210 protein-coding genes, 2 tRNA genes, 1 other RNA gene and 4 pseudogenes (2 of these 217 only partly in view) are annotated in these 225,763 nt (G+C 56.4%); 110 read left to right on the top strand and 107 right to left on the bottom strand.

The window, feature by feature from the left end:
* Together ispF and O77CONTIG1_RS13190 are read right to left on the bottom strand one after the other, a co-directional pair.
* On the bottom strand, nt 1-98 hold the 5' portion of the coding sequence (gene ispF / locus O77CONTIG1_RS13185) for a 2-C-methyl-D-erythritol 2,4-cyclodiphosphate synthase (RefSeq protein WP_068511251.1). The gene continues 382 nt to the left of window position 1, outside the view; 98 of the gene's 480 nt are visible here — the first part of the coding sequence; its start codon is at nt 96-98; its stop codon lies beyond the left edge, outside the window.
* Nucleotides 99-211: 113 nt separating this feature from the next.
* Nucleotides 212-1,078 carry a hypothetical protein gene (locus O77CONTIG1_RS13190; protein WP_068511253.1) on the bottom strand — a complete coding sequence of 289 codons (867 nt, stop codon included), beginning with the start codon at nt 1,076-1,078 and terminating at the stop codon, nt 212-214.
* 674 nt (nt 1,079-1,752) lie between these two features.
* On the opposite strand from O77CONTIG1_RS13190, the gene O77CONTIG1_RS13195 reads away from it, so the two are divergent.
* Complete coding sequence (locus O77CONTIG1_RS13195; RefSeq protein ID WP_156435239.1) at nt 1,753-2,025, top strand: hypothetical protein; 273 nt, start codon at nt 1,753-1,755, stop codon at nt 2,023-2,025.
* Nucleotides 2,026-2,090: 65 nt separating this feature from the next.
* Here the strand turns inward: O77CONTIG1_RS13195 and O77CONTIG1_RS24545 are convergent, their stop codons facing one another.
* Together O77CONTIG1_RS24545 and O77CONTIG1_RS13205 are read right to left on the bottom strand one after the other, a co-directional pair.
* Nucleotides 2,091-2,258, bottom strand: coding sequence for a hypothetical protein (locus O77CONTIG1_RS24545; protein WP_156435241.1), 168 nt, complete (start codon nt 2,256-2,258; stop codon nt 2,091-2,093).
* A gap of 366 nt (nt 2,259-2,624) precedes the next feature.
* Nucleotides 2,625-3,098: an ISAs1 family transposase gene (locus O77CONTIG1_RS13205; RefSeq protein WP_068511260.1), complete on the bottom strand. Its 474-nt coding sequence runs from the start codon at nt 3,096-3,098 to the stop codon at nt 2,625-2,627.
* A 162-nt stretch (nt 3,099-3,260) separates the two neighbouring features.
* On the opposite strand from O77CONTIG1_RS13205, the gene O77CONTIG1_RS13210 reads away from it, so the two are divergent.
* Entirely contained in the window at nt 3,261-4,040 is a 780-nt protein-coding gene (locus tag O77CONTIG1_RS13210; RefSeq protein WP_068511262.1) for a transposase, read from the top strand.
* Between the two features lie 98 nt (nt 4,041-4,138).
* Here O77CONTIG1_RS13210 and O77CONTIG1_RS13215 read toward each other — a convergent pair whose 3' ends face one another.
* Both O77CONTIG1_RS13215 and O77CONTIG1_RS13220 read right to left on the bottom strand, forming a co-directional pair.
* On the bottom strand, nt 4,139-6,403 hold the full coding sequence (locus O77CONTIG1_RS13215) for a GUN4 domain-containing protein (RefSeq protein ID WP_068511264.1): 2,265 nt from the start codon (nt 6,401-6,403) through the stop codon (nt 4,139-4,141).
* A gap of 445 nt (nt 6,404-6,848) precedes the next feature.
* Nucleotides 6,849-7,148, bottom strand: coding sequence for a hypothetical protein (locus tag O77CONTIG1_RS13220; protein WP_225894577.1), 300 nt, complete (start codon nt 7,146-7,148; stop codon nt 6,849-6,851).
* A 536-nt stretch (nt 7,149-7,684) separates the two neighbouring features.
* On the opposite strand from O77CONTIG1_RS13220, the gene O77CONTIG1_RS13225 reads away from it, so the two are divergent.
* Entirely contained in the window at nt 7,685-9,394 is a 1,710-nt protein-coding gene (locus O77CONTIG1_RS13225) for a dipeptide ABC transporter ATP-binding protein (protein WP_197673183.1), read from the top strand.
* 226 nt (nt 9,395-9,620) lie between these two features.
* On the opposite strand, the gene O77CONTIG1_RS13230 is transcribed toward O77CONTIG1_RS13225, so the two are convergent.
* Nucleotides 9,621-10,235, bottom strand: coding sequence for a ClpP family protease (locus O77CONTIG1_RS13230; protein WP_068511266.1), 615 nt, complete (start codon nt 10,233-10,235; stop codon nt 9,621-9,623).
* A 318-nt stretch (nt 10,236-10,553) separates the two neighbouring features.
* Here O77CONTIG1_RS13230 and O77CONTIG1_RS13235 point away from each other — a divergent pair, with 318 nt between their 5' ends.
* The 9 genes from O77CONTIG1_RS13235 to O77CONTIG1_RS13265 all read left to right on the top strand — a co-directional run bounded on the left by O77CONTIG1_RS13235 (nt 10,554) and on the right by O77CONTIG1_RS13265 (nt 19,190).
* A complete protein-coding gene (locus O77CONTIG1_RS13235; protein WP_068511268.1) occupies nt 10,554-11,579 on the top strand; it encodes a long-chain acyl-[acyl-carrier-protein] reductase in 1,026 nt (341 codons plus the stop codon).
* Nucleotides 11,580-11,645: 66 nt separating this feature from the next.
* Nucleotides 11,646-12,575 (top strand): MBL fold metallo-hydrolase, encoded by a 930-nt coding sequence (locus O77CONTIG1_RS13240; protein ID WP_317134098.1) that lies wholly within the window; start codon nt 11,646-11,648, stop codon nt 12,573-12,575.
* A gap of 96 nt (nt 12,576-12,671) precedes the next feature.
* Nucleotides 12,672-13,103 (top strand): aminopeptidase P N-terminal domain-containing protein, encoded by a 432-nt coding sequence (locus tag O77CONTIG1_RS27965; protein ID WP_317134099.1) that lies wholly within the window; start codon nt 12,672-12,674, stop codon nt 13,101-13,103.
* A complete protein-coding gene (locus O77CONTIG1_RS13245; RefSeq protein ID WP_317134100.1) occupies nt 13,079-13,981 on the top strand; it encodes a M24B family metallopeptidase in 903 nt (300 codons plus the stop codon). The genes O77CONTIG1_RS27965 and O77CONTIG1_RS13245 overlap by 25 nt, the downstream gene beginning before the upstream one ends.
* A 180-nt stretch (nt 13,982-14,161) precedes the next feature.
* Nucleotides 14,162-14,659, top strand: coding sequence for an NAD(P)H-quinone oxidoreductase subunit N (ndhN, locus tag O77CONTIG1_RS13250; protein WP_068511270.1), 498 nt, complete (start codon nt 14,162-14,164; stop codon nt 14,657-14,659).
* Between the two features lie 43 nt (nt 14,660-14,702).
* Nucleotides 14,703-14,834: a hypothetical protein gene (locus O77CONTIG1_RS26915; RefSeq protein ID WP_286132312.1), complete on the top strand. Its 132-nt coding sequence runs from the start codon at nt 14,703-14,705 to the stop codon at nt 14,832-14,834.
* 130 nt (nt 14,835-14,964) lie between these two features.
* Nucleotides 14,965-16,296 carry a circadian clock protein LdpA gene (gene ldpA / locus O77CONTIG1_RS13255; protein ID WP_225894578.1) on the top strand — a complete coding sequence of 444 codons (1,332 nt, stop codon included), beginning with the start codon at nt 14,965-14,967 and terminating at the stop codon, nt 16,294-16,296.
* Nucleotides 16,297-16,495: 199 nt separating this feature from the next.
* On the top strand, nt 16,496-18,391 hold the full coding sequence (locus tag O77CONTIG1_RS13260; RefSeq protein WP_084782610.1) for a R3H domain-containing nucleic acid-binding protein: 1,896 nt from the start codon (nt 16,496-16,498) through the stop codon (nt 18,389-18,391).
* 25 nt (nt 18,392-18,416) lie between these two features.
* On the top strand, nt 18,417-19,190 hold the full coding sequence (locus tag O77CONTIG1_RS13265) for a tryptophan-rich sensory protein (RefSeq protein WP_068516545.1): 774 nt from the start codon (nt 18,417-18,419) through the stop codon (nt 19,188-19,190).
* Nucleotides 19,191-19,342: 152 nt separating this feature from the next.
* Here O77CONTIG1_RS13265 and O77CONTIG1_RS13270 read toward each other — a convergent pair whose 3' ends face one another.
* Nucleotides 19,343-20,641 (bottom strand): hypothetical protein, encoded by a 1,299-nt coding sequence (locus O77CONTIG1_RS13270; protein WP_068511271.1) that lies wholly within the window; start codon nt 20,639-20,641, stop codon nt 19,343-19,345.
* A gap of 148 nt (nt 20,642-20,789) precedes the next feature.
* On the opposite strand from O77CONTIG1_RS13270, the gene O77CONTIG1_RS13275 reads away from it, so the two are divergent.
* The 4 genes from O77CONTIG1_RS13275 to O77CONTIG1_RS13290 all read left to right on the top strand — a co-directional run bounded on the left by O77CONTIG1_RS13275 (nt 20,790) and on the right by O77CONTIG1_RS13290 (nt 22,863).
* Entirely contained in the window at nt 20,790-21,311 is a 522-nt protein-coding gene (locus O77CONTIG1_RS13275; protein ID WP_068511273.1) for a photosystem I assembly protein Ycf3, read from the top strand.
* A gap of 45 nt (nt 21,312-21,356) precedes the next feature.
* Nucleotides 21,357-21,650 carry an Asp-tRNA(Asn)/Glu-tRNA(Gln) amidotransferase subunit GatC gene (gatC, locus tag O77CONTIG1_RS13280; protein ID WP_068511274.1) on the top strand — a complete coding sequence of 98 codons (294 nt, stop codon included), beginning with the start codon at nt 21,357-21,359 and terminating at the stop codon, nt 21,648-21,650.
* 128 nt (nt 21,651-21,778) lie between these two features.
* The gene (rnhA, locus tag O77CONTIG1_RS13285) at nt 21,779-22,252 is read left to right on the top strand and encodes a ribonuclease HI (RefSeq protein ID WP_068511276.1); all 474 of its coding nucleotides are present in this window, start codon (nt 21,779-21,781) and stop codon (nt 22,250-22,252) included.
* Nucleotides 22,253-22,416: 164 nt separating this feature from the next.
* Nucleotides 22,417-22,863 carry a hypothetical protein gene (locus tag O77CONTIG1_RS13290; RefSeq protein WP_156435243.1) on the top strand — a complete coding sequence of 149 codons (447 nt, stop codon included), beginning with the start codon at nt 22,417-22,419 and terminating at the stop codon, nt 22,861-22,863.
* Between the two features lie 62 nt (nt 22,864-22,925).
* Here the strand turns inward: O77CONTIG1_RS13290 and O77CONTIG1_RS13295 are convergent, their stop codons facing one another.
* Nucleotides 22,926-23,447, bottom strand: a complete 522-nt coding sequence (locus O77CONTIG1_RS13295; protein ID WP_255548881.1) for a pentapeptide repeat-containing protein — start codon at nt 23,445-23,447, stop codon at nt 22,926-22,928.
* Between the two features lie 258 nt (nt 23,448-23,705).
* Between O77CONTIG1_RS13295 and O77CONTIG1_RS26920 the strand changes: the two genes are divergently transcribed.
* The 4 genes from O77CONTIG1_RS26920 (at nt 23,706) to O77CONTIG1_RS13310 (ending at nt 26,380) form a co-directional block, all read left to right on the top strand.
* Nucleotides 23,706-23,834: a hypothetical protein gene (locus tag O77CONTIG1_RS26920; RefSeq protein WP_286132315.1), complete on the top strand. Its 129-nt coding sequence runs from the start codon at nt 23,706-23,708 to the stop codon at nt 23,832-23,834.
* 233 nt (nt 23,835-24,067) lie between these two features.
* A complete protein-coding gene (locus O77CONTIG1_RS13300; RefSeq protein WP_068511280.1) occupies nt 24,068-24,778 on the top strand; it encodes a cytochrome b/b6 domain-containing protein in 711 nt (236 codons plus the stop codon).
* A 156-nt stretch (nt 24,779-24,934) separates the two neighbouring features.
* Entirely contained in the window at nt 24,935-25,234 is a 300-nt protein-coding gene (locus O77CONTIG1_RS13305) for a hypothetical protein (RefSeq protein ID WP_068511281.1), read from the top strand.
* 234 nt (nt 25,235-25,468) lie between these two features.
* Nucleotides 25,469-26,380: a DMT family transporter gene (locus O77CONTIG1_RS13310; RefSeq protein WP_286132316.1), complete on the top strand. Its 912-nt coding sequence runs from the start codon at nt 25,469-25,471 to the stop codon at nt 26,378-26,380.
* Here O77CONTIG1_RS13310 and O77CONTIG1_RS13315 read toward each other — a convergent pair.
* Complete coding sequence (locus O77CONTIG1_RS13315; RefSeq protein WP_068511284.1) at nt 26,377-27,195, bottom strand: late competence development ComFB family protein; 819 nt, start codon at nt 27,193-27,195, stop codon at nt 26,377-26,379. The genes O77CONTIG1_RS13310 and O77CONTIG1_RS13315 overlap by 4 nt on opposite strands.
* A gap of 1,137 nt (nt 27,196-28,332) precedes the next feature.
* Nucleotides 28,333-29,031 (bottom strand): phosphatase PAP2 family protein, encoded by a 699-nt coding sequence (locus O77CONTIG1_RS13320; protein WP_068511286.1) that lies wholly within the window; start codon nt 29,029-29,031, stop codon nt 28,333-28,335.
* Nucleotides 29,032-29,369: 338 nt separating this feature from the next.
* Between O77CONTIG1_RS13320 and O77CONTIG1_RS13325 the strand changes: the two genes are divergently transcribed.
* On the top strand, nt 29,370-31,475 hold the full coding sequence (locus tag O77CONTIG1_RS13325; RefSeq protein ID WP_197673185.1) for a hypothetical protein: 2,106 nt from the start codon (nt 29,370-29,372) through the stop codon (nt 31,473-31,475).
* A gap of 21 nt (nt 31,476-31,496) precedes the next feature.
* Here O77CONTIG1_RS13325 and O77CONTIG1_RS13330 read toward each other — a convergent pair whose 3' ends face one another.
* Both O77CONTIG1_RS13330 and O77CONTIG1_RS26925 read right to left on the bottom strand, forming a co-directional pair.
* The gene (locus O77CONTIG1_RS13330) at nt 31,497-32,081 is read right to left on the bottom strand and encodes a hypothetical protein (RefSeq protein ID WP_084783026.1); all 585 of its coding nucleotides are present in this window, start codon (nt 32,079-32,081) and stop codon (nt 31,497-31,499) included.
* A gap of 126 nt (nt 32,082-32,207) precedes the next feature.
* Nucleotides 32,208-32,342, bottom strand: coding sequence for a hypothetical protein (locus O77CONTIG1_RS26925; protein ID WP_286132317.1), 135 nt, complete (start codon nt 32,340-32,342; stop codon nt 32,208-32,210).
* A 64-nt stretch (nt 32,343-32,406) separates the two neighbouring features.
* On the opposite strand from O77CONTIG1_RS26925, the gene nblR reads away from it, so the two are divergent.
* Both nblR and O77CONTIG1_RS13340 read left to right on the top strand, forming a co-directional pair.
* Nucleotides 32,407-33,093, top strand: a complete 687-nt coding sequence (gene nblR, locus O77CONTIG1_RS13335; protein WP_068511289.1) for a response regulator transcription factor NblR — start codon at nt 32,407-32,409, stop codon at nt 33,091-33,093.
* A 19-nt stretch (nt 33,094-33,112) separates the two neighbouring features.
* Entirely contained in the window at nt 33,113-33,697 is a 585-nt protein-coding gene (locus O77CONTIG1_RS13340; RefSeq protein WP_225894579.1) for a DUF192 domain-containing protein, read from the top strand.
* A 26-nt stretch (nt 33,698-33,723) separates the two neighbouring features.
* On the opposite strand, the gene O77CONTIG1_RS13345 is transcribed toward O77CONTIG1_RS13340, so the two are convergent.
* A complete protein-coding gene (locus tag O77CONTIG1_RS13345; protein WP_068511291.1) occupies nt 33,724-34,326 on the bottom strand; it encodes a 2OG-Fe(II) oxygenase in 603 nt (200 codons plus the stop codon).
* A 691-nt stretch (nt 34,327-35,017) separates the two neighbouring features.
* On the opposite strand from O77CONTIG1_RS13345, the gene O77CONTIG1_RS13350 reads away from it, so the two are divergent.
* The 3 genes from O77CONTIG1_RS13350 (at nt 35,018) to O77CONTIG1_RS25200 (ending at nt 38,899) form a co-directional block, all read left to right on the top strand.
* Nucleotides 35,018-35,656 carry a DUF1997 domain-containing protein gene (locus tag O77CONTIG1_RS13350; protein WP_225894580.1) on the top strand — a complete coding sequence of 213 codons (639 nt, stop codon included), beginning with the start codon at nt 35,018-35,020 and terminating at the stop codon, nt 35,654-35,656.
* Nucleotides 35,657-35,778: 122 nt separating this feature from the next.
* Complete coding sequence (locus tag O77CONTIG1_RS13355) at nt 35,779-38,463, top strand: beta strand repeat-containing protein (RefSeq protein WP_172799685.1); 2,685 nt, start codon at nt 35,779-35,781, stop codon at nt 38,461-38,463.
* Nucleotides 38,464-38,722: 259 nt separating this feature from the next.
* Nucleotides 38,723-38,899 carry a hypothetical protein gene (locus tag O77CONTIG1_RS25200; protein WP_172799686.1) on the top strand — a complete coding sequence of 59 codons (177 nt, stop codon included), beginning with the start codon at nt 38,723-38,725 and terminating at the stop codon, nt 38,897-38,899.
* Between the two features lie 76 nt (nt 38,900-38,975).
* Here the strand turns inward: O77CONTIG1_RS25200 and O77CONTIG1_RS28395 are convergent.
* The 6 genes and pseudogenes from O77CONTIG1_RS28395 to O77CONTIG1_RS25205 all read right to left on the bottom strand — a co-directional run bounded on the left by O77CONTIG1_RS28395 (nt 38,976) and on the right by O77CONTIG1_RS25205 (nt 42,770).
* Nucleotides 38,976-39,286: pseudogene (locus O77CONTIG1_RS28395) on the bottom strand (urease subunit beta).
* A 94-nt stretch (nt 39,287-39,380) separates the two neighbouring features.
* Nucleotides 39,381-39,683, bottom strand: coding sequence for an urease subunit gamma (gene ureA, locus O77CONTIG1_RS13365; protein WP_068516556.1), 303 nt, complete (start codon nt 39,681-39,683; stop codon nt 39,381-39,383).
* Nucleotides 39,684-39,845: 162 nt separating this feature from the next.
* The gene (gene tilS / locus O77CONTIG1_RS13370; RefSeq protein WP_068511298.1) at nt 39,846-40,859 is read right to left on the bottom strand and encodes a tRNA lysidine(34) synthetase TilS; all 1,014 of its coding nucleotides are present in this window, start codon (nt 40,857-40,859) and stop codon (nt 39,846-39,848) included.
* A 32-nt stretch (nt 40,860-40,891) separates the two neighbouring features.
* On the bottom strand, nt 40,892-41,290 hold the full coding sequence (locus tag O77CONTIG1_RS13375; RefSeq protein ID WP_068511300.1) for a KGK domain-containing protein: 399 nt from the start codon (nt 41,288-41,290) through the stop codon (nt 40,892-40,894).
* Nucleotides 41,291-41,409: 119 nt separating this feature from the next.
* Nucleotides 41,410-42,411 carry a c-type cytochrome biogenesis protein CcsB gene (gene ccsB, locus O77CONTIG1_RS13380; protein WP_068511302.1) on the bottom strand — a complete coding sequence of 334 codons (1,002 nt, stop codon included), beginning with the start codon at nt 42,409-42,411 and terminating at the stop codon, nt 41,410-41,412.
* A gap of 194 nt (nt 42,412-42,605) precedes the next feature.
* Nucleotides 42,606-42,770, bottom strand: a complete 165-nt coding sequence (locus O77CONTIG1_RS25205; protein ID WP_172799687.1) for a hypothetical protein — start codon at nt 42,768-42,770, stop codon at nt 42,606-42,608.
* 359 nt (nt 42,771-43,129) lie between these two features.
* On the opposite strand from O77CONTIG1_RS25205, the gene O77CONTIG1_RS13385 reads away from it, so the two are divergent.
* The 6 genes from O77CONTIG1_RS13385 (at nt 43,130) to O77CONTIG1_RS13410 (ending at nt 47,784) form a co-directional block, all read left to right on the top strand.
* Entirely contained in the window at nt 43,130-43,645 is a 516-nt protein-coding gene (locus O77CONTIG1_RS13385) for a hypothetical protein (protein ID WP_068511304.1), read from the top strand.
* A 408-nt stretch (nt 43,646-44,053) separates the two neighbouring features.
* Complete coding sequence (locus tag O77CONTIG1_RS13390) at nt 44,054-45,457, top strand: TldD/PmbA family protein (protein WP_068511306.1); 1,404 nt, start codon at nt 44,054-44,056, stop codon at nt 45,455-45,457.
* 128 nt (nt 45,458-45,585) lie between these two features.
* Entirely contained in the window at nt 45,586-46,308 is a 723-nt protein-coding gene (gene ubiE, locus O77CONTIG1_RS13395) for a bifunctional demethylmenaquinone methyltransferase/2-methoxy-6-polyprenyl-1,4-benzoquinol methylase UbiE (RefSeq protein WP_068511307.1), read from the top strand.
* Between the two features lie 136 nt (nt 46,309-46,444).
* Nucleotides 46,445-47,053: a thioredoxin family protein gene (locus tag O77CONTIG1_RS13400; protein ID WP_084782617.1), complete on the top strand. Its 609-nt coding sequence runs from the start codon at nt 46,445-46,447 to the stop codon at nt 47,051-47,053.
* A 185-nt stretch (nt 47,054-47,238) separates the two neighbouring features.
* Nucleotides 47,239-47,439: non-coding RNA, 6S RNA (gene ssrS / locus O77CONTIG1_RS13405), on the top strand.
* A gap of 93 nt (nt 47,440-47,532) precedes the next feature.
* Nucleotides 47,533-47,784 carry a hypothetical protein gene (locus tag O77CONTIG1_RS13410; RefSeq protein WP_068511309.1) on the top strand — a complete coding sequence of 84 codons (252 nt, stop codon included), beginning with the start codon at nt 47,533-47,535 and terminating at the stop codon, nt 47,782-47,784.
* Between the two features lie 42 nt (nt 47,785-47,826).
* Here the strand turns inward: O77CONTIG1_RS13410 and O77CONTIG1_RS13415 are convergent, their stop codons facing one another.
* Both O77CONTIG1_RS13415 and O77CONTIG1_RS13420 read right to left on the bottom strand, forming a co-directional pair.
* Nucleotides 47,827-48,630, bottom strand: coding sequence for an S-adenosyl-l-methionine hydroxide adenosyltransferase family protein (locus tag O77CONTIG1_RS13415; RefSeq protein WP_068511311.1), 804 nt, complete (start codon nt 48,628-48,630; stop codon nt 47,827-47,829).
* A 401-nt stretch (nt 48,631-49,031) separates the two neighbouring features.
* Nucleotides 49,032-49,421: a VOC family protein gene (locus tag O77CONTIG1_RS13420; RefSeq protein WP_068511313.1), complete on the bottom strand. Its 390-nt coding sequence runs from the start codon at nt 49,419-49,421 to the stop codon at nt 49,032-49,034.
* A 493-nt stretch (nt 49,422-49,914) separates the two neighbouring features.
* Between O77CONTIG1_RS13420 and O77CONTIG1_RS13425 the strand changes: the two genes are divergently transcribed.
* From O77CONTIG1_RS13425 to O77CONTIG1_RS13435, 3 genes are all read left to right on the top strand, one after another.
* Nucleotides 49,915-50,694: a photosystem II S4 domain protein gene (locus tag O77CONTIG1_RS13425; protein ID WP_068511315.1), complete on the top strand. Its 780-nt coding sequence runs from the start codon at nt 49,915-49,917 to the stop codon at nt 50,692-50,694.
* A gap of 424 nt (nt 50,695-51,118) precedes the next feature.
* Nucleotides 51,119-51,907 carry a DUF1868 domain-containing protein gene (locus tag O77CONTIG1_RS13430; protein WP_172799688.1) on the top strand — a complete coding sequence of 263 codons (789 nt, stop codon included), beginning with the start codon at nt 51,119-51,121 and terminating at the stop codon, nt 51,905-51,907.
* A gap of 45 nt (nt 51,908-51,952) precedes the next feature.
* Nucleotides 51,953-52,594: a cobalt-precorrin-8X methylmutase gene (locus O77CONTIG1_RS13435; protein ID WP_068511318.1), complete on the top strand. Its 642-nt coding sequence runs from the start codon at nt 51,953-51,955 to the stop codon at nt 52,592-52,594.
* 27 nt (nt 52,595-52,621) lie between these two features.
* Here the strand turns inward: O77CONTIG1_RS13435 and O77CONTIG1_RS13440 are convergent, their stop codons facing one another.
* The 3 genes from O77CONTIG1_RS13440 to purL form a co-directional block, all read right to left on the bottom strand.
* Nucleotides 52,622-53,110, bottom strand: a complete 489-nt coding sequence (locus O77CONTIG1_RS13440) for a thiol-disulfide oxidoreductase DCC family protein (RefSeq protein WP_068511321.1) — start codon at nt 53,108-53,110, stop codon at nt 52,622-52,624.
* Between the two features lie 130 nt (nt 53,111-53,240).
* Entirely contained in the window at nt 53,241-54,863 is a 1,623-nt protein-coding gene (purF, locus tag O77CONTIG1_RS13445; protein ID WP_084782619.1) for an amidophosphoribosyltransferase, read from the bottom strand.
* Between the two features lie 173 nt (nt 54,864-55,036).
* Nucleotides 55,037-57,415 (bottom strand): phosphoribosylformylglycinamidine synthase subunit PurL, encoded by a 2,379-nt coding sequence (gene purL, locus O77CONTIG1_RS13450; RefSeq protein WP_068511322.1) that lies wholly within the window; start codon nt 57,413-57,415, stop codon nt 55,037-55,039.
* A 493-nt stretch (nt 57,416-57,908) separates the two neighbouring features.
* On the opposite strand from purL, the gene psbA reads away from it, so the two are divergent.
* From psbA to O77CONTIG1_RS13495, 9 genes are all read left to right on the top strand, one after another.
* Entirely contained in the window at nt 57,909-58,991 is a 1,083-nt protein-coding gene (gene psbA / locus O77CONTIG1_RS13455; protein WP_068511325.1) for a photosystem II q(b) protein, read from the top strand.
* A 375-nt stretch (nt 58,992-59,366) separates the two neighbouring features.
* Nucleotides 59,367-60,356, top strand: coding sequence for a GNAT family N-acetyltransferase (locus tag O77CONTIG1_RS13460; RefSeq protein WP_068511327.1), 990 nt, complete (start codon nt 59,367-59,369; stop codon nt 60,354-60,356).
* A 213-nt stretch (nt 60,357-60,569) separates the two neighbouring features.
* Nucleotides 60,570-61,877, top strand: coding sequence for a threonine synthase (thrC, locus tag O77CONTIG1_RS13465; protein ID WP_068511329.1), 1,308 nt, complete (start codon nt 60,570-60,572; stop codon nt 61,875-61,877).
* A 92-nt stretch (nt 61,878-61,969) separates the two neighbouring features.
* On the top strand, nt 61,970-62,245 hold the full coding sequence (locus tag O77CONTIG1_RS13470) for a ubiquitin-like small modifier protein 1 (protein WP_068511331.1): 276 nt from the start codon (nt 61,970-61,972) through the stop codon (nt 62,243-62,245).
* Between the two features lie 289 nt (nt 62,246-62,534).
* On the top strand, nt 62,535-63,089 hold the full coding sequence (locus tag O77CONTIG1_RS13475) for a DUF2996 domain-containing protein (protein WP_068511333.1): 555 nt from the start codon (nt 62,535-62,537) through the stop codon (nt 63,087-63,089).
* A 72-nt stretch (nt 63,090-63,161) separates the two neighbouring features.
* Nucleotides 63,162-65,117: a M48 family metalloprotease gene (locus O77CONTIG1_RS13480; protein WP_068511335.1), complete on the top strand. Its 1,956-nt coding sequence runs from the start codon at nt 63,162-63,164 to the stop codon at nt 65,115-65,117.
* A gap of 62 nt (nt 65,118-65,179) precedes the next feature.
* The gene (gene def / locus O77CONTIG1_RS13485; protein WP_068511336.1) at nt 65,180-65,728 is read left to right on the top strand and encodes a peptide deformylase; all 549 of its coding nucleotides are present in this window, start codon (nt 65,180-65,182) and stop codon (nt 65,726-65,728) included.
* 102 nt (nt 65,729-65,830) lie between these two features.
* Nucleotides 65,831-66,826, top strand: coding sequence for an RnfABCDGE type electron transport complex subunit D (locus O77CONTIG1_RS13490; RefSeq protein ID WP_068511338.1), 996 nt, complete (start codon nt 65,831-65,833; stop codon nt 66,824-66,826).
* Between the two features lie 12 nt (nt 66,827-66,838).
* A complete protein-coding gene (locus tag O77CONTIG1_RS13495) occupies nt 66,839-68,230 on the top strand; it encodes a DUF2330 domain-containing protein (protein ID WP_197673186.1) in 1,392 nt (463 codons plus the stop codon).
* 177 nt (nt 68,231-68,407) lie between these two features.
* On the opposite strand, the gene O77CONTIG1_RS13500 is transcribed toward O77CONTIG1_RS13495, so the two are convergent.
* The 4 genes from O77CONTIG1_RS13500 to ylqF all read right to left on the bottom strand — a co-directional run bounded on the left by O77CONTIG1_RS13500 (nt 68,408) and on the right by ylqF (nt 74,341).
* Nucleotides 68,408-69,892 carry a TldD/PmbA family protein gene (locus O77CONTIG1_RS13500; protein ID WP_068511342.1) on the bottom strand — a complete coding sequence of 495 codons (1,485 nt, stop codon included), beginning with the start codon at nt 69,890-69,892 and terminating at the stop codon, nt 68,408-68,410.
* Between the two features lie 145 nt (nt 69,893-70,037).
* Entirely contained in the window at nt 70,038-72,473 is a 2,436-nt protein-coding gene (locus tag O77CONTIG1_RS13505; protein WP_068511344.1) for a DUF3536 domain-containing protein, read from the bottom strand.
* A 92-nt stretch (nt 72,474-72,565) separates the two neighbouring features.
* Nucleotides 72,566-72,784, bottom strand: a complete 219-nt coding sequence (locus tag O77CONTIG1_RS27980) for a hypothetical protein (RefSeq protein WP_286132318.1) — start codon at nt 72,782-72,784, stop codon at nt 72,566-72,568.
* Between the two features lie 621 nt (nt 72,785-73,405).
* Entirely contained in the window at nt 73,406-74,341 is a 936-nt protein-coding gene (ylqF, locus tag O77CONTIG1_RS13510; RefSeq protein ID WP_084782621.1) for a ribosome biogenesis GTPase YlqF, read from the bottom strand.
* A 44-nt stretch (nt 74,342-74,385) separates the two neighbouring features.
* On the opposite strand from ylqF, the gene O77CONTIG1_RS24550 reads away from it, so the two are divergent.
* Nucleotides 74,386-74,571 carry a hypothetical protein gene (locus O77CONTIG1_RS24550; protein ID WP_156435247.1) on the top strand — a complete coding sequence of 62 codons (186 nt, stop codon included), beginning with the start codon at nt 74,386-74,388 and terminating at the stop codon, nt 74,569-74,571.
* Here O77CONTIG1_RS24550 and O77CONTIG1_RS13515 read toward each other — a convergent pair.
* Nucleotides 74,549-75,799 carry a GAF domain-containing sensor histidine kinase gene (locus tag O77CONTIG1_RS13515; protein WP_068511346.1) on the bottom strand — a complete coding sequence of 417 codons (1,251 nt, stop codon included), beginning with the start codon at nt 75,797-75,799 and terminating at the stop codon, nt 74,549-74,551. The two genes, O77CONTIG1_RS24550 and O77CONTIG1_RS13515, sit on opposite strands and share 23 nt — an antisense overlap.
* 385 nt (nt 75,800-76,184) lie before the next feature.
* Between O77CONTIG1_RS13515 and O77CONTIG1_RS13520 the strand changes: the two genes are divergently transcribed.
* Nucleotides 76,185-76,979, top strand: a complete 795-nt coding sequence (locus tag O77CONTIG1_RS13520; RefSeq protein ID WP_068511348.1) for an SDR family NAD(P)-dependent oxidoreductase — start codon at nt 76,185-76,187, stop codon at nt 76,977-76,979.
* A gap of 1 nt (nt 76,980) precedes the next feature.
* Here the strand turns inward: O77CONTIG1_RS13520 and O77CONTIG1_RS13525 are convergent, their stop codons facing one another.
* Nucleotides 76,981-78,036, bottom strand: a complete 1,056-nt coding sequence (locus O77CONTIG1_RS13525) for an ABC transporter substrate-binding protein (protein WP_172799689.1) — start codon at nt 78,034-78,036, stop codon at nt 76,981-76,983.
* 610 nt (nt 78,037-78,646) lie between these two features.
* The gene (locus O77CONTIG1_RS13530) at nt 78,647-79,219 is read right to left on the bottom strand and encodes a DUF1802 family protein (RefSeq protein ID WP_068511351.1); all 573 of its coding nucleotides are present in this window, start codon (nt 79,217-79,219) and stop codon (nt 78,647-78,649) included.
* Nucleotides 79,220-79,645: 426 nt separating this feature from the next.
* Between O77CONTIG1_RS13530 and O77CONTIG1_RS13535 the strand changes: the two genes are divergently transcribed.
* A complete protein-coding gene (locus tag O77CONTIG1_RS13535; RefSeq protein ID WP_317134103.1) occupies nt 79,646-80,074 on the top strand; it encodes a YbjN domain-containing protein in 429 nt (142 codons plus the stop codon).
* Between the two features lie 20 nt (nt 80,075-80,094).
* The gene (locus tag O77CONTIG1_RS13540) at nt 80,095-80,892 is read left to right on the top strand and encodes a biotin/lipoate A/B protein ligase family protein (RefSeq protein WP_068516562.1); all 798 of its coding nucleotides are present in this window, start codon (nt 80,095-80,097) and stop codon (nt 80,890-80,892) included.
* A gap of 120 nt (nt 80,893-81,012) precedes the next feature.
* On the opposite strand, the gene O77CONTIG1_RS13545 is transcribed toward O77CONTIG1_RS13540, so the two are convergent.
* A complete protein-coding gene (locus tag O77CONTIG1_RS13545; RefSeq protein ID WP_068511355.1) occupies nt 81,013-81,327 on the bottom strand; it encodes a P-II family nitrogen regulator in 315 nt (104 codons plus the stop codon).
* A gap of 597 nt (nt 81,328-81,924) precedes the next feature.
* Between O77CONTIG1_RS13545 and O77CONTIG1_RS13550 the strand changes: the two genes are divergently transcribed.
* The 3 genes from O77CONTIG1_RS13550 (at nt 81,925) to O77CONTIG1_RS24560 (ending at nt 83,417) form a co-directional block, all read left to right on the top strand.
* Complete coding sequence (locus O77CONTIG1_RS13550) at nt 81,925-83,076, top strand: sodium-dependent bicarbonate transport family permease (RefSeq protein WP_084782624.1); 1,152 nt, start codon at nt 81,925-81,927, stop codon at nt 83,074-83,076.
* Nucleotides 83,077-83,089: 13 nt separating this feature from the next.
* Nucleotides 83,090-83,272 carry a hypothetical protein gene (locus O77CONTIG1_RS24555; protein ID WP_156435249.1) on the top strand — a complete coding sequence of 61 codons (183 nt, stop codon included), beginning with the start codon at nt 83,090-83,092 and terminating at the stop codon, nt 83,270-83,272.
* A gap of 61 nt (nt 83,273-83,333) precedes the next feature.
* Nucleotides 83,334-83,417 carry a hypothetical protein gene (locus tag O77CONTIG1_RS24560; RefSeq protein WP_317134263.1) on the top strand — a complete coding sequence of 28 codons (84 nt, stop codon included), beginning with the start codon at nt 83,334-83,336 and terminating at the stop codon, nt 83,415-83,417.
* A gap of 100 nt (nt 83,418-83,517) precedes the next feature.
* On the opposite strand, the gene O77CONTIG1_RS13560 is transcribed toward O77CONTIG1_RS24560, so the two are convergent.
* The 4 genes from O77CONTIG1_RS13560 to O77CONTIG1_RS13575 form a co-directional block, all read right to left on the bottom strand.
* The gene (locus O77CONTIG1_RS13560; RefSeq protein WP_156435251.1) at nt 83,518-84,897 is read right to left on the bottom strand and encodes a hypothetical protein; all 1,380 of its coding nucleotides are present in this window, start codon (nt 84,895-84,897) and stop codon (nt 83,518-83,520) included.
* Between the two features lie 27 nt (nt 84,898-84,924).
* On the bottom strand, nt 84,925-86,133 hold the full coding sequence (locus tag O77CONTIG1_RS13565) for a diaminopimelate decarboxylase family protein (protein ID WP_068511360.1): 1,209 nt from the start codon (nt 86,131-86,133) through the stop codon (nt 84,925-84,927).
* On the bottom strand, nt 86,118-87,641 hold the full coding sequence (locus tag O77CONTIG1_RS13570; protein WP_225894581.1) for an asparagine synthetase B family protein: 1,524 nt from the start codon (nt 87,639-87,641) through the stop codon (nt 86,118-86,120). Before O77CONTIG1_RS13570 ends, O77CONTIG1_RS13565 begins: the two co-directional genes overlap by 16 nt.
* A gap of 392 nt (nt 87,642-88,033) precedes the next feature.
* Nucleotides 88,034-88,657: a hypothetical protein gene (locus O77CONTIG1_RS13575; protein ID WP_068511362.1), complete on the bottom strand. Its 624-nt coding sequence runs from the start codon at nt 88,655-88,657 to the stop codon at nt 88,034-88,036.
* Between the two features lie 473 nt (nt 88,658-89,130).
* On the opposite strand from O77CONTIG1_RS13575, the gene O77CONTIG1_RS13580 reads away from it, so the two are divergent.
* Nucleotides 89,131-90,789: an asparagine synthetase B family protein gene (locus O77CONTIG1_RS13580; RefSeq protein WP_286132701.1), complete on the top strand. Its 1,659-nt coding sequence runs from the start codon at nt 89,131-89,133 to the stop codon at nt 90,787-90,789.
* 65 nt (nt 90,790-90,854) lie between these two features.
* On the opposite strand, the gene nrdJ is transcribed toward O77CONTIG1_RS13580, so the two are convergent.
* The gene (gene nrdJ, locus O77CONTIG1_RS13585) at nt 90,855-94,136 is read right to left on the bottom strand and encodes a ribonucleoside-triphosphate reductase, adenosylcobalamin-dependent (RefSeq protein WP_068511366.1); all 3,282 of its coding nucleotides are present in this window, start codon (nt 94,134-94,136) and stop codon (nt 90,855-90,857) included.
* A 392-nt stretch (nt 94,137-94,528) separates the two neighbouring features.
* On the opposite strand from nrdJ, the gene O77CONTIG1_RS13590 reads away from it, so the two are divergent.
* Complete coding sequence (locus O77CONTIG1_RS13590; RefSeq protein WP_068511368.1) at nt 94,529-95,098, top strand: hypothetical protein; 570 nt, start codon at nt 94,529-94,531, stop codon at nt 95,096-95,098.
* Between the two features lie 150 nt (nt 95,099-95,248).
* Here the strand turns inward: O77CONTIG1_RS13590 and O77CONTIG1_RS25530 are convergent, their stop codons facing one another.
* Together O77CONTIG1_RS25530 and O77CONTIG1_RS26935 are read right to left on the bottom strand one after the other, a co-directional pair.
* The gene (locus O77CONTIG1_RS25530) at nt 95,249-95,416 is read right to left on the bottom strand and encodes a hypothetical protein (protein ID WP_197673187.1); all 168 of its coding nucleotides are present in this window, start codon (nt 95,414-95,416) and stop codon (nt 95,249-95,251) included.
* A gap of 6 nt (nt 95,417-95,422) precedes the next feature.
* Entirely contained in the window at nt 95,423-95,548 is a 126-nt protein-coding gene (locus O77CONTIG1_RS26935; protein ID WP_286132319.1) for a hypothetical protein, read from the bottom strand.
* Nucleotides 95,549-95,673: 125 nt separating this feature from the next.
* Here O77CONTIG1_RS26935 and O77CONTIG1_RS13600 point away from each other — a divergent pair, with 125 nt between their 5' ends.
* The 8 genes from O77CONTIG1_RS13600 (at nt 95,674) to O77CONTIG1_RS13635 (ending at nt 104,493) form a co-directional block, all read left to right on the top strand.
* Nucleotides 95,674-95,886: a helix-turn-helix domain-containing protein gene (locus O77CONTIG1_RS13600; protein ID WP_068511371.1), complete on the top strand. Its 213-nt coding sequence runs from the start codon at nt 95,674-95,676 to the stop codon at nt 95,884-95,886.
* 38 nt (nt 95,887-95,924) lie between these two features.
* Complete coding sequence (locus tag O77CONTIG1_RS13605; protein ID WP_286132702.1) at nt 95,925-96,116, top strand: helix-turn-helix domain-containing protein; 192 nt, start codon at nt 95,925-95,927, stop codon at nt 96,114-96,116.
* 286 nt (nt 96,117-96,402) lie between these two features.
* Nucleotides 96,403-98,745 (top strand): transglutaminaseTgpA domain-containing protein, encoded by a 2,343-nt coding sequence (locus O77CONTIG1_RS13610; protein ID WP_084782627.1) that lies wholly within the window; start codon nt 96,403-96,405, stop codon nt 98,743-98,745.
* Nucleotides 98,746-99,120: 375 nt separating this feature from the next.
* Nucleotides 99,121-100,383 carry a methionine adenosyltransferase gene (metK, locus tag O77CONTIG1_RS13615; protein ID WP_068511376.1) on the top strand — a complete coding sequence of 421 codons (1,263 nt, stop codon included), beginning with the start codon at nt 99,121-99,123 and terminating at the stop codon, nt 100,381-100,383.
* 111 nt (nt 100,384-100,494) lie between these two features.
* A complete protein-coding gene (locus O77CONTIG1_RS13620) occupies nt 100,495-101,448 on the top strand; it encodes a DMT family transporter (RefSeq protein WP_084782629.1) in 954 nt (317 codons plus the stop codon).
* Between the two features lie 191 nt (nt 101,449-101,639).
* Complete coding sequence (locus tag O77CONTIG1_RS13625) at nt 101,640-102,593, top strand: LysR family transcriptional regulator (RefSeq protein ID WP_068511378.1); 954 nt, start codon at nt 101,640-101,642, stop codon at nt 102,591-102,593.
* 41 nt (nt 102,594-102,634) lie between these two features.
* Nucleotides 102,635-103,690 (top strand): anthranilate phosphoribosyltransferase family protein, encoded by a 1,056-nt coding sequence (locus O77CONTIG1_RS13630; RefSeq protein WP_068511381.1) that lies wholly within the window; start codon nt 102,635-102,637, stop codon nt 103,688-103,690.
* Nucleotides 103,691-103,953: 263 nt separating this feature from the next.
* Entirely contained in the window at nt 103,954-104,493 is a 540-nt protein-coding gene (locus O77CONTIG1_RS13635) for a CU044_2847 family protein (RefSeq protein ID WP_197673188.1), read from the top strand.
* A gap of 386 nt (nt 104,494-104,879) precedes the next feature.
* On the opposite strand, the gene O77CONTIG1_RS23555 is transcribed toward O77CONTIG1_RS13635, so the two are convergent.
* Nucleotides 104,880-105,065 (bottom strand): DUF4278 domain-containing protein, encoded by a 186-nt coding sequence (locus O77CONTIG1_RS23555; protein WP_084782631.1) that lies wholly within the window; start codon nt 105,063-105,065, stop codon nt 104,880-104,882.
* 358 nt (nt 105,066-105,423) lie between these two features.
* Entirely contained in the window at nt 105,424-105,609 is a 186-nt protein-coding gene (locus O77CONTIG1_RS13645) for a DUF4278 domain-containing protein (RefSeq protein ID WP_068511385.1), read from the bottom strand.
* Between the two features lie 586 nt (nt 105,610-106,195).
* Between O77CONTIG1_RS13645 and O77CONTIG1_RS13650 the strand changes: the two genes are divergently transcribed.
* The gene (locus O77CONTIG1_RS13650) at nt 106,196-106,609 is read left to right on the top strand and encodes a DUF4278 domain-containing protein (protein ID WP_084782633.1); all 414 of its coding nucleotides are present in this window, start codon (nt 106,196-106,198) and stop codon (nt 106,607-106,609) included.
* 49 nt (nt 106,610-106,658) lie between these two features.
* Here O77CONTIG1_RS13650 and O77CONTIG1_RS13655 read toward each other — a convergent pair whose 3' ends face one another.
* Nucleotides 106,659-108,179, bottom strand: a complete 1,521-nt coding sequence (locus tag O77CONTIG1_RS13655) for a DEAD/DEAH box helicase (RefSeq protein ID WP_068511388.1) — start codon at nt 108,177-108,179, stop codon at nt 106,659-106,661.
* 113 nt (nt 108,180-108,292) lie between these two features.
* Here O77CONTIG1_RS13655 and tpiA point away from each other — a divergent pair, with 113 nt between their 5' ends.
* Nucleotides 108,293-109,021 (top strand): triose-phosphate isomerase, encoded by a 729-nt coding sequence (tpiA, locus tag O77CONTIG1_RS13660; RefSeq protein WP_068511390.1) that lies wholly within the window; start codon nt 108,293-108,295, stop codon nt 109,019-109,021.
* Between the two features lie 225 nt (nt 109,022-109,246).
* Here the strand turns inward: tpiA and O77CONTIG1_RS13665 are convergent, their stop codons facing one another.
* Entirely contained in the window at nt 109,247-110,191 is a 945-nt protein-coding gene (locus tag O77CONTIG1_RS13665) for a PEP-CTERM sorting domain-containing protein (RefSeq protein WP_068511392.1), read from the bottom strand.
* A 593-nt stretch (nt 110,192-110,784) separates the two neighbouring features.
* Here O77CONTIG1_RS13665 and O77CONTIG1_RS13670 point away from each other — a divergent pair.
* A complete protein-coding gene (locus O77CONTIG1_RS13670; RefSeq protein ID WP_068516576.1) occupies nt 110,785-111,222 on the top strand; it encodes an Hsp20/alpha crystallin family protein in 438 nt (145 codons plus the stop codon).
* A 327-nt stretch (nt 111,223-111,549) separates the two neighbouring features.
* Entirely contained in the window at nt 111,550-112,155 is a 606-nt protein-coding gene (locus tag O77CONTIG1_RS13675) for a DUF2808 domain-containing protein (RefSeq protein ID WP_068511395.1), read from the top strand.
* Between the two features lie 28 nt (nt 112,156-112,183).
* Here O77CONTIG1_RS13675 and arsS read toward each other — a convergent pair.
* A pseudogene (arsS, locus tag O77CONTIG1_RS28400) lies at nt 112,184-113,312 on the bottom strand (arsenosugar biosynthesis radical SAM (seleno)protein ArsS).
* Between the two features lie 102 nt (nt 113,313-113,414).
* Nucleotides 113,415-113,747 (bottom strand): arsenosugar biosynthesis-associated peroxidase-like protein, encoded by a 333-nt coding sequence (locus tag O77CONTIG1_RS13685; RefSeq protein ID WP_068511397.1) that lies wholly within the window; start codon nt 113,745-113,747, stop codon nt 113,415-113,417.
* 364 nt (nt 113,748-114,111) lie between these two features.
* Here O77CONTIG1_RS13685 and O77CONTIG1_RS13690 point away from each other — a divergent pair, with 364 nt between their 5' ends.
* Both O77CONTIG1_RS13690 and O77CONTIG1_RS26950 read left to right on the top strand, forming a co-directional pair.
* Nucleotides 114,112-114,384, top strand: coding sequence for a hypothetical protein (locus tag O77CONTIG1_RS13690; RefSeq protein WP_156435253.1), 273 nt, complete (start codon nt 114,112-114,114; stop codon nt 114,382-114,384).
* Between the two features lie 58 nt (nt 114,385-114,442).
* Entirely contained in the window at nt 114,443-115,009 is a 567-nt protein-coding gene (locus tag O77CONTIG1_RS26950; RefSeq protein ID WP_068511401.1) for a hypothetical protein, read from the top strand.
* Nucleotides 115,010-115,252: 243 nt separating this feature from the next.
* Here the strand turns inward: O77CONTIG1_RS26950 and O77CONTIG1_RS24565 are convergent, their stop codons facing one another.
* Nucleotides 115,253-115,447 carry a hypothetical protein gene (locus O77CONTIG1_RS24565; RefSeq protein WP_156435255.1) on the bottom strand — a complete coding sequence of 65 codons (195 nt, stop codon included), beginning with the start codon at nt 115,445-115,447 and terminating at the stop codon, nt 115,253-115,255.
* Nucleotides 115,448-115,547: 100 nt separating this feature from the next.
* Between O77CONTIG1_RS24565 and O77CONTIG1_RS13700 the strand changes: the two genes are divergently transcribed.
* From O77CONTIG1_RS13700 to O77CONTIG1_RS13710, 3 genes are all read left to right on the top strand, one after another.
* Entirely contained in the window at nt 115,548-116,309 is a 762-nt protein-coding gene (locus tag O77CONTIG1_RS13700) for a TVP38/TMEM64 family protein (protein WP_068511403.1), read from the top strand.
* On the top strand, nt 116,293-117,840 hold the full coding sequence (locus tag O77CONTIG1_RS13705) for a mercuric reductase (RefSeq protein WP_068511405.1): 1,548 nt from the start codon (nt 116,293-116,295) through the stop codon (nt 117,838-117,840). The genes O77CONTIG1_RS13700 and O77CONTIG1_RS13705 overlap by 17 nt, the downstream gene beginning before the upstream one ends.
* A gap of 184 nt (nt 117,841-118,024) precedes the next feature.
* Nucleotides 118,025-118,756: a TVP38/TMEM64 family protein gene (locus O77CONTIG1_RS13710; protein ID WP_068511409.1), complete on the top strand. Its 732-nt coding sequence runs from the start codon at nt 118,025-118,027 to the stop codon at nt 118,754-118,756.
* A gap of 32 nt (nt 118,757-118,788) precedes the next feature.
* Here the strand turns inward: O77CONTIG1_RS13710 and O77CONTIG1_RS24570 are convergent, their stop codons facing one another.
* Nucleotides 118,789-118,926, bottom strand: coding sequence for a hypothetical protein (locus O77CONTIG1_RS24570; protein WP_156435258.1), 138 nt, complete (start codon nt 118,924-118,926; stop codon nt 118,789-118,791).
* 139 nt (nt 118,927-119,065) lie between these two features.
* On the opposite strand from O77CONTIG1_RS24570, the gene O77CONTIG1_RS13715 reads away from it, so the two are divergent.
* From O77CONTIG1_RS13715 to O77CONTIG1_RS28405, 4 genes are all read left to right on the top strand, one after another.
* Nucleotides 119,066-120,082, top strand: coding sequence for an IS4 family transposase (locus tag O77CONTIG1_RS13715; RefSeq protein ID WP_068511410.1), 1,017 nt, complete (start codon nt 119,066-119,068; stop codon nt 120,080-120,082).
* Between the two features lie 307 nt (nt 120,083-120,389).
* Nucleotides 120,390-121,421: a hypothetical protein gene (locus O77CONTIG1_RS13720; protein WP_068511412.1), complete on the top strand. Its 1,032-nt coding sequence runs from the start codon at nt 120,390-120,392 to the stop codon at nt 121,419-121,421.
* 14 nt (nt 121,422-121,435) lie between these two features.
* Entirely contained in the window at nt 121,436-123,229 is a 1,794-nt protein-coding gene (locus O77CONTIG1_RS23560; protein WP_084782635.1) for a DNA methyltransferase, read from the top strand.
* 414 nt (nt 123,230-123,643) lie between these two features.
* A complete protein-coding gene (locus tag O77CONTIG1_RS28405; RefSeq protein WP_084783028.1) occupies nt 123,644-123,820 on the top strand; it encodes a tyrosine-type recombinase/integrase in 177 nt (58 codons plus the stop codon).
* A 103-nt stretch (nt 123,821-123,923) separates the two neighbouring features.
* Here O77CONTIG1_RS28405 and O77CONTIG1_RS13730 read toward each other — a convergent pair whose 3' ends face one another.
* The gene (locus O77CONTIG1_RS13730) at nt 123,924-124,196 is read right to left on the bottom strand and encodes a hypothetical protein (protein WP_084782437.1); all 273 of its coding nucleotides are present in this window, start codon (nt 124,194-124,196) and stop codon (nt 123,924-123,926) included.
* Between the two features lie 176 nt (nt 124,197-124,372).
* Nucleotides 124,373-124,585, bottom strand: a complete 213-nt coding sequence (locus O77CONTIG1_RS13735; protein WP_068511416.1) for a hypothetical protein — start codon at nt 124,583-124,585, stop codon at nt 124,373-124,375.
* A gap of 3 nt (nt 124,586-124,588) precedes the next feature.
* Here O77CONTIG1_RS13735 and O77CONTIG1_RS13740 point away from each other — a divergent pair, with 3 nt between their 5' ends.
* From O77CONTIG1_RS13740 to hpsP, 3 genes are read left to right on the top strand one after another with little or no spacing between them, the layout of a single operon-like run.
* Nucleotides 124,589-125,110 carry a hypothetical protein gene (locus O77CONTIG1_RS13740; protein ID WP_156435260.1) on the top strand — a complete coding sequence of 174 codons (522 nt, stop codon included), beginning with the start codon at nt 124,589-124,591 and terminating at the stop codon, nt 125,108-125,110.
* Complete coding sequence (locus O77CONTIG1_RS13745; RefSeq protein ID WP_068511420.1) at nt 125,111-126,265, top strand: glycosyltransferase; 1,155 nt, start codon at nt 125,111-125,113, stop codon at nt 126,263-126,265. It abuts the gene before it with no gap.
* 18 nt (nt 126,266-126,283) lie between these two features.
* Nucleotides 126,284-127,504: a hormogonium polysaccharide biosynthesis glycosyltransferase HpsP gene (hpsP, locus tag O77CONTIG1_RS13750; protein ID WP_068511423.1), complete on the top strand. Its 1,221-nt coding sequence runs from the start codon at nt 126,284-126,286 to the stop codon at nt 127,502-127,504.
* Between the two features lie 35 nt (nt 127,505-127,539).
* Here hpsP and O77CONTIG1_RS13755 read toward each other — a convergent pair whose 3' ends face one another.
* The 5 genes from O77CONTIG1_RS13755 to devC form a co-directional block, all read right to left on the bottom strand.
* A complete protein-coding gene (locus tag O77CONTIG1_RS13755; RefSeq protein WP_068511424.1) occupies nt 127,540-127,722 on the bottom strand; it encodes a hypothetical protein in 183 nt (60 codons plus the stop codon).
* A gap of 187 nt (nt 127,723-127,909) precedes the next feature.
* Nucleotides 127,910-128,557: a response regulator transcription factor gene (locus tag O77CONTIG1_RS13760; protein WP_068511426.1), complete on the bottom strand. Its 648-nt coding sequence runs from the start codon at nt 128,555-128,557 to the stop codon at nt 127,910-127,912.
* Nucleotides 128,554-129,444: a S1C family serine protease gene (locus O77CONTIG1_RS23570; protein WP_084782637.1), complete on the bottom strand. Its 891-nt coding sequence runs from the start codon at nt 129,442-129,444 to the stop codon at nt 128,554-128,556. The genes O77CONTIG1_RS13760 and O77CONTIG1_RS23570 overlap by 4 nt, the downstream gene beginning before the upstream one ends.
* Before the next feature lie 45 nt (nt 129,445-129,489).
* Complete coding sequence (locus O77CONTIG1_RS13770) at nt 129,490-130,431, bottom strand: S1C family serine protease (RefSeq protein WP_225894582.1); 942 nt, start codon at nt 130,429-130,431, stop codon at nt 129,490-129,492.
* A gap of 226 nt (nt 130,432-130,657) precedes the next feature.
* The gene (gene devC, locus O77CONTIG1_RS13775) at nt 130,658-131,821 is read right to left on the bottom strand and encodes an ABC transporter permease DevC (RefSeq protein WP_068511428.1); all 1,164 of its coding nucleotides are present in this window, start codon (nt 131,819-131,821) and stop codon (nt 130,658-130,660) included.
* A gap of 260 nt (nt 131,822-132,081) precedes the next feature.
* On the opposite strand from devC, the gene lexA reads away from it, so the two are divergent.
* The 4 genes from lexA to O77CONTIG1_RS13795 all read left to right on the top strand — a co-directional run bounded on the left by lexA (nt 132,082) and on the right by O77CONTIG1_RS13795 (nt 137,369).
* The gene (gene lexA / locus O77CONTIG1_RS13780; RefSeq protein WP_068511429.1) at nt 132,082-132,699 is read left to right on the top strand and encodes a transcriptional repressor LexA; all 618 of its coding nucleotides are present in this window, start codon (nt 132,082-132,084) and stop codon (nt 132,697-132,699) included.
* Nucleotides 132,700-132,861: 162 nt separating this feature from the next.
* A complete protein-coding gene (locus O77CONTIG1_RS13785; RefSeq protein WP_197673189.1) occupies nt 132,862-133,413 on the top strand; it encodes a pentapeptide repeat-containing protein in 552 nt (183 codons plus the stop codon).
* 192 nt (nt 133,414-133,605) lie between these two features.
* Nucleotides 133,606-136,833, top strand: a complete 3,228-nt coding sequence (locus O77CONTIG1_RS13790; protein ID WP_084782641.1) for a BTAD domain-containing putative transcriptional regulator — start codon at nt 133,606-133,608, stop codon at nt 136,831-136,833.
* A complete protein-coding gene (locus O77CONTIG1_RS13795) occupies nt 136,830-137,369 on the top strand; it encodes a nickel-binding protein (RefSeq protein ID WP_068511434.1) in 540 nt (179 codons plus the stop codon). The genes O77CONTIG1_RS13790 and O77CONTIG1_RS13795 overlap by 4 nt, the downstream gene beginning before the upstream one ends.
* 122 nt (nt 137,370-137,491) lie before the next feature.
* Here O77CONTIG1_RS13795 and O77CONTIG1_RS13800 read toward each other — a convergent pair whose 3' ends face one another.
* Nucleotides 137,492-138,145: a hypothetical protein gene (locus tag O77CONTIG1_RS13800; protein ID WP_156435262.1), complete on the bottom strand. Its 654-nt coding sequence runs from the start codon at nt 138,143-138,145 to the stop codon at nt 137,492-137,494.
* Between the two features lie 1,083 nt (nt 138,146-139,228).
* On the opposite strand from O77CONTIG1_RS13800, the gene O77CONTIG1_RS13805 reads away from it, so the two are divergent.
* The gene (locus O77CONTIG1_RS13805; RefSeq protein WP_084782643.1) at nt 139,229-141,043 is read left to right on the top strand and encodes a cellulase family glycosylhydrolase; all 1,815 of its coding nucleotides are present in this window, start codon (nt 139,229-139,231) and stop codon (nt 141,041-141,043) included.
* A 341-nt stretch (nt 141,044-141,384) separates the two neighbouring features.
* Here O77CONTIG1_RS13805 and O77CONTIG1_RS13810 read toward each other — a convergent pair whose 3' ends face one another.
* The 5 genes from O77CONTIG1_RS13810 to O77CONTIG1_RS13830 all read right to left on the bottom strand — a co-directional run bounded on the left by O77CONTIG1_RS13810 (nt 141,385) and on the right by O77CONTIG1_RS13830 (nt 149,590).
* On the bottom strand, nt 141,385-143,034 hold the full coding sequence (locus O77CONTIG1_RS13810) for an aldehyde dehydrogenase family protein (protein ID WP_068511438.1): 1,650 nt from the start codon (nt 143,032-143,034) through the stop codon (nt 141,385-141,387).
* A gap of 86 nt (nt 143,035-143,120) precedes the next feature.
* The gene (locus tag O77CONTIG1_RS13815) at nt 143,121-145,295 is read right to left on the bottom strand and encodes a sensor histidine kinase (RefSeq protein ID WP_197673190.1); all 2,175 of its coding nucleotides are present in this window, start codon (nt 145,293-145,295) and stop codon (nt 143,121-143,123) included.
* A gap of 1,119 nt (nt 145,296-146,414) precedes the next feature.
* Nucleotides 146,415-147,173: a PP2C family protein-serine/threonine phosphatase gene (locus tag O77CONTIG1_RS13820; protein WP_068511442.1), complete on the bottom strand. Its 759-nt coding sequence runs from the start codon at nt 147,171-147,173 to the stop codon at nt 146,415-146,417.
* A 90-nt stretch (nt 147,174-147,263) separates the two neighbouring features.
* Nucleotides 147,264-149,126, bottom strand: coding sequence for an AarF/ABC1/UbiB kinase family protein (locus tag O77CONTIG1_RS13825; protein ID WP_317134104.1), 1,863 nt, complete (start codon nt 149,124-149,126; stop codon nt 147,264-147,266).
* A 158-nt stretch (nt 149,127-149,284) separates the two neighbouring features.
* The gene (locus O77CONTIG1_RS13830; RefSeq protein WP_286132321.1) at nt 149,285-149,590 is read right to left on the bottom strand and encodes a DUF6825 family protein; all 306 of its coding nucleotides are present in this window, start codon (nt 149,588-149,590) and stop codon (nt 149,285-149,287) included.
* 234 nt (nt 149,591-149,824) lie between these two features.
* Between O77CONTIG1_RS13830 and O77CONTIG1_RS13835 the strand changes: the two genes are divergently transcribed.
* Entirely contained in the window at nt 149,825-151,135 is a 1,311-nt protein-coding gene (locus O77CONTIG1_RS13835) for a lipid-A-disaccharide synthase (protein ID WP_068511450.1), read from the top strand.
* Between the two features lie 120 nt (nt 151,136-151,255).
* Here O77CONTIG1_RS13835 and ftsH3 read toward each other — a convergent pair whose 3' ends face one another.
* Both ftsH3 and O77CONTIG1_RS13845 read right to left on the bottom strand, forming a co-directional pair.
* Nucleotides 151,256-153,094: an ATP-dependent zinc metalloprotease FtsH3 gene (gene ftsH3, locus O77CONTIG1_RS13840; protein ID WP_068511452.1), complete on the bottom strand. Its 1,839-nt coding sequence runs from the start codon at nt 153,092-153,094 to the stop codon at nt 151,256-151,258.
* Nucleotides 153,095-153,421: 327 nt separating this feature from the next.
* Complete coding sequence (locus O77CONTIG1_RS13845) at nt 153,422-154,270, bottom strand: hypothetical protein (protein WP_225894583.1); 849 nt, start codon at nt 154,268-154,270, stop codon at nt 153,422-153,424.
* A 148-nt stretch (nt 154,271-154,418) separates the two neighbouring features.
* Between O77CONTIG1_RS13845 and O77CONTIG1_RS24575 the strand changes: the two genes are divergently transcribed.
* The 6 genes from O77CONTIG1_RS24575 to O77CONTIG1_RS13870 all read left to right on the top strand — a co-directional run bounded on the left by O77CONTIG1_RS24575 (nt 154,419) and on the right by O77CONTIG1_RS13870 (nt 163,379).
* Nucleotides 154,419-154,568, top strand: a complete 150-nt coding sequence (locus tag O77CONTIG1_RS24575; protein WP_156435264.1) for a hypothetical protein — start codon at nt 154,419-154,421, stop codon at nt 154,566-154,568.
* Nucleotides 154,510-154,788 (top strand): tetratricopeptide repeat protein, encoded by a 279-nt coding sequence (locus tag O77CONTIG1_RS13850; protein WP_068511454.1) that lies wholly within the window; start codon nt 154,510-154,512, stop codon nt 154,786-154,788. Before O77CONTIG1_RS24575 ends, O77CONTIG1_RS13850 begins: the two co-directional genes overlap by 59 nt.
* 104 nt (nt 154,789-154,892) lie before the next feature.
* Nucleotides 154,893-159,419, top strand: coding sequence for a TylF/MycF/NovP-related O-methyltransferase (locus O77CONTIG1_RS26175; protein WP_084782647.1), 4,527 nt, complete (start codon nt 154,893-154,895; stop codon nt 159,417-159,419).
* Nucleotides 159,371-160,162 carry a hypothetical protein gene (locus O77CONTIG1_RS13860; protein WP_156435266.1) on the top strand — a complete coding sequence of 264 codons (792 nt, stop codon included), beginning with the start codon at nt 159,371-159,373 and terminating at the stop codon, nt 160,160-160,162. The genes O77CONTIG1_RS26175 and O77CONTIG1_RS13860 overlap by 49 nt, the downstream gene beginning before the upstream one ends.
* On the top strand, nt 160,051-162,768 hold the full coding sequence (locus O77CONTIG1_RS13865; protein WP_172799690.1) for a tetratricopeptide repeat protein: 2,718 nt from the start codon (nt 160,051-160,053) through the stop codon (nt 162,766-162,768). The genes O77CONTIG1_RS13860 and O77CONTIG1_RS13865 overlap by 112 nt, the downstream gene beginning before the upstream one ends.
* A gap of 17 nt (nt 162,769-162,785) precedes the next feature.
* A complete protein-coding gene (locus O77CONTIG1_RS13870; protein WP_068511459.1) occupies nt 162,786-163,379 on the top strand; it encodes a molybdenum cofactor guanylyltransferase in 594 nt (197 codons plus the stop codon).
* Nucleotides 163,380-163,621: 242 nt separating this feature from the next.
* Here O77CONTIG1_RS13870 and O77CONTIG1_RS13875 read toward each other — a convergent pair whose 3' ends face one another.
* The 4 genes from O77CONTIG1_RS13875 to O77CONTIG1_RS13890 all read right to left on the bottom strand — a co-directional run bounded on the left by O77CONTIG1_RS13875 (nt 163,622) and on the right by O77CONTIG1_RS13890 (nt 168,554).
* Nucleotides 163,622-164,218: a DJ-1/PfpI family protein gene (locus O77CONTIG1_RS13875; RefSeq protein WP_068511461.1), complete on the bottom strand. Its 597-nt coding sequence runs from the start codon at nt 164,216-164,218 to the stop codon at nt 163,622-163,624.
* 257 nt (nt 164,219-164,475) lie between these two features.
* Nucleotides 164,476-165,768 carry a methylglyoxal synthase gene (gene mgsA / locus O77CONTIG1_RS13880; RefSeq protein WP_068511464.1) on the bottom strand — a complete coding sequence of 431 codons (1,293 nt, stop codon included), beginning with the start codon at nt 165,766-165,768 and terminating at the stop codon, nt 164,476-164,478.
* A 134-nt stretch (nt 165,769-165,902) separates the two neighbouring features.
* Nucleotides 165,903-168,137, bottom strand: coding sequence for a glycoside hydrolase (locus O77CONTIG1_RS13885; protein WP_068511466.1), 2,235 nt, complete (start codon nt 168,135-168,137; stop codon nt 165,903-165,905).
* 186 nt (nt 168,138-168,323) lie between these two features.
* Nucleotides 168,324-168,554 carry a NifU family protein gene (locus O77CONTIG1_RS13890; protein ID WP_068511468.1) on the bottom strand — a complete coding sequence of 77 codons (231 nt, stop codon included), beginning with the start codon at nt 168,552-168,554 and terminating at the stop codon, nt 168,324-168,326.
* Nucleotides 168,555-168,801: 247 nt separating this feature from the next.
* Between O77CONTIG1_RS13890 and O77CONTIG1_RS13895 the strand changes: the two genes are divergently transcribed.
* Both O77CONTIG1_RS13895 and O77CONTIG1_RS13900 read left to right on the top strand, forming a co-directional pair.
* Entirely contained in the window at nt 168,802-169,569 is a 768-nt protein-coding gene (locus tag O77CONTIG1_RS13895) for a hypothetical protein (RefSeq protein ID WP_197673191.1), read from the top strand.
* A 30-nt stretch (nt 169,570-169,599) separates the two neighbouring features.
* Complete coding sequence (locus tag O77CONTIG1_RS13900; RefSeq protein WP_068511473.1) at nt 169,600-170,154, top strand: DUF4231 domain-containing protein; 555 nt, start codon at nt 169,600-169,602, stop codon at nt 170,152-170,154.
* A 104-nt stretch (nt 170,155-170,258) separates the two neighbouring features.
* Here the strand turns inward: O77CONTIG1_RS13900 and O77CONTIG1_RS13905 are convergent, their stop codons facing one another.
* Entirely contained in the window at nt 170,259-170,903 is a 645-nt protein-coding gene (locus O77CONTIG1_RS13905) for an HAD-IA family hydrolase (RefSeq protein ID WP_068511475.1), read from the bottom strand.
* A gap of 14 nt (nt 170,904-170,917) precedes the next feature.
* Between O77CONTIG1_RS13905 and O77CONTIG1_RS13910 the strand changes: the two genes are divergently transcribed.
* The gene (locus O77CONTIG1_RS13910; RefSeq protein ID WP_156435268.1) at nt 170,918-171,133 is read left to right on the top strand and encodes a hypothetical protein; all 216 of its coding nucleotides are present in this window, start codon (nt 170,918-170,920) and stop codon (nt 171,131-171,133) included.
* 229 nt (nt 171,134-171,362) lie between these two features.
* On the opposite strand, the gene O77CONTIG1_RS13915 is transcribed toward O77CONTIG1_RS13910, so the two are convergent.
* From O77CONTIG1_RS13915 to O77CONTIG1_RS13945, 8 genes are all read right to left on the bottom strand, one after another.
* On the bottom strand, nt 171,363-172,508 hold the full coding sequence (locus tag O77CONTIG1_RS13915) for an NAD(P)/FAD-dependent oxidoreductase (RefSeq protein WP_286132322.1): 1,146 nt from the start codon (nt 172,506-172,508) through the stop codon (nt 171,363-171,365).
* An 89-nt stretch (nt 172,509-172,597) separates the two neighbouring features.
* The gene (locus O77CONTIG1_RS13920) at nt 172,598-172,837 is read right to left on the bottom strand and encodes a c-type cytochrome (RefSeq protein ID WP_286132323.1); all 240 of its coding nucleotides are present in this window, start codon (nt 172,835-172,837) and stop codon (nt 172,598-172,600) included.
* Between the two features lie 158 nt (nt 172,838-172,995).
* Nucleotides 172,996-173,880, bottom strand: a complete 885-nt coding sequence (locus O77CONTIG1_RS13925; RefSeq protein WP_197673192.1) for an ABC transporter permease — start codon at nt 173,878-173,880, stop codon at nt 172,996-172,998.
* The gene (locus O77CONTIG1_RS26955; protein WP_197673193.1) at nt 173,814-174,179 is read right to left on the bottom strand and encodes an ABC transporter permease; all 366 of its coding nucleotides are present in this window, start codon (nt 174,177-174,179) and stop codon (nt 173,814-173,816) included. The genes O77CONTIG1_RS13925 and O77CONTIG1_RS26955 overlap by 67 nt, the downstream gene beginning before the upstream one ends.
* Nucleotides 174,176-174,319: a hypothetical protein gene (locus O77CONTIG1_RS25540; protein WP_197673194.1), complete on the bottom strand. Its 144-nt coding sequence runs from the start codon at nt 174,317-174,319 to the stop codon at nt 174,176-174,178. The genes O77CONTIG1_RS26955 and O77CONTIG1_RS25540 overlap by 4 nt, the downstream gene beginning before the upstream one ends.
* An 11-nt stretch (nt 174,320-174,330) precedes the next feature.
* Nucleotides 174,331-174,897: an efflux RND transporter periplasmic adaptor subunit gene (locus tag O77CONTIG1_RS25545; RefSeq protein WP_197673195.1), complete on the bottom strand. Its 567-nt coding sequence runs from the start codon at nt 174,895-174,897 to the stop codon at nt 174,331-174,333.
* Nucleotides 174,898-175,636: 739 nt separating this feature from the next.
* A complete protein-coding gene (locus O77CONTIG1_RS13940) occupies nt 175,637-175,858 on the bottom strand; it encodes a hypothetical protein (RefSeq protein ID WP_197673196.1) in 222 nt (73 codons plus the stop codon).
* 58 nt (nt 175,859-175,916) lie between these two features.
* Complete coding sequence (locus tag O77CONTIG1_RS13945; protein ID WP_068511487.1) at nt 175,917-176,732, bottom strand: YaaW family protein; 816 nt, start codon at nt 176,730-176,732, stop codon at nt 175,917-175,919.
* A 1,106-nt stretch (nt 176,733-177,838) separates the two neighbouring features.
* On the opposite strand from O77CONTIG1_RS13945, the gene O77CONTIG1_RS27985 reads away from it, so the two are divergent.
* Entirely contained in the window at nt 177,839-178,060 is a 222-nt protein-coding gene (locus O77CONTIG1_RS27985) for an AbrB family transcriptional regulator (protein ID WP_286132324.1), read from the top strand.
* A 339-nt stretch (nt 178,061-178,399) separates the two neighbouring features.
* Here O77CONTIG1_RS27985 and O77CONTIG1_RS13955 read toward each other — a convergent pair whose 3' ends face one another.
* Together O77CONTIG1_RS13955 and O77CONTIG1_RS13960 are read right to left on the bottom strand one after the other, a co-directional pair.
* Nucleotides 178,400-178,657 (bottom strand): hypothetical protein, encoded by a 258-nt coding sequence (locus O77CONTIG1_RS13955; RefSeq protein WP_068511489.1) that lies wholly within the window; start codon nt 178,655-178,657, stop codon nt 178,400-178,402.
* Between the two features lie 401 nt (nt 178,658-179,058).
* Entirely contained in the window at nt 179,059-180,669 is a 1,611-nt protein-coding gene (locus O77CONTIG1_RS13960) for a hypothetical protein (protein ID WP_068511491.1), read from the bottom strand.
* Between the two features lie 213 nt (nt 180,670-180,882).
* On the opposite strand from O77CONTIG1_RS13960, the gene rplU reads away from it, so the two are divergent.
* Together rplU and rpmA are read left to right on the top strand one after the other, a co-directional pair.
* Entirely contained in the window at nt 180,883-181,296 is a 414-nt protein-coding gene (rplU, locus tag O77CONTIG1_RS13965; RefSeq protein WP_068511493.1) for a 50S ribosomal protein L21, read from the top strand.
* An 81-nt stretch (nt 181,297-181,377) separates the two neighbouring features.
* Nucleotides 181,378-181,650: a 50S ribosomal protein L27 gene (gene rpmA / locus O77CONTIG1_RS13970; protein ID WP_068511494.1), complete on the top strand. Its 273-nt coding sequence runs from the start codon at nt 181,378-181,380 to the stop codon at nt 181,648-181,650.
* Nucleotides 181,651-181,815: 165 nt separating this feature from the next.
* Here the strand turns inward: rpmA and fabG are convergent, their stop codons facing one another.
* Complete coding sequence (gene fabG / locus O77CONTIG1_RS13975) at nt 181,816-182,565, bottom strand: 3-oxoacyl-[acyl-carrier-protein] reductase (protein ID WP_068511496.1); 750 nt, start codon at nt 182,563-182,565, stop codon at nt 181,816-181,818.
* Between the two features lie 189 nt (nt 182,566-182,754).
* On the opposite strand from fabG, the gene trxA reads away from it, so the two are divergent.
* Complete coding sequence (gene trxA / locus O77CONTIG1_RS13980; protein WP_068511498.1) at nt 182,755-183,072, top strand: thioredoxin; 318 nt, start codon at nt 182,755-182,757, stop codon at nt 183,070-183,072.
* Here the strand turns inward: trxA and O77CONTIG1_RS13985 are convergent.
* The 4 genes from O77CONTIG1_RS13985 to O77CONTIG1_RS14000 all read right to left on the bottom strand — a co-directional run bounded on the left by O77CONTIG1_RS13985 (nt 183,069) and on the right by O77CONTIG1_RS14000 (nt 186,808).
* Nucleotides 183,069-184,790 (bottom strand): glycosyltransferase family 39 protein, encoded by a 1,722-nt coding sequence (locus O77CONTIG1_RS13985; protein WP_068511500.1) that lies wholly within the window; start codon nt 184,788-184,790, stop codon nt 183,069-183,071. The two genes, trxA and O77CONTIG1_RS13985, sit on opposite strands and share 4 nt — an antisense overlap.
* Nucleotides 184,787-185,980, bottom strand: coding sequence for an aminotransferase class V-fold PLP-dependent enzyme (locus O77CONTIG1_RS13990; RefSeq protein WP_068511501.1), 1,194 nt, complete (start codon nt 185,978-185,980; stop codon nt 184,787-184,789). Before O77CONTIG1_RS13990 ends, O77CONTIG1_RS13985 begins: the two co-directional genes overlap by 4 nt.
* Before the next feature lie 18 nt (nt 185,981-185,998).
* Nucleotides 185,999-186,070 (bottom strand) — tRNA-Asn (locus tag O77CONTIG1_RS13995).
* 168 nt (nt 186,071-186,238) lie between these two features.
* Entirely contained in the window at nt 186,239-186,808 is a 570-nt protein-coding gene (locus O77CONTIG1_RS14000; RefSeq protein WP_068511505.1) for an NYN domain-containing protein, read from the bottom strand.
* Between the two features lie 341 nt (nt 186,809-187,149).
* Between O77CONTIG1_RS14000 and O77CONTIG1_RS14005 the strand changes: the two genes are divergently transcribed.
* Complete coding sequence (locus O77CONTIG1_RS14005) at nt 187,150-187,716, top strand: DUF3172 domain-containing protein (RefSeq protein WP_068511507.1); 567 nt, start codon at nt 187,150-187,152, stop codon at nt 187,714-187,716.
* Nucleotides 187,717-187,912: 196 nt separating this feature from the next.
* Here O77CONTIG1_RS14005 and O77CONTIG1_RS14010 read toward each other — a convergent pair whose 3' ends face one another.
* Nucleotides 187,913-189,328 (bottom strand): amidase, encoded by a 1,416-nt coding sequence (locus O77CONTIG1_RS14010; RefSeq protein ID WP_068511514.1) that lies wholly within the window; start codon nt 189,326-189,328, stop codon nt 187,913-187,915.
* 198 nt (nt 189,329-189,526) lie between these two features.
* Between O77CONTIG1_RS14010 and O77CONTIG1_RS14015 the strand changes: the two genes are divergently transcribed.
* The 5 genes from O77CONTIG1_RS14015 (at nt 189,527) to O77CONTIG1_RS14035 (ending at nt 195,223) form a co-directional block, all read left to right on the top strand.
* Entirely contained in the window at nt 189,527-191,041 is a 1,515-nt protein-coding gene (locus tag O77CONTIG1_RS14015; RefSeq protein WP_068511517.1) for a tetratricopeptide repeat protein, read from the top strand.
* Between the two features lie 184 nt (nt 191,042-191,225).
* The gene (locus O77CONTIG1_RS14020; RefSeq protein WP_197673197.1) at nt 191,226-191,723 is read left to right on the top strand and encodes a GbsR/MarR family transcriptional regulator; all 498 of its coding nucleotides are present in this window, start codon (nt 191,226-191,228) and stop codon (nt 191,721-191,723) included.
* Nucleotides 191,724-191,865: 142 nt separating this feature from the next.
* Nucleotides 191,866-193,197, top strand: a complete 1,332-nt coding sequence (locus tag O77CONTIG1_RS14025) for an efflux RND transporter periplasmic adaptor subunit (RefSeq protein WP_068516589.1) — start codon at nt 191,866-191,868, stop codon at nt 193,195-193,197.
* 9 nt (nt 193,198-193,206) lie between these two features.
* Complete coding sequence (locus O77CONTIG1_RS14030; protein WP_068511521.1) at nt 193,207-194,424, top strand: ABC transporter permease; 1,218 nt, start codon at nt 193,207-193,209, stop codon at nt 194,422-194,424.
* A 79-nt stretch (nt 194,425-194,503) separates the two neighbouring features.
* Nucleotides 194,504-195,223: an ABC transporter ATP-binding protein gene (locus O77CONTIG1_RS14035; RefSeq protein WP_068511525.1), complete on the top strand. Its 720-nt coding sequence runs from the start codon at nt 194,504-194,506 to the stop codon at nt 195,221-195,223.
* A 179-nt stretch (nt 195,224-195,402) separates the two neighbouring features.
* Here O77CONTIG1_RS14035 and O77CONTIG1_RS14040 read toward each other — a convergent pair whose 3' ends face one another.
* The 4 genes from O77CONTIG1_RS14040 to O77CONTIG1_RS28410 form a co-directional block, all read right to left on the bottom strand.
* Nucleotides 195,403-196,779, bottom strand: coding sequence for a UDP-glucose dehydrogenase family protein (locus tag O77CONTIG1_RS14040; protein ID WP_068511529.1), 1,377 nt, complete (start codon nt 196,777-196,779; stop codon nt 195,403-195,405).
* A gap of 264 nt (nt 196,780-197,043) precedes the next feature.
* The gene (locus O77CONTIG1_RS14045) at nt 197,044-198,006 is read right to left on the bottom strand and encodes a UDP-glucuronic acid decarboxylase family protein (RefSeq protein WP_068511532.1); all 963 of its coding nucleotides are present in this window, start codon (nt 198,004-198,006) and stop codon (nt 197,044-197,046) included.
* A gap of 498 nt (nt 198,007-198,504) precedes the next feature.
* Nucleotides 198,505-198,621 carry a photosystem II reaction center protein PsbM gene (gene psbM / locus O77CONTIG1_RS14050; protein WP_068511535.1) on the bottom strand — a complete coding sequence of 39 codons (117 nt, stop codon included), beginning with the start codon at nt 198,619-198,621 and terminating at the stop codon, nt 198,505-198,507.
* 154 nt (nt 198,622-198,775) lie between these two features.
* Nucleotides 198,776-199,276 carry a 2Fe-2S iron-sulfur cluster-binding protein gene (locus tag O77CONTIG1_RS28410; RefSeq protein ID WP_172799691.1) on the bottom strand — a complete coding sequence of 167 codons (501 nt, stop codon included), beginning with the start codon at nt 199,274-199,276 and terminating at the stop codon, nt 198,776-198,778.
* Nucleotides 199,277-199,554: 278 nt separating this feature from the next.
* On the opposite strand from O77CONTIG1_RS28410, the pseudogene psbB reads away from it, so the two are divergent.
* Nucleotides 199,555-201,089, top strand: a pseudogene (psbB, locus tag O77CONTIG1_RS14060) (photosystem II chlorophyll-binding protein CP47).
* 129 nt (nt 201,090-201,218) lie between these two features.
* Nucleotides 201,219-201,323, top strand: coding sequence for a photosystem II reaction center protein T (locus O77CONTIG1_RS14065; RefSeq protein ID WP_068511537.1), 105 nt, complete (start codon nt 201,219-201,221; stop codon nt 201,321-201,323).
* 178 nt (nt 201,324-201,501) lie between these two features.
* Here the strand turns inward: O77CONTIG1_RS14065 and O77CONTIG1_RS28415 are convergent.
* Both O77CONTIG1_RS28415 and O77CONTIG1_RS14075 read right to left on the bottom strand, forming a co-directional pair.
* Nucleotides 201,502-203,150: pseudogene (locus O77CONTIG1_RS28415) on the bottom strand (CTP synthase).
* Between the two features lie 384 nt (nt 203,151-203,534).
* Nucleotides 203,535-203,948 carry a PPC domain-containing protein gene (locus O77CONTIG1_RS14075; RefSeq protein WP_068511540.1) on the bottom strand — a complete coding sequence of 138 codons (414 nt, stop codon included), beginning with the start codon at nt 203,946-203,948 and terminating at the stop codon, nt 203,535-203,537.
* 411 nt (nt 203,949-204,359) lie between these two features.
* Here O77CONTIG1_RS14075 and O77CONTIG1_RS14080 point away from each other — a divergent pair, with 411 nt between their 5' ends.
* Nucleotides 204,360-204,731: a hypothetical protein gene (locus O77CONTIG1_RS14080; RefSeq protein ID WP_068511544.1), complete on the top strand. Its 372-nt coding sequence runs from the start codon at nt 204,360-204,362 to the stop codon at nt 204,729-204,731.
* 69 nt (nt 204,732-204,800) lie between these two features.
* On the opposite strand, the gene O77CONTIG1_RS26185 is transcribed toward O77CONTIG1_RS14080, so the two are convergent.
* A complete protein-coding gene (locus O77CONTIG1_RS26185) occupies nt 204,801-205,649 on the bottom strand; it encodes a D-alanyl-D-alanine carboxypeptidase family protein (RefSeq protein ID WP_068511546.1) in 849 nt (282 codons plus the stop codon).
* A gap of 166 nt (nt 205,650-205,815) precedes the next feature.
* Here O77CONTIG1_RS26185 and O77CONTIG1_RS14090 point away from each other — a divergent pair, with 166 nt between their 5' ends.
* The gene (locus O77CONTIG1_RS14090; RefSeq protein ID WP_068511549.1) at nt 205,816-206,790 is read left to right on the top strand and encodes an AEC family transporter; all 975 of its coding nucleotides are present in this window, start codon (nt 205,816-205,818) and stop codon (nt 206,788-206,790) included.
* 192 nt (nt 206,791-206,982) lie between these two features.
* On the opposite strand, the gene O77CONTIG1_RS26190 is transcribed toward O77CONTIG1_RS14090, so the two are convergent.
* The 4 genes from O77CONTIG1_RS26190 to O77CONTIG1_RS14110 all read right to left on the bottom strand — a co-directional run bounded on the left by O77CONTIG1_RS26190 (nt 206,983) and on the right by O77CONTIG1_RS14110 (nt 210,245).
* On the bottom strand, nt 206,983-207,426 hold the full coding sequence (locus tag O77CONTIG1_RS26190; RefSeq protein WP_225894584.1) for a hypothetical protein: 444 nt from the start codon (nt 207,424-207,426) through the stop codon (nt 206,983-206,985).
* A 467-nt stretch (nt 207,427-207,893) separates the two neighbouring features.
* Nucleotides 207,894-208,724, bottom strand: a complete 831-nt coding sequence (locus O77CONTIG1_RS14100; protein ID WP_068511557.1) for a carbohydrate ABC transporter permease — start codon at nt 208,722-208,724, stop codon at nt 207,894-207,896.
* A 204-nt stretch (nt 208,725-208,928) separates the two neighbouring features.
* Nucleotides 208,929-209,732 (bottom strand): transglutaminase domain-containing protein, encoded by an 804-nt coding sequence (locus O77CONTIG1_RS14105; protein ID WP_068511560.1) that lies wholly within the window; start codon nt 209,730-209,732, stop codon nt 208,929-208,931.
* Nucleotides 209,733-209,759: 27 nt separating this feature from the next.
* On the bottom strand, nt 209,760-210,245 hold the full coding sequence (locus tag O77CONTIG1_RS14110) for a hypothetical protein (protein ID WP_068511564.1): 486 nt from the start codon (nt 210,243-210,245) through the stop codon (nt 209,760-209,762).
* Between the two features lie 254 nt (nt 210,246-210,499).
* Between O77CONTIG1_RS14110 and O77CONTIG1_RS14115 the strand changes: the two genes are divergently transcribed.
* Nucleotides 210,500-211,387 carry a 3-phosphoshikimate 1-carboxyvinyltransferase gene (locus O77CONTIG1_RS14115; protein ID WP_317134107.1) on the top strand — a complete coding sequence of 296 codons (888 nt, stop codon included), beginning with the start codon at nt 210,500-210,502 and terminating at the stop codon, nt 211,385-211,387.
* A complete protein-coding gene (locus tag O77CONTIG1_RS28000; protein WP_317134108.1) occupies nt 211,372-211,845 on the top strand; it encodes a hypothetical protein in 474 nt (157 codons plus the stop codon). The genes O77CONTIG1_RS14115 and O77CONTIG1_RS28000 overlap by 16 nt, the downstream gene beginning before the upstream one ends.
* A gap of 179 nt (nt 211,846-212,024) precedes the next feature.
* Here O77CONTIG1_RS28000 and O77CONTIG1_RS14120 read toward each other — a convergent pair whose 3' ends face one another.
* The 8 genes from O77CONTIG1_RS14120 to O77CONTIG1_RS14160 all read right to left on the bottom strand — a co-directional run bounded on the left by O77CONTIG1_RS14120 (nt 212,025) and on the right by O77CONTIG1_RS14160 (nt 217,552).
* A complete protein-coding gene (locus O77CONTIG1_RS14120; RefSeq protein ID WP_068511567.1) occupies nt 212,025-213,293 on the bottom strand; it encodes a glutamate-5-semialdehyde dehydrogenase in 1,269 nt (422 codons plus the stop codon).
* A 474-nt stretch (nt 213,294-213,767) separates the two neighbouring features.
* Nucleotides 213,768-214,531, bottom strand: a protein-coding gene (locus O77CONTIG1_RS23590) for an IS5 family transposase (protein ID WP_410503465.1) whose coding sequence is annotated in 2 segments (ribosomal slippage) — nt 213,768-214,201 and nt 214,201-214,531 — 765 coding nt in all. Because the reading frame shifts where the segments join, the coding sequence is not laid out codon by codon here.
* A 130-nt stretch (nt 214,532-214,661) separates the two neighbouring features.
* Nucleotides 214,662-215,069, bottom strand: a complete 408-nt coding sequence (locus tag O77CONTIG1_RS14135) for a hypothetical protein (RefSeq protein ID WP_068511573.1) — start codon at nt 215,067-215,069, stop codon at nt 214,662-214,664.
* A gap of 402 nt (nt 215,070-215,471) precedes the next feature.
* Nucleotides 215,472-215,543, bottom strand: a tRNA-Gly gene (locus tag O77CONTIG1_RS14140).
* 117 nt (nt 215,544-215,660) lie between these two features.
* Nucleotides 215,661-216,056 (bottom strand): YidH family protein, encoded by a 396-nt coding sequence (locus tag O77CONTIG1_RS14145; protein ID WP_068511578.1) that lies wholly within the window; start codon nt 216,054-216,056, stop codon nt 215,661-215,663.
* Between the two features lie 17 nt (nt 216,057-216,073).
* Nucleotides 216,074-216,511, bottom strand: coding sequence for a zinc metallopeptidase (locus O77CONTIG1_RS26965; RefSeq protein ID WP_172799692.1), 438 nt, complete (start codon nt 216,509-216,511; stop codon nt 216,074-216,076).
* Between the two features lie 52 nt (nt 216,512-216,563).
* Nucleotides 216,564-216,776 (bottom strand): zinc metallopeptidase, encoded by a 213-nt coding sequence (locus tag O77CONTIG1_RS26970; protein ID WP_068511584.1) that lies wholly within the window; start codon nt 216,774-216,776, stop codon nt 216,564-216,566.
* Between the two features lie 131 nt (nt 216,777-216,907).
* Nucleotides 216,908-217,552 (bottom strand): DUF4203 domain-containing protein, encoded by a 645-nt coding sequence (locus tag O77CONTIG1_RS14160; RefSeq protein WP_068511590.1) that lies wholly within the window; start codon nt 217,550-217,552, stop codon nt 216,908-216,910.
* A 407-nt stretch (nt 217,553-217,959) separates the two neighbouring features.
* Here O77CONTIG1_RS14160 and O77CONTIG1_RS14165 point away from each other — a divergent pair, with 407 nt between their 5' ends.
* Entirely contained in the window at nt 217,960-219,168 is a 1,209-nt protein-coding gene (locus tag O77CONTIG1_RS14165) for a pyruvate kinase (protein ID WP_068511592.1), read from the top strand.
* Here the strand turns inward: O77CONTIG1_RS14165 and O77CONTIG1_RS23595 are convergent.
* Nucleotides 219,135-219,892 (bottom strand): IS5 family transposase gene (locus O77CONTIG1_RS23595; RefSeq protein WP_225894586.1). Its coding sequence is split into 2 segments (ribosomal slippage): nt 219,135-219,529 and nt 219,529-219,892, totalling 759 coding nucleotides; the frame shifts between segments, so codons are not numbered across the junction. The two genes, O77CONTIG1_RS14165 and O77CONTIG1_RS23595, sit on opposite strands and share 34 nt — an antisense overlap.
* Before the next feature lie 46 nt (nt 219,893-219,938).
* On the opposite strand from O77CONTIG1_RS23595, the gene O77CONTIG1_RS14180 reads away from it, so the two are divergent.
* A complete protein-coding gene (locus O77CONTIG1_RS14180; RefSeq protein WP_068511597.1) occupies nt 219,939-220,394 on the top strand; it encodes a pyruvate kinase in 456 nt (151 codons plus the stop codon).
* Here the strand turns inward: O77CONTIG1_RS14180 and O77CONTIG1_RS14185 are convergent.
* From O77CONTIG1_RS14185 to O77CONTIG1_RS14195, 3 genes are all read right to left on the bottom strand, one after another.
* Nucleotides 220,380-220,961 carry a chemotaxis protein CheW gene (locus tag O77CONTIG1_RS14185; protein ID WP_068511600.1) on the bottom strand — a complete coding sequence of 194 codons (582 nt, stop codon included), beginning with the start codon at nt 220,959-220,961 and terminating at the stop codon, nt 220,380-220,382. The two genes, O77CONTIG1_RS14180 and O77CONTIG1_RS14185, sit on opposite strands and share 15 nt — an antisense overlap.
* The gene (locus O77CONTIG1_RS26200) at nt 220,924-224,361 is read right to left on the bottom strand and encodes a response regulator (RefSeq protein WP_068511603.1); all 3,438 of its coding nucleotides are present in this window, start codon (nt 224,359-224,361) and stop codon (nt 220,924-220,926) included. Before O77CONTIG1_RS26200 ends, O77CONTIG1_RS14185 begins: the two co-directional genes overlap by 38 nt.
* A gap of 187 nt (nt 224,362-224,548) precedes the next feature.
* Nucleotides 224,549-225,763: the final stretch of a GAF domain-containing protein gene (locus O77CONTIG1_RS14195; protein ID WP_172799693.1), read on the bottom strand. 2,232 nt of this gene lie beyond the right edge of the window; the window shows 1,215 of its 3,447 coding nt (coding positions 2,233-3,447); the start codon falls outside the window, past its right edge; it ends in the stop codon at nt 224,549-224,551.

A 225,763-nucleotide genomic window follows, 5' to 3' on the forward strand; every position in this document is an offset into this window, starting at 1 on the left:
AGCCCCAGTTCATGGTCTATCTTAATGCCGCCCAGGATGAGGGGGCGATCGCCCACCAGTCGATGAATGTCGTAGCCGTTCCCAATCCGAATCGCCATAGAGTTTCAGAATTTCGTGGAAAGAGTTTCGTGGAAAGTGTGTTGCAGAAAAGATGCTCTCTCACGCTAAGCCCTGCTCGAAAGCGGGCGATCGCCCAGCGCCCAATTGCAAGCTAATTACTGCCCCCTTGTCGCAACCGATCTGCCTGTTGCAGTGCGGCGCTGCTGTTCTCCCGGTAAAGCACGACGCGGTTTTGGGCAGTGGTATAGCGGCTGTCGGTAGCAGGCACTTGGGCCATGAGATCGGACGCTCGCTGCCATCGGCTGGCCAGGTCTAGCCAGTCGGCCGAGGTTTGCGCCGTTTGCCCATCGCGCACGGCCGCCTCTGCCAGCCGCACCGCTTGGACAAAGGGATCGGGCGTGGGGGCAGGCGCAGGAGACGGGGACGACTCCACTGGCGAGGCCGGCGCGACGACCTGCTCCATCGGCTTGGGAAGAGAAATGCCCAGCCAGTCGGCCAGGGCCCAGCCCACCAGCAGCGCCAGCACCCCCAGGCTCAGCCCGCCAATCAGAATGCCCCGCCAAAACTGTTTCTTGGCGCGTGCCTCGGTGGGGGATTGGGCCGCAGGTTTAGCAATGTCGAGCATTCGGTTATAGCGCCAGTCTTCGACCATGCGCTGGAGCGGGTTGGGCTGGGGCAGGGTAATTTCTTGCGACCAGAGGAGTTGTTTTTTGGGGTCGCGCTGGATATCCTCAAGCCAGAGAAGCTGCTGCTCTCGCACAATACGGCTGTTGATATTGACACGACGAATGCCATTGGGACTGAGCCGCTCCAAGATGTAGCGGACATCTTCAACGAGCGACTGCTGTTCCAACTGTTCCAGCGTCTCCGCCTCGCATAAAAGCTGAAGCACGCCGTGATCCAGCACCGCACGAGTCCGCACGCCAGCATCCGCCAGCCGTTCGTTTAGCACCTGAATAATCGCCGACACGCTTCCTTGGCGTGCCTGACGCTCGATATCGTCGATGGGGTCTACCATAATCGCTTGGCAGCAGCCTGATGGCGTTTCCAGTGATTTTAAGACTACGGTTTGTAGAAAATCATTGTAAACAAAGAAGGGCGATCGGAATGCGATCGCCCCTTTATTATGTATGCTCCGAACCCTATCACCAGGTTTTTATAGTATCGCTTTATCCAGCGGCGACAAACTTTCAAGTGCCCCTGATTGTCGTATCTGTGCTTCACCAGTCCCAAAACCGGATCTGCTTCACTGCCACGTTTTTGGTTACGTTTGTCCAGTAAATAGGAACTGGCTACGGAATTCCTCAGCGCTATTCTATCCGCCCCGTTTCCGCCCGCTACGTGCCCTTCCCAGTCGCCTGATTGACAGCCGCACTAGCCCCATCCCGCAGGCAAACTTAAACGCTCTTAAAGACTCATCGGAACTGAATCCAAAAAACTGGCCGCCTAAAGAGTTCGTTTGACGTAGCGGACGAAACGCGGGCCACCACGCCACCCGTATCGCGGCATACGTCCAAAGTATCCGCCGTGAAAGTGGAAACCTTTCTAATCTCGTACCGTTTCAATCCCTGGAAGGGATTTGTGGGTTTTGCGACTTGGGGAATCGACTGGTTCTAACGGTTCGGGTCAGCGGTTGCCGAGGTCTTTGCATCCAACCCAAGCGGTTTCGGTCAATCCGCTGCAACACGGTTTATGTTAGCCTTCGCAATCGCCCTTCATCTCCCAACACCCACACCTCTCGGCGATCGCCCGTTTCTCTCAGTACCGACATATTTGGGCGATCGCCCCCCGGATACCTTTTGGAACCTCGAACTGCTGACCCAAATCTACCGCGACTTAAAGTTTGCAACTTACTCGAAAGTGTTTGGGAGTGTGCGGCTTGACCCGGATCTCGAAGAACCGAGCCTCTGCAAGTGGGGGGCGAATCGCCTACCCACCGACAAGCTGACAGAACCAGAACGCTGAGGGCTAACTAGTAATTAGACTGATCCGGTCTGCCTATCCACCCCCAGGAGGGTAGGGCTGATTCTCTAGATAAAAGAAATCAGAGTCGGCAAATCATGCTGGAACAAGCGAATGGCTTTTGTAATGGAGGAATAGCCAGCTTTACGAAACAAAGAAATTGCCCAGGAGCGCAACAGTGCCATCAGCGTTGCAGGGTTAGCAGCGCGAATCCAGGAAGCATCTTCACCCTGCACGACATCTTTAACCCAATGTAATTTGTTTTCTGTTGTGCCCCGATGGGCTTAATCATCCCACTCAGCTGTTGAGCGTCTATGACTTGAGAGATGATAAACCAGGACTGTCGCTTAAAAGGCTGTCGCTGACGGACTCCCGAACGCTCAACGCAGACAAATGCCGCTAACGCTTGCCAATCTTGGGATAGCTCTGGGGGAGCAGCAAAGACTCGAACCCGACGAGTCACAACCCGACCATGAGAGGTATCGAGGAACTCGTGAGAACTCAGAGGAACTTGAGTTTGAGCGCACTGCTGTGCCTGCTCCAGCAACTTGCGTTGATTGGCTTTGAGTCCAATGCAGTAATGATTGCCAACGTCGATAATCTCACAAACCGTTTTTTTGGGTGTGCAACGCATCCAAGGTCACCCACACGCCTTTGACATCAAGCTGTTGCAGCAAGTGTCTAACGCTTACAATCTCACTGCTTTCGCCATTATGGAAGCTCACTTGCCCAATCACCACATCCCACCGTTGCACACAGGCACTCACGACGGTGACAAAATCTTGCTGCTCGCCATAGCAGTCCTTCAGGGTACTAGCTAACGCTTTGCCATCCAGCGATATCACCTCCCCTGGTTCTGTCGGCAATGCTTGGTTCGCCCATCGCATGAATATTTCAGTAACCTTGAGGGCATCCACATGCAGAGTCATATCCCGCAAGGTGGAGTAACTGGGGAGTTTCGCTTTCGCTAAGTCGAATAATTCAGCGACCTCCTGTTGGTGACGCTTCATGAAGTCTTCTAGCCCTCTGAGGCTGCTATACCCGCTCATGACACCCAACAAGGTCATCAACAGCATCAACCACAGGGGATATTGGACTTTCCGTCCCCGCGCCAATCTGGAATCGTTTCTAATTGTTCAATTAATGCCTCTACTCCCATCTCTTCGCCTTGATCTCATCTCTTCCAATCTGTATTCTTCCGGGTAGAGAATCAACCCTAGGGGGCTAGGGGGGATCTCATGCCACGCCAACCTCGCCAACTCCGCCCCGGCTTCTGCTACCACGTCACCATTCGCTGCAACAACCGCGAGTTTCGCCTGACGAAACCCGAATGCCGCGAAGTGTTGCTCTACGCCATCCAGAAATGCCAGGACAAATACGGCTTCAAGCTGTATGCCCTGTGCATTATGAGCAACCATGTGCATTATTTGCTGGAGCCGCAGCAGCCCGAAGAGTTGCCGAAAATCATGCACTGGCTGAACTGGTATAGCGCCATGTGCCTGAACCGAATGCTAAACCGCACCGGGCACTTTTGGGAGAAGCGATACCACAGCACGGGGTTTCCCATTAGCGACAAGCGGCGGGCGCTGAACACGCTGCGCTATATCCACGCCAACCCCAAGGCAGCGGGAATGCAGCAGGGATTTTTCTATGACTATAGCAACTATGGCAGCTATGACCGACTGACCCAGGACGGGCTGACGCAGTGGCATCCGGCGTTTTTGGCGCTGGGCAGAACGTTGGATCTGTGTGCCGCCATCTATCGCCAGTTTTGCAAAAAATACAAGCCGAAGCCGAAGCCGGAGAAGCGCAACCATTGGGGAACGAAACTGCTGGCGCAAATCAAGGCGCGGAGCAAGCTCAAGAAAAAGAGCAGCCCCGGACAAAAGAGCCTGTGGGACGAGTGGGAAACCCCGGCAGCGGAGATCCGACAGGTGGCGAAGAAGTTTGTATTGGCAAATTGCTATGACCCGGAGGTGATGAAGCTCCAGTTTGAGGAAATAATCGACTCGACGTAGAAAAACGTCAGGTGCCAGGTAACAGATCGCCAGGACAGGAGGTGGATTATGCGGTAGAAATGGGCTGAGTTACAAAACTTTAGAAAAGGCTGAAGCGCTTATCTGCTACAGTCTACAAGTCTTCGCGCGAGAGAAGAAAACGCCATACCCCCTACCAAATACCTGACCCAAAGCTCCACCCCAACCCAGCCTGCAACCGGAAATTCTCCCCGCCGAGATTTTTTGAGGTCGAACGTGAGGTCGTTGTAGCTCAACCAGTCGTCGTCCTTGCGCCAGCCGACGCGATCGCCAAACTCTTCCCAGTCGTCATTGTAGTCCATCGGGCTGCCGCACTCTTCCCAGATGCGCTTTTGCACACTAAAGCCCCACTTGCCGCCGCTGTAGTGAACCCAGAGGCGATCGATCGTCTTCAGGTCTTCGCAGGGAAAGTTTTCCAAATCTTCTTCGTCAAATAATTGCCCTTCTTCCTTGCCGACGGTGGTAATCATTAGCCGATAGGTTTCTTCATCCGCTTCGCGCCATTGTCCATCCCTCAGCAGCGCTTCAAGCTTGGCATAGCGCGTGTTAGATACCGTTTTTTGGAGAGCGTTGAGTTCCGTGTTAAGGGCTGGATCGAACTGCTTGGTGGTTTCCAGAAGGCACAGATGCGCTAGGTCAAACGCGCCTCGACGGATCATTTCTCGAACTAGCGTAGTGGGATTGACCTGAGCGGCATAGAGCAAAATGGTCGGCTTCCACCAACCGTCATCAAAGCGCTCATACAACTGGCTTTCTTGACTTGGTTGCTGCTGAGCAAGCCGAGCGATTTCTGTGGCGGCTAAATACTCTTGAAAGCTGAGGTGCGCGAATTCGTATTCTTCTTCCTGTTGCACCAGCAGTTCGCTAATTTGCACGACTTGTTCCAGAAAATCTTCGGCTGCAATCGTTTCGCTCTGCTGCTGCAAATACTTATTTAGCGCTTTTAACAAGACTGGTCGCTTCACGCGCTCTTTTTTGGCGTGCATCATTGCCAGGGCAAGACGTTGCAGGACGGTTTGAGCCTCGCAGCGAGTCAGCACGGTTTCAATCTGACGTGCGCTGGGACGGTGTTTTAGCTGCAAGTGGCAAATGTCGCGATACAGGTCAACTCGTCGGTTGGGCAGTTTTGCTCCCGGATTGCGCCAGTGGAAAGTGGCGATCATGTTGAGCAATAAGGGATTTTTGGCCAACTTCTGAAGCTCTTCCTGCGACTCGATTTGATCAAGCAAATCCGTTGCAATTTGTTGAGCCGTGTGTTTCACTTCTGGGGTATCGCGTCTGCCGCTGGCGTAATATTCCTGCGCCCAACACCACTGATCCACAAACTGTTTGCGCTTTTCCTTGTCGAAATCTTGCACCCATAATACTGTTGCCAGATCCAGACGGTCTGCCGGGTTTTGCTCTTGATAAGCTTTGGGACGCGACGTGAGGATAAACACTGAGTTCCGGTAGGCTTCCAACTGTGTATTAATCCAGCGAGCCACTGCGGGACGCTCCTCTTTCGCTATTTCATCGAACCCATCCAGCATGATCAGTGCATTGCCTTTCCTCAATAAATCCCTTGCCCAATTATCGGGAGGAATCAAACCCTCTGCTTCGGGCAGTTTGGGGATGTGATGTTGGGTAATTAAGTCGGGGAGGCTGGGCGGGTTTTGGGTCAAAAGATCCCGGTATTTTCGCAACACCAGCAAAAACGGAATGAGCCGGGGTGCATTTTCTGGGGCTTGTTTGGTGCCATAGCGATGGGCAATGTGCTTGAGCAGGGTCGTTTTGCCGTAGCCGCCCCACGCCAACACTACAAGCTGTCGATAGACCGAATCTTGCCTTACCTGCGCCAAAAAGTCCCAAATCTCCAATTTTTTCTCAACATCACAGTTTGCAGGCAGCTTGTATCCTGGTAGCAGGGTTCGCGAATCCAGGGTTAGAGGCACAAAGACCTGTTCTAGCAGCAATATCGATATGGTTTTTTGTCTGGTGTCGCTGGTCATGGCATCTCGCGGGATATCAGGACGATCGCCCTCACATGCCCATGCCTGCCGCTGAAGATAGCGATCGTCAAACCCTGTGATCTTCGCTAAGCCCTGATCAACCTTAGAATTGAGGGATTGCCCGGCCCGCTGTAGCCGCTCTTGATTGCTTTTATGAAGCGGTTCTAGCAGCTTGCCCAAGTAAGAAAAGCAAAAGCCAATCAAAACGGCGGCGATCGCTTCTGCGACTTTCTTCTCAGACATCAACAGCCACAGCCCAGCTGCCCCGCCCACTCCAACCCCGCCAGGCTTGAGGATTGTAGTTATTAATTCAGCAAGCTGTTGCGCGATGGATTGAGCAGGGGGTTTCTCAGACATAGGGCTGTGCGTAAACAGATGTCTCTTTTTTAGCCTATGTTGCTAAAAACTTAGGGATGTCCGAAGAGGCGGTTTCGGTGCTGCTGGCTTCGTGAACGAGTGCAAGCGTTAAGGGGCAAGGGGCAAGGGGCAAGGGGCAAGGGGCAAGGGGCAAGGGGCGATCGCCTACCATATGTACAGCATCAAACTCAACTGCGAGGCGAGGGAATGATTACGGCTGCGCCTGCCCAGCGTGAAGAACGAGTCGTCTTGCATGATGAGAGCATACACTCCAGTTTTGGCATATTTACCGCTCAAATGCCCAATCCTATGGCGTAGAGATGCGAGGTTGTGGATTTTGGAGTGGAGATTTTAGATTGGGGAGTTTGGATTTTGGATTGACAGACTCGGCCGCCAAAATCCAAAACCCAAAACCCAAAATTACCCTTATCTGTTCTTACTCGTCTTACTCGTTTGCGCCAGGGTTGCGCCTGACCTCGCGGTGCAGGCAGCGCAGCACTTCGCCAGGTTGCTCGGCGTTGAGGACGATGCCGTTGGGCGGAAATTCTAGGGCGCGGGTCCACTCGAAGCGTTCGGCGTAGCGGAGCAGGTGCAGCTGGTCGATGGCCAGTTGCGCGTCTTCGGGCAGGCCGATAATGTAGTGGCGCAGGCGGCGACGGCGCGGCAGTTCGCAGGTGAGCGGGGGCAGCGAGAACTGGGTCGCCTCCGAGCGTGGGGACGACCAGGTGTATTGGATTGTCAGCATTTGGGGTTTCCTCCAGGAAACGAGTAGGGTAGGAAACCCCGAAATGTTGGCCGCCCCCGGAAGTGAAGCGCTGGGACAGGGCGGCCTACAATGGACGCAGCCCTGAGACAGGCACGGACTGTCGAGGGGTCAGGCGTTGGTGGGTGTTGGTCGCACCTGCCAGCGCCGTAAGTGACTAAACGACCAAAATTTCGGGGGAAAGGTAAGCCGCGCTGACTTGGGGGTCATTCACGGCTTGATGGACGATTGTACTGGATGCGATCGCCCTCGTCAATTGCCCTCCTGCTCAATTGCGCGGATGACTTGCGCTTGCCATCTTATCTATCTTGCGATCGCCCAGTGCGAATCTTCAATCATCCCGTGGTACAACTCTGCAACGGCCGCCTCTTCCATGAGTGGCAATCGCTACACAGGAATGATGCACTTGCGATCTCCAGCTACAGGCAAGAAAGATTCGACCCATAGCCTTGTTCTGTTATGCGTATAATGACCCTGATGCGGGTCGGCGTATCTTCTGGCGAGGCGAGTTTGGCGACATGAGTGACACCCTGGTACGGCAATCCTCGGTGGGCGAGTCTTTGTTTGAAATTGAGCATCTGCGGGTGGCGTATCCGTTCCAGCGGGGGCAGCAGGCGGCAAATGCGGCAGATGCCGATGGTCTGGACTGGGCGGTGGATGATGTGTCGCTGGTGCTAAAGGCGGGCGATCGCCTGGGGCTGGTGGGCGAGTCGGGTTGCGGCAAATCAACGCTGGGGCGGGCGGCGGTGCGCCTGCTGCCTGCGGACACGCGCATCGAGGGGCGCGTCTTGTTTCGCGGGCGCAATGTGTTTGAGCTAGATTCGGCCGATCTGCGAAAATTTCGCGGCGAGGTAGTGTCGATTGTCTTTCAAGACCCAATGACCCGGCTCGACCCGCTGATGACCATCGGCGACCACTGCGTTGAAACGCTGCGATCGCACGTCCCGGATCTGTCTCGCGCTGCGGCCAAAGAGCGGGCGATCGCCACGCTAGAAGCCGTCAACATTCCCGCCAGCCGCTGGAACCAGTATCCACACGAATTTAGCGGCGGAATGCGGCAGCGAGTGGCGATCGCCCTGGCGCTGCTGCTGAATCCCAAACTAATCGTCGCCGACGAGCCGACCACCAGCCTCGATGTGACCGTCTCCGCCCAGATTTTGCAGGAACTCACGCGCCTCTGCCAGGAGCGCGACATGGGGCTGCTGCTAATCTCCCATGACCTGGCGCTGGTGGGCGAATACTGCGATCGCATTGCCGTCATGTACGACGGCAAAGTGGTGGAGACGGGCCCCACCGCCACCGTCCTCACCCAGCCGCAGCACCCCTACACCCAGTCCCTCCTCCAGTCCGCCCTCCACATCCAGGCAAACCCTTCTCCCCCTCCCCCCCTCTCTCCCTCCCTCCCTCCTCTGCTCAAGCTCGAAAACCTGCAAAAGCACTACACCCTGGAATCCAACTTCCTGGCAAAAATTTTGTCGGGCAAGCAAGATGCTGCCATCCGCGCCGTAGACGGCATCTCGCTCGATCTGTATCCGGGAGAAATTCTGGGACTGGTGGGCGAGTCGGGCTGCGGCAAAAGCACCCTGTCGCGGACGATCCTGCGGCTGGTGGAGCCGACGGGCGGCAAGATTGAGTTTTTGGGTCATGACCTGACGCGCCTCTCGCGGGAAGATCTGCGAAAACAGCGGCGGCAGATGCAGATGGTGTTTCAAGACCCCCACGCCTGCCTGAACCCGCTGATGACGGTGGGCGAGAGCATTGCTGACCCGCTGCTAATTCACGACCTAGCAGACGCAGCGGGCGCAAAGCAGCAGGTATTGCAAATGCTGGAGCGGGTGGGGCTAACGCCGCCGGAGGACTATGCCCAGCGCTATCCGGGCGACCTCTCCGGCGGACAGCAGCAGCGAGTGGCGATCGCCCGCGCCCTGATCACCCGCCCCCGGCTGCTGATCTGCGACGAACCCGTGAGTATGCTCGATGCCAGCGTGCAGTCACAAGTGCTAGAGCTGATGCTGCACCTCAAGCAAGAGTTTGACCTGACGTACCTGTTCATCACACACGACCTCTGGCTGGCGCGATTTTTGTGCGATCGCATCGCCGTCATGAACGCAGGCAAAATCGTCGAAATCGGCCCCACCGCCGAGCTATTTGCCAACCCCCAGCACTCCTACACGCGAACCCTCCTGAAGGCTGCGCCGCTGCTCAGTCGGGTAGGCGCGGCGCAGTGATGGAAGGGGGAAGAGGGAAGAGGGAAGAGGGAAGAACGAAGAAAGAAAAACGAAGAACGAAGAGAGAAGAGGGAAGAACGAAGAGAGAAAAACGAAGAGAGAAGAACGGTGAGTGTCCCGATTTCTTCACCACCCTCAATATGAAACGTCTTCCTTCTTCATTTTTCGTTCTTCATTTTTCGTTCTTCATTTTTCGTTCTTCATTTTTCGTTCTTCCTCCTTCCCGTCACCCCAAAAACTCGTAGGCAGTAGACAAGCTCACTTGGAGCGTCGGAACCTTCACATGATTTACCAGGTTATGCTCCAGGGCTTGCTCTGGGGTGAGATACCAATCGGCGTGGCCCCGCTGATGCACCTGCTCGACAAAGTAGCCCGGCGGCTTCTGGCAGTTTTCATCCAGAATTTGATACAGCAGCGCATTGAGCCGCTTTACTTCGTCGGCATCGGCAATGATCTCGCCGGCCTTGCCAAAGGAGACGGTGAGGCAGTCGTGGATCATGATGCGGCTGTTGGGGGCAGCATAGCGATAGCCGTGCCAGCCGCAAGAGAGCAGAATCGCACCTGCACTCATGGCCTTACCCATGACAACGGTGGCGATCGGCTTGGGCGACGAGCGGCAGATATCGACCATCGCCATCAGCGTGTCGATTTCGCCGCCATAGGAGTCGATCAGCACGGGAACCACAGGTTGGAGGGATTCTACGGCTCGGTTAAATTGCTCCAAAAAAGGTTTAACTGCGTCAGACTTAAATTCATTAACCCACACTACGGCTGGGGGAGGGGCAAGTTTTTCCAGGGCTTCGCGCTCTGCACGAGCATTGGTGGTGTATTGGATACGCATCGACGAGAGACTAAACGTTTCCCTATCCTAATCCACAGGCAGATTTGTTTGTCGAGTCTAACTTTTGACGCTGCAAGTGGGAATCATTTTTGTGTAGTATTCTCTTTGAGATTTCTTAACCTTTGGTCTGTCTTTAGGCGCAACGGTGCATCCTAGCTTGACACTGAACGTTAAAGCCTCCTGATTCCACATCACAGCGCTTGTGAAAAGGGCGATTCGCGAAAGCGATCCCTACGGGAATCGCCTCCCTCCACAAGCGCAAACTTTCCATCTCACGGCCCGCCAGGGCATCATCCTTCGCAACTTAGAGCATATTGAATGTTTGGTCTAATTGGTCATCTGACAAGTCTGGAACACGCTCAATCCGTTGCCCGCGATCTGGGCTATCCCGAATATGCCGATCAGGGGCTTGATTTTTGGTGCAGCGCCCCGCCCCAAATCGTCGATCACATCAAAGTCACTAGCGCCACGGGGCAGGTGATCGAAGGCAAGTATGTGGAATCTTGCTTTTTGCCGGAAATGCTGGCGACACGACGCATCAAAGCCGCCACCCGCAAAGTCATCAACGCCATGGCCCACGCTCAAAAGAACGGCATCAACATCACGGCGCTGGGCGGTTTTTCCTCGATTATTTTTGAGAATTTCAACCTGTCGCAAATCCAGCAGGTGCGCGACGTGACGCTGGATTTTGCCCGCTTCACCACCGGCAACACGCACACGGCCTACATCATTTGCCGCCAGGTCGAACAGGCTTCTCAGCAGGTGGGCATCAACCTATCGGAGGCGACGGTGGCGGTCTGCGGCGCGACGGGCGACATTGGCAGTGCGGTGTGCCGCTGGCTGAATGCCCGGGCGGATGTGAAAGAACTACTGCTGATTGCGCGAGATCAAGAGCGGCTGCAAAACTTGCAAGCGGAACTGGGGCGCGGCAAAATCATGGCGCTAGAAGAGGCGCTGCCCGAAGCTGACATCATCGTGTGGGTGGCTAGTATGCCCAAGGGGGTGGAGATCGACCCGACCACGCTGAAGCAGCCCTGCCTGCTGATCGACGGCGGCTATCCCAAAAACCTGGGCACCAAGGTGCAGCATCCTGGCGTGTATGTGCTGAACGGCGGCATCGTCGAGCATTCGCTGGACATCGACTGGAAGATTATGAACATCGTCAATATGGACGTGCCGGCCCGCCAGCTCTTTGCCTGCTTTGCCGAGTCAATGCTGCTGGAGTTTGAAAAGCTGTACACCAACTTCTCCTGGGGACGCAACCAGATCAGCCTGGAAAAGATGGATCTGATCGGGCAGGTGTCGCTGAAGCACGGCTTCCGGCCGCTGCTGATGGAAGGCTAACGGGGCAGGGCGATCGCCACGACTGGGAACTTTTGGGACATTGCATCAATCGCTGTAAGCTTAAAGATGCAATTTTGCGGCGAGGGTTGGCCGGGGCGATCGCTCTTTTTTCAGCCTGTTGCAGGGCGGGCGATTCGCGAAGCGATGCCTACAGGAATCGCCCATCGCAGCGACCCATTCTCTCGCACTACCCTACGCCTTATCCATTTCCCTGAGGAGACCATGAAGCGGCGCACGTTGATTCGATATGCAGGCAGCGGTTTGGCAGCAGCGGCGGCCACCGTCGGGCTATCCCAAACCCAGCAAGCCCAGGCGCAAGCCAGCAATGCCGTGACGATTCAGGCGTTAGGACACACCTGCTTTTTGTTTACGGGCGGCGGTCTGCGAATTTTGGTCAACCCGTTTCGCCCCATCGGCTGCACCAAAGGCTATCGCGCCCCCCGCGTCGCGTCTGATCTGGTGATGATCAGCAGCCGCCTGTTTGACGAAGGTTCTCTGGAGGGACTCCCCGGTAGCCCGCGCCTGTTGGCAGAACCGGGCATTTACGAGTATCGCGGCGTGCAGATTCAGGGCGTGCGATCGCCCCACGATCGCCAGGGCGGGCGGCGCTTTGGGTTTAACGTCACTTGGCGCTGGAACCAGAGCGGGCTAATCCTGGCGCACATGGGCGGCGCGGCGGCTCCAATTGAGGTAGAACAGCAAATTCTGATCGGTCGCCCGGACGTGCTGTTTGTGCCTGTGGGCGGCGGCCCCAAGGCCTACAACGCAACAGAAGCCCGTCAGGCCGTGCTGGCGCTAAACCCGCGTATCATTGTGCCGACGCATTTCCGAACCGCCGCCGCCGATGCCAATGCCTGCGACATTGCCCCTGTGGATGAGTTTCTGTCGCTGATGGAGGGCGTACCTGTGCGGCGACCCGGCGACACGATTACGCTGCGCCGCTCGGAACTGCCGTCGGAAGGCTCGCGAATTGAGCTACTGAGCTACAGATTTTAGGGCGATCGCTCGTTAGCATGGAATTTATCAGCGGCAGCGTCGTCCCGTCGCCTTGTCGGGCGGCTCCGCCAATCACCCCAGTTTTCTCAATTTCCCATGCAGACAGAATTTGCCCAGCGTCGCCAGCAGTTGATGGACAAGATCGGCAAAGGCACGGCGATTTTCCGCAGTGCGCCCCAAGCCGTGATGCACAACGACGTGGAGTACAACTTTCGGCAAGACAGCGACTTCTACTACCTGACCGGGTTCGACGAGCCAGAAGCCGTGGCTGTGCTGGCTCCGCACCATGAGGAGCATCGCTTTGTGCTGTTTGTGCGGCCCAAAGATCCAGAAAAGGAAACCTGGTCGGGCTATCGCGTGGGTGTGGATGCTGCCAAAGAGCGCTTTGGGGCCGACGCGGTATATCCAATTGAAGAACTGGATGAAAAGCTGACGCAGTATGTCGAAAAGGCGGATCGAATTTATTACCGACTGGGGGCGCGATCGCCCGCTTTAACGACAAAGTGCTGGGGCTGTGGCAGCGGCTGATGCGCGGCTATCCCCGACGCGGCACGGGCCCCATCGCCATTGAAGATCCGGCCCCGACACTGCATTCGCTCCGCCAGATCAAGTCGCCCGCCGAGCTAGAGCGAATGCGGAAAGCTGCCGACATCGCTGTGGCTGCTCACAACCGCGCCATCGCCTACGCCAAACCCGGCGTGTATGAATACCAGGTGCAGGCCGAAATCGAGCATACCTTCCGGATCAGCGGCGCACTCGGCCCCGCCTATCCCTCCATCGTCGCCTCCGGAGCCAACGCCTGCATCCTGCACTACACCGAAAATACGCGCCAGATTCAGGAAAACGACCTGCTGCTGATCGACGCGGGCTGCGCCTACGAGTATTACAACTCCGACATCACGCGCACCTTCCCCATTAGCGGCAAGTTCACCGAGGAGCAGCGTATCCTCTACGACATTGTGCTGCGGGCTCAACTCGCGGCGATCGCCCAGGTGGCCCCCGGCAATCCCTACAGCCAGATGCACGATACCGCCGTGCGCGTCATCGTGGAAGGGCTGATGGACTTGGGGCTGCTCCAGGGCGACATCGAGGAAATTATCAAAGAAGAAAAATACAAACCCTTTTATATGCACAAAACCGGTCACTGGCTGGGGCTGGATGTGCATGATGTCGGCGTGTATGCCCACGGCGACACCGCCCACAACCTGGAGCCGGGCCACGTCACCACGGTGGAACCGGGCATCTACATCGGCCCCAACATCACGCCCGCCGAGGGCCAGCCCGACGTACCCGAACGCTGGCGCGGCATCGGCATCCGCATTGAGGACGATGTGCTGGTCACGCCGACGGGCCATGAAGTGCTGACAGCGGGCGTGCCGAAATTGATCGAAGATCTGGAATCTTGACGGGCATGAAAGGTTGCAGGGGAATCTTGAATCGATAAGCGATCGCCCGCCATGACTCTAGCAAAATCTAATCGCTGCCCCACGCATCGCGGATCAGGCCCATGCTAAAGTTTTGTTTAGTCAAGTCTGATCAGAGTTGGCCTTGCGTCTGGCCCATAGTCCTTACCCCCGATTCCTTCCATGTCTATCCTCGGCAATCCGCTCACGCTCATTACCTCCGGCAAGCCCTTCATCCGCGCCCTAGAAGAAGCTGGCACGCTGGGCATCTACGTGCCGCTGGAGGGCGGGCTAGAGGGGCGCTATCAGCGGCGGCTGCGGGGCGCAGGGTACAAAATTTTGAACATTACGGCGCGGGGGCTGGGCGACTTGTCCTCTTACCTGCTGGATGTTCACGGCGTGCGCCCGCCCCACTTGGGCAAAAAGAATTTAGGACGAGAAGGAGCGGTCGGCTATCGCTACTTTGTGCCGCCCGTGGCTACCTATGAGGCTGATGTCTTGCCCAAAGGCGCAAAGGGGCTGGTGATCTGGATGCTGGAGGGACACATCCTGTCGCGCTCCGAGCTGGAATTTTTGGTAACGCTGCCCCAGACTGATCCGCGCATCAAGGTGGTGCTGGAGATGGGGGGCGATCGCCAGTTTACCTGGAAGCCTTTGAAAGACATTCTGGCGGCCGCCTAGAAAAGTTTTTGATAGCTTAGTCTGGCTGCCATCGAGCCGCAAGATGTGGCTGATTTTGGAATCACCCAGGGCGATCGCCCCCAGATTTGGGGATCACATCGCCCTTGCTGACCTGAGAAGTTTGCTGCAAAAGGTTTTGATGCCCTTTGCAAACGGCATTTTTGGTGTACACTGAGGGCCAAGGTGGGTGATCCCCATCCGGGTGCATGGTCTACGCGCAAGCTCTGGGTTCATCGCCAGAGGGTGCTATCCTCGTTCTTCGCTTCCCTGCTGTCTGAGTCAGGGTAACCAATTTGTACACTCCCTTGCAGTCCTTAAGGGAGGGTCGCTGGTTCAAGTTAATCTGTGGAGCCAGCTTTCAGCACCTCCCTGCAATTCGGAATTTAACCCTGGCCTATGCGCTGGCGGGTGCCGACTGTGTTGATGTGGCGGCAGACCCGGCGGTGATTCATGCGGCAAAGGAAGGGCTGGCGGCAGCGGCAACCCTGGGGTGCGATCGCCTCCCCTGGCTGATGGTCAGCTTCAACGACGGCGAAGATCCCCACTTCCGCAAAGCGGTCTTCGACCCAGCTCGCTGCCCCACCGACTGTCCCCGCCCCTGCGAAGCCATTTGCCCTGCCCAGGCGATTACCTTCGATCGCCCCACTGAGGGATATTCTGGCGGCTACTCTGGCGTGATCGAGAGCCGCTGCTATGGCTGCGGGCGCTGTCTGCCGCTGTGCCCGATTCAGCAAATTACCACCCAGTCCACCACCATTACGCCGGAAATGATTCCATCTCTGCTGGCGCAGGTGGACGCGCTGGAAATCCATACGCAGGTCGGGCGGCTGGCGGAATTTCAGCAATTGTGGCGGGCGATCGCCCCCGTTGCCCACCAACTCAAGCTGGTGGCGATTAGCTGTCCCGACGGCGACGGGCTGATCGACTATCTGCGATCGCTTTACCAACACATTTCACCAGAGGATCATCCGCTGCCCTGTCCGGTGATCTGGCAAACCGACGGGCGGCCCATGAGCGGCGATATCGGAGCCGGAGCCACTCGCGCCACCGTCAAGCTGGGGCAAAAAGTGCTGGCGGCGGGGCTACCGGGCTATGTGCAGTTGGCCGGCGGCACCAACCATCACACCGTTCCGAAATTGCGGGCGCTGGGCTTGTTGTCTGAGGAATCGACCCTGGGCGATTCCCAAAGGGATCGCTCCGCACATCGCGCTGAGGCTCAGCGACAGCCCGCCGCTGCAACCTATATTGCAGGTGTGGCCTACGGCAGCTATGCCAGGGTGCTGCTTTCGCCCATTCTGGATCAACTGGATGCGATCGCGGCTCCTCGGCTTGCTGATGTTCCACCAGCTTGTCAAGAAGGCGACAATGTTCAGGCTTTTCCAGACTTTGCCCACACGGCCCACACGCCCCAGGGGGCTGATGGCTCTCTCGCGCATTTAGAACAGCATCCCGATTTACTCGCGCAGGCAGTTGCACGGGCGATCGCCCTGGTGTCGCAGCTCAAGCCCTCGCAGGTTGGCTCAGCGCTGACCCCAGCCGCCGACGGTCGATTGCTGGAAGCCGAATCAGCCGCCTCCCAGCAGCATACCTCGCGCCATTTGCCCGCTGTCGAGCCAGTCTTGCTAAAGCCTGGATGAATACCCGTTGCGTCCTGACCTTTACCCCAAGCGCCTCACCTTCACCGCTGCTCCCCTCACCCCCCGATACCCGGCCATGAACGTCAAACAGTTTCGACCCAACCCTTCTAAATTCATGAGCGCTCGTTTTAATGCAGCGTCAGGCTTGCGGCCGGCGCTTTTTCCACCGACGTTGTTCGTTATTTATTAGCAACCACCTATGACATTCAACGGGAACGATTCTGCCGAATATCGCCCCTCCGTTACCCCCGCTACGGCCAGTGCGGCTGCCAAGCCCGCCCAACCGCTGCAAATCACCGACGACCTGGATCAACTGCTGGCGATTTTGCCGGATACCATTCGCGATCGCCTGGAGCAGCACCCCCAGCGCAATGTGCTGGTCGAGGTTGTGTTAGATCTGGGTCGCCGCCCCGAAGCCCGCTTTCCCAACAAGTCTGAGTATCTTTCCGAAGATGCTATCACCAAAGCAGACTTGCAGCACTGCATCGACCGAGTGGGCATCTTTAGCGGCGACAACCGGGCGGGCATCGAGAAAACGCTGCACCGCATTAGCGCCATCCGCAACCGCGCTGGCGAAATCATCGGCCTCACCTGCCGCGTCGGGCGGGCGGTCTACGGCACGATTGGCATGATTCGTGACCTGGTGGAATCGGGGCGATCGATCCTGATGCTGGGTCGTCCAGGCGTGGGCAAGACCACAGCCCTGCGGGAAATTGCCCGCGTGCTGGCGGATGAGCTAGAAAAGCGCGTCGTGATTATCGACACCTCTAACGAAGTGGCCGGCGACGGCGACATTCCCCACCCCGCCATCGGTCGGGCCCGGCGGATGCAGGTGGCCCATCCCGAAAACCAGCATCAAGTGATGATCGAGGCGGTGGAAAACCACATGCCAGAAGTGATCATCATCGACGAAATCGGCACGGAGCTAGAAGCGCAGGCCGCCCGCACCATAGCTGAACGCGGCGTGCAACTGATTGGCACGGCCCACGGCAACCAGATTGAGAACCTGATGAAAAACCCCACCCTTTCCGACCTGGTGGGCGGCATTCAGTCTGTGACGCTGGGCGATGAGGAGGCCCGCCGTCGGGGCAGCCAGAAGAGTGTGCTGGAGCGCAAAGCGCCGCCGACCTTCGACATTGCGGTGGAAATGCTGGAGCGGCAAAAGTGGGTGGTGCATGAGTCGGTGGCAGACACAGTGGATGCGCTGCTGCGCGGCCGCGTGCCCAATCCGCAGGTGCGCCAGGTCAACGATGCTGGCGAAGTCACCATTACCCACGAACAGAGCGGCAAAGGGCTAGACCCAAAACCCGTGCGATCGCTCCCCTTTGGCGACAGCAGCACGGCCCTGCGCGATACGGGGGCGGCGCGGGTGGCGGGCTGGCGATCGTCGGGACAGATGATGCCGCTGCCGTCGCCCCGCTATGACCGGGTGGCGCGGTTTCCCCGTGATACGGATTCGTTCAGCGGTCTGATGTCGCCGGAGCGGCAGTCGTTTGACCAGATGCTGAATGACTCGCTAGAGCGATCGCTCATGAGCGACGAGGCCGACCCCTTTGGCGAAGTGCCCACGGCGGGCCCCAACGGCGAAGACCTGCCGCTGCACATTTACCCCTACGCCGTCAGTCGGCATCTGGTAGAGCAGGTGATCCACACGATGAACCTGCCCATCGTGCTGACGAAAGATCTGGATGGGGCGGATGCGGTGCTGGCGCTGCGATCGCACATCAAGAACCACTCCAAGCTGCGGCAAATTGCCAAAGAGTCGCCAGCTTTCATCTTCACCGTCAAGTCCAACAGTATGCCGCAAATTATCCGCGCCCTCCAGCGGATGCTGAAGATGGAAGATGCCTTTTTGGACGAGCCGATCAACCTCAACTTGTTTTCGCGCAGCGGCGACGAAGACGAGATCGAGGCGCTGGAAGAAGCGCGGCTGGCTGTAGAGCAAATCGTCATTCCCAAAGGGCAACCCGTGGAGCTACTGCCCCGCTCCGCCAAGGTTCGCAAGATGCAGCATGAGCTGGTGGAACACTATCACCTGAAGTCGTCTAGTTTTGGTGAAGAGCCGAATCGACGGCTGCGGATTTATCCGGCGTAGACCCGGCATAGCGCTTATGAAATCGATGCAGAAATCAACGGGGGGAACGGTGCTGGCGATCGCCACACCGATTGCCATCCTGGGCACCCTGGCGGTAAACACGCTGTCTAACACAAACCCACCCGGCGGCGCAAACGTCGGCGAGATCGCCAACACGCTGCTGAAGGACGTGCGGGTTTTGCCTGCGAACTACGCCTTTATTATCTGGGGCTTAATCTACGTCGGGCTGATTGCCTACGGCATCTACCAAATCCGTCCGGCGCAGGCAGGCGACCCGGCGATTGTGCAAGTGGATGCGCTGCTGATCGTGGCGTGCGTGGCGCAGATTGTTTGGATCTATCTGTTTACTTTCCGGCAGTTTTGGGCATCGACGCTGGCAATGGGGGTGATCTTGGGGTCACTGATTCTGGCGTATCTGCGGCTAGGCATTGGACAAGACCGAGTGGGGCGCGATCGCCGCTGGAATGCTCACATCCCGTTCAGCATTTACCTGGCGTGGATCTCGGTGGCAACCATCGTCAACATTGCCTCAGCCCTATTTGCCAACAACTGGAACGGCGGCCTCAGCCCAGACCTGTGGGCGCTGCTGCTGCTGGCCATTGGAACGGCGATCGCCCTCGTCGTTTTTTTCCAGCGGCGAGACGTGGCGTTTCTGCTGGTCTTCGTCTGGGCCTACGGGGCGATCGCCGTTCGCCAGGCTGCCTTTCCGCTGGTGCAGATTGGGGCGATCGGCGGGGCAGTCCTTTTGGCAGGACTCGTTCTGTGGAGCCTGTTGCAGCCGAGGCGGCAGTTTGAGTGATGGAGGGAAGAGGGAAAAGGGAAGAACGAAGAGGGAAGAGGGAAGAAGGAAGAACGAAGAAGGAAGAACGAAGACGTTCTAGCTTTCATTTTTCGTTCTTCTTTTTTCGCTTTTCGTTCTTCGTTTTTCGCTCTTCCTTTTTCCGTCCCCCCCTAATGCCCCTCCAGCCGCCTGCGCCATTCCGCATCAATTTTGTCTGCCTGGGCGAGTTCCTGCGCGGTCAGGTCTTCCTGAGTGTTGTAGGCCAGGTTCGCTTCATCCACGACAGATTCCAGCGCAAACTGCTGGGCGAAGGCGAGTTTTTCCTGAATTTTCGGCCCAAGGCGATTCAGCGCTTCGGCGCGACGCTGACGCATTTCGTTGCGAGTGGCGATCGCCTTGTTTTGTCCCTGAATCCACAGATAGCGCACCAGCGGCACCGTCACAAAGCCAATCGCGTAGGCCAACAGCAGCCCGTAAATGCTGCCCACTAGCCCAACGATGCCGCCCAGCGCCGCCGCCCCGCCCCGCAGCAGCCCGCCCAGCATCAGCGCTCCCACGATATTGACCACGCCCAACCCAGCCGCCATCATCAGTTGCCCAGAACTGGCCTGGCTAAAGCGCCAGGGCAGTTCCTTCAGGTACGAAGCCACCGAGAGGCGCTTTTGCTGCTGCGCGGTGACTTGCAGTTCAGGAAAGTGGTAGACGAGTTCGCCAGTGGGTGTGACCTCTGGGCGACCGTTGAAGCGAGTCAGCACAGGCAGCATGTAGTCTTCCAGGTCGGTGGTCGCAGTGTTGACCTGATCGAGGTAAGGCGTGACCTGTTCTGCCACGACCACGCCGCGCTGATTGCGGATGACATTGGCGATCGCCCGCCAGCGCCGTTCCTCCAGATTGGCATTCGGATTGCCGTCACCAAACAGGAATGAGAACACCGCCTCCAAAAAGCTCATCTGAGTTTTGGGATCGCTGGCGTTTTCTGCCTGCTCGCGGCGATAGCGGCGGTCGGTGTCCGGTAGGAAAATCCAGAACCAGTCTGGGCCAATCCACATGCGGGGCAGCATCACCATGCCGCCGCCGTCAAAGTCGCGGTCGTTGTCGCCCTGGGCGGCGCTGAGGGCCAGCATGGCGGCAATGATGGCGATCGCAATTAGGATAATCGAGGCTACCAGCGCAATCCCAAAACTGATGCGAATCAGGTAGAACATCACCCGCCAAACCTGATTCCACCAGGACTGTAGCCGCAGCCGGAAGTATTTATTTTGCAATACCTGGCGAAAATTGCGCGGAAAGACGTAGGCAATATCGCCTGCATCCGACACCTGCATGTGCCCGCCCGCCTCAGATGCCAGCGCCAGCAGACCTTGCTCGGCCCGCTTTACGTCCAGTCCTGCCAGCGAGGCCAGATCGCCTGCGGTGACTCGATAATTGAGCCGCTCGACAGCTTTCATCAATTCGGCATCCAGTGCCATAGCGTTTCCCTTAAGCCAGAAACTATCTTCACTCTAGAAATTTTTGAAGCAAAGTGACAATGTTTCAGATGCCACTGCCGCGGCCAAAGGTTGCAAATCAGCGATAAAGTAGCAAATAGGATTTTCCAGGCTTTTCCCAAACGCAGCTATGCCCAGATCTCAACGCAACGACAACTTCATTGATAAGACCTTCACCGTCATGGCAGACCTGATCCTCAAGGTACTGCCGACGAACAAGGCCGCCAAGGAAGCCTTTGCTTACTATCGAGATGGCATGTCGGCTCAGGCAGATGGGGAATATGCCGAAGCCCTGGCAAACTACGAAGAAGCGCTGAAGCTGGAGCAAGACCCCTACGATCGCAGCTTTGTGCTGTATAACATGGGGCTAATCTACGCCAGCAACGGCGAACACGATCGCGCCCTAGAAAGCTACCACCAAGCGCTAGAACTCAACCCTCGAATGCCGCAGGCGCTCAACAATATCGCAGTGATCTACCACTACTTGGGCGAACAGGCCGAACTGGCGAATAACACTAGCGAAGCAGACAAAAATTATGACCAGGCAGCGGAATATTGGGAACGTGCCATCCGCCTTGCGCCCAACAACTACATCGAAGCCCAAAACTGGCTGAAAACCACCGGCCGCATGAAGATCGACGTATTTTTCTAAGAAGCTTTTCTCTCTTCGTCTCTTTGTTTTTCCTTTTTCCTAAAAATGCTCGATCGCGAACAGGTTCACAAAGTTGCCCACCTCGCTCGCTTGGCGCTAACACCCGCCGAGGAAGAACAGTTCACCACGCAGCTTGGCAGCATTTTGGAATATTTTGAGCAACTGAATGAGCTGGATACCCGCGACGTGCCGCCGACCACTCGCGCCATCGACGTGAGCAATGTCGTGCGTCCTGATGCGCTCCAGCCCTATCCCGACCGCGAGGCGATTCTCGATAGCGCCCCCGATCGCGACGGCGAGTTCTTTAAAGTGCCGCAGATTATGGGCGGGGGCGATTAGTCCCGATCTGATCAGTTTCGCTCTAAACGGTTCTGAACAGTTATGTCCTGATCCAGTTATGTCCTGGTCAGTTAAACCCCGAATAGTCACAACACGAGTCGCTACAGCACCAGTCGTCAGGACAAACCATGAAAATTCAAGCAATTTACACCGACGGGGCCTGTTCGGGAAATCCTGGCCCGGGCGGCTGGGGGACGCTCGTCGTGTTTGAAGACGGCAGCGTTCATGAAATGGGCGGGGGCGATCGCCAAACCACCAACAACCGCATGGAAATGCAGGCGGCGATCGCAGCGCTGGAATACCTGAAAGCCACCGGACAAACGCAGCCCATCCCGCTGTATACCGATAGCCAATATCTGATCAACGGCATCACGCAATGGATCAATGGCTGGAAGCGCAAAGGCTGGAAAACCTCTAGCGGCGGCGCAGTGCTAAATCAGGAACTCTGGCAGCGGCTCGACGCGCTGAATTCTCGCCAGATCCAGTGGACTTACGTGCGCGGCCACGCGGGCAACGCCGGGAACGAACGCTGTGATGCGATCGCCCGTGCTTTTGCCCAAGGACAAGTGCCCCCGTTGCAGCAAATTGGCTCCATGTCCTGAGGTGCCTGTGCTGGCGGAGGGGGGTGGCTGGGGCGATCGCCACCTGTTAAGCCATGATACGTTTTGCAACCAGAGCAATCCGGCTAACCGAGCATTCGACAGCGAGTGGTCTATACTGCCTTATCCTCTCTGCCATTTAATATATGTTTTCTGATGCCAGATCTTTGAACCAAGCTGCTTTGGGAACCGAACTCCGCGCTGCTGCGGGTGTGCAGCCCTCCGGGTTGCGAGCAGCGACCACGTTCGACAGCCTCCGCCCCACTCGGACGGTACGCGCCTCCAGCGAGCGCAACTTTGGTACGCTAAACGCGGGCAGTAGCCGATCGGCTGCGGGAAATGTGGGTAAAAAAAGCCCAGACTTCTTCAAATTCAAAATTACTCGCCAGCGCACCGTGTCTCTGAATGTCACGATTCAGGAACTCATCAGCCGACGCTATATTCGGGGCGCTATCTTAGACAGCAGAAAACGTGCCCTCAAGGTATCCGACACGCTGCGGGCCCCGCTGGAATCTGATCGCTTTTCAATTAAGCTGAAGGCTGGCACGTACTACACCAAAATCGTGACCGACGGCAATCGCATTAATTACAGCTTCCGACTCCAGGTTCGGTAAGCCAGTCGATTAGGCGATGAGCGGGCGATCGCCCTCCTGTATTACGCTCAAGTGCGATCGCCCTAATCCCGACACCCCAGCGAGTATCGCGTTTCCACGCCCGTTGTCGGGTTCACCCCGTCGGCAATTTTGCACAGTTCTTTCACCTGAGCGCCATCCAAAATGGCATCGGTAAAATCAGCGCCCGTGATATTGACATCCTGAAAGGTGGAACGCAAAAGAATCGTTTCAGTCAACACGGCATCGCTCAGATCCGCGCCTTTAAATTTCACCTGATCCAGCATAGCATTGCTCAAATCTGCGCCGTGCAAAATTGCATCCGTGAGAACCGACGCGCTGAACACACCGCCGCGCACATTTGCACCTGTAAAATTTGCCTGATCGAGATTGGCGTTGGAAAACTCGGCGGAACGGAGTTCCTGTCCTGAAAAATCATGTTTCCGCAGTTCTGCATTGCTGTAGGACGGTGGTGGCGCATACTTTGCAGCCTGGGCATAGGCAGGCATACTCCAGCCCAAAATGGTGCCGATCAAGAGGGCGATCGCCATTCCCAGTCCTGCTGCGATCCGAGTGTTCCAGCGCATAGCTGCCTCCTGCAATTTCAGAACGGAGTCAGTCGCTCTTTGTGGGCAACTCTTTTCTGAAGCATTTCTAAGAGCAACTCTTTCTATCTTGACAGGTTAGGGGCTGGTTGACTGACAAAAATTGACTTTAAGAGCCGGAATACCCTGCTGCGAGGTGGTTTCAGGACTTTGAGGAAGAAGAGGGGAGTCAGCGTTCTAAGCTTAGATACCACCCAAAACCATGAACGCTGTGAAAAAAACTCCCCCCTCTACGATGCCTTGAACGCTTGGCTAGGTCAATCGTTGCCCTGGGCGCATCGTAGCCATCTGACGACCTGTCTACAGCACGACCAACGCACCTATCGCATCGAGTTCAAAATACACACCTACAGCGATGCCCCCGACTAGTTTTGTCAGTCAACCAGGGTTAGGGGACAGGGCACAGCAGACCTACAGCGGATCGATCTAATTTGCACTAATTCGCACGGCAGACCCAAGGAATATTTCTGGGGAGTGTCCGTGAAAGTTTCTATTGTACGGGTCTGTCAGCGCTGCGGTGCCGCTTGCTAGGATTATCTTGGGGAGTGTTTTCCATCCCTAGACTGCTGTTGATTTCCTAGATTTCGTAGGTTTTTCTGACCTTGCCGACCCGCCCTTATCAACCTCTGCTGCTGCGTATTTTGCACGGCGTGACCGGAGTTTCGGCGATCGCCGCCATCCTCACCGCCGCTTGGACGTTCGACACCTACGATGCTCGGTGGATCGACCTGCCCCTGCCCCGCTGGCCAGACATTGAAGGCATCCACGGCACCTTTGGGCTATATGCGCTGCTGGCGTTTCCGCTGCTGGTGCTGTATGCCTTTCGTCAGGGCGATCGCCGCCTGGCCCAGCCCGATTCGCTAGCCACGCTGACTCACACGTCTCCCGCGCGACCCGTGTGGTGGTATGCGCTGCATCGCTGCACGAATACCGCTATGCTGCTGGCGATGACGTTTGCGCTGTTTTCCGGCAAAATGATGGACTCTGGCTGGCTGCCACGCGGCGAAACACACCACGCCTGGTATTTGACGCATCTGGTGTCTTGGGTGGTGTTGGTGCTTGCTCTGGGGCTGCATTTGCTGATGTCGGCTAAGGTCGGGGGGCAGCCACTGCTGCTATCGATGATGGACTGGCGATTTCGAGCAAAAGATCACCCCCGACACTGGCCAGGGCATATCGCCCAGACCTGGCATCAGCGTCAGTTCAGCACCCTACACGGCTGGTTAACCTGGGCCCGTAGCATCAGGCTGCTGGAAGCATTGATTTTGGTGGCGATCGCCCTGGCCTGGATCATTCCAATCTTCAAGTATTAGCCAATCTTCAGGCATTAGTAGGTGTTGCCCAACCCCGGCGGGTTAAATGTCCATGCCAACTGCCTGACCTACAATGGGTCTATCGGGAATTTCGCGATGCCGTCCTGTAGCGGAGAGTAGGGCGATTGCCCCAGACCCTCACTCTCCAGCCCCACCATGAACACCTCCCTCTCTAAACCCGGCCCCCGAACGGCCGTTGTGATTGGCGGCAGCCTTGCCGGACTGCTCACGGGGCGCGCCCTGGCCAATCACTGCGATCGCGTGCTGATCATCGAGCGGGACTTCTATCCAAATGTGCCCGGGCCCCGCCCCGGATTGCCGCAATCTTTCTTTTTGCACGTTTTGCTGCTGCGTGGACAGCAGATTTTTGAACAGTTTTTTCCCGGCTTACGGAACGAATTGATAAATGCAGGCGCATATGAAAAATCCCGGCGGGGAGGCCGGGATGGTGGGTGAGGAGCATGCATATCCAAAAGTTTAAGAGCAGGCTATGACGACAAAGTGACATCCCAAACACATCTCTGTGAAATTAGAATTTAGGGGCTTTATTGGAAAGGAGATTGCTCGCGGATATCCCATGAGCGTCGCTTTCAAGGTCGCCCCTTAACCCTCACTCCTGAATTGCAAAACGCTTCTTCTCGACCGGCTGGTTGGCTTGTCTGGCTGATTCTTACGATTGGAATTCTTTCGGTGTCCACAGCGGCGCTGTTTATTCGGCTGGCGCTGCAAGCGGCAGGTGCAGGCGGTGCCGGGTTTAGCCTGTTTTTGGCGGCGACGCGGCTGTTGATGGCGGCGCTGATTTTGCTACCAGCGTGGCGTGGGTTTCCAGCGGAGGCGCTCCAGCGAGATAGCGCTGAGAAATCTGGTAACCCTGATAATGCGGGCAAAACCGTGCGGCGATCGCTCTTGTATTCCGCCGGAGCAGGTGTGTTTCTGGCGCTGCATTTTGCCGCCTGGATTACGTCGCTGTCCTACACGTCAATTGCGGCCTCGACGACGCTCGTAACCACGAATCCGGTGTGGGTAGCGCTGCTGTCGTGGATCTGGTTCAAGGAAAAGCCGTCGGGATTGACCAGCCTGGGCATTGCGATCGCCCTTGCAGGCAGTCTCCTAATTGGGCTGGGGAGCAGCACCGGCAGCGTAGCGGGTAGCGATCCGCTGCTGGGCAATGGGTTGGCGCTGGTGGGGTCTTGGGCCGTGAGTTTCTATTTTTTGTTGGGACGCGAGGCGCAGCGCAAAGGGTTGAGCATTGGGCATCACGCTGCCCTAGCCTACAGCGTGGCTGCGCTGACACTGCTGCCCTTGCCGCTGCTGGCAGGTCAGGGATATACAGGCTACCCGCCTGTGGTGTATGGCTACACACTGCTAATGGCGCTGTTTCCCCAGGCAATCGGACATACCAGCCTCAACTGGGCAGTCCGCTGGGTGTCGCCAACCCTGGTGACACTGACGATTCTGGCAGAACCCGTTGGCTCCAGCATTCTGGGATTTCTAGTCTTTCAGGAAAACCCAGGGCGCTCCGTGCTGCTGGGGGCAGCGGTGATTTTGCTAGGGGTGGCGATCGCCGCCGTAGGAAATGCTCCCAAACCGTCTACACCCTAGCGAAAAAAGCAGCTATCCCATCCTGAAGGCGGCTCGATATTCTCAGACCACTGCTCTGGCTGAGGGGCTGGCGGCTGTGGCGGGTGCTGCTGGACTGCCGGACGGTTGCCCCGGAAGCGATTGGTCGGCTGGGGGGCAGGCGGGTTGGCAGGACGAATGGCCGGGCGGACGGACTGCCGGGGTGGCATTTGCGGTGGCGGGGCCGAAGGTGCAGCGGGTGGCACAGAGACTCCAGCGGGATCGGGAAATGGAGAGAGCGATCGCTCTGGTCTGACATGCAGGCGATGGGCCGCGTAGCTGCTGGCCCCAACCGAAGGCGAAGCGCTGTCTGGAATAGGGGCTGGAGCAGGGGCCGAAACACTAGCCGTCACAGTTTCCCTGGATGCAGCGCGATACGCACCGGGCGCAAACCGGCCCTGCGGCGCAGTCAACGCTTCCTCCACGGCTATCGGCAGGGTCTCCCAACTCAGCCGCTCGTTTTTCAGGACGCGCCGCAGTTGGCAGAGTACGTCTTGCAGCATGGGCGACTGCTTGGCCCGGAGCGGCTGATAGGAGCGCAACGGATCACGACGAATCGCGGCGATCGCCCGCTGCACCGCTTGGGCGACCTGTGCGCCGTGGGTAGCCCTGCCTCGACGAATCTGATGCTGCAATCCGTGCTCAGACGTAGCATAGAGGGCAGGCAGTTGGTTCAGCGCATAGGCGATCAGCTCTAGCCGATTGATATAAGAGGCAACCTTGGGCGGCAATGCCTTGAGCTGGCGATCGACCTCCTGCTCGACCAGAGACTCCATCGCGTTTTGGTAAATGTTCATGACGTTTTCAGTAATTTAAACTGCGATGATTAACTGCGGTGCTTTTGGGTTGTTTGGGGGCAGTTCTGAATTTGCGCTGCGGTGGCAAATTTGCGCTGCGGTGGCAAGCTCTCAGTAGCCAAGCCTAGCAAGCTAAGTTAGGAAGCAGCGCTGTATAGAAAAGCAAGTTAATTCAAGAGTGGAGTTGAAATAGACCAGAGCTAGCGCTTTGAGGAAGCTCCTGACGAGACAACTTGCGGTTTGCGTATGTCCAAGGGTGCGGACTTTGCCACAGCCTACAACGCTGCCATAACCGCTCGAAATGCCGAGGCTAAACGGTTAACGCCGAGAAGCGGCTAACCCGTTCAGCGCCCTCTGGCTAGGAGTCTGATGCCCTCCATGAAAACCACAGAGAGCAGAATGAGCAAGGCTAGTAAACGAAATACCAGCGCGAGTGAGAAAAGTTCTTAGCGGCCTTCTTTGGCCACAAGCTGCAAGCCGTCGTAAACCGACACGTTTAACCCGCAACCAGTAGTAGATCTGCTTAGCGCTCCCAGACTCGCTGGTCTGAAAGCAGGCACCCTTACAAAACAAACGCAGACTAATCTGAGTTTTCTCAGTATAACCCGCGATCGCCCTATCTAGCCCAAAAGCCCCTGAGGAAATCCCTGACATGGTTACCCTTAATCCGACAGTGTTATCCGAAATACGACAGATTCTGACGCTAGTAGGCCTGCTGATAAACCTTTTGGCAGTTCTGCTAGCAATTCCAGGGCATCAGCCCTGATTCACAGTTGCGACTAGCAATACTGAGCGGCAGACTACAGCAGTACTTACACGTAGCAAATATCAGCGTGATTGCATTATAAGATGCACAAGAGACAGAGACTCTACGCATAAATACGTAAAGCCCTGCGAACTTTCTGCAAATCTACGGGACTGCTTTACACTCCCAAGGTGAGAAAATAGGCTATTTCCAAGTTGTTCCTGATTTCTGGCTAACCAAGAATTGCATTGCAGCGGGGAGCAAGAACTCTTGTTCCTTTTCCTCTGGGAGAGGGCTAGGGTAAGGTCTGCAAGACGCTCAAGCACGAGAGTCATACGTCTGCCTGACAATACCAAAATCTGCGATTTTGACTCAAAAGCTGAGAAATTAAACTACTTTTCGTCCTGCGGCTGGATTTTTTCGCGCTGCGGCTGGATCAACAGGGACAGCCCGACCGTCCAGGCGATCGCCACCAGCCAGCCCCCCAGAATATCGCTGGGATAATGCACGCCCAGATAGAGCCGCGTCCAGCCGATTGCTAAGACAAACAGCACCCCGAACAGCGTGGCCCACGGCCGCCAGCGCGACGACCCCAGCAAAATCAGCAGCACGACCCCGATGGCAACGCTCGTCATGGCGTGGCCGCTGGGAAACGAGAAATCATGCGGACGGGGTGCGCCAGACTCCCACAAAAAGGGGCGATCGCGCTTCCACAAGTCCTTGAGTCCAATGTTGATCAGGGTGCTGCCAGCCAGGGACAGCACCCCGTAAAGGATCGATCGCCAGCGTTGCAGCGGAACTAGGGCGATGGCCATCAGCCCCGCCAGCGGCGGCAAGATCCAGGGCGACCCCAACCGCGTCATCCCCTGGGCGATCCGGTCGAGCGCAGGCGTGCTAGCTGCATGAACGGCCTGCAAAATCGGCTCATCCCAGGGAAAATTGCCCAATTTCCAAACGCCAAAGCCCAGCAGCCCAAAGCCCGCCAGCGGCAGCCCCACGCCCAAAATCCACAGGCTGCTTACGGGAGACGGGACTACGGTGATTTCTTCCTGGATTAACGCCTCTTTGACTTCCTCGACTTCCTCGACCATGCTTTGCTGCTTATCCCTTCTGCCCGATACCCATTCTCTATCCCAACGCCACTGGTAAAACTGCAAGAAGATCCCAAAAAAACTCTGGATTGAAACCCCAAAATCCCCCACCCAAAATCGCCCACCCAAAATTGCTCTGAGTATGGCACAAATTAACCCGCACGACCGCTTCTTGTGTCACAAACGGGTTTTCTGAGCAGCACTGGGCAGCGCTAGGGAAATGACAGAAAGAATAATTTTTTTAACGAGTTTTTTGTCCTGGCGGGTGTCTTCCTGGAGTTGGCCTATACTGCCATCAGATCTGAGGTCAGTTCACGACGAGTTGGAGAGGATGAACCATGCTCACGCCTCGCAAACGAACTGTGCTAGGGCTGGCGATCGCTATCGGTCTCTTCGGATGCTTTCTGGCTCTGCTGCTGGGGATTGGGGTGCCAGGGGCGATCGCCAACGACGTTCCGCCTGCCACGGCTGACAACCCCTATCTGCAACCCGCCCCGACTCAGCCCATTGGCTATTACGACTATTTTGGCAAGCTACTTAGCCCCGCCGAAGCGCGATCGCTCGTTGCCAGCATCGGGCTAGATCCAGACGACCCCACCGCCTATCCCCGCATTGGCGCAGTCGAGATTACAGAAACGCTGCTCAAGCAGGGGCGCGAAATTTTCTTTGATCGCGATGTGGGCGATATGTTTGGCTTGCAGCGCGTCTTTGGTTTTCAAAATGGCGTGACCCGCCTGCTGCCGGAATATATCCTGGCGGTGCTGCGGCAGGGCATGGTGCCCACCAGCAATCTCAAGATTTACCCATTGCGACGAATTCAAGTGGGCGATCGCACGTTGTTCCCAGCGGTGCCCGTCAGCACGGGGTTTGAGCTAAAGCGCCACGGCTTCCGGTTTCGCACGCTGGGCGATATTTTCCAAAGCTTTTTGCCGATCGGCCTCAAGCTCTCTGGCGACATCACCTGTGCCGTTTGCCACGCCATGCTTGATCCCAAAGGCAATGTGCTAGACGGCGTACCCAACGGCGACCTGAATATTCCACTGTTCATTGCGCTGGCTCCCAACAGCGCTGCCGGGTTTGCCCGGTTGAATTTCGACCCGCTCGATCCCCAGTTTCAGGGCAATGGGAAGCAGATTATTGACAGTAATGGCCAGCTTGTGACGCTGCCCGACCCCAAAAAGCTGGAATTTGCCTTTGACAGTGCTGTCATGGATGTACCCCAAGGCAACTTTGAAAGCTCTCCTGATCGAATCAACAACACCACGCAAATTCCCACTGCGTTTAGCTTTCAAAATCGACCGTTTGGTTTTGATGGCAACTTTGCAGTCGGGCCCTTTGGTGGACTCAGCGCGATTAACAACGCAGTGCATTCCTCCGAGGTGAATCTGCTGGCGGCAGCGCAACGCAGCGCCGAAGCGCTAGGTATTGACCCCGAAGTGTATTTGGGGGTGGTGCTGCAAAATGCGGTCGATCGCAAGATTCGCCTACCGGAGGGAGATGCCGTCAAGCCGTCGGTGTGGCTGCGGCAGGTCGCGCCCGATCTCACAAAAGCAGAACTGGAAGATCAGATCCCTGCGCCAGGTGCGGGCACCTATCCGCTGCTGGAGCCGAGCCTGTTTACCTACAACGGGCTGATCTTTACGCCAGACAGCGATCGCAAAACTGACATTGCCAGCGGCCCCTTCCTGTTCGCCAACAATGCCATGGCTGCGTGGCAAGATAGCCTAGTGCCGCCGCCCAACCGCAGCGAGGAAAACCGTCTGGCGTTGGAGAGTGGTTCTGTGGCACGGGGAGCCAAGGTGTTTGAACAGGCGAGTTGCGCGACTTGCCATCTTCCACCGTTCTACACGGACAACAAGATTCATGCGATCGCCGAAATTCAGACCAATCCGGCTCGTGGGCGATCGCGCTTGGGGTTGGAGAGATTTTTAGTGCCGCCGAAGCTCTACACCTTCGATACACCCGTGCCGCCCCCTGCTGAGGCTGCTACGCTGGATGTGCCAACCGAAGGCATCGCCGATAGCCCGACCAGCCTGCCAAAGGGCATCTCGCCAGACGGCGGCTACAAAACTCTGTCGCTGCGCGGTTTATTTATCACTGCGCCCTATCTACATGATGGTGGGGTTGCGGTGAGCAAAAATGCGCTGATGATTAAAACAGATGGCTCTTTTGAAGTTATCAACCCGCGCCAAGTGGGCCTATCAGCAACACTCTCGCGAGGCATTCTACCCGATGCCGCCAATAGCCTTACGGCTTTGGTCGATCGCCAGCTCCGCGCCCTAGTTGTCGCCGCCAATCAAGCCGATCCCGCCTTGGTTCGTAGCAATTTAGATGGAACTGGGCACCCCTACTATGTAGATGCGGAGGCTGGCTTCACCCCGCGCCAACAACGCGACCTGATCAACTTTTTGATGGCTATTGACGATAACCCGGGTCAGTACTAGCTCAAGGCTGATTTGGCAAAATTATTTGGACAGCACTAGCTCCCACTCCTGGCTGGTGGCATTCCACACCGGAGCCACTGTTTCACCCACCACATAGGGGCCCCAGTAGCGGCGCGAACCATCCTGGGCAAAGGCGGTAATCACGTCACCCGCCTGCACCCGCAAATCCGCTTCGCCTTCGGGCAGCGCCAGCAGCAGACCTTTGGTGCTGCCTTCCTGCGGCGCAAAGTCCCAATGGATGGGTTCAGGATAACGCTCGGAGCCGTCTGCGTTGCGGGTCTTCGTTTGGCGAGAGAGCAGCGCGACCCGCACAGGATGGTCGGTCTGGTTGCTGACTCGCAGGGCCCCTGCCTGGGCGATCGCATTCTGAGGAGCGGGGGCAGCGGGCGCAGCACTAGGCGTGGCTGTGGGGGCAGCACTAGGGGAGGCAGCGGGGGCAGGGCTGGGCACGGCGGGCGGGCGGGGTTCATCTTCAGCCGGAGACGGGGCGATCGGAGACGGCACGCCTTCATACTGAATGGAAATTTGGAACTGACTCAGGAACCAAACCGTCAACCCCAACAGCACAACGCCAATGGCAGCAGGGTAAACACCTCGCTTCGTCATGATTTTCATTTTCTGCCCCTGCTCTCGATGGATGCCCAATAGATGCCCAGTAGATGCCCAGTAGGATGCACGAACCTGATATGTAACGAGCTATGTGAACTTTCTCCTCTAATCTAATCAGTCAGACTAGGTTTGCGGACGGCAAGATGCTAGATAAATGCTAAAAGTTTGGGGCGATCGCCCCAGGATGACCCAACTCGTCCCAAATCCCCCTAAACGCACCGAGCGATCGCCCCCCATGCTAAAACGGATGAGGATCACCGCTATTTCCATAAGTACTAACACTTACGCTTCAATCTATTCTCTCCTTTAAGTTGCTCTACCTATGGCTCAAACTCCTACTCCGCGCGTCTTGCTCGTCGAGCCAGATGAGGTTCTGGCCCACAGCCTGAGCAACGACCTGCGCGAATCGGGCTACGAAACGGCGATCGCCCACGACTACACCACTGGGATTCGCCAGGCCGCCGAATTTCAGCCCTCGCTGATTGTGATCGACCGGATGCTGGGCGGCGAGTCGGGGCTATCGCTCTGCCAGCAGCTACGGGCCAGCGGGGCGCGAGTTCCTGTGGTGCTGCTGATGGCGCGAGACATGGTAGACGACCGGGTGGCCTGCCTGGAGGCCGGAGCCGACGACTATTTTCTCAAGCCCTATCGCAGTGACGACTTTTTGCGACTGGTGCAGCTTTACCTGAAGCCCGATACCGCCGCCAGCGAACAACTGCGGTTTGCCGATCTGGTGTTAGATCTGTCAACCCGCTGCGCCTCGCGGCAAGATCGCGTCATCGACCTGACGATGAAGGAATTTGAGCTGTTGAAATACCTGATGGAGCATCCGCGAGAAGTGCTGACGCGGGAGCAGATTTTGGAAAATGTCTGGGGCTATGACTTCATGGGCGAGTCGAATGTGATCGAGGTCTACGTGCGCTATCTGCGGCTCAAGATCGAAGACGAAGGCGAAAAGCGCCTGATTCAGACGGTGCGCGGCGTTGGTTATGTTTTACGAGAAGCGTGAAAGGTTGGAAATGTTGGAAATGAGTGATATGAATCGCTGGCTGAAGCGGGGATTTCGCGTGATCTGTATGACGAGCGCAGTGGGATTGAGCGCCCTGCTGCTGGGCTGTAGCCCTAGCCCATCGGAGGTGTCGATGCCAGAGGTGCCCTCCGGCAGTGGTCCACAGGAAACGGCAACCCAACCCTTTCGGGGGCAGATTTTGCCGATTTCGGCAGAGGTGGAAATTGGCGATGAGCAGATTCAGCTAGAGGTAGCCCGCACGCCCCAGGAACAGGCGATGGGGCTGATGTTTCGCACCGACCTGCCGCCCGATCGGGGAATGCTGTTTCCGTTTGAGTTTGCGCGGCCGGTGCAGTTTTGGATGCAGAATACGCTGATTCCGCTAGATATGGTGTTTTTGTTGGATGGCGAAGTGAAGGAAATCGTCGCCAGTGCGCCGCCCTGCGATCGCCAGCCTTGCCCCACCTACGGGCCGACAAGCGTGCGGGTGAACCAGGTGATTGAGCTGGCGGGAGGACGAGCAGCGGAGCTGGGCTTGCAAGTGGGCGATCGCCTCGATATCCGCTTTCTAGACACGCCGCGTCCGACCGATTCTGCCCCTTAGCGAGGCTCCTGATTCCAGATACAGGATTAAGCCTGCTTCACCAGCTTTGCCCGCGACTCGATGGTGAATTCGGGAATATCGCGCAGTTCGGTCGCCTCCAGCGCATACTGTTCGCAGACCAGGCTGAGGCGATCGCCCTCCGTTTTCATGCCGTTGATGGAGTGCGTCAGGTCGCCCTGAAACCACACCAGCGTATTCACTCGTGGGCGAATTTGCCCCACCTGCTGGCGGTGGTTTCGCAGCACCAGTTCCCCACCGTGCAGCGGCTCCGGCACCTGCAAATATAGCACGCTGACGCAGACGGGCGGCTCGATGGTTTTGCAATAGGACCGCAGCGATCGGTCAATATGCGGATCGACCCGTGATCCGCCCTTGAGCAGCAGCGGGTTCAGATAAAAGGCGTTGCAGTTGGGCTGGAGCGCTGCGTCCAGATAGGGTTTGAAATAGGGAAACTGGGCTTCGACGTGCGATCGCCCTTCGCCGCGAAACACCACCGAGAACCCCTTCGTGCCCACAAAATCCCGGTTCAGATTATTCACGGCAAAATAGCGGCAGGCACGAATCTGCCCCCGCAACTCGGTGAGATAGTCGTCGGAGAATACGTTTTGCTGCTGGCGGAAGTATGGCATGGTAAGGCTGTGGGATCGGCAGCGGGGGATAAATAAACTGAGTTCGACAAGGTAGAAAAGTCTATAAGGAAAAGCTGAGACTGGATTTGAAGTTAACACTGATCAGCTATGACCTCCGTCGTATCGCGCCTCCAGATCGCCCAAATCTTCTATAACCTTGACGACTTCTGCCGAGCCTTCCTGTAGCCTTCTAAGCAGTCGAACTCACGTTAAACCAACATCATACGGACTTTGCGTAGATCCGCTGGGGTTCTGGCGCATTTCGGGCGATCGCCCCCCGTCTTTGTCCCCCAAAAGTGGCACACCTTTCCGTAAATCAATCATGGTAGCTGTCGAAAACCTTCCGTTATGCTGAGCCTAGACACCAAACAAATGTCCATCATCGTGGATATCTGGTCAGCTTCTAAGCATATTAGAAATCTAAATAAAGACCTGAAGAGATCAGAACTATAGAGCCAGCGTTAATTTCCAGCTTTCGCTTTGGCACTTTAGGTCAGTTTAGGTTAAGTTTGGTAACAGCCCTAGCGATCACGCTAACTGCAAAATCGCTGGCACAGTTGCCGTAGACTTGTCGGCTTGCCGCCCTCAGGATGCCCAGGCAGATCCTCGCCAACTTCTTCACCAATCCGCACACGTTATGCAGGCAAGGTCCACCAATCAGTCCATCGACGCTTCTAACCCTCTTTTAGGGATGACATCTGCCTTCGTGGACAGCGCCAGCCTGTCGGCGACCGAAGAAACGCTCGATACGATGGAACCGACTCATTTTCGCGGGCATTACGCAAGCTGCATGGAAATGCTGGCTGACGCGCCGACGGTTGTCGCTTACCTGGATGATCACCGCACCTGGTTTCGCCGCTGTGCCCAGCCGATGGATGCGGCTCCTCTAGGAGACAACGGCTATGCCCTGACGATTGGTCGTTTTGGCGCATTTGGCTATGAGGTGGAACCCAAAATCGGCCTGAACCTGCTGCCTCAGGATCAACGCGGCTTCTATCGAATTGAGACAATCGACATCCCGGACTACATTGCACCAGGCTATGAGGTGGATTTTCAGGCCGCGCTGCATATGGTTCAGCCCGCAGATGCAGCGACGGACAATCCTGCGGAACCCATGCTAACCCGCGTAGAGTGGGAGCTTGACCTAGCGGTTTCGATTCAGTTCCCTCGCTTTATCCAGGCGCTCCCCAAGGCGCTGGTGCAAACGACGGGCGATCGCCTGCTGAACCAGATTGTGCGCCAGGTTTCTCGCCGCCTTACCCACAAAGTGCAGGACGATTTTCACAGCAGCCACGGCATCCCCTTTAGCCGCAAGCGGAAGTGGAGCTAGGGCAAAGTCCCCTCCTTCTCACAGCGCTGCTTCTGAGGCAAGCGAATCCTAGCCCTGACCCCTGCCCCCTGACATACTATGGGAACGTCGCCTCGACAGGTTTGGGGGCAATGATGGGGGTCATGCCACTTTTTTCATCTTTCCTGAAATCGTCTTCTATCCCGTCGCTTGGCGTTGGGCTATGTGTTGGGCTGTGGCTCTGTGCGGGTCTGCCTGCCAGCGCTCAGGTGCGCGGCGACACCACGCTACCTACGCCAACCCAGGTACAGCGCCAGGGCAACGAGTTTGAGATTACAGGCGGCACGCAGCGGGGCGGCAACCTGTTCCACAGCTTTGAGCGGTTTTCGCCGGGCGATCGCACTGTCACGTTTCGCAATGTGGACACTGTAGAGCGATTGATCACTCGCGTCATGGGCGGTTCGGTTTCGGAAATCAACGGCATCCTCCGCCTGTTGCAGAGCAACGGGCAAATTAGCTCCGCCGATTTCTTCCTGATCAACCCCAGCGGCATTTTATTTGGAGAGAATGCTCGCCTGGACGTGGGCGGTTCCGTCATTTTCAGCACCGCCGAACGGATTCGCTTTGCCGATGGCACTCAGTTCAGTGCCCGCAATCCGCAAGCGTCGCCGCTGCTGACCGTCAGCGTTCCCACTGGGCTACAATTTGGCCCTGTGCCTGCGCCGATTGTGAATGCCTCCTTTAGCGAGGCGGCAAATTTTTCGCAGGCGCTACGTAGAGCGGGCTATTTCGGAACATCGAGATACGCTGGACTAAGCGTGTTGCCGGATCGGACGATCGCCCTGATCGGCGGCAATCTGGCGTTTCCAGGCGGCGAAATCACCGCACCGGGCGGGCGCATCGAGTTGGGCAGCGTGGCCCAGGCGGGCACGGTCGGACTGGTTCCCGTAGCACAGGGTTGGTCGGTGGATTACGCCGACGTGCGGGCGTTTGGGCAAATCAACCTGACGGGCTTTGCGGATATCAGCGCCAATGGCGATCGCGGTGGGATAATTCGCCTGCGGGCCAGCGAGATTCGACTGGATGAGGAATCCTACATCAGCGCCGACACGCTAGGCAGTTTGGCGGGCGGGCGCATCACGATTCGGGGCGATCGCCTCACCCTGCTCAACGGCTCCCAGATTTTTGCCAATACCCGGAGCAGCGGCCCGGCTGGACGCATTGACCTGCTGGCGACGAGTCAAATCCAAATCGTAGGGGCAGTGGTGGGCAGCGGCGGCCCGGAAAGCAGCGGTGTATTCGTGCGGGTGCAGGACGGCGCGACTGGCAACGGCGGGCGCATCGTGCTGACGACCGGGCAGCTTAACCTGCTGGACGGCGGGCAGATCAGCCTCGACACGATTGGCAACGGCCAGCCGGGAAGTTTGCAAATTCTGGCCAATGAGATCAACATTGCTGGCGTAGCGCTCGATGGGCAGGGCAATCCGATTGCGGGTGATCTTGCGGGTGATCTAAGTTTGCCGGTTCCCAGCACGCTGTCGGCAGCGATTTTTGGCTCCCAGTCGTTTCAGCCCACCGACGCAATTCCCAGCCAGATCGAGATTCAGACCCGGCGGCTGCGGGTGCAAGACGGCGCGACGATTCAGACCTCGACCTTTGGCGTTGCGGATGCAGGCAACCTGAACATTTGGGCGAGTGAGCGGGTCGAGGTGCAGGGACTCTCTCCGGCGACGCCGGATACGAGAGCCGTGCCCGCAGGCATCTTTAGCCAGTCGGGCGGCACACCGAGAACCCCCTACGTCTTTGCGCCGGGGGCGACCGGGCGGGGGGGCGACCTGTCCATCGCCACGGGGGAACTCGTAGTGCGAGACGGAGCCTACATCGCCACGGGCAGCTTTGATGCCAACCCAAATGCCCTGGGAGCGGGAAATCTGACCCTAGCGACTCGCTCCACAACGCTGGAAAACCAGGGCAATATCGTTGCCAATACCAACTCTGGCGTGGGCGGCAACCTGAGCCTGACAGCGCAAGACTATCTCCTGCTGCGGCGCAACAGCCAGATCAGCACGTCGGCGGGCATTGCAGGGCAAGCGGGCGATGGGGGCAACCTTACGCTGCGGGCAGATTTCATTCTGTCGGTGCTAACGGAAAACAACGACATTACGGCAAACGCCTTCACGGGCAATGGTGGCGCGGTCAATATTTTCACTAGGGGCATTACAGGCATTCTGCCGCAGCCGCAACTCACGCCCCAGAGCGATATTACAGCGACCTCTGAGCGGGGCAACAGCGGTACAATTACCATTACCACGCCGCCTAGCACCGATCCGACGCAGGGCGTAACCGAGTTGCCTGCTGCACCTGTGGATGCATCGCGGCTGATTGCCCAGCGGTGTGCGGCCAGTTCGGCGATCGCCACTGAGCGCAGCGCCTTTGTGGTCACCGGTCGCGGTGGTTTGCCCCCCAGCCCCAATCAGGCGATTGATCTCCCATCGGTTCGGGTTTCCTGGGCGGAGGCTGCGCCTGCCAGCAGCGTGAACGCATCCATTCATGCCCCTACCGCTACACAGACAGCGCTTCTAGACACGGCTAACCTGGACACGGCTAACCTGGACTCTTCCAATCGAACGGTTTCGTTCGTGCCGGATGACCCAAATTCCCGAACCTCGCCGCTGACCTTGCGAGAGCCATCGGATGCTGCCTTGTCGGTAGCGTCCAGACCCCTGCAAGAAGCGCGGGGCTGGCAGCAGACCGCCACGGGCGAGGTGGTGTTGCTGGCAAATCCGCCGGAAGCAGAAAGCTTTCAGGGGGTTCAGCCGTTGCCGTCGGGATGCGTTGCACCGGGCTAGGGAAAGTTGCTGAGGTTGATGGGGAAAGTCGGCGAAGACTGGGATGGGGCGATCGCCCTTCATCCTTGCTTCCTGGGATATCCGTAAAACCGAACCGCTTCAACAGCAAAGCCGCGAATTAGACTGGAGGAAAGGTTTCTCGCAGTGTTGTAATCCTTAGCAGGGATGGCGTTGATGCAATTCAGGTCAAACGCAATCCAGGTTTACGTTCGTTCCTTCAACGTCCTAAGTAATAATTGAGCATTATTGAGAGGTCAAGATGAACCTTCTTACGTTTCTTGCGCTGGTGATTTACATCGGGGGTGCCTGGAAATTTTGGACTGGGTTTAACCGCACGAATTTCAACCAAAATCGTCTGATGCTGACGTTATTCTGGCCGGTGATGCTGTTCAATGCATCTTATCGACAAAACTTCAGACGGGCTTTGAAGGGCTGAGCCAGACACGGGCAAAATTTTGCCCAACAAAGTATGGCGCAAAGTATGGCGCAAAGTATGGCGCAAACGGGCTGCTTTAATCCAGCGGCCCGTTGATTTGTGCGTTCAGGCCATAGACCTGACGGCTGCCCACCAGCGCCACCAGCGTCACCTCCTTTTCGTCGCCCGGTTCAAAGCGCACCGCCGTTCCTGCCGGAATGTCCAGCCGCATTCCTCGCGCCTGGTTGCGGTCAAACGAGAGCGCCGCATTCACCTCAAAAAAGTGGGAAATGGGAGCCGACCTGAATGGGGGCGATCGCCCGTATTGGCGACCATCAGCGTCACCGTCGGACGGCCCGCATTGAGTTCGATGTCGCCAGGTTCAGTGAAGAGTTCGCCAGGAATCATGGGCAGGGGTTGTGGGGTTGGGATCATGGGGCGTAACAGATGAAAGCGATGAAGCTATGCCACCCTTTCATCCATCCTCCATCCTCATCGAGCATTATCGAATCGGATCATGCACGGTCACTAGCTTCGTCCCGTCGGGGAAGGTGGCTTCGACTTGTACTTCGTGGAGCATTTCGGCGATGCCGTCCATTACATCGCTGCGGCTAAGGAGGGTGGTGCCGTAGGTCATCAGGTCGGCGACGGTGCGCCCTTCCCGTGCGCCTTCCAGGATTGCGGCGGAAATGTAGGCAACGGATTCGGGATAGTTGAGCTTCAGACCTTTGGCTTTGCGGCGCTCGGCCAGCAGGGCGGCAGTAAAGATGAGGAGTTTGTCTTTTTCCTGGGGAGTCAGTTGCATGGTGTGGGCGATCGCAGCGTCATCAAGAGCATCTGGCAATGTTGGACAATGGCGGGCCAGGTCAGGGGGGATGCGTGCATAACCAGGCTCCACCCAGCAGACCAGCGCCAAGCCCAGCCAGATTCTACGGCATTATAGGCAATCTAAACCGCGAGAAATTGTTTATTTCTTTGCGCTTTTGGCAGGATCAACAAGTTCAATCCAGTCTCCAGCGACACGGGCGATCGCCCCACCCGGAAACGGATCGGTCTGGCTGCGGTTGGGTGCGCCGAGCAGTGCCAGCAGTTTTTCCACTGGCTCAAAGCCGGGGGCTTCCGGCAGATGGCGGGCAAGAAACTGGCGCAGGGCGCGGCGCTGGAGAGCGAGGGGCGCAGTTTGCAGCGTGGGTCGATGGAGTTGGGGATGCTCGTCTGGCAGGGCGGCGGGCGGAAGTGCCCGGTGCAGCAGATCGGCAGCGGCAGATTCCAGGTAATCCACGTCGGCGCGGAGCAGTTCGGCGGTGTGGGCCAGGGCCGCCTCTGCCTGGGGATTCAAGTGCGCTTTTAGGGCGGGCAAGATGTCCTGGCGGATGCGGTTGCGGGGATGGCGCAAATCCTGATTGGTGCTGTCTTCCCACACGCGCAAACCCCGCGACTGGCAAAACTCGGCGGTTTCGACCCGGCGCACATCCAGCAGCGGCCGCACCAGCGCCACGCTGGGGCACAGGTCGCGCAGCCAGCTAAGGGATTGTAGCCCGTCGGCTCCGCTGCCCCGCACTAGATTATACAGCAGCGTTTCGGCGCGATCGCTCATCGTGTGGCCGGTTGCAACGCGGGAATAGCCGTGGGCACGGGCGATCGCCCCCAGCACTTCATAGCGCCACGCCCGCGCTGCCGCCTCGCTCGCCGGAATATCTGCTGCCGTTTCCACATACACCGGAACGCCCCAGGACTCTGCCAGCGATCGCACGTAGTCGGCATTTGCCCCGGCATCCGGTCGCCAGCGATGGTTGCAATGGGCGATCGCCAGTTCCCATCCCCACTTGGGCTGCAAATCCAGCAGCAGTTGCGCCAAACACAGCGAGTCTTGTCCGCCCGACACTGCCACCAGGAGGCGATCGCCCCTGCAAAACAACTGCCGCTGCCGGATGCCCCGGTGCAACCGAGCATGAAGCGGTGTCCAAGGGGAAGGAGCCATCGGGTTAGCGGGGGTTAGGATTAGGAATTCCCCTAATAATCGTCCTCACGGTATACCTCATACACCTCATCCCGACGGCTGTAGATTTCGTCGCGGGGAGGACGGACTGCCTTTTCTCGCGGGCCAGCGCTGCGCTCCGGGCGGGGGCGTTCTGCCTGGAGCAGCTTTTGGTTTTCGGGGAAAAACTCCAACCGAATCCGAACCCGCCCGCGCTGCCAGCCCTGGTTGCCAAACCGCAACACCTCGCAGCGAGCGCCATCGCCAAACCAGTCCTCACACTCATCCGACCAATCGCCCTGCTGCTCGCTGACCGCCTGCGCCAGCGCATCCAAAAATTCGCCCACCTTAAAGGTAGGATTGCTCATCAGCACTCGTCCTACGCTGACATAAATCACTTCGTCATCACTCAGCGGCGTTGGCAGTTGATTCATAGTTTTTGAATTTCTTTGGAATTTCCGTAGAACTTTGCTGACAGGGTTTTGCTGACAAGGCTGCGCTTAACTGATGGAATTTGGCTGGTGGAGCAGGGCTGGACTGGCAGAATTTTGGCTTACAGGAACCAGCCGTAGCTATGTAGCCCCTTGCCCAGCAGGTTCACGCCGAGGTAGCACACCCATACCACCAAAAAGCCCGATGCCGCCAGGATAGCCGGACGACGACCCTGCCAGCCGCGTGTGATGCGGGCATGGAGATAGGCCGCAAAGACCAGCCAAGTAATCAGCGCCCAGGTTTCTTTGGGGTCCCAACTCCAGTAGGAACCCCAGGCTTCGTTGGCCCAGACGGCTCCGGCGATGATGCCGATGGTCAGCAGCGGGAAGCCCAGCCCAATGATGCGATAGCTGATATTGTCGAGGGTGTCGGCTAGGCTGAGGCGTTGGGGAGACAAGGGCGCGGCGGCAACGGCAGGCGCAGTTTCCAAGACAGCCGTGTTGCCGGTGCTAGCGGTGCGTGGCTCCAGGGTGTCCACCAGCTGTCCTGCTCGCTTGATGCGATAGCGGGCATCCCCGGAAGCCCCCCTGTGCCCACAGAACTGCCCGCGTAACTCGACCTCCTGCCCCCGCGTCACAATCAAAAAGGCGATCGCCATCAGGGCCCCCACCATCAGCGCGGCGTAGCTCAGCAGCATGACGCTGACATGCATCATCAGCCAATTGGACTTGAGCGCGGGCACCAGCGGCTCGGAATGCTGCATCGCATCGGGCAGGGACAGCGCCGCAAAGGCCGCGATGCCCATCGCCACGGGTGCGGTGACGGCACCTACTAGGCGGCTGCGGCTCATGTTTTCTGCCAGCAGATGCATGGTAGTGATGCCCCAGGCGACGAAAAACAGCGATTCATACAGATTGCTGAGGGGAAAGTAGCCGCCCTCAATCCAGCGAGCGCCCAATAGCCCTGCAATGCAGAGATTGGCGATCGCCATGCCCGTCGTCCCGGCCGTTTGTAGGTAGGGCACGGTGGGGAACGCTGCGCCTGCCCAGTACGCTAGCATCGTGACAAACAGTACCGCAAAGGCGGCATTATCCAGCCAGCCCTGGAGTGAAACCAGATTCATTCAGCAGACCTCTCCAACACAAATCTAAATACAGAGCAAGCACGCTCAAGCAAGACAGCTTTAAGGGAGCGATGGGAAGGACAGAAGCCGAGATAGCACAAACATCGACTCCCCAACATTACAGAAAACAGCGTCTCAGACCGTCGCTCTAAAAGGCATCGCGCTTACGGTTTGCGCTGCATTGCTTCCGCTCTCTATCCTACCGAACTCGTGGGGCGATTCCCAAAGGGATCGCTCCGCGAATCGCCCGCAAAGCCTGCAAAGCCAATCATGGTGACTGCGGATTCTGAATTCCACGGTTTCAGGAATTGCGAAGGGCACTCATGGCGGGGCATCCGGGAAGGGCGATCGCGCTCCATCAGCCCAATCCACCGCCGCCAACTACCGCCGCCAACTTAAGAATTACGACAGAATCTCAGCATATTGTCGCGGCATAAGACATCTCTTCTATAATCACCCAGTATTGTTCCGCGAGTTTCACCAGACTAGCGACTCGCTGTACGGACTCGCTGCATAGAGATGATTCAATCGCAGGAGGGTCATAGCATCAATGCAGCCCGCGCAGCCCGCATGAAGCTCGCCAGATTGCCTCAGGGTGATGGGCTGGTTCGTTGAACTGACTCGGCGTTGACTCGGCATCGACCGGCCCATTGAGACGTTACCAAAATGTTACTCCAGACGTGACTTGGAATTTTTTGAAACTCTAGGTGTGAGACTCATGAAAAAACATCTGATCGGTTCTGGTTTTTCAATTTTTTCAATGTTGACCCTGGGGGCGATCGCCGCCGTGCCCGCCCAGGCAGAAACCGTCACCACGGTCCGCTATGACTGTGCCAGAGGGCAGAGCTTCCGAGCAGAATATTACAGCGATCGCGCTCGCATTGCCTTCGTCGATCCTGTCACAGACGGCATCTACGGCGACATCATCGAATTGTCTCAAACCAGCGACGACACCTACAGCGATGGCACCTACACGCTCTCCACTGACAACGATCTAGAATCTGCATCTGTAGCAGTCGAAGGCGGAACCAACTCTACGCGCTGCGTAGCCCGGCTGATCGGCGTTGCCGAGGTAATCGAAGTGAGCGAAATTGAAGTGACCACCCGCCCTGCCAACGTGCCTCGCTTCAACCGCCCAACGCTGGTGCAGCAAACTCAAGCACAGCCCGTTCCGCGCCCTGCGCCCGCCCCTGCGCCCGCGCCCGCCCCTGCACCGATTCCTGGCTTGTGGTAGGTCGCTGTGCAGCCCTCTCCCAGGCTGCACAGCGACCTCATCCTGTGCCCATAGCGCCTGAGGAATCTGCAATGCCTCGGTTTGCCGCTTGTGCAATTGGGGCATTTTTCTGGCGGCAAAATCCAAGCACTGGACTAGCAATCTCTAGCAATCTCTAGTAATCTCTAGCAATCTCTAGTAATCTCTAGTAATCTCTAGCAATCTCTAGCAATCTAAAGTCATCCATCCAAAAATTGTCCATCCAAAAATTGTCCATTCAAAAACTGTCCATTCAAAAATCCCCAGTTTAATTCACCTAAATCGCCAATCTAGAATCCAAAATCGGTATAACGAACTCAGTCCGAGTTATGCTGCAAGGTAAGGAGTGCTGGCACTTCTCCAACTCCCAGATCCTCTCCTCCTAGCGCTATGTCCATCCGTCTCTCCGATGCCCAAAACCTGCTGAGCGACCTTATCGCCCGTTACAGCCCCCGTGTGGACTATCTCTCGATTCGGCTAGAAGAATCAGAAGCCACCGACATTTTGCTGCGGGGCGGCAAGGTAGAAACCCTCAGCGAAGGGATTGCCGTAGGCGGCCAGGTACGGGCTTGCTATCAGGGTGGCTGGGGCTTTGCCAGTTTCAATCGGCTGGAAACGCTGGTGGAGCGAATTGAAGAGGCGATCGCCGCGGCTCGGCTGGTGGGGGATGACGAAACTCTGCTGGCCCCGGTTGATCCGGTTCGCGATGTCCGCCCCCTTGTGCTAGCAGGGACAGACCCTCGTCATGTCCCCCTAGCCCGCAAAAAGGAACTCTGTAGTCACTATGCTGACATTCTTCGCAGCGTGGATGATCGCATCACCACCACCTCTGTCCGCTATGGCGACAGCATCCAGCACATGCTGCTGGCCACCTCCGATGGCACGCTGATCGAGCAGTCCTGGGCAGATATGGAAATGCGCTTTGCCGCCACCGCTCGGAATGGGGAAACTGTGCAAACGGGGCGCGAGACCACGGGTTCGCGGAAGGGCTATGAAGACCTGGAAAACCTGGACGAGCAGGTGCGCGGCGCAGCGCAGCGGGCTGTCAATGCGCTCTCACTGCCGCCCGTCAAGGGCAATACCTACACCGTCGTCATTGACCCCATCCTGACCGGGCTGTTTGTGCATGAAGCCTTTGGTCACCTGTCGGAAGCTGACATGACCTATGAAAATCCCGACTTGATGGAAGTGATGACGCTGGGGCGACGGTTTGGCTCTCCAGAGCTGCAAATTTTTGACGGCGCGGCCCCGGAGGGACATCGTGGCAGCTATGCCTATGACGATGAAGGTGTGCCCGCCACCACAACGCAACTGATTCAGGACGGGGTACTGGTGGGGCGGCTCCATTCTCGCGAAACGGCGGGCAAACTGGGTGAAGCGGCTACTGGAAACGCCCGCTGTCTGGACTATCACTATCCGCCCATTGTCCGCATGACCAACACCTGGATTGCCCCTGGCGCTACGCCCGTTGCCGACCTCTGCACCGATATCCAGGAAGGGGTCTACGCCCGCAACTGGATTGGCGGCATGACCAACGGCGAAATGTTTACCTTTACGGCGGGCGAGGCCTGGATGATTCGCAATGGGCAACTGGCTGAACCCGTGCGCGATGTGACGCTATCGGGCAATGTGTTTACCACGCTGGCGGATATTGAGGCGATCGCCGATGATTTTCTCTGGGACGAGTCGGGCGGCTGCGGCAAGGGCGGCCAGAGCGGGCTACCCGTGGGCTGCGGCGGCCCCAGTCTCCGCATTCGCAATATCGTCGTCGGCGGCGAAGTGCCCGAAGAATAGGCCTGCACACTAACCCAGTCCGCCAACTCAACAAGCCAACCCAATCAGCCAACCTAGCCAGTCAACCCAGTAGCTCAATCCCAAACGACGGATACCTGGTTCACCGTCTCTCGTAACCTCCCTTCGCTGTGTCTCAATCTTCCAACTCTCAATCTTCCGAAATTCAAGCCATCTTTAACCGCATCGCGCCCGTTTATGACTTGCTGAACGATGGGCTGAGCCTGATGTTTCATCGCGTCTGGAAACGCATGACCGTCGGCTGGAGCGGCGCAAAACCGGGCGATCGCTGCTTGGATGTGTGCTGTGGCAGTGGCGATCTGGCGCGACTGCTGGCGTGGCGGGCGGGCGCAACTGGGGAAGTTGTGGGGCTAGATTTTTCGACAAACCAGTTGGCAATCGCCCAGCAACGCACTGCTCAATCGACGATTCCCCTCAAGGTCACCTGGGTCGAAGGCGACGCGCTGGATTTGCCCTTTGGCGACAACGAGTTTGATGCGGCCACGATGGGCTACGGCCTGCGAAACGTGGTGGACATTTCCAAAGCGCTGGCAGAACTGCATCGCGTCCTGAAACCCGGCGCGTCGGTTGCCATTCTCGACTTTCACCGCCCCGACCAGCCCCAACTGCAAGCCTTCCAACAGTGGTATCTGGATACGCTGGTGGTGCCCACGGCGGCCCGACTGGGCATGAAAGACGAATACGCCTACATCTTCCCCAGCCTGGAGCGGTTTCCCCAGGGCCCGGAGCAAGTGCGCCTGGCGAAACAAGCTGGGTTTGCCTATGCCGAACACCACGCGATCGCCGGAGGAATGATGGGTGTGCTGGTCGCCACCAACCCCCGCGACTGGTGATCTGGGCGATCGCAGCCCTGAGGATAGGATAGAAGAAACGAGATTGCCATCATCTAAACCAGGTAGGTTAGACCCGCAATCCAAAATCCAAAACTCAAAATCTAAAGTCCCAAATCGCTGTCACCCTCAACCCACCATGACCGCCCAACCCCCAAAATCCGCCTTCCCCATGCCACCGTCTGAACCCGGAAATGCCGCCCGCATTCGGAATTTTCTGATTGCAATGGTGGCGATCGCCCTCAGCACCTCAATCTTTTTCGGGCTGCAATCGCCCAACGGCTCCAGCAACTTGGCGGCGCTGGCCGAATCCGCAGTGCCCTTGGAGGAAGCCCTGGCCAACAGTAAACCCACGATGATGGAGTTCTACGCCAACTGGTGTACGAGCTGTCAGGCGATGGCGCAAGACTTGATCGAGCTGGAAAACGAGTATGGCGATCGCGTCAATTTTGTCATGCTGAATGTAGACAATGACCGCTGGCTGCCAGAGATGCTAGCCTATCGAGTCGATGGCATTCCGCATTTTGTGTATCTCAATCGGCAGGGAGAGGCGATCGCCAGCATCATCGGCGAACAGCCCCGCACCGTGATGGCTGCAAATCTAGAAGCGCTGTCGAACAATACCCCCTTGCCCTATGCGCCTGCCAGCGGACAGGTTTCTAAAGTCAACACCGCCGCTGCCAAAGCCACGCCCGACGACCCGCGTAGCCACGGCAGCCAGGTAAATCGGGGTTACGAGCAGGGTTAAGGGCGGGGTTAGGAATTTAGAAGGCACTGCCCTAGCGGGATAGGGCTAGAGGCGTTGCTACTCAAGCAAAGCCCGTAATTTGCAAAACTCAGCCCCAAAGCTCAGCCCCAAAACTCAGCCCACAGGTAGAGTTTCGGTTTTCCGTCTTGCCAGCGGCGTGTCGAATGTCGCTACAATGGGGCTTAGTTCTACTGCGGCGTTGGTGACTGCCAATAACGTTTTATGATCTATGCTTCGACTAAACGGGAGTCGTGATGTCTCGATGGCAGTAGACTGAGCCTGTCTTGGCCACAAGCTTGTACTCAGAAACTTTAAATCGAGGCCGAGAGTCCCACCTGGATTTATCCAGGTCAAAAACTGAGGTAAGACGGCGTTGTGGGGAACTTTTAAGTCATTCTCTTTGAAGTAATTCTCAATCAAAATTCCTCTGTCTGTTGGGCGGGGGAATTTTCGTATGCAGGGCTGGGGAGCGTTTTGGGATGGATGATGTGCTGCAATGGTCAGCGGTGACGCTGGTGGGGCTGGTGCTGTGGGCGTTGGTGCTGGCCTCGCGGCGAAAGATTGCCCGCTGGCGTGCCCGTGTTCCATCGGCTCCTTTGGGGCAAGCGGTGAGCAGTTTTGACCCACAGACTGGGGCATCCGCCCAGAAGTCGGCTGCCCCTCCCACAGAAGCCCCTGATGCCGCCATTCGGCTGACCTATCGCGGCGTGTCCTATCTGCGCTGGCGTTAGGGAAAACGCAATGAAAAGACTCTAGCGGGCGATCGCCCCAGCCTAGCCCAAATCCAGCCGGACGCTATCGCCAACTGCCAATCCCAACTGCTGTTGAGCATTGCCCCTGTTGCAGGCAATCTCGACATAGCCGTGGCTACCAATCAGCGCCAGCAGATCGCCAGGGTTCGAGTCCGCATAGGTTTTGCCGCTCGGAATCGAAGCATATTGCTCCGCAGGGCTAGCGCCAACGCCCACGCGCAGATTCCAAGTGCATCCCGACACCGCAGAGCCGGGAATCGTAGTAATAGCGTTGCCAAAATGGTCGATTGCCTGGATATGTCCTGTCAGAACTTGGCCCTCTCGATTCCAGGGCGGTAGGTCGAGCTGAATTAGCGAATCGGGGGCGATCGCCCGTCCCAGTTCTGCCAGCGCCACGCCGCGAGCTAGGTATGCGCCCACGGGGGCAAACACATCGCGGCCGTGAAACGTGGCGCTGGGGCTGGGCGTGCGCCAGTAGGCCGAGTTGGTGAGTTCTACCGCTGCTAGCACAGGACGATGCTCCAGCACGCCGCCAAACAGGCCATTGTCTGGCCCGACGAGATAGCCGTCTGACAACTGAAGCGCGATCGCCCGCCGCTGCCCACCCACACCCGGATCGACCACCGCCACATGCACCGTGCCCGCCGGAAAATAGGGATAGGCCGTCATCAGGTGAAAGCGGGCGGCGGCGATGTCCTGTGGTGGGATCTGATGGGTCAGGTCGATGACCGTCAGCGTGGGATTAATTTGGGCGATCGCCCCTTTCATCACCCCAACGTAGGTATCCGTCAGCCCAAAGTCGGTGAGTAGCGTGAGAACTCCCATCAGAATGAGGAATTACATAACGTTTTGCAGGAAGACAGAAATGCGTTTAAGAAAATACATTAAAATTCTTATAAGAATTTTTTAGTGTCTTTCGCGAGAACGATTGTAGGAATTTCAAGTGGAGGAGCTCAAGTGGGAGTTTTTCAGTGGGGGCTTTCAAAGTAAAAGGGGCTTTCAAAACTAAAGCTTGAATTCGCTTAGATGGCTTAAAGCTCAAGAGGTTAACAAAAACGTGGCAACTCTTGTGAAAACTTTTGGATGATAACTCTCAAAACGTTGCCTTTTCAAAGGCTGATGAAAGGTTGATAGGAAGGCGCTTGATCAAAGGGGGATGAATTTCAGACGCGAATTATAACTTGGGCAAAAATTGGTTGCAGATGGGTTGCAGCCCAATCCCGAATTCAGGCTTCTTGGAGTTGGGCATTTTCGCCAAAACACAGTTCGTAGCCGTCCGGATCGGTAATGCGAATCTCGTTCATGCCATAAAACGTGACCACCGTTTTGCCGACCACCATGCCGCTGTCGATCAGGTGGGCGCGGACTCGCTCCACGCTCTCTGGGTAGAAATAAAGCACCACATCCCGGAACTCGCCCTCTGCGCGGTCGTCATTCGCATCGCGAGTCGTCACCATTAGCTCCACATCCTCATCTGCTTTGAAGCGGGCCCAAAAGGGCTTGCCGCCATTTTCCAACAGCCCCATCAACTGAAATCCAAGTGTTTGTGTATAGAAATGGATGCTGCGGCCGACATCGGCAACCGCCAGCATGGGCACCATAGACTGAAATTTCATACCTGCGTACACAAGCTCAACCTTTTCATCGTACAGAGGCACTAATTTAACTGTGGATAAAGCTTCGCAAAGTAGTGTAAACGAATGCGAAGGTCTTTGTTACGACGAAATTTGTTCGTTGTGTTAATGCCTTAGTCGCTCCAACAGTGTGGGCTAAACGCGATTTTTCAGCGGGCCGCCTGCTGTGATTTATTGCTTCGATACATCCCCTAATTTCCGCAACAGATTGGGCAAGGGATGAGGGCGTTTTACGTCAAGCTGCTATGCAGAAATATATGCAGAAACAGCAGTTTATTCTCTCTGCTGCACGATCAATTCTCCTGCGTGGCGCGACGAATGAAATTGCCAGAAGCCTTGAAACCAGTTCACTGGCAATCCAAAATCCAAAATCCAAAATCTCTCCAAGCCGAGCGATCGCCCCTTTCCCTGCCTCTATCATCCCCAGATAGAATGAAGCTTTAGGGCTTTGTCCTGTCTTCCTCGCTGCCTGCCTATGCTGCCCAGAGACGAATTGCTGAAGGGAATCGAAAACCGTGAAGTGGCGGTGCGCGTGCTGGATCGGGCAGAGCAGGCGATCAAGACCTGGGAGGTCGTGTGTACAGATTTTCTGTCTCCACCGGAACTGGCCGAGGCACGGCAAATGCTGGGGCGGCTGGCGGAGGTGCATCTGCTGGCGTGGGGCGGCTATCCGCAGGCCGAACGGCAGCGCATGGCGATCGCCCGTCCCGAAATTCCTCTCGACGAGAGCCAGGTGGCGCTGGCGGCGCTGGATATTAACGGCAACTTCTTGTTTGACCCGGCGACCCACCGCGATTTTTTGGGGGCGCTGCTGGGCACGGGCATTGTGCGCGAGAAGGTGGGCGATATTTTGGTACTGGGGGAACGCGGGGCGCAGGCGGTAGTGGTGCCCGAACTGGTGGAGTTTTTGGAAATGGGGCTGACGCAGGTGCGGTCAGTGCCCGTGAAGACGCGCCGATTGGACTTTGCTGAGCTAAAAGTCCGCGAACCCAAGAAGAAGGAAATGACCACGGTGGAAGCGTCGCTGCGGCTGGATGCGATCGCCTCAGCGGGCTTTGGCATGTCGCGCAGCAAAATGGTAGACCTGATCAGCGCAGGCGACGTGCGGGTGAACTGGAAAGACATCACCCAGCCTAGCCACCCACTCAAGTCGGGCGATCTGGTGGCGATTCGCGGCAAAGGGCGACTGGAGGTCGGAGAAATTGCTGTTACAAAGAAAGATCGCTATCGCGTGCAAATGACGCGGTTTATGTAGTGGCTCTAGTGGGCATAGCAGCAAGCCTGTTACGCACCTAGGTAAGGGCCCGCTGGCTAGTTGGTTAATGCTTTTAAGATGGTCTGAGATGGGTCTAGCGTGATTCCTGGTCGGGCGATCGCCCTGCAAGATCATCCCCCCATGCCCCGTTTCCCGCTACATTAAGGGAATGTTCCCAAGCGATAGTTCTCTAAACTGTTATTAAGGTTCTTAAAAAGGATATTTTTGCTAGTGCAGGGGTTCTGTGAGGCGGGGTGATACTGTTTCGGCACGGTATTCCGGTACAGTGTTCCTGGTTTTGAGCAGAGCCGCTGGTTTTATTAGTTTCTCTACCTCTGTAGTGATTAATTAGTAGGTAGTTGGTAATTTGTAGTTGGTAATTTATCAATCGGCAACACCGTTTAGTAAACGAGGCGATTAAGCGTTGGACGAGACTTTTCAGATTCACATTAACCGGATTGCCCGGATGACGCTGCCCGAAGCTCGCAAGACCCAGGTGCAGCACATTCAGCCTTCTCCCAAGTTTTATCCAAAAGACGGACAAATCCAGCCGTCGCCGTTCCCAGGCTACAGCATCATTACGCCGCCCTGGGTAGACGATTCGGAAAATGGCTCGTTCTATGAGCAGTTGCAAGCGCTCCAGCAGCGCGTAGTGCAGGAGCTTGAGCCAGGAATGCTGGTGCCCGTGCCGCCTGACAGCTTTCATATGACGCTGGCTGACTTGATTTGGGACAGCGCTTTTCACCATGCGGTAGAAGAAGATGCCGAGTTTGAGCGAAAATTGCGCGATCGCCTCCGCATCTTGTTCGAGCAGTTTCAGGCTTCCGTAGAGGGCGCACAGCCCATTTACTGGCAGATCTTGGGGCTGATTGTGATGCCCCGCGCCGTGGGGGTGTGTCTGCTGCCCAAAGATGAAGCTTCTTATCAGCAGATCGTGGCGCTGCGCCGACTGATTTATCAAGACCATGACCTAATCGCGCTAGGCATCGAGCAGCAGTATCACCTGACGGCACACGTCACGCTGGGCTATTTTGGCCAGTTGCCCGACACGCTCGACCGCGAGGCCCTGAGCGATCGCCTCAGCAGCATCAACAACGACTGGCTCGACGCGACCGATCCGCAGCCGCTCTGGGTTCACCGCGCTGAGCTGCGAAAGTTTGACGACATGACGCGCTACTATCGTGAGCCAGACTGGGCAACCGTTAGTTTTTGAGCCGTTAGTTTTTGAGCCGTTAGTTTTTGATCGAAAGGATGAAGGATGAGCGGTGAACCTCCCCTGTCCCCGCTGAATCATCCAATTGTGGAGCAGAGTTTTGCGGTCATTGACCGGGAAATTGGGCCCCACGGTTTTGATCCGGCGGAATATGCGATCGCCCGCCGGGTGATCCACAGCACGGCGGATTTTGAGTTCAAAGATCTGCTGCGGTTTGGCGAGGGCGCGATTGTGGGGGCGATCGCCGCTTTGCAGCGCCAGTCGCCGATCGTGGTGGATGTCAGCATGGTGCGCCAGGGTATCGCCACAATGGTCGCCAAAACGTTTTGCAATCCGATCGTGACGGCTGTCGAAGCGGCCGACGCAGCCCTGCCAGGAAAGACCCGCACCGAAACGGGCATTTTGCGCTGCTGCGAACAATACCCCGACGCGATTTACGCTATTGGCAACGCACCGACGGCGCTCCTTGCCCTCTGCCACGCCACACAAACCGCCAAAACTCAGCCCGCGCTGGTGATCGGCGCACCAGTTGGGTTTATCTCTGTGCTGGAATCAAAAGCTGCCCTGGCAAGCACGATGCTCCCTCAGATTCGGGTTGAAGGACGAAAAGGTGGCTCAGCCGTGGCTGCGGCGATCGTCAATGCGCTGCTGGCTTTAGCCTGGGAAGATGCTCACAGACTTGCTTAACCAAGGATTTCTGCCGTTCTCCAACCTCTACACCTGGCAGCGATCGCCCTCGTTACACGCCCGCCGTTCTTGCCGCTGACGCACCAGTTCTGCCAGGTCGGGGCGGCCCGTCAGCCGCAAGCGCCACGCTGCCCAAATGCCATACAGCCAGTCGGCGATCGCCCCAACGACAGGCACTTTGGTAATCGCATAAATCCAGCCCATGCCCAGCACGTCGTAGACCTGGCGAAACACTTCCACGTTTTTGATCACGCTGCCGTCTGCCAGAACTGCGTGAATCCGTCCCATTGCCGTTTCAAACTCTACGCCGCCATGCTCGGCTGGGTCGTAGTTCTCTGCGGCGATGTCTACAAATTCCACCAGCCCCCGCCCAGCATCTTTTGCCCGCAAGAAGTTGACCTCTCTGACACAAAGCGGGCACTCGCCATCGTAAAGCAGCTTGACCTGCCAAGTCGGTGTCGCAACATCTGGCGCAGGCACGGCGGAAGACTCGGAAACCATTGGAGATGAAGCCATAGAAATAAACTTTGAGAAACTTTGGGAAATTTTGAAGGATTTTGAAGAATAAAGCGCAGAACACTCAGCAGCAGAACCCGGAAGCATCCTGCCCTTTATTTTAAGAAAAATAAAGCAATTAAAAAAACAATTACACCGACGCAGGTTGCGAAAGCGGAGACTCGATTTTTGCCTGGGCGGCCTTTCCTCTTTCTAGCTTTTCCTTCTCTAGCTTCTCAAACATCAGCTTCGAGCGCTTCACCTGCTCTGGCACCGGCACCGGATAGTTGCCCGTAAAGCAGGCCGAGCAAAAGCTTTCGGTGTCGGTCTGTGTGGCCTGGAGCATTCCCTCCCAACTCAGATAGGCGAGGGAATCGACGCCAATCTGGTGGGCGATTTCTTCAACGGTTTTGGTCGCGGCGATGAGTTGATCCTGCGAATCGGTGTCGATGCCATAAAAGCAGGGGTGCGTCACCGGGGGTGAGGAAATCCGCATGTGGACTTCTGTTGCGCCCGCATCCCGGAGCGCTTTCACGATCTTGCGGCTGGTGTTGCCCCGCACCAGCGAATCGTCCACGATCAAAATCCGCTTGCCCACCAGCACATCGCGCAGCGGATTGAGCTTCATGCGAATGCCAGCCTCGCGCATACTCTGGGTCGGCTGAATAAAGGTTCGCCCTACGTAGCGATTTTTGATCAGACCCTCGGCGTAGGGCACTTTGGATTCGCGGGAGTAGCCGATGGCGGCGGGAACCCCCGAATCAGGCACGCCCATCACCAGGTCCACATCGGCAGGATTTTCTATCGCCAGTTGCTTGCCCAGCCGCAGCCGATAGCTATAGAGGCTTTCCTCATGCATAAGGCTGTCAGGGCGGGCGAAGTAGATCATCTCGAAGATGCACAGCTTTCGGGTTTGGGGTTCGGCCCAGCGGACGGAGTGCAAGCCCTGCTCGTTGATCCAGACCAGTTCGCCTGGCTCCACGTCGCGCAGGTATTCGGCATTGATAATGTCTAGCCCACAGGTTTCTGAGGCCACAACATAGCGAGAGGTGCGATCGCGCTCGTCGTCGGGCAGCGTGCCGATCACCAGCGGGCGAATACCGTTGGGGTCGCGGGTGACGAGCAGTCCGGCGGGCGTGCCGATCACCAGGCTAAAGGCTCCTTGGCAGCGCTTGAAGGCGGCGATCGCCCCGTCCAGCCAGTCCATGCCGCTGTTCACCGCTTCGGCGACTGCAAAGGCGATCGATTCAGAATCGGTCGTGGTTTGAAGTTGGGCGTTTTGTTGCAGCAGTTCCTCTCGCAGGATTCCAGCATTGACCAGGTTGCCGTTGTGGGCCAGCGCTAGCGGGCCGAGCCGAGTTTGCACCACTGCGGGCTGGGCGTTGACCACGCGGCTCGATCCCGTCGTGGAATAGCGCGTGTGTCCCACGGCCAGTCCGCCTTTGAGCGTTGCGAGGATCTGTTCGCTGAAGACCTGCGTCACTAGCCCCATCTCTTTATATAGATGCAATTGCAGATCCAGCGGCGCAACGTTGCGGTAGCGACTCACTTCTGAAACGGAGGTGCCCTCGTAGGTGGCAATGCCTGCCGACTCTTGCCCGCGATGCTGGAGCGCAAACAGCCCAAAATAGGTTAGCTTGGCGACATCCTCACCCGGTGCGTATACGCCAAACACACCGCAAGCTTCTTCGGGCTTGTCAGGGCGATCGCCCTCCTCTGGCTCATACGACTCAAACCTAGCAGGCGGCAGACAATCTTCATCGTCGGGCATCATGGCGTGTCTCCAAAGGATTCGGGGTTTGGAATGGGGAGATTAGGCGGAGTCCCAAGGGAAAGGGCTTAACTTGTTTGTAACAATCCCTTAATCCTCTCACAGGCTTGCAGCGAAGCAAGGGGGAATCTTACGGACATTCGGCACAGTTGGCGGGCGTAGGTCTACAGGCAGAATCAGTCGGCGGCGAGACGACGCTCAATCGCATTCAACCAGCGATCGCCCATCTCCGCCATGCTAGCGTTTATCAGACAGTGACCGTCGGTGGTAGAAATTTGCAGGGGTGCGGTTGCGTCTGCGACCCGTCCTAACGTTTGCCAGCGATCGCCCAATTGCTCTCTTAAGTAAGCGTCCCAATCTGCCATACAATCCGGCGCAACCGAGACTAAAATCCGTGCCCCTGCTTCGCCAAACAGCAGCGTGTCCAGACGGGGGGAAACCGAGATCGCCCCTGCATCGTGAGCTGGCAGTGCCACCGTTGCGCCCAGGTTACTGCCAATGCAGCATTCCGCCAGCGCCACCGCCAGTCCGCCCTCGGCGCAGTCGTGGGCCGACTCCACCCAACCCCGCCGAATGCCTTCTCGACAGGCCGCCTGCACGCGCCGCTCCAGGTCAAAATTCACCTCCGGCGGCCGCCCTGCCACGGTTTGGTGAACCACTGCCAGATATTCCGAAGCGCCCAGCGTGGGTACTGCATCCGCTCCCAGCAGGTAGATCGCTGCACCAGGTGTTTTCCAGCCCAGCCCACACACCCGGCGCAAATCTTCGACCAAGCCCACCATGCCCACAACAGGCGTAGGATAAATTGGCTGCGGCTTGCCGTCGGCATCCAGCGTCTCGTTATACAGCGATACGTTGCCGCCAGTCACAGGCGTTTGCAGTTCCCGACAGGCTTCCGCCAGTCCCCGACAGGCTTCTGCCAGTTGCCAGTAGCCAATCGGCTTTTCGGGACTGCCAAAGTTGAGATTATCTGTCACCGCCAGCGGCTCCGCCCCGACACAACTCAGGTTGCGTGCCGCCTCTGCCACAGCCATCTTTGCGCCTTCGTAGGGATGCAGATAGACGTAGCGGGCGTTGCAATCGACGGTGGCGGCGACGGCTTTGATAAAGGCAGAGGTGGGTGGGGGACTCCCTGCGGCTGTCTCCTTGCTGTCAGGTTCCTGCGGCCGCAGGCGCACCACGGCGGCATCGGCTCCACCGGGCAACAGAACCGTGTTGTTTTGCACCTGATGGTCGTATTGGCGATAGACCCAGCGTTTGGAGGCGATGGTGGGGCTATCGAGCAGACACAGCAACAGGTCGTTCCAGGTATAGAGCGTGCCGTTAATCGTGATGCCGTCGGGGGTGCTGGGGGGAAGCTGGTCTTCCGTCCAGGCCCAAGCGGTGCGGGCGTAGTCAGGCGGTTCGGGCAACAGTTCGCGGTGATAAATCGGCGTGTTGTCGGCAAGGGCGGTGGCGGGCACTTCAGCGGCGATCGCCCCCTGATAGAAAATTCGCACCACGGGTTCTTCAATCACGCGCCCGGCAACTACCGCGTGCAGCCCCCAACGATGGAAGATATCGATTAGCTCTTGTTCGCGGCCAGCATGGGCCACAAACAGCATCCGCTCCTGCGATTCCGACAGCAGAAACTCGTAGGGAGCCATGCCCGCTTCACGAACCGGGATTTTGTCCAGGTCTAGCTCGATGCCCACACCGCCTTTGGCTGCCATTTCCGAAGTCGAGCAGGTAATCCCCGCTGCGCCCATGTCCTGCGCGGCGGCGACGGCTCCGGTTTTGAAGGCTTCCAGACAGGCTTCGATCAGAGATTTTTCCAGGAACGGGTCACCCACCTGAACCGCAGGGCGATCGTCCATCGATTCGTCGCTCAGTTCAGCGCTGGCAAAGCTGGCTCCGCCCATGCCGTCTCGTCCGGTCGTCGAGCCGACATACAGCACCGGATTGCCAATCCCAAACGCGCCAGACTTCACAATTTCGGGCGTTTCCATCAGCCCGATTGCCATTGCGTTTACCAGCGGATTGCCTGCATAAGCCGGGTCAAAGTAAACCTCGCCGCCCACCGTTGGCACGCCGACACAGTTGCCATAGTGGGCAATGCCCGCCACCACGCCGTTCACCAGTCGCTGGGTGCGCGGGTCTTCCAGGTTGCCAAAGCGGAGCGAATTCAGCACGGCAATCGGCCGAGCGCCCATGGTGAAAATGTCTCGCAGGATGCCGCCTACGCCCGTCGCTGCACCCTGAAACGGCTCCACCGCTGAGGGGTGATTGTGCGACTCAATTTTAAACGCCAGTTGCAGCCCGTCGCCCATATCCACCACGCCCGCATTTTCGCCAGGGCCGACCAGAATGCGCTTTCCCGTCGTCGGAAACTGCTTCAGCAGCGGACGCGAGTTTTTGTAGCAGCAGTGTTCTGACCACATTACGCCAAACATGCCCAACTCCGCTTTGTTGGGATGGCGACCCAGTCGCCGGACGATTTCTTCGTATTCTTCGGGCTTTAGCCCTTCAGCAGCAATTTCTTCGGGCGAAAACGGAGGAGATGCGGCGGCAGTCATGCTCAAGTTTTGGAGAGTTGCGCTGGCAAGCGCTTTGGACAAGCTTCATTGTATAGCTGCGGGTTGAATTGCTGAGGCGATCGCCCCTTACCCGCCGGCCCAGATATTTCAGACGATGGCAGAGTGACTGTATCGCATGGGTGGCTTTTAAGGGCGATCGCAATATTTTGTTACATTTCGCCCGATGGCCCGTTGATGCTCTTACTCTGTCACCTCTGTCACCCACTTCTACGTTGTCGAACACTAACAATACCGAGATATGCACGTTACTAAGCGTTACGCGATAGGAAACGCTCATTGCTATGGGGCTGTCTTGTGCATCTCCGGCTTTTCAGAGGTTTAGAGCAAGAGATTCATGTACGAATTCTTAGAAAAATCAAAAGAGCATCGCGAAGTGCTTTACAAAGCGAAACAGTATCGCTAAATTAGTTAACACAGGGAAGCGAGAGCGCTGACCTGTATCGAATACATACCTTTCAAGCACTTATCTATCATGACGACTACCCTACAACGCACCGAGCGTGCAAGCGTATGGGAACAGTTTTGCAACTGGGTAACCAGCACCGACAACCGCCTATATGTAGGCTGGTTCGGCGTGTTGATGATCCCCACCCTGCTGACTGCAACCGCATGCTTCATCATCGCCTTCATCGCTGCTCCCCCCGTGGACATCGACGGCATCCGTGAACCCGTTGCAGGTTCCCTGCTGTACGGCAACAACATCATCACCGGCGCAGTGGTTCCTTCCAGCAACGCCATCGGTCTGCACTTCTACCCCATCTGGGAAGCCGCCTCTCTCGACGAGTGGCTGTACAACGGCGGTCCCTACCAGCTTGTGGTCTTCCACTTCCTGATCGGCGTCTTCTGCTACATGGGACGTGAGTGGGAACTGAGCTACCGCCTGGGGATGCGCCCCTGGATCTGCGTTGCCTACTCTGCCCCCGTTGCAGCCGCAACCGCAGTGTTCCTGATCTACCCGATCGGACAAGGCTCCTTCTCCGACGGGATGCCCCTGGGCATCTCTGGAACCTTCAATTTCATGTTCGTGTTCCAAGCCGAGCACAACATCCTGATGCACCCCTTCCACATGCTGGGCGTCGCAGGCGTGTTCGGCGGCTCCCTGTTCTCCGCCATGCACGGTTCCTTGGTGACCTCCTCGCTAGTGCGTGAGACGACCGAAGTTGAATCGCAGAACTACGGCTACAAGTTCGGTCAGGAAGAAGAGACCTACAACATCGTGGCTGCTCACGGCTACTTTGGTCGGCTGATCTTCCAATACGCCAGCTTCAACAACAGCCGTTCCTTGCACTTCTTTCTGGGTGCATGGCCTGTGATCGGCATCTGGTTCACGGCGCTGGGCATCAGCACGATGGCATTCAACCTGAACGGGTTCAACTTCAACCAGTCCATCATCGACTCTCAAGGTCGTGTGGTGAACACCTGGGCAGACATCCTGAACCGCGCCAACCTGGGTATGGAAGTGATGCACGAGCGCAACGCTCACAACTTCCCCCTCGACTTGGCTGCTGGCGAGGCTGCTCCTGTGGCTCTGGTTGCCCCTCAAATCAATGGCTAATTCTGGCTGTGGCTTGGCTTCGGCTTCGCTGTTGCTGAGTCTGTCTGATTAGCTTTTCTCTGAGCGCCTCCTGCGGGAGGCGCTTTTTCGTGTGGGGAGGGTTTGGGCTGATTTTATAGGCTTTCCTAAGTGACGCTACCCATGAAATGACTAGAAGCCTCCCAAACGCTCAGACATCCAAAGTCGCAAATCCAAAATCCAAAATCCAAAATCCAAAGTGAGCCAGCCTTTCCTGTCCAGGCTTGCAGCGTGGTTATTGCAAACCTTTGTTGACCTGTGGATCGGGGCGATCGCCCTCTGGCTACTATTGAGCTGCTGCTGAGCTGCTGCTGAAAATGAGCAACGATTAAACGCCACCCAGACCCACTCAGACTCATGGCCATTACGATTCGGGCAATGCAGGAAGCGGATTTGGCGATCGCCGATCATCTCTTCCGGCTGGCGTTTGGCACCTTTATCGGGCTGCCCGACCCGCAAGATTTTGCCAGAACCATGAACTACATGAATCGGTGGTATCTCGACCCATCCGCCGCATTCGTCGCAGAAGATAACGGTCAGATCGTTGGCTCAAATATTGCGGTGAACTGGGGCAGCTTTGGGGGATTTGGCCCACTCACCGTCCATCCCGACTACTGGAATCAGAAGGTAGGGCAGCAACTCGTCAGCGCTGCAATGGACTATTTTGCTCAGCATCAAATCTCTCAACTTGGCATCTTTACGTTTTCCAACAGCCCCAAACACCTCGCACTCTACGAACGGTTCGGGTTTCACCCCCGCTGTTTGACGGCGGTCATGAGCAAGCCCGTTCAGCCTCAGAATTCCCAGACCCCTCTTCAGTCCGGTCTGAGGTATTCAGATCTGGCAGCGGCCATGCAAGTAGACAGTTTGGAACGCTGTGCTGAGCTGACCAACACAGTGTTCGAGGGACTCGACTTGAGCAACGAAATTCGCACCGTTGCCGCTCGCCACTGGGGCGAGACCGTGCTGCTGGAAAGCCAGGATTCCCCTGTCGAAAATCAACGGCTGGAGGGGTTTGCGATTTGCCATTGCGGAGAAGGTACTGAAGCGGGCAAAGACGCTTGCTACGTGAAATTTGGCGCGGTGCGGTCGGGCGATTCCCGTAGGGATCGCTTCGCGAATCGCGCCTCCCAATCCCTCGCCTCTTTGCTGCAAGCCTGCGAAGGTCTGGCGGCTCAGCGTGGACTCTCAACCCTGATCTGCGGGGTCAATACGGAGCGGCAGGGTGCGTACCAGCTTTTGCGGAGCTTGGGGTTTCGCATCGACATCCTGGGCGTGGCGATGCTCTGCCCAAACCAGCCTGCGTTTAACCATCCCGGTGCGTTCGTGCTGGATGATTGGCGTTAGAGTTCGGAGTCAGCAATTAAAATCCTGCCGACACCTGCTTAAACGTCGTGACATTCGAGTTCAAATCAAATCCCGATAAAAAAAGTCGGGTATATTTGACGCTGTTTGTTGCCCATGCTACGATTCCTTGCATTGGGTGAAGGAAACCTGTAACCCCTTCCCAGACTTCATTTCACGCAAACCGAACGAGATATCACAGGACGAGACCCCTCCATGACGCTGGCAACCCACCCCACCCAAACCCGTTCCACCGCTGCTGCTTTTTCTGGCTTGAAGTGTAAAGAGTGCGGTGCAGCGTATGAAGCAAAGGCAATTCACGTTTGCGAATTGTGCTTCGGGCCGCTGGAAGTGACCTACGACTACGCCCACCTCAGCAAAGTCGTGACCCGTCAAACCATCGAAGCCGGCCCCAAGTCTATCTGGCGCTATCGCTCTTTCTTGCCCGTTGCAACGGATAACCTGATTGACGTGGGCACGGGCTTTACGCCGCTGCTGAAGGCAAACCGTCTGGCGCGTCGCCTGGGCATTAAAAATCTCTACATCAAGAACGATGCGGTGAATATGCCCACCCTCAGCTTCAAAGACCGGGTGGTGTCGGTGGCGCTGACTCGCGCACGGGAACTGGGCTTTACAACCGTTTCCTGCGCCAGCACCGGAAATTTGGCAAACTCGACAGCGGCGATCGCCGCCCATGCTGGCCTAGACTGCTGCGTGTTTATTCCCTCTGACCTGGAAGCAGGCAAAGTCCTGGGTACGCTGATCTACGGGCCCACGGTCATGGCCGTTCATGGCAACTACGACCAAGTCAACCGTCTCTGCTCGGAAGTCGCCAACACCCACGGCTGGGGATTTGTCAACATCAACCTGCGACCCTACTATTCTGAAGGTTCTAAGACCCTCGGCTATGAAGTCATTGAACAGCTTGGCTGGCAATTACCTGACCACATTGTTGCGCCGCTGGCCTCGGGTTCTCTCTTCACCAAAATCTATAAGGGCTTCCAGGAATTCACCAAGGTCGGCCTAGTAGAAGGGAAAAACGTTCGCTTCAGCGGCGCTCAGGCAGATGGTTGCTCGCCTATTGCCCAGGCCTACCGCGAAGACCGCGACTTCATCACCCCCGTCAAACCCAACACCATTGCCAAATCCATTGCTATTGGCAACCCAGCAGACGGGGTGTATGCACTGGACATTGCCCGCAAGACTAATGGCAATATTGAATCAGTGAGTGATCAGGAAGTGGTTGATGGCATCAAACTACTGGCCGAAACCGAAGGCATCTTCACTGAAACCGCAGGCGGCACTACAATCGCCGTTTTGAAAAAGCTAGCCGAAGCAGGCAAGATTAACCATGACGAGACCACTGTTGCTTATATCACGGGCAACGGACTAAAGACTCAGGAAGCCGTCCAGGGCTACATCGGCGAACCCCTCACCATCGAACCCAAGCTGGAAAGCTTTGAACGGGCGCTGGAGCGGGCGCAAACGCTGGGCCGCCTGGAATGGCAGCAGGTCACAGTTTAAATGTCGGGGTAGGGATTAGAAACCAGACCACTTGCGCCTAAACCCAACACCCTGTCACCCTAGTTACTCCTTTCACCCCATGCTTTAATGCCATGTCTGTCAAAGTTCTTATTCCTACTCCGCTGCAACAGTTCACTGCGAATCAGGCCACTGTGGAAGTAGACGGCGCGACGATCGCCGAATTGCTGGATAAGCTGGATGCGTCATTTCCGGGGATCAAGGCCCGTTTGTGTGATGACGAAGGCAAGCTCCGCCGCTTTGTGAATTTCTATGTGAATAGCGAAGACATCCGGTTTTTGGACGGCGCAAACACGGCGCTGAATGCAGGCGATGAAGTGAGCATTGTGCCTGCTGTGGCTGGCGGCTAAATGCGTTGAGGTTCCGATCGCCCCTCTTGCTCAACTTGTCTGTAACCAGGGATCGGGATTGCTCCGCGTCCAGATCCGCGATTTGAAATGAAGTCTACTGGGGTGAGTTGGGCAATGTCCTGGCTCACCTTTTATTGATTTATGTTCTCCGCATACTCAGCATAACGGTTGAGAATTCTAATCGCCTGCCTCAGAAATTCTGACGGCAGTTGGGCAGGGCGAACCGTTTCTGAATCGGTGACAACCCGGTACTATGGGAGTAATTTATGACGACTGATTGCAGATAGCCATGCCAGACGAAGCAACCAATCCTCCGGCTGAAGCCACATCGACGACTGAGGGGCAGCCTACTCCTGCATCTGCAGCGCCCGCAGAAGCACCCGCCGAAACAAAGCCGCCCCGCGAACCCAAGGTTCGGTCTGCGGATGGGGAAGCGCCTGCTGCCAAGCCCAAGAAGGAAAAGCCGCCCGCATTGGAAGACAAACCCTTCGCGGACTTTATCACGCAGGACTACATGCCCAACCTGAAGCAGGCGATGGCGGCCGCAGGTTTTAACGATCTGGATCTGAAATTTGAGAAGCTGCCGCTGCCGATCAAGGGCATGGAAGAACTCGGCGCTTGCTGGCAGGTGCAGGGCAAGTTTCAAGGCGGACAGCACCAGTTTTTGGTGGGCTTTGTGAAGGAAGATATCCAGGGGCAAAAGGTCTTTAGCTGTGCTGGAAATGGTGCAAGCCCCAGCCTGCTAGAGTCGTTTATGATTGATGAACGCAAGGTAACGCTGGATTTGATGGTGCTTTACACGTTGCAGCGCCTGAACGGGCAGAAGTGGTTGGTGGGCAACTAGCGTCAGCCCTGACTTCGTAGCGCGTCGCAGCGAAACGTTTCTGACCCATAACACGCTGAGGAGGCGATCGCCATGTCATCTCTTCTACGTCGGCTTTGGCTATGCAGCCTTCTAGCGATCCCGCTGTCCCTAGCGGAAGCGCTGGTGGAGGGGGCGATCGCAGCCCAGCCCGATGCGCCCGATGCGTTGGGGCCGGTTGCATCCGTTTCAGTCGCGCCTGTTTCAGAGGTTGTAGCGGCTGAGGGTATCTCAGCGCCCGATTGGCCAGGGCCGCCTGTCACTGAAGCTTCGGCAGATCCTCCGTCGATGCTGCCCGGAGCCTCAGCCAGCCTTGCCAATGCCTCATCGGCTTGGGTGCTGGAAGAATTTGGAGCAACCGTCGAAATTTCTCCCCTTGCCGAGGTTCTGCTGGACGACGCAGTTGACGAGTCTGCCGTGGCAGGGGAACGGGTTGACCAGACAGAGGTGAATCCAGACCCTTCGCCAACCCTGAACACAGCCGGTGAGCCATCTGCGGAGCCGCACCCTGAACTGGATGCGCTGACGGAACCAGTCGAGCCAGTCGTTACGGAGCCAGTCGCCGAGCCAGTCATTGAGCCAGTCATTGAGCCAGTCATTGAGCCAGCGATCGCCGCACCGGAACCCAATGCTGCTCCGATTGACCCAGCGGTAGCGCTGGAACTGCTGCGAGAGGGGGATGCGCTGTGGCAGATGGGCCTGCGGCGGGAGGCAGAAGCCCGCTATCGGCTGGCAAAAGCGCCGTTTGATGAAGTGGATGTCGTCGAAGTGCCCCCGCTGGTCACCGATCCGGAGGCGCTGCCGCCTGAAGGGCAGGTCTACTGGCGCGAGGCAGAGGCAGGGCGATTGCAAAATTCTCGTCCGCGCATGGAGTCTGCCCTGCGGCTCTTGACTCAGCAGCATCCAGAGTTTGTGCTGGGGCATCTGCGCTATGCCGAGGTGCTGGCAGCGGGCGATCGCTCGAACGAGGCGCTGGCGGTGCTGGAGCGGGCAGTGGGTTTGTATCCCGATTCGGCAGATTTGGCACAGGCGCGGGTGGCAGCCCTGGCAACCAACGGACAACTGGTGGAAGCGGCGATCGCGGCGCGGCAGTTTGCCCTGATGTATCCCGATGATCCGGCAGCGGCGGAGTTTGAAGCGCTGGCGGCTCAGCACGCCAGAACCTTCCGCAATCGGCTGGAGCGCGATTTGCGAGCCGGGGCGATCGCCAACTTGCTGACTGGGGCGCTGGGCTTTGCGCTGACGGGCAACCTGTTTGGCCCCATCTCTTCAATTCAGACCGGAATCGCGCTGCTGCGGGGCGAAGAGAACGTGGGAGAGGCGATCGCCCGTCGTGCTGCCCGCCAGTTGCCGCTCATTCAGGATGAAGCGGTGAATGCCTACGTCAACGACATTGGGCAGCGCCTCGCCGCGATGACGGGGCGATCGGAATTTGAGTACGAGTTTTTCATCATCCGCGATCGCAGCCTCAACGCCTTCGCACTGCCGGGCGGCAAAATCTTCATCAATGCGGGCGCAATCCTGAAAGCCCAATCAGAAGCAGAACTAGCCGGACTAATTGCCCACGAACTCGCCCACACGTCCCTGTCGCATGGCTTTCAGCTTGCGGTCGATGCCAACACCCTAGGCAACGCCTTCCAGCTCATTCCCTATGGCGGCTATGCGGCAAACCTGCTCTATTTCAACTACAGCCGCGACATGGAGCGCCAGGCCGATGCCTTTGGGACGCGACTGCTGGCCTCGGCAGGCTACGCAGCGGACGGGCTGCACGGGCTGATGGTGACGCTGGAAAAACAAGAGCGGCGAGTCGCCCCCTTTGAATGGCTTTCCACTCACCCCGACACCCGTGAGCGACAGCGCAACATCGAGCGCCAGATCCGCCAGAACGGGTACAACCGCTACGCCTACGAAGGCATCGACCGCCACGCCGCCATGCGCCTGCGGGTGCAGACCGAACTAGGGCTGACGCGCCTCCGCAAGCCCACCGCCGAGCGCCGCCCCAGTCGTTAGCTTCAGCCTTAGATCAGAGCAGGCGATCCCCTCCACCCAAGTTTGCAACTCTCTAACCGACTATGACCCAGGCTGCCGAGTCTTCAAACACTTCTCTCTTGGAAATCTTGCAGTTGGGCAATCCCGAGCTGAGAGACACAGCGCGGGCGATCGCCTCCCCCAGTGATCCCGCCCTGCAAGCCCTCATTGATCAGCTCTTGGTCACGATGCACGCATCAAACGGCGTGGGCATCGCTGCGCCCCAAGTCGGTCAGCCCCTTTGCCTGGTCATCGTTGCGTCGCGTCCCAATCCGCGCTATCCTCATGCGCCGGAGATGGAGCCACTGCCCATGCTGAACCCACGCCTGCTCAGCCATTCTGACGAAACGGTGAAGGGCTGGGAGGGATGCCTCAGCGTGCCAGGGATTCGCGGCCTCGTGCCCCGCTATCGAGAAATCGAGGTGGAATATGGCGATCGCCACGGCAATCTGCGCCGTCAGGTCTTCACCGATTTCGTCGCCCGCATTGTCCAGCACGAAGTCGATCACCTGCATGGACAGGTATTTGTCGATCGGGTCGAAACCACTCGCGACCTGATCACCGAGCAGGAATACCAAAAGCTGCTGTCGTAGGGGAATGCTGTAACTTACCTGCGGTTACAAAATTTGAAACAGACCATCAGCCATCGTAGCAGCACGACATAATAGCTGCCAACGTTGCAATGAAAACAGTCGATGGAAAAGGACGCGAGGCTTTATCAAATTGGCTTTCTCGCCCTGTTTTTGCTGCTGGGGGTGGGCACGCGGGATTGGTCGCTGAATTGGGTGGTGGTGCTAACGGCGATCGCCACTTGCCTCATTACCCAGGCGCTTTGTGGGGCAGTATTTTATCCACCAGAGCTATCAAATCCAGAAACAGCAGCAGATAATAAACCGGCAGATAATAAACCGGCAGATAATAAACCGGCAGATAATAAACCGGCAGATAATAAACCGGCAGATAATATAGGACAGCGCTGGAGAGCGATCGCCCTGCGGTATCGCAATCCCCAAATTCTCTCTAGTCTGCCCAGTGCGCTGGTGACGGGACTAGGAATGAGCCTGCTGCTGCGGGTTGATCATCCGCTGACGATGGCGCTGGCGGTGATGGGGGCGATCGCCAGCAAATTTTTGCTGCGGCTGCGCGGCAAGCATGTGTTTAATCCCGGCAATTTTGGCATTGTCATGGCGCTGATGCTCTCAGGCGATGCGTGGGTTTCGCCGGGGCAGTGGGGCGAGAGCGGTTGGTATGGACTGCTGTTTTTGGGAGCAGGCGGGCTGGTGCTGCAACAGGTGGGGCGCTGGGACACGTCGGCGGCGTTTCTGGGCAGCTATGCGGTGCTAGAGTCCGGGCGAAATCTATGGCTGGGCTGGACGTGGGACGTGTGGGCGCATCGGCTCACCAGTGGCTCGCTGCTGGTGTTTGCGCTGTTCATGATTACCGACCCGCGCACGATTCCCAATTCCCGCACAGGACGGCTGATCTGGGCCGGGGCGATCGCACTTCTAACGTTTATCCTGCGAAATGTCTTTTTCATCTCCACGGCTCCCTTTTGGGCGCTGTTTGCCCTGGCTCCGCTGAGTCTGCTGCTGGACTGGCTGCTGCCCGCCGCCCGGTTTGAGTGGTCGCAGTCGGCGCTGCATCTACCGTTGTCTTTTCCATCCACCCTTCCGACAAAAATACGTTCCTGAATAGGTGTTTATATGAAATCTCTGCTTAATCATTCAATGACCTATTTGCGGTCTTTTCGTGTGTGGGCGATCGCCCTCATAGCATTCCTGCTGACGTTCACGGTTTCATCCAGAGCGCTGGCATTTTGTGGGTTTTATGTGGCAAAAGCCGATGCGAAGCTGTATAACCAGGCTTCTCAGGTGGCGATCGCCCGCAGCGGAAATCGCACGGTTCTTACGATGGCCAATGACTACCAGGGTGATGTCAAAGATTTTGCGATGGTCGTTCCGGTTCCCGTGATCTTGCAGCGCGAACAGGTGCAAATCGTCGATTCACGGATTATCGAGCGGCTCGATTCCTTTAGCGCACCGAGACTGGTGGAATACTTCGACCCTGATCCGTGCGCTCCGCCTATCTTTTGGAATCGCCCAATGGCGGCTCCTGCGATGGAAAGTGCCGCTCCAGGTCGGGCTGGACACAGCAACCAGGCGCTAGGGGTGACGGTAGAAGAACAATTCACCGTCGGCGAGTACGATATCTTGATCCTCAGCGCCCGCGAGTCCGATGGATTGGAAACCTGGCTGGTGCAAAACGGCTACCGCATCCCCCAAGGCGCACGGGAACTGCTGCGCCCCTACATTCGCCAGCGGATGAAGTTCTTTGTGGCCAAGGTGAATCTGGAGGAATACGAAAATTCGAGCTATCAGGCGTTGCGGCCGCTGCAAATGACCTACGAATCGCCCCGATTTATGCTGCCGCTGCGGTTGGGCATGGTCAACGCCGACAGTTCTCAGGATTTGCTGGTCTACATTTTGTCACCGGAAGGACAGGCAGAAGTCAGCAACTATCGCACGGTGAAGGTGCCGTCGGATGCAGAAATTCCGGTATACGTGAAGGACGAATTTAGCGACTTTTACAAAGCCATATTCCAGACCAGCTACACCCGCGAGGGGCGAAACGTGGCGTTTTTGGAATACGCCTGGGATATGGGAAGCTGCGACCCCTGCTCGGCGGAGCCGCTATCGCCAGAGGAACTGCGGCAGGCGGGGGTGTTTTGGACGCGCCCGGAGATGCCCAACACCATGCCCAATAACGTATTCATCACGCGGCTGCATGTGCGCTATACCCGCGATAAGTTTCCGGAAGACCTGATTTTTCAGCAGACCAACAACCGCACCCTGTTTCAGGGGCGCTATATCCTGCGTCATCCCTATACGGGCGAGATGGCGTGTGAAGCGGGGCGGCAATATCGGCGATCGCTCCGACAACGGTTCGAGCAAGAAGCCCAGACCCTCGCCCGCCTCACGGGTTGGAATATCCGCCATATCCGCGACAAGTTGCCCCAGATTCGGGCTGAGCAATTTCCGGCACTGCCTTTGGTGGCACAATTGCAACAGTTGATAGGGCGAGTTATGGAGCGATAGAACAGCGCGGGTGAAATGGCAACGGGATAAGTCAGATCGGGCAGGCTCGGTAGCGATTAAGTTACTTTCCCTAAGTTACTTTCCCTAAGTTACTTTCCTGATGAGTTACTTTCCTGACCAGTTACTTTCCTGATCTCCTCATCCCATCACAAGTCCGCACCCGACCTCCTGTTTAAGCTACCGTCCCCCAACCGTAATGGCATCGACCTTCAGGTGGGGCTGACCCACGGTGACGTAGATGCCGCCGCTGATGGAGCCGCAAAAGCCCGCCGCTAGCCCCAAATCTTGGGAACACATGGAGATGCGCTGCATGATTTCTACCGCTTCGCCAATCAGAGTTGCGCCCTTGAGGGGCTTGGTGATTTTGCCGTTTTCGATTAGGTAGGCTTCGTCCACTGCAAAGTTGAACTGACCCGTTGCACCGACGCTGCCGCCGCCCATTTTTTTACAGTAAATCCCTTTGTCGATGGAGGCGAAGAGGTCGTCAAGAGAGTGCGGCCCCGGCGCGATGTAGGTATTCCGCATTCGGCTAGCAGCGGCGTAGGTGTAGTTTTGGCGGCGGCCGCTGCCCGTGCGCGGGTGTCCGGTTCGCATAAACCCAGCGCGATCGCTCAGGAAGTTTTTCAAGATGCCGTTTTCGATCAGCAGCGTGCGCTGGGTGGGCATTCCCTCATCGTCCATATCAATGGTGCCAAAGGCGTTGGGCGATCGCCCTTCGTCCCAAGCGGTCAGCGCTTCATGGGCAATCTTCTCCCCTTTTTTGTCGATAAAGGGCGTAGTCTTGCGCTCAATCTGCGTCGTCTCCAGCAAATGACCGCAGGCTTCGTGGAAGATCACGCCGCCAAAGTGGTTCGCCATCACCACGGGGTACGTGCCGGACTCGACATAATCGGCATAGAGCATTTTTCCGGCAGACTCCGCCACTTCTTCGGCGGTGCTATCCATATCCCAGGTGCGGAGAAAATCGGGCTGGCTAGTGCTGCCGACGCGCTGACCAATAGAAGCACGGTGGTCGCCATCGGCGCAGAGCAGGCTAAACCCGGTGGATTGCGTCAGGCGAATGTCTCGCGCAAAGGTGCCGTCGCTCGCCGCCACCAGCACTTCCTGCCAGTCGCGAAAGTAGGAGGCGCGGCGCGACTGGACGTGGCTGGCTTTTTTGCCGAGGCGATCGCTCGCTGCCAGCAAAATTTCGCCCATCTCGCGAATTGAACTGCACTGTTCCAGCCAAGCTTCCTTGCCCTTGCGCGTGCCATAGTCGCGCAGCGGCTCTAGCACCACTTCCGGGATAAACGCATTGCCGCTGGGCAATTCTAGCCCCATGATAGACAACGCCTTTTCTAGCGCCAGCTTTAGCCCGCTAAAGGTCAGGTCGTTGGTGCTAACGTAGCAGTCGGCCTTGCCGCGAAACACGCGCACACCCGCGCCCGTGGTCAAGCTGGGCGAAATGCTGGTGATGGTATCGTCTTCGGCTAGGCAGTTAATATAGTTAACCCGTTCCAGGAAGAACTCGACAAAATCGGCTCCGGCCGCCCGACCTAGCCCCAACAGCGTAGACAGCGGCGCATCCCACGACTCATCAAAGCGATCGCGCGGCGCGGCATAACTCAGATTCGGCAGCTTCGCAGGGGTAAGCAGCGTATCGGGCAGGCTGGTCAATAGCATTAGGCAGTCCTCTCAGGGCGCGGCAGTCGGCGTTTCTCACAGTTTAGCAAGGAAGCTTAGGGAGTGAGAGTTGGGTTTCTCATGCCCTGTTTGCAATGCGGCTTGGTGATGTGGTTGCAGCAAGGGCAACACCGCTCTGCGAGGCTTACACCAGCAGCCCCAGCGGAACCTCAATCCGCAGCAACTTGCCTAGCGACAGCAGCGGTTGAAGCAGCGCCAGTTCAGCTTTGGCGGCCGCATCAGAGTGTTGCTGTGCGACAGACCAGCGGGGCAGGAGGTAGCGGTGGAGCGATCGCCAGTACAACTCCTGCACTCGATCCAGCGCCAGTCCCAGATGAAGCTGCTCGCTGATGACCAGCAGTTGCTCAATCCAGACCAGCGTTGGCTCCAAGGTGTCCAGTTCCGATTCGTTGAGAGCTTGCCACAGCAGCCGCAGGATCAGCCGCTCCAGGATTTGTCTGGCTGGGGTCACTGTCAGATGGCAGTGGAGTTGGTTGGCTTCGGCGGCGATCGCCTCTAGTTCCGACAAATAGCTGTCGCACAATTCGGGATTGGTGGGGGGCAAATCAGAGGTTTCGCGCTCTAGAGCTTGCAGGGAGTGGGTCAGCCGATGGGCGATCGCAATTTCGGCAGCCACTTGCAGCTCGCGGGGCGGCTCCAGGGCATCCCGATGAAACGCCCGCAGCACGCCGTAGTTGTCGCGATAGACCTGGGTGTAGAGCTGATCGAGTCGGGTCAGGGTTTCCTGACTCAGCAGGTGCATCAGCCGATGGCGTTCCTCAGCGAACAGGTCTTGCAGGCTAAAGGGGCAATCGCCAAAGGTGTGCGTCATCGCCAAAATCACCTGCGCCGCGCTGGCCAGCGACAGCGCCTCAAACAACTCATCCCGCAATTGCAAATAGGCGCGACGACCGCTGGCGGGCTGAATGCAGCAGTGAAAATCCCAGCCGCCCAGATGCAGCACCGCAAACTCCAGATTCACCACCTCGCGGGTGATCTCGGAGGTCAACTGCACCTGCCCCAGAGCCAGCGTCAGCGATCCCATGCGGCGAAGCTGATAGTCTAATCGCTGGACGTTATAGCAATAGAGACGCTGCTCCTGGGGATAGCTGTGGAAGAGGGAACTGATGGCATAGTGCGCGACCACCTGCTCTGGCGTGATGCGGGCAGGCGCAACCAGTTGGCGATACAGTTCCGCGCCGTTGCCAAACTGCTCCACATTGCTGGGGATTGCCCCCAGACGACGGACAAACTCCGGCTCCAGGCGAACTGCGGCAAGGTCTTCTGCCAGTTCCAAGGCGCGGGCAGCGTAGCGCAAAATCTGCGTGCCCTCCGGCCGCGACACCTCTTCAAAAAACCAGCCGCAACTGGTATACATCAGCAGGGCGTGGCGCTGCATTTCCAGCAGTTTCAGCGCCTCAACCCGTTCGGCCGGTGTCAGATCGTGACTTTGGTAAGCTGCGAAAAACGTATCGAGAACCGTATCAGAACGCTCCCCCAACACAGCGACATAGCCATCCCGCGCCGCCCAAGGATCGCGGAAAAACGAACCACCGGACTGTTCGTAAATTGCAATTAGCTGATCCCGCAGCCAGTCCAGCGCATCCCGCAGCGGCCGCCGCCATTTCTGATGCCACTCGCCGCCCCCGCCACAGCCGCAGTCGTCTTGCCAGCGATCGACCCCGTGGGAACAACTCCACGCCGTCACGGGCTTTAGCTCCACTTCCCAGGTGGGCGGGTGCAGGCTGAGGTAGTGGGCAAAATTCGTCACCAGCCAGCCCCGTTTGGGAAACTCGTGGGTAAAGGCATAGGCCAGCGCCTTCTCCGTGCCCCCTTTGTGATGTCCAAAGGTTTCGCCGTCGGTTGCCACCGAGATTAACTGGGCGGGACGGTGATCCCCGCGCACGGCCTGCCCGATGCGTCCGACAAAATGCTCGGAACTGCTCAGTACGTCGTTAAAGCCCATGTCACGGGAAATTGGGCCGTCATAAAAGAAAATGTCGATGTAGGGTGTATCAGCCGGGTTCGGGTTGGTGCCCGGTTCACCCAAAGCGTCTTGCCCCAGGATGCCGTCGCGCTGGAAATGGAGCGAATTCAAAAAGCAGCGATAGGGGCGCACGGGGTCGATCTGGCTACCGCCGACTTCGATCCAGTGGGGATCGCGCTCGTCGGGCGTGGGCAGGGGGCGGCAGCGCTGGGCCTGAGATGGGGCCAGGATGATAAAGCGAATGCCTTCTTCTGCCAGAATTCGTAGCGTTGGATAATCGACTGCTGTTTCTGCTAGCCACATGCCTTCAGGATCGCGCCCAAACCTGGCTCGGAAGTCGGCCTTGCCCCAGCGAATCTGGGTGCGCTTGTCGCGGTCGTTGGCTAGGGGCAGGATGATGTGGTTATAGACCTGGGCGATCGCATTTCCGTGTCCTCCCAGGCGATCGCAGCTTTTGCGGTCGGCTTCTAGAATGCGCTGATAGACTTCGGGATCGGCTTGCTCTAGCCAGCTCATGAGCGTTGGGCCGATGTTGAAGCTGAGATATTCGTAATTGTTGACGATCCCCAGCAGGTCACCCTGGTCGGTTAGCACACGGGCAAAGGCGTTGGGGCGATAGCACTCGTAGTGGATTCGCTCGTTCCAATCGTGGTAAGGCGAGGCGCTGGGCTGTCGCTCGATGGCGTTCAGGTAGGGGGTTTTCGCGGGGGCGGCTGGTAAAAATGCCCGTGGACAGTCACGTAGATTCCTGTTTCTGACCGTTGTCCCTGGGTGTCGCAGGCAGGTGGGTCGGTGTGCAACTGCCGATTGAGCGCGGGATCGGCTAAGTCATTGAGTCGTAAACTATCGGTCTGAAACGCTAAAGCAGCCAATTCGGATCGAGAATCGTGGCGAGCAAAAGTCATGCAACGTGTCCAAAATCTACAGAACCCAAATACATCGCGGCTTGCTCTGGGACATTGCAAAGGGGTTGCAACGCTGGGCGATCGCACGTTGATTTGGGGGCGCGGCTGGGGATCAGCTTCTAGCGAGCAAGTTGGCCAATCATCCAGTCTGCAAAAGCTCAAAAATCAAGCATCGAACGAACTAATTCACTCGATCAGATGATTGCTCAAATCATCTTAAAATCCGGGGATCATTCAGAAATCTGTGGACAGTCGAAGCAATCTTTCAGGATATTTTTTCAGGGCATTTCTAGAGCAGTTTTCAGAGCAGGCTTTGAAAAATTCCTGAAGCGGCAAAGGGGCGATCGCGCTTGAGTCCTTACCTTTGAGTCTTTATGACACTTGAGTCTTTATGGGTCTTTGAAATTCTGCCCTGCCTTGCAGGGTTCTACACTTACGATATATATCGCGAGTTTTTATACTCTGCATGGGATAGCACAATGTTTTCAAACTAAGTTCATGTTTTGTAATAAGGGCGATCGCCCGACTGCACTGCAAAACGCTCAGTTTGTGTCTTTACCGATCCAGATTTTTAGGAAAAAGTAAACTCGCTTTATATTTCCTTACAAGGATCTCTGGGAGCTACTGTACTCCAGAGTGTTCCCCACTCTTTTCTTCAGCCCTTTCTTCAGGATTGCCCCGTCCCTCCGCTGCGATCGCTGCTGGCGGCAACTCCAGCGGCACGGCTCCCAGCAGCCCCTTGCGAAAATCATTCAGCAATTGTCGTGCGGCTCGCTCGATGTCGTTCTGATAGCGATGCTCGGCCAGTTGCGCCAGGTAGGTTTCGCCCGTGACTCCAGACGGCGACAGCCCATAGCGAGTTTCCAACCCACTGCCAATGACGGTAGGGGCAGCTTCGGCCAGTTCTTTCCACAGATCTACAAAGGCGGCGGCGACCCGCTGATTGTCGTAGGCGGCTTCGCCAATGTCGTCGCAGATGGCCAGCTTCAGCGCGGCTTGCTGGTTCGTCAGCTTGGAAGGCAAGATTCCCGGTGCGTCTAGCAGTTCTAGCTCGTCGGAAATGCGAATCCACCGGAGCTGGCGCGTCACGCCTGGGCGACGGGCGCTCTCCACCACGCGCCGCTTTAGCAGCCGATTAATCAGCGCCGACTTGCCCACGTTGGGAAAGCCGATGACCACTGCCCGCACGGGGCGGGGCAACATACCGCGATCGCGCCGTCGCTGGTTCATCTTTTCGCCCAACGCCTGCGCTGCTTTGGACACGGCTTCCACACCCTTGCCGTGGTTTGCATCGGTAAAATAAGCTGTCTCGTCTTGCTGCTGAAACCAGGCACGCCAGTCCTGCTGCACTCCAGCGGGGATCATGTCCATGCGGTTTAGCACCAGCACCCGCTCTTTGTTGCCCAACCACTGCCTCATCTGCGGATGGCGCGTCGCTAAGGGAATTCGCGCATCCCGTACCTCCAGCACGACATCGACTTTTTTCAACTGTTCCAGGAGCGATCGCTCGGCTTTGGCAATATGACCGGGATACCACTGGATGGGGGGCGTGGACATGAGGGAAGAGGGGAGGGGGAAGAGGGAAAAATGAAGAGGGAAAAATGAAGAACGAAGAACGAAGAGGGAAGGGGGAAGAGGGAAAAATGAAGAACGAAGAACGAAGAGGGAAGGAGGAAGAGGGAAAAATGAAGAACGAAGAACGAAGAGGGAAGGGGGAAGAGGGAAAAATGAAGAACGAAGAACGAAGAGGGAAGAACGCAAAGCTTAGATTAGCAGGTGAAGGGTGACTGTGGTGCCCTCTGTGGCGGTGGATTGAATGGACAGGCTGCCGCCGTGGGCATCGACGATACGCTTGACGAGGGCGAGTCCGAGGCCGGTGCCGCCTGCTTTGGTGGAGTAGAAGGGGCGCGTCAGCTTGGGCAGGTCTTCTGGGGGAATGGGCGGGCCGCCGTTGTGGATGGATAGGCAGAGTCTTTGGGGGGCAGGGGGAGCGTCGGCATCGAGCAGCAGGGTGCAACGGATGCGATCGCCCTCCGACACCGCCTCGCAAGCATTTCGCAGCAGGTTTAGGCACACTTGCTTGAGCTTGTTGCGATCGCCCATCACAGGCGGCAATTCTGGGGCGATCGCCAGCTCAATGACGCGCCCCTGGGCGATCGGCGTTTCCTGCACCTGCGTCACCACGTCTTGCAGCAGCGCCACTAGGTCAACGGCCTCGGTCTGCATGGCCCGCTGCGGCTTAGAAAACTGGAGAATTTCGTTGAGCAACTCTTCCAAGCGGTTTGCCTCTTCGCTGGCCAGCGTCAGCCGCAGTTGGTCTGGCGCTGCCAGAGCCAGTCGCTCAAAAGCTTTTAGCCCCATTTTCACCGTCGTCAGCGGGTTGCGAATTTCGTGGACGATCATAGCGGCAAATTCTCCGATGGCGGCCAGCCGCTCTTGCTCGATGAGCTTGGACTGGGCAGTGCGGAGTTCTTGGGTGCGCTTGACAACCTCCGCTTCTAGCATTTCGTTAAATCGCTGCTGTTCTTGATAGAGGCGATAGTGGGCGATCGCCATTGCCGCCCGCTCTGCAAACAGTTCCACCGTCCGCACTTCTTCCTCGGCAAACTGGCGCGGCGAATAGCTAAAGGAACAAACTGTGCCGAGGATGTCGCCGTGGGGGGTGCGGAGGGGAACGCCGAGATAGCAGAGATAGCCATCGGGAATTTCGCCTGCTTCGGGATTCAGGCGCGTGTCTTCTACCACGAGCGATCGCCCAGTGTCTACCACTGTTCCGGTTACTGTTCCGTGGAGCGTATAGAGCGTGTGATCTTCTTCGCCATCGGAGCTAGCAATCACGCGATCAAACCCGTCCCCTTCGCAGAGCGTAATCACGGTTACATCCATTCTCAGCAAGTGACAAACGCTAGACGCGATTCGTTCCAAATAGCGGTTCAAATCTCCAACATAGTCCAGCAGAGACGACAGCGCCTCAATCACTTGCTGGTCTCGTTGCCACCGAGCGCGGGATTGCATGAATCTGCTTGAGTGAGCGGATCGACGACTTGGACGATCTGCATGACTAGCGTGCTGTGGAATGAACGGTTCTTGCGGTTGACCCTGGAATGTCATGGATTCAAGCTCAAGTATTATGGCAGATTCGGGTGCGCTCCTTCTCGACTGCTCAGCAATAGTTCATCAACAGTAAATCAATAGTTCGTGAGTCTAGTATGTCTTGCAATACCCCTGCGTTTAACTCAAGGTTCTGTCTACAGTCTGTCTAGAGAAGTAGAAAAAACTCGCCAGAATGCCTCTTTTGAGGCTGGTCAGGAGGAGGCATTGCGTAACAAGATCTTGCTGTGAGGTAACAAAAATTCCATTGATTACAAGTATTTCTTAATAATCTCCTGGGGAGGCAGCCATGAAATTGGACGGAAAGGTTGCGCTGGTGACGGGCAGCACCACAGGCATTGGACAGGCGATCGCCCTGCGTCTGGCGGCCGACGGGGCCAGAATCGTCATCGACCACCGCGCTGATCCCGAAGGCGCAGCCGAAACCCTGGCCAAAGTAGAGGCGGCGGGCGGCAAGTGCTTTCAATATGGCTGCAATGGGGCAGGGAAGATCGTGCAGGCGGACGTGAGCGAAGTGGAGCAAGTGCGCCGCATGGTCGCGGAGTCGGTTGCCCATTTTGGTCGCCTGGATATTTTGGTCAACAACGCAGGCATTCAGAAGAAAGCGTCCTTTTGGGAAGTCACCGAAGAAGATTATGACCAGGTGATGGACGTGAACCTGAAAGGCGCATTCTTTTCGGCACAGGCCTTTGTGCATCACTGCATGAATGCCCAGCATCCCGGCAAGATTATCAACATTAGCTCGGTGCATGAGGAGCTGTCATTTCCCGATTTTGCGTCCTATTGCGCCAGCAAGGGCGGCATGAAGATGATGACCCGCACGCTAGCAACGGAACTCGCGCCGCTGGGGATTACGATTAACAATGTCGCACCAGGGGCGATCGCCACCGACAAAAACACCAGTCTGCAAGACGACTCAGACGAATCCAAAGAATTTCTCAAAAAAATCCCCCTCCAGCGCATGGGCAATCCGGAGGAGGTGGCATCTTTGGTATCGTTCTTATGTTCCGCCGAAGCCGACTACATCACAGGATCAACCTTCCTGGTAGACGGCGGACTGATGTGGACATATCAGGAGCCGTAATCTAGCTGCGGATTTCATTCCAGAGCTGCACCCACTGGTCGTAGTTCTTCACGCTCTGCCACATATTGATTTGCGAATGCAGCGACAGGTCATCCATGAATAGCTCGTGTGCTTTTTCCTCACCCACCGCTTCCGCGCCCAGCGTCGTTGCGCCAGAGTAGCCCGTCACGTCTATCACGCCCTTTTGCCCGTCGCCACTGAGGATAAAGTCAATCCACTGATAGGCCGCTTCCGGGTTTTTGGAATTCTTGGAAATCATCCAGGAATCTGTCCAGCCCGTCAGCTTGCCCTGGGGACTGACGGAGCCAATAGGATAACCCTCGTTGCTGAGTTGGGTATAGGTCAGCGGCCAGGCGTGAGCCATCACAATTTCGCCCGACTGAAACAGGTTGGCCAGTTCGCCTGCTGTCGTCCAGAATTTGCGAATGTGGGGGCGCAGTTCCAATAGCTTGGCTTTCACTTCGGCGAGATCTTCGTCGGTAAGGTTGTAGGGATTGGCTTTGCCCAGCCACAGCGCCACGTCAGCAATGGTCATAGGGTTATCGGGCAGGGCGATTTTGCCAGAATATCTATCGTCAAATAAGATATCCCAGGACTTCGGCGCGGGTTTTACTTGTTTGGTGTTATAAACCAGCACGTTGGGTCCCCAGGCAAAGGTTACGCCGTAGGGCTTGCCGCCGAAGGTGTTCCACTTGCCGTCCTGAAATGACTCGAATACAGCGCTGTAATTTTGCAGCTTGCTGGTGTCGATGGGGCGCACCAGGCCTGCTTTGTAGAGCCGCTCGGTGATGTCGCCCGATGCGGAGACCAGATCATAATTTTTGCCGCCGCCTGCGCGGAACTTGGCGAACATTTCGTCGCTCGACCCAGCGTAGGTGGCTTTGATCGTGCAGCCGGTTTCTTTTTCAAAAGTATCGGCAAAAGACGAGTCGGTGTAGCCTTCCCAGACGATTGCCGTGAGGGTGCAGCCTGCGGCTTGGGCAGGTTGGGCAGGGCCCCACAGCGACGTAAAGCCCAGAAGCCCAATTAAAACTGCGGTGATGATGCGATGCAGCATTTTTCTAATCTCTTGGTTATTCCTCTGACTGTTTAGTTTGCTTGCAATTCGGTTTTCAAAGTCCAGACTAGGCAAGAACCGCTCGTCAGGGTGTGCCTGGCGGCACAGATCGCTTGCGCCAGCCAATTCCATAGTGTATCGCTGGGGCTTGGGCAACGTGGGGCTTGTGCAGCATTCTGTAAGAATTGGGCGACCTGGATTGTGGAACTGGTCTGCAGAACTGGTCTGTAGAACTGGTCTGAGCCGGGGTTCTGGAGTTCCGAGCCAACAGCCTTGGGGGATATCCCCCAAACCCCCTTTTGCAGGGGACGAAGCGTCCCCCACACCCCCTCCTAAGGGCGTGTCAGTGTGTCCGAGAGGTTGCTTCACATTGCATGAGTGATAGAGGCGATCGCGCAGCGTCTCTCCAAAGAATCGCGCAGCATCTCTAAGGAGAATCTTTCAGGTTTGTGTCACGACAAATCCAGTCGAATCTGGCACAGACAGTATCTCGACTGCATCGCCGAAACCGAGGTCGGAGGGGGTTTGGGGGGACGCACTTCGTCCCCCAAGCGGGGGTTTGGGGGGGAAGCTCCCCCCAAGGCTGTTGGCTCGGCACCCGGAGCCTTCTCTACTGTCCCAAAACCACCCGCTCAACCTCCATTACCCGATGGGCATACTGCTCCTGAGTCAGCACCGGCGCATCTATAAAGGGATTTGCGGCCCGTCCAACGGGAAGCTCCACATCAATCCAGGATTTGCAGCCGCCGTAGGCCTCTTGATAAGGCAACGTGAAAGATTCTGGGAACTGATGCACGCGCAGCAGCAGGACGTAGAGCGGCTGCTGAGGCTTCCATTTCAGCCGTTCTGTAGCTAGGGCGTTTGTCCAAATATGAAACGGCAGCAGCGCCTCAACGGTTTCTGCGGTGGTGATTTGAAAGATGTGGGTGATATCGGCCCAGGCGCAGAGGGTTACGGTGTTGGGATGCCAGCCGGAGGGGACAGGCTGCACTCGGTCGGCGTAGGGTGGCTTGAGCAGGTGTGGCTGCTGATGTTCATAGGTGGGATAGAGCAGCACGCGAGACTGGGCCACGCTGAATCGTCCGCCCGTTTCCCGGATGCCGCCTTTTCGCAACAGCAGAATGGTGTCGCCGCTGAGCAGGGCTTCGATGGCGATCGCCCATTCCTTGAGCGCTGCAACCAACGATCTAGCACTCTCTGAAGAAGAGTCTGAAGAAAAGTCTAAAGAAGAGTCTGGACTTTGGGAGGTGGAATTTTGGGGGACGTTCAGGCGGGTCATCGGCAGCACAGCGAGTGAGGACGGGAGGCGGCTTTGTGCTTAATCTAGCGCGTTGGGCGAGGCAGTGCGTCATGAAGTCCTGGGGCGATCGCCCGCTTTAGCCGCTTTAGAAAGAAACTTCGTAGAAACATGCAGGATTGCACCCTGAGCGGCTAAAGTTGTGAGTAGCCTTGCAAATCAGGCTGTAGCCTGGGTTACACCCAAAGGTATTTCCTGGTTCTGCAATTTTCTTCGGCTATTCGTGTTCGTCTACGGTTGTCCCCAATCCCCCCACCATTTGTCCACTCACTGAGCGACCTGCTTCCTATGGAACCTGAATCCAGCCCAGCTTTGACAGAAGAAGTTATCGAAGCGACCAGCCATCTGGATGTCGTTGAAACTGTGATTTCCAGCCTGCAAGAAGACCAGAGCGCGATGGTCAGCCGATCTGACCAGGGCAATCTGTGGAAGTTTAAGTATGGCAGCGTAGAGGTGTTTGTACAGCTTACGGGCGAAACAGATGACGATATACTCGCCGTCTGGTCACCCGTACTGAATTTGCCGGCCAAAAATGAGCTAGAACTGATGCGAAAGCTGCTGCAACTGAATTGGACAAGCACGTTCGAGTCGCACTTCGCGATTATGGACAATCAGGTGGTGGTTGCGGCGCAGCGCACCGTAGCGGAACTGTCGCCTGGCGAGGTGTCACGCAACATCACGATGGTGGCTTCTATTGCCGACAGCTACGACGAGATTCTTCAGGCTGAGTTTGGCGCTTGAACCTGGGCGGTTCCCTCGCCATGAACGCGAACTACAGGGATTCTCGCCCCGTCTGGCGGCTCATTCCACTGATGAGAGCAGATGGCGCGACGCAAATGGCAATCGATCGCTGGCTGTTCGAGCAACATACCCAGGGCTTGCATCCGCCGACGCTGCGGTTTTACACCTGGGAACCGATCGCCCTTTCCCTTGGCTATCATCAGCGTCAGATCCCTGAACACTGGCGATCGCTCACTTACCAGGAGCAGCCCATCGATCTAGTGCGTCGTCCCAGCGGCGGCCGTGCGGTGCTGCATCAGGGCGATCTGACCTATGCCGTCATCACGTCGGGGCTGGAGCCCAGCCGCAAAGCCGCTTATGAGAAAATCTGCGCGTTTTTGATTGAAGGCTGGCGATCGCTCGGCATTTCGCTCCACTACGGCAACGCCGGACGCGGCTACATCCACAATCCCCACTGCTTTGGCACGGCCACCAGCGCCGATCTGGTCACCGACAGCGGCTACAAGCTTGTTGGCAGCGCTCAACTGCGGCGCGGCGAGTGCATTTTGCAACATGGCTCCATGCGCCTCTGTCCCGACTTCGACCTGTCTTGTCAGGTTTTTGGCACAGCGCAAACAACCGATGGAGTGATCAAATCTGCCATCGGTGATCCGCCTGACCTCGCCGCTATCATCGCTGTTCTGGCAACCGCAGCAGAACAGTGCTTTGGCATTTGCCTTGTTGCACAGCCCATCACCAGTGCCGAATGGCGGCAAATCGACGCACTGAAAATTGACGCTCTGGGCGATACCCGTCAGAATTTTCGCCAAAGCCTGTAGGGTTGCGACTGAACCCAGCCCGCCACTTACACGCTTGCTACGGAGAGGCGATCGCCCTTGGACTGACCCAGCAAGAGCGATCGCCCGTTTCCCCTCGCCATGCGAGAACTAAGACCAGCCCTAGAACTTGTGCGCGTGCAATACCTCCGCATCACAGAGATAAGCAATACCTGAATAATCGTCAAAAAACTTCGTTGCAACGGTGTCTGCGATGTTGAGAGCCATATCCCGACTGGCGGTAAGCACCTCAATCTTGATATTCGAGTAGACATCGCTAACGGTCGGTTGTCCCGACGATCGCACGTTGCGACTGCCCTTTCCACCAGCGGGCATCACCGTATAGCCAGCGGCTCCGGCTTCATCGATAATCTGGGTAATTTGCTTTAACAACAATTTCTCTGTAACGATGACGAGTTTGCTGGCTTTCTGAGTCATGGAACCTACCTCCTAAAAGCGTCTTGCCGCAAAAATCAAAGAAAAGAGTCTATGATTTTTCCCTAAACCATATCATTGAGTTTATGACAAAGATACCCCTTATTGCGGAAGGTTGACTCAGATTAGCGAAAACATTCCATAAAAACCGCTTATCTATTAGCGCCACTTATGGAATCTCAGGAAAACTAGTGCGTGGGTTCTAGATCCCTTGAAAAAATCGATGATCTCGATTGATATTAACCAGTCAATAACCAGTCAATATTAAGAATCACTACGCAAAAGGAAAACTTATGACACAAATTTGAAATGTGATGCCATGTCCACGTTAAGGGATGCAAAAATCTGTCGATTCTAGGATAGACTTGAGTCCATGCAGATTTGAGTCTTAATAGATGAAAGTCTATGAAAAACGATGCAAGATAGCTATCGCCGTCCGAAGTCTTTCGGAGGTCTACCCTCTCTGAGCAGCCCGTCGGCAGGTTCTTGCATAGTGCCTGTGCTGTAGGGGTGAAGCGGTTCACGCCTACTTTTTTCAACCTTTTGAACTCACCTGTCATCATCATGACTCCTCGTTAGAGGACGTGGAAGGAGGTACCTGTGGATTTCTTGTCCGGTTTCTTAATGCGTTTCGTGGCACAGTTGCAGTCCCCGACGCTCGGTTTTCTAATTGGCGGCATGGTTATTGCTTCCCTCGGGAGCCAACTGCAAATTCCAGATGCAATTTATAAATTCATTGTCTTCATGCTGCTCATGAAGGTGGGCCTGAGCGGCGGCATTGCAATCCGCGAGGCCAATCTGTCGGAAATGTTATTGCCTGCAATGTTCGCCGTAGTGATGGGGATTCTGATTGTATTTATTGGGCGCTACACGCTCGCCAAGTTGCCAAACGTTAAAGTTGTGGACGCTGTTGCCACTGCGGGCTTATTTGGCGCTGTGAGTGGTTCGACCCTCGCCGCCGCCTTGACGCTGTTAGAAGAGCAAGGCATTGAGTACGAAGCTTGGGCAGGGGCCCTGTATCCTTTTATGGATATCCCCGCGCTCGTGACGGCAATCGTTGTAGCTAGCATTTATCTCAGCAAGCGGAAGCGCGATAAATATTATTTCAGTGAGGACTATGTCAGCAAGCAGTCCGTGGCTGTCGGTGGGTATGCCGACGAGATCAGCGGCCCTGCAAGCAGGTATCCCCGTGGGTCGGGCATTACTGCGGCCGGATATCCGAAAGATCCGGATGCCGCCCCAAGCAAGCGGGTCAGGATTTGGCCCATCGTGAAGGAAAGCCTCCAGGGTTCGGCGCTCTCGGCGCTGTTGCTCGGTATCGCTTTGGGCATCCTAACCCGCCCAGACAGCGTCTTTGAAAGTTTCTACGAGCCTCTCTTTCGGGGGCTGCTGTCTATCCTGATGCTGGTCATGGGAATGGAGGCTTGGTCCCGGCTTGGCGAACTGCGTAAGGTAGCTCAGTGGTACGCTGTCTATGCCGTAGTGGCTCCACTGGTGCATGGGCTAATCGCCTTTGGTCTTGGCATGATTGCTCACTTTGCAACAGGGTTTAGCCTCGGCGGTGTTGTGATCCTGGCCGTCATTGCCTGCTCTAGTTCCGACATTTCGGGACCGCCCACCCTGCGAGCGGGTATCCCCTCAGCCAATCCCTCTGCCTACATCGGCGCGTCTACGGCCGTTGGAACGCCAGTGGCGATCGCCCTTGGCATACCGCTTTACATTGGTCTTGCCCAAGCGCTCATGGGTGGCTGATTCCTGCCGAGTCGTGGTCTGCCGGTGTCCGTTTGACCCGGCGACCAACGCAGCGGCTATGCTGAAGCCTGGGTTTTCCAGTCAAATTTTATGTGCCAGTATCTTTTGGCGATCGCCCTTCATCTCCTTGCATCCGCACCTTTGGGCGATCGCCCTTCATCTTCCCAGCACCAACACCGTTGGGCGATCGCCGTGAATGTTGCTGAGCACAGAGTCGCCCTCTTTTCCCCGGCTTCGACAAAACCCAGGTCAAACTCATCCAGTCTGGTTCGGAAGTCACCGTCGAAGCGGGAGACCAGCGCCGCAACATTTCCTTGCGGCCCGAACTCAGCGGCCGCTAGGTAACGGGCGCAAAGTTTCAGGACAGCTTTTTGATTATTTCGTTTTAGGGTTGGCTCTAAAGTGCTGCGCTCTGAGTCGTTTTCTGGATGGTTGGGTTGATCAACCAAAACTCTCGGTCAAATAGAAGGAAGAGTCATGGTCGCTTCCGACAAACATAAGGTCAGTACTTCCTTCTGTCTCCACAAGATGCCCTTTGGCGATGCTGCGGTTTAGAACGCGGATTAGCTGCAATGGGGAAAGGGACTCAAGCTCCACGAAATTTCCTGATGCAAGCCAGGCAAGTTCGGCTTTTGATAGAGCTTGCTTAATTGGAGCTGGCAACTTCGCAGCGGCCTGGGCCATCTCTTTAGAGTTGCGGATAATAAAGTCGCGCCGTGCTGACAAAACTTGTTTTGGCAACAAACCAATGTCGATGATTGTGATGTCGGAGTTTTGAAACCAGTGGGGACTGGTCTGCAACTGATGTGCCAGCGATACCCCCTTAGGGCTGCAATCGTGGAAGGCAAACACCGTCAAGTCTGGATTGCGCCGCAGCATTTGCATGACGGTGCCAAAAATCGGTTGGGGGTAGCCATTGATGCTCAAAATGGCGCAGTTGTTTTCAAAGTGAACGTTGTTGCTAATCAGCATTTGGGCGATCGCATCGCTCTGGCAGACCACTAGCCGGTCGAAACTATAGGCTGTGACTTGGGAGTTAAGAACATCCACCTGCTGGCTTGAGGTCAAAAGCTGCTTGGGGGACGGCAGCATCTTCTCAATGGGGCCGTTGGCTTGAGTCCACTGATCCAGCCACTTGGTCAGGTCGGTACTACTAAATCGGAAGACTTCTGGAATTTTGGCAGCTTTTCGCTTTTGAAAAAAACCTAACCAAAGCGCTGTGATTGCAACAAGTGCTGTGACTCCAAACTCAAGAACTCCAAACTCAGTAATTAGAACTCCAAACACAATAATTGAGTTTTTCCAGACAGCGAAGACAAAGGCGACGACCGCAAGGAAAGCGCCTATAACTTGCATCATAGTTGCAGATGTTCGACGGCCCTTAGTAGGGACTTTTGGGCTATTGCTATATCGATATAAACCAACAATCCATAACAAATTATAGATTGTGAAAAGTGCAAGAAATATACTCCCTTGAACCATAGAGAAGTTATAGAGGCTGGCAAGCTCAAATAAAACAGGAGTCCACATAAGAGGAGTCACCATGAGAACGATATAGAAAAAAAGACGACCAGTAAAAGGGTAGATGTCACGTCGCTTTAACTTTTGATCAAACCAATAGTAAAACTGCTGCGGCGTGAAGTAGAGGGTATTGTTGGCAGCAAGGTCGGCAATTGCCTTAGCAAAAAAGCCATCTGTAAATTTGAGACTTCCCATTTGGGTTGGCTCAAAGGCAAACGGATGCTGGCATTTTGGGCAGCGGTAATTGTTGCCACTACGCTCTCTATAGTTGCTGTCTGTACCGCATTGAATACATTTCATGGGGCTTCTCCTTGCAAAAAACCTGAGTTATGCAAAAACCTGGTTGCTGATCAGGACTTGATAATCTTCTCGCTGGCGAATCAGTCGGTGAGAGCCGCCCTCCAGCAGCACCTCCGCTGGGCGGGGGCGATGCAGGAAATGGGAGGACATGGCATATCCGTAGGCCCCTACATCGAGAATGGCTAGGATATCGCCGGTTTCAAGTTTGGGCAGTGGGCATTGCCGACCGAGATAGTCGCGGGAGTAGGTAGTGTTTCCACAAACATCCGTGGAGTAAAGGGTTGGAGTGTGGGCAGGGCTGAGGGAGCAGATTTCGCGGTAGCCGCCATGCACTGAAGGAACCGATAGGTTGGCTACAGTTGTGTCAGTGCCCACAATCTGGCGATCGCCCTGCCACTTGACCGAAACCACGCGCGTGAGCAAGGTAGCGCATCCGGCGATCGCGGCTCTGCCCGGCTCAATCACCAACTCAATGGGTCGGTTGAGCTTCTGCAAGGCTTGGGTCATTGCAGCACCAAAGGCTGGCCAGTTAAACGCGGCTCCGCCATGCCGATAGGGATAGCCAAAGCCACCGCCAAAGTCGAGATAGCGCCAGTCGGGTAAAGTTTGGGCAATGTCAATTACGCGGTCGATTACTTGGGTAAAGGCTTGGGTAGCATTCGTGCCGGTGCCGCGATAGAAGTGAACCCCCGTGAGTTGCAAGCCCCACTGATGGGTGAGGGCGATCGCCGCTGGAAATTCTTCAGGACGCACACCAATGCGGCTCTCTCCGGTTAATTCCGGCACATTCAGGCGGAGGCCCAAGCGCAGACGCTCGGGTTCACTCAACGCTATTCCCGCACCGTAAACTTCGCAGCAAAGCTCCAGTTGTGCCAGGCTGTCTAAATTAAGCGTTGTCACGCCCCAGTCTCGCAGTTGCTGCATTTCCGCAGCATTGAGATTGCTGCCGCTATAGACGATGTGGGCCGGGTGAAAGCCGGCTTTCAGCCCCAAAAACACATCGCCTGGGGTGTTGGCATGGAGTCCCCACCCCGCCGCTCGAATCATTTGCAGCAGGGCCACATTGCCATTGGTGACGCTGGCAAAGTGAAAGTGGGTTTTGGGATACTCAAAGGCTTGCGTAATGTGATGCAGGGTACATCGCAGGCGATCGCCCTCATACACATACAGCGGTGACCCATAGGTCTCCAACAAGTCTTGAGCCAGCGTGGGATTGTGGATTAGGAATTCTGCCATTGGTTTAACCTTCTCCAAAGTTGAGCAGGAAGCCAGAAGGGATGATTCCAGGAATGGGGAAAATCTGCCTCCTTAAGCATGGCTTTGCGCCAGGCTTGCCACATGAGCAGTAGCCACAGGCACTCACCAATCCGCCGTCCCTGAATTGGGCCCCCCAGGGAACCTGAGACAATGCGAGTGGCAATGTCGGGCTGTAGGTGGGCTTGGGCTTGTAGAACCGCCGGATTGAGCCAAAGGCCCAAGTCGTGCCATAGGTCGTTGAAACACCAGAGGGTTAAGGGAACGCCCATGCCGCGCTTGGTGCGCCAGACGATTTCAGGGGGTAGCCAGTTCTCAACAGCTCGCTTGAGGATGTATTTCTCGCAAGAACCTTGCAGACACAGTTCATTAGACAGGCGAAACGTCCATTCCGCCAGCGACACATCACAGAAGGGCGATCGCACGCGCAAGCCGTGGGCAAAGGCCAAAGCCGTCGCGCGGGGCTGAATATTTTGGGCCCCCTTGAGCATCAAATTTGCCCGCCGCAGCCGATGCAGAATGGCGGTTGAGAACTGAGGATCGAGCGCCTCTCGCAGCCAATTCACTGGGTTTGGCAGGTCGTGCTGGGTTAGGAAATCTGGCTGAAAAACGTGATGTTCATACCCTGCAAGCCGATGAAACGTTTTCAGATATTGCTGATAAAAAGCGGCTTCTGGAGATGGGTCGTTCGGTGCCAGACAACTGTAAACACCTGCCGCAATCAGCGGTTTGTTTGTCCACCCCGCAAACAACTGATCGCCGTGTTCCCCATTGAAGATCACTGAGGTGTCCTGGGCGGCTCGCTGCTTTAGCAGAAACAGGGGAACCGTCACCCCATCACCAAAGGGCAAATCCAGTGCTGCGGCAGTGGGGGCGATCGCCCGGCGAATCCGCTTTGCGGAGGCATCGACCGTGACCAGCGGAATGCTTAGGTAATCGGCTACGCACCTGGCATAGTCCAATTCTGACTGTTCAGGAACGCCGAAATCAAGGGAGTAGGCCGTCACCCGCACCCCCAGTTGCACCAGCAGCGCGGCAACGATGGAGGAATCTAATCCTCCTGACAGCAGCACACCAACGGGTTCGTCCTTCAGGTCGGCAGTCTGGCGGCAGATGGAATCTTTGAGGAGAGTCTGGAGCGATCTAACCGCCGTCGGCTCATCGTCAATTTGGTCGCCTGCCTCCTGCCATTCCTGCGATCGCCCCTGGGCCCATTGCAGTGTCCCCGTCTCGTCTAATTGCCAGGTCTGCTGCATCCCTGCGGGGACAGCCTGGATGCCCTGAACGGGGGTCAGGGGCGTAGGCACGTAGGAGAAGCAGGTGTAGGCGTGGAGGGCGGCTGCGTTAATGTCTATAGGCGACCCCGCCAGCAAAAGCTGCAATCGAGACGAAAACCAGAGAACCTGCTGTTGCTGCTGCCAGTAGAGGGGCACTCGTCCAAAGCGATCGCGCCCTAGTTCCAGTCCTACGCTGCCATCAGGACATTGCACCAGCCTTACCCACGCGTCAGGAAAGAGAGAGCCATCCGGTTGCAGATGGGTCAAAATTCCGCCCGCACAGAGGGCAGCTCAGTAGGAAGAAGAGTCGTAGGAAGAAGATTCGGAGCGTGAGGCGGCGAAGGAAGGAGGGCTGTGGGCAGAATCCAAAGATGAGTTCGCCTGGGGAGTGAGATAGGCGATCGCCCAGCCCCAGGAGTTACGAGCAGCAGACTCTCTAGAAAGAAAAGCAGATTGTCCCCAACAAATCTCTGCTTGGGGGAGAGATAGCTTCTCCAAATGCTGTGCTAGCAGACTTTTCAGGACATCCGGCGGCTTCCAACCCCAGCAACCGATAAACGAGTGAGGTTTCTCCACTGGTGGGGCAAACTTCCACGCTGACATACCTACTGCACTTGAAACTGGGCACTTTCTAGGGGGCGATCGCCCAAAAACATTTCCACAGTCCAGGTTCCGGCGGTCGTGCCAGAACCCAGCGGCATTCGACAGTACGTGTTCCAAACAGGGGTTGTAATCTGCTTAGTTTCATATCGGTTCTGCTTCACAATCACCCCGGTTGGATCAGTCCAGTTACAGCTCAGCGTGAGGCGATCGCCCACCGGAGCCTGCGCCAGCGTCACTCGATAAACAACCTCCGGCGATTGCTGTCGATTCACCACCGTCAGATTGCTGCCATCATCTTGCGTCAAGGTAAGGCGGTCTTGCGCCGCAGTTACCTGAGACATCTTCGCCTGCCGTTGCTGAAACCCGAAGAATACTGCCGCAATTGTAGCCAGGACAATTGTTCCAGCAATCCAGTAAATACGACGCAAGTTCTTCTCATAACTATCTTGGTCTAGCCGTTGATTAACCCGCACAATCGCCTCATCCACTAAGTCGGCTGGCAGGTTCAACTCCTCCAATACTTGTTTAACCTCTTCCCGGCTTAGTGTTGATTGCTCTTCCTTTTTCATTCGCTCAACTTCTTCAATAATTTGCTGAAGTTGAGCGTTTGTGATTCCAGAAGTCATAACACCTCCAAAAGGCTAATCAATTGGGGTATATCGGATAACAAGCGTGAACACATGAACACTTAAAAGAAGGCAACCTTCATAAACGATTCAGATTGCTGAGGAGTGATTGACATAACCTCCATGGGTAACCTGAAACTAGCCAAACATCTAACACCCTTGTGCTATTCCCTAGGTCAGTCTTTGGGCTACAACTTCTTAACAACTCCTTAGAAGATGCATTTTTCCCTTTAACGCAGGTGGCTAGATCAACTGTCTAGGTTTAAGTACTAGACGCTAATCTTTAGACTACATATAGACTACATACCCGTAAGCGTATACATTTTGACTTCACATGGAGCAGTTTGCCCCTAGCTATGCTTTTCCTCAAAGATCGGTTCCAGTCTTTTTTCCAACCCTCACTCCATAAACTTCCCGCATTTGCCCCTCAACTCGCACCCGCCTGGAAGATTGCTTTTGGGTCAATCGAACTCCTGCCAGAAAAACCGGCCTGGCAAGATGGCAGTTTTGCCTTTTTCGCTTCACACCCGTCTGCTCCATCCTCCGCAAACCTGATTCCGGTCTTCAGCCCCTCAAGGCGCTGGGTCGTCATTGGGACTGTTTGGTTGTGTCAGCCAGCCCCTTTAGCCGCACAGCTTGGGCTAACTAGGAAGCCAGAGAGTGACTTACATCTGGTTGCCCAACTCTGGGAGCGTCTTGGCGCAGAAGATGCCTTGGCTCCGTGGCAGCAATTTACAGGAACGTTCGCCCTTGCGGTCTACGATCGCGATCGCCAAACGTTGACCCTTGGCCGCGACCCCGCTGGTGTGCAGACCCTCTATTACACAACCGATGGAGCCACTCGCTGGATTGCCCCTCGCATGCGATCACTCCTGCCTTATCACAACCGAGCGATAGACGAGATTGCCCTGCGGGACTACCTCTGCTGTGCCTTCGTCCCTGGCGATCGCACCCTTTGGAAAGGGGTACGAAAGCTGTCTCCTGGAGCAACGCTGCGACTACCAAACGACCAAATCCAGCCCTACTGGACATTGCAGGAGCGAATAGTTGGAGAAGCAGAGTCTATTGAATGGCACAGTCAGAGATTGCGACACCTGTTAGAAGAAACGGTGAAAGATGCCCTGCCTAACCATGAACCCGTCGGCTGCTTTTTATCAGGGGGCATTGACTCAAGCTGCGTGACAGCCCTCGCCTGTCAACTTCACAATGCGCCTGTGCATACATTTTCCATTCACTTTGGTGAGCAATATCCTAATGAACTGGAATTCTCGTCACTAGTTGCCCAGCATTGCCAAACCCATCACCACATCCTTCAAATTTCTTTGTCTGACCTATGGGCATTCTTGCCTGAAGCCATGGCGCACTTGGATAATCCCATTGGCGATCCGCTAACGGTTCCAAATCTTCTGCTAGGTCGGCTGGCAAAGCAGTTCGTGAACGTGGTTTTGAATGGTGAAGGGGGTGATCCATGCTTCGGCGGCCCAAAAAATCAGCCCATGCTGATCCAGAGTCTTTACGGCAGGTTTAACCAACAAGACGCGGTTCAAGCCTACCTCATCAGCTTCCAAAAGTGCGCCGTTGAGTTGCCGCAACTGCTCAAGCCAGAAATATGGCAAGCAGTGCGGTCAGAACCCTACTACTTTGAGGGCTGGCTGAATTCAGACCTGCATTATCTGAACCGTCTGATGGCGATCAATATCCGCTTCAAGGGGGCAGATCACATTCTGACAAAGGTCAGTAACCTGACGCGAGCGGTTGGTTTAGAAGGGCGATCGCCCTTGTTTGATCCGCGAATGGTTGATCTGAGTATGCAAATTCCACCAGAACACAAGCTCTCTGGCATTCAGGAAAAAGCTGTCCTCAAGCAAGCAGTTGCAGATTTATTACCCGATGTCATTGTAAACCGCCCCAAAAGCGGCATGATGGTGCCGGTGCAGATTGGGTTTCAAAAACACTGGCAGCGGGAAGCGCGGGCTTTGCTATTAAATCGGAAAGCAGCCATTTCTCCTTATCTTAATCACGCTCTGATTCAAGATTGGCTTACCTACCAGGGTGATACTTGGCGACGCTATGGCGTGAAACTCTGGTTGCTGGCAAGTTTGGAGAGTTGGCTCCAGGTACACCAACTCTAGCAGAGCTTCAGGCCCTGCTAGAGAAATTTGCCGTTTCTGACGTTGACGCTCTGGATCGCCGATCTCTATTTTCCTTGCTCCGGCAACATGCACTTGTCGCTGTCGCAGCCAGCGGGCCCCGCTTCGATTAGCTCGCCAGAGTCGTATCGGGCCAGCGCGGCGTAAAAGTCAGCCGTGCGCTGCCGCTCCTGCACCTCACGCTGGAGCTTCAGATACGTAGCCCGATCGATCTTCTCGAAGGGCAGCCGGGGGAACGGCGCATTGAACCGGGCCAGCAGGGCAGCGCTGATGTAGCCCTGATCCTGGGCGATCGCCCCATAAATCGCCTGGGCCAGTGGCTCGATCTCGTCTTCGTTTAGCTCGATGGTGGCGCTGGTGTTGTGGGCGGTGTAGTGCTGCTGCACCTGCATATAGAAATCAAACTGAGCCAGAGCGCTGAATTTTTCGATTTCGATTTCGTCGGCTCCAGGTAGGTTTGCCCAGGGAACCTCCACGGGAATTTCCACCAGCCACTCGGTGCAGCGCGGGTCAAACGGGTCGTTCAGCAGGTTGCCGTCGTCGTCTTTGTCAGACTGCGACGGCACAATGCTGTAGCCATAATCCAGGCAGGCCAGCGCCACGGGATCATTCTTGCGGAAGGTGATGCGGCGGATGAAGCGCTGGGCCTTGGGCGGATGCCAGCCGGGAGACGCACCCGTCAGCAGGGATTTTGTGCCCGCAGGCTGGACGGTGGTGCAGCGGTTGGGGCGGCGAAGCTGATGGCGATCGCAATAGTCCCACACCACGCGATGCACCACCTCTTTCCAATAGCTCAGGTATTGCTGCTCCTTCTCCTTAAACTCCAGACCTTTCACCGTGTCGGGGCGGCCCTGCGCCCACCAGCGCAGCCACTCTACGCCAAACGCCTGCACAAAGAAATCAAACAACCCAGTGAAAGACACGCCCACGATCGGGTCTTCCTCCCGCGACTGCTGGTAGCGGGGTTCAACAAAACGATGATTGAGCAGTGCTGCGACGGACAATGCGCCAGCGGTAAACGCCTCCTCCTGCTGCTTGAAGTCTGACGGATCAAGCTGATTTAGGTGAACTTCCGCTAAGTTGCAGTGGAAGTTTTCGCCAATGATTTCTCCACAGTTGTGGGCAACCAACCCGTTAGCATCGAAGCAGGACGGGCCGGGCACGGTGCAGTCATACACTGCTTCTGTCCCGTCTGCTTCCAGCGCAGCGACCGTCACCGCAAACCGCTCACGGTTAAGTTGACGCTTGTAGCCCTTGAGCGCCTCCTCCAGCTTTTGGGCTTTTCGGGGTTCCTGAAACCCGACCAACTTCTGGAACTGGTGTAAGTTGTCTTTGGCAATGACCAACTCGTGCTGGGCTTTGCAAGCGTAGGGCGCAGGTTGGCGATCGCGATCGGGCAGTAGACGATAGCCAGCAGAACGGCGATTTTCGTACAGAGTCGCAATGATGCCGAGTCGAGCCAGCATCCGCTGCACTGCTTTCAGGGTGTTCAGATTGCTCTGCGCCAGCCGCACACTGACTCCTTTAATCTGATCGCCCTGGACGCTGCCATCAGCATCAAATAGCCCGCGCAGAAAGCCTCGATGAAATTCGTAGCTGGTTGCTTCCAGTGCCGCCGTCATCTGCTTTTGCCCTGGCTTCATGCCAAACTGGGCCGCGAGTTTCGCCAGTCCTGTGGAGTTAATTACCCGGTGCTTAAGCTGGGCATGATAGTGAGCTTCGGGCGTTATCGGTTCGTAGCCAACGGCGGTCTTCAGAAGCTGGATTGCGTGCTGGCTCATCTCTGCTTGCGATGCTTGCCAGTAGCGCAGCACGGCGGTGTCACTCCACTGGGTTGTGGACAGGCTGCCGTCGCCCAGCAGGTTGCCCAAGAGCCAGCCCTCTTCCCAGGTTCCTGCACCATCCCACGGAGTCAGATCGCGGTGGTTGTGTAATAAGATGCGATCGCCCGGTTGCAGGTCTTCTGCCGCAACCCATTCGGTGTATTGCGCCTTCTGGGTCTGGGCAGTGACCTTGAGCAATCGATGGTTGCCCGTCAGCCGTAGCGCAAAGCCCTCCTGAGTAGAGAGTTTGAATACAGGCTTCGTGCCAGAGTAGAAAAATCCCTCTGGTGTGGTGCTGAATAGCTCACCGTTTACATAGGTGCTGTGCTGCTTGCCGATCAGGTCTTTGACCTGGCGCGGCCCGTCGCCTGTGTGAACCCAGGTTTCAGCAGTCACACAGGGATTCAGCCCATAGCGGCCCTCGCCCTGGGCACGACGCTCGGCCTCACCCGCCCACTGGATCGCGCCCTCGCCCGAATAGAACTGCTTGCGAACGGCATCTGTGCATTCCTCCAGCGTCGGCTTGCGGTGAAACACGCGGGTGTGGTTCGCCATGCGGAGCGCGTCGCGTTCAGGGTCGATGCGCCAGTTGCCCTCAGCATCCTGCATCCAGAGGTTGTCCTTGGCCGTTTTGGCCAACTCATCTTCGCTGTCGAACTGGCGCATCCCAGCAGAGCGGCGGATATTTCCAGCGACAACGCAGGCGGCGGCCTCGTCGATCAGCAGGCAGCACTCGATGGAGTTGAGCTGGCGGCCCAGCGCCTTGTTCAAAATCGCCGCGCATCGTTCATAAAGCTGGGGCAGTCGGATGGGATTTGCCACGCCGCCAAAGCCTTTGAGCCGTTCGCCCGCTGGACGCACATCGCTGAGGTCAATCGTAACGGTGACTTCGCCGTTAAACCGCTCATCGGTGGAGAGTTCTAGCACGGTTTGATAGGACTTGACCCAGCCCTGGCGACTGTCGCCCACGCGAATCGAGACGCGATCGCCCTCCACAGTCACTGTCGTCTCACTCTGGCGCTGGTCGGCGGGCGTGCTGCCAATGTCGCCCTGCATGTGGATCGTCAGTCGGTTGCGAATGGCGGGCAGTTGGTTGATATACTTCGGCTCCAGCACTGCGCCCGTGCCGCAGCCCATCATTGCCAAGTCCATCATCAGCCCAAAGGCTCGCCAGTCCACGACGTTGGTGCTGGTGCAGTTATAGGCTCCAGAGAAGTTTTCGGGGCGATCGGCCCAGGCCGTACCGCCCACCCACAACCAGCGACCAGAGGGCAGACTCTTGACCTGGCGCTGCATCCGGCCAAGCAGGTCGGCTTCGCTGTCGGTCAGCTTGCCCAGCTTGATGATGCCGCTGAGGGTGCGATCGCACACGTCGTCCCAGGTCTCGCGCCGCCCTTCCGCCTTTTCGCCCCGGCGGCTATAGGTACGATAAAACACAGGGTTAGCGGCGGGCGCAGACGCGGGAAAGGGACTGGTTTGGCTGGGACGTTCGATGTTTTGAACCATAGGGCGATCGCTCGTATGTATCGTGGAATGGTGTTGTGAAGTTGTGCTGTGAAAAATCTTGCAAAGGCACTGGAAAACCCAGCGGGCACACCCTTAATTTCACCCTCTCAATCTCACATCCTCAATATATAGTGCCATTATAGCGGGCTGTCTCTAGGCATTACACTATATACGCTCAGGTTTGAAAATTCAAGATTTTTCTAATGGTGGTTTTCTAGGGGCGATCGCCCTTGGGCACGACCTGAAACCCAGTACCCACAGGGGGAATCTTTGGCATCTCAGCTCTTAATTCTCCGAAAAGAGTTATTGCTGCGTAGTATCCACACTACAGCGCAATCCGCGCTTCGCCTGAGCCAAACGCCAGGTGAGCGACCAAACCTGAGGAGATCAAGATGCGAAAGTTCATTTCTACGGCGATCGCCCTGACGCTGGCAGGCAGTGTGGCCACTCCGGCGATCGCCGCCAACTGGGAATATCAGGGCGTTGCCGTGACTGGAGAAGACGTTTACCTGGATTTGGATTCTATCCAGCCCCACGGACGAGGCGGCTACTTCTTCCGATATCAAATCGGTCGAGATCAGCAGTCTGCATACACCCCCTGCGATGGGCGTTGGCAGGTGTTCAATCGGAATGGCGATGCTGAACCCCTGACACGGCCACAGTCGCCAGCCACGCGCAACATGCTGAATCGAGTCTGCAATTCTGCCGCCACGAACTGGGAATATCTCGGTGAAGCGGTGGGCGGGCAGGCGGTGTATCTCGACTTGAGTTCCATTCGACTGGTTCAGCAAGGGAGCTATGTCTTCGACTATCGGCTGGGACAGGAGCTACGCAGAGCCATGACGGCCTGCGATGGAACCTGGCGAGTTGCGGATGCAAGGGGTAGCTTTGGCGCGGCCCAGCGACCCCAGTCGCAAGCGACAACAACCATGCTGAGTCGGGTCTGTAATGCGGGTCGATAAGCCTGTTCTAGGGAAACTCAGCCTAGCAGCCCGTGGGCCAGCACAAGGTCCTGAATAGCCCTGAATAGCCCTGAATACTTGGATTTCAGTTGGGAAGGCGTGACCGACCCAACTGATTTTTTTTGCAGTCGCTCTGGCAATATTTCCGAGCTATGGCCGCAACGTGCGATTCGCGAAGCGTTCGCGCAAGCGGTGCGGCGCACGTTCCCTACGGGAATCGCCCTCCTGCCAATAGCGCAGCAAAATGCGAATCACCTCGCCCTCCACCAGCGACGGCAGCGGCGGCGACCATTCGCCCGCTTCCGCAAAGCGCCGCACATGGAGCTAATGCACAATGTGATTCACACCGGGCAGCACGCCGCAAATTAGAATGCGAACGGGCTGCTGACCGTTTGGCACAGCCGGAAGCGGCACCCGCAGCAAATCGAGTACAGACTTTGGAGTTACCATGATGTCACCTGAAATCAGGTAGGGTGTGCAAAGTTTATCCTCTCTCTCAAAATATGCCTTCGTTGCATACGCACCATTGGCATATCGAAGTCATATGTTGCATACGCAACAGTGCCAAACAAAACATGGGTTATGTCAGACTTCGCATCAAAGAGCTAGCCGAGCAGAGAAGCTGGACACTGAAAGAAGTCGCTGACTATGCAGGTGTGAACTACAACACGGTGAGACGCTATGTGCAGCGAGACATGCTGAATACTGTTGATCTAAGTGCTGTGTTCAAGATAGCTCGCGCCTTCGACGTGTCGATCGAAGACCTGGTAGAAATTCTGGAGGAATAAGGCGACTGTCTTGCTATACGGGGCTAACTCGGCTAAAAATTCGAGAATTTGCAAAGCAGCGGGGCTGGACGCTCCGAGAAGTTGCCGAACGCGCCGGACTGAACTACAGCACCGTCAAAAACTACGTGCAGCGCGACGCAATGACCATGACTGATTACACAGCAATTCGCAGACTGGCGATCGCCTTCGACGTGTCAATCGAGGATTTAGTTGAAATTCTAGAAGAATAGAAGCAGCGCATTCATCCTCCATCCCTCATCCTCCATCCCTCTCCTAAAGGACGACGCGCCCTGCGCCAAGCCATCCGCTAGGGGGCACGCCGTCATGCAACTCGCTAATCTCCTTATAGGAGACCGTCCGCGTGGCATAACGGGTATAGCTGTCAGCGCCACCTAGTAGAACTTTGATGCGTTGCGCTAGCACTCATCTCGTTGGCAGGTAGCGCTATCTAGAAGCCATTCCGGGAAGACCAGTGCTAGAACGGGTAGCAGAATAGCTTGAGGGTAGCAGAACAGCATGGCGAATCCGGTTTCGCAGCGGCAGGGTAACTGGTTGAACGGCAAAGCGCTCTGGGCGCAGATGCAGCGGCGGCTTGGCGACTTGGATTCCTCGGAGCCGCCAGAAGATTCGCTGCCGCTGCGGGTGTTGGTGCAGGCGATGGTGATCGTCGGCATCATTGCGGTGGATGTGTCGGCGGCAGATACGACCGATGCGCTGGGCGTGAGCCTGTGGGCGGTGCCGATGAGCGCGGTGGGCGCGGCCTGGAGCTGGTCGCGTCGCCGCAGCCGCAACATTCCGGTGAAATTTTGCATTGCGATCGCCATGCTGATTGCGCTGGCGGTCTTTTTTGTGCGGCTGGTGGCCGAGCGCAACGACACGCGCATGGCCCTGGCGGAACTGCTGATCCAGCTTCAGGTCTTTCACAGCTTTGACCTGCCGCGCCGCAAAGACCTGGGCTATTCCATTGTGATTGGGCTGATCCTAATGGGCGTGGCGGCCACTCTCAGCCAGACCTTCTGGTTTGCGCCGCTGCTGATTGCCTTTGTGGCTTTGGGCATTCCGGTGCTGGTGCTGGACTATCGCTCCCAGCTTGGGGTTGCTCCCAAGACGATGCGGCGCATTCACCAGAGCTTGCCGCTGCGGCCGCTGGCAGGCGTGCTGGGCATTACGCTGGCGCTGGGGCTGGTGATTTTTGCCTTTTTGCCCCGCCTTCCGGGTTATCAACTGCGGGCGTTTCCGGTCAGTGCGCCCATCCAGTTTGAAGGCCAGTTTGACGGCGGCACGATTATCAACCCTGGCTATGTGCGTGAGGGTCGCGCCAGTACGGGCAGCGGCACGGGTGCAAATGGCAACGTGCAGGGCGGGCCGGGCGAGGTGGATGCAGATTTTTACTATGGCTTTAATCGCCAGATGAATCAGAATCTGCGTGGTTCGCTGACTCCCAAGGTGGTGATGCGCGTGCGATCGCAGTCCGAGGGCTTTTGGCGCGTGATGGCGTTTGACCGCTACACGGGGCAGGGCTGGGAAGTGTCGCGGGATGGGGAAAACGATGTGCAGGTGCTAGAGCGATCGCCCTGGACCTATCGCCAAATTCTGCCCTGGTCAGTGACGCTGAACCAAACGCGGGAAGTGATTCAGACCTTTACTGTGGTTGCAGATTTGCCCAACCTAGTGCCCGCCCTCTACGAGGCCAAGGAACTTTACTTTCCCACGCGGCAAATTGCCATCGATCCCGAAGGATCGCTGCGATCGCCCATTCCGCTGTCGGAAGGGCTGACCTACACGGTGGTGTCGGAGGTGCCTTTCCGCGATCGCACCCAGTTGCGGAATGCCCCGACTGTCAACCCGCCGACCATTACTGACTATTACCTAAATGTGCCAGCGGCGATCGCCCCCCGCATCCGCCAGACCGCAGAAGAGGCGCTGGCCAAGTCACCCACGCCGATCACCGCGCCCTACGAAAAAGCCCTCTACCTGGCACAATATCTCAAACAAAACTACCGCATTCTGCCCGATCTGCCATTCTTAGAAGAGGGCGAGGATTTGGTCGAGGCATTTCTCTACAAGTACCAGGGCGGCTATCCCGACCACTTTTCTACGGTGCTAACCGTCATGCTGCGCTCCCTTGGCATTCCGGCGCGGCTAGTGGTGGGCTTTGGCGCAGGCGAGTTCAATCCTTTTACGGGCTATTACGTGGTGCGAAACACCGATGCCTTTGCCATGACGGAGGTATATTTCCACAAATATGGCTGGTTTGCCTTTAACCCGATTCCCGGCGGAGACGTGATCCCCACCTCGGTCGAAGAGTCGCAGGTGTTCGCCGCGCTGAAGAAGTTTTGGGAATGGATCGCAGGCTGGCTGCCGTCTCCTGTATCGGGCTTTTTGAACGGGCTGCTGGAGGCGATCGCCCAGGGCTTTGGCTGGGCCATGTCTACCCTGACTCGCTGGTTTACCCAGGGCTGGGTGGGGCTGCTGACGGGGCTGATGGGCCTCACGGTGGCGGCATTTTTGGGCTGGCTGGGCTGGAGCGGCTGGACGGCCTGGCGCGATCGCCGCTGGTTGAAGTCTCTGGCTCCGGCGGAGGCGCTCTATCAGGAAATGCTGCGCTGGCTCGCCGAACAGCACATTCGCAAGACCCCCAGCGACACCCCCCTGGAGTTTGCCCGCACCGCCCAGCAGCAGCAGCCCGCCCACGGGGAACTCATCTACCAGATTGCTCAGTCCTACGTAACGTGGCGCTATGGCGGCCAGGTGGGCGATCTGTCGCGCTTGCGGCAGCGCTTGCAGCGGGTAAGACAAGAAGGGCGATCGCTCCCAGCCCGCCTCCGAGGCTCATCGCGCAGAAAAGTTCGATCCTAGACTGTGCCAGGGGCACTTCCCCAAAGCACCTCCTCGAAACTGGCACGTCTCAAGCCATCCAACCCACACCTTCCGGTAAACTAGGAAGCCGCTACCCCAAACGGAGATTCCAGAGATTTAGAGATTTAAGGAGATTGAGAAGATTAAAAATCTGAAATATGCAAATCCCGGTGGAGAATGGGGAATTATAATGTGCGATGCAATATTCAATCTGTGATATTCTCCTCAGATAGTCTCTTGCTGAGACTCTCGCCTGTACCCCGATTCCTCCTGCTGAATGCTTGAGGCATTGCGCTTCATCCACTGGGGGTTGCTTGCACCGCGTTCTCTATCCAGTCTTTTCAGTTCCATCCTACGTTAGAGAGGTCGTTTCCCTTGTCTCGTCGCTATCTATTCACATCAGAATCTGTTACCGAAGGCCATCCCGATAAAATCTGTGACCAGATCTCGGACTCAATCCTCGATGCCTTGTTGACCCAAGATCCCAGCAGCCGAGTCGCCGCAGAGGTCGTCGTCAATACGGGTCTAGTACTGATCACCGGAGAAATTTCCTCCAAAGGCACCGTGAACTACGTTGATCTGGTTCGCCAAAAGATTGCAGAAATCGGCTACACCGATTCGGTCAATGGTTTTTCGGCCAATAGCTGTGCGGTGCTGGTGGCGCTCGATGCCCAGTCGCCCGACATCGCCCAGGGTGTAGACAAAGCCCATGAACATCGGGCCCAGCGCAGTGAAGAAGAACTCGATGCGATCGGCGCGGGCGACCAGGGATTGATGTTTGGCTTTGCCTGCAACGAAACGCCCGAACTCATGCCGCTGCCGATCAGCCTGGCCCACCGCATCTCGCGCCGCCTCGCTGCTGTGCGAAAGTCTGGCCAACTCCCCTACCTGCGCCCCGATGGAAAAACCCAGGTCACCGTCATTTACGAAGACGGCCGCCCCGTCGGCATTGACACCATTCTCGTCTCGACGCAGCACACGGAAACCATCGACGACATCACCGACCCGGCAGCGGTTCAAGCCAAAATTCGGGAAGATCTCTGGCAAATCGTCGTGGAGCCCATCTTTTCGGACATCGCTATCAAGCCCGACAGCGGCACGCGCTTTTTGGTAAATCCCACGGGTAAGTTTGTCATCGGCGGGCCCCAGGGTGATTCGGGGCTGACGGGTCGCAAAATCATCGTAGACACCTACGGCGGCTATTCTCGCCACGGCGGCGGTGCGTTTTCTGGCAAAGACCCCACCAAGGTCGATCGCAGCGCCGCCTATGCGGCCCGCCATGCTGCCAAAAACATCGTGGCTGCTGGCCTGGCAGATAAGTGCGAAGTGCAGTTGAGCTATGCGATCGGCGTAGCACGTCCCGTTAGCGTCATGGTAGACACCTTTGGCACGGGCAAGATCGACGACGGGCGACTGCTGGAGCTGGTGAAGCAACATTTTGAGCTGCGTCCAGCGGGCATCATCCAGACCTACAACCTGAGCCGACTGCCTGCCGAGCGGGGCGGACGGTTCTATCAAGATGTCGCCGCCTACGGTCACTTTGGCCGCACAGATCTGGATTTGCCGTGGGAACAGCTTGACAAGGTGGATGCACTAAAGCAGGCAGCGGGGGCACTGCTGTCTGGCATGTTGAGCTAAGTCTTACGCGAGGCAATTAGCCGGGTGCTGGCGCTTTTCGTCCTGCGCTCGATAGGGTAAAGTGGCATCCTGCCCAGTCAGGTTGTTCTTGCTCTATCGGGTTTTCTACCGATGCCAAAATCGTCGCCAGAGTCGTTATCAAAACCGCTGCAAAAGTCCCCTCAAAACCATCGTGCGGCGTTTCTGGCGCTAATGCTGTTAACGCTAATCTGGGGCTACAACTGGGTCGTGATGAAGATTGGCATTGCCTATGCGTCGGCGCTGGATTTTGCGGCGATGCGACTGGCGCTGGGGGCGCTGAGTTTGTTTTTGGCGCTGATTGCTCTGCGGAAGCCGCTGAAGCCCAAAGCCTTGCGAGGAACCATTTTGCTAGGGCTGATGCAAAACACGGCGACGGTGGGGCTGATTACCTGGGCGCTGGTGAACGGGGGCGCGGGCAAAACGGCCGTGCTGAACTACACGATGCCATTCTGGCTACTGCTGTTTTCGTGGATTTTCCTGAAAGAAACCCTGAGGCGATCGCAGTGGTTGAGCGTTGGCATGGCCGTAACGGGGTTGCTGCTGGTGCTGATGCCGCTGGATCTGTCGAGCGGGCTGGGCAGCAAGATCATCGCCGTGGGCGCGGGTATTTGCTGGGCCATTAGCGCGGTGCTGGCGCGGGTGCTGCAACGCGACCAAACGTTAGACTTGCTCTCAATGTCAGCCTGGCAAATGCTGTTTGGTAGCATTCCGCTGGCGATCGCCGCCTGGATGCTTCCCACTCAGCCGATTGTCTGGTCGCCCACGTTCATCGCAGCGCTGCTCTATAATGCCGTGCCCGCAGCGGCGATCGCCTGGCTGCTCTGGTTCTACGCGCTGAATAATCTGCCCGTGGGCACGGCAGGACTGTCTACCCTGGCGGCTCCGGTGATCGGCGTGCTGGCGGCGTGGCTGCAACTGGGCGAACGGCCAAGCGGCGTAGAAGGGCTGGGCATGGTGCTGATTCTAGTGGCGCTGACGGTAAACGCGGTGCAAACCATTCGAGGCGAGCAACGAAGCCAGAACCAGACAAAACTTAGCCCCTGACCGATTTTGCTGGAATAACTTCAAAACTGGTCAATCCGCGCTCCTGCCAAATCTGCACACTGTATCGGCTTCTACGGAACCCCCTGCCCAAATCCGCTAAGGTCAAAGCAATTTGGGGATAATGTTATCTGAATTACATTATTCGCGAATTATGAAATCAATATGGGGCTGAGTGCGAGGGGCAACAAGCAATGCGCCTGGAGCAGTTGAAGGCATTTTTGGCAGTGGCGGAAACGGGCAGTTTTCAGCAGGCGGCGCTGCGCTGTGGCGTGACGCAATCGACAGTGAGCCGCCAGATCCAGTCTCTGGAAGCCGATTTGGGAATGTCTCTGTTCCATCGCAGCACCCAGGCCAAGCTGACGGTGGCGGGCGATCGCCTGTTGCCCCGGGTTCGCAAAATCTGCCAGGAATGGGCAAACGCTACCCAGGAACTCGGAGAACTGCGGGCGGGCAAACAGCCCGAACTCTGCGTAGCGGCGATTCACTCCCTCTGCGCCTATTCGCTGCCGCCTGTCTTGCAACAGTTTTGCCAGGATTATCCAGAGGTGCAACTGCGGGTAACGGCGCTGGGGAGCGATCGCGCTTTGAAGGTGCTACGCGACGGACTGGTGGATCTGGCGATCGTGATGAACAACCGCTTTGTGGCGAGTAGTCCAGAAATGGTGGTGGAAGTGCTGTACGACGAGCCGATCAAGCTGCTGATGGCGGCAGATCACCCACTGGCAAGCTACGACGCGGTGCCCTGGGCAGACCTGGCCCGCTATCCACAGGTGGTGTTCAAAGACGGCTACGGAATGCAGCGTATCGTGCAGGAGCAGTTTACCCGCCGGGGAACGCCGCTGCGAGCCGCGCTGGAGCTAAACACGCCCGATGCCTTTCGCGGCGTGGTGCGTCAGGGCGAGATGCTGGCGCTCTTGCCAGAATCGGCGCTGGTCGAGGCTTACGACGATCCGGCGCTGGCGATTCGCCCGGTTGCCACGGACACCAATTCTGCCGTGACCGATCCGCCGCTGACGCGCCAGGTGGTGATGGTGACAACGAGCGATCGCCTGCAAATTCCTCCAATCCGCCATTTCTACAACCTGATTCTGTCCCAACTGCCGCAGCGCATCCGCCAGCAGCCCCTCGCCACCACAGCCCCCTAACCCCCAATCCCTAACCCCCAACCCCCAACCCCTCACCTGGCATGAGCCATGCTTTTAGAGCGCTGCTGCGAAAGGTCGGCAGCGGCCCCCACACCAGCCAAAACCTGACCCGCGAGGAAGCTGCCGCTGCCACGCGCATGATGCTGCTGCAAGAGGCAACACCTGCTCAGATCGGTGCGTTCATGATTGCTCACCGCATCAAGCGCCCTACGGGAGTTGAACTGGCAGGAATGCTGGATGCCTATGATGAGTTGGGTCCAAAGCTGCAATCGATTGGCGATCGCCCTGTTTTCATCCTCAATGCCCCCTACGACGGACGCGATCGCACGCTGCCGCTGAGCCTGGTCACGGCTTTGATTCTGATAGCAGCGGGTCAGCCCGTGATTCAGCACGGCGGCGACATCATGCCCACCAAAGAAGGCGTGCCCCTGGTAACACTGTGGGCGGGGCTGGGCGTAGACTGGTCGCGTCTTTCCCTCAGCCAGGTTCAAAGCATTTTGGAAAGCACAGGCATGGGCTTCGTCTACATGCCTATCCACTTTCCACTGGCACAAGCCCTAGTCGAATATCGTGACCAGATTGGCAAGCGCCCACCCTTTGCCACATTAGAGCTAATCTGGTCGCCCTATGCTGGGCCAGGGCACGTTGTCGTCGGCTTTGTGCATCCCCCCACCGAAGGCATGGCTCAGGCAGCCTTTGCGCTGCGCGGCACATCGCTCTACACCACGGTCAAGGGGCTGGAAGGAAGCTGCGACCTACCGCGAGAGCGCACCGCCATCATCGGATTCAGCACTGCGTCGCCAGACACGCTGGAGCGGCTGCACCTGCACCCCTACGACTACGGCATGGGCGGCAAAAACGTGCCGCTGCTTAGCCCTGCCGCTGCTGTTGAAGAGATGCTCCAGGTGTTGCAGGGCAAGCCATCTGAACTGCGCGAGTCGGTGCTGTGGAACGCAGGCTTTTATCTGTGGCGCTGCGGTAAAGCCGCAACTCTGACAGAGGCGATCGCCCTTGCAGGACAACTGCTCGACCAAGGTTCTGCATGGCAAGCCCTCACCCACCTGCGACAAGCCACCAGCGCCCCCTGCCCCGTTTAGGGTCGGGTTTTTCACGGCTCCTTCCAGATTCTTGCCCCCCATGAGGGGTTAGACTCTCGTGCGGGTTGCAGCGCCATCGGCCTATGCTCGGAATGCGGCTTTCTGGTGTTTTGAGTGCGATCGCCCAGGCGCTTGCGTCAGTGTTTTCACGCAAGCTTCGCGGTCGAAAACCCTGCCGCTGGGTTTACTGAACCCTCTCATAAAACACCAGATCGCCAGCAGCAACACGAGGAGTGACCCGTAGGATTTGAAGATGCCCCAAATTGCAACCCATTCAGCTTGAAGACGGCAGCATTTTGTATGTCGAAGCGACAGACAATATCCAGGCAATTGATGCACCCACAAACGGTGGTGGAACTGGAAACGGATACCCCAATGAACCCTCTGAGGAGGTGTCTCGCACATCAAAAGGATGGAATCGAGGCAACCCCAATACTCAAATAGCGCAGAGCTTCCAAGCTATCGAAAGCACGATTAAGACCTATACGCAGCATACCCTCAACGCTTTTCGAGGGGCTGCAATGGCAGATGTGAAAAAGGTGACGCTGGAATTTGGGGTGAACGTCAGCGGTGTGGGGGGTGTGCCCTATATCGCCACAGGAACAGCCGGTTGCAACATCAAGATCGTGGTTGAGTGTGCTTTTCCCGAACGCACGACCCCGGAACCCCAGACTCAGGTATCCCAGTTGCCCAGAGAAATGCCCCCCTCAACCAGGATGTCCCCTGCTCGCGAAGCCAATGGAGTTGGTAACGGAGGGGGACACGGAGGTAGACCCACGCCACCGCCGCGCCCGATTTCCTAACGATCCATCACCAGATGAGCGTGAGGCTGGTGCGAAACTGATTCATGCTGAAAGAGGGACTTATGCACCGCTAGTCTCTATGCAAACCTGACAGAATTTAGCGCACGGGCGCTCAGCCTGGCCAAGAAAAACCCCCTGAACTCCAGGGGGTCGTTCACTCTTCGACACAAACCAATGTCTTGTGATTAGACCACGTGACGACCTCAGAAAGACACACCCTAATGCTCTGAAAGACTGTTCTTGAAATCTTGTAAAACCTATAGAATTGCGTGAAGCACCTATGCAATGTCCATCTTAGAGATGCTGGACGGGCGTTACAAATGGCTCTTGTGCCGGTGCAGGGCGACTTGCAGGCTACGCCGCTTCGGCTACATCATTCAGGTCGCTTACTGCTCGTAGGTGACACCACGATACTTCAGGTTATGGACACCATGCTTCTGCGATGTTGCGGCGTGGATAGCAGTCTGGACTTTGATGCCGCGATACATTCTTTCACCAGGCATAGATGCTACAGAGCCTTCGAGTTTTTCGGGATTGTATTCGTAGCTGGCAAAGCGATAGGTAAGTTGCATAGTGACCTCCGTTATCCGAAGCGTTGATGGTAGATGATTAACGTGAAACGATTTAAGCAGCGTGCTTGAACGATAAGTATCAGGTATCAATCAGGTCAGCAAACAGTCCGTGCAAGTAAGATAACCAGGTAGGCTGATAAGTACGCTATGTGTGCAAATGCTGCCGATATCCGGGAGCGGGAAGGAATTTTAGGAAAAAAGCAAATAGGAAAAAAGCAAACCTGAAACTTGGGGGCGTTGCACTAAGGGGGGCTTACTCAATGCGCGTTCAAGGGGGCGCGTTCAGGTTTGCTGGAAATTTTGCGGGCCAGCTCTGGGGCTAGTTTTGGAGATGAAGCGGTGGGGTTGCGCTAACCGCCTAGCTGCCGTAAGCGACACCGCGATATTTCAAGGGGAATCCAGGCGAGCGTGTGGCGGAGGGATCTGCCGGGTGAACCTTTGCGCCGCGATAGGTCAGATCCATTGATTCCAGGTTGGCTTGGCGGGATGCCTCTAGCTGGGCAGCGGTGTAGGCATAGTTGACGGAGCGGTAAGTGAGTTGCATGGTTGTGTCTCCTTGAGAGTGAGCCAGGAAAGATGCGGTGGGGGCTATCTGGCGTGTTGCTTTATGTCTTAGTTTTATGCTGTTTCCCCAGGCGGGTCGATACAGAAAAGTTAGGGAGTTTTGGCAGGGATGATCCTTAACTTTGTGGGCGATCGCCCCGCACACGCCTTAACTTCCCTGAATGGCACTTCCTTCACACGGGGCCGAAGAGGGGTGAAAATCGGTGGCAATAGGCAGAAATTAAATTTAGCTAAATCTTGACATTTCCTTCAAACGGTAGCTTAAAATACAGATTGAAAGGTTGCAGCTATATTGAAGAGCAAACAGTTAGACCGCAAATTTGGTTAATAGACTCGAACAGAATCTCTCGAATAGGATCTTGACAAGCGGGCGATCGTCCCTCCGGGTCTGGCTTTCCCCAGCACCCTCAAGTGGTTCAACGGCGTACTAATACACACTCTCATAGAGACTTATACAGACTCTCAGTTAATTCAGCCAGTACTAATTCAGCCAGTACAAATTTCCCAAGGGTCACTGGCAGCCCAAAGCTTGACAAACATTCGACAAAATTCTTTAGGAGGAACAGATGAGATTAACGTATCGGGGTCACGACTACGAGCAGGAGCCTGTCCCTCCTATGCAGATGCGAGACTCTGGCTCCGTCGGCCTCTACCGTGGACGGGAGCTTCACTTTAGCTATCCCCGTCATGTGCCTGTGCCCCAACCCGTCAATCGGTTGCAGTATCGTGGCGTAGCCTATCAAACAACCGAGACGGGCGAAGTGAATTCGATGGGGCGGGTGGTGCGTCTGGCTGCCCATGCTCAGGCACACCACGCGATCGCCCATGCTCACGCCCGCCTGATCGATCAGCAAGAATTGGCAAAGGTTCATCGCCAATACCTGATGGAGCGGTTGCAGCGTCGTCTGGAAGTGGCGCGGGCTAAGGGGGACGACACGTTAATTCGCCAGCTTGAGCAAGAGCAGCATCAGTTGGTGTAGCGCTCGGCGTTTCGATCATGGTGTGAGTTTTTCGTTGCACCATGCCGCGCTACCACACATCGTCGTCTGGATCAGGCTGAGGCTCAGCTTGATATAAACCCGACGGCTCTGCGGCTTTGCGCGTGGGCTGGAGAAACTTTTCGTAGGGTGAGACTGGCGGCGACGCTGGGGGCAATAGCTCCAACTGGGGCGATCGCCCCTGACCCGTTTGGGCGCGGCGGCGACGCGATACGCCCTCTTCTGTCGTTTCCTCTGCCACCACTTCGTAAAGAATTGCCTGCTTGTCGCCGTCGCCCCGGCGCAGCACCCGCCCTAGCCGCTGAATATATTCCCGGCTGGAACCCGTACCCGACAGGATAATCGCCACGCGAGCATCGGGCACATCCACGCCTTCATTTAGCACATGGGACACGGCCAGTGTTTGATAAGTGCCCTCGCGGAACTTTTGCAAAATGTCGTGGCGTTCTTTGACGGGCGTTTGGTGGGTCAGCGATGGAATCAGGAACTCCTTGGAAATGCGGTAAACCGTGGCGTTGTCGTTGGTGAAGACGATCGTGCGATCGGGGTAGTGCTGGGCCAGTAAATCTGCCAGAACCCGCAGCTTACCTTCGGTGCCCAGGGCGATCGCCCTCGCTTCCCGATGCGCCAGCATGGCCCGCCGTCCCGCCTGCGATTGGGCGCTCAGCCGCACAAACTGCTGCCAGCCCGACAGGCTGCCCAAAAACACTTTGTGCCGCTCCAGAAATGCATTGCGGGTTGCAATCAGCGCCGTGTAGCGATCGCGCTCCTGCTGCGACAGCTTGACCTTCACCTGCACAATTTCATGATGCGCCAGCGCGTGCCCCGAAAGCTCCTCTGCCGTGCGGCGATAGACCACCGGCCCCAGCAGCGTGTCCAAATCAGCGTGGCGGCCGTCGCTGCGGTCGGGCGTGGCAGTCAGCCCTAGGCGGTAAGGGGCGATCGCATATTCGGCAATCACCCGGTTAAAGTCGCTCGGCAAATGGTGACACTCATCGCAAATCAGCAGTCCATAGCGATTGCCCAGAGACTCTGCATGAATCGCCGCGCTGTCATAGGTGGCAACCAAGACAGATGTGCGATCGCGCGACCCGCCACCCAGCAGCCCCACCTCCGCATCGGGAAACGCCGCCAGCAAATGAGCATACCACTGGTGCATCAAGTCCAGCGTCGGCACGGTAATCAGCGTGCTGCGGGGCGTTGCCTGCATCGCCATCTGCGCCAGATAGGTCTTGCCCGCCGCCGTCGGCAGCACCACCACCCCCCGCCGCCCCGCCGCCTGCCACGCGGACAGTGCCTCCTGCTGGTGCGGATAGGGCTGCCGCTCAAAGGCCACATTCAGGGCGATCGGCTCAAACGCTTTTGCCTCATCGTCAAACGCCGTGCCCTCTGCCCGCAGCCGCTCCACCAAAGGACGATACTGCATCGCAGGCACCCGAAACCGCTCCACCCGGTCATCCCAAGTCGCGAAATCCACCCAGGCCTTGCCCTTGGGCGGCGGATGCAAAATCAAAGTACCCCGGTCAAACTTGAGGGTTGGCGTGCGGGCCATGCAGTACGTTCGTTTTCTCCTGAGTGATCTGCCCGTATTGTACGCCAGGGACACCATTCCGTTTTAGACTGGAGGATGCCCGGATTTGATGTGCTGTTTTCAAGAAGGCCCCTGTGCGAAAAAAGGTTATTGCTGGCAACTGGAAAATGTATAAAACTCAGGCAGAAGCGCAAGAGTTTCTGCAAGGGTTTTTGAGGCATCTGACGGAAACACCCGACGATCGGGAGGTCGTGCTTTGCGTCCCTTATACCGATCTTTGGCTCTTGTCCAAAAACCTGCACGGGAGTCGGATTCGCCTTGGAGCGCAAAATATTCATTGGGCTGCCGAAGGCGCTTACACGGGTGAAATCTCTGGGCCAATGCTGGCAGAAGCAGGTGTTCGCTATGTCGTCGTTGGACACAGCGAACGGCGGCAGTATTTTGGCGAAACAGACGACACGGTGAACCTGCGCCTGAAAGCCGCCCAGGAGTTTGGCATTACGCCGATTCTGTGTGTGGGGGAAACCAAGCAGCAGCGGTCTACGGGGCAAACCGAGCCGTTTATTTTTAACCAGCTTGAGAATGATCTGGTGGATGTGGATCAGTCCAACTTGGTGATTGCCTACGAGCCGATTTGGGCCATTGGCACGGGTGACACCTGCGAACCCGACGAAGCGAACCGCGTGATTGGGCTAATCCGTGAGCAAATCGATAACCCCGACGTGCCGATTCAGTACGGCGGCTCGGTCAAGCCAGACAATATTGATGCCATCATGGCTCAGCCAGAAATTGACGGCGTTCTGGTGGGTGGGGCTAGCCTGACACCCGACAGCTTTGGGCGCATTGTGAATTTTGGGCTGTGAGTTTTGGGCTGTGAATTTTGGGCTGTGAATTTTGGGCTGTGAATTTTGCCCTGAGAATTCGGCAATCCAAAATCGAAAATCCTAAATCGCCAGTCTTAAATCACGAATCGCAATTAGCCGATATCAAAGAGCAAGGTCTCAAACAGAAAGCCCCGCAATGCGGGGCTTTACTAATGGTATCTCGTGTAGTCAATCGTTCATCAACAGGGAGCAGTAAACGGTCATTTAGGCTTCTTGCTTTTTGCGGCGGCGACGAGCGTACATCAACCCAGCGGCGATCGCCGTTCCAGCCATCGTCGTCGGTTCGGGCACAGCGGTAGACCCTGCCATCACGATGCCGTCGTTGCCACACTCGGCAAACAGGCTTGCGATGAAGTCGCCCACGGGTAGCAGGCTCCGATCAACGCTGAACCCGAAGGTGTGGTTACCCGTTGCATTGAACTGGCCAAAGTTTAGCCCCAACCCTCTCAGGTCAGCCGCCGCCAGCATGTTGATGCCACCCAGGTAGGTGCCAGACTTCATGTTGGTTTGAGCGGCAGTATTGTAGCCAAAGTAGGAGTTGTTTGCGGCCAGGTCGCCCAGGGAAGCAGAGCCGCCCACCTTCGCCACTTCGGTTGCGTGTTGCTGGTGGCTGCTAAAGCCAGAGTTAACGCTGGTCAGGCTAGTCGTGGTCACGCCACCGTACAGGCCCAGAGGGCTGATTTGTGTGGTTCTCGTTGTTCTGACCCGGCCTCTGCTGTCCACGGTTTGGGTTTCGGTTACCACTCTCACGTTCGTGTCGTTGGTGCTGTCAAACCGAATTGCAAACAGGTTGCTCTGGGCAGCATTGAAGCTTGCGGTGTTGGTGAAGTTCAGCACCAGATCGCCGTAGCTGATCTTGTTGTTCCGTGCGCCGTTGAGGTCGTAACCATTGAGAGACAGGTTCGAGTTGATGGCAAAGACCACGCGATCTTCTAGAACCCGAAACGCCATGCCAAAGAACTCGAAATCGCTGTTTTGCCCAACGACTAAGCGCCTGTTTTGGGCATCCCACTCGGTGCCATCGTTGAATGAGTCAATCGTGTAATTCCATCCCCCCACCTGAAAGGCTTGGGCCTGCGACCCGGTGAGGGCCAAAACGCCAAGCGTTGCCGCAGTGCAGAGGAATGTTTTAAACGCTTTCAGTTTCATAGGTTAAAGAATGCTCTTGTGCGCTAGTGAGTTCGTTGCAGATCGTTTTTCTGCATGCTTAGACGAACCAATTCTGCAAAATTGATCCTTCGCACCCCTTGTATAACAGGATGCACTTTGACCCATAAAGAAAGGACACTATGTAAAGCGATTTTTAACGAAGAAGGGATTTTGTTTTAGGGGTCTTTTGGGGTCTTCTTGCAGTAGATTCGTCAGCTTAAATACGGAGTGATTACCGAGCGATCGCCCTTGATTCAGTGCAAACGTTTATTCCACAGAATTTACGTAGAGCGGCAGGAGGAAACTACTGAGTGGGAAGCCTTTTGTCGCTTTTAGCCTTGATTCTGGGAGGGCTGGCCCTCGTAGCTATGCGGATCTGGCGGGCGATCGCCTCTGTAAAATCCCTTTGGTCTCCATCCTGTAGCCCAGTGAGGAAAGACGATCTTCTCTAGTCTTGAAAACCGAACTCGCTCAAATTTTGAATTCGATAGATTAGGAGTGTCAGTAAGTCCCGCAGGAAACCAGAATGAGGGGCTGAAGAATTACCCATACTCTGACAATACTCTGACAATACTCTGAGGGAGATGAGCAATATGGCATTAGTTCATTGGGTTCCTTTCCGTGAATTAGAAACCCTGCAAAGAGACATGAACGGACTGCTGGATGTGTTTAATCTGGAGGGCGATCGCAAAGCAGGAATCCGCACTGTGCCCGCAATCGAGCTACAAGAAACACCCGATGCGCTGGTACTAAAGGCCGAAATTCCGGGTGTAGATTCCAAAGATTTGGATATTCAGGTAACTGCGGATGCCGTTGCGATTAAAGGCGAACGCAAATCTGAAACCCATACCGAAGAAAACGGCATCAAGCGCTCTGAGTTCCGCTATGGCTCGTTTAGCCGCATTGTGCCCCTGCCCAGCCGCATCCAAAACGACAAGGTGTCTGCCGAGTATAAGGACGGCATTCTGCACCTAACCCTGCCCAAAGTAGAAGCCGAAAAAAACAAGGTCGTGAAAGTGACACTGGGATAATGAGGTCGTCCTTGCAGTGTTTCAGTGCTTAGGAATGCTCCGCCGCCCTCCCTTTGGAGGATGGCGGAGTTTTTGTTCTTAGGTTTTGGCAATGCCTCGACGGATCTCAATGCTTCTATCTCAATGCTTCTAAATGATGCTACGCCTGAAGTTTCTAAACACTCCCCAGATGCTTGACTAGCAAGCCAAAATCGCAAATCCAAAATCGCAAATCCAAAATCGCAAATCCAAAATCGAGAATCGATCCCTTGCCCGTCTGTTTACAATCATCGCTGTTTACAATCATCGCTGTTTACAATCGAAGAGAGCGTTGCATTGAAAAGCCTCATGAAAACGAGCATTTCGATCTGGGCTGCGGCGGGATTGGCGATCGCCCTCCCCACGGCACTCACCCTCTCTAGTCCACTGGTCGCAACGGCAGTGCAACTAGCAGACGGCACGGTATATTTTGAGCAGCCGCCCAGCCTGATCGACTATGGGACGACCCGCACAACGACCTTTGCGCCAAATCCAACTTACTACTTTACTGTGACGCTGCCGCCCAACGCGGGCGAACCGCTGCAACGAGTCACAATTGAGCAGCGGGACAGCAGCACCTTTGCCCGCCGCGTAGATTATCGGCTGGATGAAACCTATGCATTTGTGGGAACGCAGGGAGAGCGGGGCGATCGCCTCTCCTTGGGTTCTGTCGCCTATGACCGCGACACCCAAACCCTCTCTGTCACCTTTGACCCGCCTCTACCGCCAGGAACCACCGCCACCCTTGCCCTGCGCCCCAGACGCAATCCCCAGCTTGACGGAACTTATTTATTCCGCGTAGTTGCTTTTCCGCCAGAACCAGACAACGGCAGCACCCACGGCCAGTTTCTCGGCTTTGGTCGGCTCCACTTTGATCGCCCAGAGTTTTTCCGCTGGGGCGATCGCTGGTGGTAGCCTGAGCGCTTCTCTAGTCGAAAAGCCCCTACTCAATCGCGCCGCCGCAGGAGCTGCCTGCCCCGGCTGTGCAGCCAAAGCAGTGTCTTGCCGTCACAATTTCTCGCTGCGCCAGCAGGTCGGGATGAAAGTCGTGAACCGTGGCGGGGCGATCGCCCGCTAGCTGCACGGGCAGTTCCAGCATTTGGTTAAAGTCGCAATCAAACAGGCGGCCATCCCAGGAAATCGACAGCGTATTGCGACACATCAGTCCAGCAATCGTGGCGGGGTTGAACGAATTCACCAGCACTTCCATGTAGCGCGTCAGGTTGCCCGACTGCTCCAGCCATTCCAGATAGCGAGAAATGGGCATATTGTTCAGCGCAATTAGGCGATCGAACGTGACCCCCGTGATTTTCAGCAGCCCGTCTTTCCCATTCCTGCTCCATCTTGACCTGGCTACCCGCTAAAAAAGCCCCGACCGGGTTGGACATCAGCGTGAGCCGACGTTTTGCATCGCCCTGGCCGTAGCCTGCTGCATTCAGCCGCCGCAGCGCCTCGATGGATTTTTCAAAGGTGCCGTCGCCGCGCTGGCTGTCGGTATTGAACTTGCGGTAGTGCGGCAGCGAGCAAACCACCTCTACGCCGCGCTCTGCCAACCATTCGGGCAGGTCTTGCAGGCTGGGAATTAGCAGCACCGTAAGGTTGCAGCGGTCGATGACGTGCTTGCCCCGCTTGACGCATTCCTCCACCAGATAGCGGAAATGGGGGTTTAGCTCCGGTGCGCCGCCCGTGATGTCTACGGTGTGGGCGGTGGTTTGGTCGAGGGCGCGGAGGCAGGCCTCAATGGTGTCGCGGGACATCACCTCGCTGCGGTCTGGCCCAGCATCGACGTGGCAGTGGCGACAGGTCATGTTGCACAGCTTGCCGACGTTGATCTGGAAAATTTCCAGGGGGGCGGGCTGGAGCGACGGCCAGCCGTGCTGTTGCAATCGAGTCGCAAAATCAGCGCGATTCGCGAAGCGTTCGCGCAAGCGGTGCGGCGCACTTTCCCTACGGGAATCGCCCTCCAGGGGCACAGCATCTAGCGCCTGGAGCTGCTGCTGGGGATCGGCCAGGGGCGATCGCCGCCGTAGCAAAGAGGTCGTGGGCTTCGGGCCAACGCTTTTATTCTCCAGATCCAGCGCTTGCGAAATCCGAGCGGCGATCGCCCCCGAAGTCGCCGCTTTCACTTGTTCAACTTCATCAAACATTTCAAACCTTGCCTCTTCAAACTTGGCCTACATGGTCAACTGCTTTACGTGGTCAAGCATCTGCATTCCATGTACGAGCGATGCGCCGCCTCGGATTGCTGTCGCTACATGCAGCGCCTCGGTCATCTGTTCCAGATCTGCGCCCTGCTGGAGGCTTTCTTTGCTGTAGGCATCAATGCAGTAGGGGCATTGCACCGCATGGGCCACCGCCAGCGCAATCAGCGCCTTTTCCCGCGCCGATAGCGCCCCATCTGCAAATACTGCGCCGTAATAGTCAAAAAACTTTTTCGCTAGCTCAGGGCTACCCTCTGCCACCTGACCAAAATTGGGCAAATGTTCGGCTTGATAGTAATCACTCATGGGGGAAATGTTCAATTAAAAAGCTTGAATGGTTAACCAAAACGGCTAGACAAATAAGCCGCCACCCCACCCGCAGTCTGCGGACAAGCTGACAGCACCAGATGAACTGTGAGCATTCTATCGAGTCCTGGCAGGTCTTGCACGAATCTAGCTAGCCCACCTGAGATCTGACTGAAATCTGGCTGAGAGATATCTGAATCCTTGGAGAGCATCCGCTTCGACGTGGCCTTCCCAAAGTAGCCCCAGGGGGAATGCGATCGCCCGCTTCCCGTTTCCAGAATGGACTTAACGCGGGATGCATCTTTGCCAGCGCTATTCCTGAATTCGCGATCGTCACACATCCTGTCGAGTTCAACAGACTTTTATGACACATCCTTCTCCGCAAGAGCCGACCCCAGACCGCGCCAATATGACCGCGACGGGTGGAAAAAACGTCACCCAAGTCGGCGGCAACATGACCACCACCACCACGACCAACTACAATTTCGTCTTTTTTCTAATTGGGCTGCTGGCTCTGGGCGGACTCGCCTGGGGGCTGAATGTAGTTTTTGGCAACAACGAAGGCGGCAACCCGTCCCAGCAGCAGGTTCAGCCCGCTTCCCCGTCCGCCGAACCGTCTCCCCAGCCGTCTCCGTAGAAACCCGCCAGACGCGACCGTTTCCCATAACCATTGTCCCCAACGGGAGGAAACGCTCATGCAAACCAAACCCCCAGTGCCCAATCCCGCCGCTGCCCAGGTTGCCCATGCAGGCAAAAATCTGATCCAGGTGGGTGGGGACTACATTCGCTACATTCACTTCAACTTCAAAACGGGAAACTGGGGCGTGGCGATCGCCAACCTCGCTATCCTGGGCCTCATTTTTTACGGACTGGCAGAAGGCGTGACCCGTGCCACCACCGCCGCCACGGCCCTAGTGTCGCCGCCGCCCGACCCCGACCAGTTTTGCAGCAGCGCCACCCAGCAAATCGACACGCTCAACCAGGAACTCGACCAACTGCGGCAAGATATCCGCGCCCTCCCCGCCGTGCCCGGCCCGCCAGGGCCCCAAGGGCTACAGGGCATTCCCGGTGAACCTGGCCCCATCGGCCCTGTCGGCCCACCGGGCCCTAGAGGCGAACCTGGCCCCCAAGGAGAGCGCGGGCCCCAGGGACTCCCTGGCGAACCCGGCCCCCAAGGAGAGCGTGGCGAACCCGGCCCCCAAGGAGAGCGCGGGCCCCAAGGGCTGCCCGGTGGGCAGGATTCGTCGCCCATCGTGCGCTGAAGTGGCCCCATGACGCACTGGTTGTAAGTGAGCCAAAACCAGTTTTGCTCCTGCCATTCTGAAATATTGCCAGAACGACCGCTAGGTTTGGCTGGCAGAATCAGGCTTTCTAATACGTGATGTGCAGCGTTCAATCTGCCCTCATCCCACAACCCCTTCTCCCGACGTAAGAGAAGGGGAGCAAGCAAGAGAGGCTTACTTGTTTACTCAGGCTTATCTAACTCGTTTCGCTTACTCGGTTTTCTAACTCAGTCTGCCGGCCTGCACTCGATGGCTTTGAGGCTGGCAATATTCGGCTTTTGTGTTTGTTTCAAACCATTGGCAAAAACTCAGCTTATTTTCAGAAATCTGAAAACCTTTCAGGATATAACGTCGTACAACGGGTTGTAATGCTTGTAAAATCAGACCCGTCTGAAGACCCATGAGGCGATCGCCCATTCGGAAATCCAGATACAGCGTTTTTGAAGCTAGTGAGGTACGCAGAAGGCTACGAAACCTTCGTCTTTGCGGGACAGCGCGTATCTCACCCTGCAAGAAAATGCTGTATTGGCTGCTGGCGATGCTGGGGCTGAGTTTGTTTGCGCTGGCGATCGCCACTCAGCACGTCAACCTCCCGGTTCTGCTGCCCAACCTTTTGCTATGGGTTAAAAACCTCGGAACTACAGGCATTCTCGCCTTTATCGTGATTTATAATCTGGCGACGCTGCTGTTCATTCCAGCATCGCTGCTGACGCTGGGGGGCGGGGCGCTCTACGGCATCCTGTGGGGCACAGTGTATGTGCTGCTTGCCTCAACGCTGGGTGCGGTGTTTGCCTTTTTGATTGGGCGCTATGTGGCTAGGGGCTGGATCTGTCAGTGGATTCAGGCACATCCCCAGTTCAAAGCAATCGATGCGGCGATCGCCCAAGAAGGGCTGAAGATTGTGTTTTTAACGCGCCTCTCGCCTGTGTTTCCGTTTAACTTGCTGAATTATTTGTTCGGAATTACCTGTGTCTCTCTCAAGGATTACGTGATTGGTTCCCTGGGGATGATTCCAGGAACCTTCCTGTATGTTTATTTTGGATCGTTGATTGGTGATGTTGCAGCGCTGCATATGCCGATCGATATGCCCGAAACCGTCAGCTTCCCTATGCAAATGCTCCATTGGGCAGTCAAGCTTTTGGGGTTACTGGCGACAATCGGAGTCACCGTTCAAATGACTCGTATTGCTCGGCGATCGCTCAGCCAAAGCCTGGACTCCAACCCGTCCAACCTTCACAGTCCTGCCTCCAGAGAATCTAGCCATGACTCCATTCATTAGCCAGGAACCCGCGCTTCAGCCGCTGGATGAATATAATCAGTCGCTCCTGTCCTACGTTCATCCGCCCGACTGGGTAAACCCAACGCCCGCTCCCATGTATGACTTGGTGGTGATTGGCGCGGGAACGGCAGGGCTAGTGGTGGCCGCAGGGGCCGCAGGGCTTGGCCTAGGGCTGAAGGTGGCGCTGATCGAGCGCAGCCTGATGGGGGGAGATTGTTTGAATGTGGGCTGTGTTCCGTCGAAGTGCATTATCCGTTCTTCGCGGGCGGCGGCTGATATTCGCGATGCCATGTCCTTTGGCGTTCGTCCGCCTGAGCAGGTTGATGTAGATTTTGCAGCCGTGATGCGGCGAATGCGGAAGATTCGCGCAGGCATCAGCCATCACGACTCGGCGGAGCGCTTTCGCAAGATTGGCATCGACGTGTTTTTGGGAAGCGCAGAATTTGTGAATGAGGGGGCGATCGCCGTCAATGGCGCTCAGCTCCGGTTCAAAAAAGCCGTTATTGCGACTGGGGCGCGGGCCGTTCGTCCCAAAGTGCCGGGACTGGAGGAAGCAGGCTATCTGACAAATGAAACCGTGTTTTCGCTCACCGAGCGACCCAACCGACTGGCAGTAATCGGCGGCGGGCCGATTGGCTGTGAACTGGCGCAGGCGTTTCACCGACTGGGCAGCCAGGTGACCATTCTGCACAAGAATTCGCACCTGCTCGACCGCGAAGATGCGGATGCAGCAGAGATTGTGCAACAGCAGTTTCTTCAAGAAAATATCAATCTGGTGCTGGGTTGCAGACTGGAGCAAGTCGAGCAAACCAGCGCGGGTAAGGTGATCCAATACAGCCAAAACGGGGCAGTGCATAAGGTTGTGGTGGACGAGATCCTGGTGGGGGCGGGCCGTGCGCCCAACGTAGAAGGGCTAAACCTGGAAGGGGTAGGCGTGAAATATGACCCGCGCAAGGGCGTTCAGGTTAACGACTACTTGCAAACTACAAACCCGCGCATCTACGCTGCTGGCGACATCTGCATGGACTGGAAATTTACCCATGCCGCCGATGCTGCGGCCCGCATTGTCATTAAAAACACGCTGTTTGCTCCCTTTGGGCTGGGGCGCAGCAAGCTCAGCAGTTTGGTGATGCCCTGGGTCACTTACACTGATCCCGAAATTGCCCACGTTGGGTTGTATGAACAAGAAGCGCAGGCTAGGGGGTTTGATACAAACACCATCAAGATTCCCTTTTCTTCGGTCGATCGCGCTCTGGCGGACGGCGAGACGGAGGGCTTTGTGAAAATTATGCACAAGCGCGGGTCGGATCAAATTTTGGGGGCGACGATTGTGGCGCGTCATGCGGGGGAAATGATTAGTGAAGTGACGCTGGCGATCGCCACCAAGCAGGGACTCAGCGCCCTCTCCGGCGTGATTCATCCTTACCCCACGCAGGCTGAAGGCATCAAAAAAGCCGCCGATGCCTATCGCCGCACGTTGCTCACGCCCCGCACGCAGACATTCTTGAAACTGTTGACGAAGTTTAGCTAGGAAAGCATGTCGATTTCGGATTTTAGATTGGCGATTTTAGATTGGTAGACCGCTCATCCAAAACCCAAAATCCAAAATCCAAAACCTACTCCCCGATGCTCCTCTCCTCCACTCGCCTGCTAAGGCAAAAGGACACCCTATGATGGTTTTACGATCAGTCCGACGAAATCGAGCGTTGCAACGGATGGTTTGGTTTGTCATGAGCGCGATCGCCCCTTTCTTGCTAACGTTCCCGGTGCTGGCTCAGGAGGCTGCAACGTCTGGCGGATTCAACCCTCAAGAGCTGTTGCGAAACGCTTTGCAGTGGGTTGACGGGCTGGGTGTGGTCGGCGGGCTGGTGTTCATTGGGATCTACATCATCGCGACCGTCGCCTTTTTGCCGGGGTCAATTCTGACGCTGGGCGCGGGTGTGGTGTTTGGCGTGCTGTGGGGGTCGGTGTATGTATTCATTGGCGCAACGCTGGGGGCGATCGCCGCCTTTCTGGTGGGTCGCTATCTGGCAAGGGGCTGGATCAGCCAGAAAATCGCAGGAAATCAGAAATTTGCAGCAATTGATGCTGCCGTTGCCCATGAGGGCTTCAAGATCGTGCTTTTGACCCGGCTTTCGCCGGTGTTTCCCTTCAATTTGCTGAACTATGCCTTTGGCGTGACGGGGGTTTCACTGCGGGACTACGCGCTTGGGTCGATTGGAATGATCCCCGGCACAATTATGTATGTCTACCTCGGCTCGCTGGCGGGCGACTTGGCGCGAATTGGTAGCGAAGGACAGCCTACAAATGCGACGGTGCAGTGGGCAATTCGGATAATTGGCTTTATCGCAACGGCGGCGGTGACGGTATATGTGACCCGCGTCGCCCGCCAAGCCCTAGCCGAAAAGGTGAGCGAACCCGTGGGCGATCAGGAAGTGCGGCTGTAGGCCGAAGCCGTAGCCTATTACGCAGCAGCCTATTACGCAGTCGGGGATTGACCCGTCGTGCGATCGCCCTTTCGATCTCCCAGAGTCTTTACAGAATTGGGAATGAACAGCCGACACTCACTATCCAAAATCGGCAATCCAATATCCAAAATCGGCAATCCAATATCCAAAATCCCTATCCCCTTCTCTGCTGAGAATGATGCAAGATTGTAGGAAAGCAGAAGTGTTGAATGATAGCAAATATGTTTAAAAAAATAGCCCCTAATCGTGTAAACTAGAGGCTATAAAAAAGAAAATGATGTTAGTGTTATGATATCAAACTTTCCTGAGATCGTCAAAAAGCATCTGGGCCACCTCGCCACGGATGACTATCCGGTTCTCAACAGCTTTCTATTTGTTTCTATTTGGCTCTCCTTGGTTCTCGATCAGAGTCAAAGCAGTATGAGGAGCGTCTTCAAGCGCTTAAATATTCGTGGCATCAAGGTCAAGATTTCTACTTTTTCTAAAGCCAGCAAGAACCGTGATCCCCAGATACTTTATGATCTTTTTTGGGTATTGAAGCAGGAACTCCACAAAAGGCATAAGATTGATGCTGCAAAGCTGACTTTATTTCCGCTGGATTCAACCATTGTTAGTTTGACGAGCAAGTTGCTCTGGGCGCAGGGTATTCACCAAGTAAAGCTGTTTAGTGGTTTAGATTTAATGACACATGAGCCGGGGGGTGTTTTCATCCACTTTGGTCAAGGTCATGACAGTAAACATGGGAAGGAAACGATCGATGCTGTGCCTGATAATAGTGTCGGGGTCATGGATCGGGGCTTTTTTAGCCTAGCTCGAATTCGCTATTTACTGAATCAAGAGAATCGCTACTTTATCGTCAGAATCAAGAATAATATTAGTCTCAAGATGCTAGAAAATGGCAACTTCTTGATTGGCACGGGTAAGGAGCAAGTTGAAGCACGGGTTGTCGCCTTTTGTGATTTAGAATCACAAACAGAATATCGCTTGTCAACGAATCTACCGATAGGGGGAGAAAATACCATTTCCAATGAGGAAATTAGCGAATTTTATCGTTTGCGTTGGCAGATAGAGTTATTTTGGAAATTTCTGAAGATGCATCTGAAACTAGATCGACTAATTACTAAGAATGTGAGCGGGATTGAGATGCAGATTTATGCGTGCTTGGTAGCTTACGTGATTTTGCAATTGGTGACAATTCCGAAAGAATTTGGCAACAAAGTATTAGATAAGCTACGATATTTACAGGCTTTTATGTGTGAAAATATCAGTTATGCCCACTGGCTCCAAAAATTAGTATTTTGTTGACAAAACCAGCTTACCACAGGATTAGTGTGTCTATTTTTAGAAAAGAAAATCTTAAGATTCAACACTTTTGGGATTCACCCTATCGTCGAGTGCAATCAACGAACCTATGCAAAGGGAATTTCACTCTCCAAGTCGGCAATGCGTGAGGTTGAGAATCGGTTAGAGCGGAATCCAGATTTACCCAAATGGGACATCCTGATTCGACCTACTTGTGGGTAGATTTGTTGCTGGAAATCTCCTAAGGTGATAAGCAGCAGTTCATGTAGTAAAATGCAATACTGTTCTCAAGATCGAATAAGTGAAACTTATGAATGAGTACAAACGCACACTAGCTGAACTAAGGGAAAAGGCAACATTATATTGGTCTCAAGATTTACTTGAACAAGCTGGTGAAGCTAGTATTCTTCCCTTGCTTCTCAAAACACAAGATAAGTTTATTAGTGTTCTAACCTTAGCAGATGGGTCTCCGGACGCTTGGAAGAAATTTATCGACATGTCTGAAGACATGAAAGGCAATATTTTCCTAAAACATTTAATGGTGTTGAGTGATCTTGGTGGGGAAGCGTTGAATAAATATCCACCTTTGTCAAAATTCTTTCCATCTGGACTCATAGAATATGTTTGGAATGAGCAAAGTTATACCTATGAATTTAAGGTTATCTCTGGAAAAGCTTCTCTAAGTAATTCCTCCTTATTAGTAGATGGTAAAAATCTTCTTAAGGGACGTGCGTTAAACGACAAGATGGAAGATGTTGTAATGTTGTTGTTATATGCTTCTTCTTCAATTAATAACGACTTTCCAGACGATGCCAAAGAAAAATGTTTAATAGGTAGTTTGCTTGGAAAATCTGAGGAATTAAAGAAATTCGTTAAACAAAATTATATTAGAGTCAGCCGTCAAATTGGTGGTGCTAACGCCACAAAACTAGGTCAAGTTGCGGAGGAATTTGTGTTTAAGATCTTGAGGCGAGAGTTGCCGGATTGGACTTTGAGGAAAAATGGAAAAATTCCTGGAATAAGCCATAGTGATGATGGACGTGAAACTTCTTTTGACATTGTTGCTACATCTCCAAGTAGCAAATATTTTGCCATTGAGATTAGCTTTCAATTCACAACTAATGGAACAATCGAAAGAAAAGCTCGTGAAGCAAAAGATCGAGCAGCCATTTTACACAAATCTGACCACTTTGTATGCTACGTCATAGATGGAGCAGGCAATATTAATATTAGGGAAAATGCGGTAAGAACAATTTGCCAGTATAGCGATTGTACAGTTGCCTTTTCGGAAGCTGAGATTGTTTTTCTGTCCGAATTTATGAAGGAAAAATCAGGTCAATAGTAAGGGTGTGAGAAATGGCTCATTGGAGTGACAAAAGTATAAGATTAGACAGAAAAAATTTCACAATCTTGCAGTTGTCAGAATTAGAACACATTGAATTAGATTCACCAAATGTTTATCTCTTCCAGCTACTTTTTCCAAAGAGACAAGAAGGTTCAAAATTATCTAAGGAATTTCTATGTAGCTTATCTGAATATTGCTCCAAATTAAACGAACAGGCTGTCGTCTGTATATTGACCACTCCACCAGATGCAGCAACAATCTTGCCTTATTTAGAAGGAGCTTTGAAATTTCATCTCTGGATAGCTGTAAAAGCTAATCCTGAAACTTATAGCTATGAAGAGGGAGCTATCCCTAGAACTCATATTGCGCTCCTTGTTCTGACCCGCTATAGAAAAGCCTTGTATCATACAAAAACACGCATTAAGTACACCTACTGTCCTGCTTGTAATAAAACTACTAAAGACTATGGTGGAAAGAAACATACATATCATGAATATGGAACTTTGATGTCAGATGTTTGGCGGGATATAGAATACAACCCTAATCAAAATGTGAGTATCATTATCGACCGCTTGCGCGATCTTTTTGGGCTTGAACCTCATAAATGTCTATATTCAATTGAGTTCCATTGCTATTCAACATTGTTTAAACTTGAAGATGATCAGACCTTAGAAGTGCAGTCTTCTAATCAGCAAATTATTCATGAGGAAGAACACCTAAGTAGCCATCTATTTAATGAAGATTGTTTGGAAGCTTTGTCGCGGTTGCCTGAAAACTCAATAGACTTTTGTTTTGCAGATCCTCCCTATAATTTGAAAAAACAGTACGATCGTTGGAATGATGCCCTAGAATCAATTCAGTACTTTGAATGGTGTGATCGCTGGCTTGCTGAACTATATCGAGTGCTGAAACCTGGTCATACGCTTGCGGTTCTTAATATTCCGCATTGGGCTGTTCGGCACTATCAGTATTTGGCTTCAAAAATGCAATTTCAGACATGGATCGTTTGGGAAGCATTAAGTTTTCCTGTAAGAATGATTATGCCTGCCCATTATACTATTCTCTGTTTCTCTAAAGGAAAACCTAGATGCTTACCAGGTTTAGTAAATCAACAGGGAGAGTTGTTGGAAGAATCTTACTTGAATCCTTTAGACGAACTTTATTGTCTGAGAGCAAGCTGTATCACTAAAAGATTTAAAGGAAACATTAACGATCGGAAACAATTAAGCGATCTTTGGCATGACATTCACCGATTAAAGCATAATAGCCATCGTGTCGATCACCCTTGCCAACTGCCTCCAATGCTTATGCGTCGCTTATTTGCTCTGTTTACTAAGCCAGGTGAAATAGTTCTTGACTGCTTCAATGGTGCTGGAACTTCAACTTTAGTTGCTCACCAAATGCAGCGTAGGTTTATAGGAGTTGAAATCTCCAATCAATATCATGAAATTGCTTTAAAGAGACATCAACAGCTAGAAGAAGGAATTGACCCATTCGCGAAAGACAACAAGACTCCAAAATCAAAAAATAGTCGTGTAGAGCGTTTACCAAAGAAGAAATATCATGTTTCCAAGAAAGCTCTTCAATTAGAAGTCAAACGTATTACCAGTTCATTAGGTCATTTACCAACGAGAGATGAAGTAAAGCAATTAAGCCAGTTTCCAATTGAGTATTTTGACGAATACTTCATCAGTTGGGGAGAAGTTTGCGCTGCGGCTAGGACAACTGGTATGTCCGAACTCCCTGAAGAAATTGCTCAGCCGATAGAACAAATGTCTCTATTTTCTGAAGAGGTTAAACATTGAAACCATGCGGCATTCAACTCTTCCTTTTACTTTCTGAATAGTTTTTTGTAGCTATAGAAAATTTTGTAGAACTGTCTTAATGAATCAGTTTTGGCACTCACTAGAGCCTTGAATGGTGGGGGCAAGAGCTTGTTCTAGGCTAGCTAACTAGTAATTAGACTGATCCCGTCTGCCTATCTACCCCGCAGAGGGCAATTAGGCTGAAATCCGTCTGTCTAAGATCCCAAATTGGGTAGATAGGCTGATTCAGATCTGTCTAAGATCCCAAATTGGGTAGATAGGCAGACGATAATCTGCATAATACCCCTGATTCTGGGAATTAGGCAGACAGCTTCAGTAAATCTTCATATAAAAAGAACAAATGTATCGTGGTAGCTTTCTATACAGATGTTCTGCTGAAGAAGATTGGGTTTTGTGGAAGCACGTCCTAAAAAGCTACTGGATCAGGTGCGGGATACGCTGCGATTCAAACACTACTCTTACCGCACGGTGCAGGAGCTATTGGGGCATAAGGATGTGAAAACAACGATGATTTATACCCATGTGCCGAATCGGGGTGGGCGAGGGGTGCGGAGTCCGCTGGATGGATGAACTGGATGGATGAGCCAGAAAAAGATTTTGGGCTGTAGATTTTGGATTTTGGATTTCAGCGATTTCTCACCAAAGTCCAAAACCCAAAATCAGCTAGCTTATCTTACCTGTTGCGCTGCAAATAGCGCAGCACGTCGCCTGCGTCGGGCTGGATGAGGATGCCATTTTCTGCAATGGGGACGGATCGACTCCACTCAAAGCGTTCGGCATAGCGGAGCAGGTGCAGGCGATCGACCTCCTGCTGCGTGTCGGCGGGGGAGCCGACGAGGTAGAGGCGCAGGCGGCGACGGCGCGGCAGCTCGCAGGTGAGCGGGGGCAGCGAGAACTGGGTCGCCTCCGAAGCTGGGGACGACCAGGTGTATTGGATTGTGAGCATTTGGGGTTTCCTCCTGGGAAACGAGTGGGGTAGGAAACCCCGAAATGTTGGCCGCCCAAGGACGTGAAGCGCTGATGACAGGGCGGCCTACAATGGACGCAGCCCTGAGACAGGCATCGGCTGTCGAGGGGTCAGGCGTTGGTGGGTGCGGGAACACCTGCCAGCGCCGCAAGTGACTAAACGACCAAAATTTCGGGGGAAAGGTAAGCCGCGCTGACTTGGGGGTCATTCACAGCTTGATGGACGATTGTACTGGATGCGATCGCCCCCGTCAATTGCCCTGCGCCAGGAGTCATGCCCCTCAGCGATATTTGCAGTAGCGGTAGCCATCGGGGCTTGCTATTATCGAGCCGGATTGCATTTTCCAGAGCCGATTTTTTCGGGGCCATCTCATGGTGATTTCAACATTGCGAACGGCAACCCTAGATGCGGGGCGAACCACTGCTGGGGGCGATCGCCCTTCCGTTGGGGCTAGAGCATCTCGCCGTGGCGTTTGGGCTAGTGGATTGGCGATCGCCCTCTTGGCGGCAGGCTGTAGCGAAAGCAAGCTAGCTCAGTGTAATCGGCTATCGCAGGTGGTGAACGGCACGGTTGCCGAGGTGCAAGCGGTCGTGCAAGCCAATAGCCAGCCCAACGATAAAGCATTTTCGGCCGTCGCTGACCGCTTTGAGCAGGGCAAAGCTACTGTGTCTGCTGTAGAGCTGAGCGATGCCCAATTGAATGACTATAAAGGACAACTGCTGACTCTGTACGACCAGATCATCACCGCCCGCCCCGCAAAGTCTCTACTGCGCTTCAGCAGGAAAACTTTGACGCGGCCAGAGCCGCCCACCCAGGAATTTCTGACTGCTGCCAATCAGGAAAGCCCGCCGCTGGTGGACGAGATCAACACCTATTGCCAGGTTTCGCCCTAGATGCGCCTTTGGGTCGTCAGCCATACCTACATCGTGGATTTGAATTGCGACAAGCTGAAGGCGCTGGCGGCACTGGCGGCTGATGGAGGCAGGAAGCTGGATATTACGGTAGTTGTGCCGCGCACCTGGAAACCGGGCGGCGTGGTCGGCGGCACGGTTCGTCCCCAGGGTTATGATCAGGGCAACCTGCGCGTGTTGCCTGTGGGAAACTTTAGCCAGACGCACCAGGGCTTGCTCTGCTTTCGCGCCGAACTGATATCTCTGCTGCGGCGGTATCCGCCGGATGTGATTCAGGTGGAGCAGGGGGCAAAATCCCTGGCCTATGCCCAGTTGATTGCCCTGAATCGGCTGCTAAAGCTGGGCGCAAAGCGGGTGCTGTTTACCTGGTGGAACTTACCTTACGCGCTGCGGCCGCCGCTGCTCTGGCTGGAACGCTATAACCTGCACCACACCGACGGGGCGATCGCCGGAAATCGGGACGCAGCAGCGATTTTGCGACAGCATGGCTATGGCGGCCCGATTGCCGTATTGCCCCAGCTTGGGGTGAATGAACAGCGGTTTTGCCCCTGTCCCCAGCCGGCGTTGGCGGCAGAACTTGGCTTTTTACCCGAAGAATTTGTTATGGGCTATGTTGGGCGATTTGTGCCAGAAAAAGGGCTGCGAACCCTGGCCGAGGCGCTGGCGGGGCTGCCTGAGTTGCCCTGGCGCTGGCTGCTGGTGGGGCGTGGCCCGCTGCGGGCAGAGGTGGCGGCGCGAATGCAGAAAGCGGGTTTGGGCGATCGCCTCCGATGGGTGGAGTCTGTGCCCCATGCTGACATTCCGCGCTATCTCAACGTGATGAACGCGCTGGTGCTACCGTCGGAAACCACGCCCCACTGGAAGGAGCAGTTCGGCCATGTGCTGATCGAGGCAATGGCCTGCCGGGTTCCGGTGATCGGCTCCGACTCTGGCGAAATTCCCCACGTCATTGGCGATGCGGGGCTGGTGTTTCCCGAAGGTCAGGTCGCGGCTCTGCGCGATCGCCTCCAGTCCCTCATGCAGCGCCCTGCCCTGGCCGCCGAACTGGCCGCCCGTGGCTACCAGCGGGCGATCGCCCATTTTACCAATCGTGTCTTAGCAGAAAAACAGCTTGCGTTTTATGACCAGTTGATGTGATTTCACTTCCCATCCTCAATGCGCCTTGTCCATATCATTCCTGCCATCTCTCCCGTCTACGGTGGCCCCAGCCAAATGATCGCGGGCTTCTCGAAGGCGCTGGCGGCAGCCGGGGTGGCGGTGACGATCTTGACAACGGATGCCAATGGAGATGTCGGGCAAGCGCCGCTGGCGGTGCCGCTGGGCGTGCCTGTGGCGCAGGATGGGTATGAGATTCGCTACTTTCGGCGGACGGGCTGGCGGCGCTACAAGTTTTCGGCGGGGCTGCTGGGGTGGCTGGCGACCCATGCGGCGGCGTTTGACCTGGCGCATGTTCACGCGCTGTTTTCACCCGTCAGCTCAACCGCAGCAGCGATCGCCCGCACGCGACACCTGCCCTATGTCCTGCGGCCGCTGGGCACGCTCGACCCCATCGATTTGCAAAAAAAGCGGCGGCTGAAGCAGTTGTATGCCACGCTGATCGAGCGGCAAAACCTGGCGGGTGCGGCGGCGGTTCACTTTACCAGTCGCCAGGAGGCGGCCACCGCCGAGCGGTTTGGGCTAACCTTGCGAGACTGGATTTTGCCGCTGGGGGTAGATCTGGCGGAGTTTGCCGCTGCGCCTGCCGAACGACGGGCGATTCGCGAAGCAGTCCCCACGGGAATCGCCCAAGCCGTGCGCGATCGCCTTGCCATTCCGCCCGATCGCCCGGTGGTGCTATTTCTCTCGCGGCTCGACCCCAAAAAAGGGCTAGATCTGCTGATACCCGCGCTAGAGCAGGTGCAAGCGGCGGGCATCCCGTTTCACTGGATTCTGGCGGGCAGCAACCCACAAGACCCCGATTACGAAAAACAGGTGAGCGATCGCCTGAATGATTCTCCGCTGCGAGCTTGCACCACCCAGACCGGGTTCGTGGCCGCCCAGGCGCGGCGCGAGCTGCTGCTGACAGCGGATCTATTTGTGCTGCCGTCCTACTACGAGAACTTTGGGATTGCCGTTGCCGAAGCGATGGCGGCGGGGCTGCCCGTGGTGGTGTCCAACGCAGTGCCGCTGCACGAAGACGTGACCCAGGCACAGGCAGGCTGGGTGGTGCCCTGCGAACCCCGTGCCCTGGCCCACACGCTGGCGATCGCCCTACAAGCCGCCGACCGCCCACAGCGCGGCATCGCCGCCCACCACTGGGCCCGCGAACATTACGACTGGCGGGCGATCGCCCAGCGGGCTATTCAAAAATATGAGGAAATTTTGCAGCGAACCTAGCAGTCTGCACGATGCGGCTCTTCAACGGCGGGGGGCTAGTAGCGGGTGCCGCGCTTGCGGAGTGCGTCTAGCATTTGCTGGCGAACGGCGATCGCCCACTGGTCAAAATTAACTGGATCAACCCCAACGGGACTTGCAGTAGAATCGGGCTTTTGCTCTAACTTAACTCCGGTAGGCGGAGTGTCAACGCTCTTTGTGTCGGGCTGAGTGCTGTTCATGAGTCGAGCCGATAATGCCTCGGTTAAGTGACTTGCAATTGGGTTAGGTGACTTGCAATTGCTTCCTTATAGTTAACGTAAATAGCAGGGATTTGCCAGACCTATTATGCGAAAAACGCATTTTAGAATTGCAGAACTTGCATGGCCCCTCTTGCCATCGTTCGACAATTCCTCTTAGCCGCGATCGCTACAGCAGAATCAAACCCCGTCGTGCGCCGAGGGTGACTGCCTCTGTCCGGCTGGACACCTGGAGCTTGGCAAAGAGGGAGCTGATATGAAATTTAACAGTGTGTTCTGACAGGTGGAGGCGCTGGGCGATCGCCTTGTTGCTCAGCCCCTCTGCCAGCATGGTTAGAACTTCGGACTCGCGGGGCGTGAGGGCGGCGTCCAACGGCGCAGGCGGCAGGATGGGGTCGTTGACGGGCAACGCGGGCAGCAGCGTCTCCAGCGTGTCTGGGTGGAGCGGCACCAGACCAGCGGCGGCAGCGGTTACGGCGGCGACAATTTCACTGGCGATCGCCCGCGTGGGCAGCACACCCCGCACCCCCAGCCGCAGCGCTTCTGCCACCCCACTCGGCGAGGGGTCTTCGGTAAGCATCACTATCGGCGTAGACAGCAGGCTTGCTCCTTCCGATAGCCACTCGCCCACCAGCGCCCCCGGCTCTTCGCGGGATTCGACAAACAGCAGCAGCACGTCGGGATGCAGCCCCGCGAGTTGCCCTGCTAGGTCGCGTAGTCCCACGCTCCCCACGACCTCCAGACCCGCTTCGCTCAACAGGGCCGATAGCCCTGCCCGCGCTACGGCCGAATTTGCGGCGACCAAAACCTGAGTCACGCGGCCTCCGAGGGGGCGGTCTGGGCGGGGGCGACTGGAGGAACCTGCAACGTGTAGATCTGTCGCTGGTAGCTGCCCGATTGCGGAAAGTTTGGATTTCGCAGGTATTCCAGACGCAGCGTGCTGTCAGGGGGCGTGTCATCCAGCACGGCCAGCAGATCTTCGGCGCTGCGAAACAACTGCTCGTTGGCGCTGAGTAAGATATCGCCCGGTCGCAGGACATTAGTCACCGCCGCCCCTGGCGAAACCTCCAGCACCAGCAGGCCAATTTGCCCGCGCCAGCGATCGCGCGGCACCCAGACAGGCTGGAGCGTTACCCCCAGGCGCAGCGGATTGCCGACGGGCGCTGTGTTTTTCAGAAAGCGCTGGACTGTGGCAGTGGAAATGGCGATCGCCAGTCCGTCTGCAATCATGCTGTTGATGCCTACGACGCGCCCCTGCACATCCGCCAGCGGGCCGCCAGAATTTCCCGGCGCTAGCCGCACATCCGCCCGCACCCAAGGGGAACCTGCGGCAGGGGCAGCATGAACCACGCCCACCGTCAACGCCCCCACCATGCCCAGCGGATTGCCGACCGCCAGAACCAACTGCCCGACTTGCAGCGCGGCCAAATCGCCCGCCGGGGCAGCCACCAGTTCCCTGGCTTCAATCCGCAGCGCGGCCAGATCTCGCGCCGAGTCGCGCCGCTGCACAGTTGCCGAAAATACACGCCCGTCGGCCAGTTCTACCTGCGCCACCCGCCCCCGCACGACATGGGCATTGGTCACAATGAGTCCGTCTGACTGCCAGATCACGCCCGATCCGGCTCCGGTCTGGTCGCTGCGAACTTGCACGGTCGATTGCTGAAGCCGATGGGCGATCGCCCTTAATTCATCTGTTAATTGCATGGTTTCTCTCCCTGCGCTGCGTGCTGTTCCCTAGGGGAGCGCTCTCTAGGGGCGATCGCCAATCCCAATCGTCACCTGCATCCGCCGTCCGCCGCGAATGATCTCGGCGACCAGAGACTTGCCGATTTGTTCTGGGCCAAGCTGGGCATACACATCGGCAATGTCGCCAACGGGTGCGCCGCCCAGCGACACCAGCACATCCCCAATCAGAATCCCTGCGGCATCTGCCGGGCCACCAGCCTCCAGGCTCAGCACAATCACCCCAGCCGTTTGGGGCAGGTGCAGCACCTGAGCCAGCATCGCAGGCAGCCGCACGGGCTGGAGGCCGACCCCCAAGTAGCCCCGCGAAATGCGCCCCCGCTGGGCAAGCTGTTCGACGACGCGGTTGACCGTTGCGCTCGGCAGGGTGAGCGCCAGGTGTCGGGGGCCGCTCGTGTTCATGCCCAGGATGCGCCCCTGAATGTCCACCAGCGGCCCGCCAGAAAAGCCGGGATACAGGGTTACATCGGGACGGATAAACTGGTCGATTTGTCCGCCATGCCAGGTGCGCCAGCCGCCGCCGATGGCGCTGATCACGCCCATGCTGGCGCTGAGGCCATTTTCGGCAGAGCGGCCCGCCGCCAGCACAATGTGCCCCACGCTGAGGGTGCTGCTGTCGCTCAGATCCGCCACTGCACAGGCCGATTCCTCTACCTTAAGAACCGCCAGGTCGGTGCTATTGTCGCGCCCAACTAGGGTTGCGCCGCAGGTCTGACCATTGGGCAGCGTCAGGGTGATGTCGTCTTCGCGCTTGATGGTGTGTTCGGCCGTGACCACAAAGCCCGGTCGCCAGTGGATGCCGCTCGACCCCATGCGATGGCGGGCGTGAACCGCGACAGTGGACTGGCCTGCCAGGGCGATCGCCCTCGACAAGCCCTCCGAAAATGCCGCCAGCATTCCGCTTCCTGCGGCGGCTTCTGCGGCTGCTCCAGCCATTGATTCGGTCATGAAACGCCTCCGGTTTAGAAGTGATAGGCCGGTTGCCTATCTGCCTTTAGCTTGCCGAACGCGCCCCGCGCTTGGGATCGGAAGAATGGGCGGATTTCACGCTGATTGACCCTAGACAGATGGGTAGGGGATGGGTGGTTTTGTCGCGCAGTGGGCTGTGCCGTGGGCTGTGCAGCGTGTGAGTGATCCACTGACTCAATAGAACCTCGCCCCCAGCCTCTAGCCGCTAATTTCCAAACACTTCCGCCGGGTCGGCCGATTGCACCTTGCGAATGGCGATCGCCCCCGAAATCAGGCACATCACCACCGTCGCCAGCAAGATATTCAGCCCGCGGCCCAGCGTCATCTGCATCAGCAGTCCCGTAGCATTAGCGGTGACCCGATACAGCCCCAGCGAAATCAGATAGCCGGGGATAAAGCCCATCACGCCCAGTAAAAGCGCCTGTTGAAACACCACACCCAGCAGATATCGGTCGGAGTAGCCGATCGCCTTCAGGGTGGCATACTGCGTCCAGTGGTCGGCGACATCGGTATAGAGAATCTGGTAGACCAGGATGATGCCCACGACGAAGCTCATGATGGTTAGCAGCGTGAACACAAAGCCGATGGCAGTGTTGTTGCGCCAGTAATCCAACTCCATGTCTACGAACTCTGGCTTGGTTAACACGGCCACGTCTTTGGGCAATTGGTCGCGCAGGGTGCGGGCGATCGCATCCACATCTGCACCCGGACGAACCCTCAGCAGCCCAATGTCTACCGTGTTGAGGTCGCGGCTTTGCTCTTCAGGCCCCAAGTTGGCAAAATAGCGCAAAAAATTCTGATCGCTCATAATCACATTGCCATTGGCAGAGGCAAAATCTGTCCCCAGCGCATAGGTGCCTACGACGCGCACCTGCTGTTCCGCCAGTTCGGTCACAGTGCCCGCTGTCACAGCCCCCACCTCTGCCCGCGATTTCTCATCCACAATCACCGTCCAGGGCAGCTTCAGCGCCTCCTGGCTGGCCAGCACTTCAGGAATCGTCAGCACCGGGTCATTGGGGTTAAACGCCAGCACCCGCAGCGGACGTACCGCCTTGGTTTCGGGATTCTTCCAGGCAGCGCCATCGCGGACATAGAGCGGATAGGCCGCCTCCACGCCATCAAACGCTTGCGCCTGATAGAGCCGCCGCCGGGCAAACTGCGCCGGAATAAACATGGTGTATTTCAGCCGATTCACCACGATAATTTCGCCGTTTAGCACTTTGAGCAACTGCACCTGGCTGTCGTATAGCGCGTTCTCAAATCCGCGAAACATGAACATCAGCAGCACCGCAAACGCCACGCCGGCGATCGCCGTTAGCAGGCGACGACGTTCATAGGTCAGGTTTGACCAGGCCAGGGGCGTTCGCATAGGCAAGAGAGCGGGTGGGCAGGTCGGACTGTGAACCAGTGAGCCAGACCAGAGAACCGTCGGCTTTTTCTAGTCTAGTTTCTGGCAGCACAGGGCAGCCTGTTCGCTAAGCCGCAACCGAATCATAAGCAAATTTAATTGTGAATATTGCTGTCTTTTTGCCTGAAAGGCTAGACAGAATGAAAAAGTTTTGGTACACCTGTTCTTTAGGGATGTAGCTCCAAGTCACTCCTCGTCAATTCGCCTTTCCCCAAAGCGCTATGGAACCCTTAACCGAAGTCCAGCAGGAACTCTACGACTGGTTGGTCGAATATATCCGCGAAAATCAGCACGCTCCCTCGATCCGCCAGATGATGCAGGCGATGGGGCTGCGATCGCCCGCGCCGATTCAGAGCCGCTTGGAGCATCTGCAAAACAAGGGATACATCGACTGGACGCGGGGCAAAGCCCGGACGCTACGCCTGCTTCATGGATTTTCTCAGGGCGTGCCGATTCGGGGTGAAGTGTTTGCGGGGGGAGCGCTGGAACCTGCAACGGGCGACACAGAGTTTCTCGATATTTCTGGAATGCAGCTCAAGCCGCAAGATTACGCGCTGCGGGTGACGGGCGACAGCATGATCGAAGCCCTGATTGCCGATGGCGACGTGGTGATCATGCGTCCGGTGAAAGAGCCAGACAAGCTCAAGAACGGCACGATTGTTGCAGCGAGAGTCGAAGGAGAGGGCAATACCCTGAAGTATTTTTATCGGCGCGGCAACAAGGTGACGCTGAAGCCTGCCAACTCAAAGTACGATCCAATTGAAAAGCCCGCTTCAGATGTACAAATCCAGGGGATGCTGATCGGCGTTTGGCGCGATTTTGGCGCGGGCGCTCCCTAGAGACTGCTAACTTCCTGAAGATTTCTAGATCAGCGCTACGATGCCGATCGATGTGATAGAGAATCGAAAGGGCAAATTATCAGGCTAAAGGCTATCCATTAATCCATGCAGACTAGGCAAGCGCACTGGGGTCGGTTTCTTGCGAAAGCCCGTCGTTTTGGAATGCCCCCGGAGGCTGTTGCCCTACCTCGCCTGGGGCCAGTTCCGAAAGGCTCTGCAAAATGGGGACGAACAGGGGTGAGGCTGGGAGCGATCGCCCTTGCTCTTCTGCTCCTCAGCAGTTGTGCCAGTCCTGATCCGCAAGCCCGCCTGGCTAATACTAAAGAATGTATCGAGTGCGATTTGCAGGGCAAGGTGCTGGCCAAGACTGACCTCAAGGGCGCGAAGCTCAATCGCGCCAATCTTAGCAGCGCCGACCTCAACGGTGCCAATCTAAGCGAAGCGCTGCTAGACACCGCCAACCTCAGCGGCGCAAATCTGAGCAACGCAGACCTCAACCGTGCCGCGCTGCCCTCTGCAAACCTCAGCGGTGCAAATCTCTCCGGTGCCAGCTTGAAGAATGCTTTCTTGCGGAACGCAGACTTTACCAATGCTAATCTCAGCAATGCCGACTTTAGCGGCAGCGATCTCAGCGGAGCTAAGCTAGACGGCGCAACCCAGGAGGGGGCTGTTTTTCAGGGCGCGATTCTGCCAGATGGGACCGTGCAGCCGTAGTTGTCCCCAGAGCGGCGTTCCTCGATTGGATGCCAAAATGGAGCGATCGCCCCACAGCGCTGACGCAGAAACCCAGCCCATTTCAGGCATGGGGTAGAATCCTGACAAGCGTCTGGACGCGGACTTGCAGGGGGCTCCAGAAGGGAGTTCCAGCAGGAGGTTCCAGAACGATACACTTGAGCGGGTGATGCCATGCCTCCCAGGTTGCACATTAAATTGCTTGGAGACTTTGCCATTACCGATGAGCGACAGATTTCGTTAGGCATTGGCAGCGATCGCCAACAGGCTCTCCTGGCCTATCTGCTGCTGCATCGCCACACGCCGCAGCCTCGCCAGCGCCTCGCCTTTCACCTCTGGCCCGATTCCATCGAATCCCAGGCTCGCTCTAACCTGCGAAAGGCCCTTTCGCATCTGCGACAAGCCCTACCAGAACCAGATACGGTGCTGCTGGCAGATGCCAAAACGCTGCAATGGTCGCCCAGCGCTCCCATTTTTCTGGATGTGGCGGAATTTGAGAATGCGGTAAAGCTTGCTGCCCAAGCGACCGAACCCGACATCGCGCGATCGCACCTGGAAGCCGCCTTATCTCTATACCAAGGCGATTTGCTGCCCAGTTGCACAGACGAGTGGATTGAGCCAGAGCGCGATCGCCTCCAGCAGACGCACAAGCGAGCATTGCAGCAGACCATCACGCTGCTCAAAGCACAGCAGGATTACGATATGGCGATCGCCTATGCTCAGCAGGTGTTGCGAAGCGACCCGCTCAACGAATCCGCTCACGCGACGCTGATGCATCTGCACTGGCTGAAGGGCGATCGCGCCAACGCACTCCAGGTCTATCACCACTGTATGACGCTGCTGCGGGAAGAATTGGGCGTTGACCCCGGCCCCACCCTCCGCAAGCTGTACGACCAAATCCTCAACGCAGACGATGAGCCATTTGGCAGTCTTGCAGGCAGTATTGCAACGGCTTCTGGGGGCGATCGCCCGTTGGTCAGTGCCGCCCTGCTGTCTCCTGCATCAGGAGCGCAGCAGCTTAGCCCGCTGATTGGGCGAACCCACGAATGGGCCACCATCCAGCAGTGGATGAGGGCAGAGAATTCGCTGGATAAGGCAGCTTTGGACACCCTGGGCGATCGCCCGGTGCTGCTACTGACGGGAGAACCGGGCATTGGCAAAACGCGCCTGCTGCAAGCAATTCAGGAGCAGTTTCAGCAGCAGAATCACTGCATCCTGTGGGGGCGCGGCTTTGAAGCAGAAATTGTGCGTCCCTATGGCGTGTGGATTGACGCGCTGCGTGCGTTTGTGACGAATGCCAACGTGCAAATACTGGAAGATTTGACTTACCTACTCAGTGAGTCGAATCCTTCATCGCAAAGTTCCGATTGCAGTCCGTCGGATCGCAGCTATCTATTCGACAGCGTGGTTCAGTTTATTTCCACGCTCTGTTCCAGCCAGCGTTCCGTTTTGATTGTTCTGGACGATATTCAATGGATCGATGAAGCATCGTCATCGCTGTTGCACTATGCCATTCGGCTGCTGAGTCAGCATTCCGTCTTTTTTGCCTGCACCGCCCGCACCAAAGAGCTAGACGACAATGCAGCCGTGCTGCGAGGATTGCAAGCGCTGCGGCGAGAACGGCGCTTGCTGACGCTGCCGCTGCAACCGCTAGAGCCAGAACAAACTGCCGCGCTAATTCGCAGTGTTTACGCGCCTCTAGAGCAGGATTGGTCGCCAGAGCAGACGCAGCAGGTGTTTATCGATAGCGGCGGCAATCCTCTGTTTGCGCTGGAAATTGCGCGGGCGATGTCCTCAGGCGAAGCAACCCACGCCAATAGTTTGGAACTGCTGATTGGCGATCGCCTGCAACGGCTGGACGACTACGCTCGCGAACTCATTCCCTGGGCGGCCGCGCTGGGCAGAACCTTTGATCCCACCACGCTGTCTGACATTGCTGATGCACCGCTGTCTAAGCTGCTGACGGGCATTGAGCAGCTAGAGCGAGAAAGCCTAATTCGGGTGAGCGCCTCTCACGGACAGAAAACACGCTACGACTTTGCCCACGACATCGTGCGGCAGGTGGCCTATCGGCAACTGTCGGAACCCCGTCGTCGCTTGCTGCATCTCCAGATTTCCCAAAAGCTGCACCAGCGGGCAAGCCATGACTCGTCTTTGGCGGCAGAAATCGCCCATCACGCCGCGCTGGGGGGCGATCGCGCTCTGGCAGCCACGGCGTGTCTGGCGGCGGCCAACTATTCGCTCAAACTATTTGCCTATGCCGAAGCTGCGGAACTTTCTCTGCGCGGGATTCAGCATTGCCAGGTGCTAGATCAGCGCACCCGCGTTCGGCTGCATATCGAACTGCTGCAAGTGCTGCTGTTTGCCGGAGTTCCTGCCGAACAGGTGGCTCCGCTGGAGGCAGAAGTGCAGGAACTGGTGCAAGAAGCCCATCGGCTGGGCCTCTCGGAAGCGGAGATGGCGGGGCTGGAAGTGCTGATGATTCTAAACTTTCAGTACAGCAATTTTGCCTATGTGCAGCAACATTCCAAGCGAGTCGTGGAAATTGGGCGGTCGGCTAATCCCATGATGACGGCTCGCGCCCTGGCATCCAGTGGTTCCTGTTTGGCGGAAGTGGGTAGAGAGATGGCGCGGGCAGAGGCGCTGCTGGAAGAGGCGCGATCGCTGGCGGCACGAGTGGGGCAAGATTCGGCGGATTTGTACGGCGGGCTGGGTCGCGTGCGACTGCACACGGGCGACTATGACGAGGGGCGGGCACTGCTGCAACGGGCCTACGAGATCGCGCAGCAGGAGCAGGATCATTGGCGCGAATGCTGGGTACTGACCTATCTCGCGATGACAGAACTGGAAGCAGGAAACCCGGTGGCAGCGCTGGCCTATAGTCAGGCGATCGCCACCGTTGCCTCGCAGATTCAGGGCCAGGGCAGTGAAGCCGCCGTAGCAGATGCGCTGACAGCCCTCGCCCGATATCATTTGCAAAAAACCGATGCAGCGGCGGCACTCGATCAGGCGATCGCTGTCCTGCGACAGCTCGACAATCGCCGAATGCTATCGTATTTGCTGAGTAGTGCCGCTGAGGTTGATTTGGCGAGCGATCGCCCCACCCAAGCCATTGAGAAAGCAGCCGTGGCGCTGTCCGAAGCTCAGGCAATTAATCAGCCCGTCGATGTGACGCTGGCGTGGGCGCTGCTGGTGCAAGGCTGGCTGCGAGTCGCCGAAAGCGCTGCCGACCGCAACGCTGTCGCCGCGGCCCGGCAGCAGGCAAGTGACCTGTTCCAGCAGTTCTATCCGCAAATCAGCGTTGCCGATCTCAGCCGCCGCGCCCGCGCTGCCGTTACCCAAACCCGACACCAGATGGCCCTAATGCATCCCCATGCCGTTGCTCTGGAAAAAGCGCCATGACCCTCATCATTGTTGAAACCGATCGCCCCGATCCCATCACGCCAGAGGTTCTGGCAGACGAAGGAAATCGAGTGTTTCCCTGTCTGGCAGCGCGAAATGCAACCTGGCGATATTCCCTGCTGTCGGGCGATCGCCACCGCATGATTTGCAGCTTTGAGGCTCCCGATGCCGAAGCCGTCCGTATGTCCTACCGCACGGCTTATGTTCCCTTTGAGAAGATGTGGGTTGACCATCTCCGCGAACCGGAGGGTATTCCGCCTGTGTGGAACGAGTCTGCGCTGGTGGTGGTCGAGATCGCCTATCCAGGGGGACTTTCGGAGCCAGAGCAGCAGGCGCAGTGGCAAGTGATCACCCAGCGCTTGCTGCCTTGTTATGCAGAGCAGGGCGTAGAATGGGTGCGATCGCACGTTTCGCCAGCCCAAACCCTGATCCTGTCGGAACTCAATGCGCCCGATCCGGCACTCATCGAGGCGGCCCATCGCCAAGTCGGTCTACCCCTTTCCCGCTTGTGGTCGGCCACGCTGCTGAAGCCCTAGTCCGGTTTTTGTGGGGCAATGTGCTAAAAAGCGTGAATCCCCGCAAGGTCTTACCCAGCAGGGATTCTAAATCAGAGACAAATTAGAGCAAAGATGAGAGACGAACCTGGCTTACAGACAGATTAGGACGCAAGGCGCTGCTGTTGCCATACCGTGTTGGGCACACGAGTAAAGCGGGTCTGCTGCTTTTGCGCGGGCTGCTCTGCTTTCAGATTCTCCATCTGAGCCATCATTTGTTTCAGATGATTCAGCAAGTCGTCGATCTGAGCGGGGCTGTCCGCACCCTTTAGCGCCTGAGACACACTTTCGACCGTCGCTTCGAGAGAAGCAGGCTGAGCCGCCTCGGCAGAAACCGCATAGCGCTTGATTGGCTCAAGGCTGACTAATTCTGCTTGCTTGCCAACCGCAACCGTGGCTCGCTGTTCCACTTCGACCTGCGCCAGCGAGTGCTGAAGCAGTTCAGCCGCAGGAGAAACAGTCTCCACCTCATCCAGGAAAGACTCCAGACCTGCCGAAGCCAGCCGCGCCTCCGAAAATCGCAGGCTCTCTAACTCATTCTCCTTGTCTCTCAACTTCTGACGAAGATCAGAAACTTCATCTTCCGCTTTGCTCAGCTTCCGAGAAGAGTTGCTCCAGTTCAACAGCGCCAGAGCCGTCACGCCAGCACCCAGACTGACCGCCGTTGCAAGCCCCAGGTAGGGCCCCGATAGCTCCTTAAGTTGCCCTGCGAAAATGGGCTGGTTTTCTAAGTGAACCGTTAGGGGCTGAGAACCCATCGCAGCCATAGGAAGCGTAGCTGCCGAAAACACAACACCTGCGAGCAGTGACGAAGACAATAAAGTACGTGGAAAGCTCATAGTTCAGGAACCAAAAAACAACAGAAACATAGAAGCGGCTAACTACGTGAAATTGTCATCCCTAATTAGACATGCCCACTTTCAAGTCGTGGTACAACCCTTGCTGCGTAACGATACCCTGGCGGCTAAAGTTTGGGAAGACATCTGCTTACTTACAAGACTAACCCGTAGACCAAGGGGCTTGGGTATGCCTTTCGTAAAGAGTACAGTCTTGCGTTTAAAGCTCAAGTAAACTTTCATATCGCGCTCTATATAAACACTCATTTCGCCACCTGAGACAGAAATGATCTAAAGCAAAAAACAGACGCTTTAGTTAACTTGCATCAGTATGTCTTTTGCCAGAGGCAGAGGTTTCTATGGAACAGATCCTGAACTGATGCAGGGAGCTAATTATGCTATGCCATCCATCGAGTGGATGCAAACCTGATGTTTTTGATAAAAACTGTATAAGATTAGATAAAAAAGATTAGATAAAAATGTGGTTTTGCAAACTTTTCAAGTTCCTGGCAATAGGGGGCGATCGCCCATCAATAAATACTGGAATAATACTGGATTCGGAAATTCCATCTCTTGAATATTGATACTTCAATTTACTGGAAGCTTTTCGGATTCTTTTCAAACATTTTTCCAAAGCTTTATCAAATACGTGAAAAATAAAGCAAGCATGAAGCACTGATTTTCAGAGAATTATTTGGCTCATGTTCAATCTCCACTTGAATCTCTACATCAATCTTCAAAGCAATGGGGATTTCTGGATAAATACATGCCGCACAGAGAATTCTCCCGAAATCCTCCTAAGTACTTTCTGTGGTGAAATCATCCGAAGAATCACCGAATTAGGTTTCTTTATCAAAACTTGAATCTTGCTTTAGGAAGAATTCAAGCTTCCCGGAGTTTTGCGGAAACCTATGTAGAGGAAAGAGGTCATTTTTGAATCAGGCGGTACATCTTCTGAGTGTCTTTCACTCTCCAATACGTCTTTCGATGGAGGACTTAATAACCATGAGCAGAAAACTCACGCAGATCTTTCGAGGTGGGTTGGTCAATCGGGGAGGACGACGCCAGAGGGGACATCAAGACGCAGAAGGGTTTTTGACCAAACAGCAATGGAGGCTAGGCAGGCGCTTTAAGGGGCTGCTGCTGTTTGGCTTATCACTCTTACTCACGGTTGGCTTTACGCTCCGCCTGCTGCCGTCGGGGTTGTCGGATTCACCCGTGGCGATCGCCTCTACAGTCGTACAAACTCCGCTCTCGACCCGTGGCTCACAGATTCTCGACGCTTCGGGCAAAACGATTCTGCTGCGCGGGGTGAACTGGTTTGGCATCGAGACAGAAACCCACGCGCCGCATGGACTTTGGGCCCGCGACTATAAGCAAATGCTGGCGCAGATTCGCAGCCTCGGCTACAACGTGATTCGCCTGCCGTTCTCGATTCAATCGCTGCGATCGCAAACCATCAGCGGCGTGGATTTTTCCATCGGCAGCAACCGCGAATTGCAGGGCAAAACGCCCCTCGAAGTCATGGATCTGGTGATTCAGGAAGCCCAGCGCCAGGGTTTGATGATCCTGCTAGATTGCCACCGGCTGAATGACCAGCGCATTCCTGAACTATGGTACGGCGATGGCTTTACGGAGCAGGACTGGATCAGCACCTGGACGATGCTGGCAAACCGCTATCGAAACCAGGCGAACGTTATTGGGGCCGACCTCAAAAACGAGCCACACGGTCGAGCAAGCTGGGGCACAGGCGACCAGTCCACCGACTGGCGATTGGCCGCCGAGCGAGCCGGAAACAGCATTTTGAACGTGAACTCCAACTGGCTGATCGTAGTCGAAGGCGTGGAGAAAAACGTACCGGGTCAGCGGCTTGCGGTTCACTGGTGGGGCGGCAATCTGGAGGGTGTGCGAAACTATCCCGTGCGCCTGACCCGTCCCAATAAACTGGTGTACTCTCCTCACGAGTATGGCGCAGGAGTTTACAACCAAAGTTGGTTTAATGAACCCAGCTTTCCCCAAAATCTGTATGAGCGCTGGGAGATCGGGTTCAACTATATTGCCCGCGAAGGCATCGCGCCGATTTTTGTAGGCGAGTTTGGCGGCAGACAGGTCGATACCCGATCCAAAGAAGGGATTTGGCAGCGCCAGTTTGTCAATTTCATTGGGCAAAATCAGCTTCATTTCGCCTACTGGAGTTGGAACCCGAATAGCGGCGACACAGGCGGCATCTTGCAAGACAACTGGCAGACGATTCATGCGGACAAGCAGCAACTTTTGAACCAATTGCTGCCCGTGCCGGGGGTTGCGCCGGGGACGAGTCCATCACCCAGCCCCAGTCCATCACCCAGCCCCAGCCCGACTCCGAAGCCCAGTCCGTCGCCGAGTCCGAGTCCATCGCCCAGTCCGTCGCCCAGTCCCAGCCCATCGCCCAGTCCGAGTCCGTCACCCAGGCCGTCGCCGAGTCCGTCGCCTAGCCCCAGCCCCTCGCCCAGCCCATCGCCGAGTCCTAATCCCTCATCTGGACTCAGCACTAGCATAACGATGCAGTCAGACTGGCAGACTGGTTTCTGTACTGCCATTCGGGTGGCAAACCAGGGCCGCAGCGCGGTAAACAACTGGCGGCTGACGTTTGATATGAACCAGGCGACGATCAACCAGAGTTGGAATGGCACCTTTAGCCGTCAGGGTACGCGGTATACCGTTTCGCCGCCGAGTTGGGGACAGCGCTTGCAGCCAGGACAATCGGTTGATTTGGGCTTCTGTGCAAACAAGCAGGGATCGGATTATCGACCGAGAAATGCGATCGCCACTGCGATTTAGGCAATTTAGGCGATTTTAGATTTTAGATTTTGGATTGAAGCTCTGGGCTGAACGGCCTGGATTGGTCGGGAAATCCGCAGTTGCCAAAATCAAAGATCAGCATTCTAAAATCGACTCTCTCTGGACGGCTTGATGCTAGGCTTTTTCTGCATCAGCCGTCTATTTTTGTGCTTATTTTGCGCTCGATTTTTTGGCGCTCGATTTTTTGGCGCTCGAACCGCTTCGGTTCGGTCGATTCTCTGAAATGACGCTTGAGATGGCACTGTGGCTAAAGCGGCTGGAAACCCCGCAGACGTTAGACAGACCATCCAAAATCCAAAATCCAAAATCCAAAATCGAAATTACCCACCCAAAGCAGCGATCGCCACTTGTGCCAGCCGTTTCCAGCCGGGTCTTTCCAAAAATGCCACATAGCGCCGCGCCACCTGCTGCAAGGTGCGGTGGTTGGCAAACCAGATGGGCTTGGGGCGAATGTGGAACGGGGCGTAGACCACAGATTTTTGAGGATGGTCAAACAGGTAAGCGTTGTGAACGAAGCCGCGACCGGAGCCGATGTCGCTGAGGGGATTGCCAGGAAAAGCCCCCCAGGTGAGGGCGCTGAGCAGGAAGTTCATGCCTGTCCAGGCGTTAATCCCGATATTGCCATAGCGCAGTTGGGCGATCGCCCTATCCACCGCCTCTGCATTCTGTCGTCGCGTTGCCGGGTCGATCAGCATTACGCAGGACAGCGTACCCCAGAGGGTTTCATTAGCAAAGTCTACGGCCTGTTGCAAAAACGCTGCGGTGTCGCCCGCGTCTAGGCTGACCTCGGCCAGCACGCCGCAAAAGGCTTCCGTCGTCAGGGCATACTCGCCGGGACTGGGGGGCACATCGGGAATTAGCGTCCAGGGTACGATATCAGGTGTACGGGGCGCGAGGGCGATCGCCTGCGGGTAGCGATCGAGAAACGCCTGGTAGCGATCCTGTGCGCCAGGATAGTAGGCCTTGCGGGCGGGTGTGGCAGCCAGCGCCGCCTTCAGCGCCGCCAAAAAGTCGTTTCGCTGCGGCCAATGTTTGGCCAGCACCAGCACCTTGCCTGCGACGCAGTTAAAGCTGGCGTTGTGGGCGACCATGCTGGCGACGTGCTGCGCCTGGTATTGCAAATCGCCAGCCGACCAGCGACCGGGCACCACCAAAATCGGCGTGACGCAGCCCAGTTCTGAAGTGACAGGCTTGGCAATCGCGGGATGATTCGCTGCCTTGCGCTCGGCCTGTTCTGCGGGCGTGTTGCCCCAGAGGATCGCATCGTGGGTGTGGTGCGATCCGGTGACGTGAATCGTGTCGATGCCTTCGTGCTGGCAAAGGAATGCGCCCACTGCTGCATCTCCGGTGATCATTGCCAGAAACCCGCCCTCGATGAGGGGCTGCAAGGCAGTTTCCAGAAACGGCTTTACATAGTCATTCACCGGGTTGAGCTTGAGCAGCACCACCTGGTTTTCGGCAAAGAGTTTCGACAGCGCATCCATCGGGGCGATCGCCGACACATTGCCTGCCCCCAGCACCAGCGCCACGCCCGCAGTTGAGTTGCCACCCGGCCGGTAAACTCGCCCCTGGCTGGCGGGCTGGACTGGCTCGATCCACACCTCGCCCCGAAACCCCAGCCACATCAGCCGATCGTGCGGATTATCAGGAAACACCTGAGCTACCTGCTGCCCGTCTGCCCGCAATCGCATGGACACAGGACGCGGCTGCCCACCGGCTGCCAATGCCTGAATCAGCAGCCGCAAGTTTAGCAGCAGGCCCACGGGCCCCAACAGCCACTCCTCGCCTGCCAGCGGCGCATTGGGATCAATACCCTTGGCGTGGCAAGCGGCGATCGCCCAATCCTCTGCTACTGCCACCGTTCCCGCAATACAGCGATGCAGCAAGTCTAGCCGCGCCGGAATCGGCAAAGTTGCCCAGGCAGACTTGTGGGCTTGGAGATGGGCGATCGCAGTGTCGGCAGCGTGCATGGGCAAGGATTGGGCAGACGGGAGAGGGAGAGCGGGATAAAGTTTTGAAGGCTGCTACTTTGCTAACCCTATCACTCCATCCGCCCTCACTCCATCCCACCCTTCGGCCAGGTAAACCAAAACGTGGTTCCTTGACCCAGCTCAGATTCCAGGTGAATCTCGCCGCCCTCGGTGTCGATGATTTTCTTGACGATGGATAGGCCGATGCCCGTGCTTTCCTGATCGTCTTTGGACTTTAGCGTTTGGAAAATGGCAAAGATACGATCGTGATAGCAGGGGTCGATGCCGGGGCCGTCATCTGTAATGGTGAATCGAAGATGGCTGCCCTGATCGGCAACGGTGACTTCAACCCGTCCATCCGGGCGATCGCGGTGTTTGATGGCATTGCCAATCAGGTTTGCCAACACCTGGCTGAGCAGCAGCGGCTTGGTCGTCAGGGTTGGCAAATCTTCAGGGACAAGAATCTGCACGGTGTCCGGCGGGTCGAGCAAATCAATGACTTCATGCAGCAGCGTCGTCAGGTTGACGGTTTCCGTCGTCGTATCAGAGCGACCAATGCGAGAATATTCCAGCAGCCCGTTGATCAGCCCCTCCATCCGGCGGACGCGGCTTTGCATCAGGGTGAGATGCTGCCGGGTTTCGTCTGGTAGGGAATCGTCTAAGTCTTCTTCGATCCAGTAGGCGAGGTTGGCGATCGCCCGGAGCGGCGCTTTCAAATCATGGGACACCACATAGGCAAACTGGTCTAGCTCCTGATTGCGTTCGCGCACTTGCGCCGTACTTTGCGCCAGCAGCAGGTTCAACTGAGCCAACTCCTGCGCTCGCGCCTCTAGCTCTCGTTCGTCGCGCTTGCGCTCCGTTACTTCTTGCACCGTGACGTTGATGCCCTGCAAGTTGCCGTCTAGCCCCCACAGGGGATAGTAATTCGCCAGCCAGTCGCGCAGCACGCCCGGTTTCAGCGGCGTTTCTCCCTGCACCTCCAGGTTGAGAACGGGTTGTCCCGTGCTGGCAACCTGCCTCAAAACCCGTTCCTGATGCTCGGCCAGTTCTGGCACGATATCCCAAACCGTTTTGCCCAAGTGATCCTCGATGGGGATGCCGTTGATTTCTGCCAGAAAGTCATTCAGCCGCACATATCGAAACTGAGTGTCAAACACGCACAGACCAATCGGCGCAGTGGTGTAAATCGCCTCAATTTCTGCAAGCTGTCGGCGGGTCGTCTCTTCGCTTTCGCGGAGGTTGGCTTCATCGAGCCTGCGCTGGGTCGTGTCGATCAGCACGCCCGACATTTGCATGGGCTGCCCGTCTGCATCGTACTCGCAGCGACCCACCGAGTTGACCCAGCGCAGGCTGCCGTTGGGATGCCTTAGGCGATATTCGCAGCGAAAGGTCTGGCACTGGGCGATCGCCGCTTCTGTCACCGAGGCAGCCAAGGCCCGATCTTCAGGAAGAATCTGGGCTTTCCAGTCCTCCACGCCAAAATTCTCCAGACTGGACGGTTCGCGCCCCAAAATCCTGGCAAACTGCGGCGTACCCGTAATCCGATTAGAATCGATATCCCATTCCCAAAAGCCCATCTCTGCGGCATCCAGCGCCAGCGTTAGGCGATTGGCGTAGCGCTGAATTTCGGTGCGGGCTTGCTCAGTCTGGCTGCGGGCTTCTTGCTCTCGATGCAGCAGTTCTTCCATCTGATGATTCGAAGCTTCGAGTTGGGCTGTACGCTCCGCCACCCGATCTTCGAGCTGGGCCTGATGGCATTTCAGCTCTGCCTCAATCGCCATGCGCTCGGCAATCTGCGCCTGGAGTTCCTGGTTTGCCTGTTCTAGCTGAGTCGGACTAGGCAGCGCCAGTGCATTAGGCACAATTGAAAACAGCTCTTTTGCTGTAAATAGGGATATGCCTGCGGTCAGAAGCTTAATCGAACCCGACAGCCAGTAGTCTGGATGCCACAGCGTCCACACTTCCAGCAAATGCGTCGTACCGCAGGCCACGATAAACGCGCCAAACAGCAGAAAAATATCGTTAAAGGGCAAATCCTTTCGCTTGCGAACAAAGTAGTACAGTGTCAGCGGAATGGAATAATATGCCAGCGCAATCAGCACATCCGAACCGACATGTAGCCCAACCAGCCCCGGCTGCCACAAATAGCAGTGTCCATGTGGGATAAACGAAGACGCAGCAGACCCCATGCCCAGACTTGCTCCCTTATAAAACTGCCCGATACTGTCCCACCCCAATAGTCCAAGCCAGCGTGCAGCCATTCCCTACCTCCTCGACCCCACTGCGTCTCCCAGGTTTATCGCCGGTAAAGCCGCGCTTACAAAGTCTGTATTGCTCGCTGTGGTGATTCTGGTTAAAGCAACAAGATGCCATGCCCTGACCGGGTTCTTCGCAAATTGCGGTATGTGCAGCAACATAGGGCGCATCCTTGGTTGTCGTAAGGCTGATTGCAGTAAGGCTTGGGGTTCATTGGAATTCAGTCTCATTGGATCATCGCTCACATCACTCAGCCCAGCAGGAATCATGAAATTATGTCTTGAGTTTTTGACAAATTCTGAGTGTTTGAGACATGAAAGCACGATCGGGCAAAGCGTTGCAATCTAGTTGCAAGGGGGGATACTAAGGTTGAACAGAGATTGAAAGGGTGCTGTTTCTCAACTGTTCCATTTGTGGATGGCTTGAGTTGAAAGGCTCAATTGTCACACCAGTCTTCTGGAAAATGTTGGGAACTCATTGGTGATATCCAAACGCCAGTCAAAACTTTGACCCTTTTCCTAGAGAACTTTTGCTGCTTCGACTTCGAGATTTTTCCCATCCCTCAAACCGCAGTCCAGCGTTGCAAATCATTCGCTGCTCAAGCCGAACAGTCGGTTGAACGCCTGAAAATTTCTGCCTAGAGCAGTCTCAAGCTCTCCAAGGCCCTGTCTGTCTCTGGAACCCTGACCGTTATGTGACTGAAGGGAACTCCTAATACAGCACCTAACTTAATCAATTTTTTATCATTTATCAATCATTGTTCCATAGTTGTTTGATTCGTTATGACTTGGGATCTTTTACGACTTATTTGCTGTGAGAATCTTAAAAGTGCATTTTCCCAATCACAGCTCTATCACCACCGGATTGCAGTTGTCTCCCAAGTTAGCGGTAGCTGATAGTATTGGTTTCCGACCAAGCCGGATTATGTGCTTAAGTGTTTCTACCTGCACCCGGCCGAGCTTAGCAAGAAGACTGCTGCTGCGATCGCTCTTGGTGTTGCCCTTTGCATTGCAAATCGTTGCGGCAGTGAGGCTGAAGGGGTGGCGGTCAACCCACAATGGACAGCGGGCGGTGAACGAGGTTGTTCGGAAAATAAAAAATAAAGTTGCCAAAAATAAAGTTGCCTAGGGCGACGTGGTGGGAAGGTCTGACAGCGGCTGACTGTCCATCGCCACGATTACGACGGTGATATTATCGCGCCCGCCCTTGTCCTTGGCGGCGTTGACCAGAGCTGCCGCCGCCTTGTCGCAGGCGCGAATCGACTTGAGGTGAAAGGCAATCAGGTGATCCGATAGCTCTTCCGTCAGTCCGTCGCTACAGAGCAAGAGGCGATCGCTCCCCTGCACATCAATGGGCTGCACGTCAATCTGTCGCAGATCTTCCCGCCCCAGGCATTTGGACAGGATATGTCGCCACGGATGCACACGGGCCTGATCCGGGGTAAGGTCACCCACCTTCATGGCGCGGGCCACCCAGGTATGATCTTCAGTAAGTTGCTCAAGCTTGGCTCCTCGCAGGCGATAGAGGCGCGAATCGCCGATATGGGCACACCAGGGCTGACCGTTGCGAAACATCACGACCACGGCCGTCGTGCCCATGTCCGACCGTTCGGGATGCCGAGACTGATCCTGAACAATCGCCCGATTGGCTATCAAAAAAGCCCGCTCCAATAGCGTCCGCGAGTCCTCTCCGGAAGTCCAGTGAGAGTCCAGATAGTTCTGAATCATCTTGGTGGCAATCAGGCTTGCCTCCTGCCCGCCCGCATGTCCGCCCATGCCGTCTGCCACGATGAAAAATCGGCCGCTGGGGTCGATGTAGTAAGCGTCCTGATTAACGCTGCGGAGCAGTCCCGGGTCAGTAATTCCGGTGAAAAGGCACTTCATAATCGAAATAATCGAGGCAGCGGACGGAGAGATGAGACTCAGTAGGGTAAAACACAGACGCTCGGGGTTAATGAAACCATAAGAAATGCCTTAGAACATGCGGTCGGCACGGTCAATGCGGATCATTAGGCGCACCCAGGCAAACAGGGCGATCGCCGCTGGAACTGCCATCAGCGCCGCCACCCAAATCAGATTATTCACCAGTAAGAGGGTTGCCGATAACGTAAATGCACCAGCCAACAGAGCGTAATTAGTCCCCATGTTAACGTTACTCAGGCGGCGCAGAACGCGATCCGTCTCCTGCGATCGCACCCTCAGGCGAATGTCTCCCCGCTCCAGCCGCTCGATCGTATCCTCAATGCGGCGCGGCAGCCCCAGCGCCGAGCTGCTCACCTGGGCTGCCTGACGGCTAAATTCCTCCAGCAGCCCACCCGTCTCCGAACCATTTCCATTGGCCATAATCTGCATCGCAAAGGGTCTTGCGACCTCCATAAAATTAAATTCTGGATCAAGGCCCTTGCCCACCCCCTCCAGCGTGGAAAAGGCCCGCATCACAAACGTAAACGTTGCCGGAAAGCGGAAGGGCTGATCGTAGGCAATTTCATACAAATCATCGCTGATGGCGCTGATAGACTGCGTTTCAAACGGCTTGTCCATAAAGTTGTCCAGCATATACTGGATCGAGCGCCGCACCGGCCCCATATCTTCCGACACCGACAGCGCCCCCAGCGACACCAGCGCCTCCACCACTTTATCTGCGTCCTTTTGGGCAATGCCAAAGAACGTATTCATAAGCTTTTCGCGGGTCACAGGCTGCACCTGGCCCATCATGCCAAAGTCGTAGAAAATCAGCGCCCCATCGGAGCTAACCGCAATATTGCCCGGATGCGGGTCCGCATGAAAGAAGCCCTTGTCCAAAAGCTGCTGCAAGTAGGCCCGCGCCCCAAGTTTTGCTAGCGTCTTGCGGTCTAGCCCCGCCGCCTCCAGTGCTTCATAGTGGCTGATTTTGATCCCCGGCACATACTCCAGCGTTAGGACGCGGGGCGAACTGTAGCGCCAGTAGACGCGAGGCACCTTTACCCAGTCTTCGTGGCGAAAATTGCGCCGAAACGTATCGGCATTGCGCCCTTCATTGAGATAGTCTATCTCTTCCCACAGAATGCGGCAGCACTCGTCGTAGATGCCCAACCAATCGCGTCCGCGCCCCCACTTGGGGTGCCGCTGAAAATAGTGGGCGATGCCTTTGAGAATCTTCAGGTCGATGTCAAACAGCTTTGCCAGACCTGGCCGCTGTACCTTGACCACGACTTCCTCGCCGGAGTGAAGCTGCGCTCGATGCACCTGGCCCAGACTGGCGGCGGCAATGGGAATCGGGTCGAAGCTGCGGTAGAGTTCGGGAATGCCCTTGCCCAGTTCTTGCCAGATAATTTCCTCGACCTGTTCGTAGCCGAAGGCTGGCACCCGGTCTTGCAGTTTCGAGAGTTCTTCGACGTATTCCACTGGAAACAGGTCAGCGCGGGTGGAAAAAAGCTGTCCCACTTTGATGAAAGTCGGCCCTAGGTCGAGCAGGGTTTCGCGAATCCAGACGGCAAGCTTGCGGCGGCGGATGGCCTGGCTTTCTTCGGTCATGCCGCCGGGATAAGTCCAGGGTTTGCTGTAGGCCCATTGCGCCGTCAGCAGTTGCAAAACAAACGTCCAGATATCCACATAGCGCCGCTGCCGCGAGTAGCTTTTGCGGTTCCAGCGGTAGGCATTAGAGGAGTAGGATTTACCGCTGTCGATGGGCGAAGTCACCGTTGCGGCCTCCGAGGGGGTGAAAGGAGCGGTAGCAGAAGATTTGGAGAAGGGAGCCTGTGGAGTCTGACCAGTTGGGGCGACCCCGTGCGAGACGGGCGGTGCAGCAGATTCGGCACTCCAGTCTGGGGATATAGCATCGTTAAAACGGGCAGACACGCGACAGGCTTCTCAAAAACAACAGAACACCGGGCAGGAGCGCGACCTTGGAAAACCGAAAATCGAGATTAGAAAAACCAGAGCATGTCTTCTATAAAAGCACCGGAGGTAAAATCATTGGAGATCAAAGCACCAAATATCCCAAAGGAACCACCAGGCTAGATACCAGAGCGGCTGCGGTAGCGCTGAAGCTCGGTGCGGAGTTGGGCAATTTCGGCCCGCAGGTCGTCGATCAGTGCTTGCAGGTCTTCTCCGGCTACATTCGCTGCATAGGAGCGTCCCTGACTGGCCTGGGCAGCTTCCCGATTCGCCTTTTCCAGCACCGTTTCGGTAAACTGTCGGAGGCGATCGCGCTGTTCGGCATCAAATTTGCCAGCCTCGCTGACCAGCGTAGATGCCAGGTTGCTGGCTTGCTCGGTCAGAGTTTCGGCTAGCGCTCGACCGACAAAAAATGCGTGAACCAAAGGGCTGCTCATAAAGAAAGTTTGCGGTATATCCGCAGAAATTATAACTTGCCCTGCTTTGAGAGTGCCCGGATTTGGAGGGCGAGGTGACGAATTCGGTGCAGGTTTTGTAGAAGTTTGGAGGTGAGGGGAGGATGCGATGATGGAATGACCAGAATATGAGCCTGTCTCCAAATTCCAATAGGGACTCAGGCAAGCGCTTGATTCTCTCATCTGTCTCCCTCTCACCCGCCGATGCCCCTAGACCTCCTCATTCTCTCCAATGGCCCTGGCGAACTAGCGACTTGGGTACGTCCGGTGCTGCGGGCGCTGCGGATAAAACTGGGACAAAGCCGCTCACAGGTACGGATCTCGCTGGTGCTGTCGCCCTGCCCCAATGCAACGGGGCGCGAGGGGGCGATCGCCCAGTGCTATCCTGAAATCGACCGAATTCAGGCGGCGGTGCATTTTTTCCCGTTCTTGCTGTGGGGCAAAACGGCAGACGGCTGGGACTGGGGCGATCGCGGCGTGGTGCTGTTTCTTGGCGGTGACCAGCTTTATCCGGTGATAATCGGCAAGCGACTGGGCTATCGCACGGTGATCTATGGCGAGTGGGAAACCCGCTGGCACGGTTGGATTGACCGCTTTGCCGTCATGAATGCAGCGGTAGCCAGCCGTGCCCCCGCGCAATATGCCCACAAGTTCACCGTCATTGGCGACCTGATGGCGGATGTGAATGCGGGGAGGGAAGTGGAGGACTCAACTGCTTCAGAGGGGCTATTAGACGTTCCAGCCCTGCCTAGTATGGATACGCCGCTGGTAGGGCTGTTGCCTGGCTCTAAGCCCGCCAAACTAGCTCAGGGGGTGCCGCTTTGTTTGGCGATCGCCCAGCAAATCCACGCTGCCCGCTCGGATGTGCAATTCGTCATTCCGGTTGCGCCAACGCTGGACTTGGACACGCTGGCCCGATTTGCTGACCCAGAGCAAAATGCGATCGCCCACTACTTTGGCGCAGTTTCGGCCCGCCTGCTGCCTGCGGCTGATCCCAGCGGCCCCTTTCCGGCCCATTGCCCCACCCTGAAAACTGAGGGCGGTCTGCAAATCAGCCTGTGGACTCCGTTTCCGGCCTATGACCTGCTGCAACGATGCCAGCTTTGCCTGACAACGGTGGGAGCCAATACAGCGGAACTGGGAGCGCTGGCGGTGCCAATGATTGTGTTTCTGCCAACGCAGCAACTAGATGCAATGCGAGCCTGGGACGGTATTCCAGGGCTTTTGGCCAACTTGCCAGGGGTGGGTGGGGCGATCGCCAAACTCATCAATGGGTGGTTTCTCCGCAAGTCTCGGCTGCTGGCCTGGCCCAACCTCTGGGCAGGGGAGGCGATTGTGCCGGAACTGGTGGGCAACCTGAAGCCTGAGGATATTTCGACCCTGGCGCTGGACTGGCTGGCCCATCCCGAAACGCGAGATGCCGTGCGCGATCGCCTGCGCCGAGTGCGGGGCAAGCCCGGAGCCGCCGAGAAGCTGGCTGAAATTGTGGTGGCGGAGCTAGGAATCCAGGAATAGAACGGTTTCAGGGTCAGGATTTTGCTTGGCAAGGCGACTCCCGATTCATGAGCCACGACAAAAGGCGCACCCCTAGCAGGAATGCGCCCCCTTCAGGTTTGAACGGTGGGTTGGACGAAACTAGGCGATCGCCGCCATTTTTACGTCGCTGTTGGCCAGCAGTTCTTGAAACTCTTCAGAGTCCACCGTTTCGCGCTCGATCAGCATTTGGGCAAGCTGATCAAGGACTGCGCGGTTTTCCATCAGCACGGTTTTGGCACGGCGATAGGCCTGATCCACCAGGTTGCGAACTTCGTCATCTACCGCAGCGGCTGTCTCCTCCGAAAAGTCGCGCTCGGCCATGATGTCGCGTCCCAGGAACATGCCGCCTTGAGAACGACCCAGCGCCACCGGCCCAAGGCGATCGCTCATGCCAAAGCGTGTCACCATCTGCCGCGCCACCCGCGCCACCTGTTGCAGGTCATTAGACGCACCCGTGGTCACTTCCTCTTCGCCGAAGATAATTTCCTCAGCTACGCGACCGCCGAGGGCGACTGCCATCTGGTTTTGCAGATAAGAACGAGAATACAAGCCCGAATCCATCCGCTCCTCGCTGGGGGTGAACCAGGTCAAGCCGCCTGCACGACCGCGAGGAATGATGCTGATCTTCTGCACCGGATCGTAATCAGGCATCAGCGCACCCACTAGAGCGTGTCCAGCTTCGTGATAGGCCACCAGCGACTTGCGCTTTTCGCTCATCACGCGGTCTTTCTTCTCGGGCCCAGCGAGTACGCGATCGATCGCGTCGTTCACCTCGTCCATCGACACTTCCGTCAAATTGCGGCGGGCGGCGAGAATTGCGGCTTCGTTCAGCAGGTTTGCCAGATCAGCACCCGTAAAACCAGGTGTCCGACGGGCGATCTTCTCCAGATCTACGTCTTTCGAGAGGGTTTTGCCACGGGCATGGACGTTGAGGATTTCCAGGCGACCCGCATAGTCGGGACGATCCACCACCACCTGACGGTCGAAGCGGCCAGGACGCAGCAGCGCCGCATCCAACACATCGGGGCGGTTCGTCGCCGCGATGATGATGATGCCCGTGTTGCCCTCGAAGCCGTCCATTTCCGTTAGCAACTGGTTCAGCGTTTGCTCACGCTCGTCGTTGCCGCCGCCCAGACCTGCGCCCCGCTGACGACCCACTGCGTCAATTTCATCAATGAACACAATGCAAGGCGCATTGGACTTAGCTTGCTCAAACAGGTCGCGGACGCGAGACGCACCCACACCCACGAACATTTCCACAAACTCGGAACCAGAGATAGAGAAGAAAGGCACCCCTGCTTCACCCGCAACGGCACGAGCCAGCAGCGTCTTACCCGTTCCTGGCGGGCCTACCAGCAGCACACCCTTAGGAATCTTTGCGCCCACAGCCGTAAAGCGATCGGCATTCTTCAGGAAGTCCACCACCTCTGCCAGTTCCAGCTTGGCTTGCTCAATACCCGCCACGTCGCCAAAGGTGACCTGGGTTTGTGGCTCCATCTGCACGCGGGCACGGGACTTGCCAAAGTTCATCGCCTGGCTACCGGGGCCATTCTGGGCGCGGCGCAGCACGAAAAACAACACTGCCAAAAGCAAGAAGGGAATTAGCAGCGTGCTGAGGACGCGAGCCACTACGCCGTCATCCGAAGGCGGAGTAACCAGGATATCCACCTTGTTGTCGGTCAGGATATCCAGCAGCGCCGGGTCGTTTGGCAGGTTGACGATCGCCTTTTCGCCATCTTCCTGAGTAACGCGGGCGCGAGAGCGGTCGGCGCTAATTTCCACGCGCTTTACGTTCTGCTGCTGCACTTCCTGAATAAACTGGCTATAGCGCCAGGTTTCAATATCTTGGGGCTGTCTGTCTAGCAGCGCCGTAGCCAGGAAAATGACGACGACGACAAGAAGGGCATACAGTCCTGCATTTCTCCACCGCTTGTTCACTGAGGCTATTCCTCCGAATGTGTTGTGTAGCGGGCTTGTGGGCCGCGCAACGGAACCTTTGTTAACTAATATTAACCCAATTTCATAAATGAGCGTGAAGCTGGCCGCTCCATCAGCGCTTGGCTCAACCCGTCCTGAGCCTCGACAGATCGACTCACCCGGTTGACTCACCAAATTGACTCAACTAAAGGGCGACATCGCCCGTCGTCACTCCCTTTTCATTGCGACCCATCCTATTCCTCGGATTATAGACCGTTGCTCAATGCCGTTGCCTAATCGCGGGTTGATCACGGCCTGGCAAGGGGTTAATCAGAGGTTGATCAGGGGTTAATCACTGGGGGGTGGCTTGATTTGAAACGTGCCGTCGGGCTGGGGAACCACATCGCCTCCCAGGGCTTTGATACGGCTGGCGGCAGTGTTGCGGGTGCGGCTGTCGGGGGCATTCGTCAGCACCATCATCCAGGCTGCAAACTGGGCGTAGCTGCTGTCGGGATTGTTAGCCAAAAACGTCGCCGTTTGGCGCGAAAGGCTGGCGACCGACTGCCCCTCTGGCTGGCCAGACGCTTCTGCCCAATCCGCAGCAGTTTCAAACGACTGGCGAGCCGCCGCTGCATCGCCCAAAAACAGCAGTTCGTCGATGGCCTTGGTGCGCCAGATGTAGTGGGAATCGGGCGGCAGCGTTGGCGACAGATGTTTGAGTCCTTCGTTGGTGAGGGCGATCGCCCGCTGGGGATTGCCCGCATACATGGCAGTGCTGGTAGACAGAAACGTGTATGCGCTCAAAAACCGCGGATCGCGGCGGAGGATCACGTCGAAATACTCTGGGCTGAGGGTGTAGTCGGTGCGCGATCGCACGGGTTCGTCTCCGAAATACTGCAAAAAGTTCAGAAACGTCCAGCTTGCAATCAGATTGTCAAATCCCAAAGAAGGCGCTTGCTCCAGCACATTCAGCCGCACCCGCTCTGCCTCCAAATCGCGCTGAATTTCTTGCAGGCTGGCCGTTTGGCTGCGCGTCTGGATTTGCCGAAGTTGGGGAACCTGAAGTAGGGCGATCGCCCCCAAACATCCCGCCACCCCCAGAACTGCCAGCCCCAGTTTCCCCCATTCCCGCGCCGCCGTCTCCCGGTCGCTGTTCTCTAACGTCTGCTCTGCAAAGACCATCCCATCTTCTCCCATCGCAATCCTCCCCGTGACTTAAGCCCTACCCTTCTGACCCCTCAACACCCGGACACTCTCACCATTCCCTGATCTCTCCGCCTGTAAACCTGGGAACGCTAAAGTTATCCACATTCAATCTTCATAATATTGAAGAATCCAGACCGCTATGTTGGCGAAACCACGGTTGCAACGCACCTTTGTCTTAGTTTCGGGGCTTTGTTTTGCAGGGTCGATGGTGATGGGGCTGGTGCCGCTCTATGCCGGACAGAATCAGCAAACCGGGCAGCCCGTCGCCTCCATCGAGCAGCCCTTCTAAACAGGATCTTTTACGCGAAGAAGAAAAAGGCTTTGCGCTAGTGTTGCAGCGAGAGCCGGAGAACCAGACGGCGCTGGAGGGGCTAGCCAATGCCCGGATGCAGCTTAAAGATTACGCTGGGGCGATCGCCCCTCTGGAAAAACTGGTATCGCTCTATCCCGATCGAGCGGATTATCGGCAATCCCTGGAAGAAGCTCATCAGAAACAACGCCAGCCATAAGCGCTGATATTAGAAATATTCAGAGATATTTCAGAGATATTCAGACCCATTCTCTATCCCAACTTGCCTTGCCCCAACTTGCCCCTTTCCCAAACGCTAAAGGTATGTCTCAACACCTCTTGCTCTACACAGATGACTTTGGCAGCGGCGGCGTTGCCCAGTACAACCATGAAGTTGTTTTGGGGCTGCGTGCCCAAGACTATCGGGTAACGCTGGTGCAAACTCAAGTGGACACGGTGCAAACGCAAGCGCAAGCCAAGGCAGGGGTCGTCCACGAATGGCTGGACTACAACACGATCTCGGAGGTGCAGCGCACGCTTGACGATACGGCAAGCCCAGAGCGCATTTTCCATCGGGTGCGTCCAGACTTTATTCTGTTCAGCGATTCACATCCGCTCTCGAACTTCGCAGCCAAGCAAGTGGCGATTCAGCAGCGTATCCCCTACGCCATTGTGATTGGATACGTTGCGCCCGATCTGGCAGAGCGGTTTGGCGATCGCCTCGATGCCCTGTCAGAGCAGTATCACCACGCTAGAGAAGTGATTCTCGTCTCTCAGGAAAACCTCCAGCTTCTCCGACAGCATTTCCGTCTGCCAGACAACAAGGGGCGCGTCATCCTGTATGGGCGACCGGCTGAGTTTTTTGAGCCGAGAAATGCAGAAACCCGGCAGCGGCTACGGGCAGAACTGGGCATTAAAGACGACCAAGTATTGTGCTTTTCTGTGGCTCAAATCGTTGCTCGAAAAGGGTTTCAGCTCCAGCTTGGGGCGATCGCTCAGTTGCGGCATCTGCCCGTCTGGTCGTCTCTGCAATTTGCCTGGGCAGGAAGTGGCGACCCAGCGCTGATGGCACAATATGAGCGAGAAATTGCCGAGATGGGCGCGGGCGATCGCGTTCATCTGCTGGGTCGGCGGTGGGATATCCAGGATTGGTATGACGCGGCAGATATGTTTCTCCTGCCCTCCTGGCGCGAAGGGATGCCCCTCGCCATTATGGAAGCCATGGCCAAAGGCCTCCCCGTCGCTGCGTCGGCGGTGAGCGGCATTCCAGAAGAACTGGGGGAAACGGGCAAGCTGCTCAGCGACCCCAATCAAAACCCCGTGCAAACGATTGCAGACCTGGTGGACATTATCCAAACCTGGGCCCTGCACCCGGAGCAGCGTCGTGCGGCTGGTGAGGGCTGCCGCCAGCGGGCTATCAATCTGTTTCAGCAGCACCGAATGCTGGACGAAACGATTAGTTTGCTTGCAGACCTGATGCTTCCAGCGGGAGACTATGTTTCACCAGGACTGGCGCTGGTTCGTCCAGACCACGCCTTCCCCAACAAGATCGTGGGCAACTGTGAGGACTGCGGCTGGCCCTATTTGCGTCGCGAGGTTCCCCACAACTGGTACGTGGATCGGCGGCATCCGGTGGTGGGCTTCCTGAGTCGCGACGAGGCGCATATTCTCTACAACACGGCGCTCCAGTTTCGCGGACAGCGGGCCCTGGAGATTGGCTGCTGGATGGGCTGGTCGGCCTGCCACTTGGCGCTGGCGGGCGTTGAGTTAGACGTGGTTGACCCGCTGCTGGAGCGGCCTGAGTTTTTTGACAGCGTGAGTCAGTCGCTGACGGCGGCCGGGGTGCGCGATCGCGTCGCGCTCTATCCTGGCTTCAGCCCAGGTGCAGTGCAGGCATTGGCAGCGCAGGAGCAGCGTCGATGGTCTCTCATTTTTATTGACGGCAACCACGAAGCGCCCGGCCCTCTAGAGGATGCGATCGCCTGTGAGCTGCTGGCCACAGAGGATGCCCTCATCATTTTCCACGACCTATCTTCGCCCGATGTGGCACAGGGGCTAGACTACTTGCGCGATCGGGGTTGGAATACGCTCGTTTATCAAACCATGCAAATTATGGGCGTGGCGTGGCGCGGGAATGTCAAACCCATCCGCCATACCCCAGACCCGGCGGTGTCCTGGACGCTGCCTGCCCACCTGAAGCACTATACCGTTAGCGGCTGGCAGGAAGCTGCACCCACTGCTCATCCGGCGCTTCATGCGCTAATCCAAATGGCAGAGCGGGTAGAAGCGCTGCCGCCTGTGGCAGAGCCAATCTCCCAAGAAACTGCGCGGGCGATCGCCACTGATCTGCGCGAAGGACAAGCCGCCTATATTGCAGGAGAGTGGGACACTGCACTAGAGCGTTGCCATCGAGCCATTGAGCGGGGTGCAGGCGCGGCTTCTGCTCATGCCATCCTCAGCAATCTCTACGGCCAACGCGCCCAACTTCAAGCCAGCGTACAGCATTTTGCCTGGGCAAATACGGCCCACACCACGCTTGGCAAAGCCTCCTATGCAGAATTTCAGGAACTTGTTCAGGTCGTGCGTCCCTACACGCTCCTGTCGGAAGAGCGCCTGTTCTCGCTCTACGCGCTGACCAAGCAGATTTGCCTCGAAGATTTGCCGGGAAACCTGGTCGAGTGCGGCACGTTTAAGGGGGGAGCTGCCGCGCTAATCGCTGCCGTCGTCAAGCGCTATAGCCAGCGATCGCGCAAACTCTATGCCTGCGACACCTTTGAGGGAATGCCCGAGCCGGTAGAAGTAGACAAGCACAACGGCGTTCCGGCGAATGACACGGATTGGGGTGCGGGCACGCTCAAGGCCCCGATCGAAGAAAACCTGGCCGTCGTCTGTCAAGCCCTAGACGTACAGGACATCGTAGTTCCTGTCAAAGGGCTATTCCAGGACACCCTGCCCGAATACCGCGCTGAAATGGGCGATATTGCACTGCTGCACGCGGACGGCGACTGGTACGAATCGACCCTTGCCATTTTCAACCTGCTATACCACCAGGTGATTCCGAGCGGCGCGGTGCAAATTGACGACTACGGGTTCTGGGAGGGCTGTCGGCAGGCAATTCATGAGTTTGAGCGGCAGCAGCGCTCTAGCTTTGCGCTCCGGCGGATTGACTCCACAGGCGTTTGGTTCCGCAAATCAGACGCGATCGCCCCCGCGCAGGATTATGGGCAGTTGCTCTGTCAGTTGGGCACGCTGGCCTACCAGTTGGGCGATCGCCCGCTGGCCACTGCGGCGACTGCGGCCGCCCTGCGGCTCGTCCCCAACCTGCTGGCTGCGGAACTGATTCAGCAGCAGCTTCAGCAATCTCAGGGGGCTGCCCTGCAACAGGTGAGATTAGCTATCACACGTTACCAATCTGCGGCATCGGCTTCAGAGCGTCTCTCTGCTCTAGAACTGCTCCGTCAGCACCGCTACCAACTGATTGAGCAGTTGCTCAATCTTGCGCCTGAAGAACTGGAAACCGCCTTTGCGGGCGAGTTGGGACAGGCACATCGCCTAATCCTGGATTCTGGGATTCGGCTGGAACCCCTCACAGAAACCGACGAGGCGATCGCCCTCCAACTCATTGCCACCCTTTCGGAGGGATGGGCAAACCAGACATCCGCTCTGCTGGCAGCGATGCTGTATTGCTATCCCCACCATCTCCCCGATGGATTCGATCCGACCTTTATGCCACCGTCTCTGCTAGCAGACATCGTGCGGTATCTCTGTGCGCCGCCCACGATGTTTATGGAATTGGGCGAGGCTGACGAGTATGCCAAATATCTGGAGCGATGGGTGGACAGACTCTATGAACAGGTTCAAAACGACCCCACCGACTTCCTCTGGCAAAAGGTAGCTCAGGTCACGCTGCAAACCCTCGATCTCACACCGCTTTACCTGACGCGGCGATCGCTCAAATCTCTCTGCCAGAAGCGTTCAGCGCTGATTGCCCAAGCGCTCACTGCTGAAGGAGCCGCCTTAGATTACGACTTCCCGGTTGCCCCCAGAGCCCGCGCCAGAAGCTCCGGCTGGGGGATTCTGTCTCCTGGTTTTATTCCTCAAACCAAGACGGCTGCAACGCTTCCTGTTTTCCGCGACCTCAATCGCGACCAGTTTGAAGTCATTCTCTTTTCCCTGACCTCCTATGAACACCCGGCTGCTCAGTATTGCTTGCAATATGCCGATCGGGCAGTGCAGCTTCCTGGGCGGCTAGCAGAACAGGTTGATGTCCTCCGGCAAGCGGAATTAGACATCCTCTGGATTGCGACCAATACTGCGGCTATGACGGATTCTATAACCCTCCTGGCATCCCATCGGCTATCGCGGGTGCAGGTTTGTGGCATGAACTCGCCCATCTCCAGCGGGATTGCCCAAATCGACTACTGGCTCACCAGCCGCCTAGCGGGGTCGGCGGATCAGGCGCAGCGCCACTTTACAGAACACCTACTGCCTCTAGAAGCTGCTGGCCAGTGCTTTGACCTTTCGGTCGAGGGATCTGACCCGCCAACCGAACCTGTAGACCGTGCCATGCTGGGCATTGCGGACAATGAGGTGGTGTTTATCTCTGGCGCAAGTTTTTACAAAATTTCGCCCGAACTAGAGGCAGCCTGGGCAGAAATTCTGGCCAATGTTCCGGGTTCTCGGCTGCTGATTTACCCGTTTAACCCAAACTACTCAAACCAGTACCCACTGGCGGCGTTTCAGCGACGATTGTCGAAACAACTGACCGCCAGAAACGTGGAAGGCGATCGCCTCTTTGATCTTTGGGTCCCACCTCCAGCCGAGCCAACCTGCAAGCGCGAGTGCAATTAGCTGATGTGTATCTCGACTCGTTCCCGATGTCTGGCCTATCGTCGCTGCTCGATCCGCTGATGGCGGGTGTTCCGCCGCTGGTGATCGAGCAAGACACGCCCGTTTCGCTGGGTCGGGGTGCGGCGTTTTTGCGAGAGCTGGAGCTGCCGGAGCTGATCGCCACAACGGTCGAAGAATACGTGGAGCGGGCGATCGCCCTGGGCACCAATGCCCAGCTTCGGAAAAACCTGGGCGATCGCCTCCGGGCCGCCATGCAGCATCCGCCCAGCTTCCTCGACAGCAAGCGCTACGGACAGCAGCTTAGCCAGGTGTTTTGGGACTTGTATCACACCCATCAGCAGCGGCAGCTCGTTGAAAGCCTGCACCTGCGCGATCGCAACCTGATTGCCCTGCCCGACTGGGAGCAGCCGGAAGACGTGCTGTTTGCCGAACTGGCGGACTTGCTGCGAACCGTAATCACCGCTCCTGGCGGCGAAGACACCACGCTGCTGGTAGACATGGGCAATATGGACGCGCAGGAAGCAGACTTTGCCCTGTCTAGCGTGACGCTGCACCTGATAGAGGAAGAGGAACTGGAACTGGGAGAAGACGCGCCAGAGATTACCCTGCTGCCGCCGCTGCCTGCCGACCAGTGGAACCTGCTGCGCCCGCGCCTGACCGCCCGGATCGACCTGCCCCACAACAACACTGCGGCGATCGCCCGCGCTGCCCTCGACACCTTACCAACGCAATCGGTTGGCTAGCCATGAGCGAGGCGCTGGACTGGGTATTTCAGGGCGACCATGCCGGGGCGATTCCTTCGGAAAGCTTCGCCAACACCCACTGCGAAGCGCAGATTGCCCAGGGCGAGGCAGACCTCCGGCACTATGCCCTGCTGGGTCTGGCGCTGCTGTTGCAAGGTCAGGAAGCCGAAGCCCAGGCGGTGTGGATGACCCCGCTATCCGATGCCAAACCAGACGCGCTAGAAGCCTACCTGAGCGATTTGGCAAATCTCCTGGAGCAAGCGTTAACCCATTGTTTGGCACATCAGCAATTCCCAGAGGCCGAGCGGCTTTCGCGGCAGTTGTTGGAACTGGACGAGCAGGCGAAGTATCACCACTCGCTGGGAATCGCCCAGGCGCAACTGGGTGACCTGGATGCGGCGCTGGCAAGCTGGCAACGGGCGATCGCCCTCCAGCCCGATTTTGTCGCAGCCTGGGCGCAGCAGGCGCAGACTTATCAAAAGTTGGAGCAGTTTGCCGAAGCGGGCGAGTGCTACGCCGCCTGGACGACCCTCCAGCCCCAAAATGCCGATGCCTGGGCGGGGTTGGGTCGGTGTCAGGCAATGCAGGGCGATTGGGATGCAGCGGTGCAGGCTTGGGGACAATCTCATGCGCTGGCTCCCGATGCTGCGCCCGTTCTAGCAGATATGAGCTATGGGCTGCTGCAACTGGGGCAGGCGGCGGAGGCGCTGTCGGGGTTGCGTCAGGCGATCTGGCAGCGGTCGGACTTTGCCGAAACCTATTGCGCCTGGGCAAAAACACCGCCGCAAAATCCTGCGGTATGCGCCAACGCAGCGTTTTTAGAAACCCTGGCGGTGGCCGACCATTCCGATGCGGCACTGCACCAGGCGGGAAATCTGCTGGCTCGTGGCGGGCAGAGCGAACGAGCGATCGCTCTATATCAACAGGCCCTCCAGGAAAATTCGTCAAATTTCGCAGCCGTTATAGATTTGGGCAACGCACTGGTGCAAACGGGGCAAATTCCAGCGGCGATCGCTCTGTATAAAACCGCGCTGAGCGAAACCCCAAATGCCAACCATCTCTGGCTGAGTCTGGGGCAGGCGCTCTGGAAACAGGGGGACACAGAAGGGGCGATCGCCGCTGCCCATCACGCCTTGTCCTTAAACGCTGACCTCACAGACGCACACCGACTGCTGGGGCTAGCGTATCTGGCGCAGGGAAACATAGACCTTGCGGCCGAGCATTGGCGATCGCTCCTAGCTCAGCAGCCCGAAGCCGTCGAGGGCTGGTGCAACCTGGCGACAGCGCTCATGCAGGCGGGCCAAAAGGAGGAAGCGCTGCAATGCCTGCAAACGGCGCTGAGGATCAATTCCAACCTGGCTCCCCAGGTCGCAAACCTGCTGGCAAACTGGCTAGACCAGAGGCCTGGGCAGCAGCCGTGCAGCGCAGCATCGCCCACACCTGATGACCCGCTTTGGAAGAAGATGCTGCCCGTTGACGCGCCGACCCGCGAAGTCAGACAGACTAGCGACTGGGTTGCCTCTGAGCCAGAAGCCTGCTTAATCCCTGTGCATCCGCCCCAGGTCGTTGCCCTCAAACCGCCTCGCTGTCTAGAGTCGCTGCCTCACCTGAGCTTTGGCTTAGGAAATGCTCTGTCTATTCCTGAAACCTTCGTCACTGTTTTGCCAAAGGGACGGTTTTGGCTCGATCCCGATCAGAGCAGTCTGGCCGTGTTCAACGCGGCAGGCGACGTGATGCGGGATCTCTCCGTCGAGTTTCCGCTGCTCACCCCCGGACATCCCGCTTGGCTCACCCGTCAGCACTGGGTCTTTTCTGCCCAAAAGCTGCCGCCAGTAGAGGATATATCGGGAACCGTTGCCGTTCTTGCAGGTTTGTCGAACAATATCTACTTTCACTGGATGCTGGATATCTTGCCACGTCTCAAGATCCTGCAAGATAGCGGGTTGAACCTTGACGAGATCGACTACTGGCTGGTGGGCGATCGCCATTCCTGGCAGCAAGACAGCTTACATCATCTCCACATTCCATCTGAAAAAATTCTGCCTGTTCAGGAGCATCTCCATATCCAGGCGGATAAACTCATCGTTCCTTCATTTCCCGGTGCGGCAGCCTGGCCCCAGGCTTGGATCTGCGACTGGCTAAAGTCGTCCTTTTTGCATTCCCAGGGTTTTGCTTCTGACTTGCCAAAGCGCTTGTATCTTTCCAGGCAGAAAACGCGCGATCGCCGAATCATCAACGAAGAATCCGTAGTGAAACTTCTTGAGTCCAAGGGATTCACCACGGTCTACCTGGAGACTTGCACCATCGCCGAACAAGCCCAGCTTTTTTACAACGCTGAACTCATCGTCTCTCCCCACGGCAGCGGACTCACCAACCTTGCCTTCTGTCGCCCAGGCACTCAGGTTATAGAACTGTTTTCGCCCAACTACGTCTATCCCTGCTACTGGTATCTCAGCAACTTGGTCGGGCTGGACTATGCCTATCTGCTGGGCGAGGTTCCTGCGGGGCGCTTCTGGCAATCGCTGCTCTATCCGCTGGTTCGAGTTGAGGATATTTTTGTAAACCTGGATGCGCTGGAGCAAATGGTCGGTGGGATGATGATATAGAGTCACACAACACCCTGATGCCGCTCTCCGCCATTATTCTCGCAGGTGGCCACAGCACCCGCATGGGGCGCGACAAGGCGTTGATTGAGATTGAAGGCGTGCCCCTGCTGCAAAGAACCGGGGCGATCGCCCAGTCCTGTGCCAACGCTGTCTTCATCGTTACGCCCTGGCCCGATCGCTACGCTGCGCTGCTGCCCGACTGCCAGTTTGTGCCTGAAGTGCCGCTGCCTGGGGAAACGGAGCCGCACGGGCCGCTGGTGGGCTTTTTGCAGGGGTTGGAGCAGGTTGCGGCCCAGGAAACGTCGGAGTGGGTGCTGCTGCTGGCGTGTGATCTGCCCCGGCTGCAAGCAGCGGAGGTGCAGCAGTGGGCAGCGCAGTTGGAAACGATTCAGACGGGGGCGATCGCCTATTTGCCACGCGATTCGCAGGGCTGGCAGCCGCTGTGTGGGTTCTATCGCCTGAGCAGTCTGCCGCTGCTGCGCGACTTTGTGCAGGCGGGCGGGCGATCGTTTCAGCGGTGGCTGACCCAACATCCAGTTGCCGAAATTCCGTCCGTTGATTTTGCCCATTTGTTGAACTGCAACACGCCGGAAGACCTGACACATCTCTGATGTTGAAATGCGGCTAAACTGATTTGAACCCGGTTTGAGATGGCATCACCTCTGTCCAGGGTCGCTCCGAGTGAAATTGCTGGAAGCGCCGCAAACACTTGACGGGCATTCCAAAATCACCAATCCAAAATCGAAAATCAACCCAGAAAGTAGCTCAGACAAAATAGCCCAGAGGCGATCGCCCCTGAGCAGTGAAATCTCCTAAATCTCATCAGAATGCTGCGACTCAATGCCGAAAAGCGCTACACCCGCAGCAGTTCTGCATGTTCAATGCGGGTGCCCAGCACCTTAAGAAACTCTGCCAGCCAGCGCGGATGGGCGGGCCAGGCAGGAGCCGTTACCAGATTGCCGTCTACGACGGCCTCCGTCACGGGAATGTCAACATACTGACCGCCCGCAGCAGTCACTTCTGGGCCGCAGGCGGGGTAGGCTGAGCAGCGCTTGCCGCGCACGGCTCCAGCAGCAGCCAAAAGCTGTGCCCCGTGGCAGATGGCGGCGATGGGTTTGTTGGCACTGGCAAAATGCTGGACGATGTTGATGACATCCGCATTCAGCCGGATATATTCTGGGGCGCGGCCGCCGGGAATCACCAGCGCGTCGTAGCTGGCAGGATTAACCTCGGCAAAGGTGGCATTGAGCGTAAAGCGGTGTCCTGGCTTTTCGGAATAGGTTTGGTCGCCTTCAAAATCGTGAATCGCCGTGCGGACAAACTCCCCCGATTTTTTGTTGGGACAGACGGCGTGAACCGTGTGCCCAACCATTTGCAGCGCCTGAAAGGGCACCATGACTTCGTAATCTTCTACAAAGTCTCCCACCAGCATCAGAATCTTCGCGGCCATGGTCTGTCCTCCTGAAAGCTGTTCGATATTGTTCGATATGGACATATTTTTGACCTTACGCCGTTGATCTGGTTCTGTGTCGCTAGGGCAACAAAGCGTAATTCACAAAATGTATTGCTGTATTGCTACATGCATGGCCACATGTATCGCCTATCGCCTATCGCCTATCGCCTATCGCCATGTATCGCCATGTATCGCTGCTCAAGTCTGCGCCTTGCTTGCCAAATATCCTACTTGCCAGCCAGACAATCCGTTCGCTAGCCAGACAGCGCATTCAAGAAGCCAGGTTTGGGCACCAACACCGTGAGTCCATTTGGAATCGTTTCGACTTCAATCGGCGTGGTGCCAATGATTTCGCCATCGAGAACCACTTTTTGCGGCGGATTGGTGGTCACTTTCAGGCGAGACACGCGCCCATGCACAACGTTTGGTCGCTGCGGGGTGCCGCCGACCAGTGCGGTTCCAAAGATTTGCAGCATGGTGGCGATGCCCTGGAGCTTGTTCTGCACCGAGGCGATCGTCACGTCTAGCAACCCGTCATCGAAGACCACTTGCCCTGCGCCCTGCGCTAGGACGGAGGTGGGGGGTGCTGCATTGGCGATGGTAATGGCGTGCGCCTGAAAAGGATAGACTTGTCCATCGGCTTCCAGTTCAGCATCGAAGAGGGATTGCTGATCCATCGCTTCCCAGCCTGCCATCAGATAGGCCAGCACGCCCCACTGGTCTTTGAGTTCACGGCTAGAGCGCTCAATCGTCAGCGCTTCATAGCCCACGCCCGCCAACAGAATCATCGGCAGCCCGTTGCAGCGGGCCACATCGACTGTGCGCGTGTATCCGCCTGCGATCGCCTGACAGGCACTCCGAATGGGAAACACTCCGGGCAAACCCAGCGCCGTGGCGAAGGCATTGGCTGTGCCTTTGGGAATCACGCCCAGGGGAATCCCCGTGCCAATCAGTGCCTTGGCCACTGCCGACACCGTGCCATCGCCACCTGCTGCAATGATCACATCAGGATGGCTGGCGATCGCCGCTTCAATATAGTCTGCCGGGTCTTCCTGCTCCGAGGTGGTATACACATGCAGCGTCATGTGTGGCTCTAGCAGCTGGCGAATCAGCGTCAGGTCTTGGTCTGGAGAGCCGTGTCCCGCTGCGGGATTAAAGACCAGATGGGCAACGGGAACATTGGTGAGGTGGAGGGCGATCGCCTCGGCCGTTGCCAGATTCGTCGCCAGCGGCACGTTGTGGACGTTGCAAATTCGCAGCAACGCCTGAATATCCGGTTCATGGGGCTGGGCATAGAGGGGATCGACCAGAAAAATCACCGCCAGCACCTTCCCCTCACACACCTCCGCCGAGATCTGCGCGTCGCCGCCCAGCGGCCCCGACAGCATTCGCTCCACCGTCAGGCTCGTTGCGTCCTGAATGCGCTGCCCCGTCGTACCCGTGGCGACCAGCCGATGCCGACTCAGCATAGCCTGATGCCGCTGAGCAAACTGAACGATGTCGTCTTTTTTGGAGTCGTGGGCAATCAGGGCGATCGTGTTGGGCATTGATGCAGTGATGAAGTGGACAGAGTGTTAGAGCGATGGAGTGTTGGAGTCGTTTCCTTAATTTACCGTGTTACTCCATTCCCCTATCACTCCGTCACTCTGTCACTCTGTCACTCCGTCGCTTCCAATTCTCACTAAGGCACTTGCACCGGAATCAGCGCATTCTCCGGCAGGTTTGCCACAAACCGGCCCTCGTCTGCCAGAAACACCACCACGCGCAGGGCCCAGTCGGGTTCTACGTCGCGCAGGTCGGCCCAGGGCACGGCGACCTCCAGGCAGGTGTCGAGGGCAACCTGGGACTGGGTGGGGCAGTTGTGCCACTGGAAGTGGTCACTGGCTTCTTGCAGCCAGCGATCGCCCGTCCGCAGGTTAATTCCTAGGTGATGGTGGAACAAGTAGTTCATCGGCGCTTCGTCGGGCAGGTCGGCCAGGGGCGCAGGGCTATTGTGCATCGTGCGATCGGGATAAAACCACAGCAGGTGTAGCTCTGGGGGAATATCCACGCCAATCCGCGTACCGCTAGCAAAGTCTACCCGCAGGTAAAAATTCAGGTGATCCACGCCATACCAGAGGCGTTGCACCTTGCTGCTGCGGTGCATTGTGCCGCGTGCGCCGCCGACCTCGATGCGCCCTGCTTTGTCCCAGTCTTGCTCGTCGGCGCGGCCGTCGATCATGGGGCTGATGAAGCTGTCGGGGCCGTGGCTGCGGGCGCGGGCGTGGTCTTCGACGGGGCGGCGCACGTCTGGCGGCACAGGCTCGTTGAGGGCAGCGTAGAGCGCGGTCAGGTGTTCGCGGAACAATTGGTCGAACATAGCATCCTGATTGGAGGAGTGCCCTTCGCCAAACCACCAGAACCAGTCCGATCCTTCGGCGGCGTAGAGCGCTTCCCAGGCTTCGGGGTTAGTTTCTTCGGTGGCTTCGGGGTGGGCGGCCAGCACGGCACGAGCCTGAGTCAGCAAATCCCAGGCGCGATTTTTGGCAGGGTCGCCGATCCAGGTGGTGAAGTTGCCGTCTACCCAAGAGCCGCTGTGGAGCGTGTCGGCGGGCAGGGGTTCTGTCGCAGGAAACTTGTCCAGGAACTCTGCAACCGTCACCAGCTCAATTTCCCTGTGGTCGCTCAGCTTTTGATATAGCGCTTCCAAAAAGGGCTTGCCGTCGAGCGGGTAGTATTCCCAGCAGTTTTCGCCGTCGAGGGCAATGGTGACGAGCCAGGGCTGTTCGAGGGTTGTTGTGCCGTCGGACTGGTGGGATTTGAGCGTGTGGGCGATCGCCTCTAGATGGCTCACCAGGTCGTTTGCGGCCGCTTCTGGCTCCATCACGCCATAGGTAAAGCCAATCAGGTCAGACAGGCGGTGATCCCGGAACACGATCGAGAGGTTTCCATTGGGCGTTTCCAGCCGATAGGGGCGATAGAGCTTTTCCGGTTCCAGCACGTTGCCATGCCCGTCGCGGTGGAAAAAGTGCTTCAGCGTCCAGCCCAGCACGGCCTCATCCGACACCAGCCATTCAAACTCCTGCGCCGCCACCTCCGGCAAAATCGCGGGACTGACCGACTGTTCCGACGGCCACAGCCCGCGCGGCTTGCAGCCAAATCGTTCCCAATACATCTGCTTGGCCCGCGTCAGGTGTCGGGGAATGTCTTCTGGCCACTGAAAACGGAAGTTGGGCAGCGCCATATCGGGCACGGCCACTCGACCCGCATTGGTATCCGCCAGCAGGGGCAGGATGGGGTGTGTGTAGGGCGTGGTGATCACCTCAAGCTGCCCCGTTTCCTGCATCTTGCGGTGGTGGGGAATGATGTGGCTGAGGATTTCCTTTTGCTTGGAATAGATTCGCTGGCGATCGCTCAGGGTAAACCCGCGCCCCTGCTCTAGCCACTGCGAAATCTCCGGATCGCCCCAAAACAGCGGATCAATCCACGCCAGATTGTGCCACGCCAGCAGATCGCTATAGTCCTGCAAGCTCCAGTGTTCCAAGCACCATTCGCGCCCGTTGTCCTGCCGCTGATAATACAGTTCGGCGTAGCGCGGATGCGGGTCAATCAGCGTGCGGTGGTTGCCATCGAAGAAATGCTCGATAATAAACTGCTTCTGCTCTTGATCGAGCGTGTCTTCGGGAGACAGCGCCAGCGTCAGATACGGGTCAAACGCGGTTCCCGCTACGTAGTCTTCAATCTGCATCATCAGCGACGGCACCAAGTTTACGGTTTGATGCAGCTTGGGAAATTGCTCCAAAATCAGAATCAAATCCAGGTAATCCTTTGTGCCGTGCAATCGCACCCAGGGCAAACGATATTGTCCGGCAGTCCGGCTTTTGTAGAGCGGCTGATGCTGATGCCAGATAAAGGCGACGTAGAGAGGGTAGGGCATATCAACGTTCAATAACGTTCAACAACAGGCAGTAACAGGCAGTAACAGGCAGTAACAGGCAGTGGCGAATCGGCGCGAAAACAAAAGGCAGGGAACCCGATTGTCCCTGCCTCAGAGTCTACCAACACCTGGATCGGTGCGGCGTAGCAAATTTCCAGAATTTTTTTATGGTTTTAATTCGAGGTGTTACAACACCTGTTCGACTTCAACAATTTCGGGGATGCTTTCGCGCAGCTTGCGCTCGATGCCCATTTTTAGCGTCATTGCAGAACTAGGGCAAGAGCCACAAGCACCTTGGAGCCTTAGTTTGACAATGGGGCCGTCCAACTCTACCAATTCCACATTGCCGCCATCAGACATGAGGTAGGGGCGCAGCTCGTCTAGCACCTTTTCTACGTTGTCGGTTGTCAGTTCCATAGTTGTCACTCGTTTTTACCTGAAGAGGCGATCGCCCAGAAGTATTTATCCTTATTGTAAGTGACTGTAGAGAGTCGCTTCTGCATCTCTCTAGAGCCATTGCTGATCGCCGGACACCAACGAGGGGGGGGAACCCCTTGTCTCCGTAGATCTTCAGAGGCTTCTATCCCTCCGGGTTTTCTAAAACATTAATAAAGGGAGTCATTTTGACTCCTAGGTGCAATAGTAAACACGGAGCCTGCCACCCATGATCTCAAGCGCGTACAAGATGGAAAACCGCTTCGATATCCAGTTTGAAGATGGTGCTGTGGCGGCTGTTCTGCGGGCTGAGGCAGATCGCGAGTTGCCTCTGGTGCTTGACCAGTTGGGCTTAGTCAAAAAGCGGCCTGTGCTAGTGCTGGTGGGCGGGGCCGGCAAGCTGAGCCGCGAGGATCAGGCACAAGTGCGATCGCTCTTTGTAAAAGTTTTAGCGCCCCTGGCGGAAACCCTCGGTGCAGCCGTGATTGATGGCGGCACAGACACAGGCATTATGCGGATGATGGGGCAGGCGCGTCGCCGCACCCACGGCAACTTTCCGCTCATTGGCATTGCGCCAGAGCAGATGGCGATTTTGCCAGGGGAACGTGCGTCTCACCCCGATGCCGCCAATCTAGAGCCAAACCACACCCATTTTGTGCTGGTGCCTGGTCGCTACTGGGGCGACGAGTCCGCCTGGATTGCTCGACTGGCCAGCGCCCTGTCCGATGGTTTTCCTTCGCTGACGGTGCTGATCAACGGCGGCGAAGTCACCTGGAGTGATGCGTCGCACAATGTGGGGCAGGGTCGCCCGCTGCTCGTCGTGGCAGGCAGTGGCCGCACCGCCGACGCGCTGGCCGATGCCCTGGCCGGGAAAATCACCGATGAACGCGCCCGCAAACTGGTAGCATCGGGGCTGATGCAAGCCGTTGATCTGCGTAGCTCAGAAAAGTTGTCCTGTGTGATTCACGAGATTTTATCGAGTAAAATCTTCTCATGAGGACTTTAGCTCCACAACCCAGGGTGCATTATGGCTAGCAAAGACCCCTACCGCGAGCAGCTTAAGCAAGATTTTGGCACCTTGTTTAACACCTTGGAACTAGACGAAACCCAGCGACACTACCTGCGATCGCGCTGGCTAGATCAGGTGCTGTGGATGGAGAACAAGGCCGGTAGGGCGCGCGATCGCTACTATCGGCTGCGGCTGACCACGATTATTGGCGGCGTGCTGGTGCCAGTGCTGGTGAGCCTAAATAACGTTGATAACCGCAGGGCAGATGCCATTATCCGCTGGTCTACAGTGGGCATCAGCACGGTGGTTGCGGCCTGTGCAGCAGTCGAGGAATTTTTCAAGTACGGCGAACGCTGGCGACACTACCGCCGCAGCGTAGAGTCCCTGAAAACCCAGGGCTGGCAGTTTTCTCAACTGACCGGGCTATACACACAATACCCCACCCATGAAGAGGCGTTCGACTTCTTCGCCAGCCAAGTCGAGGATATTATCCAAAAAGACGTAGAAACTTACTCAACGACCGTTGCCACTGCCAAGAGACACGAAGACTCTGCCCAACAGAGAGGTTTCTAAGAGCGATTCTCGATTTTAGATTTGCGATTTTTGGGATTTTCGATTGGGATTTTCGACTAGATAGAGCAGCCATAAAGCTCGCAATGTAGCCATGTGGAGACAGGCTATTCGCGCTTGAGCCAGATGCCCCGCAGCCCCGCCCGCGTCGCGCCTTCATAGTCTTCTCGGAAACTGTCGCCGACGTGCCATGCGGCAGCGGGCGGGCAGTCGTGCTTTTTCAGCGCCAGTTGAAAGATTTGAGCATCTGGCTTGGATACGCCTGCTTCGGTAGAAATCGTGACCGAGGAGAAGTAGTTGGCCAAATCCAGCGCTTCCAGCACGCTGTGAATCCGGGAGTCGAAGTTGGACAACACGCCCAGTTCCACGCCGCGATCGCGCCATTGACCCAGCGTGGACAGGGTGTCGGCGTAGACAAACCACGGGTCTGCGGCAGCGAAGTGGTCGTAGAGCGCACTGAAAAAGGCAGAGAAATCCGCAAACTGGTTCAGCACGCCAACTTCTTGAAACGTCTCAGCGGCGATCGCCCACCACCAGGCATACTCCCGGTCGGGAATCTCCGTCGGATCGGTTCCTGGAAAAGCCATCGGCGTTGCAGCCTTAAAGCTCTTAAAAAACGCCCGATCCACCGCCGCTGCATCCACCGTCACCCCAAACCGCTTGGCCAGATCGGCATACACCGCACCCACACTGCCGCGAACACCAAACAGCGTACCAACTGCATCAAAGAAAATGACCTTGGGGAGGGGCATTGGGGGAAGGGGGGATGAAAGGAGGAAGAGCGAAGAAGGAAGAACGAAAAAGGAAGAGGGAAGAGCGAAGAAGGAAGAACGAAAAAGGAAGAGGGAAGAAGGAAGAAGGAAGAACGAAAAAGGAAGAGGGGAAGAACGAAGAAGGAAGAACGAAAAAAGGAAGAGGGAAGAACGAAGAAGGAAGAACGAAAAAGGAAGAGGGAAGTGTGAAAGTTGGGGGTTGGGGTTAGCGGATTAATGCGCTGGGGAGAGACGAGCGAAGCAGCCATAAGGGGCGCTAAAGCGAGGAGTTGGAAAGAACCCAGAAAAGCATCTCTATCTTTTTTCGCTCTTCTTTTTTCGTTCTTCGTTCTTCCTTCTTCTTTCGTTCTTCGTTCTTCCTTCTTCGTTCTTCCTTTTCCCTTTTTCCCCTTCAGCTTGCCAGCAGATCCCGAATCGGTTTCGTGATCCAGTTCAGCCCTACTTTGATTTGATGGTCGAAGGTGGGCATTCGATAGAGGTAGGCGAGGCGGCGGAAGAGATGCGCGGCGGGCCCATCGAGGGAAACGCCCGAGTCCCGTGAGGGTGGCTTCGGTGGGTGCCAAGGGAGAGCATTTCGCCCAGGTGCTGATAGCGGAAGGGGAGCAGGGGGCGATCGCTCAGAGAAGCCCACACATTCCATCCGGCATAGTCTGCTGCCTGGAACGCGGCTTGAGCCGTCGCAGGCACTTTTTGCCCGTCGGCATCCTTCATCTCGGCCAGGTCGCCCAAGGCAAAGATTTCTGGGTAGTCTATCACTTGCAGGGTTGGGCTGACGAGGAGTTGACCTCGCTCGGTCTGGGGCAGAGGCAGGCTTTTCACAAAGTCTGGCACCTTGTTGCCCACCGTCCACATCACAATATCGACCGGAAGGGTGTCTACTTTGCCGCGATAGTCTAGCGAGATGCTGTCTGCGGTCACCTCGGTCACCTGGGTTTCCAGGTCGATCCAAACTCCGCGCTTTTCCAGGGCTTTTGTCGCAGCGTCGCGGTTAAAGCTGGGGGAATTTCGCAAGATCTGGTCGCCCAGTTCCACCAGACGCACCCGACCGCGATCGCCCAGCCGATCCGCCAGTTTGCAGGCCAGTTCTACACCGCTATAGCCAGCGCCCACAATAGCCACACGAATCCGGTCGGCGGGCGATGCTTCGAGGATTCTTAGCCGCTCTTGCAGCCGATAGGCATCCTCAATCGAGCGGAAGGGGATGGCACATTCTGCCACACCGGGTGCCATCGTCAGGGGCGTTTCGCCACCCAGCGCCAGCACCAGGCGATCATAGTTCAGCGTTGCGCCATCCTGAAGTTGTACTTGGCGAGCCGTGACATCTACGTGGGCAACGGCTCCCTGGCGAAACTGGATGCCTGTGTTGGCCAGCAGTTCCGAAAACGGCGGTGCAACCTCCCAGGTTTGCAGTTCCCCAGTCACCAGCTCGTAGAGCAGCGGCAAGAACAGGAAGCGATCGCGCTGATCCACCAGCACAATCTCTGGCTTCGCGTCCGTCCAGGGCAACTGGCTGAGGCGCAGGGCCGTGTATAGCCCACCAAACCCGCCGCCCAGAATGCAGATTCGATTGGAACGTTGGGTCATATATGAATGTGAAGGTTGAAATCGGGCATCACCCTTAGGATATCGCAGGTTTTGAGGGGCGGGGTTTTCAGGTCAAAATTTTGGAACGCTCAGGATTTCCACCCCGCAGCGGCACGATCGAGGACGTAGGCTGCTACGGATTCGATTTCTTCGGCCGTGAGCTTGTCTTTGTAGGCAGACATATTCGCCTTGCCATTGGCGACAATCTGGGCGATCGCCTCTATCGTGGCATAGCCGTTCTTCTCCAGTGCGGGCTGCCTCAAATTCTTGCCGCGCCGAATGATATTGCCCCCGTTGACGTGACAGCCCGCGCAGTGAACCTCGAACACAGCTGCACCCGTCTCTAGATCAGCAGCGTGAACGGGAAGTGACGGGCTAAAAACCAGTAAAAAAGATAGCAGTGCGATGAGAAAAAGACGCATTTTGGAATTTTGGATTTTAGATTTTGGATTTTAGATTTTGAATCTAAGCCTGAATGCCCAGCCGTTTATTCCCTGAGCGCGGTTACGGGGTCGAGGCGGCTGGCGCGGAGGGCAGGGAACAGACTGGCTCCGATGCCAACAAGCAGGGCAGAACTCATGGCCACTGTAGCAGTGCAGGGGTTGAATTGGTAGGGCAGGTCAAACTGTTGGGCGACGAGTAGCGTGAGTCCGTGAACCGAGGCGATCGCCACCAGACCGCCCATCGAACTCAGCAGCACCGCTTCCAGCACAAACTGCACCAAAATTTCCTGCTGGGTTGCGCCAATGGCACGACGGATGCCAATTTCTGATGTGCGCTCAGTTACAGCGGCAATCATGATATTGGCAATGCCTACCCCACCCACCAGCAGCGAAATGGCTCCGACGGCCGCTAGGGCCCGCGATGTGAGCGTTAGCATCTCCTGCTGCTGCAAGATCTCTTCCACGTTATTCCAGGTGTAAAAGCGATGCCCGCCATAGCGTTGTTGCATCAGCGTCTTCACCTGATCTTCCAGCGGTTTGATCTGCGTGAGATGCTTGGGACGAACGCGCACGGCATCCATTCCGCGATCGCCCGTGAGCGCGCTGTGGAACGATAGCGATACCAACAAAAGACCGTCTCGATTCGTGCTTTCAGGATTGACTTTGCGATGAATCACGCCCACTACTGTGAATGGCTGACGATTCACATAAATCTGCTCGCCAACTGCTGATAGCTCTTGAAACAAGGACGCAGCTAGCATCTGATCGATCACGGCAACAGGACGATAGGCTGCCAAGTCAGCGGATGTAAAAAATCGCCCTGCCTGTAACCGATTGCCAGAACTGCGGAGATAGTCGGTGTCTACTGCAACGAAAGTTGGGGACGGGCGCTGCGATCGCGAAACAGCGCCTCTCTCGGCCCGTCCCACTTTAGCCCGCTGACCACAGCCGCCTGAGGCAAGCGCTGCTGCAAATAGGCAATATCGCTCTGCTGAAGCGATACCCAGGTGTCGCCGCCCATCCATTCTGGAATCGCCGTCACCTGTGGGGCTTCTCGCTCGTCTAGACGGCGGGCAATCACGGCACGGCTAATATCACCGACGTTTAGCGTGGCGCTGACGGCTGCTACGCCCATTAGTGTGCCAAGGGTGGTGAGGAGCGATCGCACAGGGTTGCCTCGCAGCGATCGCCAGGTGAGCATGAGCAAATCTGCTGGTGCAAGGCTCACGGTTCGCCCTCCATCGATTCTGTCTCTGCGCTGCCAGATTCAGCCGACGGGTTCGCAGGCACAACCGGCATTCCCGGTGTCAGCAGCACGTCTGGCGGCGGCACAATGACGCGATCGCCCGGCCGCAGCCCCCTCGTCACTTCTACTTCCGTCAGTCCCCTCCAGTCCCCAGTTCCACAGGCTGCTGCTGCGCCCGTCCGTTGCCGTCCATCAGCCAGACGAAAGAATTTGCGCCATTACGCTGCAATGCCTCAATCTCCAGCGTTACAGTATTTTGGCGCTGTTGTAGCACCAGCTCCACATTCACCGAACTGCCAGGAATCAGTGTTCCTGTGGGGCGATCGAGGCGGATTGTCGTCGGCACGGTGGTCTGTGCGGATTGAGAGTCGCCAGATTCAGAGGCGATCGCCTGCGGATACAGATCCACCACGCGCCCCAGATACACCGTCGGGTCGGGGCCAATCACCGTCACCCGCGCCGTTTGTCCGAGTCGCACCTGCGCTGCGTTTAGTGTGGAAAGCTGCAATTTCACCAATTCCTGGCGCGGGTCTCCCAGCGTCAGCAACTCCGTCCGCCGCTCTACGCCGTCTCCGTCCTTTACGCTCAATCCCAGCACTACACCGTCCCTCGGTGCCGTGATGATAGTGTCCTGAAGCTCCTGTTGTGTGCGCCGTTGTTGCAATTGCAAGCTCTGGAGTTCTAACCGAGCCGTCTTCACAGCCGTCTCTGCATCTCGCAGCGCGCCGCCAGCGATCGCGTACTTCTGTCGCCTGCTGCTGCACCCGCTCCCGCGAAATCGCGCCCATGTCGGCCAGTCCTTGCAGTGTCGTCAGTTGTTCCTGGTCGGCACTCAGTTGTGCCCTGGCTTCGTCGATTTGCGCCTGACTGCGGGCCAGGGTTTCTGCCTGCTTTGCAGCTTGCAGTTCTTGCTCTAACAGGGCCGTTTGACGGTCAGGATTTCGCAGCACAATCAGCGTTTGCCCCCGCTCGATGCGAGCGCCCGGAGCCACCAACACTTGCTCTACTGCCCCTTCCAGCGGCGACAGCAGGGTTTGTTGCCCACCCAGTTCCAGCGTGCCGCTTTCGTTAATTACGGTTTCTATCGTGCCCCGGTCTACCGTCAACAGCCGCACCGCCACAGGATTAGAGCCACGACTGGTCATCCAAGCATAGACCGCCCACCCGCTCAAACTCAATACCGCCAATGTGCCCGATACCAGAATCAGACGCGACCCCATTTTCATGCGATGGACGGACTTTTCAGGCGGGGCAGACCGGGAGGGAGATGCGACCGGAGGGGGCTGGAGCATAGCAGTAAATTTAGAGGGCGATCGCTCTAATAATATCTATAAGTGATATCAAGCGAGAATATTTACTAACTACACAAAAACCAGCCAAGATTCCGGAGCCGGAGGATAAGGGAGCAGGGTGGACTCAGACTCTACGCCGAGGCTCCGTCACTCCACGACCTCAAACCCACTTACCTCAAAAACCGGGCCAATCATCGCGATCGACATCACATCGTCACGCACCTGACCCGTCACGCGCACCTGCTGACCTGCCCTCAGCAAGCCTTCTGGCGCATTTTTCATAATTTCGTAGGTGCCCTGCTCAGTCTTTAGCGCCCACGCGCCCACGCCCAGGGTAGATTTTTCAACAGTTCCTTCTAGGGTCAACATGATGGCCTTAATGATGGCTTAGATAACTAACTAGGTCTCTTAACGAGGAGGGGCGGGTCTAGGCGGGGCATTCGGCGGCGCGAATCAGGCGGATTTGCGCCAGGGTGAAGACGACGGGGATGACGCGAGCATAGTTGGTGGCGATCGCCCGCCAGCCCAAGTCCGCAAAGAACCACGCCCACAGCGCCGGCCCCAGCACCGACAGCACTGACCGCACGGCTCCATATCGCGCAGCGCTAGCAGCCATGCCGCGATAGGCCGCTCGCACTGCAACCTGATTGGCGATCGCCCCGCCGGCCTGTTTTGCTGCTTGGTAGGTCGCCGCGTGTAGCGTAAACTGACGCGCCATCATTTGCAGCAGCCACGGCCGCACCACCGCACTCACCGCCAGCGCACTGCCGCCCTTCATCAGCAGACCAGATGGGTTGGTTTGCAGCGACGGCGGAAGTTGGCGAGTTAGCTCAGAATGGGACAGCGACTCCTGCAATTCGCTGTTTAATACCCGCTGCTCAGACGGGGGCAACTGCTGCCACGCCCGCTGGAGCAACGTCAGAAAAATCTCCGCTTCTAGCTCTGCGGTGGACAGGCTGAGGGAATAAGGAATTCGCAGATAGCGACAAATTTGGATCAAGACCTGGCGATAGGTGACGTGGCGCGTCTTGCCCTGCAACACCGTTATCCCGTCCGCCGCCAAAAACCGAAAGCGCTGCTCCAAATCGCTCAGCCAGCGATCGCGCTCCTGGCTACACACCGCCACGGGGTCGGGCGTATACATATAATCCAGTGGGTTCAGCTTGCGGCAGAACAGGATCTCGGTCAGCACTTCCAATTCCTCTTCGGTCGCCAGTTCCAACGCTGCCCTTAGCTCGTCCACGCTGCCTCCTCCCCCACGGTTCAACAAAGAGTCCGACAATATCAAAGTCTGACAATATAAAGTCTGACAAAGAGTTCTACAAAAAAGAGCCTGACAAAGAACCCTAACTAAAGAATCCTAACTGCTGTTGCACTGACCTGATTCTATCTGGCAGGCTCCGGTTTTGGCGTAGTTCTATGAAGAATTGCCAAACCCCTGGATATTAACCGTGCTGCATGGGACGATTCCTCCCTCACCTCCTCACGTCCTGAGTATGCGTTTGCCCTGAGATAGAGAAGCGGGCGATCGCGCTGAGATTGTTATCCAGCGCTCCGCCCATACAGCCAGTCGATTCCGTTCAGCAAGTCAGTCATGCAAGTAAGCGGAGATATCTGCTTCAGAAGCTATCTTGATGCACCGATCTCAAGCAGGTTTCTGATTGCAACCCCCAGGCTGCCCACTGTCCTCCTGAAGATGACCAAACGGGTTGCATTCAATTTGCCTACAAGCCCTGTCAAAAAAGTTGGTTCCAAACTCGTTATTTGATATAAACTCATCGTCTATATAGATGGGCTAATGAATGGCTCATCTATACGGACAACTGCTAACAAGCAATAGTTTGGCTAAACATTTAGCCGCGATCAGAAGGTGAAATCGCTCTAGCGCCAGAGTGAAATGAGCTTTCTCGAACGCTGCTTAGAAAAATGTATGGCTTTATCTATCTCGTTGTAACATGGGGGCAAGCTACAGCGTTTCTGAGGCAGGTCTAAAGCAAGTGAAGGTGTGAATTATCATGATCCTTGCACAAGGCATAGAGGGTATGCTTGAGCTAGCAAGCAAACGCTGTGAAGTCAAAAGCTAGAGCAATGTCCTGAGTAGAAGCTCCAGATGAATGGGGTCTTCGGCTAGACAAGGCGCAATGTTTTTAAGTCGCTCGTTTTAGAGTTTAAGTGAATGAGTAGAAAAAAGAAGATCGAGCCACTGACAGGAGAATCTCTGTTGGCTAAGGTGAAGCAACTGGAGAACCTTACCAAGGAAGAGAAGGCTAGGGAGTGCGGATACTATACCGTTACTAAAAATGGTGTAGAGCGGGTCAATATGATGAAATTCCCTGAATGCGTTGATTGATGCTGAGGGGAATCGAGCTAGACAGCAAATCTGCGACAAATGGTCGCGGCGGACGCAGCGCCAGCTATCGCATTACGGTGCAGTCTAATGGAAACTTGCTGATTGGCTCTGCCTACACTAAGCAGATGAATTTGCAGCCCGGAGACGAGTTTGAGATTTCTCTTGGGCGAAAGCATATTCGTCTGAAGCAAATCGATGAAGACGGCGCAGTTGAAGAGTAACCGCAAGTTCATCAATCAGGGTTTCCTGACATCGAACTTCCTGACTGTGAGTCCTCTCACCGAGATTTTGACTGTCAGGCGCTTCCTACGCACACTTCGATTGATAAAGGGTGCATATGATGATAAAGGGTGCATATGATGAGGGGCTTGATGGACAAGGGTTCATCAGTATGTCTGGCTCAACACCCTTCACCCAATCGTCTCTATGATTGTTTCCATCAGTGCGGCAGATGAGGTTTCTCTAACTCATTTGCCGCATTTTTGCTGCCATCATTGCGAGGCGATCGCCGCATTATTCTGATGCCCGCTGATGCCCCAATCTTAATGCACGAATCGTCTTCAGGCTGCACTCAGCAAAACGGATCTGCCCAGCAGTCGATACAGGCGGACTTGCTGCTTGGTTGCCTGGGTAATGGCAAATAGCTCAATACCCCAATGTGCAGCGTATTCTTTTGCGAAACGTCTTGCTTGCTTTGCAGATTCGGCTTGAATGAGCAGTTCGTCGGCTAGCTCGGTTGTGCCCAAGTAGGCAAACTCTGCCAGATACACTGCGACTGGCTGTTTGACGCTGGATAAAAGCGTTTGATGTTGGGGCATGGCGTGTATTGCAGAATTGTGGGGGTTATCTTCAAAGATGCACTTTGACGCACTTTCAAAGGTGCATCTCTAACGATGCAATGTACGCTAGACCAAATCAGTTGGGTCTAACATTCTGGAACCAGAGAGTTTGAACCGAGTTTGAGCGGATGCAGGCTCTAGATTTCCTGAACCTGTGTCATGAACAACCAGTAGGATTGCCCAGTAGGATTGCGAGTTTTGCAGTTGGGCTGTAACGAATCTCTAAGTCTAGTGTGCCCGGTTTCCCGGAGATGGCAACAGGGGCGATCGCCCTCCTCCACCCGAAATTTACAGAAGGCGATCGCCCTTGGGGACATTGCTTCACACATCCGGACTTCGCAAGTCAGGCAAACTGCTGAGCGCCAGACACAATTCTCAGATCACGGACGGGGCGATGGCCAGGGAATATTCGGATCTTGGGCCAGGTGGCGGGCAACGGCTGCGGCCCCTTCCTGATTTAAATGGCTGGGGTCGGCGAAGTATTGATTGCGCGTGGGCCACAGCAAGCTCAGGTCGCGGAACAGAAACCGCTGCTGGGTGGCGAGTTGCTGCATGTGCTGGCGAAACTGCTGTTCGCGGCGACGGCGCAGCGAGTCGAGATAATCTTGCGTCAGCGGCAGGCTGACAAACACCAGCGGAATCTGGCGATCGCGCATATAGCTGGCCAGCGCTACAGTCGCCTGAGTCTGGGAGCCGCTGAGCTGAAACGGCGTGTAGTTGCTGTCATATTGACCCGACACACGAGGAAACTGGCGATAGTAAGTGGCGGGGTTGAACCGGGTGGCGATCGCCTCAAACCCATCCACCCGCAGACCCGAATTTGCCGGAATATCGGGCAGCACCACCATCGATGTCACCCGGTTTGGCGCAGGCAGCGTGGGGTCTAAAAACGACAGGCACACGGGCGACTCCGCCAGCAGCGCATCCCCCGGAAACGCCCGCTGTGGATCTGTCAGATCAGGAACCATCTGCAACGGTGTCAGCGTGGACCGAAGATCCAAGAAAAAGTTCGCCGCGTCGGGATTCGACCAATCTACAGAGGAGGATAGAACAGGCTCCGGGTGAGGCGTTTGACCTTTTTCTTCTTTGCGATCGCCCCCAGAAATTTGCCCCGTGACTTGCCCCGTGACTTGCTCCGTGACTTGCTCCGTGACTTGCTCCGTGACTTGCCCCGTGGTTGCAGCGGGCGATCGCGCGTCCGTGGGGGCGGGGGTCGATGCTTGCGCCGTTGCGCTAGGGGCCGCTGGGTTGCCCACAGGCTTTGCCAGTACTGGAATCGGCGGAATCTCCAGGCAAATTTCGGGCGGCTGCTCAGCGATCGCCTGCGACGCGGGCACAGGCTCCGGCGGAATCGTTCGCACACGCGCCGCCAACTGGCGATAGCCTGCTGAAGATGCGATGCCGTTAAACGTCACGTCCGCCTTGGCGCTGTTAAACGCCCGCAGCCCGTCCGCCCAGATAATCAGCCGCGGCAGGCGGTCGGGCGGCAGCACTTGGCGGACTACCAGATCCATCACGCGAGCCGTCGCGCCGTTAATGCTGAAATTGTAAATTCGCAGGTTGGGGCGGCCCCGTTCTGCAAGCGCCTGCCGCAGCACCGCCGGGTCGATGCCCTGCAACGCCCGCGAACTGCCGATAATCAGCACATCGGGCGTGCCCTCGGTCATTACATAGTGCGAATAGAGCCGGATCTGGTGGTCGAGCCGCTGGCTGTTGAAGGAAGGGAAATTCGGTAAATACTGGGGCGAATCGGGCAGCGGATCTGCCGAAGCGGGCGGCAGGCTTACTGTAGATAGCAGCGGCACCAGTGGCGGCAGGGGGGCGATCGCCTCCATCTCAAACGCCTCCACAGGCAAAATCGGCATCGACCACAGCGGCACCACCAGCGCCGACCCCGCTGCCCAACCCAAGTGCCCTTTAACCGAGTGCAGCTTTATAAGCCGAATCAAGCCGTTTTTTAAGCTGCGATAGATGAAATTGCCAGCAATCATAGCGCTGTCACGTTCAGACGTGATTCTTCGCACCGCATTACTCATTTACTATAGATCCCCTGGTGGAAACGAAAGCGAACTTGACACTTTGGCAGATTCTTGGCGAGAATGGTTAACTGTTGTTTATGCGCTCGGATCAGGTTCTAAACAGCACAAAGGACATGGCTCAACGCCTTTCCCTAATGCGGCCTGTACGGCGATCGCTTTACGAAAATGACCTACGCAATTGTCGAAACGAGTGGAACCCAACTGCGGGTAGAGCCGGGCCGGTTCTACGACGTGAACCGCCTGGATGTGGGCGAAAACGAAAAAGTCACCCTGGATCGGGTGCTGTTTGTTGAAAACGATGGCGAAATTTCGGTGGGTCAGCCTTTGGTGGCTGGGGCAACCGTCGAAGCGACTGTCATGCGCCATCTGCGGGCCCGCAAAATCATCGTCTACAAGATGCGCCCCAAAAAGAAAACCCGCAAGAAGCAAGGCCATCGCCAAGATCTGACCCGCCTGATGATCGACGCGATCAACTTGGGCGGCGCGACTCCGTCCGCTGCAAAGAAAACAGAAGTTGTTCAGGCGACTGAGCTGGTGGACACTGCCCCGGAACCTGCGGCAGACGACGCAGAAGCCTAGAGGGTAAGCTGGAGCGCAGTTTCTAGTTTTGAGACGTGAGTTTGTGGATTGAGTTTGTTGATTTAGAAAAGGGCAGGAATCATGGCACACAAGAAAGGAACGGGCAGCACTCGCAACGGCCGCGACTCTAATGCACAGCGCCTTGGCGTGAAGCGCTACGGCGGGCAAACCGTCACCGCAGGCAGCATCCTGGTGCGTCAGCGCGGCACCAAAGTTCACCCCGGCTTCAACGTTGGCATTGGCAGCGACGACACCCTATTTGCGCTGATTGATGGCGTGGTGACGTTTGAGCGCAAGGGCAAGAGCCGCAAGAAAGTGAGCGTGTATCCGGTGGCGGAAACCGCGTCTGCCTAGCTGAGAAGGGTTTGAGGAGCGGATGAGGCGATCGCGCCTCGTTTGTTTTCTTGCACTAACCTAACCAGCGTTAGTCTTAAAGCCTCTGAGGTAAAGCTTCGGCTCATTTCCTCAGAGGCTTTTGAATTGCCGTCTAGCCCCTACTGTGGCCCTTCATCTCTCGCTCTAATCCATCACCATTCCGCCGTCTACATTCAGCACTTGCCCAGTGATATAGGCGGCAGCGGGGTCAGCCGCGAGAAAGCGGGTTGCCCCAGCGACCTCTTCCGCCTGGCCATAGCGACCCAGCGGAATGAACTTCAAAATATCTTCACTGTTTAGCCCGTGGGTCATGTCAGTGGCGATGAAGCCGGGGGCGATCGCATTCACGGTAATCCCACGCGGGGCGAGTTCCTTGGCGACGCTCTTGGTAAAGCCAATCACGCCCGCTTTGGCCGCGCTGTAGTTTGACTGGCCGGGGTTGCCCATCAGCCCCACGACCGAGCTAATGTTGACAATCCGCCCGGATTTTTGCTTCAGCATAATCTTGCTGGCGGCGCGGGTGCAGAGAAACACGCCCGTCAGGTTCAGGTCAATCACGGCCTGCCAGTCTTCCGGCTTCATCCGCAGCAGCAGCGTGTCGCGGGTAATGCCCGCATTGTTCACCAGCACATCGACACGCCCCCACTTTTCCATCACGGCAGCAAACAGCGTATCGACCTGATCCGCCTTCGACACATCGGCTTGCAGGGCGATCGCCTCGCCGCCCGCGCCCGCAATCTCCGCCACCACCGCATCCGCCGCCCCGCTGGAACTAGCATAGTTCACCGCGACCTTTGCGCCCTCTGCGGCCAGCGCCAGGGCGATCGCCCGCCCAATGCCCCGCGATGCACCCGTCACAATGGCGACCTGTCCTGCTAACCGTTGTGTTGTCATAGCCGTTTCTCGAAAATCCAGAGTTCATCTTATCCCAATGCGAGTCCATGAATTTAGGAGAGTCGGTCAAGGGGGCAGGACTGGTGAGAAAACCCGCAGCGCCTTGCCAGAAAACCGCCCCTCGCGGCGAGAAATCCTCACTAGGATAGAGATAGCAGCCCCAAGCCCTACTCAACGGAGGATGCGACGATGGCCGTTAAAAAAGCCTTTGGCAGTTTTCAAGAAATGATTGACCAGTCGGAAAAGCCCGTGCTGGTGGATTTTTATGCAACTTGGTGCGGCCCCTGCCAGATGATGGGCAAGATTCTGGAAGAGGTGAACGCCCAGATGAAGTCTAAGCTGCGGGTCGTGAAGATCAACACCGAGACGTATCCCGACCTGGCCTCAAAGTATCAGGTCTACGCGCTGCCGACGCTGGTGCTGTTTAAGCAGGGGCAGCCTGTGGATCGAATTGAGGGCGTGTTGACTGCGCCACAGCTCATGCAGCGCCTTTCCGCAAAGATTTAGCCCTGGCAGCGCAGGTGGTGCAGCCGATAGCCGTCTTCGGTGCCGTCGTCGAGTACGGTGCAGTTTTGCTGCGCTAGCTCCCGCAGCAGGGCAGGACGCTGGGAAATTTCGATATTCAGCAGCCAGAGATCCATCGGGCGGGGCTGGGTCGCCACAGCGCTGAGAAGACTGGGAGCGATATCGCTCCGCGAGGCTAGCGCCAACGCCGCTGTGGGTGGCTCCTGGTGCGCCAGCAGGAAGCGGGGTTCGGGCTGGTCTGGAAACTGCGATCGCCAGGCCCAGGCAACGCCCATCAGGCGGCCGGTTTGTCCGTGGGTGCGGTGGGCGATCGCCACTAGAACCGGAAAGCGGGTATTCTCCCGAATCCGCTGCGCCAGCAAGTCGGGCCGGTGCGTTTTTTGGAAGCCCAGGTTGGCCAGCACCGTAAGGCTGCCCAGCAGCCCCAGCAAGGCTACCAGAAGAATCACCCGCCGCTTCCCCCGTTGCCACAGGGCGGCGAGTCCTCCTGCAACCAGCACTATAACCGCTGGGTAAACCACAAACTGATAGCGAAATGCCACCGTCAGATCGCGCTGAAAGCCATAGGTGATCAGCAGAAACAGGGCGATCGCACTTAGCACCACGCCCCCCAGCGGCAGGACTGCATCGGGCGCATTCTGAGCCTGGAGCCGCAGGCCAGCGGTCAGCTTCGCAATCGTCCACAGCGCCAGCCCCACCAGCGCCAGCACCGAGGCATAAGCAATAACCTGCGACTTTGCCTGGACGGGCAGCAGATAAAGCATACTGACCAGTCCGCCGAGCAATTGTGCAATGGGCGCTAGCCATGCCAACCCAGCGCGATCGCGCCGCACAATCCACCGGGTTAGCTCCGATTCCTGCGTGCCTTGCAGGGCTGGCAGCCACACCAACCCGCTGAGCAGCGTGCCCATGCCCACCGCCAGCACCCGCCCCCAGCCCGCCCCCAGGCGAAATTTGCCCTGGCGGAGTTGGTAGAGCGCCAGCCCTGCCAGCGTCATGGCTTCGGCGGCGAGGGCGATCGCCACAAAATAATGCGTCGCCAGACCCAGCCCGTTCACCAAAATCCACGCGCCGCAGAGCCAAAGCGCGGGCGCTTTCCCGGTTTGCAAAGCGCGAACGGTCGCCAGCAGGCAAGCTAGGGAGGCCATCACCCACAGCACGGGTAGCGTATAGTGCCGCGCCTCCTGCGCCAGATACACACCAAAAGGCGATACCGCCATCAGCAGAGCCGCCAGGTGTGCGGCGCGTCCATTGCGAAACGCCAGCCAGCCCAGCCCAAAGGCGGCGGGAATCGTCAGCGTGCCAAACAGAGCCGAGAGCGATCGCACGCCCCACAGCGACACGTAGCCCCCATCGGGCGAAAACAGCCGCAGCCAGAGGTGCGTCAGCACGAAATATAGCGGCGGATGGTTGCTCTCGCTGAGCAGGTTTTGCACCACGTCGCCCGCGCCCGCGTTGGGGTTGGGCACCATCGGCTGCATCAGTTCCGCCAGGGAAATCACGCGATCCAGCGGCACCGTGCGAAAGCTGTTGCCCAGGCTAAAGACCATTGTGGAAAATTCATCGGTCCAGGGCGCTTTGTCGGTGAGGTGGGCAAACCGCAGCGCCAGCCCCAGCAGCGTCCACGCCAGCAGCCAGAGGAGCGATCGCCCTTCAGGGACAAGCTTGGCAGTCGAATTTGTGGAAAAGCGATCGGTCACTGGGATTGGGCAAGCAACGGCGCAAGAACATCTGCCAACCGATCATAGTCTGTGGGCGTGTTGTAAAGCTGTGCCGACAGGCGAATCAGCCGATTGAACCGGCCACGCCAGGGAATGATGGGAATCTCGATGGAAAATTCTTCCGCCAGGGCTTGATAGAGCGCATCGGCATCGCCCGCTGGCAGCGGCAGCGTCGCCATCGAGCCGATCATCTCATCGGGACAGGGCAGCGCCAAATTCAACCGCTGACTTAGGCGTTCCCTGGCCCACAGCGCCAGCGCCCGGTTTTGCGCCATTATATCTGCCCAGCCGCCGGGCAGCAGCGCGGCGAGATGCTGAATCGCTGCGCCCACGCAGAGAAACGGCGTGGGGTCGCCCGTGCCCGTCCAGTCAAATTCCAGATGAAAAAAAGAGCGATCGCGCCGGGGCGAGTTGGCTCCGTGGCTGATTGTCAATGGACGAATGCGATCGCGCCGATCTTCGCGCACATACAGAAAAGCCGCTCCCTTGGGCGCACATAGCCATTTGTGACAGTTGCCCGTGTAATAGGCCGCGCCCAGCTTGCCCAGATCCAGCGGAATCATGCCCGGAGCGTGGGCCCCGTCGATCAGCGTGTCGATGCCCTGATTGGCTAACGCCTGAATCAGCGGCGCAATCGGCAGCACCAGCGCCGTCTGGCTGGTCACATGGTCGATGAGTAAGAGCCGCGTCCGGTCGGTGACGCAGCCCAGCACGCTTTGCATCACCTCTTCTGGACTCACAAGCGGAAAGGGAATCTCCGCCACCACCACCCTTGCGCCGCTCTGCTGGGCGACAAAATCCAGCGCGTTGCGGGAGGCGTTGTATTCGTGGTCGGTGGTCAGCAGTTCGTCGCCAGGGCGCAACGAGAGCGATCGCAGTACGGTGTTGATGCCCGTCGTCGCGTTGGGCACGAAGGCCAGATCCGCAGGACTCGCGCCGACAAACGCCGCCAGCACCGCTCTCGACTCGTCTAGCAAGGGTTCGAGCGATCGCCCAAAAAACCGCACGGGCTGAGCCTCTAGCTGCCGCCGCAACTCCTGCTGTCGCTGCTGCACCGCCAGCAGACACGCACCAAAGGAGCCGTGGTTCAGGAATGTAAAAGCAGGGTCTAAACTCCAGAGCGATCGCCAGCCTTGACTCGACGCATCAACTACCGGAGAAGAGAGCATGGTGAAAAATTCTGAAAACTCCCCAGGCTGGATTCGAACCAGCGACCAATCGGTTAACAGCCGACCGCTCTACCACTGAGCTACTGAGGAACGCGAGTCTCATATTAACAGATCGAAACGGCCAGTTGGCAAGAGCGAACCGCAGTTTTTTTGAGATTTTTTTTGGAGCCGTTGGGAAGAAGGGAAAATGAAAAACGAAGAACGAAAAACGAAAAGAGAAGCGGGAGAGATGGAGGCTTGGGGTTGCTGAAAGCCACTTTAGGGCTGTTCAGGCTCTAACTCTCCAAACCGTAGTCGGGAGAGCTTTTCACGCGCCTGTGGGTCGAGGGAATTGGCTAGGAAGCGGCCGGGCGATCGCCCCTTGGTGAACTGTCGCTGCCGCACCCGCCGCTCTGCCGCCTCCACTTCCGACAGTAGCCGCTGCGCCGACATCAGTTCTGCGCCGTAGCCGATCACCGTTTGTTGCTGCGCCCGGTCAGAGGTGGCCACGATCAGCCGCTGCTCAAACTTCCGCAGATCGTTGCGAAAGCGCGAGCAGGCTAGTTCAATGAAGGTATCTGCTGTTTGCTGAAAGTCGGTATAGCAGATGCAGAGATTTTCGGTAATCGTTTCCCGGCTGCCTGGTGTGTCCTGATATTGCGCGTCGAACACGACCTGCGTGTTGTAGCCCTGAAAGGAACTGTAGCCCACCAGCGATTCCACCAGCCCGCGCCGCGCCTCTTCCAAACCCTGGCGATCGCGCAGTTGTCGCAGCACTTCCCAGGCTCCAATCACGTTGTAGCCATCGACGAGCAAAATTGCCTGAAACACGGGGCGGCGACGGGGCATGGCAGAGTGCGGAGTGAGACAGTGGCGAACCAATGGCGAGCTAATTGCAAACCAACGGCAAACCAGAAAGCAGCGTTAAATCATTCCAAAGCCGTGATAGCTAGGTATTACCTCTTCTTATATGATGCCCGGTTTTGTTGCAATTCGTAAACCGCTGCCGCTGTTCCCTGGAGGCTTGAGAATCTCGACTTGCCCCTTTCCCCCCTTTCCCCAACCCTGTTTTTCGATTCCTGCCCCCGTGCCTGTCGATTTCCCAAGCGAGGCACTAAACTGGATGAAAGGATTTGGCAAACCGCCAGTCCTGGCTTCTTTAGTCCTTGTGCTTTTCCAGATATTTCCCTATGGCACGTAGACCCAAGGCACCCCAGCGTCCCCCTGCTTCCCGCTATATGGATGACGAACCCAAGCGATCGCCCCTCGGCTCAGCCATTAACTACGGCACGGCCATGCTGATGGCTGCCGTGTTGATTCTGGGCATCGGGCTTGGCATTGCCTTTAGCTCGACGGCAAACTTTGGCACGGAGAACGTCGCCTCGCGGGAAGTGATTGACCGCAGCGCTCCCAATGCTGACATCTGCGTGCAATATGGAGCCAGCGCCATCACGATGGACATGCGGGCGTTTCTGACGCTGAACCCGTTTAGCGTGTATGTGTCGCGTCCGGTGATGCAACCTGGCTGCGTGTTGCGGAGTAGCAACTGGTCGATTTTGGAAAAGGCGAACGTGGTGAACGCGCAGGAGGTCAACGAGTGCCGCCGCCGTTTGAACACCTTTGGCTTTACAGGTGACATCCAGAAAGGTGGGGAGAATGTGCGCGTCACCTGCATTTACCAAAACGACTCGGCCCAAAACCTGTTCCTGGATCAGTCCGGACTCACCGGTACGCCGCGAGAAACCGATCGGTTCTAGGGTTCGGTTCTAAATACCCGACTTTTTAATTTCACGACAACTCTTGAGGCTGGCCGCTCGGCCAGCCTTTTTTGTGGCAGCATCCAGACTTTGTGGCAATTGAACGCGAGCGTCAAACCGACCAAAAACCCTGAAAGCCCCGGTCAAGCTAGCATTCAAGCCTAACCCCTAACCCCAACCCCTAACCCCCAACCCCTTAATCCTCAGCGGTGGCGATCGCCGGCCGGTGCTGAATCCACGGCTGGTCTTGCTCTAGCTGTGCCGCCAGAGAAATGAGCGTCACTTCGTCGGCGGGCCGCCCCACCATCTGAACGCCGATGGGTAATCCGGTTTCGGTGAATCCTGTCGGGATAGCAATACCCGGCTGTCCGGTTGCGTTCAAGATGGGGCTGGGCGCAACCCAGTGAACAATGTTTTGAAACATTTTGTGGGCGGGTAGGCTAGCCCATTCCCCCACGCGAATCGTGGGATGGAGAAACACGGGAAACAGGGCGGCATCGTAGGGCAACAGCGTTGCGACAATCTGGCGGGCGGCAATCTGCATTTGGTTCACTGCGGTCAGGTATTGTCCGGCGCTGCGTCTGCGCGATCGCCAGTAGAGCCAGCGATTTAGCTTGCCCATCACAAACCACGGCACGCCCACGTCTACGCCCGTTTGCCAGACGGCGATCAGCGGCTCCACCAGTTGATTCAGGTCAATCTGCACAGGTTCGACCGTGTGGCCCAGCGCCTCCAGCCGCTTTGCCGTGTCCAGCACGGCCTGGGTGCAGGCGGCATTGGCAGCCCCGATGGGCGAAAAGTCAGTAGTATAGCCAATCCGCAGGCGACCGGGCGATCGCTCCGTTGCTGCCAGAAAGCTGGGTTCTGGGTCGGGCAGCCAGTAGGGGTCGCCTACGGTGTAGCCTGCCATTACGTCCAGCAGGGCGGCTGCATCGGCCACCGTGCGGGCGATGGGGCCATCGGTAGACAGCCCGTTCATGCGATCGCCCACCGGAGCCAGCGACACCCGCCCCCGCGATGGCTTCAATCCCACCAGCCCACAGCAAAACGCCGGCCCGCGAATCGAGCCGCCGCCGTCTGTGCCCTGGGCGATCGCCGCCAGTCCCGCCGCCACCGAGGCCGCCGCGCCGCCGCTGGAGCCGCCCGGTGTATAGTCTAGGTTCCAGGGGTTGCGGGCGGGCGGAAACCCACGCGGCTCCGTAAAAGGCGTGGAGCCAATTTCTGAGGTGGCCGTTTTACCCAGCAGCACGAAGCCCGCCTGCCGCAGCCGCGTCACCACGCCCGCATCTTCGGCAGCGACTCGATTCTTTGCCACGCTCAAACCATAGCTACAGCACTCACCCGCCACCGGGGTCAGATCTTTAATAGAAATAGGCACACCAAAAAAAGGCGGCAGTTCGTTGGGGCTTGTCTGGGAAAGCTGCTCGGTCTGGGCTTTTGCAGTGGCGATCGCTGTCTCTGCCATCACGGTGAAATAGCTGCCCAGCAAAGGATTCAGCCGCTCAATTCGCTCCAGATACAGCTCCGCCAGCTCCAGCGGAGAAATTTCGCGGCTGCGAATCAGGCGGGCTTGTTCCAGCGCGGGAGTAAAGGCAAGATCAACGGCATTCATGAGCGACGACGTTCGGTAAGAAGACAGCTTTGACGACTGTAGCAGGGTCACCCGAAAATTCCGGCCGCATCAGGACAGATTTTCGCAGCGGCAGCGGTTTAGTCTCGCTTCCTGATGGCTCGCCCACGATTCTGTGAATACTAAACAATATTGCCTGATTCGCAGGCATACCCAGATTTTGCTCACTTTAGCCTCGATATGGCAGACATTTACGCTGATTACGAACGTCTTAATCTAAAAATTGGCGCGTCAATCGCAGAGGTAAAAGCCGCCTATCGCACACTGGCAAAACGCTGGCATCCAGACCAATTTTCTGATCTTGAGCAAAAGAAACAGGCTGAAGAAGAACTCAAAAAAATCAACGATGCTTATCAAAAAATCAAAGCATTTCTAGCTGAAAATCCCTCTTCTCAAACCGAGCCAAACTCGCCGCCCGGCGATCGCCCAAACTCAGCTAGCACAACGAATCATTCGCCATCAGAATCTTCATCAGCGCAAACCAGAATCTACACCTCTGGCGCGTCGGCCGCAGAAGCTTTTTATCAGGCGGGGGCTGAATTGACCAAAGCCGGAAAATATGAAGAGGCGATCGCCCATTTCAGCAGCGCCATTAAGCTCAATCCAAACTATGCAGAAGCCTATCGACATCGGGGCTTTGTCTATTCTTTGATGGGGTTAGAGCTAGGAGCAGAATCAGACCTGAGAAAAGCCAAAGAACTAGGACTTACGTCCCAAAACCGTACCTCTCGGTCGGATCGAACGGCTCAATCTGAGCCTGAAACTGTTTCCGAAATTCTGACTCCGCAAAACTCCAAAGGTCAAACGTGGCAATGGATTCATCCCCTAGAGCCACATGACGATGAAGTCACAGGACTGCTGTTTTCCCCAAATGGCAAGAGCCTAATTAGCGCCAGTAAAGACGGATCAATTAAGCTGTGGAATCCGCTAAAAGGCACACTACTGGCTGCATTAGAAACCCGATCAGCGGCGATCGCCTCGCTGGCTCTTAGCGCAAATGGTGAAATTTTAGCCAGCGCTAATGCCATGCCTGAAGTCAAACTCTGGCATTTGCGGACGGGCGCTTTGCTCAAAACGCTCAGACCCAATGCAGAGGCGATCGCTGACCTCACCTTTCATCCGCATCAGCCGATTCTGATTGTCGCTAGCAAAGACGGCAGTATTACCTTTTGGGATCTGCGATCGGGAAAGTTAGTGAAAGGCTTGAACTGGCAAAAAACCTCCGTTTCTGCCCTCGAAATTAGCCCCGACGGACGCACCTTGGCGATCGCCAGCGGCGACGGCTCTCTGGTGCTTTGGAACCTGAGCTTGAACCGCCCGATGCGGACGTTGGATTGGCCCTGCGGCGGCATTTCAGCGATGACCTTCACGGCAGATGATTCGCGGCTTGTGCTGGGCTGTCAGGATCACTATCTGCGAATTTGGGATCGGGTGGGCGATCGCCTTGTGGCAACGCTTGCTGGCCACGAGGCCGCCGTTACGAGCATTTCGTCGGGTCACAGCCGAAACGCGGTGGCCAGTGGTGGCGATCGCACGGTTCGCCTGTGGAATTTGGAAACCAGGCAACTCCTCGCCGTGCTGGACGGGCACGAAGCCGCCGTCACCGCTATTTATTTTCTGGAACCGCAGCGCATCCTGGCTAGCGGCAGTGCCGACGGCTCGATCCTGATCTGGCGTAGAACAGACGAGCCGTGATCCCATTGCCGCCAGCAAACTCCTCCGGTCAGGTGAGGATATCCGGAGGAGCCGTCAGGAATGTCTTCAGGTTAAAGTGAACCTAAAGGAAGGAATATTTCACTTCGTCTTGTTTAAAAGATTCAGTGATTACTGAACATTCCAAACTGAGGGCAATTCGTGTTAAGTATCGTTAAGATCTAACGTGAGGTGGAAGCCGTTGAACCGAGAGCAGCCGTTCGAGCATACGCATTTTGTCGAGGAAGTCGGGCTGATGTTTGAGCTGATTGGGCTGCCCCGCATGGCCGGGCGCATTTTTGGCTGGCTGCTGATTTCTCAGCCGCCGCACCAGTCTAGTGGCGAGCTGGCAGAAGTCTTGCAAGCCAGCAAGGGGTCCATTAGCTCGATGACGCGCCTGCTGATTCAGCTTGGGCTGATCGAACGACTGCCGCTGCCGGGCGATCGCCGCGACTTCTTTCAGATCAAGCCCCACGCCTGGTCGCAGCTTCACGAACAGCAGCTTGCCCGCATTGCCGCCTTCCGCAAGCTCTCCGAACGCGGCCTCGACCTGCTCAAAACCCAGCCGCCCGAATCCCAGCAGCGCCTCCGCGAAATGCACGACTACCACGCTTTTTGGGAACAAGAACTGCCTCGTGTCCACCAGCGCTGGATTGAGCATCGCCGGGAGATGGCAGTGGAGTGAGGAAATGACCCGATGACCGCAGTAAGCGAGTCTTGCCAAATCCTTTCACAAATCTTCAAATCCTTTCTCATGGGTTGCCTTCTCTCACCTCTCATTCCCTCAATACTCCCAATCCCCAGAATCCCCCATCCCTAAAATGACCATGCAACTCCCTCTGATCGGCAAAGTTCGGCCCAGCAATCCCTGGCTGTGGGGACTGGTAGCAGTGGGCTTAATTGGCACGGGTACGACGGCAGCGCTAGTGGCGCGGCAAAATGCAGCCATTCCCAATGTGGCGACGCTGACGGTGCCCGTGGAATCGCAGGCGCTGACAGTGCGGATTACGGCAAACGGCAAGGTGCAGCCTGTGCAGACTGTGAATATTAGCCCCAAGGCGACGGGCATTTTGCGAGAGCTGCTGGTGGAACAGGGCGATCGCGTCCGGGAAGGACAGATCATCGCCCGTATGGAAAGCGAAGACGTGGCGGCGCGAATGATGCAGGCGCGGGCGCAGGTGGCCGAAGCGCAGGCCCGATTGGCAGAAGTGCGATCGGGCAGTCGCCCTGAAGAAATTGCCCAGCGCCAGGCCGAAGTGGAGCGGGCCCGGGCCCAAGTGCGCGATGCCGAAACCCGCGTACAGTTGGCGAATCAGCGGCTAGAGCGGAACCGATCGCTGGCCAGCCAGGGCGCAATTTCCCGCGATGCGCTGGATGAAGTGGTGCGTGAAGCCAACAGCGCCCGCGCCAACCTGGAGCAAACCCAGGCCAGCCTGCGGGCCGCGGAGCAGAGCCTGAATCTGTCTCGCAACGGCAGCCGTGCCGAAGACATTGCCCAGGCAGAAGCCCAGTTGGCCAGTGCCTTGGGCAATCTCCGCAGTGTGGAAGTACAGCAGGAGGATACGGTGCTGCGGGCCCCCTTTGACGGCATTGTGACTCAGAAATATGCGACGGAGGGGGCGTTCGTCACGCCGACGACTTCGGCTTCGGACGCAACTTCCGCTACTTCGACGGCGATTGTGGCGATCGCCAGCGGGCTAGAAATCCTAGCAGACGTGCCAGAGGTAGACATCGGGCAGATTCGCCCCGGCCAAACGGTAGAAATTCGTGCCGATGCCCTGCCTAATCAGGTGTTCACGGGTGAAGTGCGGCTGGTGGCTCCGGAGGCGGTGGTGCGGCAAAACGTCACCTCCTTTCAGGTGCGGATTCGCCTGCTGACGGGGCAAGACAGGTTGCTGTCGGGCATGAACGTAGATCTGGACTTTTTGGGCGATCGCCTCGATAGCGCGGTCGTGGTTCCAACGGTGGCAATCGTCACAAAGGATGGGCAGAACGGGGTGCTGGTTCCCGGTGAGCGAAATCGACCCGAATTTCGCCCCGTCACGCTGGGCACTGCCGTCGGCAACCAGACCCAGATTCTAGACGGCATCGAACCGGGCGATCGCGTCTTTATCGATTTGCCCCCGCAGTATGCCCGCGAGTGGATGCAGCCGCAATAGGGAGGATCTATGGACTTACTCGAAAGCACCGCAATGGCGGTGAAAACCCTCAAAGCTAACAAGCTCCGCAGTGCGCTGACCATGCTGGGCATCATCATTGGGAATGCCTCGGTGATTACGATGGTGGGCGTAGGCCAGGGGGCGCAGCGCTATGCGTCGGAACAGTTTGAGTCGCTTGGGCCAAACGTGCTGTTTGTCATTCCTGGCAGCGACTCGTCTCGCCAGCGCACGCTGGAAACGCCGCGTACCCTGACGCTGGAAGATGCAGAGGCGATCGCCTCTCAGGTGCCCACGGTCATCGGCGTTGCGCCCCAGTTGCAAACCCAGCAGACCGTCACCCAGGGCAACCGCAGCACCAGCGCCCTGATTGTTGGCACGACCCCCGAATTCAGCACCGTGCGAAGCTTTCCGGTAGCGCGGGGGCGCTTCATCAACGACATGGACGTGCAGCGCGGAAACCGCTCGGTGGCGCTGGGGGCTGACTTGGCAAAAAGCTTATTTGGCGACTCCGACCCAATGGGGCAGACCATTCGCATCAAAAATCTAACCTTCCAAGTTGTCGGCGTGATGGAGGCCAAGGGCGCATTTCTAGGCAACAACCAAGACGATGTAGCCTATATCCCCATCACCACTATGTCGTCTCAGGTCACAGGCAACTCGTCACCCTATGGAACGGAAGTCACTTTCATTTCCATTATGTCGCGAGATGAGCAGTCGATTGGCGCGGCGCAGTTTCAGGTGACGAACCTGCTGCGGCTGCGGCACAAGATTGTGTCTGAAGATGACTTTACAGTTCGCAGCCAGAAAGACGCGCTAGAGATTGTGGGCAACGTGACTGGAGCGCTGACGATTATGCTGGCGGCGATCGCCGGAATTTCGCTCTTAGTGGGTGGCATCGGCATCATGAACATCATGCTTGTCTCGGTGCGAGAGCGCACGCAGGAAATCGGTCTCCGAAAGGCGATCGGCGCATCCCAACAAGACATTCTGGTGCAGTTTATGATCGAGGCAACCATCCTGGCAGTACTGGGCGGTGTGGCAGGAACCCTAATCGGCATCGGTGGCGTGTCGCTGGCGGGTGCGCTGACTCCGCTCAAGGCGGGTGTTTCCCCAACCGCAGTTCTCCTGGCGGTGGGTGTGTCGGGTGGCATTGGCCTCTTCTTTGGCGTGGTTCCCGCCCGCCAGGCTGCCAAGCTTGACCCCATTGTTGCCCTCCGCAGTGCCTAACTGTCCTAACTCGTATTGGCGTGGTAGGGTTTCGGCTCCACTGCGCCAGCACCCCACCCTCCTAAAATCCTCTTTTCCTATGCAGCCCATCATCCGCCTCGAACACATCTCTAAAGTCTACGGTTCTGGCAATACGGAAGTCCGCGCCCTGTCGGACGTGAACCTGACGGTTGAAGCGGGGGAATATTGCTCCATCATGGGGCCTTCTGGTTCTGGCAAGTCCACGGCGATGAACGTGATCGGCTGCCTCGATCGCCCGACATCTGGCAGCTACTACCTAGACGGAACCGATGTGGCGGGTTTGGATGATACGGAACTGGCCCACGTCCGCAATCGCAAGATTGGCTTTGTGTTTCAACAATTCCACCTGCTGCCGCAACTCACTGCCATCGAGAATGTGATGCTACCAATGGTCTATGCAGGTGTGCCTGTACGCGAGCGCCAGGAGCGGGCCGCCGAAGCGCTGACCCGTGTGGGTCTGGAAAACCGCATGAACAACCGCCCCAATCAGCTTTCGGGAGGACAGCAACAACGGGTGGCGATCGCCCGCGCTATTGTAAACCGTCCTGTCTTGCTGCTGGCCGACGAGCCGACGGGTGCCCTCGACTCACACACCACTCAAGAAGTGATGAATATCTTTCAGGAGCTAAATGCCAGCGGCATCACAGTGGTCATGGTGACGCATGAACCAGAGGTGGCTCGACTCACTCGCCGTGTGGTCTGGTTCCGCGACGGGCAGGTCATCCATGCCAACATGGCTCCGTCAGACATCGCTCAGGTGTCTGTTGCGCCTGTCTAAGCGGTTCTCACCTGGGGCGAAGCCTGAAATCGCACCTGACAAGAACCCCGTACGAAAAAAACAAAAAGACCTTGCGAGAATTCTCAGCAAGGTCTTGATGCTTTCTAGCTTGATTGGAGGCCCGATCGGGTAGGGAACTGGCTGCCAGCTAATTCGCAGCCGACCCCCTTATCCCAGGACTAGCGACCAATGCCCACATAGCGGAAACCAGCTCTCTCAATCGCTTCTTGATCAAGATAGTTGCGTCCGTCAATCAGAATGGGGCTGTTCATCAGCGTTGCCATCTTGGCATAGTCGAGCGTCTTAAACTGGCTCCAATCCGTCACCAGCACCAGCGCATCGCAGCCATCTGCCAAACGTTCTGGATCAGTTTCCACAATCACGTTCGACAAGCCGTGGCGCATTCCGGTCTGAGATACCAAGGGATCATAGGCTTTGACCTTTGTGCCCAAACGAGTCAGATGCTCGATGATAGTCAGCGCAGGCGCATCGCGCATGTCGTCGGTGTCGGGCTTAAAGGTCAGGCCCAGCAGGCCCACCGTCTTTCCCTTCAGAATCTTCAGCACTTGTTGGAGTTTCTCAACCGCAATCAAGCGCTGGCGATCGTTGACGCTCACAGCAGCCTTTAGAAGCTGAGCTTCATAGCCATAATCATCTGCCGTGTGAACCAGTGCTGCAACGTCTTTGGGGAAGCAAGAGCCACCCCAACCAATGCCTGCTTGCAGGAACTTGCCGCCGATGCGTGAGTCTAGACCAATGCCTTTGGCGACCTGGGTTACGTCCGCACCCACGCGATCGCAGATATTTGCCACTTCATTGATGAAGCTAATCTTGGTTGCCAGGAATGCATTGGCAGCGTACTTCACCATCTCTGCCGAACTGAGGTCGGTCACGACCACGGGCACCGTCGGGCCAGATTTGTCTTCCGCAAACTGACGAGCCACAATCGGCGCATACAGATCCTTCATCATCGAGATAGCGCGGGAGCTATTGCTACCCAGCACGATGCGATCTGGGTTGAAGGTGTCGTAAATCGCACAACCTTCCCGCAAAAATTCAGGGTTGCTGACCACGTCAAAAGCAACATCCGGCTCTGCCACCGCTACGCCACCGCCAGCCGTGGCCACCTGACGCTCTAAAACGCCATCCATAACAATCATACGAACCCAGTCGCCGGAGCCAATCGGCACTGTGGACTTGTTCACAATCACCTTGTAGCCGCTGTTCAAGTGTGCCCCAATCCCGCGGGCTACGGCTTCGACATAGCGGGTATCGCTCTCTCCGGTAGGCAGCGGTGGTGTACCCACGGCGATAAACAAAATCTCGCCATGTTCCACACCCTTGGCTAGGTCAGTGGTGAACTCAATCCTGCCTTCCTGAATGCAGGCGGTCATTAGCTCAGAGAGTCCAGGCTCGAAAATGGGCGACTGCCCGGACTTCATCAGCTTGACCTTTTCTTCGTTGTTGTCCACACAAATTACGTCATGCCCAATGTGAGACAAGCAAACACCTGTCACCAAGCCGACGTAGCCTGTACCGATAACACACACGCGCATGGGCAGTACCTCAATTTATTCAACTGCTGACGATGGACAGGGGAAACGCATCCTGAACAACAAGTCTCGAACAACAAACGTTCCTACAAGATGCAGTCAAAAGCGCTCCAGATCTAAAACGCCCAGGTAGGACAAGCTGTGTAGCCTATCAAAGCTACCGTAAGGCAGAATCAAAGGACTTGGCGGGGCAACCTCTACAAGACTGGCTCGTGAACCCAGTAAGAGGCTTCAGAGATTCTGGGGAACCCTGGACAGCCAGCCTCGCTAGTGTGAGGAAACTGAGGGAACTTTAGCGACGCGATCGCCCAGACGAGCGCGAAAATCCTCGATCGTGACCTGTAGCCCTTCCGCAAGAGGCACAGTCGGCTGCCATCCCAGATGCGTCTTAGCGCGGGTAATGTCGGGCTGACGACGACGAGGATCATCTTGAGGCAGCGGCTCAAACTTGAGGGCTACATCAGGATTGATCATGGATTGCACCGTTTGAGCCAGTTGCAAAATGGTGTACTCCTCAGGATTACCCAGATTAACCGGGCCCATGAAATCACCATTCATCAGGCGAATCAGTCCGTCTACCAAGTCCGAGACATAGCAGAAACTGCGGGTTTGCGATCCGTCGCCGTAGACTGTCAGGGGCTTGCCTTGCAGGGCTTGCACCACAAGATTGCTAACCACCCGACCGTCGTTTTCGAGCATTCGGGGGCCATAGGTGTTGAAGATCCGAGCAACTCGAATCTCCACATCGTTCTGGCGATGATAGTCAAACGCCAGCGTCTCTGCGACCCGCTTTCCTTCGTCGTAGCAACTGCGAATTCCAATTGGGTTCACGTTGCCGCGATATTCCTCGACCTGGGGATGAATTTCCGGGTCTCCGTAAACCTCAGAAGTGGATGCCAATAGGAAACGAGCTTTGATCCGCTTGGCCAACCCCAGCATATTTAGAGTTCCCATGACGTTGGTCTTGATCGTCTTTACGGGATTATATTGATAGTGAACTGGGGATGCGGGGCAGGCAAGGTGATAGATCTGATCGACTTCAAGCCGGATTGGTTCGGTGATATCGTGACGAATCAGCTCGAAAAATGGGCTATCGATCCAGCGAAGAATGTTTCGCTTGTCACCTGTATAAAAGTTGTCTAAACAGATCACCTCATGTCCCTCTGTCATGAGGCGATCAATGAGGTGAGAGCCAATGAACCCTGCACCACCCGTCACTAAAATTCGCATAGTTACCACCGTATGAGTGTGTACAACTCCAAACGCACTACAGGCTGTCTAAAACTAAAGTATCTGGCACATGACCCAATGTGAGGCAAGCCCACTGGCACACGTCACAGTATTTTCACGGAAATGTGAAGCTGGCTAAACAAATATCGCATAACAAAATAAAATAATCTGCTTGTGTGGATACAACCTTCGCCTCGGTGCGACACCCCTTCAAGGGCTGCCCTAACGTTCTAAATTCAATACGAGCCAGGAGTTCTAAACGCAGGGTTTAAGCTAAAGTGCAGGATTCAGCAGATTGATCTGAAAGAACGGGTTGGGCGATCGCCCTCCAAGAAAACTGGAAGCTTCACAACTCCCTCTACAGCCCAAACGAAAAGCGGACAGGAAACTCTGCCCGCTTTCACCAATTGAACATCCAGTCTCCAACTTTTACTGCGACTAGAATTATCGCAACTAGTTCGACTACTTCAACTACTTTTACTTCAACTTTTACTTCGACTATTTCGACTGCTTACCTTCGCGGCTAGCAGTCTGGATGTAAAGAATCAGCAGGAAAACCGTTGGAACCAGAACAAACAGCAAGCTAGCGACAAACCCAAGATCATTAACAACCATAATGCTAGACCCTCCACGCAAATCCAGAGATATAAACTCCTAAGACTACAGAATATCACCCCGTCGCATAGGCGCATCAAGCCAACAGGGCTACGAAGACCTTGGACTTCTGAGGCTCAGACCCCTGATGACTCAGGGCTACAAGCCTATAGAATCAGACGACTTCAAGCTTCTCCATAGAAGGATTCGTCTCCTCAGCTCCCGATTCTGACGCTTGCTCATCCGCTGCCGCTTCCAAGTCTGGCGCAGAGGCTTCAGGAGACAAACTTGCTTCAGGCGATTGGACAGCGCCGACCTCACCAGTTCCCGAACCAGTCTGTGAAGACGAACTAGGCTGATACTCTACTGTCTCACCAGGCTTAGGCTTAGTCACAACGCTGACCGGCCCATTCACCATCGTCTGGCAAGCGAGTCGGTAGTTTGCGGGCTTCTTCCTCAGCTTCTGTTCTTCTACTGGCGTTCGTGGGGACAGGTTTTCTGCCCCTTCGACAATCTCCACGATGCAGGTGCCGCACTGACCATAGCCTCCACAGTTCATCATTTTGCCCATGAAGGTGTAGAGGTCGATGCTATTCTCAAGAGCCTTGAGCCTCAGATTAGCTCCGTCGGCAGCAATAATCTCTTTGTTTTCTTTAACAAACTTAATATTGGCCATGTCCGATACCGTCCCTGCGTCTTACGCAATGCGCCTGTAACCAATGCTTGCGTCCCATCCAGGCCCTGGTTACACTTTTTAATACACTTTCATTTTTACAACCGGATTGTCAAACTGTCGAAGTGTCTGGCGATCGCACGTTGTCTTTCGTTGGTTCACAGGACTTTGGGCGGTTTGCCACGGATAATGGTGCTTGATTCTGGTAGGCTTACTAGTATCTTGCAGCTTAATAAAAAGGCTCAAAAAGGCGTTGAAACGTAATAGGAGGAGCGTAGTCGATGGGACTACCCTGGTATCGCGTACACACAGTGGTTCTGAATGATCCAGGACGCCTGATTGCTGTACACCTGATGCACACCGCGCTGGTTGCAGGTTGGGCCGGTTCAATGGCGTTGTACGAGTTGGCGATCTACGACCCCAGCGACCCGGTTTTGAACCCCATGTGGAGACAGGGCATGTTTGTCATGCCGTTCATGGCTCGCTTGGGCGTTACTCAGTCCTGGGCAGGTTGGAGCATTACGGGTGAAACTGCGGTCAACCCTGGCTTCTGGTCATTCGAGGGTGTTGCTGCTGCCCACATCGTTCTGTCGGGACTGCTGTTCCTGGCAGCCTGCTGGCACTGGGTCTATTGGGATCTGGAGCTATTTAGAGATCCTCGGACGGGTGAGCCTGCATTGGACTTGCCCAAAATGTTCGGTATCCATCTTTTTCTTTCTGGTCTGCTTTGCTTCGGCTTTGGAGCATTCCACCTCACAGGGCTGTTTGGCCCAGGCATGTGGGTGTCCGACCCTTATGGATTGACGGGAAGCGTCCAGCCTGTTGCTCCGTCTTGGGGCCCTGAAGGCTTCAACCCGTTCAATCCGGGCGGCATCGTGGCACACCATATTGCTGCTGGCATCGTAGGCATTATTGCAGGCTTGTTCCACCTCACGGTTCGTCCACCCGAGCGTTTGTATAAGGCGCTGCGGATGGGGAACATCGAAACGGTGCTGTCGAGCAGTATTGCAGCGGTATTCTTCGCGGCGTTCGTGGTGGCTGGCACCATGTGGTACGGCAGCGCTGCCACGCCGATTGAACTGTTTGGCCCGACTCGATATCAGTGGGATAGCGGCTACTTCCAGCAAGAGATCAATCGTCGTGTTCAAGCGGATGTGGACGATGGTCTGACGTTAGCCGAAGCTTGGGGAGAATATCCCCTGAGAAGCTCGCTTTCTATGACTATGTGGGCAACAACCCAGCTAAGGGCGGTCTGTTCCGCACCGGGCCGATGAACAAGGGCGACGGTATTGCTCAGGGCTGGCTCGGCCATCCCGTGTTTAAGGATGCCGCTGGGCGTGAACTGTTTGTGCGTCGGATTCCCAACTTCTTCGAGAACTTCCCGGTTATCCTGACGGATAAAGACGGCGTGGTTCGTGCAGACATTCCGTTCCGTCGGGCTGAGTCGAAGTACAGCTTTGAGCAGGCTGGCGTGACGGCAACAATCTACGGCGGTGCGTTGGATGGTCAAGTGTTTGACGACCCAGCAGAGGTGAAGAAGCTCGCTCGCAAGGCTCAGTTGGGCGAACCCTTTGAGTTCGATCGGGAGCCTCTGAAGTCTGACGGGGTGTTCCGAACCAGTCCTCGCGGTTGGTTTACCTACGGACATGCGGTGTTTGCGCTGCTGTTCTTCTTCGGCCACATCTGGCATGGCTCCCGGACGCTATTCCGCGATGTGTTTGCGGGGATTGACCCCGACCTCTCGGAAGAGCAGGTGGAGTGGGGCTTGTTCCAGAAAGTGGGTGACAAGACAACTCGCCGCAAGGAAGCCGTCTAGGTTGCCAGATTCATGGAGGGTTTGCTGGCGAGTTTTGCTTTCTGAGCATTCCCTCCTTTAGCATTTGTTTCTGTTGGACTGTTTTGGTCTGGTGCTGCGTTTCCTTGAATAGCTTTAGGAGACTGTGTTATGGAGAGCCTGATTTACGTTTTTCTGCTGGTTTGCACGTTGGGACTGCTCTTTTTTGCGATCGCCTTCCGTGAACCGCCTCGCATCACCCGCGACGAGGATTAGTTTTTCGCTTTAATTTCGCGCTTGCAACTTTGCGCTTGCAACAATGCAAAATCTGCCGTCGAATGAGGTTCCTGCTGGGGACGACTTCGACGGCTAATTTTATGGGCAGCTTTTCTCTTATAGGCAGCCCATTCTCTTTGGGTGTGGAGCGGGTGTGGAGCGCTTGGCACGCCCAGTCCTAGTTCACCAGCGATTGGGGCTTGACTGGGGATTGCCCTGAAGATTGCTCTGAGTGGGCGATCGCCGCCTGCACAAACCCTCGAAATAGCGGGTGAGGGGCGTTTGGACGCGACTGAAATTCGGGATGAAACTGGCTGGCGATGAAAAACGGATGGCTGGGTAGCTCGATAATTTCTACCAGGCGACCATCGGGGGAAGTGCCGCTAATCATATAGCCCGTTTCTAAAAACAGCGTGCGATAGGCATTGTTGAACTCATAGCGGTGCCGATGCCGCTCGTAGACCACCTCTTCGCCATAAAGCCGCTCAGCCAGCGTATTGGGTTGCAGCCGACAGGGATATAGCCCCAAGCGCATCGTGCCCCCCAGATCCACCACATCCTGCTGTTCGGGCAATAGGTTAATTACCGGGTTGCGGGTCTGTGGGTCAAATTCGGAGCTGTTGGCGTGTTCCATGCCAGCTACATGCCGCGCCCATTCAATCACCGAACACTGCATCCCCAAACATAGCCCCAGAAATGGAATCTGGCGCTCACGCACATATTGAATCGCAGTAATCTTGCCATCGATGCCGCGACTGCCAAAGCCACCGGGCACAACAACCCCATGAACGCCCTGGAGTTGTTCTGCGACCGTCAGCGGCTCGATATCTTCAGAATTAATCCAGCGAATCCGCAGATCGCCCCCTGTAGCCAGCGACGCATGGCGCAGCGCCTCCCACCACTGACAAATAAGCATCATTCAGCCGCACGTATTTTGCCCACGATGGCGATTTCCAGCGGACACCCAGGGCGATGCAGCCGCTCCACCAGTTCTTCCCATTGGCTCAGGTCGGGGTTGCGCTGCTCCAGTTGCAGCAGGTCGATCGCCTGGTGCGCCAGTCCCTCTTTTTCCAGCGTCAGTGGCACTTCGTAAATGCTGCTGGCATCCTGCGACGTGATCACGCATTCCACGGGCACATCGCAAAACTCTGACAGCTTTTCCTTGATGCCCTTGGGGAGGGGGCGATCGCACCGGCAGACGAGAATATCTGGCTGAATCCCAATCGAGCGCAGTTCCTTGACCGAGTGCTGCGTCGGCTTGGTCTTCATTTCGCCGGCTGAGGCTATCCACGGCACCAGCGTAACGTGCATATACAGCACGTTGCGCCGCCCCACCGCCTTGCGAAACTGACGAATCGCTTCTAGAAACGGCAGCGACTCGATATCGCCCACGGTGCCGCCGATTTCGGTAATCACCACGTCGGGGTGGGTGTTGGTGGCGACGCGCAGAATCCGTTCTTTGATCTCGTTGGTGATGTGAGGAATCACCTGCACCGTGCCGCCCTGATAGTCACCCCGCCGCTCTTTGTTCAGCACAGCTTGATAAATCGATCCGGTGGTCACACTGTTGAGCCGCGACATGGAGGTGTCGGTAAAGCGCTCGTAGTGTCCCAGGTCGAGGTCTGTTTCTGCGCCATCTTCCGTCACGAAGACTTCCCCGTGCTGAAACGGACTCATCGTGCCGGGATCGACATTGATATAGGGATCAAGTTTCAGGATCGAGACGGAGTAATCGCGCGACTTGAGCAGTCGCCCCAGGCTGGATGCCACAATGCCTTTACCGATGCTGGAAACAACACCGCCCGTTACAAATACAAACTTTGTCATAGGTGGGGAGAGAGCGTGGGGGAAAGAGCGAGAAAACTGAAAAGATGAGGGCGATCGCCAGACTGCCAATTTGACCGAATCCATTCTGACACAAGCTGTCCCCTTCAATTCGCTCTGAGCCGTTCCCCAGACGCTATAAACCAATCCCCTAAAACAAACGGCGCACCTCATCGAGATGCGCCGCGCCAGAAACGTTATAAAGAACTGTTCCAAAGAGCATCGCAGATCAGCAATGCGTCAATCCTTCAGGAAAGTCATCTCAGGTTCTTTCAAGCGGTTTCAGCAGCCCACGAGCGATCGCCCTATGCAGCCTTGCCTGCGTTTTGGGCTGTTTTCCGTCGGCTCCTCTAAAGAATTGCCAGAATGACCCCGAGGGGTTTCCTCTTACTCAGCAGCCGTGACCTCGACCGTGTAGCGGCCGCGGCTGCTGGCATCAAAACCGTTGGCAATTACGATGTAGGTGCCGTCGGTGGTCAACGTCAGTTCCAATTGCGAGTTCTGAGGGTTGCCGCCTGCGCTGTGGTTTTCGCCCAGCACCTCACCTTCCGGGCTGATGACCGCCAGATAGGGCTGAAACTCAGTGCTGAATAGCTTGATCGTCACCGTTTGTCCAGCTTTGCCTTCAAAGGTGAACTGGTCGTACAGGCTGTTATCCGAAGGCAGCACCATGTCGCCGTTTTCCAGCACGCCTTCTTCACTCAGCAGCATTTCCTGAGCGCGGGCGATCGCCCCTGTCGCGCAGATTCCCACCGCTACTGCACCGGCCAGCACCCTGGCAAACCATTTCTGACCTGTCATAGCCCGTTCCTCAACTAAATCCAAATAGAACAAGTCGCGCTAGAGAATCCTGCGATGGTGTTTTAATGTCTCACCTGATACAGGGCCTGCCAAACACAACACAACGATTCTTACATGCTCTGCTATTCGGCTTCAGGGAGAAAATTCGGAATTCACAAAAGCAAAATCATTCTCTTCTTGAAGGTTACCCAGATGTGCCCCCGGACGTAACATCCATCAAACGCCCTGGATGGCGATCGCCCGGCTTTTGCAGCAAGTCTCCAAAGTCTTATGAATTCGGCAATTGGGGGATCTGCCTCAGGAGGCGATCGCTCGTCTCAATTCGTTCACAAATCTCGCCCAACCGCTTGGAAATCCTGGGCAAAATTAACATAATGTTAATTAATGCAACGATATTTTTCAGAGGCACTCATGGCAGGACTATTCGGTTTGTTTGGCAAAAAGAAGAATGCAGAGGCTTCGCCCTCCGCTAGCAATGGCGCAAAGCCAGGAGCCTATTTCCTGGACGCAGACGATGCCAAAACGATGGGCAACATCGAGTACATGCGCTCGAAAAAAGTCATCAAGCACAAGTTCCCTAAGACCGCAGGCAACGGTGGCGAGTTTGAAGTGGAGTATGAAGTGTCTTCTGACGATATGAAGTTGAGCAACGGTCTGCAAGTTCCGACTGAACCGACTTCTGCGTCTCCTGAAGCAACACCCAAGCCAACGAACGAGCGCCGTACAACTGACTCCAGCATGGATCTATTCCGTAACATGGCCCGCGACATTCGCAAGCGCTAGAACTGATCCAGGAGCCTGAGCGCTAGGGGGTTGGTTCGCCTACCCCTGACTGATTATTTGTAGCCGAATCTACCGCTTATAAAACGTTTCGAGGCTGTGGCGATCGCCCACGAAGCGCCAGTGCCAGGGTTCATAGCTCACGCCCTGGGCATTGTTTTTGGGAAAAGACAGCTCAAACCCAAAGCGGGCAGCATTGGCCGTTAGCCAGCGATAGGCGGCTGTCTGATCGAAATCGGTTTCCAAATCTGCATCCGGGCGATCGCCATCGCCGATATCCACCGCATACCCCGTGTGGTGTTCGCTGTAGCCGGGGGGAGCGCTGACCTGGGCCCGTTCCTGGGCCGAGAGCGATCGCTTCGCCTTGAGCGTGAAAAACAGGTAAGTCTGTTCTTCTACTGAGCGAAAGCCCGACAGCGGCACCAGCCTCACCCGCTCAGCGCGAGCCGCCCTCACCATTGCCAAAAAGCGCTCGGCAGCCGCATCACGCAGCAGGACGCTGCCATTGGGAAGCACTGGGCTGAGTGTGTCTGGAGGAGCTTCGGCGTAGGCGATATGGCCCAGCAAACTATCAGCCGGGGTCAGCGACAGTTGAGACATCGCTGCGGACAAGCCGGCCTCGATCGGCTGATAGCCCTGCCCGCTAGAAACATTGCTAAAGAACAAGCTGCGGCTGACTAGCGCAAGCTGCACCGCCGCCACAAAGCCAATCAGCCCCCACAGCCAGACTCGACCTCGAAAGAGCGATCGCAGCCTATCCGCCGCCGCTCGAAACCCAAACCCACCGGGGTTCAAATCGGCCTCTAAACGCGCCCCATCTCGCTGAGCGACCGGGATATCGTCCGCCAGCCCATAGTGACCTTCCTGGCTAGAGACATCGGGCTGGGGCGCTGACGACTTTGGCAAACTGGCATCTTTCACGCAAACTCTCCCGCAGACTGGTTTAGTCCTGCGGGGTTATTATTGCATGGCGTTGGAAGAGCGTCATCCCCTTCGACACACGGCAAAACAACTCAACGGTCTGCTGAACCCTTGCTCCACAACGATAGCCTTGAAACCGTTCAAATTGTTCCAACGATAATCACCTATGGAATTTCCGAGTCTTCGCTTGCTGAGTCTCTATGTCCCGCTGATAGGCTGGAGCAGTTTGGGATTTTGGCTGGGACGAATTTGTCCGCCGTGGGTGGGCGATCGCCTCGGAAAGCTGCTGTTTTGGGTGGGAGTGCCGATTAGCGTGCTGGGGTTTCTGCGCCAGTCCGAACTCTCGGCAGCGGTGTGGCTCGCGCCCGTGGCAGCGTGGCTGGCGATCGCGCTGGGGGGGCTGCTGGGCTGGCTATGGCTGATGGTCACGCTAAAGAAAGGACAAAAACCAGCACAAAAACAACGACCTGTTTCTGCCCACACTATTCAGAGCCGTCCTCAGCAAGGCAGCTTTTTGCTGGCCACCATGATGGGCAACACGGGCTATTTGGGGTTCCCCGTCAGTCTGGCGCTTGTAGGCCCAAAGTACTTTGCCTGGGCCCTGTTTTACGACATGATTGGCACGACGCTCGGAGCCTACGGGCTGGGCGTAGTCATGGCAGCCCACTTTGGCGGCGTGCAAAAGAGTCCACTGGATTTGCTGCGGGCGCTGATGTACAACCCAGTGCTGTGGAGCTTTGCCCTGGGGTTAGGCATCCACAGTATACCGCTACCGCTCTGGCTAGATTCGTTCCTCAAAACAGGCGCTTGGACGAGCATTACCGTTGCTCTTGTACTGATTGGAATGCGGCTCAGCCAGTTGCGTTCTTGGCGCAGTGTCCGCCTCGCTTCCGTCAGCCTGAGCGTGAAAATGCTCATTGTGCCGCTGCTGATCGGCGTGCTGCTTTCGTTGACCAGCCTCGGCTCAGCAGAAAAGCTGGCGATCGTCCTCCAGGTCAGTATGCCACCTGCCTTTGCGACCCTCGTACTGTGTGAAGCCTACGAGCTAGACCGAGAGCTAACAGTGACGGCGCTGGCCATGGGATCGATCGGGCTACTCGTCACGCTGCCCCTTTGGCTGCTGCTGTTTCCTACCAGCTAGACCTAGTGCAGTGTCATGGTTTAGTTTTAGAGTGATGCCTTGGCTCGTAGTAAGCGCTTCAGCGCTAAAGCGCTTACTACCAACCTAGGTTCTAGCTATGACATAGCACTAGTTAGGCACTAGGCACCATTTAAATAGTTATTAAATGGTTCAATGAAGCTCTAGGGCAAGCCTCTTCCCTAACCAGTGCCCCTAGCCAACCCAGCTTACGTCGCTATCTGACGAGTTCACCGGAGGCAGAGGCTTAGAAATCGGAACCTCGCGCCGGGCAGGAGTCTTCTGGGCGTTGGCTGGCGCTGCTGGCGGCACTGGCTCGACTCGTTGAGCAGGTGCAGGAATCGGGGTCAACGGCGGCTGCTGCTGGCGCTGCTTCTCTTCCCAGTCTTGAAACGCTTTCTTTTCTGGCAGGATCACCTTTTTCATGATCCACTCGATCGTCTGTTCTTTGACCCAGCCGCGAGCCACCAGCACCTCGCCCAGACGCATCCCAGTCGCCTGCTGATCATTGAGCGCCACCGTCACCTGATCCGGCGTGAGCAACCCTGCGTCTAGCAGATAGCTACCCAAGCGCTTAGGACGCATCGGCATAGGGATGGATGATACTCGATAGCGATCGCTCCTATCACGCATAGTCATAACAACTCACAGCAGATCAGTACAGCGGTATCAAAAGCAAATCTCGGAAAACCCCGACGCTCTGCAACTTTGGAGCAGAAAACCTTTGTAAATTCGTAAATTCACCTGTAAATCCACCGTAAACCCATATTTAAGCTCACATCTCAGCAAGTAATGACAGGCACGTGTCCTCAGAGAATTTACTGGCTCCTAATGAACAGACTGGTCTAGCGACGCTTTCCTACGGGATAATACGGAGACTAGCTCAAGGCGAAAGAGTTCTTTACAGTATAACAACGGAACACTGACTCTTTCTTTATCGAGACTTTACAGGTTGTTTCAGAATATCTCACCGAATATTTTTCGGCAAGGGGGCGAGATTAATTCTCCATAACCTAGAAAAATGAAATCACCTGGCGATAGGGGCTGAAACCCCCCAGCGGCAAGACATTCGGACGAATTGCTAACGCTGAGTTAGGTGCTATGGGTCAGCCCTTGACTCCACTACTGGTATCCGTTGGCACGATGTAGCGCTGGAGCAATCCAAACACCAGCAGGATAGGCGCAATCGAAATCACAGACCCCGCTGCAATCAATCGCCAGTCGAGAGAAAATGCACCCGCAAGCTTTGCAACCCCCAGCGGCAAGGTGTAGTAGTCGGGCTGGTCGAGCAAGATCAGCGGCCAGAGGAAGTCGCTCCAGGCTCCGATAAATACAAAAATCGCCAGCGTGATCAGGGCAGGGCGCACCGCAGGCAGCATCACATTCCACCAAATCCCCAGTTCCGAACAGCCGTCGATGCGGGCGGCTTCTTCCAGCTCTTTGGGCACGCCTTGAAACGCCTGACGCAGCAGAAAAATCCCAAAGGCAGAGGCGATCGCCGGCAAGATCAACCCTAAGTACGTATTACGGAGTCCCAGCTTCACTGCCAGGACATATAGCGGAATCATTACAATTTGAAATGGAATTAGAATTGTCGCCACGATTAGCAAAAACAGCGCCTCGCGACCGCGAAACTGGAGCCGCGCCAGGGGATAGGCCGCCAGCGAGCAAAACAGCAGGTTTAGCATCACTGTTAGCACTGCGACCAGCGTACTGTTGAACAGGTAGCGTCCGAAGGGATTGGTCTGCCACACCGTCACAAAATTTTGCAGCGTCGGTGACTGGGGCCAAAATCGGGGCGGAAACTCAAAAATATTCTCCGTAGGCGCTTTGAACGCCGTACTGACCAGCCAGATCAGCGGCAGCAGCATAACGAGGGCGATCGCCCCCAGTAGGGCATACAGCGCAAGGGTTTTGAGCGATCGCGTCGAGGTCATTAGGGGTTGGGGGTTAGGGGTTAGGAAGCACGCTTTTGACTAGCGCCAGCAAGCGCCAGGGGAATTCTTTTGAGTTTACCTGGAGTTCGCCCACGCTCCACCTAACCCCCCAATCCCCAACCCCTTACCCCTCTTCACGAGTTTACCTGGAGTTCGCCCACGCTCCACCTAACCCCCCAATCCCCAACAACCCCTTACCCCTCCTCAACCCTCCTTCACCCACACGCGCATTTCCTGGAGCGTGAGCGGGCCAAACTGGGTCGCTAGGGCGACATCGGCAGCGTCACGACCATAGGCGATCGCAATTCGGTTTCCCCGTGGCTCTGGCTGCGTCGCGTCGAAGGTATACCAGCGCCCCTCAGCGGTTGACCCGTCGGGGCTACTGAGGAATGCCTCAAACCAGGCGTGCAAATCCATTGGCTCCAGTTCGTACAAGTACCCCACCACCATCCGCGCCGGGATCGATAGGCTGCGGCAAAGAGCGATCCCCAGATGGGCAAAGTCGCGGCAGACACCGATTTTGCTCTGGGCAGTGTCTACGGCTGAGGTGGAGGCGTTGCTGGTGCCGTATTGATATTTCACCTGCTCATGAATCCAGCGGCGGATCGCCTCCACCTGGGCATAGCCGGGGTCTGTGTCGCCGACGATGGCGATCGCCTCCTCGTACAGCATGTCCGACTGGCAGTAGCGGCTGGGCAGCAAAAACTGCACCACGCTATCGGGCAGCAGTTCCACGGGCACATAGGCGGCATCGGGCGCAACGTCGATTTCGTCGGCGGTTTCCACACAGGCGGCGGTGTAAACCAGAAACCGCCCCTCTGGCGTGACCAGCCGCTGGCAGAGATTGCCATAGCTGTCGGTGTATTCCACCACGGGTACGGGCGGCTCCAGCCGATATTCCTCGCGTACGATCCACTGGCCCTCACCGCTGCGGGGGCGCAACATCAGCAGCAGCGGACTTGGCGCTTCTGCCGAAAATAAAAGCTGACAGCCTGCTTCCAGCCGCATTTGGGAATCCTTAACCGATAGCTGGCGCTACAAGGACTGCATTTCTAGATTCAGCACATAGTGCCCAAGCTGCAAGTTTTCTGTCCACAGCTCATACTCTACGCGCAAGTGGCGGGGCTGGGGATCGGAAATCAGCTTCAGGTGGCGTGTGTAATTTCGCAGGCGCATTTGGTCGCTGATGCCCAGATTGCCAGACTGCGATCGCAGCCAATAGCGGCTGATGCCGTAGACTCCCTGTTCCCAAAAGTGGCGGTAGCTGATGCTGCCGTTGCCCTGCATGGTCATAATCACGCGGTAGGGCGAAATTTCGAGCCAGAGCAGGTGGGGCTGCTGGGCTTGGTCAGCCGAGGTTTCCCCTTCGGAATAGTCCATAAACAGCGGCTCCGTCAGCACGACATGATAGCGGCCCGGCTCTTTTTCATAGAGTGCGGCAGAGGCTTCCACCACCGACCAGAGCGGCGAATTCAGCGACATCCAGGACAAACAGACTGGCTGGCGGTGTTCGGTGAGCATAGCTAAAGAGGGCTACTAATACAAAGGACTGGGAAAATAAAAGGGGCTGGGAAAATGATTTTTTTGTCCAGTCAAGCAGGTTTGATGATGCCAACCAAGTGGAAGAGACGCAGAAGAAACGCGGAATAGACTCTGGCGGCAACGGATGCAATTAGGCGGGTGATCTGGCCGTTACATGGCTCTGGTAGCGTAGTAAACGCAGCGATGGCGAAGCACGCTCGACGAGGCAATTGCCCACCTACGGAACTATAGCAATGCAGACGGCTTCTATCACCCTCAAAACCACCGAACATCATCATGTGCTGACAATCTCGCCGCCTGTGGATCTGGCGCTGAGGGGGGCGATCGCCATTCCTGGCGACAAGTCCATTTCCCACCGGGCGCTAATGCTGGGGGCGCTGGCGGAGGGCACGACGGAGATTCGCGGGCTGCTGCTGGGGGAAGATCCCCTGAGTACAGCCGCCTGCTTTCGGGCGATGGGCGCAAAAATCTCTGAGCTGAATACGGAACGGGTGACGGTGGAAGGCATCGGGCTGGGGCGGCTCCAGGAACCCGCCGACGTGCTGAATGCGGGCAACTCTGGCACCACGATGCGGCTGATGCTGGGCATTCTGGCATCCCATGCGGGGCGATTTTTCACTGTCACGGGCGACGCATCGCTGCGATCGCGCCCCATGTCTCGCGTGATCCGTCCGCTCCAGGAGATGGGCGCACAGATCTGGAGCCGCACTGGCGGACTCGCGCCGCTGGCGGTGCAGGGGCAGGCGCTGAAGCCGATTCACTACGCTTCGCCGATCGCCTCGGCCCAGGTGAAATCCTGCATTTTGCTGGCGGGGCTGGCGACCGAAGGCAAGACAATCGTCAGCGAACCGGCGCTGTCGCGCGACCACAGCGAACGGATGCTGCGGGCCTTTGGGGCAGAAATTTTGGTTGATCCCGACACCTGTAGCGCGGCGGTGGTGGGCCCGGCGCGGCTGACCGGGCAGCCCGTCATCGTTCCCGGCGACATCAGCTCGGCGGCGTTTTGGCTGGTGGCCGGGGCGATCGCCCCCGGTTCTGACTTGCTCATTCAAAATGTCGGGCGTGAACCCAACGCGCACGGGGCATTCTCGACGCGCTGGCGCAGATGGAAGCCGACGTGACGCTGGAACATGTCCGCGAGGTGGCGGGCGAACCCGTCGCCGATCTGCGCGTGCGCGGCCACAATCGGCTGAAGGCGGGCCACATCGGCGGCGACCTGATCCCCAGGCTGATCGACGAAATCCCCATTCTGGCAGTGGCGGCCGCCTTTGCCGAAGGGACGACCGTCATCTCCGATGCCGCCGAACTGCGCGTGAAAGAGAGCGATCGCCTCGCCGTGATGGCCACCCAGCTCAGCCGCCTGGGCGCAACCGTCACCGAGCGCCCCGACGGGCTAGAAATCACGGGCGGCTCCCCGCTCCACGGAGCCGAAGTCGATAGCCACACCGACCACCGCATTGCCATGAGCCTGGCGATCGCCGCCCTCCGCGCCACAGGCCCCACCACGATCCACCGCGCCGAAGCCGCTGCGGTTTCCTATCCGGGGTTTGTGGACACGCTGAGGCAGGTGATGGGGTGATAGGGTGATGGAGCGATGGGGTGTTGGGGTGTTGGGCGGGTACGGGGATGAGGCGATGATGGGATGAGGGGCAATACTCAGGGAATCCTCTCCTCATCTCCCCCTCTCCTCATCAATTTCCATCACTCCAACACTCTCTCCCTCCTCCTAACCCCCAACCCCCAACCCCTAACCCCTCCTCACCCGCTCCCCTGCACCACGTACTTCAGCGTGGTCAGCGTTTCTAGCGTAATTAGCCCGCGCCGATGTCCCTTCTGGTTCGACATGCCGAGGGCGATGGGGCTGCCCTGCTTGGGGTTGCGATAAAAGCGGGGGGAGGCATTGATGTAGGTGGTGGCGCTGTTGATGTGCAGAGCAAACTGATGGCTTTCCTGATACGATTCCGTGACCAGGCAGTCGGCGTGGCCGCTGCTGTGGCGATTCATAAAGGCGATCGCCTCCTCTAGCCCGCTGACCGCGCAAAAGGCGATCGTGCCGTCCAGGTAGGGGCGCTGCCACTCACCGTCTTCTGCCAGCGCCAGGTCAGGAAATTCTGCCACCAGCCCCGCATCGCCCCGCAGCCGAAAGCCTTTGTCACGCAGGCTACGCCAGAGGGCTTGCAGCGTGTTGGGGTCGTGGTGAGTGCTGATCAGTACTTTTTCGATGGCGTTGACTGGATCAGGTTCGCTCTGGTGGCTGTCGAGAATCATGCTCCGCGCCAGATCCAGGCTGCCGGAGGGTGACCAGTAGAGATAGCAGTTGCCAATTGCCGTTTTTAGCACGGGCACGGTCGCCTGGCGGATCACTTGGTTGACCAGGCTGACGCGACCGTAGGGAATCACCAGGTTGACATAGGCATCTTGCGTCACCAGTTCGCGGATGGAGTCGCCCTGGTCGGTAGGAATCCAGCCGAGGGCATCGGTGGGCAGGCCGGCTTCCTGGAGGGCGAGTTTCAGCGTGCTGGCGATCGCCTGGTTGGAGTTGCTGGCTTCGCTGCTGCCCCGCAGGACGATGCTGTTGCCCGTGCGAATGCATAGCCCAGCGGCGATCGCCCCCAGTTCGGGAAACGCCTCATACACCAGCGCAATCACCCCCAGCGGCATGAGCTGGCAATAGGACTGAGAATGGCTGAGCGAGTAAGGAATCGTCAGCATTTGCTGCGTCGGGTCGGCTAGCTCCGAGAGCCGCTGCAACATTTTGACCACTGCCTCGATCCGCTCTGGGGTCAGCTTTAGCCATTCCAGCACCAGATCGGGCACGGCCATTTCTCGACTGGCTTCGAGATCTAGCGTGTTGGCCTCAAGAATATCGTCCTGCTGATCCTTCAGCACATCAGCCATCACCTGGAGCGCCCGACTGCGATCGCCCCCTTTCATCGCAGCCAAATGACCCGCCGCCGCATAAGCCCGATGAAGCGTGGTCAGCAAGTCGGCTGGGGAGTCTAAAGAATCCTGACTGTTAGAAAACACGGTAATGAACTGTGAAAAACGCCGTCGTTCATTGCACTAAGCAATTCACTGCACAAATATTGCCCTGATAATCTATTGCGCTAATACAGCTTTAACCTGTAAGGCTCTTGCCTGTAAAGCTCACGGCTGTAAAGCTTTGAGGAAAAGCCATAGTAGCGTATTGCAATAGCACAGCGCGATCGCACAGTCTCATGACCTTTCAGCCTACGACGAAATGCGACAGGGTTGCATCCGAATTGCTAACTGTGTTATGCAGAGCGTTCGTCGTGGTGACTTCAGTCGCCCGGTTCACAGCTAACCCTTCAGAGGCAGAGCGTTCGTAGTGGTGACTTCAGTCGCCCGGTTCACGGCTAGCAGAGCGTTCGTAGTGGCGACTTCAGTCGCCCGGTTCACGGCTAGCCCTTCAGAGGCAGGCTAAAGCCTGCACTACAGGCTAGGGGCAGAATTTTCGCCTCAGAGTGCTAGGGCGTGTCATCAATTAAGCCAAATAAGGGCAGCCGCCATGTAAATTGCACTCAGAAACGTCTCGGCTAACTTGTCATAGCGTGTCGCAATCGCTCGATACTGCTTGAGTTTGGCAAAGAAGTTCTCAATCAGATGCCGCGCTTTGTATAGCTCCTTGTCGTAATCACGCGGTGTCTTGCGGTTTCGCTTGGGCGGAATCACAGCCGTCTTGCCCTGTTGTTGGAGTCGCTCAATCACCCGTTGGTCTGCGTCATATCCTTTGTCAGCCAGGACTGTATCAGCTTGAATATTCTCTAGCAGCACATCAGCCCCATCAAGGTCACAGGTCTGCCCGGGTGTGAGGTGAAAGCCTGTCGGATTGCCCAGTGCATCGACAGTCGCATGAATCTTGGTGCTCAATCCCCCTTTACTACGACCAATGGCTTGGGCATTGGCATCCCCCCCTTTGCCCCAGCACTATGCTGATGAGCACGCACAATCGTGGTGTCGATCATGGCGTATTCGTTGTCTGCATCTTCAGACAGCACCTGAAACACCCGTTGCCATACGCCCGTCTTTGCCCAGCGCCGAAAGCGGGTGTGAACCTTGCGAAAATGACCAAACCGCTCTGGCAAGTCTCGCCAGGGAATGCCGGCTCGATATCGATATAGCACTGCCTCGACAAACAGACGATTATCCTTTGCTGTGACTCCTACCGCCCCCGCTCGTCCAGGGAGCAAATCTTGGAGCCGTTCCCATTGGTCATCGCGCAGGGCGTAGCGTCGGGTTGTCATAATCGTCAGATAGCTGAATCACTGCTGATTACAGCTTATCTAATTGATGACACTCCCTAGCTGGCGAATGGAAATTTAGCTCACAAAACTGGGTTCACAGAACTGGGCAACAGCCAGAACTTACGATTGCCTAACGCCGACAGGCCAGCCACAGCATAAACGCCAGCATGACCGACAGCACCAGCGCCGCCACCACCCGAAACGCCACCTGAGAGCCAGCGGGCGCGCTCAGCGTCGTCAGCAGCAGCAGAAACACCAGCGCAAACATAAACAGCAGCGTCAGCGGCACATAGCCCTTGCCCAGCGATGGGTTCACCACAATCCACTGATGGCCGTTCCAGCGCCACGCCCGCTTGTAGGGATAGTTGGTCGAAAGCTGCTCAATCGTATGTCCGCTGTCTTGCACGACGAAAATTTGCTGACATCGGTTGCAGCCAAAGGCATCCGTCAGCGCAATGGGTGTCAACTTACCCCGCCGACGACAAGGGCAGGGATAGTCGCCATTCAAATCGATTTTATGGGGTTTCTGAGTTTGCACAAGCAGAGCAGCGATGAGTGTGATGCAAGCGGTGCAAGGCCTAGCGAGTCAAGCGCCAAAGGAATGTCATCCGAGAACAACCAGGGAGTTGTCTGAGCAACGTTACCAATACGCGCCAAGATTCAGACCGATTCTAACATTCCCATTTGTGAGAGTCAGCGGCGAGAAAGCACAAGCGCGATCGCCCATAAAACCAGTACAAGTGAGGCTATCTAAACTCATCCTACAGTTGTGAGCTGAGAGATCAGTGGAAAATTCGCTTAAGCTTGGATAAAGCTCAAGAATTTGGCAAAAATTCAGTCAAAAAGAGTCTCATTTGGCAGATACCAAAAGCCCGTGCCGCAGGCCATCCACCTCTGCTTAGAGCTTGCTTAGGAAAACCAGTTAGCTTCCTGTAATCGAAGCGGGTAACGCGATTCGAACGCGCGACATTCACCTTGGCAAGGTGACGCTCTACCACTGAGCTATACCCGCGAAACGCACTCAAAAAAAGCGTAATTCCTATTGTGTGTGAAAGGTCACAGTTTGTCAACTCGAATCGAAAATTTTTTAGAGGCTTCTCTGGGCGATCGCAGCGGGCAAAAATCCGCCTTAGTTTAGCGTGCTGATGATGATTCCCAGGAAGGCGAAGATGCCAATCACCATGAGGGCGATCGCCACGGCCAGCGCATTAGAGCGTCGCGACGTATACAGATAATCATCCCGCTGAATTCGCCGCAACTCCCGCCGATGCTCAATTGTCGCCGACAGCATCGCATATAGCCCGACCGCGATGAACGCCAGTCCGGTGATTCTCGCCAGGTACATGGTCTCCAGATCGTCGAGCCTGCGGGTTCGCTGAATCGCGGTCACAATCTGGTCAATACCAAAGCCAAAGCCAATCAGCGACAGCGAGGTGCGAATCCACGCCAGCAGCGTGCGCTCGGCAGCGGCTCGGTTGCGCTCTTTGGCGAGTTCGTTGGTGAGGTTGCGGGGCGCGTCGGGCATGGGCGGGCGAGTGTAGCCTAGTAGCGGCGGCGGCTGCGCTGAGTCAGGCTAACGTAATAAAGCAGTTGCATGAGGGAGGTTGCGGCGGCGGCGATGTAAGTCCAGCCTGCGGCACCGAGCATTTGTCTGGCTCCCTGGCGCTCCTCTGGCGTATCCAGCAGCCCCGCATCTTCCAGCAGCTTTAGGCCCCGACGGCTAGCATCGATTTCAATCGGCACCGTCAGCACTGAAAAGAATACCATCAGACCAAACATGAGAACCCCAATCCACATCAGCCCTACCATGCCAAACATAAAGCCCAGCAAGAAGGCCATGTAGGAAATCGTTGGGGTAAATTGCAGCGCAGGTAACAAGAAACTGCGGGCAGCGATCATCGGCGAACCCGTTTGATATTGCTGCACATGCCCCAGCTCATGGGGCGGCGATCGCCATCGACGCAATCGACGCTTCGGCACACACAGGCTCCCGACAGGCGCACTACATTTGCCCGCGGATCGTAGTGGTCGGTCAAGGCTCCGCGGGGTCGGCTCCAGCGGGAATTGTGTTGAGCGACGTACGGTTAAAAATCGTCTGCGCCACCTGCATTCCTGTGTAGCGTTCGCTGTTGGGCACGCGGCTCCACTTGGCAAAGGCGCTTTTGAGTCGGCCTTGCACCAGCATGGAAATCAGCATGGTAGGCAACATCACCCAAAGTAAATAGGTCGGATCGTAAAAGAACATAGTTTCAGTACGAGTTTAGTAGACGAGATTTGAATTGTTTTAATCAAGTTTTTGAACAGTGAGATGACCCCTTAATGCTCCACTTGCAGACTGGTTCTTACACCCCAAGTGAACAGCTTGCCACCAGTTCCCTACATCCAAAAGCGAACGAACTCTTGCTTGGCAAACTCTACGCTGCGATAGCGCCGCAGTTGATAGAGAAATCCGGCGATCGCCAGCCCACTCCACAGCAGCAGCCAAAACCAGGCATCTTGAAAAATGGGCAATAGCGTGTTGCCCGCGTCTTTCAGTTCCTCAATCGAGACGCGCCCGTTCAGCAACAGCAGCGACAGCACCAGCGCATTCGCCCCGCCCTGAGCCGACAGCAGCATCACCAGATATTTTTGCCAGTTTCGCATATAGGTCAGCACGCCCAGCACCAGCCCCGCTCCCAGCGCCACCAGCGCAGGCAACGTCCCCTGCTGAAAGCCGAGAATAGCCATAATGCTCGATCCAAACAATGCGCCCGTGGCTGCGCCCATCAGAACCACACCCACTTCGTAAAATTGCCAGCAAAAAACCGCCAGCAAAATCCCCAGCACCAGCCCGACGGTTAGCCCAGTCGTCGTGGCCAAAAAGCCGCCACCCAGCAGCAGAAACACTGCCTTTGCCCCCAGCCACAGCCCCGCAAAAAACGACCAAACGGGTAGCATCACCATAAAAAAGCGGTAGCCTCCAAAACAGAGCAACACGCCAAATACTCCTGAAAACAGCGCTAGCAGAATAGTTCTTAACATAGGTATTTAAAGAGCGTATCTCGAAAACCTATCCAAAACTATCTGGAAATGAGTGCAGAGCGCTGTCATGCAGCAAACCGAACTGCCTGTAGCGGCGGCTTAATTTTAGATGGAAGTTTCGTTTTAATTTCACCCCGACGGGGTTTGTGATCTGGGACGCACCGAAGTCTTCTAATACCTCGTTTATGATTGCCGTGGGCATACAGCGTTCTTACTGACTTAAATGTGTCGATTTAAATGACTATAGAATGCCTGTTCAAGGGCTTCTCGATTGTTTAGAGATGCCTTGCAAAAGGCTGCTTTTCCGTTGATTTGCTCAGCGAAAGCATTAAGAGGTTTGCCTTCGATCTGATGCTAGATTTAGAAATCTTTACTTCAAATTTCTTCAATTTATTGAATTAGATAATATGAATCATCAAACAGTTCCCGCTCTAAAGCTTGATGCCGAGGGTCTGGATCTAAACGATCCGCAGGTCTTGCTCTCGACCCTAAAAGCATTGCGTCAACTCGTAGCCGATGAAGGGCAGGCAATTTTCTCCCGATGGCGATCGCACATTCATCGGCAAGCGTTTTTACATAGCGCCCTCAATCTGTCCCACTATCTGGCGCTGCGCCGCCATGACCTGCGGGATCTACAAGCCGCGCTGATGCCGTGGGGTTTATCTTCGCTTGGGCGCAGCGAATCTCGCGTGATGCCCAACTTAGATGCAGTCATTGCCACCCTCAGCGCCGTTTGCGGACAGCAGAACCCGCCTGTGCGGCCGCCCATCGAAGCATTTTTTGAGGGTGACCGTCTGCTGAAACAGCACACTGAAGATCTGTTTGGGCCGCCCCCTGCCCGACGGCAAGTCCGAATTATGGTCACGCTTCCAACCGAAGCAGCAACTGACTATGGCTTAGTATGCGAGATGCTGCGGCGGGGCGCAAACTGCGTGCGGATCAACTGCGCCCACGATACGCCAGAGATTTGGACTCAAATGATTGACCAAGTGCGCTGGGCTGAGCAAGAAACCGGAACCTCATGCAAAGTGATGATGGACTTGGGCGGCCCCAAAATTCGCACAGGCGCGGTGCTGGCCCCAATTGGGCAATCCCGCGTCTTTCGGGGCGACACGCTGATTCTGGCGCGGCAGTTGCCCCAGCCGAGTGACCCCATCGACGCGGCCCATCCGCCAGCGGGCGATCGCTTCTACATAACCTGCACCCTGCCCGAAGTTCTAGATCGCCTCACTGATGGCGCAACAGTTTATATCGATGACGGCAAGCTTCGCACCCGCGTAATAGATTCGCACTATCCTCTGCCAGATGGACAAGTCGGACTGTTGTTACAAGTGACTCACGCCAGCCCCAAAGGAACTAAGTTGCGTCCTGAAAAAGGGCTAAACTTTCCGGGCACTGCACTGCACCTCAGCCCTCTGACTGCTAAAGATTTGGACGACTTAGACTTTGTAGCGACCCATGCCGACATCGTGGGCTATTCGTTTGTGCAACAGCCCGACGACATTACGCTCTTGCAGACAGAACTGCGGCAGCGATTGGGCAACGCCAAAACCGACTGTGCTGCAAATCCTAGGGCGTGTCATCAATTAAGCCAAATAAGGGCAGCCGCCATGTAAATTGCACTCAGAAACGTCTCGGCTAACTTGTCATAGCGTGTCGCAATCGCTCGATACTGCTTGAGTTTGGCAAAGAAGTTCTCAATCAGATGCCGCGCTTTGTATAGCTCCTTGTCGTAATCACGCGGTGTCTTGCGGTTTCGCTTGGGCGGAATCACAGCCGTCTTGCCCTGTTGTTGGAGTCGCTCAATCACCCGTTGGTCTGCGTCATATCCTTTGTCAGCCAGGACTGTATCAGCTTGAATATTCTCTAGCAGCACATCAGCCCCATCAAGGTCACAGGTCTGCCCGGGTGTGAGGTGAAAGCCTGTCGGATTGCCCAGTGCATCGACAGTCGCATGAATCTTGGTGCTCAATCCCCTTTACTACGACCAATGGCTTGGGCATTGGCATCCCCCCCTTTGCCCCACACTATGCTGATGAGCACGCACAATGTGGTGTCGATCATGGCGTATTCGTTGTCTGCATCTTCAGACAGCACCTGAAACACCCGTTGCCATACGCCCGTCTTTGCCCAGCGCCGAAAGCGGGTGTGAACCTTGCGAAAATGACCAAACCGCTCTGGCAAGTCTCGCCAGGGAATGCCGGCTCGATATCGATATAGCACTGCCTCGACAAACAGACGATTATCCTTTGCTGTGACTCCTACCCCCGCTCGTCCAGGGAGCAAATCTTGGAGCCGTTCCCATTGGTCATCGCGCAGGGCGTAGCGTCGGGTTGTCATAATCGTCAGATAGCTGAATCACTGCTGATTACAGCTTATCTAATTGATGACACTCCCTAAGGTTCTGGCAAAGATTCCGGCAATTGTTGCCAAGATTGAAACTGCATTAGCAGTCTCCAACCTGCCAGAGCTGATCGTCTACGCCGCCGGGCAACAATCCTTTGGCGTGATGATTGCAAGAGGCGATCTAGCAGTAGAAATTGGCTACCAGCGCCTCATCGAAATTCAGGAAGAAATTCTCTGGCTATGCGAGGCAGCGCATGTGCCCGTTATTTGGGCAACGCAGGTGTTGGAAAGCTTAGTGAAAAAAGGCGCACCGTCCCGGGGTGAAATGACGGATGCTGCTATGGCAGAACGCGCCGAATGTGTGATGTTGAACAAGGGCCGGTTTGTCACCGAAGCCATTGCCATCTTAGACGATGTGCTAGCACGCATGGAGACTCACCAGCTCAAGAAAACGCCCCAACTCCGCGCCCTGCACTCTTGGTTACATCGATCCTGACAGTGCCGTTTGAGATTGCATCACCTGTGCCAGATTGAGTAAGAAAATTGGGGCACAGTCAGCACGGGACAGGACAAGTCCGCTGACACAGCGAATCCCGCCTTCCTGCTGGTAAAGTCCAGACAGGGGTTGGAAGGCAGATTCTGCAAAGCGCTGGAGGGTAGGCGGCCCATCAATTAGCAGCCCAGTGATATCTCCCTGCAAGTTGTAAACCAGGATTAGGTATTGAGGTGTGGCAAAGGTGCTGGGCTGCTGATTGGCTGCATCCTGGCTACTAACGTGCTGCGTGTCAATTTGCGTGTCAGATTCTATGCGTTTGGCGGGTGTTTGTGCATTCACAAAGATGCGCTGCTGGATGTTTAACACGGGAATATTTTCGTTATGGGCGAGGGCGATCGCCGTTTCTGTGCCATCCTGCTGAGCATAGAGACGGTCGATTTCGATGACCCTATGCACAATTGCCAGCGGCAGGGCAAACCGCTCCTGTCGCAGCGGAAAAACCAGCAGTTGCCGAGTAGCCTCGACGGGTTTAGAGCGCAGCGCTCGCAGAGAGTTCAGAAGAGCCATGAATGTGTTGTGCCAGTGTAGACAGGAGGGTTTGCTCGTTGTAGGGTTTCGAGAAATAGGCGATCGCCCCCAGGCTCAGCGCCAGTTGTCGATGTTTGGCGCTGGTGCGCGAGGTGAGCATGGTGACGGGCAAATGCTCAAACTGCGGATCAGATTTTACTTTTGCCAAGAAGCCGTAGCCGTCCAAGCGCGGCATCTCGATATCGCATACGACCGCGTTCACCTGAAGCCCAGCCCGCAGCTTTTCGACCGCCTCTTGTCCGTCTTTTGCCTGCTCGACCTGATAGCCTGCTTTCTCCAGGGTGAGCGCCAAAAATCGGCGGACGTTGATCGAATCGTCGATGACCAGAATCGCGGGCTGTTGCTCAAGCAGAGCAGCCTGGCCCGGCAATAGAGAATCGATATCTGCTAGCCTGAACTGGCGATCGCCCAGTGGAGCAGACAGGGGCGCTAGCGGGTCGGCTGTCTCGGCGCTGGCGCTAGCAATCCAGTGCAGCAATTCTGGTATATTGACCAGCGGCACCACGCGCCCATCGCCCAGAATGGTGCAATTGCTAAAGCCAGCAGGTAGCGGAATCGTGCTTTTAATGCGGCGTACAGCGGTTTCCTGCTCACCCCAGCAAGACTCGATTTGGATGCCAAAGATTTGGTTGTTGTGTTCTACTAACAGCACCACTGGTTCACTAATGCTGGGGGGTGTTTCCAGGCGATAGGGATGACGGGGCCCGGGGAATCGGAGCCAGCGTGATAGAACGACCAGCGGAACCAGGTTGCCTTGCACATTCAGCATTTCGCTGTTGCCCACCCGAACGATCTTCTCTGGCTCAAGCTTTAGCATTTCGCCAATCACGTCGCTCGGAAAGCCAATCAGCATGTCGTTGCTTTCGGCAATTAGCACGCGCACCACAGACATCGTGAACGGCACAGAGAGCGTAAACGTTGTGCCGTAGCCTGCTTTGGTTTCTACTTTGATGTCGCCGCGAATTTGCTTGAGATGATCCCGCACCACATCCATGCCTACGCCACGCCCAGATAGCGAAGTGACCTGTTCCTTGGTACTAAAACCGGGTTCAAAAATCAGGGAAACCAGTTCTTCTTCGCTGGCAACCCCCAATAAGCTGGGATCTAGCCCCATGGCGATCGCCTTGGCGCGGATTTTTTCAAGCGGGATGCCCTGTCCATCATCTTGGATAGTGATGAACGTGCGATTGCCACGATGGAAGGCTTGGATTTTAATCACACCTTCCTCTGGCTTGCCCTGAGCCAGCCGGGTTTGCGGATCTTCGATGCCATGATCGAAGGCATTCCGCAGCAAATGCATCAGCGGGTCGTTCAGTGCTTCGAGAATATTGCGATCGATCAGCGTGCTAGCACCATTGACCTGAAGACGCACCTTCTTGCCATGTTGCAAGCACAGTTCCCGCAGGGCGCGAGGGAAGCGATCGACCAAGTCAGACAGCGGCCGCATTCGGACTTGAGTCAGCCGAGACTGGAGTTGGTTGGCTGTCTTGTCTAGGGTGCGAGACGCTTGCTCCACTTCTTCCAGCGTCAGGTCGATGTCCGTGGTGACTTCCTGAACCTGGACGATGGTTTCCAGAATGTCTTGCGAGAGCAGGTGAACATCTTCATAGCGATCGAGTTCTAGCGCATCAAACCCACCGCCAAGCCCGGCCCCTAGCCGATGCTCAGACGGCTGAGGAGCAGCTGAGGGCGAGGACTGCGGAAACCATTCTGTTGCCTGGTTTGAATTTGGCTCAGCGCCACTGTTTGGGAGCGTGCTGCTGGGTTGAGCCGGTCGGTTGCGATCGCCCGGCTGGGCAGACCGCGTTTCGCTGCTCGGTAGCAGCTTGAGTGCGGATGGGCGGGGCGATCGCCCACCATCGGTCGCTAGCCGATCATACGTAGTTCGCAGTTCCGAGCTAGCCTGCTCCAGAATTTTTACCCGGCGGTTGAGCAGCCGCGTCAAATTCCGGAGACGTTTGAGATAGAGGCTCAGCGCATTGCGGTCAATGGTCAGCTCACCAAACAGATCACTCAGTTGATTGAGTTGTTGCACAGACACCCGCACCGTATTGTCTTGCGGCGTTTCGGTCGGGTGTGTGTTGCTGCTGCGGTGGCTTGGCTGAGTTGAGGCTATTACGGGGCGCTCCACGGGGCGATCCATAGGGCGATCCACGGGGCGATCGCCAGATTGAGAGCGGAAAGAGCCAGAAGCGTTGGCTGCGGCCAGATCTTCAAAGCGGGGAGCCTGCTCGGATGACGCTGATTGCGAAGCCGAAGGCGTGAAATCCCCGACATCTTCCCCATCCAAGGCTGCCGATGCACCCGAAATCTCCGTCGCTGCCAGATCTGCCGCAGACTCTCCAGGTTCCACACCCGCAAATTGAGAATCTACCTGATCTGCAACCTGATCTGCAAAATAATCTGCAACGGCATGATCTTCAACTGCGGCCGCTTCGAGCATCGTAGAATGGTCTGCTACACAGGCAGCAGTTGCTTCAGAGTGAAGCTCGGCTGGGAAGGCAGAAGACATCGTAGAGGCTGACACGCCAGCCATCTCGCCAGCCCAGGAAGCTGCAAACGCCCCAGAGTCGGAATGTTCAGTCCGCAGTTCTGTGGGGATAGCTGCCAGGTTTCCAGTCAGAACGAGCGCCTGTGCCCGTCGCCAGGCCTGTAATGCAGCCTGTGCCAGGGTGGAAATGGCAGTTGCATCCGCCGTCTCTGTTTGGGCTATTTGAACCCCGATCGATTGACACAGTTGAGAAAAGCTTTCGAGCTGGAGCATTTCTCCCAACCCCTCTAGCTCCTGTGCCAAAATTTCGACCTCCTCTTTCAGGCGAGGAGACTGTTCATGAATTGCCGCCTCAAGCCGCTGCAAACAGCCCTCGACTTCGGTTTCAAACAGGAGGGGAATGATATCTTGCCCGTCTTCAGGAGACAGGAGCGAGTAGGCATCTTCATCCTGGGGCGTGCCCAACCGCTCATAAAGCTGCTGATAGGCGGGTTCAATCTCTTCCAGCAGCCAATCTGGAGCCGTGGTTGGGCGGGGGCGATCGCCCTTTTGGGCCAAACTTTGGCGATCGCAGGCAATCACCTTCCCCAAACCATCCACACATGCCAGCAAAAGCTGTTCCAAACTGCCATCCACGTCCAACGATTGACGCTGCACCTTCAACACCTTCAGCCCATCTTCTAGGCGATGCGCCAGATCACTGAGGCTTTGAAAGCCCATCAGGCCCGCGCCCCCTTTAATCGAGTGGGCAGCCCGCAGTGCCTCATTGATTTTGTCTACATCAATCGCCTGGGCCAGCCCGAGCAGTTGAGATTCCAATGTGTTCAAATACTCTTGAGCTTCCTCCAAGAATTGCAGTTGGATTTCAAGTTCCTTGTCGTAGACCATAATGACTCTCTAAGAAAGGCGACAAGCGAAAGGCGACAAGCGATATCGCAAACCCAAGAAAACAAACCCAAGCTTCCCAGACTAGCGCAATGTCATAGCTAGAACTTAGGTTGGTAGTCAGCGCTTTAGCGCTGAAGCACTGACTACGAGCCAAAGCATCACCCCAAAACTAAACCGTGACACTGCACTAGACCTGTTCTCCAGTCTTAAAAGTACCGACAGAGGCTTGCAGTTCACGTGCCACCTCGACCGTTTCTGCCAGCGCCTCAGAAATCTTCCGCGACGAGTCAGAAGTCAACTCCGACACCTGAGCGACCTCCTGCATCAGCATCGCCACGGCCGCAGAAGTTTCCACCTGAGACACCGTTGCTTCCGAAATTGACTGCACTAGCTCGTCAATTTGACGCGACAGATCCAGAATTTGCGCCAAGTTTTGTTTTGCATCTTCCACGTAGTGCGTACCCTCGACCACCTTGCTGGTGCTCTGCTCCATCGCTTCCACCACCTCCACCGTTTCCTGCTGAATGGCTTCCACAATGCGCTCGATTTCCTTGGTTGCATCCGCAGATCGCGCCGCCAGCTCGCCCACCTCTTCTGCCACCACGGCAAAGCCCTGACCCTCTTCGCCTGCGCGAGCCGCCTCAATCCCGGCGTTAATCGCCAGCAAGTTGGTTTGCATGGCGATCTGGTTAATCAGCGACACAGCCTTTGAAATTTGCTGCGACGACTCACCCAAGCGCTTCACCTTCTTCGAGGTTTCTCCGATGATTTCTCGCAGATTCAAAATATTTTGCACCGTCAAATCCATCGCGCTGCCGCTGACCTCTGCGGTAGCCGAGGCAGTATGCGCCACCGTGGCCGCCTGCTGCGCCCGCTGGGAAACCTGCTGAATTGAGTGCGTCATTGCCCCCACCGAGTCCATGATGCGCGTGGTTTCCTCGGCTTGCTTGAGAGCTGCATTTGCCAGGGCAGCAATAGCGCTTTCGTTTTGTCCGAGCGACTCGTTCACCTGGTTGGCGGAGCGTTTCACCTGGGTCACAATCTGGCGCAGGCTCTCAATAATCGAGTTGAAAAAGTCGGCAACGGTGCCAATTTCTCCAGCCGTCACGTCTGCCCGCACGGTGAGGTCGCCCGAAGCCGCCCCTTCTACGTCGTCTAGCAGGGCCATAAGCTGCCGCTGAAGCGTTTCTTGCTGCCGACGGCGTTCCTCAGAGAGGGCGTTGGCTTGGTTAAACAGGCGGGCTTGCTCAAGGGCGTAGCCAAGCTGGGTTGCCACCTGGCGGAAGAAGTTGATGTCAAGCTGGCTCCAAACGCGGGGGGCATCGCACTGGTGGGCAATCAGCAAGCCCAGCAGACTTTCACCAAAGAGGATGGGCGCAACCAGGTTTGCCCGGACTTGGTA

Source organism: Leptolyngbya sp. O-77 (assembly GCF_001548395.1).
Lineage (GTDB): Bacteria > Cyanobacteriota > Cyanobacteriia > Elainellales > Elainellaceae > Thermoleptolyngbya.

What these genes read in the sequence shown, in the direction of transcription:
- O77CONTIG1_RS24575 (WP_156435264.1), top strand. Translation starts at nt 154,419, where the DNA reads ATGTTGGCGAAACCACGGTTGCAACGCACCTTTGTCTTAGTTTCGGGG.
- O77CONTIG1_RS13410 (WP_068511309.1), top strand. Translation starts at nt 47,533, where the DNA reads ATGGATGATGTGCTGCAATGGTCAGCGGTGACGCTGGTGGGGCTGGTG.
- O77CONTIG1_RS13415 (WP_068511311.1), bottom strand. Translation starts at nt 48,630, where the DNA reads ATGGGAGTTCTCACGCTACTCACCGACTTTGGGCTGACGGATACCTAC.
- O77CONTIG1_RS13565 (WP_068511360.1), bottom strand. Translation starts at nt 86,133, where the DNA reads ATGGCAGAATTCCTAATCCACAATCCCACGCTGGCTCAAGACTTGTTG.
- O77CONTIG1_RS13815 (WP_197673190.1), bottom strand. Translation starts at nt 145,295, where the DNA reads ATGGCTGCACGCTGGCTTGGACTATTGGGGTGGGACAGTATCGGGCAG.
- O77CONTIG1_RS14145 (WP_068511578.1), bottom strand. Translation starts at nt 216,056, where the DNA reads ATGCCCGACGCGCCCCGCAACCTCACCAACGAACTCGCCAAAGAGCGC.
- O77CONTIG1_RS13875 (WP_068511461.1), bottom strand. Translation starts at nt 164,218, where the DNA reads ATGGCCGCGAAGATTCTGATGCTGGTGGGAGACTTTGTAGAAGATTAC.
- O77CONTIG1_RS13620 (WP_084782629.1), top strand. Translation starts at nt 100,495, where the DNA reads ATGCCAAAATCGTCGCCAGAGTCGTTATCAAAACCGCTGCAAAAGTCC.
- O77CONTIG1_RS13275 (WP_068511273.1), top strand. Translation starts at nt 20,790, where the DNA reads ATGCCCAGATCTCAACGCAACGACAACTTCATTGATAAGACCTTCACC.
- O77CONTIG1_RS13795 (WP_068511434.1), top strand. Translation starts at nt 136,830, where the DNA reads ATGACCCTCATCATTGTTGAAACCGATCGCCCCGATCCCATCACGCCA.
- O77CONTIG1_RS13850 (WP_068511454.1), top strand. Translation starts at nt 154,510, where the DNA reads ATGCCGGACAGAATCAGCAAACCGGGCAGCCCGTCGCCTCCATCGAGC.
- tilS (WP_068511298.1), bottom strand. Translation starts at nt 40,859, where the DNA reads ATGGCTCCTTCCCCTTGGACACCGCTTCATGCTCGGTTGCACCGGGGC.
- O77CONTIG1_RS13340 (WP_225894579.1), top strand. Translation starts at nt 33,113, where the DNA reads ATGAGTGATATGAATCGCTGGCTGAAGCGGGGATTTCGCGTGATCTGT.
- nblR (WP_068511289.1), top strand. Translation starts at nt 32,407, where the DNA reads ATGGCTCAAACTCCTACTCCGCGCGTCTTGCTCGTCGAGCCAGATGAG.
- O77CONTIG1_RS14105 (WP_068511560.1), bottom strand. Translation starts at nt 209,732, where the DNA reads ATGCGGCTGGAAGCAGGCTGTCAGCTTTTATTTTCGGCAGAAGCGCCA.
- O77CONTIG1_RS13270 (WP_068511271.1), bottom strand. Translation starts at nt 20,641, where the DNA reads ATGGCACTGGATGCCGAATTGATGAAAGCTGTCGAGCGGCTCAATTAT.
- O77CONTIG1_RS13540 (WP_068516562.1), top strand. Translation starts at nt 80,095, where the DNA reads ATGAACGCGAACTACAGGGATTCTCGCCCCGTCTGGCGGCTCATTCCA.
- O77CONTIG1_RS14165 (WP_068511592.1), top strand. Translation starts at nt 217,960, where the DNA reads ATGAATCATCAAACAGTTCCCGCTCTAAAGCTTGATGCCGAGGGTCTG.
- O77CONTIG1_RS13240 (WP_317134098.1), top strand. Translation starts at nt 11,646, where the DNA reads ATGCAATTTTGCGGCGAGGGTTGGCCGGGGCGATCGCTCTTTTTTCAG.
- O77CONTIG1_RS13670 (WP_068516576.1), top strand. Translation starts at nt 110,785, where the DNA reads ATGGCATTAGTTCATTGGGTTCCTTTCCGTGAATTAGAAACCCTGCAA.
- O77CONTIG1_RS13885 (WP_068511466.1), bottom strand. Translation starts at nt 168,137, where the DNA reads ATGCCCTACCCTCTCTACGTCGCCTTTATCTGGCATCAGCATCAGCCG.
- O77CONTIG1_RS14000 (WP_068511505.1), bottom strand. Translation starts at nt 186,808, where the DNA reads ATGCCCCGTCGCCGCCCCGTGTTTCAGGCAATTTTGCTCGTCGATGGC.
- O77CONTIG1_RS26175 (WP_084782647.1), top strand. Translation starts at nt 154,893, where the DNA reads ATGTCTCAACACCTCTTGCTCTACACAGATGACTTTGGCAGCGGCGGC.
- O77CONTIG1_RS13705 (WP_068511405.1), top strand. Translation starts at nt 116,293, where the DNA reads ATGACTCCATTCATTAGCCAGGAACCCGCGCTTCAGCCGCTGGATGAA.
- O77CONTIG1_RS13400 (WP_084782617.1), top strand. Translation starts at nt 46,445, where the DNA reads ATGACCGCCCAACCCCCAAAATCCGCCTTCCCCATGCCACCGTCTGAA.
- O77CONTIG1_RS13710 (WP_068511409.1), top strand. Translation starts at nt 118,025, where the DNA reads ATGGTTTGGTTTGTCATGAGCGCGATCGCCCCTTTCTTGCTAACGTTC.
- O77CONTIG1_RS13700 (WP_068511403.1), top strand. Translation starts at nt 115,548, where the DNA reads ATGCTGTATTGGCTGCTGGCGATGCTGGGGCTGAGTTTGTTTGCGCTG.
- O77CONTIG1_RS25205 (WP_172799687.1), bottom strand. Translation starts at nt 42,770, where the DNA reads ATGGAGCGCGATCGCCCTTCCCGGATGCCCCGCCATGAGTGCCCTTCG.
- O77CONTIG1_RS13960 (WP_068511491.1), bottom strand. Translation starts at nt 180,669, where the DNA reads ATGATTGCTGGCAATTTCATCTATCGCAGCTTAAAAAACGGCTTGATT.
- O77CONTIG1_RS14065 (WP_068511537.1), top strand. Translation starts at nt 201,219, where the DNA reads ATGGAGAGCCTGATTTACGTTTTTCTGCTGGTTTGCACGTTGGGACTG.
- fabG (WP_068511496.1), bottom strand. Translation starts at nt 182,565, where the DNA reads ATGACAACACAACGGTTAGCAGGACAGGTCGCCATTGTGACGGGTGCA.
- O77CONTIG1_RS13295 (WP_255548881.1), bottom strand. Translation starts at nt 23,447, where the DNA reads ATGCGCTGGAACACTCGGATCGCAGCAGGACTGGGAATGGCGATCGCC.
- O77CONTIG1_RS14045 (WP_068511532.1), bottom strand. Translation starts at nt 198,006, where the DNA reads ATGCGAATTTTAGTGACGGGTGGTGCAGGGTTCATTGGCTCTCACCTC.
- O77CONTIG1_RS14010 (WP_068511514.1), bottom strand. Translation starts at nt 189,328, where the DNA reads ATGAATGCCGTTGATCTTGCCTTTACTCCCGCGCTGGAACAAGCCCGC.
- ureA (WP_068516556.1), bottom strand. Translation starts at nt 39,683, where the DNA reads ATGCAACTGACTCCCCAGGAAAAAGACAAACTCCTCATCTTTACTGCC.
- O77CONTIG1_RS13495 (WP_197673186.1), top strand. Translation starts at nt 66,839, where the DNA reads ATGAAATCTCTGCTTAATCATTCAATGACCTATTTGCGGTCTTTTCGT.
- O77CONTIG1_RS13600 (WP_068511371.1), top strand. Translation starts at nt 95,674, where the DNA reads ATGGGTTATGTCAGACTTCGCATCAAAGAGCTAGCCGAGCAGAGAAGC.
- O77CONTIG1_RS14040 (WP_068511529.1), bottom strand. Translation starts at nt 196,779, where the DNA reads ATGCGCGTGTGTGTTATCGGTACAGGCTACGTCGGCTTGGTGACAGGT.
- rnhA (WP_068511276.1), top strand. Translation starts at nt 21,779, where the DNA reads ATGAAAATTCAAGCAATTTACACCGACGGGGCCTGTTCGGGAAATCCT.
- O77CONTIG1_RS13355 (WP_172799685.1), top strand. Translation starts at nt 35,779, where the DNA reads ATGCCACTTTTTTCATCTTTCCTGAAATCGTCTTCTATCCCGTCGCTT.
- O77CONTIG1_RS13470 (WP_068511331.1), top strand. Translation starts at nt 61,970, where the DNA reads ATGTCTGTCAAAGTTCTTATTCCTACTCCGCTGCAACAGTTCACTGCG.
- O77CONTIG1_RS13715 (WP_068511410.1), top strand. Translation starts at nt 119,066, where the DNA reads ATGATATCAAACTTTCCTGAGATCGTCAAAAAGCATCTGGGCCACCTC.
- O77CONTIG1_RS13375 (WP_068511300.1), bottom strand. Translation starts at nt 41,290, where the DNA reads ATGAATCAACTGCCAACGCCGCTGAGTGATGACGAAGTGATTTATGTC.
- O77CONTIG1_RS14005 (WP_068511507.1), top strand. Translation starts at nt 187,150, where the DNA reads ATGGCACGTAGACCCAAGGCACCCCAGCGTCCCCCTGCTTCCCGCTAT.
- O77CONTIG1_RS14185 (WP_068511600.1), bottom strand. Translation starts at nt 220,961, where the DNA reads ATGGCTCTTCTGAACTCTCTGCGAGCGCTGCGCTCTAAACCCGTCGAG.
- O77CONTIG1_RS13195 (WP_156435239.1), top strand. Translation starts at nt 1,753, where the DNA reads ATGTTAGCCTTCGCAATCGCCCTTCATCTCCCAACACCCACACCTCTC.
- O77CONTIG1_RS13390 (WP_068511306.1), top strand. Translation starts at nt 44,054, where the DNA reads ATGTCCATCCGTCTCTCCGATGCCCAAAACCTGCTGAGCGACCTTATC.
- gatC (WP_068511274.1), top strand. Translation starts at nt 21,357, where the DNA reads ATGCTCGATCGCGAACAGGTTCACAAAGTTGCCCACCTCGCTCGCTTG.
- O77CONTIG1_RS13790 (WP_084782641.1), top strand. Translation starts at nt 133,606, where the DNA reads ATGCCTCCCAGGTTGCACATTAAATTGCTTGGAGACTTTGCCATTACC.
- O77CONTIG1_RS26950 (WP_068511401.1), top strand. Translation starts at nt 114,443, where the DNA reads ATGCAAACCAAACCCCCAGTGCCCAATCCCGCCGCTGCCCAGGTTGCC.
- O77CONTIG1_RS13210 (WP_068511262.1), top strand. Translation starts at nt 3,261, where the DNA reads ATGCCACGCCAACCTCGCCAACTCCGCCCCGGCTTCTGCTACCACGTC.
- O77CONTIG1_RS13910 (WP_156435268.1), top strand. Translation starts at nt 170,918, where the DNA reads ATGAAAGGAGGAAGAGCGAAGAAGGAAGAACGAAAAAGGAAGAGGGAA.
- O77CONTIG1_RS13490 (WP_068511338.1), top strand. Translation starts at nt 65,831, where the DNA reads ATGGAAAAGGACGCGAGGCTTTATCAAATTGGCTTTCTCGCCCTGTTT.
- nrdJ (WP_068511366.1), bottom strand. Translation starts at nt 94,136, where the DNA reads ATGGTTCAAAACATCGAACGTCCCAGCCAAACCAGTCCCTTTCCCGCG.
- mgsA (WP_068511464.1), bottom strand. Translation starts at nt 165,768, where the DNA reads ATGCCCAACACGATCGCCCTGATTGCCCACGACTCCAAAAAAGACGAC.
- O77CONTIG1_RS13665 (WP_068511392.1), bottom strand. Translation starts at nt 110,191, where the DNA reads ATGAAACTGAAAGCGTTTAAAACATTCCTCTGCACTGCGGCAACGCTT.
- O77CONTIG1_RS13835 (WP_068511450.1), top strand. Translation starts at nt 149,825, where the DNA reads ATGCCCCTAGACCTCCTCATTCTCTCCAATGGCCCTGGCGAACTAGCG.
- O77CONTIG1_RS26915 (WP_286132312.1), top strand. Translation starts at nt 14,703, where the DNA reads ATGTGGCTGATTTTGGAATCACCCAGGGCGATCGCCCCCAGATTTGGG.
- O77CONTIG1_RS24565 (WP_156435255.1), bottom strand. Translation starts at nt 115,447, where the DNA reads ATGGGCGATCGCCTCATGGGTCTTCAGACGGGTCTGATTTTACAAGCA.
- O77CONTIG1_RS13560 (WP_156435251.1), bottom strand. Translation starts at nt 84,897, where the DNA reads ATGAAATGTATTCAATGCGGTACAGACAGCAACTATAGAGAGCGTAGT.
- O77CONTIG1_RS13235 (WP_068511268.1), top strand. Translation starts at nt 10,554, where the DNA reads ATGTTTGGTCTAATTGGTCATCTGACAAGTCTGGAACACGCTCAATCC.
- O77CONTIG1_RS13720 (WP_068511412.1), top strand. Translation starts at nt 120,390, where the DNA reads ATGAATGAGTACAAACGCACACTAGCTGAACTAAGGGAAAAGGCAACA.
- O77CONTIG1_RS13425 (WP_068511315.1), top strand. Translation starts at nt 49,915, where the DNA reads ATGCTGCCCAGAGACGAATTGCTGAAGGGAATCGAAAACCGTGAAGTG.
- O77CONTIG1_RS26190 (WP_225894584.1), bottom strand. Translation starts at nt 207,426, where the DNA reads ATGACTATGCGTGATAGGAGCGATCGCTATCGAGTATCATCCATCCCT.
- O77CONTIG1_RS13675 (WP_068511395.1), top strand. Translation starts at nt 111,550, where the DNA reads ATGAAAACGAGCATTTCGATCTGGGCTGCGGCGGGATTGGCGATCGCC.
- devC (WP_068511428.1), bottom strand. Translation starts at nt 131,821, where the DNA reads ATGCGAACGCCCCTGGCCTGGTCAAACCTGACCTATGAACGTCGTCGC.
- O77CONTIG1_RS13685 (WP_068511397.1), bottom strand. Translation starts at nt 113,747, where the DNA reads ATGAGTGATTACTATCAAGCCGAACATTTGCCCAATTTTGGTCAGGTG.
- O77CONTIG1_RS13740 (WP_156435260.1), top strand. Translation starts at nt 124,589, where the DNA reads ATGGTGATTTCAACATTGCGAACGGCAACCCTAGATGCGGGGCGAACC.
- O77CONTIG1_RS13915 (WP_286132322.1), bottom strand. Translation starts at nt 172,508, where the DNA reads ATGACCCAACGTTCCAATCGAATCTGCATTCTGGGCGGCGGGTTTGGT.
- O77CONTIG1_RS13475 (WP_068511333.1), top strand. Translation starts at nt 62,535, where the DNA reads ATGCCAGACGAAGCAACCAATCCTCCGGCTGAAGCCACATCGACGACT.
- O77CONTIG1_RS13215 (WP_068511264.1), bottom strand. Translation starts at nt 6,403, where the DNA reads ATGTCTGAGAAACCCCCTGCTCAATCCATCGCGCAACAGCTTGCTGAA.
- O77CONTIG1_RS13655 (WP_068511388.1), bottom strand. Translation starts at nt 108,179, where the DNA reads ATGGCCCGCACGCCAACCCTCAAGTTTGACCGGGGTACTTTGATTTTG.
- O77CONTIG1_RS13305 (WP_068511281.1), top strand. Translation starts at nt 24,935, where the DNA reads ATGAACACCTCCCTCTCTAAACCCGGCCCCCGAACGGCCGTTGTGATT.
- O77CONTIG1_RS13230 (WP_068511266.1), bottom strand. Translation starts at nt 10,235, where the DNA reads ATGCGTATCCAATACACCACCAATGCTCGTGCAGAGCGCGAAGCCCTG.
- O77CONTIG1_RS13315 (WP_068511284.1), bottom strand. Translation starts at nt 27,195, where the DNA reads ATGAACATTTACCAAAACGCGATGGAGTCTCTGGTCGAGCAGGAGGTC.
- O77CONTIG1_RS14110 (WP_068511564.1), bottom strand. Translation starts at nt 210,245, where the DNA reads ATGCTCACCGAACACCGCCAGCCAGTCTGTTTGTCCTGGATGTCGCTG.
- O77CONTIG1_RS13785 (WP_197673189.1), top strand. Translation starts at nt 132,862, where the DNA reads ATGCCCCCGGAGGCTGTTGCCCTACCTCGCCTGGGGCCAGTTCCGAAA.
- O77CONTIG1_RS13205 (WP_068511260.1), bottom strand. Translation starts at nt 3,098, where the DNA reads ATGCTGTTGATGACCTTGTTGGGTGTCATGAGCGGGTATAGCAGCCTC.
- O77CONTIG1_RS13500 (WP_068511342.1), bottom strand. Translation starts at nt 69,892, where the DNA reads ATGCTATTGACCAGCCTGCCCGATACGCTGCTTACCCCTGCGAAGCTG.
- O77CONTIG1_RS14030 (WP_068511521.1), top strand. Translation starts at nt 193,207, where the DNA reads ATGGACTTACTCGAAAGCACCGCAATGGCGGTGAAAACCCTCAAAGCT.
- O77CONTIG1_RS13890 (WP_068511468.1), bottom strand. Translation starts at nt 168,554, where the DNA reads ATGGAACTGACAACCGACAACGTAGAAAAGGTGCTAGACGAGCTGCGC.
- O77CONTIG1_RS13630 (WP_068511381.1), top strand. Translation starts at nt 102,635, where the DNA reads ATGAGCCATGCTTTTAGAGCGCTGCTGCGAAAGGTCGGCAGCGGCCCC.
- O77CONTIG1_RS13260 (WP_084782610.1), top strand. Translation starts at nt 16,496, where the DNA reads ATGACATTCAACGGGAACGATTCTGCCGAATATCGCCCCTCCGTTACC.
- O77CONTIG1_RS13845 (WP_225894583.1), bottom strand. Translation starts at nt 154,270, where the DNA reads ATGGGAGAAGATGGGATGGTCTTTGCAGAGCAGACGTTAGAGAACAGC.
- O77CONTIG1_RS13350 (WP_225894580.1), top strand. Translation starts at nt 35,018, where the DNA reads ATGACATCTGCCTTCGTGGACAGCGCCAGCCTGTCGGCGACCGAAGAA.
- O77CONTIG1_RS13645 (WP_068511385.1), bottom strand. Translation starts at nt 105,609, where the DNA reads ATGCAACTCACTTACCGCTCCGTCAACTATGCCTACACCGCTGCCCAG.
- rpmA (WP_068511494.1), top strand. Translation starts at nt 181,378, where the DNA reads ATGGCACACAAGAAAGGAACGGGCAGCACTCGCAACGGCCGCGACTCT.
- O77CONTIG1_RS13650 (WP_084782633.1), top strand. Translation starts at nt 106,196, where the DNA reads ATGAGATTAACGTATCGGGGTCACGACTACGAGCAGGAGCCTGTCCCT.
- O77CONTIG1_RS13345 (WP_068511291.1), bottom strand. Translation starts at nt 34,326, where the DNA reads ATGCCATACTTCCGCCAGCAGCAAAACGTATTCTCCGACGACTATCTC.
- ndhN (WP_068511270.1), top strand. Translation starts at nt 14,162, where the DNA reads ATGTCTATCCTCGGCAATCCGCTCACGCTCATTACCTCCGGCAAGCCC.
- O77CONTIG1_RS13770 (WP_225894582.1), bottom strand. Translation starts at nt 130,431, where the DNA reads ATGACCGAATCAATGGCTGGAGCAGCCGCAGAAGCCGCCGCAGGAAGC.
- O77CONTIG1_RS14100 (WP_068511557.1), bottom strand. Translation starts at nt 208,724, where the DNA reads ATGACCTCGACGCGATCGCTCAAAACCCTTGCGCTGTATGCCCTACTG.
- O77CONTIG1_RS14080 (WP_068511544.1), top strand. Translation starts at nt 204,360, where the DNA reads ATGGCAGGACTATTCGGTTTGTTTGGCAAAAAGAAGAATGCAGAGGCT.
- O77CONTIG1_RS27985 (WP_286132324.1), top strand. Translation starts at nt 177,839, where the DNA reads ATGCTGAGGGGAATCGAGCTAGACAGCAAATCTGCGACAAATGGTCGC.
- O77CONTIG1_RS13225 (WP_197673183.1), top strand. Translation starts at nt 7,685, where the DNA reads ATGAGTGACACCCTGGTACGGCAATCCTCGGTGGGCGAGTCTTTGTTT.
- O77CONTIG1_RS13625 (WP_068511378.1), top strand. Translation starts at nt 101,640, where the DNA reads ATGCGCCTGGAGCAGTTGAAGGCATTTTTGGCAGTGGCGGAAACGGGC.
- def (WP_068511336.1), top strand. Translation starts at nt 65,180, where the DNA reads ATGACCCAGGCTGCCGAGTCTTCAAACACTTCTCTCTTGGAAATCTTG.
- O77CONTIG1_RS13320 (WP_068511286.1), bottom strand. Translation starts at nt 29,031, where the DNA reads ATGGTCGAGGAAGTCGAGGAAGTCAAAGAGGCGTTAATCCAGGAAGAA.
- purL (WP_068511322.1), bottom strand. Translation starts at nt 57,415, where the DNA reads ATGACTGCCGCCGCATCTCCTCCGTTTTCGCCCGAAGAAATTGCTGCT.
- O77CONTIG1_RS26200 (WP_068511603.1), bottom strand. Translation starts at nt 224,361, where the DNA reads ATGGTCTACGACAAGGAACTTGAAATCCAACTGCAATTCTTGGAGGAA.
- O77CONTIG1_RS13905 (WP_068511475.1), bottom strand. Translation starts at nt 170,903, where the DNA reads ATGCCCCTCCCCAAGGTCATTTTCTTTGATGCAGTTGGTACGCTGTTT.
- O77CONTIG1_RS13190 (WP_068511253.1), bottom strand. Translation starts at nt 1,078, where the DNA reads ATGGTAGACCCCATCGACGATATCGAGCGTCAGGCACGCCAAGGAAGC.
- O77CONTIG1_RS13690 (WP_156435253.1), top strand. Translation starts at nt 114,112, where the DNA reads ATGACACATCCTTCTCCGCAAGAGCCGACCCCAGACCGCGCCAATATG.
- O77CONTIG1_RS13460 (WP_068511327.1), top strand. Translation starts at nt 59,367, where the DNA reads ATGGCCATTACGATTCGGGCAATGCAGGAAGCGGATTTGGCGATCGCC.
- O77CONTIG1_RS13820 (WP_068511442.1), bottom strand. Translation starts at nt 147,173, where the DNA reads ATGAAGTGCCTTTTCACCGGAATTACTGACCCGGGACTGCTCCGCAGC.
- O77CONTIG1_RS27965 (WP_317134099.1), top strand. Translation starts at nt 12,672, where the DNA reads ATGCAGACAGAATTTGCCCAGCGTCGCCAGCAGTTGATGGACAAGATC.
- O77CONTIG1_RS27980 (WP_286132318.1), bottom strand. Translation starts at nt 72,784, where the DNA reads ATGACTTTTGCTCGCCACGATTCTCGATCCGAATTGGCTGCTTTAGCG.
- O77CONTIG1_RS13610 (WP_084782627.1), top strand. Translation starts at nt 96,403, where the DNA reads ATGGCGAATCCGGTTTCGCAGCGGCAGGGTAACTGGTTGAACGGCAAA.
- O77CONTIG1_RS14035 (WP_068511525.1), top strand. Translation starts at nt 194,504, where the DNA reads ATGCAGCCCATCATCCGCCTCGAACACATCTCTAAAGTCTACGGTTCT.
- hpsP (WP_068511423.1), top strand. Translation starts at nt 126,284, where the DNA reads ATGCGCCTTGTCCATATCATTCCTGCCATCTCTCCCGTCTACGGTGGC.
- O77CONTIG1_RS23555 (WP_084782631.1), bottom strand. Translation starts at nt 105,065, where the DNA reads ATGCAACTTACCTATCGCTTTGCCAGCTACGAATACAATCCCGAAAAA.
- O77CONTIG1_RS13440 (WP_068511321.1), bottom strand. Translation starts at nt 53,110, where the DNA reads ATGGCTTCATCTCCAATGGTTTCCGAGTCTTCCGCCGTGCCTGCGCCA.
- O77CONTIG1_RS14090 (WP_068511549.1), top strand. Translation starts at nt 205,816, where the DNA reads ATGGAATTTCCGAGTCTTCGCTTGCTGAGTCTCTATGTCCCGCTGATA.
- O77CONTIG1_RS13940 (WP_197673196.1), bottom strand. Translation starts at nt 175,858, where the DNA reads ATGTTGACCCTAGAAGGAACTGTTGAAAAATCTACCCTGGGCGTGGGC.
- ylqF (WP_084782621.1), bottom strand. Translation starts at nt 74,341, where the DNA reads ATGTCCACGCCCCCCATCCAGTGGTATCCCGGTCATATTGCCAAAGCC.
- O77CONTIG1_RS13730 (WP_084782437.1), bottom strand. Translation starts at nt 124,196, where the DNA reads ATGCTCACAATCCAATACACCTGGTCGTCCCCAGCTTCGGAGGCGACC.
- O77CONTIG1_RS23570 (WP_084782637.1), bottom strand. Translation starts at nt 129,444, where the DNA reads ATGCAATTAACAGATGAATTAAGGGCGATCGCCCATCGGCTTCAGCAA.
- O77CONTIG1_RS14075 (WP_068511540.1), bottom strand. Translation starts at nt 203,948, where the DNA reads ATGACAGGTCAGAAATGGTTTGCCAGGGTGCTGGCCGGTGCAGTAGCG.
- O77CONTIG1_RS14160 (WP_068511590.1), bottom strand. Translation starts at nt 217,552, where the DNA reads ATGTTAAGAACTATTCTGCTAGCGCTGTTTTCAGGAGTATTTGGCGTG.
- O77CONTIG1_RS13330 (WP_084783026.1), bottom strand. Translation starts at nt 32,081, where the DNA reads ATGACGAAGCGAGGTGTTTACCCTGCTGCCATTGGCGTTGTGCTGTTG.
- O77CONTIG1_RS13900 (WP_068511473.1), top strand. Translation starts at nt 169,600, where the DNA reads ATGGCTAGCAAAGACCCCTACCGCGAGCAGCTTAAGCAAGATTTTGGC.
- O77CONTIG1_RS13520 (WP_068511348.1), top strand. Translation starts at nt 76,185, where the DNA reads ATGAAATTGGACGGAAAGGTTGCGCTGGTGACGGGCAGCACCACAGGC.
- psbA (WP_068511325.1), top strand. Translation starts at nt 57,909, where the DNA reads ATGACGACTACCCTACAACGCACCGAGCGTGCAAGCGTATGGGAACAG.
- O77CONTIG1_RS13575 (WP_068511362.1), bottom strand. Translation starts at nt 88,657, where the DNA reads ATGACTTCTGGAATCACAAACGCTCAACTTCAGCAAATTATTGAAGAA.
- O77CONTIG1_RS26970 (WP_068511584.1), bottom strand. Translation starts at nt 216,776, where the DNA reads ATGTTCTTTTACGATCCGACCTATTTACTTTGGGTGATGTTGCCTACC.
- O77CONTIG1_RS13755 (WP_068511424.1), bottom strand. Translation starts at nt 127,722, where the DNA reads ATGAACAGCACTCAGCCCGACACAAAGAGCGTTGACACTCCGCCTACC.
- O77CONTIG1_RS13800 (WP_156435262.1), bottom strand. Translation starts at nt 138,145, where the DNA reads ATGGGTTCTCAGCCCCTAACGGTTCACTTAGAAAACCAGCCCATTTTC.
- O77CONTIG1_RS13265 (WP_068516545.1), top strand. Translation starts at nt 18,417, where the DNA reads ATGCAGAAATCAACGGGGGGAACGGTGCTGGCGATCGCCACACCGATT.
- O77CONTIG1_RS14025 (WP_068516589.1), top strand. Translation starts at nt 191,866, where the DNA reads ATGCAACTCCCTCTGATCGGCAAAGTTCGGCCCAGCAATCCCTGGCTG.
- O77CONTIG1_RS23560 (WP_084782635.1), top strand. Translation starts at nt 121,436, where the DNA reads ATGGCTCATTGGAGTGACAAAAGTATAAGATTAGACAGAAAAAATTTC.
- O77CONTIG1_RS13420 (WP_068511313.1), bottom strand. Translation starts at nt 49,421, where the DNA reads ATGAAATTTCAGTCTATGGTGCCCATGCTGGCGGTTGCCGATGTCGGC.
- O77CONTIG1_RS13895 (WP_197673191.1), top strand. Translation starts at nt 168,802, where the DNA reads ATGATCTCAAGCGCGTACAAGATGGAAAACCGCTTCGATATCCAGTTT.
- O77CONTIG1_RS13805 (WP_084782643.1), top strand. Translation starts at nt 139,229, where the DNA reads ATGAGCAGAAAACTCACGCAGATCTTTCGAGGTGGGTTGGTCAATCGG.
- O77CONTIG1_RS13220 (WP_225894577.1), bottom strand. Translation starts at nt 7,148, where the DNA reads ATGCTGACAATCCAATACACCTGGTCGTCCCCACGCTCGGAGGCGACC.
- O77CONTIG1_RS13955 (WP_068511489.1), bottom strand. Translation starts at nt 178,657, where the DNA reads ATGCCCCAACATCAAACGCTTTTATCCAGCGTCAAACAGCCAGTCGCA.
- O77CONTIG1_RS13525 (WP_172799689.1), bottom strand. Translation starts at nt 78,036, where the DNA reads ATGCTGCATCGCATCATCACCGCAGTTTTAATTGGGCTTCTGGGCTTT.
- O77CONTIG1_RS14015 (WP_068511517.1), top strand. Translation starts at nt 189,527, where the DNA reads ATGGCAGACATTTACGCTGATTACGAACGTCTTAATCTAAAAATTGGC.
- O77CONTIG1_RS24550 (WP_156435247.1), top strand. Translation starts at nt 74,386, where the DNA reads ATGAAGAACGAAGAACGAAGAGGGAAGGGGGAAGAGGGAAAAATGAAG.
- O77CONTIG1_RS25200 (WP_172799686.1), top strand. Translation starts at nt 38,723, where the DNA reads ATGAACCTTCTTACGTTTCTTGCGCTGGTGATTTACATCGGGGGTGCC.
- O77CONTIG1_RS14115 (WP_317134107.1), top strand. Translation starts at nt 210,500, where the DNA reads ATGCAGACGGCTTCTATCACCCTCAAAACCACCGAACATCATCATGTG.
- O77CONTIG1_RS13435 (WP_068511318.1), top strand. Translation starts at nt 51,953, where the DNA reads ATGAGCGGTGAACCTCCCCTGTCCCCGCTGAATCATCCAATTGTGGAG.
- O77CONTIG1_RS13990 (WP_068511501.1), bottom strand. Translation starts at nt 185,980, where the DNA reads ATGCTCTCTTCTCCGGTAGTTGATGCGTCGAGTCAAGGCTGGCGATCG.
- O77CONTIG1_RS13735 (WP_068511416.1), bottom strand. Translation starts at nt 124,585, where the DNA reads ATGGCCCCGAAAAAATCGGCTCTGGAAAATGCAATCCGGCTCGATAAT.
- O77CONTIG1_RS13480 (WP_068511335.1), top strand. Translation starts at nt 63,162, where the DNA reads ATGTCATCTCTTCTACGTCGGCTTTGGCTATGCAGCCTTCTAGCGATC.
- O77CONTIG1_RS26935 (WP_286132319.1), bottom strand. Translation starts at nt 95,548, where the DNA reads ATGGTAACTCCAAAGTCTGTACTCGATTTGCTGCGGGTGCCGCTTCCG.
- psbM (WP_068511535.1), bottom strand. Translation starts at nt 198,621, where the DNA reads ATGGTTGTTAATGATCTTGGGTTTGTCGCTAGCTTGCTGTTTGTTCTG.
- O77CONTIG1_RS13545 (WP_068511355.1), bottom strand. Translation starts at nt 81,327, where the DNA reads ATGACTCAGAAAGCCAGCAAACTCGTCATCGTTACAGAGAAATTGTTG.
- O77CONTIG1_RS28000 (WP_317134108.1), top strand. Translation starts at nt 211,372, where the DNA reads ATGGAAGCCGACGTGACGCTGGAACATGTCCGCGAGGTGGCGGGCGAA.
- ccsB (WP_068511302.1), bottom strand. Translation starts at nt 42,411, where the DNA reads ATGAATCTGGTTTCACTCCAGGGCTGGCTGGATAATGCCGCCTTTGCG.
- rplU (WP_068511493.1), top strand. Translation starts at nt 180,883, where the DNA reads ATGACCTACGCAATTGTCGAAACGAGTGGAACCCAACTGCGGGTAGAG.
- O77CONTIG1_RS13385 (WP_068511304.1), top strand. Translation starts at nt 43,130, where the DNA reads ATGAAAAAACATCTGATCGGTTCTGGTTTTTCAATTTTTTCAATGTTG.
- trxA (WP_068511498.1), top strand. Translation starts at nt 182,755, where the DNA reads ATGGCCGTTAAAAAAGCCTTTGGCAGTTTTCAAGAAATGATTGACCAG.
- lexA (WP_068511429.1), top strand. Translation starts at nt 132,082, where the DNA reads ATGGAACCCTTAACCGAAGTCCAGCAGGAACTCTACGACTGGTTGGTC.
- O77CONTIG1_RS13325 (WP_197673185.1), top strand. Translation starts at nt 29,370, where the DNA reads ATGCTCACGCCTCGCAAACGAACTGTGCTAGGGCTGGCGATCGCTATC.
- O77CONTIG1_RS28410 (WP_172799691.1), bottom strand. Translation starts at nt 199,276, where the DNA reads ATGGCCAATATTAAGTTTGTTAAAGAAAACAAAGAGATTATTGCTGCC.
- O77CONTIG1_RS13590 (WP_068511368.1), top strand. Translation starts at nt 94,529, where the DNA reads ATGCGAAAGTTCATTTCTACGGCGATCGCCCTGACGCTGGCAGGCAGT.
- O77CONTIG1_RS13515 (WP_068511346.1), bottom strand. Translation starts at nt 75,799, where the DNA reads ATGCAATCCCGCGCTCGGTGGCAACGAGACCAGCAAGTGATTGAGGCG.
- thrC (WP_068511329.1), top strand. Translation starts at nt 60,570, where the DNA reads ATGACGCTGGCAACCCACCCCACCCAAACCCGTTCCACCGCTGCTGCT.
- O77CONTIG1_RS13870 (WP_068511459.1), top strand. Translation starts at nt 162,786, where the DNA reads ATGCCGCTCTCCGCCATTATTCTCGCAGGTGGCCACAGCACCCGCATG.
- O77CONTIG1_RS13745 (WP_068511420.1), top strand. Translation starts at nt 125,111, where the DNA reads ATGCGCCTTTGGGTCGTCAGCCATACCTACATCGTGGATTTGAATTGC.
- O77CONTIG1_RS14180 (WP_068511597.1), top strand. Translation starts at nt 219,939, where the DNA reads ATGACACTCCCTAAGGTTCTGGCAAAGATTCCGGCAATTGTTGCCAAG.
- O77CONTIG1_RS13810 (WP_068511438.1), bottom strand. Translation starts at nt 143,034, where the DNA reads ATGCACGCTGCCGACACTGCGATCGCCCATCTCCAAGCCCACAAGTCT.
- purF (WP_084782619.1), bottom strand. Translation starts at nt 54,863, where the DNA reads ATGATGCCCGACGATGAAGATTGTCTGCCGCCTGCTAGGTTTGAGTCG.